This window comes from Cytobacillus sp. C11.1, assembly GCF_058145115.1.
On the sequence record NZ_CM176935.1, the window covers coordinates 3,049,324 to 3,280,009 of the forward strand.

The following is a 230,686-nucleotide window of genomic DNA, read 5'->3' on the forward strand; positions in this document are numbered from 1 at the left end:
GCTGCCGCTATTTCAGCTCTTCTCCATTTCTGATTTTTGAATGTTCCTCGTTTTAGGAAGATAACTAGCGCAGTAAATAGAAAGATAGCCAGTATGACAAAATGACTTTCAGAAAACATTTGAAAATCAAAAGACTTATTGCTTGGGCCAAACCAATCCATCATTTCCACCCCTCAGGATACCTTAAATGTACAACAATGAAAAAGATAACAAGGGACAATTTCACACCTGTTTATTGATACATTAGTGTATGTTCGAAAAAACAATTTGACCTTGTCACTTCATATTGAGCTAAAGGGACAGTTGAATAGGATTAAGTTTCCATATTTTTATGGTTCCATATGCGGATAAAATTTAAGAGAAGTGAAAGAAGAAACGGGTCTTGAAATTGCAGCTTCCAAGTGCCCTTCTATAACCTACCGGGGAAGTTTAGCAAAAGAGGAATAATTTATCCTTTATTGAATTGTTATTCAGCCCTTTACTAGATGAGATCAATCTAGTATTTTATCACGAGTGAACGGTCATTGGGCAAGCTACCTTTGTAAGTCATTCACTTCATAGGCGACGCGGATTCCAGATTCGATTGCTCCTTGAATCCAGCCATGGAGCCGGGATGTATGCTCACCGGCAAAATGCACTCTTCCTTCTGGTTTAACGATATCAGGGTACAATTCCGTTTCCTGTCCAGGTTCAAAAAATGTGAATCCGCCGCATGAATAAGGGTTCTGTCCCCAGCTGTAGGAGGTCCCCGTAACGTATTGTTCATACACTTGATTTCCGTATATTTCTGCCAAGTTTTTAAGCGCATAATATATGCGGTCTTCCTCACTCTGACTATCCCAGGTAAGTGCTTCATCCGCCCAGGTATAACTGGCTAATATAACCGCAGGGCCAGTTGTTCCAATGCCTTGGCTTGGAAGAAAGGTAAATCGAATCGGCAGGTCCGAAATGGTTTTCCCGCCAAGCTGGCCGTCTTTTTCCCAAAATCTACTCTTGAATTCAATGGCAATTTTGGTTGCGGCCATATAATTAAGCTCGCGAATGGCTCTTCGTTTCGAATAGGAGAAAGAATGGTATGGCTGGACATTCACAAATCGGAAAGCTGAAAAAGGGATTGTTACAATCGCCAGGTCACCTGTCACGCTGAAATGCTCCTCGGTTTGCTGATGAGAAGAGTGAAACGTAACGCCATTTGTGGCCTGAACGATGTCCATTATTTTTTGATGGAAAAGAATATGCTCTTTTAATTGGGGGAGAAATGCCTTTGGCAAACGATCCATCCCGCCTGTTATTTCATAGTAAGAACCAGGTGTGGTGAAAATGATTAATTCACGCAGCACTTCAATAAAGGACATTCCCATGAAGGCTTCCAAGTCGAGAAGCACACCGATCATGTCGATGGCACCATCTGAAAAATAAGAGGTTAATATATAACCAAACGAATATCTCTTATATTGTTCTTCCAGAATGGCCCAATTTCTCACCGGGTCCTGATTAATGAAGTCAATAAAAGGCTGTACGACTCTAAGGAGCAGCTCTTCTGCCGATTTACTTCTTTCATTTGGCTGAATGGGGAATTTTAAAATGCTTGGGTTACGTTCGAACATGTGAAGACGTGTTTTAATGCCATTTACGTAGAGAACATCCATTGGACTTCGGTTAATGAATTCATTTATGGGGAGTCTGAATTTTTTTATATACTCCAAAGTCAGTGTATGGGACTGGGGAATACGCATAGGTCCTGCGTTAAAGTATAAGCCATTGCTAAAAGGGGATCGGATCGTGTATACTCGGCCGCCAATTCGATCGTTCGCTTCAAGGATTGTGATTTTATGACCGGATTCCTTTAACAAAGAACCGGCCACCAGTCCAGCCATACCTGCACCAGCAATGATAATATGCTTCGGCGAATGTGACTTTTTAAGACCATATTTAATCACGTAGTGCATTTGCTCGGTCGTTAACTCAAGCTTCTTTTGCCAAGTCATCTCCTCGCCCCTCTGCAATAGGATTCATTGCAGTATATTCACACGAAGGATTCCCTATGTGCATTAGAGAGGCAAATATCACTTTTAAAGCCGCATTTCTGAAAGTTAAGCGAACTGGGATAAGCCAGTCCTCTTAAGAAATGATAAATCCACTTATAATAAATAAACCAGCCGCTATTACACCGCCAATGGCGGAAATCTTTAACTTATAGCGTGCATAGTCAACTAAATCCATATCTAAGATGGAGGCTGTCGTTATGGTCGTATCGCCAAGCGGGGAGGTTAAAGCCCCAAATGTACCACTCGCAAAAACTGCGCCAACAGTCAGCGGGATAGAGGCGCCGGTTGAGACGGCCAGAGTAATACCCAATGGCATGAACAGTCCCCACGTTCCCCATGAGCTGCCAATGAAATAACCAACAACAGATCCAAGTACAAAAATCGCCGCTGGAGTCAGAAATGCAGGCAGAAAGCTTCCAAGGGAGCTGCCGATAAATTCGGAAAAACCCAGATCTTCTGCTGCCAATGTTAATGTCCAGATCAAAATGAGGAGGCTGATGGCTTCCATCATCTGATTGCCGCCATCATAAAAATGGTAGAGAATTTCGTTCATTTTCTCTTTTCTCAAAACGTAGAAAACAAACGTTAATACCAATGTGATAAAAACGGCCAGAAGCATCACAAAGGTTGCATCGGCCATGGAGAAGGCTTCAAAGATCGTCTCCGCTCCCTGAGCCATGCCGTCTTTCCATAAAAGAAAAAGAGAAAAAGCAAGCAGCAAAAAGACAGGGACAATCAAATGCCAGGGCTGTGCTTTTACGAGGGATAATTCTCTTTTAATCCCCATGCGATGGAATTCATGCTCTTCTTCTTCCAAGTCCTTATGTAACTGTTTGTCTTGCTGCTTTGTTCTTTTAGGAGTCCAAAATGTCTGCACAATCCCTATGATCAGCATGATGATCGCATAAAAGTTAAATAAAATACTTAATAGAAAAACTTCATAAGGCGACATGTCCAGGTTCAGTCCGCCAATGCCGCCTTCCACCAGCGAAACCATGAAGCCGACAAAAGCTGTCGCAACCGGCAGCAGCACAATGACAGACTCTGTGGAGATATCCAGTGTCATGCCAACCTTTTGCTTAGACAGGTTCATCTTTTTTATAAGGGATTTAATAATGGGTCCAATCATCATGATCCTAAACATCGGCATCATGAAGGTAAAAGGGAGGGTAATCCAAATAAAGCCCAGCAGCCCCCGTTCCGTATGAATCCGGGTACCGGCCCATTCGGAAAAACCCTTAATGCCGCCAGCAATATTCATCATGCCGACAAGGCCGCCAAATAAATATAAAAACCCGATGATTTTGATGTTGGTTTCATCGGACAAGGTATTGACCATGTAAGTAACAGATTGCTCGGTTCCTGCCAGTAAATCTGCCGAAACGATAATGGAGCCAACTAAAATACCAACAACAAGTCCCGGCAGGATATTTTTAAGCCAGATAGACATTGCTATGACGATTACAAATGGTAAGAGAGAAAGCCATGTTTGATCCAAGATTCTGCCCTCCAATGAAAATGCTATTACTGAATTAGTATAGCCAAGGCAGGAAGGTCCATTCCTGGAAGCTGACCGCATAATTGAAACGTTAACGTATTGGGTGAAGCACCCGAAATTTTTGCTGGTGGGCAAATAGGAAAAATGATTCAATTTTTACCTATTTCCATGTTTGTCCATTACGATACTAATCGTTAGGACATACGCTGTATTAATTATTAATTAAGGCAGGTGATACATTATGTCAGATGGTAAACGTTCTAATTTTGCATTGATCGTAGTGCTTTTCGTTCTTTTAATTATTGTCGGTACATCCTTTGGGAAAGGGTACTATTAATAATTAAGAAAGTGCAAACAAATAAGTACACCTCCACAAATTCAAAGAAGCGTCCATCAAACGCTTCTTTTTCCTATTTAGATGCATTTTAAGCAATGGCTCGAGCTTGTTGAAATGTACTCTGCAGTACCTTTTATGAAAGGCACGGTTAATCAAAGCCCAATAAATATAGGTGTTTGATTCAGTAACAATACCCCAACCTAAAACATATTTTGATGAGGAGAGATTCAAAGTAATGATTAATTTAATTACTGTTGACTTCTTATGTTCTTGATTGTCCCCTTTCATGTTGCTGGCACATCTTATTAATAAATACGGAGGTATGAACATGAATGATTTTCAAAGAGAACTTCAAATGTTGAATGTTGGTGATTTCCATGCGAACGAAGCAGTTCCTTGGGATCAGAACCAGTACTATAGCGATCAGGCTCGGTTATGTGGTATAGGTTTTGGCTTTGGCTTTAGTTGCTTTTTCTTTAATTGCTTCAGTTGTTTTAACTGTTTTAATTGTTTTCGCTGCTCTAACTGTTTTCACGGGGGACGCTGTGGCGGACGTTGCGGGGGACGCTGCGGCGGACGTTGTGGCGGTCGCTAGCCTTAACAATACTGCCAGTTTAATAATAAAACTGGCTGGACAATCAAAAAAGGAGTCCCTGCAGCTGCATGCAGGGGCTTTTCTTCTAAAGGGCAGACATATGAGACAAATCTCGGTACATAAGATTATAGAGAAAGGTATGTTTCATAAATAGGAATAGTTTGGGTAAGGAGGAGCGAAATGAAAAATTTGACCCCTTCTATGCGGCTGAAGGTGAAAAGGGACACGTTTTTTCTCCCTGATCCAACCAAGGGTGTGTATTTTCGGAACAATTTAAGCTCCTTCCGCATGGAAGGCAATATGATCGATCAGTGGGTTCAAAAGCTGATACCAATGTTTAATGGTGAATTTTCATTGGGGGATTTGACAGCCGGTTTGCCGGGTCCACATAGGGATCGGGTGTTTGAAATTGCAGAAGTGCTTTATCGAAATGGCTTTGCTCGGGATGTAAGCCAAGACCACCCTCATGAATTACAAGATCGTGTTCTTGAAAATTTTGCTTCTCAAATTGAATTCCTGGAAAGTTTCGGGGATTCGGGTGCTTACCGGTTTCAGGCCTATCGTCGGGCAAAAGTGCTGGCAGCAGGATCAGGCCCTTTTTTTGTTTCCCTGGTTTCTTCGCTGATTGAGTCCGGATTACCTAAGGTCCATATGCTTATTACGGACCCGGAATCTACTAATAGACAGAGGCTGAAGGATATTATCGCACATGCCCGTCAAACAGACCCTGAGGTCTCAGTAGAGGAGGTAACACATCAGAATGAAGAAGATTATTCCTGGGAGGAACTGGTTCAGCCGTATGATTCCATTTTATATGTGTCGGATGCTGGCGATGTAGAGGAACTGCGGGTTATACATGCCGCATGCAGGGCAGAGAAGAAGTTGTTCCTTCCTGCTATATTCCACAAACAGGCTGGTCTGGCAGGTCCACTGGTTCATCCGGATTCAGAAGGGTGCTGGGAGTCTGCATGGCACCGCATACATCAATCTGCGTTTTGCGAAGACAAGCAATTGCACACCATCTCCTCCACAGCAGGAGCCATGCTGGCTAATTTAATCGTGTTTGAACTGTTTAAAGAGGTTACAGGATTGATCAATGCAGAACAGAGAAATCAGTTCTTCCTGCTTAATCTGGAGACGCTGGAAGGAAATTGGCATTCATTTCTGCCTCATCCGACATTGACCGGAAATACAGCTGTGGAATGGATCCAAGATATTGATAGGAGGATCGAACAGAGTTCGAGCAGAAGTGAGCCTAACAGCTTGTTTCTTTTCTTCAGCCAATTGACATCCAAAGAATCAGGGATTTTTCATAAATGGGAGGAGGGAGATTTAAAGCAGCTTCCATTAGCACAGTGCGAGGTTAAGGCAGTCGACCCGTTGTCCAAGGGTCCGGCTGAGCTGCTGCCAAACATTGTCTGTACAGATTTGAGTCATGAGGAGGCACGCCGGGAAGCAGGTCTGACCGGGATAGAAGCGTATGTGTCACGGATGGCTGGTCAGCTCGCTGCGGCTCTGCTTCCACATCGCGAAATAGATGGGGATATAGGAAATTCTCAGGACTTTGTTGGTGTGGGAGCAGGGGAAACATTTGCAGAGGGTGTTTTCCGCGGGCTGGATAAGTGTTTGGACGAGGAACTGGCTAAGCGTCAAGCGGATCAGAATGCTGCTGCTCCGCTGCATTTGAGTGCAGTAGACGATGAACGCTGCAGGTTTTATTTGGAGGCATTGACAACGATACAGGGAGCACCGACAATCTGCATGGGTGAGGAAGTGTGCGGTTTCCCTGTGATCTGGGTCGGCACGAAGGATCGCTGGTTTGGCAGTGCAGGCTTTAATAGAACAATAGCGCTCCGGAAAGCGTTACAATATGCCCTCATACAGGCGCAAAACCAAACGAGTAGACATAAGCCAACAGCCCTGGAGGCATCATCTGTGCTTCTCAAAGAAGAGGATCCGCTAAGCCTTGTCATTCCTTCTTGTGAAGAGAAGGCACAATCCCAGGTTTTGCTGTCTGCCAGACAGGTGCTGGAACGGAACAGCAAGCAGCTCCTTGTCTGTGAATTTTCGGTTGAACCCTTTTTGAAAGAGCATCTGGCAGGGGTGTTTGGGGTGCTGCTGCGAGAGGAGGAATCTCAGTGAGTGCTGTCGTAGTAGTTGTCGGAGAAGGACTGCTGGCGGACAGCGTATGCAAAGAACTGCCCGCCACATATAAGATAGTTCGTCATATAAACTTCGAGCCAGAACTGCCGGAAGGAACCGATTTGATTTTGGTGCTGAACGATGCCTGGATTCCTGCCATTCATAAAAAGGCTGAAGAGGTGTCACGGTCATCCGGTATTCCTTGGCTGCGGGGCTTTGTTTCATTTGGAGAGGGTGTGGTTGGTCCGCTGGTTCACCCGGGAACGCCGGGATGTTCTCAGTGTGCGGACACGCGAAAACTCTTTGCTGGGCGTGACCGCGAAGAGATGTGGGCACTGCATCAGGTGCTGGAAGGGAACAACGGATTAATGCGTGACGCATGGGCATCGCGAACAGGACTTTTACAAATGGCTTACCTGGTCGTGTCGGAGGTGCAAAGGGTGCTTGAGGGCAGCTTGGCCGACTTGGATGGCCACCTGTTTTTGATCAGCCTGAAAACACTTAAAACCTCTAGCCATTTCATATTACCAGATTCATTGTGTCTGGTCTGCAGTTCCTTGCCTGAAGACTCGCATGCAGCTGCCCGAATCTCCATGCAGCCAAGTCCAAAAATAAGCGCAGACAGTTACCGCTGCCGTTCATTGGATGATTTAAATAAAACGCTCGTCAAAAATTATCTGGATTCCAAGACTGGATTAATGAATGGTAAAATGTATGATTTCACACCTCCGTTTGCTGATGTAGTGGTAAACCTGCCGTTATTTTCAGGGGACGAAGGCGTAGCAGGCCGTACGCATTCATATAAAGTAAGCGAGCTGACTGCCATTTTGGAGGGGCTAGAGCGGTCCTGCGGTATGGCACCCCGTGGAAAACGGACAGTAATCTTTGACAGTTTCCGCAACCTGGAAGATCAGGCCCTTAATCCTGTTAAAGTAGGTGTGCATGCGGATGGACAGTATGCACGGCCAGATTTTCCATTTAAAAAGTTTGATCCTGATACTCCAATGAAGTGGGTGTGGGGCTATTCGTTTTTGCAGGAGCGTCCCATTCTGGTTCCTGAGCTGCTTGCTTATTACAGCTTGGGCTGCGGGCAGGGATTTGTCTATGAAACGTCCAACGGATGTGCACTTGGCGGGAGCCTGGAGGAGGCTATTTTCTACGGTATTTTAGAAGTGGTGGAGCGTGATTCGTTCCTGATGACTTGGTACGGCAAGCTAGCCCTTCCGCGTCTTGATCCGTATTCCTCAAATGATCAGGAATTGAAGTTAATGATTGATCGGGTGAGGACGGTAGCGGGATATGATCTGTATATCTATAACGCGACAATGGAGCACGGCATTCCAAGTATTTGGGCGATGGCGAAAAACAGGAAGCAAAAGGGATTAAATATCATTTGTGCGGCAGGAGCCCATCCCGACCCCGTACGGGCGGTAAAAAGCGCGGTTCACGAGTTAGCTGGGATGATGATGACACTTGACAATAAATTTGAAGAGAACCAGGAGGAATTTTTGCGAATGCTGCAAGATTCATCCCTCGTGGGGAAAATGGATGATCATGGGATGCTGTACGGTTTACCGCAAGCGGAAGAGCGCCTAAAGTTCCTGCTGGATGAAAACCGGCCGCTCCGTACGTTTTCCGAGGAATTCAAGTGGGAGGGGAGACATGCAGACCTGACGGATGACCTGCAGGACATTCTTCAAGTGTTACACGGAGTGAACCTTGATGTCATTGTGGTGGATCAGACCACACCGGAAGTTAAACGGAACGGATTACATTGTGTCAAAGTGCTGATCCCAGGGATGCTGCCTATGACATTCGGACATCACCTAACACGCGTTTCAGGGCTTAAGAGGGTGTTAAGGGTCCCGATGGAACTCGGGTATGCAAAAGAACCGCTTACATTTGAGCAGCTTAATCCACATCCGCACCCGTTTCCATAAGCGCTGACTGGGAGGTAAAAGGATGAATCTAGAGACATTCCTGCACAATTTGCATTTTGATATTGATCAGATAAGCCCAACAGATTGGGAAGTGGATTGGGAAGATGCACCGCTTGCCTATAAGGTATACCGCGGTTTGCCGGTTATTCCCCTTTCGCTGGAAGTTCCCCTTTCTCTTGAAGAATGGGAGGCACCGGCAAAGCCTGACCTACGGAGAATCGGTCATTTTCTCTGGTATGTATTCGGCCTTAATCAATTTTCCCAGTCTGTCACTCCATTTGGTTCCTATGAACAAGGGGATAATATTATGCAGTCGTTTCGGAGGTCTGTTCCTTCTGGCGGAGGTTTATACCCCAACGAATTATACATGTATCTGAAAATGGAGGATTTGCCTGAAGGGGTGTACCATTATGATGTGCTGCACCATCGCCTGGTCTTGCTGCGTGAAGGCAATTTTGATTCATATGTAGCCCGGGCACTTGGCAATCGCTGTGATGTGTCCTCTTGTTTTGGTACTGTGTTTTTGTCGACCATGTTTTGGAAAAATTTCTTCAAATACAATAACTTTGCTTACCGTCTGCAAGGCTTGGATGCAGGTGTGGTGATTGGACAATTGCTGGAGGTTTCGAAGAGGTTTGGTTTTGCAGCGGGGGTGAACTTCCAATTTCTTGATCGTGCCGTCAACCATCTCCTTGGACTGCCTGAACAGGAGGAGAGCGTATATGCTGTTATCCAGCTGTCCGTTGAACCGACCAGCTGGTTTACGAACAGAAGCAGCATAGACGGGATGGTCTCTGCCACCGATTTGTGCCAGGAAGTGACCTCGATTCAGAATCATTACTGCGTCAGGTCACATAGAGTGAAAGAATTTCCCTTGTTAACCAGCATAAACCAAGCATCCATGCTGGAATCAACTCAATCGTTTCACCAAATCACACCGGATGAGAGCCATTGTGAAGGTCGGGCGGTGGCTCTTCCTCATGTAAAAAGAATATCGTATGATCTGGCGTCAGTCTGCAGAAATCGGTATTCACCGGACATGGATTTCGTTTCAGGAAAAGTTAGCGGGCAGCAGCTGGCAGCACTGCTGCAGGAGGCAACTGCTTCGTGCTCGTACCGAAACGATTTAGATGGGGCATTTGATAAGCGCAAGTCACGTGTCGCGCTTTATGCCTGTTTGAATAATGTGGAAGGCATTCCGAATGGAGCTTATCATTATGACAGCGATACTCATTCGCTGCGGGAGCTAAATCCCGGAGATCATCGGCTTGTGCTGCAATCCGGAATGCCTGCAGGTAATGTGAATTTGTTCCAAGTCCCTCTCTGCTTTCATGTAGCAGGCGATAAAGATTTCTATAAAACGGCACTTGGCTATAGAGGCTATCGGATTCAGCAAATGGAAGCCGGCATGCTTGTGCAGCGACTGCTTTTAGCGGCGACAGCCCTCGGGATGGGCGGGCATCCACTTCTCGGATTTGATGCGAAAATGTGTGATGAAATTTACAGGATGGATTCACAGGGAAAAACAAGCCTAATCCAAATCCCGATTGGCTTCTACCGGGCCCGTCCATGGTTGAGGGGGAATTTAATTAGCTAGGCAAGACGAAGGTGCTGTTGGATGTGAATTTGAGATACCTCTATCAAATTACTAAACTGCCTTTCACAGGAAGGCGCCATCTGTATTGGCCACAGGCCATTAGGGAGGCGCCTTTTGTTATGCTTGGATACTTAAAATATGGATGGGCCAACTCACCCTCCGACGTGTATCATTACCCGAATTTTTGATGATAATGGGACAAAGCCATCAGGGGAAAGATGTACCGGTAGCTGTGATAATGGATGTAGAAGCTTCCTGCCATGGCTTGCCCTTTCGGGTAGGCAGTGGTCCAATCCTGTTTTTCGATTGAGTACAGAAGATAATTAATCCCTTTTTGGATTGAAGGTGACGGCCTATCTTCAGCAGCTATTAAGGCATTCACTGCCCATGATGTGTCTGTAATGGTGCTCGCATTCAAGGGTACGTAAGACTTTTGGCTGTCACTCAGACAGGATTCCCCCCAGCCGCCATCCTGGTTTTGAATGCTCTTTAGCCAGTCAGCTGACTTCTGGATGGAAGGGTGTTCTGCTGGCAGGCCAGAGGCAATAAGCCCAGTGACAGCTGCCCATGCGCCATATATATAGCAAACTCCCCATCTGCCATACCACGAACCATTGTGTTCCTGATTTTTCAAGAGCCAGTTAATCGCCTTCTTAAAAGCAGGATTATCCTTTGGAAGATCTGTATAGTTTCCCAAAAACTCTAATGTCCTTCCTGTTAAATCCGCGGAGGTCGGGTCACCAAAAATATATTCCCCCTTTTCAATCGGAAGAAAATCGAGCCATGGATTCTCGGTATTCCTTTCAAAAGAAGGCCAGCCGCCGTCGTCATTCTGCATCGACAAAAGCCAGCTTATGCCCCGGTCCCAAGCTTGCTGATAACTTGGACTGCCCTTAACGCTTCTGGCAATCGATCGCAGGGAAGCGGTCGTGTCATCCACATCAGGGTTGACTGTATTGACGTCAGAAAATCCCCATCCGCCCGGCAGGGTACCCGGATTATGAATGACCCAATCCCCAGCCTGATCATGCTGACGCTTCAGCAAATAGGTGTTTGCCTTTTGAACAACGGGGTCTTCAGGGGGGACACCGGCCATTTGGAGGGTGGAGTTAATAAGGGACGTGTTCCATAGACTGGCATCTGCATATTGCATATGCGGGAGGCCGCCTATATCTGTCTGAAGCGATTTCAGCCCTTTCACGGCATTTTTTATAATCGGGTCATTCTTTGAGTAACCAAGTGATAATAAAGCAAAAATCATTAAAAAGGTTGAACTGAAATAACTATAAAACGTTCCATCCGGTTCAATGCGCTCCAGCATATATTTTTTTGCCCGGTCCATCGCCATTGAGTGTAGCTGCTCGGGCAAGCCCAATAATTCTTCAATTCCTTCTTTGATAGAGGATAATAAAGACCGCCATTCTTCTTGAATTTCCCAATCTTGTTTTCCAGCTCTTGTTAATCTTAAATCGGAAAGGTCGGTGCTATTTTTCGTTATTAAACTAAATTTATTTTCTGCCAGAATCAGAATTGGCGCAAGATTCACTCGACCATACACAGAAAACTGGTAGAAGTTAAAGGGAAAAGAAAGAGGCAAAAGCATAACCTCGACAGGGATTGGAAAGGATGAGGGCCATTCGTATTGTCCGGTGGAAGAAAGCATGATTTTCGTAAAAAGATTCACATTTTCCATCCCGCCATTCTCCAGGATAAACCGCTTGGCAGCAATCATCCTCGGGTCTTCCTTCTGAACATAGCCGGAATATAAAAGCGCGTAATAAGCCTCCAGCGTGGCAGTGGCATTTCCATCCCTTTCATCGTAAAAAAGCTTCCAGGCGCCATTTAGATTCTGCTTGCTCAAAATTCGAGTAACCAGCCCCCTGATTAATTTTTCATCATGTATTTCCAATGTCCTTAATAAAATGATCATATAAGCATCTGTTGTAATGCCTGTTTCAAATGGATATTTCCATGATCCATTCTGGGACTGATCATTTTTTAGCTTATTGATTAACCAGTGTATGCCGTGAATGGTGTTGGTCATGATATGCACATTCCTCTCCCGCTAAATTCATCATACTGATACATATTCATATGGCCGGAGGAGAATTCATGGAGGAGGGGATCCCAATCTTTTTTCGAAAAAAACAAGAAATATCCCCGATGGAAGCAATAAAAGAAGAATTAAAGAAAAGGAAAAAAGTCCAGAAAGCTGTAAATCTATCAGAAGAAGAAAAGAAGATCCTGCAGCAAATTAAACTTGAAACCCAGGAATGGAATAAAAATAATGTGACCAGAACAAAAGCTTATCTAAATTTCTACCGGCAGTATCCGGAGGTTCACTGGGCGTTTCTCGGGCATATGGTTTCCCGGAATGGCGGCTGGAACATGACCGATCTTAAGGGTGAGCTGCTTTCCAGATTATTATCGGACAAAGAGAAGCAATCCTTTTTTTCGTTTTTGGAAAGAGGGAATTGGCTCATCTTTCAGGATGCCTATCCGCAATTTTTGATTTACCGTGAAAGCCTGAAAAGAAACAGACCGTTATTTTTCCTATTTCCTTTCTTAAATATCTCCGTCTTTATGGAAGCGAACTGGAATTGCTTCTGGAGAAACCCGCAGCCAACTTTTCTCACGATAGCCCTGATTATTAATGAACAAAGCTATCTGGAAAAAAGGGTGATTCAAAATCATAGTTATAAAGATGAGGTATTTCATAAGCTTGAATTTAAGCTTCAGGAATTGCTATCACTCAATCACATCCTTTTCCCATACAAAAAGAGCGGAGCGACTCATTTGAGGGGACAGACGTTATATCATTTTGAGTCTTTAAATGAACGAATTTTATTAGGGAAGAGGCTGTATGCTGTTCTTTTCATGAATAAGGATGTGCTGGCACACACGGAACAGTGGGCGAACCGCCACCCCCATACGGGCTCAAGGAAGGATTATTGGCCAAACATTTTTAATGCGATCCACGAAGGGCTTCCAGGTGAAAAATATCAATTTCAATTAAAATCGTGCAAACTGCGGCCAGGAGGGAGAAGAATCTATAGCCCAACCCTTGAAAACGCATGGGAAAATGTAAGACATGCAGAAGTGGAAAAAGGGGATTGGTTTGATCACGGCATTGTACTGGATTATTTTAATGAACTAGAAGATAACATTAATGGGGAGATTCAGGATGCATACTGCAAAACACTTGAAAGACTCGAGCTCGCAGCCCTTGCAAAAAAAGCCGTCACAAATTGGCATTAAAAGCTATATACCCGCCATGCTGCTGGCTTCCTTATTGGGGACTTATTTAGATCTCTATTATGTCGGAAAGGAGCTTTACAGCTTTCCGATTCGCCCCTGGCCATGGATTTTTACCATTAATATAGGATTCACACTTCTTGTCCTTCCCATCACCATGCTTGTTCTTTTGAAAATCATGCAAAGGTGTAGAAGCTGGTTAAGGGTTCTATTGGTATTGTTCATCAGTTTGGCGATGGCGGTTATGGAAAAGGCGGCAGAGGATCTGGGACTGTTCGTTCATGCGGATGACTGGAACCACTTGAATACGTTTGTGGGCTATTGCGTATTTATTGGACTGGTTTATGCATTTCATGGATGGATGAATAGGGAGAGAGAATAAGAGACTGGCATGGAAAGGATTATATAGTTTCCATGCCGCTCTTTTTTATTTGGATAAGAATAAACAATAGTTATTTATGTAATGTTTAACGTAGTTGAACATGGAAAAGTGCTGCATTAACCATAAAGGTTTCCATTTGAGGTGCATTTTTATAATTTAAAGCTAAATTGACACAAGAATTGACAATTAAAATGTCGCAAAAATAATACAAAAAAACTCGCCGAGATCCTAACGGGTTCTGTTTCCTGTTACAAAAATCCAAAATGTATATTAAAATGACCATCAATTTGTAAGTAAATTTGATGGTCATTTTTTATTGATATAACGCGAATAATTATAAAAATAGGAGTGAATTTGCAGTCCAATTTGTATATCAAAATGTAAGGTTACAGAGATTGCTGTTACCTCGCAAATTGGACTGCAAAATGCTGTGTTTTTTATTTACAATACCACGTTTTTCTTTGGCTTTGGCTCTGTTAATATTCATTGATGATTTTCGTATAGGTATGAGAATTAATAGGCGGAGAATTCCCGCTAATGTATATAGAGGAAGCTTAAGAAGCAGAGATAAGCGGAGGAATTCCGGTTAACTGCTCTAAATAAGCCAAACTTCAAAAATTTGGTTCATATAAGCGGAAAAACTCCGCTTATTCTTAAGGAAATATGGGTATTTCCCAATTTAAACGGAATTTTTCCTGTTATTTTTCAAACACAGTGAAATCGACATTCAGTTTTATAATGTACCTTGGCCATAAAATGCATTGTGCCCTTTGTAATATTCTTACATAACAAAAAGCCCTGCATTTTGCAGGACAAAGTGTATAACAAATATTAGGAGATTTATAAACGTATTTTTATAAAAAGTGACAGATATCTGAACACGTTACCGTGATCCGCGAGTTTTTAATGCAGCAGGAAATATTATAGTCTTTTTTAACAAAAGCATCTTATTGTTTAATCACGGCTGCTCTACATATTTTTGCTTTCCAGAAGAAGTTTGGATTCTCCTGTACGTTCCCATTCTTCTACTGTTTCATATGCTTTTTCAGGAGAATATCCCTTCCCTACAAGAACGCCCATTAGAATAAATTCTTGAAGAATGTGTGTCATATTAATTCCTCTTTTAACGTCCTCCAAGCCTTCTTTTACCAAAAACTCCGTATGTCTTACCCATTCATCTGGAGTCTTTCCGAAAGCTACTGTTTTCCCATTCCCATTAGCCAAACCTTCTTCCATTGCCATTGCATCTGCCTTTGTTTTATGAACGGTACCAAATGGATGGTTTGGCGGGGCATATATGGAGTATAGTTTTAACGGAACATTTCCTGTGTTTGTGACATTGTGCCACATTCCAGCCGGTATCATAATAGCAGAGTCATCAAAGATTCTCCATTGGAAACTTAAATTATCTTTACTTTTGCCCATTTGCACGATCCCCTGACCTTGTTCAATACGTAAGAATTGATCCACATCAGGGTGGATTTCCAATCCGATATCTTCACCAGCATTAAGACTCATTAAAGTGACCTGCAAATGATTTCCTGTCCATAGTGCAGTACGATACGTGCTGTTTTGTTTGGCTGCCTCATTGATATTTATAACAAATGGGTTTGATCCATAATCTTTTAATACGTTTCTGCTATCACCATAAAATGACCGGTAAGAACTGAATGCCAAATCATTATAATGAGCCCAATAACCAGTAGGATTTCCGTAAGTATGTGCTGGTGTATTTGCATAATAAGGATTTTGATACGTATAGGGCATATAGTACATTTTCCTCAATCCCTTCATATTATTTATTATCAATAAATTATCTTATGTACGTAGAAGAGGAATGTACTTTTTAATCTTAAATGACCTCTTTGAGTATCCAAGGTACATTTCAATTTCTTTTATATATTCTAATAAGAAGAATAACTTGGAATTAGGAGCACAATGAGCAACAACAACTGCTCAGCAGCAGGAAAATAATTTAAGAGGTGAAAATATAATCAATGTATGCGAAAAATTTTTACTCTCATAATCAACCCACTTATCATAATTTGCAACAATCATTAGAAAGACAAAATGCTAATGACTACGGAGCCAAAGGGGCTTTGAATGCCCCAACATTAACCTTACCTCAGATGCTGACTTATGCTTTACAAGACGAATTTCTTGCTCAGGCTAGGTATAATAATATTCTTTTAAACTTTGGTTATATACGTGCGTTTGCCCGAATCCAAGAAGCTGAATTAAGGCATATTAGTGCGTTACTTCCTCTTTTTGAACGATATCAAGTACCTGTTCCAGAAGATATTTCAAGGATGTTTGTTACTACCCCTGAAACTATAAAAAACGCTTTTGCTTTTGGAGTTCAAGGCGAGATAGAGAATATAAATATGTATAATAAATTTCTTTCTTTAAATCTTCCAACAGATGTCAGAACAGTATTTACACAGTTAAGAAATGCATCATTGAACCATTTGGATGCATTCGAAAGAGGCCTAGCTCGAAATGATGTTTGAAAAAATAGTTTTCTTTGTGAGCCTTAAGGGAATTTTCAAGTGAAATCCATATGAAGAGGATTACCTTCCTTTGAGGGTTATCCATAATTATTTAAATAAAATTTTGTGAATTTTTTGCTTGTTTAATTTCCTGGAATACACGCTCCTAAAACAGTAATGAGCATATGTTATTGTTAATTACTGTTTTAGGTTTTAGGAGTGAATTATATGTACTACCATAGTCAGTTTCCGTATATGAATCAGTATCCTAATTATTCTAACGATTGTACGAATTTTACTCATTTATCAAATAGAAATTTACTTAACAATAATCTAACTAGGATTACTGCTAATAATATTGCATCGAATCGTTTAAATAGGGACAGAACTAGCTTTTCAAGAGAGGAAGCAGCAGCAATAGCTTTACTTTTAGGTATTGACTTTACCAAAAGTAAGTTTGATTTAGATGAGTTTTGGATGGGGGTAAATACTGAGCTTGAACACGGGAAACAATCCAGCCAAACGAATGTTACTGGGGATGATCCCCTAATTACGGGGAAAATTGCATTGGCTCATCTTAGCGAGTTTCCTGATTATTATAAAAGATTAAAAGTTCTTGAGAAAGAAGCGAAAGCATATTGGAACAAATAATTTGTATTGTTTTGTATACCTAAATAAAAATTATTGTTTTGCATCATACATTTCATCCATTTAATGGTGTTAATTGTGATGAAACACACTTCAACGAGCAGGTGCTTAAACAAAAGAACGAATAAAAATAAAAGAGCCGAAAATATGCAAGTTTTTATTCACTGCTTGCATCTTTAGGCTTTTTTACATTCATAAAACATATTGCCATAAACAGCTTTTTTTAAATGCCAAATACATAAAGGGTGTGTGTTAAGTAATTGAAGTAGTTAGATAAATTAATATGTATTACATATCCCAATATGTTAGATATCATGCGATTTTACACATAATTCGCTTTTCCTGCTGAATAAAATGGCTGTAGACCTATTTTTATCAGTTTCTGGTCTTCAGCATTACAGAGGGGGAAAAGCATGCTAGATTACGTATTTCCTAGGTTATCCTCGGATCAAATGATTTCAATCATAAGAAATGGACTTGGAAAAACGAAAATACCCAAAAAGATTATCATTGTTGGTGCAGGTATGGCTGGACTGGTCTCAGCATCTTTGTTAAAGCAGGCTGGCCACCATGTTACGGTTCTAGAAGCAACAGATAGGGTGGGAGGACGGATTTATACATTAAGGGGAGATTTCAGGGATGAGCAATATCTTGAAGCTGGTGCGATGCGAATTCCACATACTCATTTGCTGACGATGGAATATATAAAGAAATTCCAGCTCCCAGTTAATGAATTTATCAATTCGACTCCTAATGATATGATCTATGTAAAAGGAATAAAAACTCGGTTATGGGCGTATGAACAGAATCCAGACATGCTGCGCTTTCCCGTTTACCCGCATGAAAAAGGCAAAACAGCAAGCGAGTTGCTTCAAGCAGCGATAAAACCGATAACCGATTTTATCGAACAAAACCCCAAAAGGAATTGGCTCTGGGCCATAAAGGAATTAGATAAATACTCGCTGGATACTTATTTGAGATACAATCCATACGGTGTGACATTATCCCCCGGTGCCATCGAAATGATAAAAGTAATGCTTACACTGGAAGGGCTTATGGAGCTTTCCTTTTTGGAACTGCTGCGTGAACTGTTAATCCTATTCACCCCTGATATCAAGTTTTATGAAATCAAGGGTGGCAACGACCAGCTTCCTAAAGCATTTACCAATCAATTGAAAGATAATATTCAATATGGACAATATGTTAAAAAAATTAAACAGCACGATAACCAAGTAACCATTTCTTCAGTCCATAAAATCTTAGAACCATTTCAAATTACTGGAGATCTTGCGATTGTTACGATTCCTTTTACTGTCCTGCAATTTGTAGAAATTGAGCCTCGCCATTCATTTTCTGAAAACAAATGGAAGGCCATTCGCGAGCTTAAATATGCAGGATCCACGAAGACAGGCATCCAGTTTAAAAACAGGTTTTGGGAAAGGCAAGGATTGTATGGCGGGCAAACCATTACAGACCTTCCTATTAAATATGTTCAGTACCCAAGTCATGGTCTCGGAACACAAGGATCGGGTATCATTTTGGGGAGTTACACATGGGAAGATGATGCGATACCGTGGGATAGTCTGGAAGAAGATAATCGCCTGGAATATGTATTAAAAAATTTAGCTGAGATCCACGGTAAACAGGTATTTAGTGAATTTCAAGGAGGAACGAGCCACAGCTGGATTCGATATCCTTATTCTGCTGGAGCTTTCACAATGTTTAAACCCGAACAGGTGAAAGAGCTGTCCCCCTATATATCCACACCCGAAGGCAGGGTTCATTTCGCAGGCGAACATGCGTCAACGAATCATGCCTGGATCCAGGGAGCCATCGAGTCTGGCATACGTGCTGCATATGAAGTCAATGACTTGCCAAAAACTTATTTTGAATCCAACTTTAAGCGATAAAAAACGGTTAATGATGAAATTTTTTAACCAGTCAGATGATGGAAACGATAAAAGCAGTGTGATTTCATTGGGAAATCCACTGCTTTTCTTATTTTTAGATATGCATTTCCTGTGCGGGTACTCCAAAAGGTGCTTTTTCACAATAACAGTAATTTTTATTCTCTCCCAGGTTCAATGGGTATCATTCACTTTGACATGTTCAATGTAATATGGCTTAAAAGAACGGCTTAGAATCTATTCATCCAGCCTTTTATCAGCCTATTACTTTAGTAGTCCGTAACAATGACGCCTCTGTCTAAAAATGCTTCGATTAATTCACTAATTTGAAAAGCGACTTGCGGCGAATCATAATTTTCAAATGCATGTTTGTAGTTCTTTTTATAGCCCATGGTTTCGTCGTAATGGGCCATGTGCCGTTTGATATCTTCTTCAGGATCCTGACGCTCTTTTTGACGCTCAATGACGGTATCACGATCCGCAAAAATGAAGAAGCTCATGACTCGCTCACCATAAATCGTTATTAACTTCTCTGCACCTTCAGGGTTCAAAGTCAAATAAATGAGGTTATGCTTTTGAAATGCCTTGACGATATCTTCTTCGCGAATTCCATAATAATACCCATCGATTTCAACACTCTCGAGAAATTCCTGCTGTTCTTGCATAAGTTTGAAGGTTTCTACAGTGACAAAATGATAGTCTTCACCATCTTTTTCATAATGCCGGGGGGAGCGGGTGGTGTAGGAAAGAACGGTTTGCATATCAAAGGCGGTAGCGACCATTTTAGCAATGGTTTTTCTCCCTGAACCATCAGGGCCAGTATAAATAAATATTTTTTCTTTTCCTTTAATCTGATACATACATAACCTCCAGTATTTAAATTTTTAAGAAAAGAAACATCTGCCCCTGGAAAGTTTAATCTGTGCTTGCTTTTGCAGCTGTTAAATCATGAGTAAGATGTCTCTTATATGATTGTACAATAAAATTCGTTTCCATTTGCATAAATTCGTTAATATTAACAGAAAATTCAAAAGTTAGTATTCTTAAGGCTCTGCTAAATTGACCTGATGATTTCCGCTGCAGGCACTCCCTTTCCGCGGGCGGTCCGGAAGCCTCCTCGTCGCTTTGCTCCTGCGGGGTCTTCCTTTGATCCGCACCCCCGCAGGACTTTGAATAAGCTTCCTTGATTAAGCACCGCACGAAGGAAATGCGAATGCATTTTCGCGGAGCTCGTGCCTTCCGCTCCAATCAACAGGGTGCTAAAAAACAACAATAAACTTTTACAGAGCTATTCTTAAAATAATTTTACAAAGGATTCTAGTATGTATTTTTGCAATTCATGGAAACTCAGGAGCAGCAAAATTTCTTCTATAAGACAAATATTAGTTTTTACAGCGATTTATTAAGGGGAGTTAACAGTCTATTTACAATTAGGTGTACTTCCGATGGTTCGACATATTTTTAAGAATGACTTGTTATAATGACATTGTTTTAGGAGGGAGAGGGGGGGAAATCACTAAAGACAAACCAGCAGCGGTCACTAATTGCCTTAGGGTTAATCAATTGGGAGCAGCAAGATTCATAACCAACTTGTGAGATAGCTATTTTGCATTGATTTAAAGTATTTATGTCAAAACGATACAAGGAGGAAACGTGGATGGAGCTTTTCCTTTATATTGGGACCTATCTATCCGTCTCAGTTGCTCTTGGCTGGCTGATTTCAATTGCTTTTAAACTGTTTCTAGAATAGGTTCAATTGTGGTTTGAAAAGGGCAAAGTTGTAGATTGAGAATTATTGCAGAAGGAGGTTCCCAGAAACAAAGAATCAAAAGAGAATTGATACATACAGCCAGATCATACATACAAACATCGAATCCATTTGAGTTTTGTTCGTTCAGAAAGATAGATGGGCTACTCTTACTATCCAGGGAGGGAATTGATGTGTGGATTTTAACCCTTTTTTTACAAGACAGCATTAAAATGTTTGAGTATGATAACAAGGATGAAGCGAGAGTAGAGTTTGAAAAGGCAGATGGATGTAAGATTCTCTCTGAGATCATCCATTATGTGGACTTTGAAAGAGAAGGAAAGGTTAAAACAGGAAAAGCCAGAACTCCCCCTTGGAAATTTTAAGAGAAGATTATGGGGGCCAGTCCCCCATTAGGTACTGAATTACTGAGGATATAATAAACCATCTATATACAAAAAATATAGATGGTTTATTTATTCATTGATTCAAATAAAGGTTTCTGATCCCGGCTGCTTAAGTTGGGCATTATTAAGTAATTGGTTAAGAGCAAAATCAATGTTGGAATGATTTTTTGGTTCCAGCCAATCTTCCTGAATGATTACGTAAGAGCAATTTTTGCTATTTAGGTAACTATAAATGATCTGCGCTTCATCGATTTCATGCCTGCCTACATCGATAGGTGTATGATCATGGTTTTTTAAATAGGCTAAGATATTTGTTTTTATGTTTTCACCCAGCTGTTCAAGATTGTTTTCTATAGAATACTTTTGGCTAAAAAGGACCTTTGTCCTTTTAATAAGGAAAAATTTAATGAAGCTATCATTTATTTTTTCGATGATGGCGATTTGATGGTTTTTTTCTGTGAACTCGATCATTTTTTCTTTTTTTAACAAGGCATTAACCGCCTGTATAGAATCCCTATATTTTGAGGCAGCTTCAAAATCACATTTCTCAGCAGCGGTAGTCATCATTTCTTCCATTTCCTCGACTAGCCTCATGTCTTGGCCATTAAGAAATGCAATTAACTTGTCCAGGACTTCATTGTACTGCTGGATCGCAGCACCTCCAATACATAGACCATTACACAATCCTAACGAGACATTTAAGCAAGCTGTGTTCGAATTGTTAGGGTTGCTGCAATTTAATTTATAGCAGTCCTTTATCCCTTGGATGGCTTTTGCCGCATTATTTTTGCTTGTAAAGGGTCCAAAATATAGTTTGCCGTCACTTGCAGCAGGGTTATAGGTTATTTCGATTTGGTGATAATCGGTGTTGACCGCAATTCCTATATAGACAAAGGACTGCGGGCTTTTCATCATCCGATTATACATCGGCTGCCATTCCTTAATGAATTGACATTCCAGCATGAATGCTTCAAATTCGGTATCTGTCAGGATATATTCAAAGTCCTTTAAATGACGGATGAGTTTTTTTACTTTAGGGGAATGATTACTTGAATGCCGGAAATAGGTTTGAACCCGATTCTTTAAGTTTTTCGCCTTGCCTACATAGATAATTTGGTCAAAGGAATCTTTCATAAGATAAACGCCCGGTGATAAGGGCAGCTTTTTTACTTTATCTGATAGATTTATTGTTATTCAGCCCTTTACTAGATTATATCTATCAAGTATTTTATCACGATTGAACGGGAAACTGGAAAATTATCGCTTTAAGTTATTCACTTCAGAGGCGGGACGAATTCCAGATTCGATTGCTCCTTGAAACCATCCATATATTATGGCAGGTGGGAACGAACCAAGTTAGGCGTACATAATATGAGCAAGGGAAAATAGATGCAAGTTGGAGGGAGCGGAATAACATGTATCGTAATGGAATGAATCAACAGGGTTCACCCAATGGACCGATGCAAGTTGTAGTCGTGGAGCCTTTTGTGTATGCAGCACTTCATAGCCTGATTGGAAAGAGAGTGGTTATTGATACATCACGCGGTCCAGTAAGCGGAACGATTGCTGATGCAAAACCCGACCATGTTGTGGTTCAGGAACATGATTCTACATTCTTTGTTCGTATAAGTGAGATCATTTGGATTATGCCAGAGTCTAAATAATTCACCCATGCTTATCTATATTTTTCACTTCTTTTTAACTTGATTGATACCTTAATTAACCATCCGAATACAAGAATAAAAGATCGAGCTGTCTGTTAGGCAGCTTTTTTTGTGTGCTCAAGGGCAATAGGGTGGCATTAGAGATATGCAAAATTGAGTAAAGCGCAGTGAGCAAAATATAGTTTGAATAAAAAGTTGCTTTCAGCTAGGAAAATGACTTATACAAAACATAGATATTTGCATTAAATAATAAGAAGAATAACAGAAAAAGAGATAACGATCATATCTGGAGTTGTGATTATAGGAGTCTCTCTTTAATAAGGACTTATTACTCCTCTGATCAATAAATGGACGAACATAAAGTAGCAGCACAAAATAAACAGCCAATAGTCTATTTAATCGCGACTGACCAATCAAAACAGAGAAGGTATCATCTTTTAAAAATAAATGGAAAGAAGGAATGTAAAATGCTTAGCTGCGAAAATCGGAAAGGACTTACTGTAAGTTCTGGTCCGATTCATATCCCTGCTTTAAATCAAGGGAACCTTGTGAATGACAGACTTGTTATTACTATTAAAAATCACTCCAATCAATCATTTCAAGCGAGCGTTATCGTCGAAGAGTGCAGACCTGATCTAACCACTACAATCATGCTTCCCTCTGCTAGTAATATTAACGAAAGAACGTTAACTTCTTTTCCTAAAGAGACAATTCCTGGTACCAAGTGCAGAGTATATAATGTAGCAATACCAGTTAATTCGTTTCCTTTTATTAAAGTGACTTCCAAGGGTGACTATGAAGCAATTGAAGGAAGACCAGCAGGTGGCAAACTGGAGATTAGCGTAGTAGCTGGCACCGGAAGAACACTTACAGATCTTCCTGCACATGGACTGCGAATTGCTGATGCAGCCACATTTGTCCCTTATGGAAGCTGGTTTATTGAATAACTTGATTCTAATTTCTCCCTATTAAGTTCTTGCAGAAATGTCCTGGTACAAAATAGATAGGGACAGGCCCTACACAGTTAATTACTATGTGAAAGGATAATAGAGAGACAAGTTTAATTCGAAGTTCCTCCCCAATGCTGGGTGATAAGAGAAAGAACTTAATTAGTGCTGCCAAGGTGCTAAACTTAAAACTCAAAATAATTAGCAGATAAGGAGAGTGCACACAAGCCAGAAGTTCTATCTCCTAGTTTAGCGGTTCACAATAGTTAGACATAAAGACAAAAAGCCTTCCATCAAGCGATGAAAGGCTTTTTGCATGTAATCACTCTTTCGTCAGAACAGCCAGAACTTCATCGGTGATTCTTTGCGCTTCCTGCTCTAATGCAGCGGAAAGGGCGGTAGCGATCGGGTGAAACACTTCCGTTTCCATTCAAGTTATGAGTATGCCTTGATTTGAGGCTAGAGTACAGGAAATTAAAAAGGTTTTTGAGTTATAAGGGAATAAGGCTTCAGCAAGTTTGATTAAAGTTTCTTTTACATATGTCATAGGAATTGAAGTGTGAATTGCACACGTTATTTTTGAATTTACCTGAGTCTTTATATGGGAAAATGAATTCAATTGTCCAATTTTGGAAACCTTAAACCATATTATATGAAACGTGGATACATAGCTCCTATCCTTAACCAATCCATGATCCTACGGAGGTGTGAAGTATTGGCAAATAAGATTGTAAATTTATGTATATATGTTACTCCCAGAGATGGGGTCGAAAGTATTGACATTGAAAATGATGTAAAAAGGGCATCGTTAATTTGGAATCAATGCGGAATCGAATTCAAGGTTAAGAAGAAGTTTACATCAATTGAATTGCCGGATTTGGCCAATTTTTCATTTGCTGATAAAGAAATAACCCATTGTGGGGACTTAACAAATGCTCCAAATACGGCAGTGAATATAAGGCTTGAAAAAATGTTCGCATTTCGTCCGGAATGTGATGAAACGGATGTGGCTGTCTATTATGTGAGCGGAAAAACGTTTTCAGATGGAACCACAACCTCCTGTTTCTACCCTCAACAAGTCGCTGGAAAAAAGCTGTTCTCTATTGTATTAACAACCGGTGCGATAAATACAGATTATCTTGCTCATGAGCTTGGACACGCATTATTTGTTCGTCCTAATGGCAACTATGATGATCCTGATCCGAAAATGGATCCTGCAGATAAAATTCACAATACTGATCAATGTTACTTGATGCACGTTCCGGTAGGCGGGATTAAAATCACTCAACCACAATGTGTACTTGCGAATAAAAGCACCCTATTAAAGGAACCGATGCCACCTGCTGACCTGTTTCGGCTAATTAAAATCGATGGTACTTTGTATATTAACGACTATGATTGGCCTGATGATGATGACTCTAAAACCTTTGTCTTACCCCATAAAGAGTTGAAGGTGAATCCCTTCAATATAGTGAATACTTGGGAGTTCTCACATGTTGTCGATGAAGTTCGGGTCAAGGTGATACTAGAGTTTTGCTGGAGTATGAATTCCTCCATCACTCTTAATTCTTTCTTATTCCTATATGAAGGGGTCAATGGCAAGACGACCGATGATCTTGATGGGCTTCAATTATCAACGGATATCATTCCTAAGGATGCTCAAAATTTTGCGGTTGAATCGAATGTTATTAATGTAGAAGAAGATGAAGTTGATGATATTGGGTATTTAAAGTTATTTATTTCTAACGATATAGACCCGAACCCATAAGGAGGTTAGAAAATTGAGTAACAAGTGTGTAAAACTTTGTATCTATATAACTCGCGGTGTTAACAAGAGTGATAACGACATTCTGGAAGACGTGCGTAAAGCTTCAGCCATTTGGACTCAATGCGGGGTGGAATACAGGATCAAAAACAGGTTTACACCTATACAGTTACCAGATCTGGACGTTTCTTTTCAAAACAACGAAATCACATTTTGCGGCACTCTATCGAATGCTCCGGATACGGCAGCAAATACTAAGCTTAAACAATTATTGGCTGTTCGGGAAGAATGCACGGAAGATGAAATTGCTGTCTATTATATCGGGGGAGATACTTTCGAAGATGGCGTATCAACCTCTTGTTTTTACTTCCAAGAAGTCGATAACCAAAAGCGATTCTCAGTATTATTAACAAAAGGCGCCACTTCCGATCATTTAGCTCATGAACTTGGACATGCTCTATTGGTTCGTGAAAATGGAAAGTATGATGATCCAATTAATCCGGATCCAGCTGATAAGATCCACAACACGGACCCATGTAATTTAATGAATAAAGCAATAAAAGGTATTAATATAAAGGAGAGACAATGTGTAATTGTGAATGACAGTCCGCTCTTAAAAGAGTGGTCGCCGCCTTCAGATATGTTCAGGAACATTCGTTTGCGGGGCAGTTTACTTATCAGGGACGATGATTCATCTATATTTGATCCTCATGCAGCTGATACAGAAACCCATATCATTAAGCCCTTTGTAGAAAAGCTTGGACCTTTGAAAACGCATGAAGCTTATGCTATTGGCATTTTTACGACGGATGAAGTCCAAATCTTTATTGATTACGACTGGACATGGAATTTTGATTCCTCTATAACACTCGAAATAGGCATGCGTTTATATGAAGATGACGATATAGCTGGCGGACTCATTTTCGATGACCTCGATGGCAAGAACTCAAAAATAGTGAAAATACCAAAAGATGCAGTTGATTTTGAAGTGAAATTAAATGTTTTGAACGAGGATGAAAATGAACCAACGTTTGGAAGCCTTAAGCTTTTTATTTCTAACGAGATAGGCTTTTCAGGAGACAATTAACTCATAGATTTTTATTATAAAAGAGAAGGCACAGTAGCTGGAAGTTACTGCGTTCTTGAGGTTCACGTAAGTTGGATATAAAGACAAAAAGCCTTCCATCAAGCGATGAAAGGTTTTTTGTATGTAATCAATATTTAGTCAGAACAGACAGAACTTCACCGGTGATTCTTTGCGCTTCCTGCTCTAATGCTGCGGGAAGGGCGGTAGCGATCGGGTGAAACACTTTAACGATATGGTAATCCTTGAATCCCTGTACCTGGGCGGCAGTTGTCCCCTGTACCATAAACTTATCAGTACAGATGGCTGCAGAAGGGATCCCGAGTTTTTCTAAATAGATTCCATCAAGCACACTGCTTGAGCTGCATGACCCTCAGTCGCCGACACCTGCTACAACGGCATGGCAGGACTTCAATTGATCGAGCATAGCGTCAGGAAACGGCAGGGAAGGGTTCTTTTTATCGAACCAGACGACTTCCGCATGATGATTTTCCCGAAACTCCTCAGCCAATGCTGATAAGAATACATCAGAATTTCTTTTTCCGTTGTTGATAAAGGCAACTCTTTTACCGCTTACATCGGATAGCCTGGGAGCCAAATGGTTTTCTGTTTCCACAGGACCTTCGGTTGGATCAAGTACAATAACCTTATCTGTCAGAATCAATTCTTTTCCTCCTTTCGCAGTTTTCTATCCGCTGCGAGTCAAACTGACCCGTTTTAGCAATCACTTCATGTAAAGCCTGACAGACGAACCTGCTTCGTCACCGCAATGGATTGACTGACACTTCCCCAGCCTGGGATGAAAGAAGAGAATCTTCCGGCAGGACCGCCTCCGGTTACCAGCAGGAGATCATCCGGTGAAGGGAAGGCAGTAACCCATTCGTCTTCTCCATTAGCCACTGGTTCCAGTCTCAAGCCAAACTGATAAAACTCCGATTTTTTTCTTCTGGCATGTCCGAAAAGAAAATCCTTTACTCTGGCTTTATCCCATCCATGCTCCAATAGAGTGGTCACATGTTCGGGGCAAAGCACAAGCGCACATTGCGTGCTTCTCTGCATATGGAAGGTTGCCACATTGGTTATCATGTCCGCAATAGACATCAGAATCCCTTCCGGCTTATGTGCGACATGGTTGTTAATCTGGTGAGGCCCTTCTGAAGCAAAAGCAGTCACTGTGCTATCACTTCGATTAAAGCCCCTCTCTAGATGAAGGGGATCCCATTCAGGAACATCCGCTTCCCCAATGCAAAAGCTGATTTTTCCCGGATGTCCGATTGTCGTTTGGTCGAATTGAGAGGAGCCGCCTGCATTCTTCATGATCAGGCCAATCGCCCGTCCAATGGTCGCATTCGCTCGATGGGCGCCTCCCATCAGGTTTTTCCCGGTATTGAGCCCGATTTGATGAATAATCGGACCGTTAACGATCAAAAGGATGGACGCGCCACCTGTACTTGCTGTAGGACCGTGAACGCCAAATTTCGGATCCAGCACAGCCTCCATAGCCGCCATGACGACCGGCATATAAGCAGGGATGCAGCCCGCCATTACGGCATTAATTGCCACTTTTTCAGCCGTAATGAACCGGTTTCTCTCTGGGATCGTTCCTACAATGTCAGACGGCTGTGCCTTTACATAATCAAGCATTGCCTGAACTCTCTCAGGGGTAGGGGGGATAATCGGTAGACCATCTGTCCAGCCCTTTTCGAAAAAGTGGTCTGCTGCTTCCTGAGCTAGGTTGAATTCTAGTGTCTTGGAAGAAAGTTGGGTCATTGTGTCACCTCCTATGTAAATACTTTTTCTGCCATTCTATTATATCGTATTTAAGTTAATTTATAAAAATATTTAGACTATTTAAACAACAAGTGTATTTGATTAAATAAGGTCAAAATCTTAAGTAGCCAGACAAGGAAAGAATTATCTTATTGCCGGCCTATCAGCAGAAGCTATACAGAATTGTCATAGGGCTATCGTTAGAGGAATGAGTTTTTAAATCTAATTCTTCCCCCGATTCATTGAACCTCAGACTTCCCACTGAATAATATATGGGCAGAGAGTGTGTACCTAATTAATACCTCAACTTTACTTGTGGGAATTTTTCTTTTGGGAAGTGAAGATCATGCAGACTTTTTATACAGTACGTTCAGGTGATACGCTGTATGGGATTTCCAGCAGGTGGGGAATTCCGGCTGATTCTCTTATTGCGGCAAATAATTTGAAGCCTCCTTACACGATTTATATAGGTCAACAGCTGTCCGTTCCACCTGGAGTTGACGTTGTGCGTGTTAGGCAAGGAGATTCAGTGTATAAGATATCACAATTATACAAAGTTCCGCCTTCATTGATCATAGAGGCGAATCAGCTTCAGCCACCCTATGTCATTCAGCCCGGTCAATTATTAAAGGTTCCGCCAGGTGTTCTTTATTACATCGTCCAGCCAGGAGATACATTGTATCAGCTAGCAGTACGATTTAATGTCATAACAAACGGGCAGCCAAATTATGAGCTTATTCGAACTGTTAACCAGCTTCCATCCTTCCAAATAGTTCCAGGAGTGAAGCTAAGGATTCCATTTGCCCCTCCTGGCGGCCAAGGCCTGATTGCCTATACTTCTGATCGGGGAGGGCAATATGATATTTGGTTATATAATCCCCGGACAGGGGAGAACGTGCAGCTCACCAGTGGATTGGGTGACTCCTTCTCAAGTCCAGAATGGTCACCGAATAGCAGGAGAATTGCGTTTGTCGGAAAGAACAGAATTGTAAATGTTATTGATGTTGCAGCAGCTACCATTGCTCAAATTGACCAGATGGATGCTGAGGCAGAATTCAAATTGGATTGGTCGCCTGACAGCAGCCAAATTACTTATACGAAGCAAGGCCACATTATCTTGTACAATGTTCTGTCTCATCAGGCACAATTCATTCAACTGCCTGATTCAACAGATGTTCAATGGTTTCCGAGCGGCAGGGAACTGCTTTTTCAGGCACCGGATGCATCAGGAATGAGTCAGCTTTTCCGAATTCAAACAGACGGATCCGGGAAACAGCAAATTACACGTAACACAGGAGGGCGGCTTAATAATGCTCAGCTATCGCCCGATGGAAGCTTTGTCCTTTACACAACACCAGGCGTCAGCATTTCCATCATTCACACCGTTGAGCTTTCAACAGGCAATGTGTTTGAAGTAAAAGGCGGGCCCCTTGCAAAAAATTATTATCCGACATGGTCTCCTGATTCTTCGAAAATTGCCTATAGCGCTACCGCCTATGAAGATAGAGGATATTTTTCACAAGTTCGAACGGTGGGGAGGCGAGGAGAAGAGGATCGAATTTGGGCTATATCCAATTGCTTCGCATCGCCTGTCACGTGGTCAGCAGACGGAACAAAAATAGCCTATCTTAGCGGGTGCAAGGAACAGGAATTTGCCAGCGAAATGTGGGCTATCGACCTCCGTCACCCCGTCCCGATTCGACTAATTGCTGGAATTAACATTCAGTCACTTCAATGGTCTCCGACTTCCATCATGGATGGTACCCTAAAGAACACATATACGAACACCGTCTATAAGGTTCAATTCCAATATCCGTCGAACTGGCAAAAAGTGAACGAAGAAAGATACGAAGGTGCTGACGGTTTTTTTCAAATTTCGGCCATTTCAGCTGGTGAAAACTTGGATGAGGTGTGCCGTGGGGAAGCTTTCCATCCATTAAGGCCCTATGGATCCATGCCAAGCATACTGAAGGCTCGAGTCCAAAGCCAGGAAGCCTGCTACATTTTCCCCTCTGCGGACCAGCCAGCAGAAATGTTGAATCAATCCGCTTTAATTGTAAGGTATCCAACTCCCGTTATAATCCAAGGAGAAACTTACAATTACTTTATCTTATGGGCAGACAAAATGCATTTGAAGGAAATTGCTTCGAGTTTAACTTTTTTATAGAACATGGGGGCTTGTCCCCCGGTTCGTTAAATTGTTACCGTACTTGGGGGACAGGCCCACACACTATTTAATCGATTCCTTCACTCATCAAAAAATAGGAAAACTGTATTTCATTGTACCAACTCTCCGTGAAATTATTCAAACCAAAAGTTTATACAATCCTTCCAAAACTTTTTGGGGGTGCTTTTCTTTTGGGATTTATGAAAATCCTATTTTTGAGAAAATTTAGAACTCTTTTTGTTCAGATAAACAAATCATTTATCCTATCTTTTAGTATTTACACAAATAGATTTCATCTTTAAATTGTTATACTTAAGAAAGAGACAATTCGAGGGGGGGAATCTAAATGAAAAAAATTCTAAAAAATGGAAGCGCTTTTATAGGTGTAATCGTGGGTGCTGGATTTGCTTCCGGGCAGGAAGTTCTTCAATATTTTACTAGTTTTGGTCTTATGGGTATTTTCGGCGCAATTATTGCAACCGCTTTATTTGCTTATGCCGGAATGACATTGGTATGGTTAGGCAGCAGCATGAAAACTGCATCACATAAACATGTGATCTATAAGATAAGCGGCCGGTATCTAGGGTTAGTTATTGATTATATTCTTATTTTTACATTGTTTGGTGTAGGCGTAGTAATGATAGCAGGTGCAGGGTCAAACTTAAATCAGCAATTTGGTGTGCCTGTCATAATAGGAACAAGCGTTATGACGATTCTTGTTCTTTTAACCGGGATGTTAAAGGTTGACCGTGTTGTTGCTATCATAGGCGGGATTACCCCATTCTTAATCTTCTTTGTGATTATCATTTCTATCTATAGTTTTATAAATGCCGACGGATCATTCCTCACTTTAGATCGTGTAGCCAAGGAGCATCCAACTACTCTTCCAAATTGGTTTATTTCTGGTATTAATTATGTGTCCTTTAATACGGCAGTAGGTGCATCTATGGCAATCGTTATGGGTGGAGCAGAAAACAATCGTAGAACTGCCGCATTAGGTGGATTAGTCGGAGGTATTGGGCTGGGTGTTCTCATTCTGCTGAGCCATCTAGCTATTTTTTCTAAGATTGAAAGTGTTGGCAGTATGGATATGCCAATGTTAGCTATTGTTAATAATATTTCTCCTGCTCTAGGTACCGTTATGTCGATCGTTCTCTTTGCAATGATTTTCAATACAGCGATCAGTATGTTTTTCTCATTTGTGGCTCGTTTTTCAAAGGTAGGTACACCAAATTTTAAAAGGTTTTTCGTCGTAACAATGATTGTAGCATTTGCTGCAAGTTTCGTAGGATTTACAGATCTTGTTAGCCACTTCTACCCACTAATTGGTTATCTTGGATTGATCCTAATTGCCGTTTTAATGATTGCACCAATTAGAATGAAGACGATTCAAAAAGGAAAATACCATGAAAGCGAAACGTATACAAAAAAAATAGTGAACAGCTAAATACTAAACCAATAATATTATAAAGAAGGAGAGCAGTGTATAAATACGTTGCTCTCCTTCAACTATAGTATCTTTTTTTCACTTTTACCTCTTTTTAACAATCCTAAAAGAACCTTATTTCAATTCCACTCTAAATTTGATATTGATAGGGGTGCGGTCTTGTCGCCACCAAATCAATGGGAATGTTATTACAATTATTTAAACATGGAGAAAGATGAATCATATATTGAAAGAGATTTAATGTATTTACCAAATTCAAATTTTCATTCGAAAATAGACACATAAAAAGCTCACTCTGAAGTGAGCTTTTTATGTTTAGAGAATGTATAAATCAGAACCTGTTTTTAATCTTCTTGTTGTTTTTGAATTGTTCTAGTAGGTAAACTCCAGGCGAATCGATGCGAAATTACTCGTAATATTAAAGTAATAGTAAAAAGAATATAGAATTGATAGGACTCTGATAACCACTCCATGCCTATAATAAACCCGGCAAAAATTGCCCATAAAAGATATACATCCTGACGTAAAACAATTGGCTTTTGTTGAGCTAAAACATCACGAATAATTCCTCCACCTGCACCGGTTATTGCGGCTGAAAACATAACAGCAAATAGAGGTAAGTTAATTGATTGTGCATACATAGCCCCCTGAACAGCAAATGCCGACAAGCCAATTGAGTCAAAAATACTCCATTTCGTTAGAAGTTTAACTGCGCTACTTGGCAATAAGATGACGATACTTATGGTGATAATAGCAACGATAAAAAGAGTGGTTTGCTGCCATAATTCTATGATAGGAATACCAGTAAAAAGGTTTCTAATAGCGCCGCCGCCAAATGCAGTAATTAATCCTAGAACATAGGCGCCAATAATATCGTATTTTACTTTCAACGCAATGACAGCCCCACTCATCGCAAAGGCAATGGTTCCGATCACGTTCAAAACATCCCAAACCATACAACCCCCCCTAATCATTGAGTAAGTATCTATGTCCTTGTACCTGTGAGTTTTACCTATGTTAGAAGGCCTACCCCGTGGGTGTGTGAAGCACTATCCAGAGAAGCGTTCTGCAGTGGTCTTTTTTACCTAAGAGATTCAACTTTTCTAAAGATTTTCCCTTTCGGTGACGTACCATACATTCTCTCCTACAGCAGTCTTTCGCAAGTTTTATTTTTATAATTATACAGTATAGAAGGCAGGCTTATTTAGTGTAAGTGAAGTAAAAAGAGAGTGGAAGGTAGAAAAAGGCCAGTGAGAAGTGGGAAAGGATTCATGTATAGGTAAGAGGGGCGAACTGATTTCATATAACCACTTGGCCCCCGAAGGTTTGCAAAACTTCAAATTGCCCGCTATAGATCATGAGGATTGGTTTTCGATCTTGGGTACGGTATATCGGTGACTCAAAAGATCGTTATATAACGACCTTTTGAGTCATCTTTTTTTAAAATGATCAATATAAAGTTGCAGCCTAAACCTCTGTTGCTTCCCGAATTTCACCTCGAAACTTCCTTTATTATTTCATGAAGTTTTTCAGGTTTTAAAAATGATGATATAGATTCTTCAGTTTGAAGGGTAAGAGCAGCACCTGCAAGTCCTAATTGGCAAGCACTAAATAATGATTCTTCGTTCATGATTCCATATATGGCACATGAAGCAAATGCGTCATCAGCCCCTGTGACATCCACAAAATTCGTTTTGAAAGGAGACAAATGCCCGGATTCCTCAGCAGAGAAATAAAAAACCCCTTGGTCACCAAGCGTGATGATAATTTTTTGGACGCCACGCTTTCTAATTTTTTCACAAGCAATTTGGCAGTCCTTGATTGAGTCAATTTTTATGTCAGCAAGGATTTCTGCTTCTTCTCGGTTAGGGAGTATTAGTTCTACTCCGTCAAGGCAAAAAGGAAGTTTTTGTGCTTTGGCTGAAGATACAGGGTCAATATACAAAGGAATGTTTACATCTCTGCAGCGTTTAATCATATAACTTATACATTTCTTGGGAATATTCGTATCCAGAAAAACGGCTTGTGAGGCAGCAATATGGGACCATTTTTCCTCGAACATGGAAGTTGTTATTCTTTCGTAAATAGTCATATCAGCCATGGAGACAATACTTTCACCATCAATATCTAACAAGGTCGTATAAGTCCCGGTCCGTTCTGTTGGCAGCACCCATACTTGACTAATATCAACTCCTACACTTTTCGTTTCCTTTAGTAACCAGTTTCCCTCTTTATCGTCTCCTACACAAGCAATAAGAGAAGTGTTAACACCGAGCCGACTTAAATTTTCGGCAAAATTTCGTGCTACACCGCCACAAGTCTCCGTAATTTTTACTGGATTTGATGAATAGAGACGCACCTTCTCATTTGTTCGCGCTTTCCGGTCTGTGTTTACTCCTCCAATACATACGATCGACGATTCGTCTCTCAGTATATAGCCACGGCCTTTGATTTCACCGCGTCTCGTCAGGTTAGCAATATAATTAGCAACTGCAGGTCTTGATAAACCGACTTTACTTGATAATTCTTGCTGTGAAATGAAAGGATTCATTCTTATGTGATGTAAAATTTGTTGCTCTTTATCCATGAAACAACCTCATTCTCCTTAAACGTTAGTTTAATTGATAAACAATTGTTTGTAAATGCTTTAATCTTAAACCCCATTTTAATAGATTATTTATCGGCTATCTTTATAACAAAATTGCCTTACCGGACAACATTTTTGCTACTGGCAAAAGATAAATAATACATGAGCTAAATGATCTGGACGGTTGATTTAGTCAATCCATTATAACTAAAAAATAGATTGCAAAAAAGTCTATCGGTAATTTATATTGGAGATTATGATTTTTTTTGAAATTTTTAAAATCATAATCAAATTCAATTCAATAAAAAATTGTACGAGGAGGAAGTAGAATGATGAGGATGTATCTTTATCCCCTGTTGGTAGTGATAGCAGCTAGTAGTTATGGTGTAGTTTCAACCATCATAAAACTAGCAATGCGCAGTGGTTTTTCGGTCTCAGAAGCAGTTACAAGTCAATTTTTTATCGGCTTTTGCATCGCTGTTGGTATTTTCCTGCTTACAAACAGAACAAAATTAAGCCTTAATGGAGTAAAAATTCTTATTTTTGCTGGCGTTTTAACAGGGTTAACAAATATTTTATATGGTCGTTCATTAAACTATTTGCCTGCTTCTTTGGCAGTTGTCCTGCTGTTTCAATTTACATGGATAGGCATGTTGATTTCTTGTATAACAAAACGCCAATTTCCAAGTCGAATTGAATTACTATCTTTAATCATATTGGTAGCAGGAACAATACCAGCAGCTGGTTTAATTGATGTTGGTTTATCTCAAATACCTTTTCAAGGGTGGTTATGGGGGTTAGCAGCAGCTCTTTGTTATTCCCTATTTTTATTTGTTAATGGAAGAGCAACTGCAAGTATGACTACTTCTAATCGGTTAGTATTGGTTTCTTTCTTTGCTTTTATGATGTCGGCAGTGTTTCAGTCGCCGGAAATTATTTGGAATGGGACTTTGTTTAACGAAGGACTATGGATTTATGGTTTGGCATTGGGGTTATTTGGCATGATCATACCGGTCTTCCTATTCAGCGATCGCAGTTCCTAAAGTTGGTTTAGGTATGTCATCGATATTGAGTGCGATTGAATTGCCAATCGCGGTAATGGTATCAGTCATCTTATTAAGTGAAACGGTTACTGCTCTTCAAATAGTTGGTATCGTAACCATTATTCTCGGAATGAGTTTACCAGCCATGCTAGATAGAAATAGATTGTTAAGAAAAAATAAAATTTCAAAACAAAATGCAAAAAATCAATCTAATATGCCAGGTGAATTTAAAAAACATATTAGTTGATGTTTGCATTTCACGTTCACTAGTTGCCCCTTTTCACAAAACAAAGCTTTGGTGATCTTCTTTTTTATTTAATTATTTTAAAAAAATAAAGAGAAAATAAAAGAAGAAATAGTTAATTTTTATTTAAAGCACTATTGACAATCCAAAATGAAACCGTATACTAAACATATGTTCAACCAATAAACATTTGTTTTGAAAGGGGGGTATAAAATGACTGATGAAATGAATGAAAATGAAAAATTAATATTAGATATGATTAGAGAAAATCCATTTATTTCGCAACAGGAATTATCTGAAATAGTAGGAGAATCAATGTCGTCCGTTGCGAATATTATTTCTGGATTAATCAAGAAAGAATATGTTTTAGGCAAGGCTTATGTTTTAAATGAAACAAATCCTATTATTTGCATTGGCGGAGCTAACGTCGATCGAAAATTCTATGCGAAATATGAAATTACTCATGAAACGTCTAATCCAGTCAAATCTTCTACATCGGTAGGAGGAGTAGCAAGAAATATTGCGGAAAACTTAGGAAGATTAGGTGAGGAAGTAATCTTATTATCAGCAAGAGGCAACGATTCAGAATGGGAAGAGATTTATGATTTATCATCCCCTTTTATGAATTTGGAGCATGTCGCTCAATTTGAAAATTCGTCAACAGGTTCCTATACAGCCGTTTTAGATAAAAATGGTGATTTATCAGTCGCATTAGCAGACATGGATGTTTATGAAAATATTACACCTGAGCTGTTGATCAAAAACAGCAATATTCTTAGAAGAGCTAAATGTATCGTAGCGGATTTGAATTGTCCAAGTGAAACGATTGATTTTCTCTGTTCTTTCACATCTAAACATCATATTCCATTAGTCATTATCCCTGTCTCGGCGCCGAAAATGAACAGGCTTCCAAAAACGCTGAATGCAGTGAGCTGGCTCATCGTAAATAAAGATGAAACAGAAACGTTTATGAACATGAAAATCAATGATAAGGAAGATTGGGAAGATTCAGTTAAGAAGTGGTTAGAGTTAGGTGTACAAAATGTGATTGTGACCAGTGGATCAAAAGGTGTGATGGCGGGAGTTGAAAATGGAGAGATTCATTATTTCCCAGCTATCGAAACACCAATGGTTGTGGATGTTACAGGTGCAGGAGATTCATTTTGTTCAGGAGTTATTTATTCCTGGCTGCAAAAGAAAGAAATGGACTACATTATCAAATCAGGGCTGGTCAATGCACACAAAACAATTATGTCAAAATATACAGTTAGACAAGAATTATCTCAAAAACAATTTATGTTAGATATGGAGGAAATTTAAATGAAACAATACATTGAATTATCTGCAGAGGTACAACAAGCAAAAACGGAAGGTAAAGCAATCGTAGCATTAGAATCAACTATTATTTCTCATGGTATGCCTTATCCTCAAAACGTAAAAATGGCTCGTGAAGTTGAACAAATTGTTCGTGATAACGGTGCTGTTCCAGCAACAATTGCGATCATTGATGGAAAAATTAAAATTGGTTTAACAGATGATGAATTAGAGTTATTTGGTAAAAGTTCCGATGTTGCTAAAGTATCAAGACGTGATTTAGCGCAAATTATTGCTACAAAACAACTAGGTGCAACGACTGTTGCAACAACAATGATTTGTGCTGATTTAGCAGATATCAAAATCTTTGTAACAGGTGGTATTGGCGGGGTTCATAAAGGGGCAGAGACTACTATGGATATCTCAGCTGACCTTGAAGAATTAGCTCAAACGGATGTAGCTGTCATTTGTGCAGGTGCTAAATCAATCCTGGATTGGCTCTTACACTAGAATACCTTGAAACAAAAGGGGTACCTGTAATTGGATATGAAACTGAGTACCTCCCAGCATTCTATACTAGAAATAGTGAACATAAATTAAACTTCTCTACTGATTCAATTGATGTTATTGCAGAGACATTAAAAACGAAATGGGAATTAACCCTTAAGGGTGGAGCAGTAATCGCCAACCCGATTCCTGAAGAACATGCGATGGATGAAGACTATATCAATGGAATTATCGATCAAGCAGTTAAAGAAGCAGAAGAAAAACAAATTATTGGTAAAGATAGCACACCATTTTTGCTGGGTAAAATTAAAGAATTAACGAACGGCAAAAGCCTTGATGCCAATATCGAATTAGTAAAACACAATGCTAAAGTAGGATCACAAATTGCCGTTAGCTTCAATAACAAAACGAAATAAATCTTAGTTCATAAACTAGGAATAAATTCAACTTCTATAAAGTGAAATATCTCATAATATTGGCTTCTGCAATATTTAATAGACCTAGACTTTATAGAAGTTGTTTTTTCATTCATTTTGAAAACGTTAACATTTAAAGGAAGAGGCTTTACTTGAATTTTATATTCATAATGACTGAAGTATTGTTTGTTTTTATTATTTAGTAATAATAGACAATAAATATATTTTAAGGGGGGATCATTTTGAACTTTCTATGGGGAGTTTTGGGTGTTCTTTTTATTTTAGGCATAGCTTTCCTATTTTCAAATAATAAAAAAGGGATTAACTACCGCACAATCATAGGCGGGCTCGCTATTCAAGTCTTCTTTGCTTTCATTGTTTTGAAGTGGGAACTTGGGCAATCCGCTCTTAAATGGTTGTCTTTGAAAATTCAAGCCATATTTGACTATTCCAATGAGGGGATTACGTTTTTATTTGGTGGTTTAATTGGGAATGAAAATATAGGATTTATATTCGCTTTTCAAGTGTTAACCGTTATCGTTTTCTTCTCATCACTTATTTCTGTCCTATATTACCTTGGAATTATGCAAATGATTATTAAAATAATTGGTGGCGGACTTTCAAAGCTATTAGGAACAAGTAAAGCAGAATCAATGTCTGCAGCTGCTAATATTTTTGTTGGACAAACAGAAGCACCTCTTGTCGTTCGACCATTTATTGCAAAAATGACCCAGTCAGAGCTTTTTGCTGTGATGACAGGTGGTTTGGCATCGGTTTCTGGATCTGTCTTACTTGGATATTCATTATTAGGCGTTCCTCTTGAGTATCTTTTAGCAGCTAGCTTTATGGCTGCACCGGCAGGGTTAATTATGGCTAAAATGATGGTTCCTGAAGATGAAACAGCTGCAGCAGTTGAAGCATTTGAAGGATCCGAAACACTTGAACCATCCCAGGAAGCGAAAATCGAAAAAGATGAAGGGCCGGTAAATGTGATTGATGCAGCAGCACGAGGAGCATCTGATGGTTTAGGACTTGCCCTTAACGTAGGTGCTATGCTACTTGCATTTATCGCTTTAATAGCATTAGTGAACGGATTATTAGGTGGGGTAGGGAATTGGTTTGGCTTTAAGATTTCCCTTGAAATGATTTTAGGCTGGTTATTTGCACCAATTGCTTTTATCGTTGGAGTACCATGGGCTGAAGCAATTCAGGCTGGCAGTTATATTGGCCAAAAAATTGTCTTAAATGAATTTGTCGCATACGCTGCGTTTGCACCAGAGATGGGAAGTTTAACTCCAAAAACAAATATTGTTGTTAGTTTTGCTTTATGTGGGTTTGCTAATCTTGGTTCCATTGCTATTCTCTTAGGCGGTTTAGGCAGCCTTGCTCCAAGCAGGCGATCAGACATTGCCAGGCTCGGTGTTCGTGCTGTTATAGCAGGTGCTTTCGCTTCACTTCTAAGTGGTGCGATTGCGGGAATGTTATTTTAAGTCTATCATTCTTAAAAACTAGAACTGATGCGGGAAATTAGAAATTTTTAGTAGAGGTGAAATAGGATGAGTAAAAGAAAAATCATTTTGGACTGTGATCCAGGACATGATGACGCAATAGCCATTATCTTAGCTGCTGTACAGCCAGAATTAGAGATTTTAGGCATTACCACCGTTTCGGGAAATGCAGAAATCGAAAAAACGACCAATAATGCGTTGAAAATTTGTGATTTAGTTTCATTAACAGATGTCGTTGTTTCAAAAGGGGCGAGTGAGCCATTGATTCGAGTAAGAGAAACAGCACCTGGTATTCACGGAGATTCAGGTTTGGATGGCCCTGAGCTGCCTGAACCATCACGCAGCTGGAGTAAAGAACATGGCTCTGATACCATTGTTAGATTAATAAAAGAGTCAAAAGAGCCTGTTACCATTCTTCCGACAGGACCATTAACAAATGTGGCATTAGCTTTATCAAAAGCACCAGAAATTAAGGACAATATTGAAGAGATTGTCCTGATGGGCGGGGGAACATTTGGCAACTGGACACCAACGGCTGAGTTTAATATTTGGGCTGATCCAGAAGCTGCAAAAAAAGTATTTGATAGTGGTATTCCAATAGTAGTTATGGGACTGGATATCACACATCAAGCCTTGGCAACAAAAGCAGTGATTGATCAAGTGAATAAAATCGACAACAAAGTTGCCAAAATAGTTGGAGAATTATTAGTGTTTTTTGCATCAACATATAAAGAAATGTTCGATTTCGATGGGGCACCAGTACACGATGTTTTAACTGTCGCTTATTGTGTTGCACCAGAATTGTTCAAGATGAAAGAAGTCAATATAACAGTGGAAACGAAAGGCGAATTTACAGCAGGAACCACGTTAATTGATCTGCATGGTGTAACGGGTAGAGAAATTAATGCTAGGTTTGGACTAGAACTTGATGTTAAAGGGTTTTGGAAACTAATGATTGATGCACTTAAAAAATACTAAAATCGAATATCGAAGGAAGCAAGTTAGATGAAAAATATTTTGCTAGAGAAACGTTAAATGGGAGGTGATAGTATGATTACCATAATTGGAAGTATAAATATGGATTTAGTTGTTGAAACAAATCACGTACCTCAAAACGGAGAAACGACGTTAGGAACCTCTTTTACAACATATTTTGGCGGAAAAGGAGCAAACCAAGCAGTTTCGATAGCGAGATTAGGGAAGGAAGTTCAAATGATTGGTGCTTGTGGTGCTGATGATTATGGCAAGATGGCGTTGACTTCATTGAAAGAAGAAAGCATAAAAACAGATCATGTGTTTATATTGCCTGATGAAACAACAGGTATTGCTACAATCATCGTATCTAATGCAGATAATAGAATTATTGTCGTTCCTGGGGCAAATAATCGATTGACTTCCAAAGAAATAGAACTTGTTAAAAATGAAATTATGAAAAGTGAAATGGTGGTCATGCAGTTGGAAATACCATTAAACACAGTTCATACCGCATTGAAAATATGTAAGGAACACAATATTCCTGTGGTATTGAATCCAGCACCGGTCAATCATTTTCAACATGAATTTATTGATTTGGCAACTTATATAACACCAAATGAATCTGAATGCAGGAGTATTTTTGGTGAAAATATTGAACAATCATTAGAAAGGTATCCTAATAAATTAATTGTCACTTTAGGTGAAAAAGGTGCCCGTTTTTATAATGGTAAAAAGCATATATTCATTAAAGGTTTTCATACGAATCCTGTTGATACAACAGGTGCTGGTGATACTTTTAATGGAAGCTTGGCTGTTGCATTAACAGAAGGAAAAAATATAGAAGAAGCAGTAAGATTTGCAAATGCAAGTGCTTCTATAGCCGTTGAGAAAAAAGGTGCTCAAAGTGGCATGCCTTCATTAGAAAGAGTTTTAAACAGGTTGAACTTAGAAATATGACATTTTTAAATATGATGAATCATAAAACTCCTCCCAGCCTAGTATGGGAGGATTCATTGGTAGAGGATTTGAGTTTGAACCTCCGCCTGTACATGACGTCTGTCGTACAGCGTATTGTACCAAACCTTCTGTTGTTAAGGAGGAAAAATTACGGGGTAATGTAGAGACATCCGAAAGATAATTTGAACGATTGATTGGAGTGAATAGATATGAAGCCGATTATATTAGATGTTGATACTGGGATTGATGATGCCTTAGCCATGTCTTATGCCTTAAACTCTCCAGAATTAGAACTCCTTGGTTTTACGACCTGCTTCGGTAACGTATCAGTAGCTGAAGCAACGCGTAATACACTTGCAGTTTTAGAAAAAGCAGGGAAGCGAATTCCTGTTTACGCAGGAGCCGATCAAACTTTCACTCGCAGGAAAAAAAAGGGGTGGGCAAAACATGTCCATGGAGAGGACGGTTTAGGCAATACCCTGAAGAACGATCCAATTGCACAAGCGGAAAGTCAATTTGCACCGGAGTTTATGATCGAACAGGTGAAAAATCGCCCACATGAAATAACGATCATCGCCGTTGGTCCACTGACAAACCTCGCTCTGGCAATAAAAAGAGCACCGGAAATCATCCCTCTCGTGAAAGAGGTTGTTATTATGGGAGGGGCTGTAAAAGTACCAGGGAACGTGAATGCCTATGCTGAAGCAAATATGATCGCTGATCCCGAAGCAGCCGAGTATGTTTTTTCTTCAGGATTAAAGGTCACCCTTGTGGGACTAGATGTAACAATGCAGACCTTATTGCCAAAAGCGAAGCTTAATGAATGGCGTGCTGCTGGAAAAGAAAATGCTCATTTTTTTGCAGACATGACTGAGTTTTACATCGAGTATTATGAATCTTTTTATCCTGGTATTGGCGGCTGTGCTCTTCATGACCCACTTGCAGTGGGGGTTGCGATCGATTCAAGTTTTGTGACGATGGAAATAATGAACGTGAAAGTTGTCACAGAAGGTGAAGAGGCAGGGAGAACAGTCGGTAACCAGGAAGGTGAGCCAAGGATTCGTGTCTGTACGGAAGTAGAAGCGGAGCGATTTTTAGACCATTTTCTTAGCAAAGTGGTATGATTTAATGAGTTAATGCAGAGGGCTGTTAGCAGCTCTCTTTTTTATTTAACAATCAGGCTTAATGGAGCAAGTGCTGTTTCTTATAAAGTATGATAATTTATATTAAAGTTCGATTAATGATTGATGATGTATAAAATAGTGATATTTAATTGCTAGTGAATGGTCTTTTTATTCCTATTTAACGGTTAAAGCGATTCATTTTTTTGATATTAGAAAGCGATTATATGAAAAAGTCATTGTGGCGAGGAGGCTTCAATGGCTTTTTTGCATTTTAGCGGAATAGTTTTTTCAATGGTTATTCCTGTTAAATTAAAAATTAACCTGCTTTTTTTGACGTTAATCAGATAGTGAAATATTTTACTTCTTACAAGAGAAATATGCGCAAATAATGACTCACTATTTTTAGATTGCTTTTTTATCATTAACTTGTAGAAAACAGTTAGATGGTCATATGCAGCTTCAGGGGGGAAGGAAAATGAAAAAGACGATATGGAAGTTTATCCAGCAATAGCAGTCAGTAAGATCCCCATCTCAAAGTTTCGCAAGTTAAACCCGGCAAATCTATCCTTTTTGTATTAGCGTAAATTATTTAACAATAAGAAGCCAAGAATATAAAAAATATTCCAATTGGTTTTATTGAATTATCAGGAGGTTTTAGTCATGGAAACAAGTTATAAAGGTACAGATAAAATGATTATAGGAATAGTGTTTGGGGTTATTACATTCTGGCTCTTTACACAAGCAATGGACAATGTGGTTCCTGCTGTTCAAGAAGATTTGGGCATTTCAATTGGTACGGTGAACATTGCCATTAGTTGGGTGAAGAGATTATGAGAAGTAAATTAATGCAAATGCTAGAATCCCGTAAAGATGAAATGATTGAAATTCGCAGGCATCTTCACGAAAATCCCGAGCTTTCTTTTAAAGAAGAAAAGACAGCTCAATATATTATTGATTTTTATAGAGGAAAGAACGTAGAAGTTCAATCGAATGTAGGTAATGGATACGGAATTATCGTGACCATTAAAGGTGGAAAGCCAGGAAAAAACATCGGTCTTCGGGCTGATTTTGATGCGCTGCCAATCGTTGAAGAAGTGGAAGTACCCTTTAAATCAAAAAATGAAGGCGTTATGCATGCGTGTGGTCATGATGGCCATACAGCCTACTTGTTAGTCTTAGTGGATTGCCTTATTCAATTAAAAGATGAAATTCCTGGTACAATCAAAATTATTCATCAGCATGCGGAAGAAGTTCCGCCAGGCGGGGCGAAAAGTATTGTCGATTCCGGCATACTTGACGATTTAGATAATATATTTGGCATCCACCTGCTGCCAATGGCCCCAGCAGGAGTTGTTGGATATCACGCTGGATTTTCTTTTAACGGCAGGGCTTATTTGAAATTAAAAATTCAAGGGAGAGGTGGTCATGGTTCCTCACCACATCTAGCGAATGATGCCATTGTGGCTGGTGCTCATTTCGTTACAGCCGTTCAAACGATTATTAGCCGCCGATTAAGTCCTTTTGATATTGGTGTGATTACGATTGGTTCTTTTGATGGAAAAGGAACATTCAATGTCATTAAAGACAGTGTAGAGCTTGAAGGTGATATCCGTTATATGACTGTTGAAACAAAAGCAACCATTGAAAAAGAAGTTAAACGTCTTGTAAAAGGGCTTGAAGAAGAATTTGGTGTAACATGTGATCTAACCTATACGAATGATTATCCACCTTTATATAATGATCCTGCAGTAACAGCAAAGGTTGCTGAGTTTCTCAAGAATGCTAATGATAAAGATATTAAGGAAGTAAAGGAATTTCCAGCAATGCCGCCATCTGAAGACTTTGCTTACTATGCTGAAAATTTCCCTTCCTGCTTCTTTTACATTGCGTGTACACCTAAAGGAGTAGAAAAACCTTATTTTAATCATAATCCTAAATTTGATATCGATGAAGATGCCCTTCTTGTGGCAGCAAAGGCAGTAGGATATGTTGTTTGCGGTTATTATGAGTTAGATTAGGAAAAAGAAAAGAATTGTTTGTAAGGTATCGTATAGATGACCACATGCTTGGGTGTATGACATTTGAGTTTTTGACTTATGACAATAAATGGGGCCATTGGGGAAGTGGCTGGTTTTTTTTGATGCTATTGGTTAGGCGCATTCGCCATTAAAGGTGCAAACTATGCGGTTTCGATTAAGGCACCATTTATTGCCGTAACCATAGCAGCTACCATTACAGGAGCAGATTTGTGATGATACGAGATGTATTTGCAGGTGTTTTTGTACTGGAAATTTTAATAGGAGGTTCTATAGTCATTTTAATTACGTATTTAATTGTTTTGAACATAATTCCAATACTGTTGTTAAATACTACACTTACCAAATGATTTCTTGGCAGGATTAGGTGAAGAAATGTTTAGAAAGAAGAGAGTACGACAACAACCCAAAAGAAAGTATGAAACTGTAGAAAAAACGATAAGTGAAGTATTTGAAAAGGCAAACAAGTCAAGCGATTTTTCAACCATCTCCCTATTTGAAAAAAAAAATTCATTATTAATAAGTTTTTACAAAACATTGATTGATTCAAACTTACTTCAAAAGTCGGTTTTGCCTTTTCTTAAGGAAAAGGCTTCTGCAATAAAAGAGCTTTCTGATTTAAGGAATATTGTACCAATAGAAGGTATTAAAATCATAAAAGATCCCATTGAGGTTGAAAAAGCCCTTCACGATGGATTCATTGTCATATATTTTAAAGACGAAAAGGAGGAATACGCACTCCTAAATATTAGTTATCCTCGGTTGGGTCAACGTGAAACAAATGATACACAAAATGAATTTAGTGTGATTGGGCCAAAAGTTGGTTTTATTGAGGACCTTTCCACTAATCTTCATTTAATAAGAGATCATCTGAATACTTCGGATCTGATTTTTGAAGAGATTATAGTTGGTTCAAGAGCAAGGACTAAGGTAGTACTCGCATACTTAGATGGGGTTACATATCCAGAATACGTAAATACTTTAAAACAGCGGCTTAAGGAACTTGATGTCGATGTCTCCCTTGACAATACTCAACTTGAACAATTAATTTCGGAACATAGCTCTACCCCTTTTCCTTTATATATAACAACAGAGCGGGTTGACAGGACAGTAGGATCACTTGTACAAGGCCAGGTTGTTCTAATTAGTGATAAATCATCCTATGCTGTCATTGGACCAGTAACATTAATGGAATTTTTCTCAAACCCGGAGGATTTTTACCTTCCAACAATCATTGCGTCGTTTTTTAAATTGATTCGGATATTTGGGATGTTGTTTTCCGTTTTTGCAACTGCCTTTTATGTCGCTATATTAACCTTTCATTTTGAAGTTGTACCGAAGGATTTATTAGGTCCTATTATTTTTTCACGGGCGAATGTTCCTTTTCCGCCTGTAGTAGAGGTCTTATTTTTAGAGATTACCATTGACCTATTGAGAGAAGCAGGGGCCAGGCTGCCAACAAAAATTGGACAAACCCTTGGGATTGTTGGGGGGATTGTTATTGGTCAGGCAACGGTTGAAGCGGCCCTTACGAGTAACATTTTGCTGATTTTTGTAGCACTTGCAGCGCTGTCTTCCTTTACTACACCCATTTATAAAATGTCTAATGCGGTCCGATTATTACGATATCCTTTTATCCTGCTCGCAGCTATATGGGGAGGCTTAGGTATTTATGTAGGATTAATCTTTTTAATCGCACATTTAGCTCGACTAAAATCATTGGGAGTCCCATTTCTACTCCCAATTTATCCTTACCGAAAAGGTGGAGTTGCTGTTTCCTTTGTAAGGCCCAATTATGTAAAAAACGATAAGCGTCCTTGGTATTTGAGACCATTAAGTATAAAGAGATATTCACCTGTTTCAGATAAAGACCCAGATGAAGGTCTTAATACTGAATAATTTTTTCCATAAAGGCTGGATAAAAAATGAAAAAATGGCGAAAGCATCACGTTTTATTCTTACTATTGGTTTGTATCGTTTTTCTTTTTGGCTGCTCAAGAACGAGAATCATCGACAAAATTAGTATTGTCCATGTATTTGGGTTCGATCAAGCCGATAATGGTGAATTAATAGGAACGGCGTTATTCCCTGAATATACCAAAAGTAAAGACAGTGATCAAATTCATTATTTAGAAGAACAAGCACCAACTGGTGATCTATTTGTACCAAAGATGGCGACACTTACCAGTGCACCAGTTGAACTGGCAAAAATTAGGGTTTTGTTATTTGGGAAAAGTTATGCTGAAGCAGGCATTCAAGATATGGTGGAACGATTTATTCTTAACCCTCAGCTCGGGACAAATATTCAAATTGCTGTTTCTACGCATTCTGCAAGGGAAACGCTAAACACATTTAAAAAGGAAAGATCACTTACCTTAGCTGAACGGATTCAACATAATATGCAGGGACAGGCTCTGCCTAACATGAACCTTCATGTTTTTTTAAATCACTTTTATGGAGAAGGAATGGATGCTTATGTTCCTATGTTAACCATGGACGAAAAAGATCGGGTAAAGATCGAAGGGATTGGCATATTTAAGGATGACAAATTAAAGCTCCATTTAAAACCGGAACAAACGATTTTATTTTCATTTATTGAAGATGATCGCACACAAGCAACCTATCAAATAGAGCTTGACGAGAATGATCGAAGAGAAAAGATAACTGTTCGGGCCTTCCAAAGTAAAAGTAATTGGGATTGGGATCAGAAGAAGGAACAATTATATCTTCGTTTACAATTAAAAATGATCCTAACTCAGTATCCAGATCGATTTAATGTTGAAAAAGAGGGAGATGTCATGGAGATGAAGAAATTAATTGTAGATAAGTTAGAAAAAGGGATGGGGGACTTATTGGCAACCCTTAAAGATAATGAAGTAGATCCCCTAGGGATTGGAAATATCGTGCGAACAAAGGATAGGACCTGGGCGGAAGAATCCTTTTATGAGCAATATCCTACCCTGCCAATCTATGTAAACGTGAATTTACAAATCTTACATTCTGGCCTTGAAGGCTAGCTTATTAGGATGGATTATTATGAACGCGATGGTGAAAGAAAATAAAATGGTATCGCCCTACTTTCTGTTCTTTCTGATGCATTCCACACAGACAGGGGTTGTTGTTTTATCATTTCAAGCAAATATCATTGGGGGAGCAGGCCATGATGCATGGATCCCTGTCTTAGCATTGGGTTTAATGATGCATGCTATCTTTTTGATGATGCTATATATCTTGAAGCATTCAAGTGCTGGAGATATCCTCTCCTTCCACAAGGAAATTTTCGGAAAGGTTTTTGGTGGTATGTTAAATATCATCCTAGCGAGCTATTTTTCGATGGTTAGTTTATTCACTTTACATACCTATATCGATATTCTCCAGATTTGGGTGTTTGATGGAATAGCTAGCTGGGAATTCTCATTGCTTTTTTCTGTTCTTATTTTTTATATTGTTGCGGGAGGGTTTAGGGTTGTAACGGCGGTGGCATTCTGGGGTGTAGTTATTCCTAGTCTCCTGCTGCTTTCACTATTATATTTACTTGATTTTGTTGAGGTTTCCTATCTCCTCCCTTTCTTTCAATTTGGAGCGAAGGACTTTTTCATCTCTGCGAAAGAAGCCTCACCGCTCTATCTAGGATTTGAGACTGTACTCGTTTTTTTCCCATTTATTAAAGATAGGGAAAAGTCTCCCAAATGGGGGCACTTAGCATTACTGTATTCAACTTTTATATATACGATGATCACGATCATTGCATTTATGTTTTTTACGCAAGGAAAGCTGGAACATTTAACATGGCCTACTTTGACCATGATTAAAATTATTCAGTTTCATTTTTTAGAGCGTTTTGAGTTTATTTTTATTTTTACATGGCTATTAGTGGTTATGCCTGTGATTTGTATTTATCTGTGGTCGGCTATTAGGTCTATTAAATTGACGATTCCTAATGTAAAAGCGACTTACGTATTAGTTGGATTACTTGCCGTTTTCCATTTTGTTAATAGCAAATTAATTGAAATACAATATTCCCATCTTATGGACCAAATCGTTGGTTATAGTGGACTCATCTTTCTCTTTTGCTACATTCCATTACTCTTTTTGATTTCTGTTGTTAGGAAAAAGCTCAAAAAGTAAGGTGTCTTCACCAAGGATTAAAGCTTTTAATCTGTGAAAATAAATATGGGATTTAAAAAACACCTCCAAAATCGTATAGGTATTAAATACGATTAAAAGGGTGTTTTTTCCTTGTCTCATTTTACTGGGTCACTCTATCAAGCGATAACCGGCTTTTTGTATGTAAACGTTATTTGGTCAGAACAGATAGAACTTCGTCGGTAATTCTTTGGGCTTCTTGCTTCAATGCTGCGGGAAGGGCCGAAGCGATTGGGTGAAACACTTCAACGATATGATAGTCCTTGAATCCCTGCACCTGTGCTGCGGACGTGCAGCTCACCAGTGGATTGGGTGACTCCTTTTCAAGTCCTGAATGGTCACCGAATAGCAGGAGAATTGCGTTTGTAGGAAAGAATAGAGTTATATATGTTATGGATGTTGCAGCAGGTTCCATCGCTCAAATTGACCAGATGGATGCTGAGGCTGAATTCAAATTGGATTGGTCGCCTGACAGTAGCCAACTTGCTTATACGAAGCAAGGCCACATTATCTTATTACAACGTCCTGTCCCATCAAGCGCAAAGCATCCAACAACCTGACTCAACAGTTGTTCAATGGTTTCCGAGTGGCAGGGAACTGCTTTTTCAGGCACCGGATGCATCAGGAATGAGTCAGCTTTTCCGAATTCAAACAGACGGATCCATTACACGTAACACAGGAGGGCGGCTTAATAATGCTCAGCTATCGCCCGATGGTAGCTTTGTCCTTTACACAACACCGGGTGTCAGTATCTCCATCATTCATACCGTTGAGCTTTCAACAGGCAATGTGTTTGAAGTAAAAGGCGGGCCCCTTGCAAAAAATTATTATCCGACATGGTCTCCTGATTCTTCGAAAATTGCCTATAGCGCTACCGCATTTGAAGACAGAGGGTATTTTTCACAGGTTCGAACGGTGGGGAGGCGGGGAGAAGAGGATCGAATTTGGGCTATATCCAATTGTTTTGCATCGCCTGTCACGTGGTCAACAGACGGAACAAAAATAGCCTATCTTAGCAGGTGTACGGAACAGGAATATGCCCGCGAATTGTGGGTTATCGACCTCCGTCATCCCGTACCCATTCGACTAATTCAAGGAGTTAACATTCAGTCACTTCAATGGTCACCGACTCCCATATTGGATGGTACCCAAAAGAACACATATACGAACACGAACTACAAGGTTCGTTTCCAATATCCGTCACACTGGCGAAAAGTGAACGAAGAAAGATACGGAGGTGCTGACGGCTTTTTTCAAATATCAGCCATTTCAGCTGGTGAAAATCTGGATGAGGTGTGCCAGGGGGAAGCTTTCCATCCATTAAGGCCCTATGGATCCATGCCTAGCATCTTGAAGACTCGAATTCAAAAACAGGAAGCCTGCTACATTTTTCCCTCTCCGGACCAGCCAGCAGAAATGATGAATCAAGCCGCTTTAATTGTAAGGTATCCAACCCCCATCACCATCCTAGGAGAAACTTACAATTACTTCATCTTATGGGCAGATCAACCGCATTTGAAGGAGATAGCTTCGAGTTTAATCTTTTTATAGAACATGGGGGCTTGTTGGTTCACAATAGTTGGATAAAAAGACAAAAAGCCTATTTATCAAACGATGAAAGGCTTTTTGTCTGTAATCATTCTTTCGTCAAAACAGAAAGAACTGCGCCGGTGATTCTATGCGCTTCCTCCTTCAATGCAGGGGGAAGGGCCGTAGCGATTGGGTGAAACACTTCAACGATACTGTAGTCCTTGAATCCCTGCACCTGGGCTGCTGTCGTCCCCTGTACGATAAACTTATCGGTACAGATCGCAGCAGAAGGGATTCCCTGTTTTTCTAAATAGATTCCATCAAATACACTGCTTGAGCTGCATGAGCCTCAGTCGCCGACACCTGCTACAACGGCATGGCAGGACTTCAATTGATCGAGCATTGCGTCCGGAAACGGCAGGGAAGGGTTCTTCTTATCGAACAAAGACGACTTCCGCATGATGGTTTTCCCGAAACTCCTCAGACAATGCTGATAGGAATACATAAATAAATTGAATGATAAAGATCTAAGTTTTTGTAAATCCTCAAGTCCTGCAAAAACGAGGCTTAGCTTATATGATGTTAAAGCTGAAGATACCATGTATCTTATTGTGGAAAAACGTGGAGTAAGTACAGTTTCATGCATACAAGTCTTCCACAGGTGAGGATACCTAACTTGCTACATTGGGCAACCTTGAATATACTCATACCTTTATAATGGATTGAATAGTATAAAAAGAGCTGCTCAAATATACGAGCAGCTTTTTGGCGTACTATTTTTCACTAAACGTACTGCTATTGCTCATTTTTTCTGGGTTTCTAGCGTACTCAATGCAGCATATGCCCAAATTAACCACTTAACGAGACTATTTACTTATTTTTGAATATGATGTGTTGGCTATGGAGGATTAAACCGTTAAGCTGGTCGAGCAAATTAATGAAGTCCTTATGAAAAAAGGATTACTCATTAAACTGCCGATTTCCTTTAGCCAAAATAAAAGATTCAGAAAGCGATACTTGGAAAAGGTATCGTTTTTTGTATTCTGATAGATAAAAGAGTTAAAAGACTGGCTGCAGCCTTAAGCGGCCTTTTTTTTAGATTGTTAAAGAAAAAAATAGAATATGTTTAATAGTCAGGCATATACATTTTAATGGATCAACTTGTAACAGTGTATACACATATTTTAATAGTTTATACGAACATATTAAGAGCATAGACAAAAGAATGGGGTGTTTTAAAAGGTGGAAAGAAAATTATAGATCCCATTTATTTGTACCGGCAAGCAGCTATCCATTATCAACTCTTGATTCTCCTACAGTCCGGAGGAAATTGAACTAGAAAAAAGATAGCTACGGAATACGAGAAGCGTTAGAGGAAGGGCACGGGGCGATCAAAAAAATGGGCAGATGGTGGATATCCCTGTCAATAAAAAGACGAAAGAGCTGATCCATAAAAATAGATGCTAGAAAGTTCCTCGTTAGAAAAGCAACACTTCTTGATAGACCTCTACTCTTTCAACTTGCCTCTATGACTAATTGAAAAAAATTATAAAAATAAAGATAAACTTGTCAATTTCGTCATAAAGTCATACTAAAGCACCGTTTTATGGCTTCTTTTTCCTTAAGGGGGGTGGTCGTGTCAGTTGGTTTGCCATCAAATGAAAATGCTTACAAATTAATTAGGGGGGATTAAAAATTGAGGTCAAAAAAATCCATAATTTTAATGTTTACGATGATGTTAGTTTTGTTATTAGCCGGCTGTTTAAATAATAGTACCCCAGAGTCTAAAGGCGATTCATCATCAAGTTCGAGCGGTGGAAGCAGCGGCGAAACGTTCAATTGGAGAATGGCCAGTGTTTGGGCAGAAGGAAGCTTGCAGTATGAACAAGATGAAAGATTTGTCAATCTTGTTAATCAATTAAGTAATGGAAGATTGAAAATTAAATTGCATAGTGTTGGTGAATTAGCACCAGCGAACCAGGTTTTAGACCTTGTAAGCGGCGGCACGGTGGAAATGGGAGGAGACTGGCCGAACTACTGGTCAGGCAAGAACACAGCTTTTGAATTATTAGGATCACAAGCAATGGGATTAACAAACTGGGACTATTTCTTGTGGATTAATCAAGGCGGCGGAATGGAAGCCTATAATGAAATTTATGGAAAATTTAATACGGTTTATTTCCCTCACTCGATCTCAGGAATGGAGTCCGGTATAAGATCAAATAAGCCAATTGAAAGCCTTGAAGATTTAAAAGGCATGAAAATCCGTATGGCTGGCTTAATTCAAAGTGAACTGATCCAGCAGTTAGGCGCAACTCCAGTAACATTAGCCACACAAGAAATTTATGAAGCATTGCAGCGCGGTGTTATTGATGCAGCAGAATATAGCTCTCCATACAGTGATGAAGTGACAAAAATGTATGAAGTGACAAAATATTGGTTAACTCCTGGTTTCCACCAAACAAGCTCAGTTTATGGAGCCATGATTAATAAAGATGCGTGGGCAAAATTGCCAGAAGATTTACAAGCACTGGTTGAAAAAGCCAGCAAAGCAGCTCAAACCGAAAATGCAAGCCAATACGCTTATAATGATGCGGAAGCAGCACAGAGAATGGTAAATGAATATGGAATTAAAACAACGGAGCTTTCTGACGAAGAAATGGCTAAACTTCACGATATGGTAAGTGCAATTGCAGAAAAGCTTGCCAGTGAAAACCCTGACTTTGAGAAAGTGTTAAATAGTCAATTAGAATACTTAGAAATGTACGCTCCTTATAGAAATCTTCAAGGAGATTGGAGCTTCGGAAACAATGCAAAAGTAGCAGAATAAGTTCAAGTAAATCTATCGAAAGCATCACAAATGAACGGTCAGTCAGTACCCCTCTTTTCTAGAATGGAAAGAGGGACAACTGCCCGGGCCAGGAATGAGAAGCTCATTTAAAAAAGGAGGGGAACAGGTGAATGCTCTCAAAAAGATTTCCAAGTTTTTAGATAATACGAATGATTGGGTGGGGAAAGTCTCCAGTTGGTCCGTTATTGTCATGATGCTGCTAGTTGTCTATGAGGTCGTCAGCAGAAGAATTTTTAACAGCCCAACTATTTGGACATTCGAGGTCACGACGATGGTGTTTGGCTTTCACTTTATGATGGTAGCTGCTTATGGTGTGCTTCATAAGGTCATGGTATCTGTTGATATGCTATACGAAAAATTTTCTGCGAAGAAACAAGCAATTCTGGATCTTATTACGTATACGATCTTCTTTATGCCTTTTGTAATAGGTGTTCTTTATGGAAGTTCAAAATTTGCCTGGATTTCTTGGCTGCAAAAGGAAGTGAGCTGGACAGCATTTGCTCCGCCAGTGTACCCTTTCAAAGCAATTATTCCCGTAGCATTCTTCTTCCTATTATTACAAGGGATTTCGGAAATGATCAAACGGATCGTTATTTTAGCTGAGGGGGAGAAGAGCCATGATTGAAGCCATTATCATTTTTAGTATGTTTATCGGTTTAATTATCGGTTTAGCGACTGGGCACCCTCTGGCATTTGTTCTTGGCGGACTGGGGGTCATCGCAGGTGTTTTTGGCTGGGGACCGCAAGTTTTCGATATCTTTTCAAATAGTATTTTTGGAACGATGTCCAATTATACACTCGTTGCGATTCCGCTCTTTACCTTAATGGCGAATTTTCTATCATCTTCACGGGTTGCTGATGGTTTGTTCGAATACATGAGATATCTATTAGGCCCTCTGCGCGGCGGAGTGGCTTTAACCGTTATTGTTGTTTCGACTATTTTTGCCGCTACAACTGGAATCGTCGGGGCTTCCATTGTTACGATGGGTGTTCTGGGAATGCCGGTTCTATTAAAGTATGGGTACGATAAACGATTAGCTTCAGGAGTTGTCGCTGCTGGGGGTACACTGGGAATCCTCATTCCTCCAAGTATCATGTTAATTGTTTTAGGTGCACAGGCTCAAGTATCAGTTGGAAAACTCTTTCTATCATCTATTGTTCCCGGCTTAATGCTCGCAGGTGCTTATTGTGTATATGTGCTGATTGCCTGCTGGAAGAACCCGGATTGGGGTCCGGCTGTTTCAAAAGAAGAAATGAAAGATATGCCAATGCGAAAGGTTATTATCGGGAGTCTTGTGAATCTAGTACCACCGATGATCTTAATTTTCGCCGTACTTGGGACAATCTTTACAGGTGTGGCGACGCCAACAGAATCAGCTGGAGTAGGAGCGTTTTTATCACTGATGATGGCGATTGCTTATAAAAGGTTTACCTGGAAGATGCTGGCTGATGCTGTTTACGATACAGCCAAAATAACCGCGATGGCTCTTGTTATTATCGTTGGTGCTACAGCCTTTACCTCTATCTTCCTGGCTCTGGATGGAGATACTCTCATTCAAAACTTTGTTCTGGATCTTGGCTTAAGCAAGTGGGGCGTATTCATTGCGATGATGCTGATTTCCTTTATTCTCGGAATGTTTATCGACTGGATTGGAATCGTTATGATCATTATGCCGATCTTCCTGCCGCTTCTTGAGCTTTATGGTTTTGATCTGATCTGGGTGGTAACCGTGTTTGCTGTATTACTGCAGACTTCATTCTTAACACCTCCGTTTGGGTTTGCCTTGTTCTACCTGAAGGGAATTGTGCCGCCGGAAGTCAAAATGACTGATATTTACAAGGGTATTGTTCCGTTTGTCATCATCATGCTGATTGTGACAACAGTAATTACAGTATTCCCAGACATCGTAATGTGGCTGCCGAATATGTCAAAGTTATAAATTAGGAAAATATCAAACTAACAAACTGATGGTTTTATATGATGGGACGCAGCACAGTTAATAGAGTTAGCTAATAGAATAAAAAACTATGCAAGAGGAGGTCCAAAGTATGGGCAGGATGGACGGAAAGGTCGTATTAGTGACAGGGGGTGCCCGCGGTTTAGGGGCCCATGACTGTTATGAGTTTGCCAAAGAAGGGGCAGACACGATTATTATTGCAGATATTAGAAAAGAGGAAATGGAGGAGACGGCGGCAGCACTGCGAACTGAGTTTGGCTGTAAGATCGTTTGCCGGGAGCTGGATGTGACGAACGAGGAGCAATGGGAATTACTTGTGTCTGAAATTGACGAAAGATTCGGCAAATTGGATGTGCTGGTAAATAACGCAGGAATTGTAAAAAGAGTGACATTATTAGAATGCACGCTCGAAGACTGGAAAAACGTGATAGAGGTCAATCAGACTGGTGTCTTTTTAGGGATGAAACACTGTGCCCCATTGATGAAAAAGTCCAGGAAGGCCTCCATCATTAACATTTCTTCCATCGCCGGGCTGACCGGGTACTTTGCCTGGCCTTATACGGCATCCAAATGGGCTGTCCGCGGAATGACACAAGCGGCTGCAATGGAACTAAGTGATTGGGGATCCGGGTCAATTCTATCCATCCTGGTTTTACATGGACTGATTTGACCTCCGATGTCAAAGACATGTTAGAAGGTTTCTCAAATGCTGTCGCCCTTGAAAGGTACGGCAAGCCGGAAGAAATAGCGAAAGCTGTACTATTCCTTGCATCAGATGAATCATCTTTTATCACCGGAACAGAACTTACAGTGGATGGAGGGCTTCAAGCTGGTGGAGGACTCCGTTATTTTACTAAACAAATGGGACTGTATCAGACTGATCATTAATAGCTTCATAGTGTCGATGGAAAGGGAGAGATTGTTTGGAACCGAAAAAGTTTTATAAAAAAACCATGCAGGAAAAGCACGATACCCTTCGTGCGCATGCTTCTTTGAATGAGGATGAACTACAGGGATACGTAAACTTTGGCCATTTAGGGGAAAGCCGAACCAGTTCCTTTATTGAAAACAGTATCGGCGTGATGGAGGTTCCTCTAGGTGTTGCTTTAAACTTTGTGGTCAATGGAAAGGAGACCATTGTACCCATGGCAGTTGAGGAGTCATCTGTGGTGGCTGCAGCAAGTCATGCGGCAAAGCTTGCAAAACCTTCGGGCGGCTTCTTTGCCTCGACAACAGGCTCCATTATGTTTTCACAGATTCAAATTGTCAATTGTGAGGATGTCTTTGGAGCGAAGCTGAAAATCTTGGAACAAAAAGAGGAGCTTCTTGAAACAGCCCGCAAAAAAGACCCTATTCTGAGCAGTTTAGGCGGGGGTCCAAAGGATTTAGAGGTCCGCGTTATTGATCATCAGGATGGACCGATGCTTGTTGTTCATTTGCTAGTAGATACGAAGGATGCGATGGGAGCGAATACGGTTAATACGATGGCTGAGAGTATCGCGCCAATGCTTGAACAAATCACAAGTGGAAAGGTTTATTTACGAATTATTTCTAATTTAGCAGACCGGCGCTTGGCAAGGTCTAGATGCAAAATTCGAAAAAGTGATATTGGACAAGCAGCCGTAGATGGAATTATCAATGCCTACCGTTTTGCAAAGGCGGATCCCTACCGAGCAGCCACTCATAATAAAGGGATTATGAATGGAATCAGCGCTGTCGTTTTAGCTACCGGGAACGATACAAGGGCGGTTGAAGCAGGTGCCCATGCCTATGCAGACATCTCTGGACATTATTCTCCTTTAACGACATGGGAGAAAGATCGAGAGGGAGATTTAATTGGCACCATTGAACTGCCGTTAGCGGTTGGGACAGTTGGCGGAACGATTTCTCTTCATCCGAAGGCGCAGACAAATCTAAAAATTATGAAGGTGAAAACATCAAAAGAACTGGCAGAAATTATGGCTTCTGTAGGATTGGCGCAAAATTTTGCAGCCTTAAGAGCACTTGCAACAGAGGGAATCCAGGCTGGCCACATGAAGCTTCACGCCCGCAATATCGCGATGATGGCCGGAGCCGACATCAGTCAAATTGATGAGGTAGTGAGCATTATGGTCAAGGAAGGAAATATACGGCTGGACAGAGCAAAGGAAATTCTGAATCAGCCAACTATATAAATTCATTACAATTCAGGAGGCGGTATTTATGTCATCTGCAGTAAATCCGATTGATGCAGCAGCGGTTGATCAAAATTCATTAAAAAAAATGCTGTATCAAATGATTCTTATCCGGCGTTTTGAAGAAGAAGTCGAAAGATTTTTTATGCAGGGAAAAATTCCAGGCACCATGCATTTATGCATAGGACAGGAACCGACAGCGGTGGGGGCATGTTCTGCTTTAGAAGAAAAAGACATGATTGCCACGAACCACCGGGGTCATGGACACTCCATCGCGAAAGGATCAGATGTCAAAAAAATGATGGCTGAACTGCTGGGAAAAGCGACTGGACACAGTAAAGGGAAAGGCGGATCCATGCATATCGCGGATCTGGATGTCGGGAATCTTGGAGCAACAGGAATTGTGGGCGGGGGTCTTCCTTTAGCCTGCGGTGCTGCCTTTACATCGAAGAAAAAAAATCTGGGCTATGTTGTTTTAGTCTTTTTTGGAGATGGTTCTACTAACGAGGGAAGCTTCCATGAATCTTTAAATCTTGCATCCATCTGGAACCTGCCGGTTATCTTTTTCTGTGAAAATAATCAGTATGGAATGTCAGGTTCAATCAAGGACATGGTTAATATCGAAAATATTGCAGAACGCTCAGCCTCATACGGGATTCCAGGGGAAGTGGTAGATGGAACAAACGTCCTCGATGTTCTGAATGTCACCAAAAAAGCAGTCGAGCGGGCCAGAAATGGTGAGGGACCTACGCTTATTGAAGCAAAAACCTACCGGTGGAAAGGCCATTCAAGAAGCGATGCCAGAAAATACCGCACCCGCGAGGAAGAACAGGATTGGATAAAGAACCGCGATGGCATTAAATTTTTCAAAAATCAGCTTTTAGAACAAGGCAGAATTACGGAAGAAGAGATTGCTGAAATAGAGAAGAATGTAGATGAAGAGATAAAGAGTGTCATTGAATTTGCTGAAAACAGCCCTGAACCATCACTCGATACATTAGAGGACGATGTCTATGCTTAAGGAGGAAGTAAAAATGAGAACAATCACATATTCTGAAGCGTTGAAAGAGTCTATGCTTCAAGGAATACAGGCAGATGAAAATGTATATCTCTTAGGTGAAGATGTTGGCATCTTTGGCGGTGCTTTCGGTGTGACAAATGGGCTTGTCGAACAGCTGGGACCGGAGCGGGTTGTTGATACACCGATCTCTGAAATTGCCATTACGGGGCTTGCAGTAGGTTCAGCCGTAACCGGCATGCGGCCGATTTTGGAAATTCAGTTTTCGGATTTCGTCACCTGTGCAGTTGACCAGATTGTCAATCAAGCTGCTAAATTACGATATATGTTTGGAGGTAAAGCAAAGGTACCGATGGTCATACGCCTTCCCGGCGGGTCCGGACTGGGATTTGCCGCGCAGCATTCACAGAGTTTAGAAGCATGGATGACCCATATTCCAGGGCTAAAAGTAGTGCAGCCTTCGACTCCTTATGATGCAAAAGGGTTATTTAAAGCAGCATTAGAGGACGATAACCCAGTGTTATTTTATGAACATAAATTATTGTACGGGACAAAAGGTGAGGTGCCTGAAGAGTCCTATACGATTCCACTTGGAAAGGCAGACATTAAGAGAGAAGGCAGTGATGTAACAGTAGTTGCAACCTCCTTGATGGTTCACCGGGCATTAGAGGCTGCAGAAAAATTGGAACAGGAAGGGATCAGTGTGGAAGTGATCGATCCAATGACTCTTGTTCCTCTTGATGTTGAAACGATTGTATCGTCCGTTAAAAAGACTGGCCGTGCATTAGTTGTCTATGAGGCTGTCCAAAGAGGCGGCTATGGTGCAGAAATTGCCAGTGTGATTAACGAAAGTGAAGCGTTTGATTATTTAGATGCCCCAGTCAAAAGACTTGGCGGGAAGGCTGTACCGATTCCATACAATCCGAAGCTGGAAAAGCAAGCAGTTCCTCAAGTTGACGATATTATCGAGTCAATCAAATCGTTGTTTTAGTCCTTATAGGAGGTGATTCGAAGATGGCTGAAGAAGTAATCATGCCCAAATTAGGGGCATCGATGGAAAAAGGAACCATTCTTAGCTGGTTCAAAAACGAAGGCGACCCGGTAGAAAAAGGCGAACCTTTACTGGAAATTATGACCGATAAAATAAATATGGAAGTGGAAGCGACTTCCTCCGGGATTCTTTTAAAAAGATGCTATGGAGCTGATACGGAGGTTGATGTGTTAAAGCCGATTGCTTACATAGGCAAAGCAGGGGCAAAGATTCCGGAAACGGCAAATGAAGGGCCGAAAAATGAAAGTAATGCTGAAATAACCACAAATTCAATGGATGAAATACAGGAAAAATCAGCAGAAACAGCGATTCGCCAAGTGATGGAACCACTTCTAAGCAGGCCTCGCCGAACCCCTGCAGCTCGAAAGCTAGCTGCTGTTAACGGCATTGATCTCCGGGAGGTCAAGGGTACTGGACCGAATCAAAGGATTCAGCTTAGAGATATTGAAGTAATCTTGAAAAATCGTAAAAAGGTAACTCCGCTAGCGAGGGAAATAGCAAAACAGCAGGAAAAAGACCTTACAACGATCACAGGTTCGGGACATAAAGGAAAAATCCAAAAACAGGACTTATTAGTTCATGAGCAAAGCCAGGAAAAACAATATATGAACTATGATGGCCTTAGGAAAATCATCGGCGATCGAATGACACACAGTGCCCAAAATGTTCCGCAGGTAACCTTGCACTGCGATATTGATATGACTGAGGTCGTTGCTCTCAGAAAAGACCTCCTTCCTAAAATTGAGAAAAGGACAGGCCTGCGAATTTCCTATACGGATATCTTCGTCAAATTTGCTGCTCATACATTAAAAAAGCATCCGATTCTAAACTCTTCCTACAGAGGCGGCAAGATTGAGCTTCATTCTGCTGTCAATATTGGAGTGGCTGTAGATGTACCAAATGGTTTAGTTGTACCTGTTGTAAAGGAGGCAGATAAAAAGACTTTGAGTGAACTGACATCTGAAACGAAGAGGCTGGCTCGTGCTGCCCAGGCAAACAAGCTTTCATTTGAGCAGATTTCAGGCGGCACGTTTTCCATTAGTAATTTAGGAATGTTTGCAGTTGATTCATTCAATCCGATTATCAATGAGCCGGAATCGGCTATTCTCGGAATTGGCAGGATCCGTGAGCATCTCGTTCAAAAAGAAGGATCGATTCAGACCATCAGCCAGGTGACCTTTAATCTTACCTTCGATCATCGTGTGATTGATGGGGCGGCAGCAGCAAGATATTTAACGGATTTAAAGAATGCCCTGGAAAACCCGTACGAATTATTCATATGAGGTGTCGTTCATGAAAAAGTATGATGTTGCAGTCATTGGCGGCGGTCCAGGCGGCTATATTGCCGCTGAGCACGCCGCCAAACACGGCGCCCGGGTGGCGCTGATTGAAAAAAAACATTTGGGAGGCACCTGCTTAAATAGCGGCTGTATCCCATCTAAAACGTTTCTGCGTTTTGCAGAGGTTCTGGAAGTGATTCAAAAAGCGAAAAAGTGGGGCATAGAGGCCGGCGATGTCAGCTTCTCCTATAAAAAGCTCAGAAAGCGTAAGGATACAGTGGTAAAAAGTTTGCAAAAAGGGGTTTCCTCTTTATTAAAAAATGCGCAGGTAGACTTTTATCAAGGGACAGGCATTCCCCAGCAAAATAATCAGGTCTCCATTATTTCTTCAGGAAAAGAAGAGCGGATTCATGCCGGGAAAATAATTTTAGCGACAGGATCGCGCCCGGCTATTCCTGCGATTGGGGGGCTGGATCAGGTCTCTTTTCATACAAGTGAAAACATCTTCGAGCTGGAAGAACTTCCGGCCTCCCTGGCCATTTTGGGGGGTGGCTACATCGGTGTGGAGTTTGCCTGTATTTTTTCCAGCCTGAATGTTGATGTACATCTGATTACTGAGGATGAATCCATACTGCCAAACGAGGATCCGCAGGTTGATGAGTTTCTCAGTAAAAAGCTCCGTTCACAAAAAGTGAAGGTCCATACTGCTTCTAAAGTCAAAAGAGTTATTAGTGAAAAGGGTAAAAAAGGATTGGAAGTGCAATCCGGCGACAGCGGGCTGATAAGGCTCGAGACAGCTGAAATTCTGATTGCGGCTGAATGTGTCCCGAACATTACTGAATTTACTCATCTTGATTTACAAATGAACGGTCCCTGGATTGCAGTTAACAGCCAAATGGAGACGAGTTATCCTAATATATACGCGATTGGCGACCTGCTTGGACGGTACCAGTTAGCTTATACTGCCAGTGCAGAGGGGATTACAGCAGCTTCCAACGCCATCAATCAATATAAGGAAATGGATTATAAGGTAATTCCCCGCTGTATTTATACGTATCCAGAGGTTGCCTGTGTCGGTTTATCGGTAAGAGAGGCACAGGAAAAGGGATTGCGGATTCGTACAGAGAGCTATCCATTAAGTGCAAATGGGAAAGCCTTTACGATGGATGAAAGAACCGGCTTTATTAAAATCATTGCTGATGAGGTTCATAAAGAAATTATCGGGGTTGTTATTGTGGGACCAAACGCCACAGAAATGATTTCGGAAGCAGCAGCCTTTATTTCTCTGGAAGGAACTGTAACGGAGCTGGCAAATCTTATTCACCCGCATCCAACCTTATCTGAAGGCATTTCGGAAGCAGCCAAAGCCTGGCTGGAAAAAACACAGCTGCAGCTAACCACATAGTGACAGTAAGTTTCCCTTTTTCCTGTCTAAAAGCAAATAAGTATTTTAGGAGTGAAAAGCTTGAAAGTATTTATGCATAAAGGGCCAAGCGGGTTAGCGGGAGCCTCCTATCGCGATTTTCCTGAAATCCCTCTCATGGAGAGGCAAGTTAGAGTACAGCTAAAATGCGCGGGATTAAACCATCGTGATCTATTTGTGATCAGCAGAAGAAACGAAGAAGAACCGCCGGTTATCCTCGGCTCGGATGGTGCAGGAGTGATCACCGAGATTGGAGAAGAGACAAACGGATTTACGATCGGTGATGAAGTAGTGATCACTCCTAGCCTGGGCTGGATGCAAAAGAGCCCTGCCCCGCCGACCGATTTCCGTATATTAGGGTTTCCTGACCATGGGACATTTGCCGAAAGCATCGTTGTTCCGATTGAAAATATCGAGTATAAACCAAAATATCTCTCCTGGGAAGAAGCGGGAGTATTGCCGCTTGCGGCATTGACTGCCTACCGGGCTTTATTTACAAGAGGACAAGCAGCGGAAGGAGATACCGTTTTTATCCCCGGGATCGGGAGCGGTGTGGCTATTTTTATCCTGCAATTTGCGAAGGCGATCGGCGCAAAGGTAATCGTGAGTTCTCGTTCCAAAGAAAAGAGAAACCAAGCGATCAAACTGGGGGCGGATGCTGCCATTGATACAAATGAAGATTGGGGAGTACAGCTTCAGCAAGAAAAGGCAGACTTAGTAATTGAAAGTATAGGAACAGCCACGTTTACCAGGTCTCTCGAAATGCTCAAGCCCGGCGGAACGATGGTAACGTTTGGTGCGACAACAGGAGATGAAATTGGGATAAATCTGCGCCAGTTTTTTTATGGCCAGTTTAATTTATTAGGCACAACAATGGGCAGTCATGATGAGTTTAGAGAAATGCTTGCTTTTATGACAAAGCACAGGATAAAGCCTGTTGTCGATCATGTTTTTCCGCTGTCGGAAACGCAGAAGGCTTTTGAAAGAATGGATGAAGGCAAACAATTTGGAAAAATAGCGATAAAGATTGCTGAATAAGGATATGCGTGGAAGGATGTGAGAAAATGCGAGCTGCGGTTATGAGTGCGCCATTTGGAATTGCGGTTCAAGAAGTGCCAAAACCTGAACCTGGACCAAACGATGTAAGGGTGCGTATCGTAAATGCGGGAATCTGCGGAAGTGATATTCATATTTATGACGGGACATATGCATATGCAAAGTACCCTCATGTCCATGGCCACGAACTAAGCGGAGTTGTGGAGACGGCTGGCAGTGAAGTCACCAAGCTAAAGACAGGCGATCGCGTCGTAATTGAACCCGCTATCGCCTGCGGAGAATGCTATGCGTGCCGAATCAATAAGCCGAATTGTTGTGTTAATCTTGAGCTGATCGGGATTATGCGTCCGGGCGGTTTTGCAGAGTATACGGTTGTGGATGAGAATCATGTACATGTAATTCCAGATAAAATGAGTTTTGAAGCTGGAGCTATTGTCGAGCCGTTTACCATTGGGACACAAATTGTCAGGCGCGCAGGCGTTAAGCCAGGAAATACTGTTACGATTTTAGGAGCAGGACCGATTGGCTTGACGGCGCTGATTTTACTTAAAGAACTTCACGAGGTAAAAGTTACTATCGTGGACGTCATTCCTGAGAGACTTGCACTTGCCGGTTTGTTTGGCGCCGATGTGACAATCAATGCCAATAACACAAATGTGAACCATACAATCAAGGAATTAACGAACAATGAAGGATCGAATATTGTGATCGAAACAGCTGGGTTAAGACAAACAATGGAGCAGACCATCGATTTAGTAAGTTCGGGAGGAAGAATTGTGATTGCCGGTTTAACAACAGACAAAGTCGGCATCCCCGGTTATTTATTCTCAAATAAAGAGGTTGAAATCTATGGAAGCCGAAATAGTGCAGGAAAATTCCCGGAGGTCATTGAATTTCTCACCCAGCATCATGAGATTGCCGATAAGTTTATAACCAACAAAATGCCGCTGGAACAAATAGATGAAGCGTTCCGCTTAGCCAAATTTGAGCCGCATCTGGTGAATAAAATTATTTTGCAAATCTGATTTCTATTTTTGCTGTCATTCAAAAAATTGAATCTGTTATGGAGGCTATAATTGATGAAAGCCTTAATGAAACAGCAATCCGGGGTAGGGAATGTAAGTTTAGCAGAAGTGCCTGAGCCATCATGTGATGAAACTAGTGTGAAAATAAAAGTAGCCTATACAGGAATTTGCGGGACAGATCTTCATATTTATCATGACACCTTAAGAGCAGCCCGCCTGTCATTATGGGACACGAGTTTTCCGGGGTGATCTCTGAGGTCGGAAAAAGCACAAATGGATTCAAGGCTGGAGATCGAGTGACCGTCCTGCCCTCTAGTGCCGGGGTCTGTCAAAAGTGTTCAAACTGTAAAAAGGGATACTATATGCTATGTGCCGACAGAAAAGGCATGGGCTTAAGAATGAATGGAAGTTTTACAAAATATGCAGTGGTACCGGATGAGGTGGTCTACAAGATTCCTGAGCATTTGTCTCTTGAGGAAGCGGCTTTGACAGAACCATTAGCAGTAGCCGTTCACTCGATTGAAGAACTGACCTCTATTAATCTGGGAGATACGGTGCTTGTGTCCGGTCCTGGCCCAATTGGATTAGTCTGTACAGCCGTTTTAGCTGCAAAAGGCTGCAAAGTCATTGTGGCCGGAACGACGATTGATCAAAAACGGCTGGAAATCGCCAAACAAGTCGGTGCCTATAGGGCGGTGGACGTTCTAAAGGAAGATCTTATAGGCCTAATTGCAGAAGAAACTGGCTCAAAAGGAGCCGATGCGGCGATAGAATGTGCAGGCTCTGCGCCTTCGGTAGCGAATTGTTTGAATTCACTAAAGAAGAAGGGGAAACTTATTCAGGCCGGGATTGTGGGAAAAGAGATCATGGTAGATTATGATTTGATTCACTATAAAGAAATTTCCGTTTACGGTTCTCTTGGCCATACTCTTGCGACCTGGGACCGGGTGATGGAAATATTAAGCAGCGGGAAAGTCAGCTTAAAGCCGATTATTACCCATAAATTCCCGCTCAGCAGCTGGGAAGAAGCTTTTGAACTTTGTGAGCAAAAGCAGGCAGGTAAGGTGCTGCTTTATCATGAGAATGATTGAGAAAATGCTGTTGATCACGAACCTTGCCTTTCTAGCAGCAAGAACAACTTACATATAGAGCTTACTAGAGTCGAAAAACGATCGGCTCTTTTTTTCTTTTTGGTTCTTTTCGTATAGATTGTTGTTTTTGGATTATAAAGCTTGCCGTTGATTTCCGCTCCAGTCACTTGCTTTCCGCGGGGAGGAACGGGAGCCTCCTCGGCGTTTCACGCCTGCGGGGTCTCCCGCTCCCTCTCCTCCCGCAGGACATTGAATAAGCTTCCTCGAAAAAGCATCGCACGAAGAAAATGCGAATGCATTTTCGAGGATCAAGTGCCTTCCACTCCAATCAACTCAGTAATTAAAACTAGTTTGTAAGCAACAAACTTTGCGTAAACAGCCTTCTTTTTAAAGAACCTAGTTAGAACCGTTTTGATCGAAAAATAGAGAGAGTATCCTTTCATATCTGACTGGAAAGAAGTGAAAGTTTGGTGAGCATTTTTAAAAGTTCGTTATTTTGGCGTGTGCCTAGCAATATATTAAAGTATCGGAATAATAAGAAGTGGTTTTTTGCTATTTTATTTCAATATGTAATAAGGAGGAATATCAATTGGATGTTGGTTATATCACAAGAAGAATGGCAAACGATGTAAATCCAAAAAGTGCTGCAAAAATAGCCATCCAGGAAGAGGCGGGTAAATCATGGACGTATAAGGAACTTCAACTCATTTCGAACTCCTATGCAAATAAGCTTCGTGATATGGGTGTGCAAAAAGGAGATAGCGTCGGAATCCTTCTATACAATTGCCTTGAGTATATTGGTCTATACTTTGCGATTGCCAAAATTGGGGCAATTGCAGTTAGACTTAATTTTAGGCTTTCAAGTGATGAATTTGAATACGCATTAACCGATTCAAAAACGAAAGTATTGTGCTTTCATTCAAATCTGGCACATCAGCTGGAGGAGATACGCAATCAAGTTCCAGTTGAACGATACATTTGCCTTCCTAATAAAGATGAAAAGATTCCCGGCTGGTCGGAGGGATGGGAGCTATTAGAAACCGGCTCTGCAGATGAGGTTGAGGGAATCAGCGTTAGTATGAAAGATCCCGTTATGCTGATGTATACATCCGGTACAACAGGAAGACCTAAAGGAGCGATTTGGACACATGAAACGACTTTCTGGTTTTCGTCCATGCAGGCGCTAAGATGGAAGTTTACTGGTGAAGAAGTGGGGATGACAACAGGGCCCCTCTATCATGTGGCAGCATTGGAAGATATCGCATTGCCGATCATGCTGATGGGCGGCACACTTTTAATCACCAAAAGCAAAGGATTTAAGATTGAGAGAATTCTATCTGTTATTGAGAGCGAAAAGGTCACCGATTGCTTCCTATTTCCATTTATGATCTATGAAATGCTGAATTCAACTGAAATCGATCAGTATAAGCTTGAAAACTTAAATGTTATCTATACGGGTGGAGACCCCATCATGCCTTGGGGACTCCAGCAGCTCAAAAAGAAATTTCCGCATGTGAGGCTTGTACAAGTATACGGCCTGACAGAAGGAACGCCGATCGCGGCTTCGCTTGACCACGAGGACGTTTTTGAAAAAAGCCATACAGTTGGTAAGCCATCACCGCTGACCGAAATTAAAATCATTGATGACTCCGGAAAGCCTCTCCCTGTAGGGACAGTGGGCGAGATCGCGATCAAAAGTCCAGCCGTATCCTCCGGTTACTGGGGAAAGCCAAGGGAAACAAAGGCAACATTTGTGGATGGCTGGTGCAAAACCGGTGATTTAGGGAAATTCGATGAGGAAGGATTTCTGACCATTGCGGGCCGAAAGAAAGATATGATCCGAAGCGGCGGTGAGAATATCTATGCTGCTGAAATTGAGGATGTACTTTTCCGGCATGAGGCAATAAAGGAAGTATCCATTATTGGCATTCCTGACCCCAAATTTATTGAAGCGGTATGCGCTGTTATTGTCAAAAAGGAGGGCAAGCAGCTTACGGAAGAGGAAGTAATTGAATACTGCAAAAAACATCTTGCAGGCTACAAAAAACCAAAGAAGGTTATTTTTGTGGACGAATTACCGCGGACTCCTTCCGGTAAAGTACAAAAATTCATTCTGCGAAACGAATATAAAGGTGTGAATAATGGATAGGGAGGAAATGATTTTGCGGACGGTACAAGCTGTTTCATGGTCAAATCAGGATGGCATTGCAACGCTTATCATTAATAATCCGCCTGTTAATGTCCTTAGTGAAGGTGTTGTTGAACAATTATCCATTGCTGCGGAAGAAATTAGAAAGGACCCTGAGGTTAAGGTTGTGATTCTTACGGGGGCAGGCGAAAAGGCCTTTATGGCTGGAGGGGATATTAAAAGCTTTCCTGATTGGATTGGAAAAGGGGCAGAGGAAGCCAAGCAAAAATCCCTTTGGCTTCAGGAGCCGCTTAATAAACTTGAGAGGCTCCCGCAGCCGACCATTGCTGCGATCAATGGTTTAGCTTTAGGGGGAGGGTGCGAACTGGCCTTAAGCTGTGACATTCGAATTGCTGAGGAACAGGTTAAAATCGGCCTTCCCGAAATAAAATTAGGATTGTTTCCAGGTGCGGGCGGAACACAGCGGCTTCCGCGGCTAGTGGGGAAAGCACGGGCAAAAGAAATTATCTTTACCGGTGAACCTCTGACGGCGGAGGAAGCCTGTCAAATTGGCCTTGTGAACCATATTGCTCCAAGAGGGAGGTCCTTGGAGAAAGCGATGGAGCTGGCGAAAAAGATTAACCAATTTTCATTGCCTGCGCTATCTTATGCGAAGCAAGCGATCGATGAAGGGTATGAGCAAGAGCTGGAAAAAGGTCTGGTAACAGAAGCCGAATATTTTGGCTATGTCTTTCAGACAAAGGATGTAAAAGAAGGGGTTGAAGCCTTTATCCAAAAGCGGCCGGCTAACTTTATGGATAAATAGCGGATAGAGAAGTTTGAAAATTAAAACATTTAGAGAGTTTAAAGAGGTATGGATAGTGCTTTACAAAGGTTATAGAACCTCCTTGATTCCCTCGTGCTTCGTATTTCGGGGTTATCTTTCGCGACCACCGTTTTTTTAAGTTCTGGGTCATCCTATTCGATGATTGATGCTCGTATGCGTACCGAACAATAGATTACTATTCTAGGAGTGAAGTTGTGAATCAAAGTCGTGCTATTGTAGAACAAACCGCTTTACCTGTCATTATTGCCCCGATGTTCTTAGTATCAAGTCCTAAAATGGTCGTTGAAGGCTGCAAAAATGGCGTCATTGGATCTTTTCCATTATTGAATGCACGAACTGCTGATATAGTAGAAAACTGGATGGCTGAGATTACAAACGAGCTTCAGCAGGCACAGGATGCTGAGCCGAGTAAAAAGATTGCTCCATGGGCCGTCAATTTTATCGCCCATCGTTCCAATAAAAGGTACGAAGCGGATCTGGAGTTAATTAAAAAATATCAACCACCAATTGTTATTACGTCATTAGGTGATCCAAGCCCTGTCGTCAAAATTGTACATGAATACAATGGGCTGGTATTTTCAGACGTTATTAATCTCTTTTATGCAAGAAAGGCAGCACAGAAAGGAGTCGATGGACTCATACTCGTCTGCAATGGTGCAGGAGGACATGCAGGAACGCTTAATCCGTTCGCCTTTTTAAGTGCCGTTAAAGAATTTTTTGATGGAATAACGATTCTAGCAGGAAGCATCTCCAATGGACATGATCTCCTTGCCGCAGAAGCTCTTGGTGCAGACTTTGTCTATATGGGGACAAGATTTATTGCGGCTGCTGAAAGTTTCGCTAATGAGCATTATCAGAAAATGCTGATTGATTCATCTATGGAAGACCTTATTTACACGGATGCTTTTAGCGGGATAAATGCAAATTATCTTATTCCGAGTATTCGAGCGGCCGGGTTGGATCCGAATCAGTTAACAAAGAAAGAAGAAGTTGACTTTTCCAAAATGAACGAAACAGAAGCTAGAGCCTGGAAGGATATTCTCTCAGCCGGACAAGGCGTTCATAGTGTCAAGAAGGTGCAGACAACGGCTGAAATCGTACAAGAGCTTCAGGAGTCTTATGAAAAAGCTGTCGCTAATATACTGAAGAAACGTTCAGGTAATAAGTAAAGAAAGGGCCTGACCCCGGTTACATTAATACGTTAATTAAAGAGGGGACAGGCCTCCCCTTCATATTCTTTCGTATTTTACAGTGGAATTAGTCGTTATGGTTTTCCCATTGCGCACGATTCTGGAGTTTCATTTGCTATTGAATAGTATGGTTGTACAGCGCAGCAACCCACTTCATATGTTTGTCATTACTTAATCCACTAATAACCACCCAACATTTATAACAGAGTTTTTAGTAGTATAAATAAGATATAAGAGTCTACTTTTTGGGCTGATCAAGTGCTTGGTAAGCTACCTGATACTTTCCTCCATCCGTAACTTCTGAATGGTACAAGGCCTTGAGGGCATTGTTTTTTTCAAGACCATGCTCAGCCTTCAGTTCTTTAAAGCGTGTATGCAGTTCTTTATTTTCCTTAATTAGTTGTTGCATTTGCGATTTTAAATACTTCAAAATATTTATCTCCTTTCTGAATCTCTGAGTTTAGCCTGATTTTTAATAGAAATAACCTTTCTAAAAAGATCCCTAAATTGCTCCCGGTCTTCTGCTGTAAAAGGCTTTGGTCCCTTTGTTCGCTGTCCGCTTTTTCTAGCCATTGCACTTAAATAACGTGTTTGTAATAATTGGTCAATATTTTCATTTGTATATCTAAATCCTTTATGGTGGAGTACGATAATTCCTTTTGCTAAACCTAGTGACGCAAGACCATAATCTTGCGTCACGATAATATCTCCTTTTTCCACTAACTTCACAATCCGATAATCTGCAGCTTCTGCTCCAGAATCAACATAAATGATTTTCACTCCGGATGGCTGTTTTGCATTAGAAAAATGAGAAAAGCTTGTAACAAGGATAACCGGAATTTCAAAATTCCTTGCTTCAGAAATAATAATATCTTTCACCGGACAAGCATCTGCATCCACATAAATTTTCATCTTTCCCCTCCTGTTAAGAAGTTCGACTTAATTTAACTTAACCTTTTCAAAGGGCCTGGTGACTTTTTTTAAAAATAATCAAGAGTTCTTCCTTTTGCTTTATTTTTCTTTCCTCATATTATACTTTATAGAATTGTGTTGGCAAATGGTGGTTCAATTGCCCACAAAATAGGTTGCTAAATCATCTGCTTTTATTAAATAAAACTCATCTGTGCCCTCAATATCCATAGTATACTGATTATTTTTAGCAAGGCAGAGGGTCCCGTCTCCGTCAATGTAGCCCATGATAAAATCTGTATAAAACTTTCTATCTAGATTTTCTGGAAATGTAATTTTATGAGTTTTCTTTGGAACAACTTCAAATCTCATTAAATCTTTTGCTAATTCTGAGTAGAAAGGGCCTGACCCCGGCTACGTTAATACGTTATTTAGTGAGGGGACAGGCCCCTTTTCCTTAGGCATTTTCTGCTGTCCTCCAATGAAGAAAATCCACCCACTAGAATGAAGATGAAAGACTTTTTTGGAAAAACCGGAACTGACGGAGAAATTAAGAAGAATACCTTCATTAAATCAATAGAACGTCTTAGAGCTCGTATGAAAACATTAAATATGCCAGACATTATCGATGTTAAACAATACAGGGGAGAAACAGCTTATTATTTCAACGAAACGGTTCAATATATTGTTCTGTTCAGAGTTGATGACGCTTTTGCGAATGACTATGTAAGCTGATGACAGGGCTGTCATCGCTTTTTTGTGATAATAAAGCTACATTCACGAAAGGGAGATGATGTTAAATGAAAAGCTGGAATACATTATTCATTCGTCAAGGATATGCTGTGAGGGAGTACTCGGAAAATGAGTTTGATCTCTTTCATGAAACCGAAGAAAATATAGAGGTTTTAATGGAGTGCCTTCAAAAAGCAGGTGCAAACTTCACACGTCAGCATTTTTTTCTTACTATTCACTCTGAGCCTGTTACTGAAAAGGAGTGGCTCGCAGCTGCTGATTTTCCTCACAGAGGGTATGGCGAAGGGCTTTGGTTCCATGCTGAAAAGGAAGAGCCGAAAATCAGGGAATTGGATCTATATATCAGCGGCTTGGTCCGTCAATTAAATCGTCTAGAATTATTTACTTTGGGATGCTGCGACGGCCATGGAAAAAAATATGCTTCCATCCAATTTCGCCCTGGTGTATCTATGGATAAAGCGGCAAAACTTTTCAGCATCATTTCTGATAAAAAAGTCAGAGTAAGAAACCAGCGTTTGACACTGCCACATTCCAGAGAGGAACTTTTAGAATTAGCTGAAAAAGCTTTGAAAATAGATGCAGACGCCCTGGAATTGGAAACGGAAAAAATCGAAAAGCAGCTGTTTTTTCACCAGCTGGAGGAACTCCTAAACATCAGCGGAGAAAGCGGAAACGAGGGCAAAATCCGCAAGCATGCAGAAAAGGTTCTTGCTCCTCTAGTAGATCATCTAACCTTTGACAGCAAAGGCAACATCCTGGCTCAAAAACGCTATCGAGGCGGCAATGGACCGACTATTCTATTAAATGCCCATTTAGATACTGTAGTGCCGATTGATCCAGGCAGAATCATATTAAAAGAAAAAAACATCTGGACCAGCAGCTCTTGCATTCTTGGTGCAGATGACCGTGCGGGTGTGGCTGTATTGCTGCAAATGGCTAAAAACTTGGAAAGTAGCAGATTCAGCGGTACTGTAAAATTTATCTTAACCGTTGAAGAAGAAATAGGACTAGTGGGAGCTCAGCATGTTGATGAATACTTCCTCTGGGACGTAGATGCTGCGGTTGTCCTTGATCGCCGCGGCACTGGTGATATCGTAGTCTCATGTGGTGGCTTCATTCCGTTCTGCGATGAAAAATATGGCCAGTTTATTGAGTCTACAGCAAAAGACGCAGGTTTGACAAAATGGAAATGCACGAATGGCGGAAGCAGTGACACCAGGATTTGGGCTTCACATGGGATTCAGAGTGTTAATTTATCTGTAGGGTATTTTAATGAGCATACTAGTGATGAGAAGCTGGATGTGGAGGCTTGTTATAACACGGTCAAGCTGGTGGAGGCGGTTTTTGAGAGGGCACGGGAGCTGAGGAGAGCTTTGACAGGAAGGGACAGAAAAAAATTGCATTTTGCTAACTAATTATTGATTTCTCTAAACTAGGAAATTAGAGGACGGTTCGTATGTTTATACTCTGAAAGAGAAACATGCGAACCGTCCCTGTGTTTCCTCAAGAAGAAAACCTTGGTTAAATCGATTGAAAGGCAGATTTGAATGTGAAATAGTGGTCTTATTATTAAATTATAAAAAATTGGTATTATATTCAATAAAAACAAGATTATGCTATAATGTTTTGGGTATAATATTTTTTTATTATTTTAAAAAAAGGGGAATTAAAATGGAAAGCAGCTTTGTAAATGCTAATCCAACTAAGAGCTTTTTTATCTCTATGCTTGTTAAAGATATTACTCTAATTGATGCAATAGCAGATTTAGTTGACAATAGCATTGACGGTGCAATTAAGGTTAAAGGAGACCAGAAAGATTACTCAGGTTTGTATGTGCATTTAACATTAAATAAAGATGGATTTTCAATAGTTGATAATTGTGGAGGATTTTCAGCTGAAGTTGCAGCAAATTATGCATTTAGATTTGGAAGGCCCGAAAAGGCAAAAAACGAAGTAAGCAAATCTATTGGTAGATTTGGGGTTGGAATGAAAAGAGCTCTATTTAAAATAGGTGAATTTATATCAGTTACTAGTATTTGTGAGGAATCTGAATTTACTATTGAAATTGATGTAAATGAATGGAAAAAAGATGTTGGAAATGATTGGCAATTTGCATTTAAAGAAATACTAGATGAACCTTCTAAAAGTGAATATGGTACTGCAATAAAAGTAACAAACATTCATAAGGATGTTTCGGAGCAATTTGATAACCCGGTCTTCATAGATATGTTAAAGAAAGAGTTAAAATCTTCTCATGAAAAGATGTTAGAAAGAGGTTTGAAAATTGTCATAAACGATGATGAATTGGAATTTGAGCCGTCTACATTCCTAATCTCTGAGTCAATAAAGCCAGCATATAAACATGTAGAACTTCCAAATGGTGTAAAAGTAGATATTTATGCTGGAATTAGTGAAAAGGGAAAACCTAAAAAGGCAGGCTGGTATATTTATTGTAACGATAGGCGAATTGTTGAAGCAAATAAAACAATGCTTACGGGATGGTCTGATGAGCTGCCCATGTTTCATAATAGGTTTGCAAGGTTTCGTGGGTATGTCTTTTTTAACTCGACTGATACAACCTTACTACCTTGGAACACAACTAAAAGTGGTATTGATCAGGATTCACTTATATTTAGGGGAATTAGATTAGAAATGATAAAGATGAGTAGTCCAGTAATAAGCTTCTTAAATGACTTAATAAAGGAAAATGTCGAAGACGATAATGAGGAAGACCTTACTGATGTTTCGTTAAATGATCAGGTAAATAATGCAGAAATAGAAAATATCTCAAATTTAAACATAGAAGGTTTAAATTCAAGGTTTCAAGGGCCAAGACTAAAACGAGTTAAGAAACCAACTGATAATCAAAAAATACAATATTCCAAACCTGTTTCTGAAATTGAGCAAGTTAAGGAATTATTGAAGGTTGATACTCTAAAGGAGGTTGGAGAAAAAACCTTTGAATATTTTTATAAGCTGGAGGTTGAAGATTAATTGAGTAAAAAAAAGAGTTACGAAAATATTAATTACAATCTAAGGCCTGCAAAGTCTATAGAAAGAAAAATGTTATGTGATGCATTTAGAAGGTTAAACGAATTCACTTTAACTGAAAAATACAAATATGTTGGTTTTGGATCAACATTTTTTAGCGATTTTGTATTATTACACAGGGCACTTGGAATAAGAAAAATGATTAGTGTTGAACATGATATTGATAATGAAGAAAGGTTTAGATTTAATGTACCTTTTAATTGTATTGAATGGATACCTGGTACATCAAATGAAGTTTTACCTGATTTAGATTGGGAAGAGGAATCCATTGTTTGGTTAGATTATGATGATAGTTTTAATAAAGACATGATACAAGATATAAAGACCTTGAGTGCAAATCTTATATCGGGTTCTATGTTAATTATTTCGTGTAATGTTCATTATAAACATGGCGAGCGTATTAATTCCATGAAAAGGAACCTAGAAGATAAAATGCCTGAACATTTAAGAGAAGAAGACTTAGATGGATGGAATGTAGCGAAGGAAACAAGAAATATAATTCTAGCTGAAATTAAGGACACTCTATTGGAGAGAAACGCTTTAAAAGAAGATCTGGAAAAAATAGAATTTAAACAGCTATTTAATTTTTGTTACAAAGATGGTGCAAAAATGCTAACGTTTGGGGGATTATTTTGTAAAAAGTCTGATCAAGACAAATTCGAAAAATGCGATTATGATAATCTTCAGTTTATAAAGAAATCTGAGGAGCATTTTTTAATTGATGTGCCCAGCCTTACTTATAAAGAAATAAGAGCGTTAGATACTCAGTTGCCATGTTCAGATACAACAACATTAAAATTACCTGGTGTAAAAGCAAAAGATATTGAAAAGTATGCCGGTTTTTATAGGTATTTTCCTAATTTTGCAGAAACAGAAATATAATACAGGAAGGGGGAGACCCTTCCTATAATTTTAAGAAAATCTCAAGTTCTTCTTTCTCAATAAAACTTGACATCGAAAACCTGATTGTTGACCTAACTTGGTCAATTGTTAACCCTATAGCAGCAAGAACATGGGATGGCTTACTAGAGCTGCATGCAGAACCAGTAGACGCAGCAATAATAGGAGCAAGGTTTTTTACTAATAGCTCATTATTAACACCTTTAAATTGAACACTAACGATGCCAGGAATCTTTGCTTTGTTGTCACTATTTATATGAATCTGGTTATTGAACTTTTCTTTTAATAACCCGATAAGATGACCCTCTAATTCTTCCAGATTATTTATGTTTTTAGCCAGATTTTTTTTTGCAATCTCCGAAGCTTTCCCCAAGCCAATTATATTATGAACAGCCAACGTCCCGCTTCTAATACCATTTTCTTGTCCACCGCCATGAAGAAGGGGAGTTATCTTGGTTGGAAGTTCATATTCATCATTTTTAATAAATGCAGCACCGATTCCTTTAGGACCATGAAACTTATGTGCTGAACATGATAAAAATGTAATACCTGGGTAATTGAACAAGTCCATTTCAATTTTACTCACAACTTGGGTAGCATCTGTGTGAAGGAAAACATTATTCTCAAGACAAATATTAGAAATTGCAGCCATATCATTCAATGAGCCTAACTCATTATTGCCCCAAATAACTGATACTAAAATGGTCTTTTCGGTTATTTGTTTCTGTAAGTCCGCAGGGTCAATTCTTCCAAATCGATCAACATCCAGGTAGGTAACATCATATCCTTTAGTTTCAAGATACTGGCATGTTTCTAATACAGATGGATGTTCAACCTTAGTTGTTATAATATGGTTTCCTTTTTCTGAATAATGGTCAGCGACACCTTTAATAATCATATTATTGCTTTCAGTAGATCCACTTGTGAATACAACTTCATTTTCCTTACATCCTAATAAGGAAGCAAGTGCATTTCTTGCTTCTTTAACTGCTCTTTTTGCATTTTCTGCAGGAGCATAATATTTACTGGATGGATTGCCATACTCCTCCATTAAGTAGGGGAGCATGGCATCTTTCACTTCAGGATGTAATTGTGTAGTTGCGCTATTGTCTAAATACAACATTTATATCACCTAATTTTCCATTTTCAAAAGGTTTAAGAGAAGTTTCTCATAGTTTCCTGCATGTTTGTACTCATTATTGAGTAGTTCAATTCCTCTTTCCAAATGGGCATTGAAAAGGTCAGGGAAAAATTCTTCGTCCGAAATATTTCGCTTAGCGTGTTGTCTAATTAATGCCTTATAAATATAATCATTTTCTCCGGTCATTGCATTTCGATGTATATCTACTCCTGATTTATTCTCAACAAGTTCAGGCATAGCAGGGATATTTAAGGATAATGAAACTGCAATACGAGATAAAATGTTCCAAGTTAGACCAGTAGCACCTTGAAGGGCCACTAACCGTTCACCAGTTTGTTTTGATGTCTTCAATCGGAAATTCATATGCTCAACTCCATTTGTTTAAAAGGAAAATACTGATTCAATATACGAGTTTCTTTCTTTTCAACATTAAAGTCCAGCATATATTCCTTAGCAATATGCTGCCTCAAAATATCATAATGTTCTTGATCAATTTCTGTGTCAGTTGAAAGAATAATAGCTTGTTTCCCACAATTTGGAATGAATTCTTTCAGAACGGCAGCTTTATGTGTTTTATCTAATCGACCAAGTAATGTATCAAAGATAAAAGGAACTTTTCGGCCAGAACATTTAAATATTGCCCATATGATTGATATAAGCAGAATTTCTTTTTCACCTGCTGATAAGGTGGTCTTCTCAATATAGTCCTTTTGTGAATCGACTAATTTAACATCATAGGTTTCAGAATCTATGATAATAGAAGAGACATAATTGTGCTTTCTAAATATTTTTTTTAGCATAACGGATGCTTCGATTTGAACTTGCTGCAATTTTTTCTTCAATTGAATCTCACGGAATCGACGGCTTAAAGCAATAATTTTCTGTGACTCAAGGAAAGAACTCTTTGTCTTATCATCATCACGCAATGTATTCTGGATTTTATCAATGCCTGAAAGGATTCCTTCCAGATCATTTTTCCAATCATAAATTTGAGCTTCGGTCTTTGATAATTCATCTTCTAAATTTAACAAGTTTTGTTGAGCTTTTTCCATTCTTTGGAGCATATCAGCAAACTCATTAGTATCATCATTTGTTCTTAACTTTTCCCTTAGCTCTTGTAATTCATATAGTTTCGTTTTATTTTCTTCAATAATCATAATACATTCTTTGTCTGCATCACTCATGATCTTTAAGTGTATATTTTCAATTAAACTGCTTTCTGAAAAAGATGCTCCATGAATAGTTGAGATGGACTTTTCAGGCTTCATTAAATCCAGTAATTGTTCTTTGACTTTCTTGCTCTCTGAACTATTTATAGATTTGCTGACGGAATGTAATATATTCTGGATTTTGTCATCTGTTAGCTTCTCACCTAGTTGCTTATAAAGTTGTAAAGCTTCCTCATTCTGAATTTGTTCTCTACTTTCATTTAGAAGTCCTTTGGTTAAATAGAAGGGGAGAAGGTTTGAGACAAAACCTCTTATAGATTCCAAATTCTGTTTACGTATTATGTCGATTTGGTTCATATCTTTTATGATCTTTTCTCGTTCACTTTTAACTAATCCGCCAAATTTTTCAAAATCATGTTTATCTCGGTTATATTCATCTAATAGTACTGATTTTTGTGATTTTAAGTCATCTAAATTAGTTAGGGAAGTAGCAATTTTCCCTCTAAGGTCTTTTTCACGACTATTTAACTCAAAAAGTTCCTGTTCCAATGATTCCATTTTTTTGCCGTCTAAAGATTGGTTAGAATAGTATTCAAGATCTTCCTCTAAGGTTTCAAATAAGTCAAGATTGAACACAACCCGCGAGAGGTTTTTTAGGTAGTCAGACAGGAGGTCTTCATTAACAATTCTTGCAATTTCTTCACCATCAAATAGACATAAATCCAATAACTGTGGTGGCATAATTTCTTTTAGTTTTGACTGGAAAAGTTCCTTTTCGTAATCTGTAAAATGTTTGCCATTAGCAACAAGTTCAAAAGTTTCTTTTAAACTTTTGTTTGTGAATTTCCAATAACGGTAAAGTACATAATTAACTTTTTCAAAATCATCAATAAGAGAAAAATCTAATTTAATTCTAAAGTTATTTTCTCCAATCTTTTTTGCATTATGATTTAAAATACTTTGAACTCTTTTATAATACTCTGCGCTTTCTGTTTTAAATCCATATCCATATGAACCGAATAAACCCAGTTTAATAGCGTTAAGCAAAGTAGTTTTACCAGCGCCATTTTCACCGCCAATGAGCACAACATTCTTTTCGTTTTCCGGACTGAAATCAAAGGAATTAGTTCCTCTATAAGCTCCAATATTGGTTAACTGAATCTGATTAATAATCATCTTAAAACCTCAATTTCATCTATAAGTGTAAATAATCTTGCTTAAGAGCCTTTCCGATTTCGTTTATAAGCCCTCTTCTCACTTTATATCCAGAGAATTCTTTTTCTATTGATATAAGTTTCTTGAGCACCTTAATATCTACTTTAAATTGATCAGCCAGTAGTTCAAGATCGGATATTTGTTCATTATCAAAGAGTGGACGGTCATCTATTTCCCAATCAATCGGTTGGTCCATAATTTCCTCATAAATTGTTGGGATTGGGTCTTCCCATTCACCATTTTTAAACCATATTTTTCTTATAGCTTTAAGTTCATCTATACTAATTAGTTCGTAATAAGGATCTTCTGGGTGCTTTAAGTCTTTTTGGACTTTAAGGAGTCTTACTAAAATTTCTTTTCGTGCTTCCATTGTATAAGGTCCTAAACCTAATTGAGCATATTTGAGTACTTTCTCTCCGTCTAGCATTTCTTCCTCATAGGTAACCAAAATCATTTGATCTTCTGGAGCGCTAAGATCAACATTATTAGATTCTATATAACTTTTAAGCTTTTCTTTTTCCATAACAGTGTATTGGTCTAATGGAATTTGCTGTTTAGGTCTTCCAGACTTTTTAGGTATCATGACATGAGGGACGCCATCAATATCTTCAATCCTAACTTCTTTATAATAGATTTGTCCGTTCATTCTATATTTCATTCTTTTTTCTCGATCATCTCTAATACTCGATAGCCAATTTCGAAAATCAAGTAAAGGTCTCATCCAATCATGTCCGCTTTGAATAAAGCCACTTAGAGCTTTATCTTCATTAACAACTGTACAAACCCAGCAGCCAAAACGGCTGTTCCCACACGAGCCAGCACTTTCTTTTACTGATTTATCAACTACAAGTGGACATTCTCCGCTATTCGAATCCTGGTAAAGTCGGTGTAACTCATGATTATCGTCTCCCCAAGGAGAAGGGTGGTTTAATAAGTAGTCCCAAACATCATCTAGCGTAAAACTTCTTATTGGAGCGTAAACATATGCATTTGAAAGAGTCGAGTGTCGCATAAATGTTTTACCTTCTACAGTATGAGATCGGATTACGTTTCCGCGAGTGGCACTTTCGTCTTCACGCACCCCTAATACCATAATAACTTCTCCAAAGGATGAGACTTTGTCCATTATGAACTGGTTAGCAGGATCAATCTTTAAACGATCTGTACACCATCTGAATTGCTGATTAGGAGATGGGTATCCTTTTCCGATAATATTAACCCAAAATGATTGCTTGATAACTGGCTTTACTTTATGAGTTTCAATTGGCAAATCTCTTGTAAGTGCCTCATCTTGAATTCTCCTTAGAGTTTGATTAATTGAATTAATAATTAATGGAGTTTCAACTAAGGTGTCTGATGAGATTACATAAACTTTTTTATGCAATTCTTCTTTGTCCATCTCTGACAGAGCCTCAAACACTAGTTGTACTACTACTGTTGAATCCTTTCCACCGCTATATCCAACTACCCAGGGACGGTTATCTTCTTTATATGCTTTTTTTATATGCTCTTTAGCTTCATCTACATAAGGCATATTTTTTGATAGTAAATTACTGATGATGCCGTTTGTCATATCAAACTACTCCTTGAAAGAATTTATCTTCTAATGTTTGTTCTGCCTCAGTTAATGGAAGGCCTATTAATTGTTTAATTTTATTTGAGGTTAATTGAATTGTATAATTTGTTTTCTGAATTCTGCCGTTTTGGTTATAAGCTCTACCTAACCATTCTGAAGTGTTGCTTCTATTCCAATCAACTTTCTTAAGTTTCTTTATATATTTTTTCCAGTCGTTTTCGTTGTATTTAATAAGATAATTGCCAACTAGTCCCATCGCTTCAATAAATACTCCATGTCCAACAATGTAATTAGCTCTTAGGTCTCTTGGTGTTAATTCCTTTTGAAAGACCAAGTTCCATTCTACAATAGAATCAGTTAAAACTGACCAAAATTGCTTAAGAAATTGTTCTTCTGTTTGGGTAATTTCATCACCCTTAGTTTTCCCTAGTAATTTTAAATTTGTATTAAAAATATGATTTAATGCCATGATTTTGGGAGAGTTTTTCGATAGTGAAACTCTCTCTTTATCTGTATATCTATTAAGTAAAGGGATCGTAGTAATCAAATCTTTGGTAATTAAGGCAAGACGATCACGATGGTCATATAGAATTCCAATTGAAGAGGTTGTATTCACTGCATGTCTATTAAGATCTGAAAAAATTTGCTGAGACTTCCGTAATCCTTCATCATGATAGAAAACGACTGAAATTGTTTCATTTCCTAACTCTGGAGAAATTTTTAAAGCTTCTTCAATTGCTGCTCTTCGATGCTGTCCATCATTTATTAGGAATCTGGCATCTAAGGAAATTCTTAATTGACCAAGATCATTTAAAGAAGAGTCGTTGTTAAAAGGAATAAATTTTATGTCACCATCAATTGAAGCAGTAATAGAAGAGAAAACATAATCCTTTTGGTTTTCAACTATGTAATTGGTCATTTCAGGAATACGTGCTTTATTTAAAATTCTTTGTGACCGATGTTCTGGTGGAATTTCTTCTTCGTCAAACAGAAATATTTTTGGAATAATTCTTAATGGGCACATAGCAACAAAATATTCTTTATCTGCCTGTATACCTCTAATAGCAGGGAAATTATAACTAAAAGTAGCATCCATTTTCATTCCTCCTCATTACGTACGTAATGTTATAAAAATATTATAAACTTAGTTATTTCTATTTACAATAAAAATGCGAACTTTTATTCGGCTTTTCTAATCTGTAAATTAATTGTAAGTAAGGTGGTTACCTTGCTTAAAAATTGGCAGGGGAGTGTGATATGATGAAGTTAGTAAAAGATTAAGCATTCGGAGATGATTTTAGAATGAATACCACAGAGATTTATTTCTTAAATTTCTTAGAAAATATAAATGCAGATGCAGCTTTTATTTCGAAGAAAATGGAAGAGCTGCTTTTTGAAGATCCAAGCAGTTCCATTGTTAAAGCTAGACTATTTGCAGAGGAAATTCTTAATGAAGTCTTTAAGCAAGAGGATATTGAAGCACCTTATTTGTCAACTTTACACGATAAAATTTCCTTTCTTTCCAGAGAAGGTTACATAAGAAAAGAAATTCAGCAATCATTTGATACCATCCGTTTATCAGGTAATAAAGCTGCACATGACGGAAAATTTAACGATATTACTGCTGCTTTCAAGTTGCATAAAGAGATGTACAAGATTGGTGTATGGTTTTATGAAGTTTATTCATCAGAACAAGTCAAGATCCCTTTTTATGAAGTTCCAAAACCAAGACCTAAAGAAAACATTGAAGATATAGTAAAAAAACAAATATTAGAACTCTTAGGAGCAGGTAAGTTTGAACCATCAAAAAAAGTAGCAGTTGAACCAAATACAAATGAAGACGTTAAAGAAGAAGAGTCCACCAAGGAAGAGAAATCTAATTCAATTGAAGAATCAAGACGTCCTTTATTGAAAACAGATTTAAATGAGGGTGAAAGTTATCTTCTAAGAGAGCTAACAAGGCTAAAGGATTCTTCTCAGGAAGCTATTGAAAATGCTAGTCAGTTTAGTTCATTTAAAGATTATATGCATGTTGATAGGAAAATTCAGTTAGACTTAGAGTCCATTTTAAGTTCCCGTAAAAAAGAAGTTAGAGGGAATTTAATTCTACTATGCGGAAGTGTCGGAGATGGAAAATCACATCTTTTAGCTTACTTAAAAGAAAAAAAAGCAGACTTAATAAATGAGTACACAATTTTTAATGATGCTACAGAAAGCTTCTCTCCAAATAAGAATGCAATGGAGACATTGGAAGAAGTACTCAAAGGATTCTCAGACCAATTAATAGAGCAAAATGACCAAAAAGTGATATTAGCTATTAATATGGGTGTTTTGCATAATTTTATTAACACAAAACATAAAGCATACACTTATGATGCCCTTAAAAAATTTGTTGGTCAAAGCGACTTGTTTTCCCAAAATATTACAACTTACTACAGTGATAATTGCTTTGATTTACTCAGCTTTGGTGATTATCATCCATACGAAATTTCGGAACATGGTGCAAAGTCTTCATTTTACACTGCACTATTTGAAAAAGTGTTCAAGAAAACTGATGACAATCCTTTTTATTTGGCATTGCAACAGGATGACAAGAATAATCTTCATACAATGGTTCACGAAAATTATAAGCTTATGCAAAATGAATTTGTTCGTGAGCAGGCAGTTCAACTCATTATAAAATCTATTGTAGTAAAAAAATTAGTTATCTCAGCAAGAGCTTTTCTTAACTTTATTGCAGATATTATTATTCCGGATGAAGTTAAGAGTATTAAGCTCCTTTCAGAATTTGATGTACTTGATAGTTCAATGCCTAACCTGCTATTTAATAGAAAAGACAGGTCTACAATATTAAATGCAGTGAGTCAGCTAGATCCAATTCATAGATATTCCAGTCAATTGATCAGGTTGTTGTTGAGTTAAATACACTAAATGATTGGGATTCTCTAATTAAAGAATATATAAAAGACGAAGCACCCATTAGCTGGTTATCTCCCTTTAAATCTAATGAAAACTTAACTGATTATTCTTTTAACATGTTTTTTGAATCATTTATTCGAATTACTTATCTTACGAATGAAAATTTTTCATCAAAAGTCTCTGATAAAAGTTACTTAGATTATTTAAAAAATCTTTATTATTTTAATACAGGCGATAAGAGAAAAATTAAAGGCTTTTATGATGAAATTAAATCAGCTCTTTTTAAATGGAAGGGCAGTCCAAAGAAAGATTATATATATCTGAATAAGCCTTCAGATAAATATCGCTTAGCACAAAAATTAAATTTAAAACCTACAATTGAACATCTAAAGACGAATCCAAAAGAAATTCTAGATTCCTTTAAGCCTTCCATTGTTCTTGCCTATCATGATGGAGATGCTGATAATAAAATTTTCCTTGATATTGACTATCCTTTATATTCTTTGCTAAGAAAGGTACAAGAAGGATACCGTCCAAATAAAAAAGATGAAGAGGACGCAATCAAGTTTGTTGAGTTTATTGAAAAAGTTATGGCTTTTGGAGAGAAGAAAAAAGAGTTGTTGGTATATTTTCCTAAAGATAAAAAGTTCTACACAATTAAAAAAGATGATTTTGGGGCGTTTATATTTGAAAGGGAGTAAAGTAAATGGTTGAAACAATAGATCGTGAATATTTAAAAGAGTATTTAACCGAAAAAAAGAAGCACGATACAGGTAAAGTTATAGATGTTTTACCTTTTTTAACAAAAAGGACAAAAGCCATAAGAGACTTTAATAAAGTTTTAGGTGAATACGTTCGAAAAGTATGCAATTTAAAATTAGATGAACAAGCACTAAAAAGTCGTGAATTTTACTTATCTGAGGAAGAAAATGAACTAAGTGAACTTATTGCTAGTAATGTTGAGTTCGATGAAGAAGATGACATGTATGATTTTGTTCGTTTCCTTGACCAATACTTATTTAAACAGGATGATATTAACCCTATACACCCCTTCTTATTTAATTATATAAAAGTTGATAAAGAAAATAAAAATGAGTTTAATAAATATGCTCAGTTTATGAGTGAAATTCTTGTCCAAAATAACTCGAAAGTACAATCAATTTTTAAAAATAAAAGTGCAGAAGATATTTTAACAGAACTCATCTTAAGTAAAATGGAAGCTTTAAAGGAGACGAGTAACGAAAAGGCAGACCGTGAATATCAGTTACTGCTTAATCCCCTTATCAAGCTATATCAAGAGGATTTAGTGTACTTAAGTAAATATAAGGATTATTTTTTATCTGCATTTCCGGTCCTAACTCATTATTATGTATTTATGTATGCATGCCAGCTTATTTTTAAATTTGAGCAATTTACTGAAGCTGATTTTGAAAAGATCCAGCCTCTTTACTTTGCTTTGGAATGGGAATCCGTCAGTAAGCGAAGAAAAGCAGTGGATGAACTAGAAGGATTTAAATATATCAAAGAAAATGCAAGTAACCTTTTTCCACATATTCATACCATATCGCATTTGAGTCATAGCTTTGTTAATAGCAATCAAGAAGGAAAATATTCTTTTATTCCTTATAGTATGCTATATAGCGAAATATCCAAACAAGGCAAAGAATTTGAAGATATCTTCCTTCAGGATTTAAAAGTGTGGATACGAGAGTATTCCGAATGGGCTAACGTTAATGTCGATGATCATTCTTCCAATATTCCTGACGCATTCAGAACTTTATTCAAGTGTTTAAGAGAGGGAATGAGCACAGGTGTATGCATTAAGTATGGTAAGAATATCGAAGACCTAGGGGCTAATCAATTTCTAAAAAGCAGAGGCAGCCTAGGGCAAACCTTTAATATAAAACATGATTTCCTGCTTCTCTTAACAGCAGTATCTGTTAAAGACAAGCGAATTCCGCTAAACGATTTATTCCGTGAATTTGAAAAAAGAGGTATTGCGTTTGATCGTTATTCCAAAAAGGAAATCATCAGTTTATTTGATAACTTAAATATTTTAGACAAAAAAAGTGATAGTGGTGATGCTCAGTATGTCAAACCAATTTTATAATTATATTTCTTCATTATTAGTTGAATATTTCTCAACTCGAGGAATAAATTCTGGTGACCGTTTTTATTTACAATTAGACAGTAAAGAAGACGTTTCATTATTTATTCAAGGGTTAAAAAATATTGAAGGAATTTCTGCCTTTAAATATAAACATGAACTCGGCGATCAATACGAAACGTTCTGTATCCCTTTTGATGGCACCAAGCTCGTAGTTGCTTATACATCAGAATTTGTAAAACCTGATTTTCTTGTAACGCTAAGAAACCTGGTTGGAGAACAAAAGGGAGCCTGGGGAAATACAGCATTACTTAGTATCGTTGCAGAACAGCTTGATTCCATCCAAGGGGGCAGCAGCGATCTACAAAAAGAAGGTATGCCTCTACATCCTTCTTCCCTTTTTAATAAACTAAAAAATGAAATTGAAAATAGTATCTTAGGAAAAGAAGAACAGATTATCCTTTTGGATAACCTTGAAAATTTAATAAATGAACAATCATTTCAACACATTACTTTTTTTGATTTTGAAGATATATTTGCAACTTTGCAAAAGGGCTCTATAGAGGATAAGGAGTACCATAAGTTTGGACTATTTAAAGATCCTGATCTGGCTAAGTTCAAAGGAAAAGAGCAAAGACAAAGACTAAAAGACAATAGAGATTTTTTTGAATTTGTTAGGAAAGTTCATGACTTTGGCCTTGAGCAAGGGGAATTAGAAAAAAGATTTACCCCTGAAGGAGCTAAAGAGCTAATGGGGGAAGAATGGAAAGAGTCGCTCTATACCCGAGTCCATAAATTACATGAGGATTATTTAGAGATAAATAAAAAAATGAAGGCTGAATTAAAAAATATTAATGTCCAAGATAAATTAATATTTTGGGATAAACCTCAAAAAGATACTTCAGCCGGCCAAAGAAGAAGATATATAATTGTTTTTAACCCTGATAACAAAGAGGAAGTGCAACTGGATGTCGCATTCAGCTTAGGCGGTAACTTAAAAAGCCTATCCTCTAATTTTCTAAAAGGACAAAAAAAATTTGAGGGAATTTTAGATTCAAAAGTTAAGGTAACTAATATTTCAGCAGTTATTAAAACGGAAAAAAATAAGCCTACGTTTGTTAAATTTGCCTATAAACATGATAATAAAGCAACTTTAGGAGCCGAATTCAATATTGCTGTTCTGCCTATTGAACCTCTTTACCTTGATCGATATAAGTCTACTTATTCAGTTGATCCTATAGGTGAAAGTATTGAGCTGCAATACGAAGAGGATGAATTATCTTTTGGAAATGGCATGGAAATTAAAAAAGAAGAAGTTTTGGAAGATAATTCAATCTATTCAATTACCGAAGATGAAAAATTGAATATAAGACCACTTCCTGAGGCATTTAATGACAATGATGAATTGAAAATCAAAATAAAATTTGATGAAACTATCGTTCCTTTACTTTTAAAGAATGAGCTGCCAGAATCAATGCCTATTAATGGCCAAAGAATATGGAAGTTAGTAAGGGAAACAGGCAAAAACATTCAGTGGATAAAAGAAAATAATCGTCTGGTTCTGGAAAACAGGGAGTTCTATTTTCATTCAGAATACCGAGAGTTTTTTGAGTGGGAAGATGATTGGATCGAAAACGGTTTAAAAAGTGCAAGACATGAATCAGACCATTTATTGCCTTTAGATCTCAATTTAAGTGATGAATTAAGAGAAGTATATAGCAGGTTTATTACTTATTTTAAAATCAGTAATACCATTCCTAGCTTGTCCTATGTATCCGAAGACTTTAAAAAGCGAGCTATCGAATATATTGAAGTTTATTATAACGAAATCAATAGTTTTAAAAATGGTGCGCCAGCAGGAAGAAAAGGAAGAGATTTATTTAAATTAGGAACGATCTTCTCTAATGAAATAGTCTATTTCACCCCGTTTCATCCTGTTATGGTTGCATTTAAGTTGAAAATTTATGATTTATTGAAGTCCGAAGAAGTTGATAATAGTATTCTAAATCGATTAAGTCCTGATGCACTAATCCCATTTATCTATGATGAAAATGAAATCTTATATAAGCCATATCATCAGCAAGCCGCTTTTGATTGGCTTACATTTAAACCTGTTAATAAGGTATCTGTTTCAGACGCAAATCAATATTTAGCAAAGGTAGTTACTGATAAAATTATTCAGTTTAAAGAACATTTTTCATATTTGTTTGTCCAAAAGTCAATGGCTCCATTTCAAATTAATATTATAAATATAGCTAATGATAAAGAAGTCATCAGAGGAATTTTCCAATGGATGTTAAAAGAAATTGATAAAGATGGTTTTCAAAATTTAAAACCTGTGGAAGTTACTCTTTATAAAGATGAAAGTGTTGAGAGCTATTTTGACTTATTCGCAAGAATAGAAACAGTTGTGGAATTTGAGAATCTATTTGATGTAAAACTCAAAACAAAAGAATTCGATGCTGAAGACCTTTTGAGAGTAATAAGAGAAAAACTTTACTTTTATAAGCAAGAGCCAAATGCTAAATTAAGGTATGCTCATATTTCATTCTATAAAATGCATGCTCAAGAGCATCATGCAGTACAGCCGATAGACGAAATGAATTCGGGAATTGCAATAGAGGGCATATATTCAAGTGTTCCTTCCATGAAAGATGAAGAGAACTATAAGAGTGGGTTTGGTACAAAGACTTATGGATTAAGTGATAAAAATTATTTAACTAACACTGCTTTCTATGTAAACGAACTTGCAGCTAACTTAAGAAACGGCGGTAATGATAGCTATAGAAAAGGCGAAGCAATTTTTTCAAGAACCACTACTGCTGATGAAGAAACTTTGGAGAAAATTTTCAATTCATCGTATTGGGTCACTTTTGTAGATCCTTCTGTAGACTTGGAGTTCTTTAATAAATATGATGGTAACTTAGTCGTTATACATTATAGTGACCAATACTCTTCGTCTAGCAGGTATGATGCTATAACAGTAACTGATAAATCTCAGCAATATTATGCAGTAATTAAAGAATTTTTATTTCAGAAGGAAGTAGAAGGAACAGAAGAAAATGTCTTAAACACCATAAAAGCTTTTAATACTTTTAATGGGGAATGGCTACTGCGAATAATAGGCAGTAAAGGTCACTATGATAAGGAGAAACTTAGTATCATTTCTGCTATTAAATATTCTGTTTCTTATTTTGACCACCCCAATATTTTATGGGTTCCTGTTTCTTTGGAAGAGATACTAAGAGTTGCTGGGGCTGTTAGCCTAAATAAATCGGATGGTATATTCACCGCGAAAAATTTAGGGGTAAAGGGAAGTCACAGTGATGACCTTCTTTTAATTGGATTAGAATCAATTGAAGATAAAATTTCACTTCATTTCTATCCTGTTGAAGTGAAAATTGGTCTAAATAAGGGTGAAGTACTTGAGAAAGCTCGGAAGCAAGTACATCAAACCAAGAAATTATTCTTGGAAGCTTTAACAGGCGAGATAGGCAGCACCTTTAAAGGAAGGTTCTATCGTAATTTTTTTGCACAATTGTTAATTTCAAATGCCAAGAAGCTCGCGCAAAGTGAGTTTTGGGAAGAGAAAAGTTATGTACTGTCAGACAAAATCATCGGAAAGCTATTAAAGGATGAGTATTCCGTTTCTGATCATTTAAAAAGTTATATAGGTGATGGAGCGATCCTCTCTTTTCAAAAGAGTGCCTATCATAGAAGTGCAAAATTAGAAGATAATGTCTTATTGCTAAATCTCACGGAAAAAGATGGATATGAAGGGCTGGTAACCCCAATAAAAGAAATGAGACATTGGATTCAAGAAGAGCCTAACGATTTCATCAAGGAAAAAATGCTTTCATCCTTATACAAAGCTGGAACAGATATGGCACAGGAAATTGATGAGGGTAGAGAACTCCTACTCCATACAGGTGTTGAAAAAGAAGAGTATAGAGTTAAAGAGAAGGAAAACTTCTCGGCAGGACAAGATGTAGTGGATCAGAGTGTTGATGAAAAAGAAAGTAAGGTATCTTTGGATATTGACACTAATCAAAGAGAAAAACCAGAGGATGTAGGATTAAATTCCTTAAGTGAGACAGAGATTGATACTGAACGAAGTGATAAAGGTGAGGAAGAAAAAATTACTGAAAAAGATACAGAGGAATTGGAAAGTCAATATAACTTGCCTGATGTAAGAATAAGAATTGGAAAAGCTGAAAATTCAAATCGTGATATATATTGGGAATACGGAAACAAAGGCCTAGCTAATAGGCATCTATTAATATCTGGTAAATCAGGACAGGGAAAAACATACTTCATGCAATGTTTATTGCTAGAAAAATCAAAAATGGGGATCCCGAGTATTGTAATTGATTATACGGAAGGTTTCTTACCTAACCAACTAGAGCCAGAATTTGTGAATTTCTTAGGAGATAAATTAAAGCAAAAAATTGTATATAGTGAACAGCTACCTATTAATCCTTTCCAAAAAAACATTCGAGATATTGGCGGAATACAGCTGCCAGAATCTAATACGGATGTTGCTGAAAGAATTAAAAGTGTGTTCGCAGCTGTTTACAAATCTTTAGGAATTCAACAGCAAAATGCAATATATGAAGCGGTATTAAATGGATTAGATTCATACGGTGATGAAATGAGCCTAGTAAAACTAAAAGTGCTGCTTGAAGAAGACGGCTCAAACTATGCTAAAACAGCATTATCACAAATAAGGCCTTTAATAGACCGCAATCCATTTAGCAATAAGAATACACTTAATTGGAAAGATATTGTTGAGAGTAATGGGGAAGTGAATATAATCCAGTTAACTGGATTCCCAAGGGATGTCCAACTAATGATTACTGAGTTTATTTTATGGGATTTATGGAATTACTCAGTAAGAAACGGGAATAAAAACAAGCCAATGCCTGTTATTATGGACGAAGCACAAAATCTCGATCATACTGAAAAATCTCCATCTGCTCGAATACTGACTGAGGGACGTAAATTTGGATGGTCCGCCTGGTATGCTACCCAGTTCTTAAAATCTCAATTAGATTCCGATGAATTAGCTAGGCTTCAAAATTCAACCCAAAAAGTATACTTTTCTCCTCCTGAACAAGAGCTCTCAAATATTGCTGCGAGCTTATCAAAAGATAATCAGGATAAGAAATATTGGGAAAACATACTTGCTAACCTCAAAAAAGGGCAATGTATAGTTCATGGTCCAATTTTAAAAGAAAATGGGGAACTGTCTAATCCTACTGTTACGGTTGTTGACATCGTTTCACTATCAGAAAGAATATAAAAAAAATCCCACCGCAGCAGCTATAAAGCGGTGGGATTTTTTTATAATAAGGTTAATCTTAAATCTTCCATTGAAGTTTTATTAATTATTACTTGATTGATTTCTCTCAAACCATTTTCAATAAAAGCAAGCATATGTTTGTGCAGTTCATCTTCATCTATTGAAGAATTGACTTCATTTATAATTAAATGTTTAAACAAAAGAAACTCTTTTTCTTTTATGATACCATCTGGAATAGTCCATTTGTTTTTACCACTCGTATATTTTTCTGTAACAGGTCCATTAGCAATAGAAATCCCCTTGGAAAGGGCTAACTTAACACCCATAGGCCGATCTATTTCCAAGACTTCAGTTAATGTATCGAGTATGGCTTTACCCTCCTCAGATAGTGACATTCTTTTGTTAGACATTTAATCACCCCTTTACAAATTTAAAATATCCATCTCTAATAATGGTGTATTTTTTCTCTTGATTATAATCAAGCATATATTGCTTGTAAGAGTTTTTCTCCATAAGTTTTACATATTCTTGAGTAATCTCTGTGTCAGTCGACAAGATAATGACCTGTTCACTTAGTTCTTTATAATAATGGTTCATTAAGTGGTTTCTATGATAGCTATCTAGTCGCCCAAGTGGAGTATCGATTACCATAGGGAGTGACAGATCTGAGGCTTTAGTAAGAGCCCATATCAATGCAGAAGATATCATCTGCATTTCACCTGCAGAACGATCTTGAATGCTTACTTCTTGCATTCGATCATTATATAGTCTGATAGTATAAGTATTAATATCAAACTCGATCTTTCCAAACTCATCTTGTTTTCTAAATAATTGGCCTAACATCTTTGCAAATTCTTCCTTAATATATGTGGCTTTTAAGGCTGTTACTTCAGTGACATATTGCTCCATTGCTTTAATAGTACGCAAAACTTGATTGTTTTGTTTTTTCAGGGAATCTAAATCTTCATCTTGTCCTGATAGCCTGCTCAGGTTATTTAGCAGCTTAGATTTTTCTTCGTTAGCAGCATTCAGTTTGCTAGATATTGACTTGAACCTTAAATTAATCTCGCCAAATTTTTTAGCCAATAAATCAATCTTATTGCTTTCTTCTTCTACATTAACTGCTTCCGGTGCATTTCGGATCTCAATTTCCAAATTGTCGAACTCTAGCTGAAGTTTTTCAATTTTATTAATCATTTCAGTAACTGGCATTTTATCTTTAATAGAAAGGTTCATTAAATATGAATAGTCACTATTAGAAATATCATGTATTTCTTGGAAGCCCTCAGGAACTAAATTTCTTAAATCATTTTCTTTAATCCAAATTTCCTCTCCAAGCTTTTCTATTTGTGTTAATTGTTCTTGGGTTAGGGCAGGAGTAATGCTCTTTTCTAATAATTGATTCATAAAGTTTCGGTAAGGTGTTAGTGAAGCATTTTGTAATATTCGCTTGTGATTTACCTCGTATTCTAGTTTTAGTTTCTTTTTCAAGTTGGCAATTTTGTTTCTTAACATAATATTAGTCATGTTTTGATGTAAAAACGAATTGAGTTCTTCTTTCGCTAGCTTTAATTCAGTTTCGATACGTGATTGTTTCTTTACGATCACTTCTCGGGATTTGGAGTTTTGTGCAATTTTATTATTTCTTTCTTGTTTAGCTGCATTAATAAGACCTTCATACTTCCTAATTTCTGATGAAAGTTTAACTTTTTTTGTTTCGAGGGTAGTAATCGTTCCTTTTATTTCTTCAAGCTCTGTATTAATGCTATTGAGTTTCACTTGGCTTACAGATTTTGCTAACTTATTTTCTATGGAAGCTTGAAGTGCTTTAAGGTCTGTTAATAAAAGTTTATATGCTTGCATACCTGTTATTTTGTGTATGGCTTCTTTCATTTCATTACTATTTTGCCTTAAAATAATATCTTTAATTTCTTCACCATCAAAGATAAAAAATGGAGCTGCATGATATGGAATAATTCGATCAATAAATTTATTAAATACTTCAATGTTATCGATTCTTGCATGCTTGGCAATCCTTGATCCAGGTTTCTTTACATCTAGATCTCTTTGTTCGTGAGTCATTCTCTTTAATTGATCGAAATACCATTTCACTTTAAGTGTCCATTCTTCACCTGAATCGGTTTCTAGAGAGAGCGATACTGAGCATTCTCTTCCGCCTTCATCAAAGAAGGTATTATTGATTACATTTGAAAACAACCTCTTATACTCGCTTTCGGACATTCCTCTTTTACCGAATAGAACGTATATGATTGCTTTTAAAATTGTCGTCTTTCCTGCACCATTTAATCCACCTAGAAGAATAATATTTTGTCCAGTTTCTTCCCTAACTTCTTTAGGAATATAAAGGTCAATTTCTTGATGTCCATAATAAGTTTTATAGTTATCAAAAATTAATTTCTTTAGTAACACTCTTATCACCTAACTATTATTTTTGGTATGGAAATAAAATAAGTCTTTAAACTCTTTAATTCTTGCACCTTGGGTCACATTTTCGTAGGATAATTTTTCAGCTGACTTAATAAGATCCTTTGCTAATTTAAGCGGGATATCATTCTGGTTACAAATTTTTGCGAGAAGCTCAAGTTCTCGTCTTTTTATTTCTTTCATTTCTATCACCTTCGTTTATTATGGTTAATAAAGGATATTTAATTAAATAACTACTAAAATCTTAACATATATGTAGTTAAATTTTACAATTATGTTACAGTGCAAATATTACCATAGAAGCCTTTCAAAAAAAAAGAAGGGTATGTACTTAAAATAAACCAAAGGAAGGATGGTTAATATGGGCTGGGACCTAAAAGTTGGGGAAATTAAATCTACCTATGTTACTGATGAAGATATATGGAAAGTAATCAATAACTTTTTCTCCCGATCCTATACAACTATGTCATATAAGTATGGTTTTTTTAAAACACTTATTGAAAATATTTATAATGTAAATCAAAATCTTGAACTTGATTATAATAAAATGTTTTATTCTTTTGCAAAAATATATTGGAACTTGGTTGTTCATCATAAATTATGGCAATCAAACAATAAAAATCAGGCTTCAAGTATTCAAAACTTACTTGAAGGCTACTGTGATAAATACTCAATTCCTCCAGAATGGACATTTGATAATCTTGATCACAAAATTCAGTTAGATATTATTACAGATATAAAAAAGGCAGGGAAAAGGTATGTAATTGGAGCGTTTTACGGTGATACGAAAGGGTTATTTTATGAATTTGATCGAAATAATGAGTATTTTAAATTTAATTTGCCGGTATATAAATTCCTGCAAAAACATCAAAAAATGATTACGTATTTGACGAATTATCATTTGGCATTATTTTTAGAAAAGCATAATTCTGTACCAAATATAAATTATCTATTAACCAAAATTGAAAATGTTTCAAAGCGCTCTTCTTTGAATCCGTTTTATCAAATCTTGTTAAAATACCAAGAGAATGTATGCTTTTATTGTGAAAAATCCCTAAATAGAAAAAGAAATACTTCCCATATTGATCATTTCATTCCATGGAGTTTTGTGCAAAATGATAATTTATGGAATCTTGTACTCTCATGCCCGACATGTAATCTTAAGAAGAATGACAAATTAGCAGAAAAAAGCTTTTTGTATGAATTAGTGGAAAGAAACGAAAGATTGATAAGTACGATTAATCAAGATGATATTGACTTTTTCAGCAATTATCAACCTGAAAAGCTAGTAAATCTTTATCAATATTCAAGTTTTAACGGCTATATAGATAGATGGAGACCTAACTAATTATAAAGAAAACCGCGTTGTGTATTTTTATTGGAAACTCACCAAAAAATGTTCATTTGTACATTAAGAAAAAATTCATCTATATTATTTAATGACTTGATAGATATGTTGGACTTCGCACTGTAAATCCTATTGTATAAATCAATAAAGTGAGGAATCTTTATGCCTATTTATAACAAACTAGTTCGTGATCGTATCCCTGAAATTATTGAAGGAACAGCCAAGAACTATTCAACTAGAGTTCTTGACCAGTCAGAATTTATTAAAGAACTAAAGAAAAAGAGTTTCGAAGAACTGGAAGAGTATATTAATGCGAATAATCATGAAGAGGCGCTTGAGGAGTTAGCCGATTTGCTTGAAGTTATTCGTGCACTGGCTGACTCTCATGGTGCATCGATTGAGAAGGTAGAAGAGGTACGTAAGGAAAAAGCTGAAAAACGCGGTGCCTTTAAGGAGAAGATCTTTTTAATCGAGTTGGAACAATGAGAAGGAAACAGTAGTCTAATGGAGCAGTTCTAAATGGTTGTTCACCGTTAGGATGGATTTAGAGTCCGCTGTTATAAAAGAAGATGCAGATTCCTTTTTAAGTGACCCAGGAAAATCGATGAATACCGGCTGTATTATCACTTTGAACGAAAGGGAGGAGAAGAAAGTGAAAAGAGGTTCTAGGGAAGAAATCAGACAGAACCCCGATAAGTTTGCTAATGAGCTGCTGAAGAGAATTAAAAATAGAGGGAAGCCGGAACTTAAGCTGATTATCGGTGGGAAGAAATAAGAAATTGTTATGGAGAATCCATTAACAGATAAACAGGTTATCAATATTAAATGACTAAAAGACACTTTTGAGGAGTGTCTTTTAATCATAATGTATGTATTCATATAGGTTAATTATGTTAACAAATGATAAAATATGCAGTTGTATTCCCTTGAAACAGAGGTATTCCATCAAATCCTCTTGGCTATGGATTCTATTAAACGCTGTTGTACAACATATATTTTTTAATATAAACACTTTACAGATAGTATTAACTATGTTAAATTCTATTTATCGAATGATTCTGAAATTTCAAAAAAGATGGTGTGAGTAAATGAGTTGGACTGCTGGCCCATTTAAACAGGAACTTATCAAAGATTATAATAATATCAACCTTCTTTTGTTTAACATTGGTGTCAAAAGTCAAAGAATCGACTTTTTGGGGGATAAGATATTAATTTTCGCCTATCATAAGAGAATTCCATCTCTTAAACATTTGGACGAGATTAATCGCTTTGTAACCCGAATGACTGACATTGCCATCATAGATAGTTATAAGGAACATTTAAGGAAAGTCCTTGAAGAAAAGTACGGGATGAAGGTACTTTCTATTTTGAAGGATTATGATCCCATTACTGAACTTTCTGGTACGATTATTACCTTGGATCAAGATACAAGTGCCTATATTTCCAGGGGATAAAACTAAATAAAGGTGACTGGTCCAATGAACTCTTTAGAGTGCATAAAAACCGTCAGTACAATCTTTCAGACTGCCGTCTGTTTGATTTGTGCTGACGGTTTTTTTTATAAAAAAATAGAGGAGGCAACAACATTATGAAAATAGTAGAAGATGTATTGAATGCGCTGGATGAGCTTACAGGAGGCAGAGTGATTAAATCTCTAAATGATATTACTAGAGGGGAGCATCCCTTTGTCATCATGAAGTCTTCCAACCTTCCCGGAAAAGAGATCATTGAAACGCCTGGTCTTGTCTATGGTGAAATGAAAAAAGAAGTAAAAAAAATAGCCGTTGCTATGACAATGACAGAGGGATGTATCGAACTTGCCGGCGCTACTGGTGTCGATGCGATTGTTGCTCATCATCCGATAGCTGAAGCGGCTAATTCAGGTGGTGTTATTTTGAAAAATTATCTGGATTTATATAATGTAGCTGCATTTGAATTGCATGAAGCTTTCCATGGGTTACATCCTGGTATCCCTTTTTTGCACGGCCATCAGGTATACAGGACAGAGGTCTCTTATGGAGGAGTACACGGAAATATATTATATGTGGGAAAAGTACTTCCAGAGGTAAACACACTAGGAGATATTTTAAACCGGTTGGACAACTTTATGGGTCTAGAGGACGAAGAGGCTTTATTACATACAGAAAAGGAAATACGCAATAGTTCATCTATGACTGAAACAAGTACAGTGACACGTGGGCGAATCGTTTGTGGAGAAGAAACCAGCCCTGTGAACAATATTGTGCACATTTTTCCGCATACAGGATTTTCCCCTGATCATTTACGTCAAGTCATCAAAGAACACCCGGAAGCTGATACTGTTCTCGCTTCGATTAGCCGGGTTTATGATGGACATCCTCTTATTGAAACGGCTAAGGAATTAGGACTTAATTTTATTATTGGAAACTGTCATGTGTTAGAAATACTTGAAAATGGTTTACCTTTAGCTTATGCCTTAGACAGATTGCTGCCTGGTGTTGAAGTGGTTGTTTTTCGAGAACGTGTGACAAGCATATCTCTAAATGAAATGGGGTCTCCTCAATTAAAGGAATATGCAGAAGAAATGGCAACTGGTTATCTTTTGAAAAAAACGGCTGTCAATCCACTATAAAAAAGGAGTGCAAGTAGATGAGTGAGGTTAAATCCTTAGTACAAAAAAATTTAGAAATAGAAGAGAATAGTGTCCCGATTCCTTTAACTAGAAAATGGACCCGAATCGAAGTAGTGGGTCTTGGGTTAGTCATAATCTCACTTTTAGTATTGTTGCTCACGCCAGGAACATTAGCTGGTTTATTTACTTCCATTGTCGATAACGTTTTCCCTATTATCGTAGAGGTATTCTTAACCGGCACTGTTGGAGTTTCAATTATGGTTAGTGTCATTATTGGCCGGGTACTGGAAAGGCTAGGGTTTACTGATGCTTTGATTCGGATCTTTATCCCTGTTACAAAGCTGATGAAAGTGAATTCGGCTGTTATTATTCCAAGTATATATAATATTCTTGGTGATATTAATGCTGCCGGAAAAATTGCCGGACCGATTTTGATCCGTTCGGGAGCAACAAAAGCAGAGCAAAAAATAGCGGTAGCAACCATGGTTCAATCGCAACAGTCCTTTGCTACATTTATGTTAGGTATGGTTGCTTTAACCGCTGTTGGGGCTAATGCCTTTGTCGTTGTTGTGTTAGCGGTTTTTATGCCTGTCATCATTGTCCCTTTTCTTCTATCTAAAACCCTTTATCTGGATACCAGGGCTGTTCAAATTGAGAAATTGCCTCAATTCACACCTAATACAGGATTTCTGCCTACATTGTTTAATGCAGCCCGGGAGGGAGCAGAGCTTTTATTCCTTCTTATTATTCCGGCTGCAGCTGTCGTTTTTGCTGGTATTGGTGTTTTGGACTATATAGGGATTTGGTCAAAATTTGAATCCGGCTTGTCGACAGTATTGTTAGCTTTAAATATTCATCCTGAAACCGGTATTCTTTCAATATTGGCTAGCCCGGCGCTGGCAATGGCCCAGTTATCAGAAGTTGCTGGAACTTTGGATCCGCGTTTGGTCATTGGATCATTCGTGTTAGCGTCATCCGGTTTACCATTGTCTACTATCTTTGGTCAAGTCCCGGTTATATGGGCAGCTAATTCTGAACTTAGTGAAAAAGAAGCAATGGGAGCAGCTGTATTAGGAATTGTCATGCGCATAATTACAGCCTTTTTAATTGTTTATTTCCTAACACCGATATTAGTTTAAGAGGATGAGATGTGAAGATCATATGCAAAGAATATAAATCTGGCTGTTTATAGGAAAAATGAGCTGGTGGAACCGCCGTTATAGCTGGAAATATATCATAGTTATTCAGCGGTATTATATGGTTTTTAAGGCGGCAGATTATTTGCCATTCTATAATTTGGTGATTATAAAGGAAAGATCCATATAAAATTGATTAGATGAGGTTCTTTTTATTGATTGGGGATCTAAATAGAGCACTGTTCTTTTTGTAAGATTGTTTTCCTTTTGCCATAAGTGTAGAACAGTTGTTCGTTCAATAGGCTCCATAATCCCTTTATCTGGCACTAAGAGTTCAATTTTAAGATCAGCCAGGGGGGATTCTGGACGGCTAATGAGCTTACAAGAGGCTGTTTGTAAAGGTTCAAAGCGGTTTATTGTATTTTCGGATAAATGGTGGATCCTCCCCGTAGCTGCAATTCTTTTCTCAGGGAGAATCATTCCGGATTCATGGTAGATGTCTCTCCCGATTGATGAAGGAATCTTTTTTTTGTTCCATAAAATGGACATTGAAAAAGTGTCGCCCGGTAAAACAGACCATGATCTTTTTGATATCAGTTCAAACCCAATAAAGGACAAGGCTCTCCCCTCTTTTCTATTTGCTCGATACTGATGTTTATGCTCTAGAAAGCCAATGATAACTGGTTGATAAATAAAATTATCGAGTAAAGGGTGTTTCCTGAATATTTACTAAAAAATTCTTAGATAGAAATTCTTTCTTTAGAGGTTTGATTATAGAAGTCAGTTTGAAGGTAATCTTTAAATATAGTTTATGAAAGATGGTTTTGGTTGAGGATGTCCATTCTAAAGAGACATCCTTTTTTTTGTTGCAGAAAAATAAGTGCCTGTCCCCAAGCCCTGTAAAGCTTTACCGTACTTGGGGACAGGCACTTTTTATCAAGTAATTAATCTTCTGCAAGAAATGACAAAGAAGAAGTAGCCAAGAAAGGAAAAGCTTCTTCAAGATTATCAGGAATTAAAACTCGAGCTAGGCAGAAGACCAACTTATTTGGAACTGCATCTAAAAGGTGCAACAGACTCTGTCCAATATAAGCAGGAATTCAAATCTTATCACGGTTTCCTGGCATGGGCAGACGAGTTAGATGAAAGTGAAAAAAGAGTGTACAGCCGATATAAGGACTGGTTGTTAGAGGTTGAAAGAACAGGAATGGCAAAAAGCTACAAAATGGTTGTACTGCTGGCAATGTTAGAAAGAGGGCCAGCTCACTGGTATGATCCTATTACTCCAGAAGAGGTAGCACCATTTTTCCATCACTATTTAATGGAGAAAGAACACCGGAAACGAATTGATTTCTCTGACAAAGCATCTAAGAGGTTATGGGATTATGATGAAGCAGGGGTTAGCAGTTTGATCAGCCGGATGCCTATGACCAAATGGAGTGGAAGTTCAAAAGGGCTAATTAGTTTTGAGGACGGTATTTTTAAGCTAAAGTTTAATGTAGATAGAGATGATGAAGAGATTTTATATGGATGGACAAAAGAGATCTGTGAGTACCGATTACATTGGCATTTTGAACGGAAGGGCAATTCCTCAATAAGTTAAGAATTCGTTAGTTATAAAAATGTGAAAGAACCGACCAATTTTATTCGGTTCTTTATACCTGATACCTAGTAAACCAAAGCAGGTATTACTTCTGCCGATTTACTGCCGTTATTCATTAAAGGTGTAAAGTGAGCTATTTAATCCTTATGTTTAGTCTTTTAAGGATACTACCACTGGTGTTCATTAATAATTTCGAATATCTTAGGGTGGATTTTGAGAACTATATAAGGTGAGAAAGTTCATGATGCAAACAACATGTTTGAACAAATATTCCATATGGACTGTATTAGTATAAGCCAGAAGTATTTCAAGATTTACTTTAATTATCCATAAAATAGTACTTCAAGTCGTTGGATTACTCCTATCACTTCCTCCATTAACTTGCTTTCATCCTTCTGATTAAGCTGCAGGAGTATATGATCTAAACTTTTTTCTACTTCTTCTTGAAGCAACTTTTTATCCATTAAGAGGTCTTGTGGCTTGAGCTGACTATACTTATTTTTTTGGTAGTTGGTTAAACATTTTTTAAATGCTTTTTTAATATCAGCTGTTTCAATAGCTCCATGACAAGAAGCACATAGAGTTACGAGGTTATCCTTGTGATGAATCCCGCCTTTATTCCTAGGAATTTTATGATGTACATGTAAGTCTGTTTCACCTTCGCAAATTACACATCTACATCCGTCTCTATCTTTAACCTCCTTTTTGAGTTGTTCAGTAAAAGGTTTATGCCAGAGATTGCTAAATGTAATATTGCCTCCTTTTTTTTGAATAATATCCATAACTTCTAAGTGTGGACCAATTATCATCTCTACCAAGCTCATGATGCTATCGGCTAAATTATCTTGTGAATCTATTTCTTCCTGTTCATAGTTCTCTTCGGTTGCTGCCTCATCAAATACTATTTGAGACAACTCCGCTACAAAAGGAACTATTGTTTTACGATCTATTTCAATTAAATCTCTAGCTTCACTATAAAAGGTTTTTAAGTCTATAGTTTTCCATTCCTTAATGTGGTGCTTTAAAACAGTTGGTATCATATTTCTCCATGAATTGTCGATTTTTGGAATATTTGAGTTTTCTATGGTTCTTGTGATGCCTTCCTTATATTTTGATAAAACTTCTAGTGGGTCGTAACTCTCTAGCTCATCTTCAAGTTGAAGATCCTCTAAAACACCTAAAAAATCTTCTAATTCATCTCGGCGGTTTAATTTGTTTGTAACACTTAATAAAACTTGCACTTCCTTTTCTATGGATTCTATGGTGAGTTTGTTCCAATTAAAAATTGACAATTTCACATAGATTGGTACTTCAGAATGCCATTTCTCTGTTAATGGAATGGAAATCTGCTTCCTTGTATTTTCTAAATGTTTCAAGAATACAGATAAATCTTGAGTTATTAAGTTATCCTCGTCCCTAAGGGATTCAATTTCAGAAAAGGGAATATGGGCCCAGTCCTCAAACAAATCTTTATAATTATACAATTCCATCTCATTCACTAAATCAATAATTTGCTCTATCAATTCATTTTTTTTGTATTTAATTGATGTATGATTTTCTTTTTGCATTAACTCTACTTTAGTTTTTTTAATTTTGGTCTCAAAAGGTGTATGCGGAATTACCGATTGATCACTCATACTTACTAGGAGATTTAACAGTACATTTAGTTCTTCTGTTGTCAGGTTTGGCATCTTTCTAAGAGTTTTTATTTTTAAAAAAGGTATATCTTCCCATCCCTCAATTTCCTTTACATTTAAAACATCAACAAGATTAATAATGTTATTAATTATTTGATCCCTTGTATACATTTGCTACACCTCTGGTTTTTAAAAAATTTCAAAATTTTATAGGGGAATTATGGTTTTTAATGACTTTTGTACCTAAGTTAATTATACAATGATTTGAACGATCCAGGGACTTTATAAAGGATACTCATAGGAAAAGGTGACAATTTAAGATTGGAGGTACTAACTAATAAAATGTGATCCTGGGTATTTTCTTTTTATATTCTAGTAGTTTAAAAAATGAGCGGATTTTACGGATATAAATGAACTTAATTAGAATTAGAGATTCATTGAACATAATTTAACAAGTGCCTCCCCTCGAATCAAAACATGAAAACACAAGACATGGAAAGCATTCTTGCAAATCTGCGCAAAATCTGTCTTGCACTTCCCGAAGCTGTTGAATACATCGACGAATTCGGTCACAATACTTTTAAGATCAATGGAAAATCAATCGTGATATCAGGTGAAAGTAACAAAGGGTTCAGCCTGTCGTTCAAGTCAGACCGGGAAACACAGGGTTTACTACTGCAGAAAGAGCATTTTTTCAAAACCCCATATATAGGACAACACGGCTGGGCATCGTCCTAAATCCAGATGGGGAAGACTGGGATGAATTAATCGATCTAATTCAAGAAGCCTATTTACGTGCGGCACCGAAGCGGTTGGTTAAGGATTGGATGGAGATGCATAATAAGTGAAGAAAGGCGGATGATCTGCCTTTCTTTTTTGCGTTCTCGGCTTACAGAATCTGCTCAACAAAAATGAAGAGGCATCTATAGATAAAATTTTCAAAATATTGTTTCAATTCACTCCCTTTTATGGTAATATCATAATTAGTTATGGGAATACTGTAATTATTTTTAATATACAGAAAGGATTTTACTTATGGAGGAAATTTATAAAAAGATAAAACAACTGCGATTTGAGAGTGGAATGACCCTGAAGGAACTAAGTGAAAAGACAGATTTATCTGTAAGCTTCTTATCTCAAATCGAAAGAGGGGCATCCACCCTAGCTATTACTTCATTAAAAAGAATTGCTGAAGCCTTTGGAGTGAAAATGATTCACTTTTTCGAAGAACCGGAAAATGTTAATTATGCAGTTCGGAAAGAGGACCAAAAACCTTTTAAGATCGAAACCTCTGAATCTACCTACGTAAGGCTGAGCAGCAATTTTACTGATAGAAAGATTGAGCCATTAATAATAACAATGATGCCGCAGCAAAAGGATAAAGAATTCGTTAGACACCCCGGAGAGGAATTTTACTTTGTTCTTAAAGGTGCAGTTCTTATACGTGTTGATCAAAACGATTACTATTTACGGGAAGGAGAAGCTATTCATTTTCCATCAACACAACTCCATATGTGGGAAAACCCTCTAGATCAAGAAACAGTTATATTATCTGTGGTAACTCCAGTTATTTTTTAAATAATGTTCCATTCATTTTCATTAAAACGATAAGTCCATTGAAAGGGGGAATGTTTCTAATCCCGATATCACTGTATCATTAGTTAATTATGTTTCGATGTCGCTGTCTTACAAAAAGTTCAGAATATGATAGAAAGGGAGGAAACATAAATGTCACGTTATCGGCTTGGTGTAGATATTGGAGGGACCTTTACTGACTTAGTTATTTTCGACCGAATGGAAAATGTTTATCATACTAAAAAAGCTCTTACCACTCCTCATAATTTAGCAGAAGGGGTTTTAGAGTGTATTGAACATTATGTTGATGATCTTAGTGAAATTGAATATTTTGTTCATGGAACAACATCTGGTTTAAATGCTTTCCTAGAAAGAAAGGGAGCAAATGTAGCTCTTATCGTAACAAAAGGTTTTAGAGATGTTTACGAGATAGGCAGAGCTAACCGCACGGAAATGTACAATATTCATTTCAATAAACCCGCAACTCTAGTTGAGCGAGAGCATATTTACGAAATAAACGAAAGAGTTACATTTGATGGTTCTGTAGTAAAGCCAATAGATGAGGAAAATCTCCTTCAAATAATTGAGGAATTAAAAGAGAAAGAATATGATGCTGTTGCGGTATGTTTAATGCATGCCTATCGAAACCCGGACCATGAGGGTCATATTCGCAGAGCCATCGAGAAGGAGTTGGATATTCCAGTCTCACTATCAAGTGATATAGCTAGAGAATGGCGTGAATATGAGCGAGTGAGTACAACAATTATTAATGCATACATCGCACCTATTGTGAAAAAGTATTTGAAAATTTTAGAGCAAGAAGTAGAAAAAAGAGGTTTTAAAAAGGATATCTATATCATGCAGTCTAATGGCGGTGTAATGACATCAAAAATTGCAAAAAAATTACCTCTGCAGACTCTTATGTCTGGCCCAGTTGGCGGTACCATTGGCGGTATGAATTTAACAAAGCTGACTGGTGATAAAAATTTAATTTGTGTAGACATGGGCGGAACAAGCTTCGATGTCAGTATGATCATCAATGGAGAGCCAGATGTAATTGCAGAGATAAACATGGAAGGTTTCCCTATTCTTTCACCAATGGTCAATATACATACAATTGGCGCTGGTGGAGGTTCAATTGCATGGATTGAAGCAGGCGGTTTAAGGGTAGGGCCGAAAAGTGCAGGTTCATCTCCTGGGCCAGCTTGTTACGGAAAAGGCGGTAAACAGCCCACGGTTACTGATGCAAATCTAGTTCTTGGACGAATTGATGAGAATAATTTCTTAGGTGGAGATATTAAGTTAGACAAACAGGCAGCTATTGAAGCGATTACAACGGTTGCAGACCAGATCGGTTTATCCGTTAAGGAGACTGCGGAAGGAATTTGTGATATTGCAAATGCAAAAATGGCTGATGCTATTCGTACATTGACAGTTAAGCGCGGTATTGATCCCCGAGAGTTTACTCTAGTGGCCTTTGGGGGAGCGGGGCCAATGCACGCCGTTTTAATTGCTGATTTACTTGATATGAAAAAGGTTTTTGTTCCAAGTGTTTCTGGCACCTTTTCTGCATGGGGGATGCTTCAGACAGACATCCGATTTGATACCGTTCGGAACTATGTGGCTACCAAAGGCCAGGTTGAAATGCCAGAAATAGAAACAAAATATGAAGAAATGAAACAGGAAAGTATTACAGTGTTAAATCAGCAGAATATTGAAACGGGTCAAATTCGTTTCCAAAATAGTATTGATGTTCGGTACACAGGGCAAGAGTACACAATTAACATATTAAATGACACCAATAATTTTGAGCAAATAGAACAGGATTTCCATAAAGCACACTTAGATATTTATGGCCACAATAATCCAAAAGGGCTAATAGAAATAGTAAACCTTAGAGTCACCGCCTTTGGAGATTTGGAGAAAATTGAGTATGTAAAATCTCAGGAGCAAACTGAACAGCAAGCCACACCTAAATCTACTAGAAATGTAGTATGGAATAACGTGGAAGCGGAAACAAAGGTTTATTCTACAGATTCACTTGTAAACGGAAACTATTTCAATGGACCTGCTATAGTCGAAGATAAAAATTCAACACTGGTTATTCCGCCAAAACACTACATTCACATTGATGAATATCAGAATATTGAAATTGTTAAAGAAACAGCCGAACAGGAGGTATTAGTATGACCATTCAGCAACAGGTTTATTTAGAGAATCCGGTTACTACAGAGATCGTAAGAAATGCACTTATTTCTGCAGCGGATGAAATGAATGCCAGTCTTGCAAGAAGCGCTTTTTCACCAATCATTTATGAAATGAAGGACTGCAGTGTTTGCATTTTTAACAGGGATGTCGAGCTGTTAGGACAATCTGCAGGGCTGCCAATCTTCCTCGGTAATATTGATGAATGTATCAAAGTTACAACGGAAATGATTGGAGGAATTGAATATTATAATGATGGTGATGTTTATATATTAAATGATTCATATATTGGCGGAACCCATCTAAATGATGTCACGGTCTTTTCACCTATTTTCTTTAAAGAAGAATTAGTAGGATTTACGGCCAATCGCGCACACTGGCTTGATATTGGATCAAAGGATCCGGGCTATCCAATGGATGCAACAAGCATTTATCAGGAAGGAATTCGTATTCTGCCTACAAAAATTTATGACAAAGGCAAGCCAATTGAAGATGTAATCAGGCTTATTGTTTCCAATAATCGTTTCCGCGAGGCAGCACTAGGAGATTTAAATGCTCAAATTGCAGCCTGCAGAACTGGAGAAAAAAGATTCAAAGAGTTAATCATTCGGTTTGGCATTGATCGGATCAATCGCTGTATTCATGATATTTTTAAACAATCAGAAGAAATGGACAGAAGCGTTATCCGCAGCATTCCAGATGGAGTTTATGAAGCGGAGGGATTCCTTGATAATGATGGTGTCAAGGATGAGCCTATTCTTGTAAAAGTACAGGTCAGAGTAGAAGAGGAAAACATTACAATTGATCTAACGGGTTCTAGTAAACAACGCTTTGGACAAACGAATTGCGGATATGCTCAGACCATCTCTGCATGTCGGGTTGCATTTAAAGATTTAATTAGTCCTTTTTCCCCGGTAACGGGAGGGAATTTTAGGACAATGAATGTTATTGCTCCGGAGGGAACGATCTTCCATGCAACGGAGCCTGCTCCATGTGGATGGTATTTCACGCCCCTAGGCATCCTAATTGATTTAATTATTAAAGCATTGTCTCCTGTTATGAAGGAAAAAGCGGCTGCCGCCCACTATGGAGATTCGATGGTCGTTACCTTTGCAGGCATGGATGAAAATACAAATGAATCATTTTTAAGTGTTGAAGCAACTGCCGGTGGATGGGGTGCTTTCCATTCAGGTGATGGACAATCAGCGTTGATTAACCATGTTAGCGGAGATTTTAAAAATCTTCCGATTGAGGTATTTGAGTCGAAATATCCAATTAGAATCAATCAGTATGCACTACGGGAAAATTCAGGCGGTGCGGGTAAGCATCGGGGAGGCCTTGGAGTCGTACGAGAATACGAGATTTTAAGTGATAATACATCTGTATCCCTATGGTTTGAAAGATCAAAAACTCCTGCATGGGGATTATTTGGAGGTCATTCAGGAGTAGAGCCTGATGTTGAAATTGTGTCAGAAGGTAAGCCAGAACATTTACTGAAGGTTAACGGAAAAAAGATTAAAAAGGGCGATATCCTTATCGCAAAAACAGGGGGAGGGGGAGGATTTGGGGATCCGGCTGAAAGATCTGCAATTGATATCGAAAGTGATTTAAGAAATGGTTATATTACAAAGCAGCGGGAAGTGCTTTAGGTAATATAAGTTGAAAAAGTAGCTAACGAGTTGGGAAGGAATCAACGGTTCTTTTTATTGTTTTCTTCCTCACTTTTCATCACAAAAAAACTGATAATTCAGAATTAATGGAACATTACTCTCTTAACGCAATGAGGATGTGCAATAGAATTGAAACGAATACTGCTTAAATTTGAAAACGGAGAAGAAATTACAGCTAGTATGCTTGAGGAGAAGGCTCCTTATACATGCGAAAAAATTTGGAATTCACTTCCTCTTGAAAGCGTTGTTACACAATCCAGATGGTCTGGCCGGGAGGTTAATTTTGCCTACACTGAAAAAGATATGCCGCCAAGGGAAAATCAAACCATATTTACAAGTGTAGGCGAAGTTTGCTACTGGAGAGATTGGAACTGGGAAGGGGAGGGGGACCATCCGCAGGCAATAGCAATCTACTATGGGGCTGAAATGGCAAGAAGCCACAGAGGCCATGAACCAGTAAATATATTTGCACAAGTAGATTATCATGAGCTTGAGCGACTGGTACAAATAGGAGAAAGAGTATGGCTTGAGGGAAAACAAAAAATTTTTATTGAAAGAATAGATGAATAGATTAATTACTTAAAAAGGGGGAAGATATATGGCATCTATGGATGATGATAAAGCGCTGGCGAAAGTTCCGGAATCAGAACGGCAACACTGGATTGTTCCTGCAACTATATTTGGTGGATTAGAATTTTCGGTTCCAGTTATTATGATTGGTGCTGCATTAGCGGGGAGCTTCGGGCTTTCAAAGATCCTGCTTATCCTATTAATAGCTCTTGTCATTATACAATGGATAGGAAATGCTCTTCAAGGATATCTTGGGGCAAAGACTGGGCTCCCTTCCGCAGTAATTGCTAGAACTAGTTTTGGTTCAATACAAGCAAGATTTATTGTCGGTTTGTCATTAGTTGTTATGAATGTAGGCTGGTTTGCTGTAAATACAGCTGTTGCAGGGAATGCTATTTCTGCTGTTTTTGGAATCGATTATACAGAGCAATGGGCTATTTGGGCTCTTTTAACATTAATAGCTGGTATACTTTTTTCTGTCCCGGCTATCATTGGGTATAATTCAATGAAGTGGACAGATTATTTAGCGGTTCCTGCTGGATTGCTTCTCATTTTTGCTGGTGTATTTTACTCCTTGAAAGGTGCTGGCTGGGAAAAGATTATGGATTGGAATCCAGAACCGTCTATGACCTTTTTAGGCGGGATTAGCCTAATCCTGGGCGCGAATGTGGCTCAATGGTTAATTGCATCAGACTATACGCGGTATTCAAAACCAACAGTTAAAGATCAGATGTTAATTCCCCTTGGTATTATTGTGATCGGATTTGTCTTTTTCATGACAGGGGCTGTTATGTCAGTTGGCGTAGGAAATGCAGATATTGTTGCTGTAATGCAGGATTTAGGTTTTCCGTTTTGGGGATTCTTAATCCTATGGTTAGCTTTATGGACGAGTCAATTAGTAGCATGCTACTCAACAGGGCTTGCTGCGGCAAATATGTTTAATATTGATTCTGGAAAAGGCCGAGCCTGGTTAACAATAGCTGGATCAATAGCTGGAATTATGTTAGCTGTTGCAGGCATATTAGCCTATTTTATGGACTTCCTCATCCTATTAAGCGTTATTTATCCAGCTATCGCTGCGGTTATGTTTACAGACTTTTTCTTTATACGAAATAAAGAGTGGGAAGATAAATCGGGGTGGAATTGGATTGCAACTCTTGCGTTAGCATTAGGTGCATTAGTTGGGTACCTAACACAATATGTATTTCCAATGGGAGTTCCTGCTGTTCAATCACTTTTAATTTCTGGAGCAGTTTACTTAGCAGGAATGAAAATTAAGGCAAAGGTTAAACCGGATCATTTTACAAATTCGGACATAAAAAATAATTCGCTAGGTAACGTGGTTAATAAATAAATAATAGAATTTACTTGTTAATTTCATTAAGGAGTGTACTTCCTGTGCAAGAACATCATAAAACTAGATTACATGCATTAACAAACTATTTAGAGACACTGGGGGCAGATTTAGGAATAATTAAAGATCCTAAAAACGTCTTCTATTATACCGGATTTAATTCTGATCCTCATGAGAGATTTATGGCTTTAGTGATTGATTTAAAAAAACAAAGACAATATTTGTTTGTTCCTGCCCTGGACCTGGAAATTGCAGAGGAACATTCCTGCGTAAGACAAATTGTACCAATCTCAGATGAGGAAAATCCATACAAAGTAGTGGCTGATACAATTGGAAATGAAGTGAAATTGATTGGATTAGAAACAAAAGTCATTTCCTTATTCCAGCAGGAACAGTTTAATTATTTCTTTGAAGGATTTAGCTATAAGAATATCGGCAGCTTTATTGCTGGCCAAAGAATGAAAAAGACCCAAGCGGAAATAAATAAAGTTCAGCATGCCATTCATGTGATTGAGAAGGTAATGGGTGAGGGAATAAAAAGGGTTAGAGAAGGAATGTCAGAGTCAGAGTTTACGGCAGAGCTTGAGTATTTGATGCGAAAATTTGGTGCAGATGGTCCCTCATTTTCAACGATTGTATTGTCAGGTGCAAAATCTGCCCTGCCGCATGGCCAGCCAGGCAATAAGACAATTAATAATGGTGAATTCCTATTAATTGACATGGGCGTCATCGTGGATGGTTATTGCTCTGACATTACACGCACATTTGTCATTGGTGAAGAAACTGCAAAGCAGCGAGAAATTTATGACATAGTTCGCAAGGCAACAGAAGCGGGTGTAAAGGCAGTTAAAGCAGGTATCCCTTTGGGGCAAATTGATATTGCCGCTCGAAGTGTCATAAAAGAGGCGGGCTACGGCCGGTATTTTAACAACCGTGTCGGACACGGATTGGGGATAGAAGTTCATGAAGAGCCTTCCGTTCATGAAAAAAATGAATCTATAGCAGAAAGCGGGTTATTATTTACAGTTGAACCTGGTATTTATATTCCAGGATATGGGGGAGTCCGAATAGAGCAAAATGTCTATATTGACGAGAATGGAAATGGAAAGATGCTTACATCATTTCCTACAGAATTAATTCGGATTCAATAAAAAAAATCAGCGGCACCTTTAGCCGCTGATTTTTATTATCCAATCTTCTTGAAAGCTTTATTTCCTCCGTATAGTTCTACCCACAGCTCGTTCATTTTTCTTCTGCCGCTTTCGATTTCTGGATTAAATTGAATTGCGGCTTTTTGACGGACGGTACGGATATTTTGCATAGCCTTTTCAAGGAGCTGATCCATTTCTGAACCGCCTTTTCCAGCGTGTTTGGCAATGGAAAGTCCAGCGGTTGTTCCTTGGGCCATGGCTATTTTTCCGCTTTCGATTCCTGTAATATTACCTGCTACAAATAATCCAGCAAGCGGCGTTTCCATTTTTTCAGAGTGATGTGGGACGTGGCCGCCCAGCTCAGGAATGTATTGGAATGGGCATCCGGCAACAGCTGCGAGCTCAGCCAGCGGATATAAACCGCCTGCAATACAGACAAAATCTGCTTTGTACATTTTTTCCGTTCCAAGAATTACATTTCCGTTCGAATCAATATCTGCTGTGAGGACTCCTTCCACTTGGTCCTTGCCTAGAATTTCAAGAGCAGTTTTTCTTAGCTGCAATGACGTACCATTGACTTTAACTCCGCTTTTAGGGAAAAATGTCATCCCCATTTTTCGGAACCAATCATTTTTCATGAAGCGGCTTCCAATACGCAGGAGAGGTGAAGGGGCAAGATGGGCTGCATTCAGAAGCGATTTCATTACCTCTTCAGGTTCTCCAGCCTTTTGGCTAAGCGGGTTTTTTTCAGGTAAGACGATTCGTTCGACATTAATTCCTGCTATTTGTAATTCGTTCAGGATGGCAAATGCTAAAATATTTGCACCGATGATGATTCCCTTTTTTCCAACCTTGACCCGGTGAACATTGGTCATAACCTGTGCGGCACCGATGGACATGACACCTGGAAGAGTCCACCCTGGAACAGGGATTGGAAACTCAGCTGCTCCTGTGGCTATCAGAACAAACGGTGCTGTCAATGTTCCAATATTGGTATGCACATTCCATAAACCGTCATCTTTATCTAGGGTGTATACAGAAACACCGCAACGGATATCCACTGATAGATTTTTAGCTTCATTGTGAAGACGCTCTGATTCTTTTATACCGTTCCACCATTCACCTGATGGTTCCTCGTGGAGCTGTCCGATTAATCTACCGCCTGGTTTTACAAATTCATCAATCACGGTTACCTTTAAGCCGTTTTCGGCACAGGAAATAGCACCTGCTAATCCTGCTGGTCCGGCTCCAATCACGATTACATCACACACTTTCCTCCACCATCCTTTTAACAATATTAGGATGCTGCTTCCCGCTTTCAACAGCCATCTTCTCCTTAACAAGTGTTAAGCAGGCTCTAACATTAGTCTGGTCATCTACTGTTACACGGCATTCCATACAATGGCCAATGTTGCAATAGAAGCCTCTTGGCGTTCCGCTTTCCTCATGAACACGAAGCCTTCTTACTCCGTTTGCTAAAAGTGCAGCTGCAATTGTTTCATTTTCATAGGCTTCATATTCTTTTCCGTCAAATGTAAAAGGGACCTTTTTTCTATCTTGTAATTTTCCTAAAATAGGATGGTCTATAATTCTAGTCATTATTTTCACCTACAGTTCCAAATGTTATTGGGCGGACTGGGGGTTGAATTTTTAATGGAATTTCGCCTTTTTCTGTATTAGGGATGACACTTTCAATAATTCGATCGACCATTACTCTGCAAGTACGGCCCCCGCAAAATCCCATTCCTGCCCTAGTTCTTAATTTTAATTCCCTTGCTGTGCATTGGTGCTCCTCTGCTGTTGTATAAAGCTGTCCATATGTAATCTCTTCACAACGGCAAATGACAAGTGTTTCGTTATTGCTCATTTGGAAATCCTCCTCTGCAATCTTATGTAAAAATACTATGCAAAAATCGTACCAACTTAGAGAAAGACCCTGCTTTAATTAGCTCAAACCTAATCGCTTTAATCGGTTATATAGGGTTGCTCGTGTAATTCCAAGCTTTTTTGCACATTCCAATTTATTTCTATTTGTTATTGCTAATGCTTTTTCAAGGATTTTTTTTTCATGCTGTTCCATTTCCTCCTGCAGCGGCAAAATGACAGAATCTATTTCTAAATAGGTTTCATGTAGTTTCCTATCATCTGTAGTCCCATCAGCAGAACTTGAATGGAATGGCAAATACTCCTTACGAATTACACCATCTGTCGCAAAGACAACAAGACGTTCAATGACATTGCGCAGCTCACGCACATTGCCCGGCCAATCATATTGGAGCATCTCCTGCATCACTTCCTGTGTAAATTGTTGGATCGGCCGCTGATAGCGTAAGGAGAAATCGTTTAAAAAATAATGAATTAACTCGATAATATCCTCTCGGCGCTCTTTTAAAGGAGGAATTTTCAAACTAACAACATTTAACCGGTAATATAAATCCTCTCGGAATTGACCTTCGTTCATTAAATTTTTTAAATCTCTATTCGTTGCGGCAATTACGCGAAAGTCTGCGTTAATTTCTTTTTCCCCGCCAACCCGGTAATACTTTCTTTCCTGAAGCACACGGAGCATTTTGACCTGCATTTCTAAAGGCATCTCACCTATTTCATCAAGAAAGAGGGTACCGCCCTTTGCCAACTCAATTTTCCCCTTTTTCCCTTTATGATCTGCACCGGAAAAGGCTCCACGTTCGTATCCAAATAATTCACTTTCAAATAATGACGCTGGAATTGCACCGCAGTTTATTGAAACAAATGGAGCGTCCGGACCCTCTGTTGCTTCATGAATAGCTTTGGCAAACACTTCTTTGCCGACCCCGCTTTCTCCTAAAATCAATACTGTTGACCTGACAGTGCATACCTTTTTCGCTAAGAGGATTGTTTTTTCAAGCACAGAACTTTTTCCTTTAATGCCATTAAATGGATCTGAAGGCCTGTATTTCGCCATTTCCTGTTCTAAGCGGTGAACTTCTGTTGACATATTAAATAACTTTTCATTTAGAACAACCTGGTTTGTTACATCGGTCTCCGAAACGACTGCACCAATAATTTCCTCATTATAATAAACAGGATTTGAATTTATGAGAACGGTTAGATCAGACCTTGCCTGATGATACTGTCCCCGAATTTTTTTTCCTTTATAGAGCGACTTCAAGATTTCCAGATCCTTATGTTCAAAGAAATCTGTTATTGGTTTGCCGATAATTTCATCTTTTTTGACAGAGAAGATATTCTCGGCTCCTCCTGTCCATGTGCGGACATGTTCACTGGCATCAATCACCGTTACTGAAGCATCCATCGTATGGATGACCGACTCATAGAAGGCCTTTAATTGATTATAGGAGTCATATAGAAAATCAATGATTTGTCCGGCAGTGATGCAGCCAATCGTATTGCCGCTTGCATCTATTACTGCAACGGTCGTGTGTTGCTTAAATGTTTGTACCAATGCAGAAAATGGATCATTTACATGAACTGTTGCAAGGGAATAATCAATTTCTTGTTTTGTCAAATGAACTAATTTATTTTCAATCATTTCTTTAATCGATGGTAAAGCAAACATTGACACCCTCCTGTGTGTAAAAAAATATTTACACTGTTTAATATTTTATACACTAGTTTATCAAATTTTTTTAAAATTAAAAGTTATCTAAAAAATAAAGCTGCAAAAAATTTGAAAACAAGGGGGATATGTCAATTTTTTGATGTTGGCACACTTTTTGCATAGTTAAAGTATGCAACAAGACGAAAGGAGATTGGTTTTGTGACACAGCATTGTGACGTTTTAGTCATAGGCGGAGGGATTATTGGCTGTTCAATCGCTTATTATACTTCTAAATCTGGGAGAGACGTAACGATTATTGAAAAAGGGGAATTTGTCAGTGGCACTTCATCAAGGTGTGATGGAAATATTCTGGCGATTGATAAAGATCCCGGCTTTGATAGTCAAATGTCATTAGTCAGTCAGAAATTAGTAGATGATTTAAGTAAAGAATTGGAGCACCCATTTGAGTATAGAGCTCCGGGAAGCATTTTAGTTTGTGAATCAGAGGAAGAAATGGAAGCCGCACAAAAGTGGGTAGAGCGCCAGAGGGAAGCGGGCTTGCCATTTAGAATGCTAGATCGCCAGGATATCCGCCAAGAGTCCAAATTTTTTGCCGATGATCTTTTAGGCGGCTTAGAATGTGCGACAGATTCTACAGTCAATCCATATCTTTTGGCATTTAATCTTTTAGAAGCCGCAAAAAAAATGGGAGCAAAAGCCAGTAAACAAACTGAAGTAAAAAGTATGAGAAAGGAGCCAAACGGCACATTTGCAGTTGAGACATCAAATGGAATTTTCATCGCAGATCATGTAGTAAACGCTGCGGGGGTATGGGCTCCCTACATAGGAGAAATGCTTGGCTTGTCCATTCCTATTAAACCAAGAAAAGGTCACATTATCGTCGCATCCCGGCAGCAGCATGTAGGATCGAGAAAGGTGATGGAGTTTGGTTATTTAATCTCCAAGTTTGGCGGGCAGCGCAAGGTTGATCAGCTGACTGAAAAATACGGAGTTGCACTAGTATTCGAACCAACAGAGAGCCAAAACTTCCTTATAGGAAGCAGCCGGGAATTTGTTGGATTTAATACAAAGGTTAACAATGAAATAATTAAATGCATTGCTAATCGAGCAATTAGGTTTTACCCGAAAATGGCTGATATGATGGTCATTCGCTCCTATGCAGGTTTACGCCCATGGACGGAGGATCATTTGCCGATCGTATCAAGAGTTAAGGGAATTCCTAACTATTATATTGCAGCAGGACATGAGGGAGACGGGATAAGCCTTGCCGCTGTTACGGGAAAAGTGATAGAGGAATTGCTTAATGATAAAGAAACGTGTATACCGATTGAACCCCTGAGTTTTAGTCGCTTTAAGGAAAGGGTGTTAAGCTGATGAAAGCAAATCGAGTTTTTACCACGATTGATACACACACGGGTGGTAACCCGACCCGGACATTAATTAGCGGACTCCCGGAGCTTAAGGGAGAAACGATGTCTGAAAAAATGCTCCATATGAATAGTGAGTATGACTGGATTCGAAAGCTGTTAATGAATGAACCAAGGGGACATGATGTTATGTCTGGTGCTTTATTGACAGATCCTTGCCATCCAGAAGCTGATATTGGTGTTATCTATATCGAAACTGGGGGATATTTGCCAATGTGCGGGCATGACACAATTGGAGTTTGTACTGCATTGGTTGAATCGGGTCTGATCCCAGTTCAGGAGCCGATTACTTCACTAAAATTAGACACACCAGCCGGCCTTGTAGAGGCAGATATAACTGTCGAAAACGGAAAAGCAAAAGAGGTTTCCTTCTGCAATGTCCCTGCCTTTCTATTAAAAAGTGTTTCAGTAGAAGTTGAGGGAATCGGCACCATTGATGCAGACATTGCCTATGGCGGTAATTTCTATGGAATTATCGATGCTAAATCTGTTGGATTAGAGTTAACACCAGAGAATGCATCAACAATTATCGACAAAGCCATCAAAATTAGAAATACAATTAATGAAAAAACGGATGTTGTCCACCCTCAATATCCATTCATTCGAGGACTGACTCACATTGAGTTTTTTACAGAGCCAATTCATGAAAAAGCAGATGTAAAAAATACGGTGGTTGTCCCTCCAGGAGGAATTGATCGTTCACCATGTGGAACGGGCACATCCGCAAAAATGGCCGTCCTCTATTCCAAGCAGGAAATCGGAATCAATGAGGAATTTGTTCATGAAAGTATTGTAGGATCCTTATTCCGGGGACGTGTGCTTGAAACAACGAATGTAGAGGGAGCAGAGGCAGTTATTACTAGAATTTCCGGTTCAGCATGGCTAATGGGAATGCACCGGTTCTTTTATAACGAGGAAGACCCGCTTATGGAAGGCTTTTTACTCATTCCCCCAATGGAACATGAAATGGAGGATGTGAAATGAAAATCCAAAAGGCTTATACAGCGACCGATGTCCACGTAGCAGGTGAGGCTTTTCGAATCATTAAGGATGCCCCATTTGTTCATTATCAGAGCTTGGAGGAGCTAAATGATCAATTTCCTCTTGCCAATGCGGAAGAAATCAAACTCCTGTTAAATGAGCCACGCGGTTTTGCTGGTTTAAATGGCTGTCTTGTAGTTCCTCCATTTAAGAGCGGGGCTGATGCAGCTGTGATATTTTTCAATCATGATAGAACTGTTCCAATGCAATACGGCGGTGTTACTGCGGTTATTACGGCATTACTGGAATGCGGACAATTAAAGGCAAAGCCATCAAATGAATATAAAATTGAAACTGTAAGCGGTGTCTTTACTGTTATTGCTGTTATGGATAACGATGAAGTGAAATCAGTTGAGTTTGCTGGCGAAGCATGTCAGGTTGTTCAATCAAACGTAGTTTTATCGAATCGTGATTTACAAACGGAAGCAACCCTTGTTCAAGCAGATCAATTATATGCAATTTTTGATAAAGCGGAGGTACCTTTTGAGATTGAAATAGAGGATCTTCCTGAGATTAATCAATGGGGGCAGAAGGCAGCAGCAGCTCTTGCCGACAGACATTTAGAAGCTCAGGCAATTCTCATTGATTGTTCAAAAAAAGATGAAGGAAAAATTAAAACAATTACCTTCCGGCCGGACAATTATATTGTTCGTTCCCCAGGCTTTGGCACAACGGCTGCCTGCACCGCCTATTTATTATCGAAAGGTGAATTACCAGCAGATGGACCAATTGAAAATAAAAGCATTTTTAATGGAAAGCTAAAAGCGGAACTGACAACAAAAACTGAAACCGGTTACAAGTTTTGTTTTAGATCCCGCGGATTCATTACAGGTATGCAGACATATGTATTAGATCCGACAGATCCATTTTCTGCAGGATTTTTATTGAAATAAATATTTTTAAATTTATAGGAGGAAAGAAAATGACAACAATTAGAGGAGCTTATCCAGTATTAATTACACCAATGACACAGGAACAGGAAATTGATTGGGGTGGAGTAAAGAATAATGTCAATTACTTCATGGACCAAGGTGTTGCAGGTATCGTTATCAACGGAAGTACTGGCGAATTTGTCAGTCTATCAAAAGAAGAAAAATTCCAAATGGTAGAAAATGTGATGAAGGAAGTAAACGGCCGTATTCCGGTAATTGTCGGAACGGCTGCAGAGACAACGAAGGAAGCTATTCAATATACAAAACAAGCCGAGGCAAATGGGGCTGACTGTGCATTAATAATTAATCCTTACTATATGAAGCCAAAGGAAAATGAAATCTATCACCATTTCAAGGAGGTTTCTGAAGCTGTCAATCTTCCAATAATGCTTTATAACAACCCATTTACCTCTGGTGTCAATATGAGCGCAGAATTAATGCTGCAAATTGGCAAGGATTGTGAGAATGTCACTCACATTAAAGAATCTAGCGGTGAAATTGGGAAGGCAAGGGATCTTGCCAGAAAAGGCAAGGGAGACTTTGAAGTTTTCTGCGGTGCTGAAGAGCTTGTGATGGAGTCCTATTTTGTTGGGGCAACTGGCTGGATCTCAGTTGCAGGTAACATTGTACCAAAGCTTGTTACAGATATGTATAATCATTTCCAAAATGGCGAGTTAGAGAGTGCATGGGCTATTAATGACCGTATATTACCGCTTTGCAGCTTCCTTGAGGGATCAGGAAAATACGTGCAAATTGTAAAAAGAGCCATGGAGCTTACTGGTCAGGCGGGAGGTCCTGCACGTCATCCACGCTTAGGCTTATCTCCTGAGGAAGATCAAAAGTTAAAGGAGATTTTAGCAAATCTATCAGTAGCACTTGTTTAAGATTCAGACATTAATAGAATAATTGAAGGGAGAAATTAGCTTGTTATCAACTCAAATTGAATTAAAACCAAAGGTTAAAGCTTTTCTTGAAGGGAATATAGAACTTTTTATCAACGGACAATTCGTGCCATCTATAAGCGCGAAAAAATTTGAGACAATTAATCCAGCAACAGAAGAGGTGCTTGCATTAGTCAGCGAGGCACAGGAAGAGGATGTGGATTCAGCGGTTAAGGCTGCGCGTCATGCCTTTGAAAGAGGAGCATGGCCGGATTTAAGCGCTGCGGAAAGAGCTCGTTTAATTTATAAGTTTGCTGATTTAATAGAAGAAAACCGTGAGGAATTAGCTCAATTAGAGGCGCTGGATAATGGTAAGCCGTATGATGTGGCACTAAATGATGATGTTCCAGCAACGGTTGAACATTATCGCTATTATGCGGGATGGGCAACAAAGATTCTAGGCCAGACATTTCCGATTTCAAAGGATTATTTGAACTATACTAGACATGAGCCAATTGGAGTTGTCGGACAGATTATACCTTGGAACTACCCGCTTGTTATGTCAGCATGGAAAATGGGGGCGGCACTTGCAACAGGATGTACAATTGTCCTTAAACCGGCAGAGCAAACACCGCTTTCCCTTATGTATACAGCACAATTAATCAAAGAGGCCGGATTCCCGGATGGGGTTATCAATTTTGTTCCAGGATTTGGCCAATCGGCGGGAGCTGCCATTGTTAACCATCCTGACGTTGACAAGGTTGCCTTTACCGGTTCTACGGCTACAGGTAAATACATCATGCGTCAGGCGGCTGAATCTGTTAAGCATGTGACATTAGAGCTTGGAGGAAAATCTCCAAATATCATTCTAGAGGATGCTGACCTTTCTGAGGCTATTCCCGGTGCTTTCAACGGAATTATGTACAACCATGGCCAAAACTGCAGTGCAGGGTCACGCGTTTTCGTACACAGAAACCACTACGATAAAGTAGTTGAAGAGCTTGCTAGAATGGCCAATGAAGTCAAACTTGGAGCGGGAATGGAAACTGGCACTGAGATGGGTCCTCTTGTATCAGAAAGACAATTTGAACGGGTACTTGGCTATATTGAAAAAGGTAAGGCTGAGGGAGCTCGAGTAGCAGCTGGCGGAGGTCGTGCTCTTGATAAAGGCTATTTCGTAAAACCAACGATTTTTGCTGATGTAACAGATGATATGACCATTGCAAAGGAAGAAATCTTTGGGCCAGTGGTCTGTGTCCTTCCGTTTGATACGGTTGATGAAGTCATCGAAAGAGCAAATAATACACCTTACGGACTTGCAGCTGGAGTTTGGACTGAAAATGTGAAAAAAGCCCATAATGTAGCAAACAAGTTAAAAGCAGGCACCGTTTGGATTAATGATTACAACCTTGAGGATGCGGCAGCTCCGTTCGGCGGATACAAGCAATCAGGAATCGGCCGCGAAATGGGATCCTATGCACTTGATAACTATACAGAAGTAAAGTGTGTCTGGGTAAAATTGAAGTAAATCTTCAGAAATAGAATAACAGAGAAGCAATGGGGGACGGATCTCTTGTCCTATAATGGAATAGGACAGCGGGTCTTCCCCTGTATCCTGTTTTTTGTCAGAAAATCATTATATAGAAGTGATATAAAAAGATAGAATTGTATACTCATGACATGTTTGAGGAGGTATAGGATGGAGGAATTTGTAAACTGGGCAGTGTCGCAGGTTTGGAGTCTTGGATTAGTTGTATTTGCACTTGGTGCTGGTTTGTTTTTCTCAATTGTGACACGCTTTGTGCAAATACGATATTTTAAGGAAATGATCAAGCTTCTTTTTGAAGGAAGGAGCCCTGAATCAGGAGTATCTTCTTTTCAAGCATTTTGTATGGCACTAGCAGGACGTGTCGGTATTGGAAATATAGCAGGTGTTGCCACAGCTATTGCGTTTGGAGGTCCGGGAGCTGTCTTTTGGATGTGGATCATGGCTTTTCTTGGGGGCGCAAGTGCGTTCATAGAGTCAACACTTGCCCAGGTCTATAAAGTCAAAGACGGAAATCAATACCGAGGCGGCACACCATATTTTATTGAAAAAGGGTTAAATCTCAAATGGTTTGCGGTTTTTGTGGCTATTGTTGTAAGCGTTTGCTACGGGATATTAGTTCCGGGTATACAGGCAAATACTATTGCTGTCGGATTTGAGAACACAATGGGCATTAATAGAAATATCACTGGTATTATTTTAGTAGCTTTACTCGGAATCATTATTTTTGGTGGGGTCAAGCGAATCGCGACTGTTGCAGAAAAAATTGTTCCATTTATGGCCTTAGGATATGTGATTGTTACCTTCTTTATTTTAATTGCAAATGCATCAGAAGTTCCAGCTATGTTCTCTCTTATAATAACAAGTGCCTTTGGTGCAAATGAAATGTTTGGCGGGATTATCGGCGCAGCCATTGCCTGGGGGGTTAAGAGAGCGGTATTCTCAAACGTTGCCGGTGTTGGTGAAGGAACATATAGTTCAGCTGCGGCAGAAGTTTCTCATCCAGCAAAACAAGGTCTTGTCCAAGGCTTTTCAGTCTATATCGATACGATCATTGTATGTACAGCTACTGCCCTAATGATACTAATAACGGGCATGTATAGTATTACTCCAGAAGGACAGGAGCCAATTGTAGATAAAATTCCAGGTGTAGAGGCAGGACCAATGTGGACACAGTCAGCAGTTGAAAGCGTTATGCCTGGATTTGGTTCTCTGTTCGTTGCTATAGCTGTATTCTTCTTTGCCTTTACAACCTTGATGGCCTATTACTATATTTCTGAAACCACCCTTGTCTTTCTTGATCGAAAACAAAATTTTAAATGGATAAAAAGTGTTTTAATGGTTATTTTCCTAGGAATGATTTACTTTGGAAGTGTTGAATCCGCTGCTCTCTTATGGGCACTTGGTGACTTAGGCTTCGGAAGCATGGCCTGGCTTAACTTAGTAGCAATTCTGCTGTTAACAAAACCAGCCTTAAAAGTATTTAAGGACTATGAAACCCAGAAAAAGGCAGGCTTAGATCCTGTTTTTGATCCTGTAAAAGTAGGAATCAAAGGTGCAGACTTCTGGGAGGAGAAATGTAAAGAAAGCAAATCCTCTAAGGATAAGAAAGTTGTAGGGTGAATTAAGTATTAATAGGGCATGTTTATAACTAAGATGACTATCTTAGCTTTTAAGTAAAGAGCATCAACCAGTTGCCAGTAGATAATTTGAAAATGGATGTCAGTTAACAAAAAAATAGCTTTTTATGTAGCGAACAGTGCCACGCACTGTTCGTTTTTGGCCTTTCGTTTTTTGCGTTATTTTATTGGCTTTATTGATGCTGCTCGACAAATATATGACCTCATATACAGACACATAATAATAAGAAAAACCGGTGCCTGTCCCCTAGTGTAAGTAAAAAGATGTATAAATGCTGTAATTTCCTAAATAGGTATTAAAAATAGCAAGAACATTCTTAGATAGAAACTCTTTCTTCTGAAATTTTGATTATAGAAGTCAGTTCCAAGATGATCTTATTATAAAATATAAAGTTTATGAAAGATTGATTTGTATAAATAGTTAAGAGTGTCTTTAGAGACATCCTCTTTTTCGTTGCTAAGACACCTCTTAAAAATATTTTAAAATAATATATTTGTTTTATCATATTTTTTGGAACTGGAAGATAAAGGTTAGAAACTAAAGTGAAAGCGTTTTCTTGAAAATTGTCAATAATTTAAATTGACTGAAAAGTATAATTATATTATTATTCTTATAACATATATTTTTAGTAACACCAATGAATATTTATTCATCTAAGAAGGGGATGGGGCAGTATGTCACAGATGTTAGCTTTAGTTATTCTTATGCTTATTCTATTTATAGGAGATTTCGTTGCCATTCGGACAAAGGCGTGGGTGCCGTCCATTTTCGTCTGTGCCGCTCTGTTCCTCGCAGGGTACTGGACATTCTTTCCAAAGGATATTGTGGCCGTAGCAGGGGTACCGCCAGTTGTGGCTGTGATGATGATGTACTTATTGGTTACCAATATGGGAACTTTGTTATCGATCCAGGAATTAAAAAACCAGTGGAAGACGATTGTCATTGCTTTATCAGGAATTTTAGGAATTATCGCTATTTTATTTGGAATCGGGTCATTCATTTTTGGTTTTGAGACTGTTGTCGTGGCGATTCCACCTTTGGTTGGCGGTGTTGTATCTGCCTTGATTATGTCTGAAGGAGCGAAAGAAGCTGGTCTTGCTTCTCTATCTGTCTTTGCGATCGTCATTTATGTTATGCAGGGGTTTGCGGGATATCCGTTAACATCGCTGGCTTTGAAAAAAGAAGGAAAGCGCCTGCTGCACCAATACCGAAGCGGCCATCTTGCTTTTGAAGCACAGGAAGAGGCAGCCGCAGAGGTAGCTGCTGGATCAGCAGAAGCAGCCAAGCCTGAGCTCAGGCTCTTTAAAAATATGCCAGAGAAATATAATACAGATTTCTTCAAATTTTTAAGGCTTTCCATTGTCGCGTACCTTGCCTACCTGACATCGACACTTTTAGCCCCAGTGGCCAACGTAAGTCCATTTGTTCTTTGCCTATTGTTCGGGGTTATTGCCACAAGTATCGGCTTTCTTGAAAAGCAAGTATTGCAAAAAGCAAATGGTTTCGGTTTTGCCATCATAGCGCTGATGCTCTTTATTTTTGACGGGTTAAAGCAGGCTACACCAGGTATGATGCTTGAAATTATTTATCCGCTTGCCGGTACAATAGTATTAGGGGTTATCGGTATGTACATCTTCTCATTTATCGCAGGTAAAATATTGAAAGTAAACAAAAATATGGCCTTCGCTGTTTCGTTAACGGCGTTATATGGATTCCCGGCTGATTACATTATTACAAATGAAGTCATTAAATCCTTAACAGAAGATGAAAAAGAACGAGAGATGCTGACGAGTCACATGCTGCCGCCTATGCTTGTCGGCGGATTCATCACCGTTACCATTGTATCGGTCGTATTGGCAGGGATTTTTGTAGGGCTCTTGTAGGAAAGGAATGGATAAAATGAGTGAAGCTCAAACAGCGAAAAGCGTGAATTTGGAAAAAGTACAAGCACGAATAGAAAGCCACATTGATACGATAGGCACCTATACGGCAACGCCAGGCAAAGGCACAACCCGGCTAACTTATAGCCAGGAGGATCTGCTTGCACGGCAGTATATTAAAGCCAAAATGACGGAAGTGGGCTTGACGGTTCGGGAGGATGGACTAGGCAATATTTTTGGAAGACTTGAAGGATCCCAAAAAGATGCTCCAAGCGTTCTCATTGGCTCTCACTTTGACTCTGTCCCAAATGGGGGATCCTATGATGGTCCTGCAGGAGTTGTAGCAGGCCTTGAAGTAGCTGCCCTATTTACAGAAAATGGGCTAACACCAAAATACCCTCTGGAGGTTATTGCTCTTATAGAAGAAGAAGGCTCCAGATTTGGCGGCGGTTTAATGGGATCACGCGGAATGGTCGGTTTGCTTGGTGAGGAAGATTTCAAAACATTAAAGGATAAAGATGGCATTACTACCGTGGAAGCCATGGAGAAAATTGGACTCGATCCATCTCTTCCGAAATTAAGAGACCCTAAGACACTAAAGGCGTACCTGGAATTGCACATTGAACAGGGACCAATTCTAGAAGAGAAAAATATTCCAATCGGGGTAGTCGAAGCGATTGTCGGATTAACGCAGTTAGATGTAACAGTAAAAGGACAGGCAGGCCACGCAGGAACCACTCCAATGGACAGGAGGGCGGATGCGCTGGTTGTGGCTGCCAAAATGATTGCCCAATTTCCGGAACTGGCTGCTGCCGAAGGGGACGGAACAGTTATCACAACCGGGCAGTTACAGGTACACCCAAATGGATCGAATGTAATTCCGGATCAAACGGTCTTTTCTGTAGACATTCGGTCAGGCAAGGAAGAACATGTCCAGAATGTGATTCAAAAAGTAAAAGAATTAGCAGATTCCTATCGTGAGAGTGGAATTGATATTATCGTTGAGCAGCCTTTATATGTTCAGCCGAAAGCGATGAATAAAGAGATTGTAAGACTATTAAAGGAGAAAAGCAGTGAACTGGGTTACCCTTCCTGTTCCATTAATAGCGGCGCAGGCCACGATGCAATGGTTTTTGCTGATTTCACAGATGTAGGGATGCTGTTTATTCCAAGTAAAAATGGATTGAGCCATTGTCCGGAAGAATGGTCTGATTCCAGGCATCTCGCCGAAGCTGTTCAGATCTTGTTTGAGGCAGCAATAGAGCTAACGGAGGCGGAATAAGTCATGATTCATAACCATTTGAAAGAAGCGATTCAGGCATACAGTGATGAACTGACTGAATTACGAAGAAAGTTCCATCGTGAACCAGAGGTATCGTGGGAGGAAGTTAAAACCACCCAATTTATTTGTGAGTATCTGGATGATTTGGGCATTCCTTATAAAAGAACAGAACCAACTGGTGTTATTGCTGAAATGGCAGGCGGGAAACCGGGGAAAACAGTTGCTTTAAGGGGAGACATGGATGCGCTGCAGGTCGAGGAATTAAATAAAGACCTGCCTTATGGATCCATGGAAAATGGGAAAATGCATGCATGTGGTCATGATGCTCATACCGCCATGCTCCTGATTGCCGCCAAAGCATTAAATGGAATTAAAGAAGAATTACCCGGGAACGTCCGCCTGCTGTTCCAGCCAGCCGAAGAGGTAGCGCAAGGGGCGAAGATGATGGTGGAGCAGCGAGCGATGGAAGGTGTTGACAATGTCTTTGGCATTCATATCTGGTCACAAATGCCGACACATAAAGTTTCCTGCACGCCAGGACCATCCTTTGCTTCGGCTGATCTTTTTAAGGTGGTGTTTAAAGGGAAAGGCGGTCACGGCGCCATGCCGCATGATTGTATTGATACGGCGATTGTCGCCTCTTCCTTTGTCATGAATGTCCAGAGTGTTGTATCTAGAACCATTGATGCTCAGTCTCCTGCTGTACTTACTGTTGGAAAAATGACGGTTGGCACTCGGTTTAACGTTATCGCCGAAAATGCTGTTATTGAGGGAACGGTTCGCTGTTTTCATCCTGAAACAAGGGATCATATCGAAAAACAGCTTCAGCATTATGCTGAACAAGTTGCTGCTCTTTACGGGGCAACAGTAAAGGTGGAATACACACGGGGAACACAAGCAGTGATCAACGACGAATACAGTGCAAAACTGGTTCAAGCAGTTGCTTTCAAAGCATTCGGAGAAGACGTCCTTTACCATGAAAAACCGACAATGGGCGGTGAAGATTTCAGCTTCTTTCTGGATAAAGCACCTGGCAGCTTTGCACTAGTGGGCAGCGGCAATCCACAGAAAGACACGGAATGGGCTCACCATCACGGCAAATTTAACATCGACGAAGACGCTCTTGCAACAGGAGCAGAACTTTATGCACAATATGCATGGGCATATTTGAACGAATAAGTGAGAGAGCTGCTGATCTGGAAAGGGTTGGCGGCTCTTTTTTTCTTGTATTCCACTAATGCAGCAGTACATGAATACAGGGTTGCGACTCGTTATAACACAGTGTTTGCTCATCCAACTTTTTTAGGTTTATGGTAAAATCCTCATTAAGCCTTTTTGCTTTTTTAACGCCTCTGCTGGTACAATCTAAGGGGTGCTGACTGTATAACAGAAGACTGACCCATCAGGGTTGTTATATATTGTTATTTTTTGAATTTTTGTAAAAAATAAAATAATATAAAAAACTATAGACATAGTGAAATTTATTTTATACAATAAAACTCAAGAAAAACGTTTAGCTAAACGTTTTTCTGAAACTTACATACTAAAATCAGTATTTTAAAGCATTATTTTAAATGTTATTTATTTTTTTTTTAAATATAGCTAAACGTTTCGCTGGGAAGGGATTAAATATGACAACCATAAAAGATGTCGCAAAACATGCAAATGTATCAATTGCAACAGTTTCAGCAGTTATCAATAAAACTAAGTTTGTAAGCGAGGAGTTAAAAGAAAGAGTTGAAACTGCTATAGAGGAGCTGAACTATAGGCCAAATAAAGTTGCGAGGAGCTTAAAGAGAAAAGAGTCTAAGCTTATTGGCGTGACAGTAACAGAGATTACAAATCCATTTTACCCATTGATGTTAAAAGGGGTAGATGATATAGCACTTGGCAGCGGCTATAATGTGATTTTATGTACTACTGGGGATGACCCGGAAAAAGAGCTTGAAATGCTCCAATCAATGGTTGACCAAGGAGTCGATGGGATTATTTTCGCAACAATAGACAATGAGGATTCTACAAGTGTTCAACTCTTGAAAAAAGAAGGTATCCCCCATGTCCTTATTAACCGTGCCCCTGCTGATTATGAAGGTAGTCAGGTTAGGATTGACAGCTATAAGGTTGGGAAGATGGCAACCAATTACTTAATTAATTTAGGCCATACTGATATTGCCTTTTTAGGGGGTGATCGTTTAAATAGTAAAGAGCGTGAAAGCGGGTATAAAGATGCCCTTCTGGAAAATGGACTATCATTAAATGAAAATCGAATAATCAAAAGTGATTATCAAATTGAAACCGCTTACCGTGATATGAATAGTTTAATTGCCACTGGAGATGTTCCAACTGCAATATTCACTGCTAGTGATATTATGGCATTTGGTGCTATCAAAGCATTGATCGATTCGGGGTTTAATGTTCCGAATGATGTATCTGTCATAGGGTCAGACAATATCTCATTTTCAGAAGATTTTAGAATTCCCTTAACAACTGTTGATGCACATACTTATGAAATTGGAAGAATGGGTTGTGAAATTTTATTACACATGCTTGCTAATAAGGAGCAACCAGAACATCGAAGACTTCTGCTCGAACCGAAGTTAGTAATAAGAGAAAGTACGTCAATAAAAAATAAAAGGATTGGTGAAGACAAATGAAAGAAGTTGTAATTGTAAGTTATGCAAGAACAGCAATAGGAACAATGGGAGGGGCAATCAAGGATGTACATGCGGCAGACTTGGGAGCAGATGCTATAAAGGAAGCAGTGGTTCGTGCTGGTATTAGCAATGAAGATGTTGAAGAAGTAGTAATGGGGTGTGTTGGTCAGGTCGCTGAAAATGCTTTTATTGCCAGAATGTGTGCTTTAAGAGCAGGGATCCCATCAAGCAGCACCGCCTACACTGTTAACCGTCTTTGCGGATCGGGTCTACAAGCTATTAATAACGCTGTACAGCAAATTCAATCAGGTAATGCAGAAATTGTTGTTGCGGGCGGTACAGAAAATATGGACCAACTGCCTTATTATGTTCGCAAAGGCAGATACGGGTATCGATTTGGACACTCCCAGCTTGAAGATGGTTTGTTGACAGCTCTAACAGATCCATTTGGCAACTATGCTATGGGTGTCACTGCCGAAAATGTGGCTGAACGATTTGGTATTTCCCGTGAGGAACAAGATGAATTTGCCTATGAAAGTCAGCTGAAAGCCATTGAAGCAATAGATAAAGGATATTTTAAGGAACAAATTGTACCAATTGAAGTAAAAGGAAGAAGAGGAGAAGTTTCTGTTTTTGATACAGATGAACATACTAGAAGAGGAACAACTATTGAGAAACTAGCAAAGCTAAAACCTGCTTTTAAAGATGGAGGATCAGTAACACCTGGGAACTCCTCGGGCATTAACAATGGGGCAGCAGCTCTAGTTTTAATGACAAGTGAAAAAGCGGAAGAGCTTGGTTTAACACCAATTGCTTATGTTAGGGAGCAAGCTGTAGCAGGAGTTGAGCCTGAGATTATGGGGTTTGCACCTGCTCCAGCTGTAAAAAAATTACTTAAAAAAGCCAACTTAACATTAAATGATATTGATTTAATGGAGCTTAACGAAGCATTTGCTGCTCAATCACTTGCAGTTATAAAGGATCTTGAGATTGAGAGGGAAAAAGTAAATGTTAATGGTGGAGCAATTGCCTTAGGTCATCCAATTGGTGCATCAGGTGGAATTATCACCGTAAAATTACTGGATGAATTAAAAAGGAGAGGTTTAAAACGTGGTATTTCTACTATGTGCATTGGCGGAGGCCAGGGAATTGCTACGATCTTTGAACTAGTATAGTCATAATGAAATAGATTAGGAGGATACACAGGATGATTAATTTAAATGGAAAAGTGGCCGTTGTAACTGGAGCAGCAAGAGGACTCGGTCAGGGAATTGCTATAAAGCTTGCCAGCTTAGGAGCACATGTAGTGGTAAGTGACATGAATCAAGAAGGAGCAGAAATGACTGTTTCTCAAATTTTAGAAGAGGGGGGCAGTGCAGAGATAAAAATTTGTAATGTAGCAGATAAAGAAGATGCAAGACTTCTAATAGAAGACACAGCTAAAAAGCACGGAAAGCTTGATATTCTTGTTAATAATGCAGGGATTAATCGAGACTCCATGCTTCACAAAATGAATCATGAACAATGGGATGCGGTTATTGGGGTTAACTTAACAGGTGTATTTAATACGATGCAGCCAGCTAGTGCCATTATGCGGGAGCAGGAAAATGGGCGAATCGTAAATATTTCATCTGCAAGTTGGCTTGGAAACGTTGGCCAAGCAAACTATGCCGCCGCTAAAGCTGGCGTTGTAGGGATAACAAAAACTGCTGCAAGAGAGCTAGGAAGAAAGAATGTTACTTGCAATGCTATTTGCCCCGGTTTTATAGATACTGATATGACGCGTGGGGTTCCTGACAAAGTATGGGACTTAATGATTTCTAAAATTCCAATGGGACGGGCTGGCAAGCCGGAAGATGTAGCAAACTGTATTGCTTTCCTTGTATCAGATCAGGCCTCTTATATTAACGGTGAAGTAATTAATGTCGGCGGCGGAATGGTTTTATAAAAAATGTTCAAATTGGAGGTATAAGAATTGTCAAGTTTTAAAAAAGTTTCAGTTATAGGCGGAGGCTTAATGGGTTCCGGGATAGCCCAAGTAATTGCAGAGTCTGGGAAAAATGTCATATTAGTTGAAGTAGATCAAAACCGTTTACAGCAATCTCTACAGATAATTACTAATAATCTTCACCGTAAAATGGAAAAAGGCAAATGCACAAATGAACATTTGGAGAAAACCTTAGAAAGAATTACAGCCACTGTAGATTTTAATGATATTTATGATGTTGATTTAGCTATTGAAGCTATACCCGAGAAGTTAGAAATAAAGAAAGAAATGTTTGCAAAATTAGATAGCGTTATTAATTCTGATGCTATTTTAGCCTCCAACACCTCAGGATTATCCATCGCAGCTATAGGCGCTTCTACTAAAAGACCAGAAAAGGTCATCGGGCTTCACTTCTTTTATCCAGCACCTATTATGAATCTTGTAGAAATCATTCCATCTATTATTACTTCATCAGAAACTTACAAGAGCGCTAAACATTTTGTACAGGATATTAATAAGAACGGTGTTACTTGTAATGATTACCCAGGTTTTTTGGTAAACAGGCTATTAATTCCCATGGTAAATGAAGCAATTTATTGTGTCATGGAAGGGGCGAAACCTGAGGATATCGATAATGCAATGAAGTTTGGCGCAAATCACAGAATGGGTCCTATCACCCTTGCTGACTTTGTTGGATTAGACGTTCTCTTGGCAACAATGGAGGGACTGTATGAAGGGTTCAGTGATTCTAAGTATAGACCTGCTCCACTTTTAAAAAAGTTGGTTGAATCTGGAAATCTAGGGAAAAAGACAGGTCAAGGTTTTTATGTTTATAACGAAAATGGAGAGAAAGTTCAAAAAAGTTTTCAAAGTGCGGTAATCTAGATCATACACAAAAGAGGGTTGGTAAATGGAAAAGAAAAAAACAAACGCTCAAGCAGTTGTATCTTCTATTAAAAATAAGAGTACTTTAGCTCTGTGTGGTTTCACCCTTATGGGAGCTTGTGAAACAATTTTAAAAGAGATAGAAGACAGTTTCTTAAAAAAGGGATATCCCAATCAATTAACTATACTCCATGCTGCAGGTCATAGTGATCGTATTAATGGAATAGAACATCTTGCTTATGAAGGCTTGGTTTCCAAAATTATTGGCTCACATTGGGGCCTCGCTCCAAAGTGGGGAGATTTGATTAACAATAATAAGGTAGAAGCTCATTGCCTGCCTCAAGGTCAATTGACACATTTATTCAGAGCTATGGCTGGAGGAAAGCCAGGAAATTTCTCAAAAGTTGGAATAGGAACATTTGTTGACCCAAGGAATGAGGGTGGCCGGATTAATGAGAGGGCACTACAAAATGAAAGCCTGGTTGATATCATCCATATCCAAGGAGAAGAACACCTTTTTTACAAACAAGTGCCAATTGATATATGTGTTATTCGCGGCTCGACAGCTGATGAATTTGGGAACATAACGATGGAAGATGAGGCACTAAAACTTGAAGCTATTTCAGTTGCTCAAGCTACAAAGAGATATGGCGGAAGAGTGGTTGTTCAAGTTAAGAACTATGTAAAGCGAGGGACGTTACCTCCAAGAAATGTTGTTATTCCCGGAATTTATGTGGATGACATTGTCATTGCGGAAGCCCCCATTCAAGAGCACCGCCAAACATCTTGCGCATTCTACAACCCGGTATTTAGCGGGTGGCTGAAGGAGCCTCTTGAAGAAAGTGAGCCATTGCCGTTAGATATCCGAAAAATCATAGGACGCCGAGGGGTTAAAGAATTATTTCCTGGTGCAATTGTAAATCTGGGAACAGGGATCCCAGGTGACACAGTTGGCCCGGTTTCAGAAGAAGAAGGAATTTTAAATGAGATTAATCTAACGGTTGAATCTGGTGTAATAGGCGGGCAGCCATTAGGTGGGACTGATTTTGGTATAGGGAGAAATGCTGAGGCGATTATTGAACATCCATACCAATTTGATTATTATACGGGCCGTGGTGTAGATATCACATTTATGGGTACTGCAGAAATTGATATTAATGGAAATGTTAATGTAAGTAAATTTGGGACGAAAACGGTAGGATGTGGAGGTTTTATTGATATTACTCAAAATGCAAGAAAAGTAATATTTTGTTCCACTTTTACAGCTGGCGGATGTGAAATAGAGGTAAAAAATAACCAGCTAAGGATCATTACGGAAGGTAAGTTCAGAAAATTCAAAAATCTAGTTAATCATATAACATTTAGCGGAGAATTCTCCAAAATTCAAAACCAGGAAGTCCTATATATAACTGAACGTGCTGTATTCCAATTAACACCAGATGGATTGATGTTAATAGAAAGAGCACCAGGGATAGATCTTGAACGTGATATTTTAGCAAATATGGATTTCAAACCTTTAATATCCAGCAACTTAAAGACAATGGACAAAGATATCTTTTCTGCCGATAGAATGGGATATGCTGAAAGCTTTTTTGAAAGCGGTTCAATCCATAAAAAAATTCTTGTATAACCAAAGTGAAAATGAGGGGGAATGAAGATGAATAAGATATGGGGATTGATGATAACTGTTGTAATCTCTATGGTGTTAATGGCAGGCTGCGGAGGTCAGGAATCAGGGGCTAATGCGGAAGACGGGGGCGAGCAAAGAGTTTTTGATGTCAGCCTTCCTTTAGGCGAAGGTTCACACCATGATGTCGGTATGAAAAAGTTTAAAGAGGAACTAGAACGATTAACAGATAGCCGCTTGTCTGTAAAACTTCATTATAACAATGAACTTGGTGGAGAACGTGAAGTGGTTGAGGGAATGGGAATTAATACGATCGATATGGGTGTTGCATCCACAGGTCCATTAGGAAGTTTTGTTAAGGATGTTTATATGTTTGATTTACCATACCTATTCAAGGATGTAGAACATGCATATGCAGTTTTAGATAGTGAAATTGGGGAGGATTTGGCTAAGAAAATTGAAGAGCAAGCAAATGTAAAAGTACTATCTTGGATGGAAAACGGTGTACGCCATGAGACAAATAATGTCCGTCCAATTAAAACACCAGAAGATTTAAAGGGGATTAAACATCGCACCCAAGAAAGTGAAGTCCAAGTTGATACATGGAGAGCATTAGGAACGGATGCTACACCAATGGCTTGGCCGGAAGTTTATACAGCTTTACAACAGGGTGTAATAGACAGCCAGGAGAATCCTATACCAACTATTCTAGATGTTCGTTTTCATGAAGTCCAAAAATATTTGAATCTGACTGGACACGTTTATTCTCCTCTACCATTTATGGTGAGTAAACAATTATTTGACTCACTTCCAAAAGAAGATCAGGAAGCAATTTTAAAAGCTGCAAAAGCAGCTACACCAGTCCAGCGTGAAGCAAGTCAAAAGCAGGAACAAGAAGCTTTAAAAGAACTAGAAGAAAAGGGTATGGAGATCACCAAACCTGAATTAGAGCCTTTCATCGAGAAGGTAGAGCCAGTTTATGAAAAGTGGGCGCCTAATATTAATGAAGAATTAATTAATAAAGTGCGTGATTTTAAATATTAAAAACAAGAGAGGGGGTACTTCCCCCTCTTGTTAATAAGGAGGATCATAGGATGGTAAATTCTCTTAGGAAGTACGTCCAGCTAACTGATTATATCAATAAAGTAGTTGGATGGTTGCTATTTGTAATGCTGGCAGCTATGAGTGTACTTATCTCTTGGCAAGTATTTGCTAGATTCGTTGTAGGTGAGTCATTAACTTTTTCAGAAGAAGCATCACGTTTTCTCATGATCTGGCTTACTCTTTTAGGTGCTGCATATGCGATAAAGGAAGGATCGCTTATTGCTATTGATCTTCTTCAAAGCAAATTAACTGGAGCAGCAGGAAGGAGTATAAGGACTCTGATGTCTGTTATCTCTTGTGTATTCTATATTATTCTAATTATTTATGGTTTCATGATGGCACAATCGATTTCATTTCAAACTGCACCGACTACAGGGCTTTCCATGTTTTGGCCTATGTTGGCTCTTCCTTCAGGTGGAGTTCTAATGCTTATTAATACAATTGCTGTCTTAATAGAAGATTATATTGGCAAGGAGGCATAGTAAATATGGTAGCCTTACTATTTATTTCGTTGGTATTTTTCTTTTTCATTGGTGTTCCAATTGCAATAGCTTTAGGTTTATCCTCTGCTTTAGTTGCAGGAATCGGGGGATTAGCTCCCTTGCAGCTTGTGCCCCAGCAAATGTTTAATGCTATTAACTCATTCCCATTAATGGCCATACCTTTCTTTATATTGGCAGGTTATTTAATGCAAACAGGTGGAATTTCCCAAAGGCTGGTCAATTTCGCAAGTAGTCTGGTAGGACATATAACAGGCGGGCTTGCAATGGTAGTTATTATAACGTCTATGTTTTTTGCGGCTATTTCCGGTTCTGGAGCAGCAACCACTGCAGCAATTGGTTCTATCTTGATTCCTGCGATGATCGCCAAAGGTTACCATGTGAATTTTGCTAGTGCCAACCAAGCAGTTTCAGGTGCACTTGGAGTAGTTATTCCTCCAAGTATACCGCTTATTTTATATGGTATTGCTGCTAAACAGTCGGTTGGGGATATGTTTATTGCTGGTATTATTCCTGGTATTGTTATTACTTGCTCGTTATTAATCTCTGCTTACTTCGTTTCAAAAAGAAAGGGGTATTTGGGTGTAGAAAAAGCATCTATAAAAGATACAGCTAAATCTTTCAACAGTGCGATATTATCGTTATTAATGCCTATTATTGTACTTGGCGGAATTTATGGTGGTATTTTTACTCCAACAGAAGCAGCGGTAGTAGCGGTTGTTTATTCATTTATTGTTGGAGTGTTTATTTATCGGGAAATTAAGTGGAAGGAGATTCCTAAAATATTTAAGGAATCTGCAGTTACAACTTCTATTGTTATGGTTATTATTTCAACGGCTGGATTATTAAGTTTCGTACTTAACCGATTAAGAATTCCATCACTTGTGTCTGAGGTATTCTTGGATTTCACCACAAATATTTATGTTTTCATTATAATTGTAAACGTTTTCTTATTAGTTGTAGGCATGTTCATGGAAGCAGCCGCAGCTATTTTAATCTTTGTTCCAATTTTACTCCCAATCGCTACTAGTTTAGGAATGGATCCCATTCACTTTGGAATCATTGTTGTTGTTAACTTGGCAATAGGGCTAATTACCCCTCCGGTTGGGATTAATTTATTTGTTGCCACACAAATATCCAAAATTAAGATTGAACAAATTACAAAGGCTATTATTCCTTTTGTAGCTATTTTGTTCGTAGATGTACTGATTATTAGCTTAATTCCATTTTTCTCAACGTGGCTCCCATCAATTATGTAGGCAATGACAAAATATCTTTGCTTCTGTCTTACCTGTTCAAAATTCACATTTCTAGAGTATTTAATCAGTTTTAAGCAAATGGGTAAGCGAGGATAAATTTACAGTTAATACGACTTTTACAGTCTAAAGGGGAGAGAAAAATGGTTAAAATGGTAAAAGCTTTTGATCTTGCCCAGGAAATTTCAAATGGCAGTACAATTGCTTTAGTTGGATTTGGTGGAATGGGTCAATGTGATAAAATCTTACGAGCAATAGGTGAAAATTTTAAAAGTACAGGGCAACCCAATAATCTTACGGTTTTTCACACAGCTGGTCAATCCGATAAGTCTAATGGGATAGAACATATTGCGGAAGAAGGGCTTATTTCCCGTGTGATTGGAGGACATTGGGGTCTTGCGCCAAAAATGCGGAAATTAATAGAGGGAAATAAAATTGAATGTTACTGCTGGCCACAAGGACAACTGACTCATCTATTGAGGGCCATGGCTAATAAAATGCCAGGACAAATTTCACCAGTTGGATTAGGTACTTTTGTTGATCCCCGAATAGAAGGGGGAAAATTTAATCAAAAAACTTATTCCCAAAAAGACATGGTTAAATTAATAAACATTAATGAAGAAGAATTTTTACTTTATCCATCTATCCCATTTGATTATGTCTTTATTCGCGGAACTAGCATCGATGAAAATGGAAATATAACAACTGAAGAGGAACCTTTAAAATTAGAGATTCTTTCTGCGGCTCAAGCTGCAAAAGCTTTTGGGGGAAAAGTGATTGCGCAAGTAAAATATTACACTAAGAAAGATACATTTCATCCAAAAGATGTAGTAGTGCCTGGTTATTTAGTAGATAACTATGTACTTGTTGAAGATCCTGAAACAGAACATAGACAAGTTCCTAGTACAGTTTACTCTCCGGTTTTTTCAGGAGATATCCGGACACCGGACAAAAGCCTAGCTCATATTCCTTTAGATATTAGAAAAGTGATAGGCAGAAGGGCTGTTCAGGAGTTAACTTCCTCAGCCGTGGTTAATCTAGGGATTGGTATACCAGGAGATGTAATTGGACCCATTACGAATGAGGAAGGATTAAACAGGGAATTAACGCTTACTCTTGAATCTGGTATTATTGGCGGTGTTCCTATTGGGGCCAATGAATTTGGAATAGCACGAAATGCAACTGCGATTTTGGAGCATGAATATCTATTTGACTATTATCATGGAGCAGGTATAGATATTACATTTATGGGGGCTGCCGAAGTTGATAAGAACGGAAATGTAAACGTATCAAAATTTGGTTCAAAAACAGTTGGATGTGGAGGTTTTATAGATATTACCCAATCTGCTAAGAAAGTTGTTTTTTGTACAACATTTACTGGCGGTGGCTTAAAGGTAGAGATAGAAAGCGGCAAGCTTTCAATAGTAGAAGAAGGAAAAATAAATAAGTTTACTGATAAAGTAAATCAAATTACTTACAGTGGTAGCTATGCAGCAGAAAATGCACAAGACGTAATGTATGTTACTGAGCGCGCTGTTTTTGTTTTAACAAAGGAAGGTCTGGTGTTAACCGAAATAGCTCCAGGAATTGACCTTGTAAAGGATGTTTTAGCACAAATGAGTTTTAAACCTATAATATCTCCAAAATTAAAAGAAATGGATAGTAGAATATTTAGGGATGAACCGATGTATGCAAACAAAAAATTAAGTCAGGAAGAAGTTTCTGATTCGTTAAAGAGACATTCTATGGATTCTTTAATTCAAAGAGCAAAATAATTTTAAAAGCACCCAGGTGGGTGCTTTTATTCTTTCTACATAGCCAGAGTCAAAGGCCAATAATAAAACACAAAGGTAAGGATAATAATAGCTATGCCGCTGCCTATTAAAATCGTAGGATACCTTTTCGTTATCCTCATCTCTTCTTTTTCATTATCTTCTAATGGACGAGTCAAAATGTTTTCCTGAAAGTTTCGTTCTTCTATGGATATATCCCCAAATTTAGATCCGAAATATAAAGCAAGTAAACTAAGAATCACACCAATAATAACAGGATTAAAATAGACTGGAAGAACCACTCCGAATTTTTTAAGCGTTTCTCCGAGTACAACACCTAAAAATCCGGCAATGATACTCCATAGAGCTCCTGTTTTGGTTACTTTTTTAGAGAAGACACTTGCAAATGCGACTGGTCCCCACGAGGCCGCAAATAGGGTCGCTGCAAAATAGCCAATCCACATGATGGACGGCGGCTGCCAAAGCCCGATGAGTAAGATGACAATACTGGTGATGATCATAGAAATCCGGCTTATGCGAAGCAGTTTTTGGTCTGAGTATTTTTTATTCCTGGATTGTTCCATTATATCTCTGGTAATGCTGCTGCCAATTAATTGAAGGAAGCTTGCACAGGATGATAAGGCTGCAGCCATAATACCACTCACGATGATAATCCCCAGCCATTTCGGCACCATATTCATGGCAGCCCAGATAAATACTTTTTCAGTCGGGTTAATATCCGCTTTAACTGTTGTGATGGTTGAAATACTGAGATGAAGGAAGAGGTAAATGGCTATAATTGAAACCGTTGCCAAAACACCGGATCGTATAGCTACATGTTCATTTTTAGCCATTAAGTAACGGCTGCTTTGCCAAGGGCTTATCGCAATGACAGCTGACCAGACTAACCCTAATATAATGGCCCAAATCAGTGCTTCCCATGGTTCACCCATATAAGCGTTTGGTCCTGTGATGCCATGCCAGCTTAATAAATCTGGCCGATCCGGATTGGTGGCCGCTTTTACAATCGCATCCGGAAAACCGCCCGCATTGTTAATGATAAAAGGGAAGGAAATATAAGTAGCTAATGAAAACAGGAAAAACATGATGGTGTCATTCACCATTACTCCTTTTGCTCCGGAAAGGATGGTGAAGGAAGCATATACGAGCCACATAATGAGTAAAGCGACGGTGTAGGAGACGCCTGAGATTTCAGATAGCAGCAAAGCGCCTCCCTGTGTAACAGCAACTAAATATGCCGTTATACCTAGGATCGTTGTAATCGCAGCAGCCATTCGCACTTTATTGGATTGAAAGCGGTTACCAAAATATTCAGGAACCGTTAAGGATTTGCTTCTCCGCAAGTATCGTCCAAAAAAGAAGACACCAATAACATAACCTGTCGCATTGAATATAACCAGGATCAGCAGAAGAATAGGGTATCCTTCATATGAAAATCCCGCTTCTCCCATGAAGGAAACAGTACTCAAAAACGAAGCAACGAGCATCCCAGTAACCATTAAGGTGGATCCCTGTCTGCCTGAAACATAATATTCCTCTGACGTTTTTACTTTCTTAGATAGGACAATCCCGATAAGGACATATAGAATAAATGAAACAATAATACCAATGGTAAAAATCAATTACATCCCCACCTTTTCTTCCTTTATTTCTGTCTGTTTGGAAACGATATCTGCTTCCATTTTTCGAACAAATACTTTTGTAATGAAACCTAGAACGATTAGTGACCCTCCATAGCCAAAAGAAAAAAGTAATTCACCCATTCATTTCACTCCCTTTCATCTAGTTAATTCAATCAAATACAATGCAATTTCCGTGCCAATTCTAAAAATTCTGTTAATTTATGATTCACTTGTTTTATTTTGAGTCAATTGGTATTTATGTAGCTTCCGCATGATGGTCGTTTGATTCACTCCAAGGGCTCTGGCTATTTTCCTTGTTGAGCTATACTTCGTTAGTGCATAGGAGAGAATTTGCTTTTCTGTTTCTTCAACTGCTTTCTTTAAAGGCATAAGGAGAGAAGGGGAGGGAATGTCATGGTGAATGTGCTGGTTCATGGCTAAAGGCAAATCTTCCATACATATCGTTGGTTTCTGAGCCGTAACAACCATTTGTTCCATAAAATTTTCTAATTCCCGTACATTTCCGCGCCATTCCTGCAGCTGAATAAATAGCTTTGCATTTATATCTAATTCGACCGATTGCGAATACTTTTGGTTAAAATGTTCAAGAAAATAATCCGTTAATAATAAGATATCTTCTTTGCGCTCCCGTAAAGGCGGAATGCGGAGAGGGACAACATGTAATCGATAATACAGATCCTGGCGAAAGGTTTTTTCTTCGATCATTTGCAGCAGATTTTTATTAGTCGCAGATATGATCCGGATATCAACTCTTTTTTCATCCGTACCGCCTACTTTTTTAAAGGTTTTATCCTGTACTAAATGTAAAATCTTGACCTGCAGTTCCAAAGGCATTTCTCCAATTTCATCTAAAAATAGGGTGCCGCCGTCAGCCATCTGAACCATACCAGCTTTTCCGCGCTTACTTGCCCCAGTAAAGGCTCCCGCTTCATAGCCAAACAATTCTGATTCTATTAAGCTTTCAGGAATCGCACCGCAGTTCACTTGTATAAATGGCTTTTCCTTTCTCGGGCTATACAAGTGAATGATTCTGGCTAAAACACCTTTCCCGACACCGGATTCACCATGAATAAAGACGGAGGAATCCAAAGGAGCTATTTTTTCCGCTAACTTCAATGCGGAAATCATATTTGCTGACTGCGTAATAAACCGTTTTTCGCCGATGGTATGCTGAATGACGGGTTGTGTTTCCTGCTGTATGGATTGGCTTTCTAATAATTTTCTTTTCATTTCTGCAAGCTCTGAAATGTCCCGCGAATTCGTCACAATTCGATATAACCTTCCTTCGTCATCGTATACAGGTTTAGCGGTTGCCAGAACAGTTTTTCCATTCGGGTATTTTTGCTCAGCTGTTTGGACTGTGAGTGTCTTCATGGTTTTCAATGTGACAGACTCATTAATAATGCCCTTATGTACCAGCTCCCTGATATTTTTATTCGTATAAGCTTCAGGAGGAAGCCCGGTAAAATGTTTGCAGGAATCACTGACAAATAAAACATTGCCCTCTGCATCTGTTACAAAAATTTCATCATAAGAAGAATTAAGGATTTGTTTCAGATCTCTATTTTTTCTGAGCGCTCGATCCAATTCCTCTTGCAGAGATTGATTGATATTCATCAGCCCATTTATTTTCTGCGAATAATGCCATGCCGATAGATCATTTGCGCTATAGCAGAAATAGTGATGGTCTTCTTCGACGATAAAGTAATCATATTTCTGGGGATCATCTTCCGCAGTGTCAGACAGTGATTGAATGCTTAGGAAGCGGAAGTTCGTGCATGTTTCGATTGCTTCATTTCCTCCTTCTGCTGCTTTTCTCCAAAAACGTTCTTTGTTCAACACACCCATTAATCTAAAATCCTTATCTACAATAACAATGGGATGCTTTTGAAAAGGGAGCCATTTTTCTAATTCTTTTATTTGGACATGATCTAAAACAGGCACAGCTTTATTTTTATGATCAATCATTTTTGCACTTCCTTTTAATAAAATTTTGAACACATTTTGCATCGGAAAGACTTATGTATATCTTGAATGATGGATTTAAACTTATATTCGGCTAGCGCTGAATGGATATGAACCTTTTTTGCAACAGTTGATGCAAAAAAGGTTCGATCTCTAGATTATTGTATAACATTATTTATGTGAAAATTAAGAATTTTATTTAAATGATGCATTTTTACCAATTTACCTGAAAGAAACAGGATTGGAAAATGTTTGGCATGATTTTTGCTTGTTATATAATTAAAAGCTTTCGAAGGAGTGTTAAATCATGTCACAATTTAAGCACTTATTTAGCCCGGTTTCGATTGGAAATACGGAATTAAACAATAGAATCTTAAGTACAGCCCATCAAACCAATCATGTAATCGACGGAATTCCAACCCCTGATATGACAGCCTACCATGTTGAAAGGGCAAAAGGCGGAGCTGGATTACTGATTCTCGAAGCTGCGGCAGTTCATCCATCGGGGATGCTGACAACGAATACGATAGCCGGATATGATGAGAAGGTCGTACCTGCTTATTTGGAATTGGCTAATGAAGTCCATTCATACGGAACAAAAGTGTTTCAGCAATTGTTTCATGGGGGAAGGGAAGTTGTCTCGAGTGAATATAAGGGGGCAGCCTGGGCTCCTTCTGCTATTCCAAGTCTGCGATTCGGCACCATGCCAAGACCTATGAGTGTGGAAGAAATTAAAGAAGTGATTGATGGCTTTGCGTTATCTGCCAAATTAGCAAAGGCCGGGGGACTGGATGGGGTAGAAATATGCTGTTCACACGGCTATCTCCCAGCACAGTTCTGGTCGGAGCATACCAATCTTCGCACGGATGAATACGGGGGAACCTTCCAAAATCGAATGAGATTTATTGTTGATATCATGGAACGAGTGTGGGAGGAGGTAGGTGAGGAATTCACGGTCGGTATTCGAATGAGTGCAGATGAAATGACGATGGATGGAACGGATGTAAAGGATGCCGTTAAAATTGTTGAATATTTGGTGGATCGTGTCCGGGTGGACTTTATAGATGTTACTGCCGGGGATTCCAGTACATATGCAGGTTCCACCCATATTGTGCCGCCATCACCCATTAAGCATGCTTACCTTACCCCACAAGCATTTAAAATTCGCATGGCGGGTGCCGTGCCGGTCTTTGTTGGCTCCAGAATTGTCGATCCTGTGGAAGCAGAGCAGATTATCGGAGGGGGAAAAGCGGATGTTGTGGGGATGACTCGTTCCTTAATCGTTGATCCGGAAATGCCTAATAAAGCGAAATCAGGAAACCATCAAAAAATTGATGCTTGTATCGGCTGTCTTCAAGCATGCATTGGCCATTATCATAAAGGATTGGTTATTGGCTGTGTCCAGAATCCATCAACAGGCAAAGAAAAGGAAGTTGAAGCTCTGAAGAAGGCTCCAAGAGAGAAAAAGAAAGTTCTCGTCATTGGTGCCGGTCCGGCGGGTTTAAAAGCGGCCATTACACTTGATGAATTAGGCCACGAGGTGCTATTAGCAGAGAAGGCTGATGAAATTGGAGGTTTATTGCGTACATTAAGACGTGCTCCGATGAGACATGAACTTGCTGAGAGCATGCTGGATAACTTCACCAGAAGCCTTGCCGGAAGTAATGTAAAAGTGAACCTTTGCAGCAGCATACAGCCTTCTGATATCATGAAGCTCGGCCCTGATATGATTATCAGTGCGGTTGGTTCAAGACCCTATATTCCGAACATCCCTGGAATTGATGATCCTAGAGTCATGACGGCAGATCAATTATTCAACGATAGAAGGAAAGAAATCGGAAAAAATGTATTAGTATTTGACTTTACAGGGGATTGGCCAGCAATTGAAGCAGCAATCGATTTAGCAGAAAAAGGCCATCAGGTAACGATGATTTCTTCGAAGCTTCACATTGGGGAGGAAGTCCATCAGTACTTGCGAAATGAGTACCTAAAGAAGCTGTATCAATTAAAGGTTAATATGATTCCGCACTATGATTTAGGCGAAATAAAGGATGACGAAGTGGTTATTCGTAACTTATTTTCCTATGAAAAAGAGAGTATGAAAAATTGGGACTCTATTGTCCTATCGCTAGGCCGCGTGCCAAATGTGGAGTTATATGAACAAATCAAGGGATTGGCTCCCGAAGTTTATCAAATTGGAGATTGTTTAGCACCTAGAACACTGGAAGAAGCCACATATGAAGGAATGATGATTTCATTAAAACTGGGCATTCAGAATAGCCAGCCGCAAAAGGATGAAAAACCATCGGTTGCGAAATAAAATGAAACCTTCATCACCGGGGGTGTTACTACCCTGTAATCTGCGATAAAAGGGACTGCCAAAGAGGTGTCAATCCTCGGTGTGTTTAAAAATTAACTCACCGTAGGAGGGCACCTTTATTATTTGCAGGATAGACACGATTCCTTTTCTGAAAGGTCGAATCCAATCATGAACCTATTTAACTTTATTCGCAAATTTTGTTGCTTTTTTTACAAAGAAAAATAAGGTTGGTTGATTGGAGCGTAAGGTGCGAGACTCCTGCGGGAGGAGTGGGACAGGTGAGACCCCACAGGCGCTGCGCGCCGAGGAGGCTCATCGCCCGCCCCGCGGAAAGCGAGCATCCTGGAGCGGAAATCAACCTCTCTACACTCTTTGTTTTTTAATCATAAAACCATAAAAAAACAACAATCTTTTAGAAAAGAGCCAAACTTTTAAAAAGAGCTGCCGTTTATGCGAGCAGCTTTTTCTAGTATACATTCCTATCAAGAAACGCCGCTTTGTCCATCCCATTGAAAGTGCTGGAACCAGGGTTTTAAGCTTTACTCTAAGCTTACTATCCCTTAAAACCAAATAAATTTATAAAAAAAATGCTTTCAAAACCATAACATTAAGTCTATTATAGATACTAAAATTAAAAAAGGAGATTCATATGAATTCAGCTATTCAAGATCAACTTCAAGCATTTAGAGAAAGTCAAAAAAACAGAGGGCGGCTGCTTATCAATTGTCCCGATCAGCCGGGAATTGTGGCTGCTGTATCCCAGTTTCTGTTCCAGCATAAGGCTAATATTATCGAGTCGAATCAATATTCGACAAATCCAGAGGGTGGCACCTTTTTTATCCGAATCGAATTTGAATGTCCTGGTTTACAGGCGAAGGAAGAAGAGATGAGAAGTCAATTTAAGGAAATCGCAGAAACCTTCTCAATGGAATGGAAACTGGCATTTGTGTATGAATTGAAGAAGACAGCTATTTTTGTATCAAAAGAACTTCATTGTTTACGTGAACTGTTATGGGAATGGCAAAGCGGTGATTTGCTTACCGACATCGCTCTTATTGTGAGCAATCACGAGGAATCAAGACAAATTGCAGAATCCATGCAAATTCCATTCTTTTACATACCTGCAAGCAAAGAAAATAGACAGGAAGTGGAAGAAAGACAGCTGCAGCTTTTAAAAGAATTTGATATTGATTTAATCATATTAGCAAGATATATGCAGATTTTGACGCCGGCTTTTGTAGAGGCTCATCCATTCAAGATCATTAATATTCATCACTCTTTCCTCCCCGCATTTGTTGGGGCGAGGCCATATGATCGAGCCTATCAGCGCGGAGTAAAGATAATTGGGGCAACGTCTCATTATGTTACAAACGATCTGGACGAAGGACCCATCATTGAACAGGATATCAAGCGTGTTGACCACCGGGATCAGATAGATGATCTAAAAAAGAGCGGACGTTCGATTGAACGGAGTGTTCTTGCCAGAGCGGTTAAATGGCATTTAGAAGACCGGATTATTGTTCATGAAAACAAAACAATTGTTTTTTAAGGAAAAGGAACAGATTGCGCCGCAAAAGGAAAGGCCGCTGACCTAAAAACGAGTGCCTGTCCCCAAGTTTTGTATAGCTTTACCGGACTAGGGGACAGGCACTTTTTACACAGACTAAAATACTTATATAAAGGCCTGGCTAAAGACTAATAAAAATTATCCCTGCAGCTTTACTGGGTCATATTACGAAAAATAAAAAGAAGACTTCCGAAGAAACGAAGCGTAGATTAAGTATAGAAGATTAAAGGAACTCAGTTCTTATTAATCCTATTGAAGTATAGTTCATGCTTTCCTACTTGTTTGGATAGGTATTCAATATCTCTATTCATATTCTTGGTGTTCATATCAATTCTCTTTAGGATGGAGACTGTATCATCGGTTGAGGTTTGTGCAATTGTATTCAAAGTTGTTTCTATGCGGTCAAGCTTCTGATCCATTTCTCCAAACCGTTTATCATTTTCTGCTAATTTCTGGTTAACTTCATCAAAACGCTGATCAACCTCAATGAACTTTTGATCGACTTTATCAAAGCGCTGGTCAACCTCAATGAACTTTTGATCGACTTTATCAAAGCGCTGATCAACCTCAGCGAACTTTTGATCGACTTTATCAAAGCGGTGATCAACCTCAATGTACCTTTGATCGACGTTATCGAAGCGGTTATTCATTTGTTTTTCAAGCTGCTGTATAGCTTTAAGTATTTGTTCCATTGTATTTCACCTCCTTTATTTTATTATACATAATTCCGGTAAAATCATCATTTTTAAAAAAAGGGTTAATGTTGAATTAGCCCTGGCAATCTTTTATAATTCATCGATCAAATAGCATCATTACCTTCCGGAACAACGAATTTCCTAAAAATCGTGCCTGTTCTTTCATTTGACTAAACCAGGGAGCAGGCACGATGCAAACTAATTATCTTGATGGATCCTGGCCTTCCGTATCCCATCAAAAATATTTATACCCGCAAAAATAATAAATGTGATAATAATACTGCCAATGAACCAGGTCTCAAATTTTGTGGCTGTTATGGAGGACAAATCAGCCATATAGTTGATAAATTCGGGCTGCATCAGACTTGGAGTTAAAAGGAGAACGATGAAAACCACGGTTGCCATCACTTCGAGAAATGTGTTGTAGATAGCTATTTTTCTGGTCCATTGACCCTGGAATAATTTGTAGAGGGCTAACCCGACTTCCAGTGCGATGATCAAGACAACAATTGGCCAAAATCCAAGTAAGACTTTTTGATTAAATGCTGCAATCACAAAATCTAATCCGTCTCCGCCACCTTCATAAATACCAATCAGGCGGTCGGCATAAAAATAGAAGGTTGCCCATATTGCTGTCCACATTAAACTTCCGAATACCTCAAATTTTGTAATGGCCTTTTTCTTAGGGATGTAGGGGATGTTTTTTAAGTCCTCAGGGGTCCAAGGTTTTAAACTTGCTGATAAGGGGTGCTGTTCTTTTTCTTTATCAACCCGTTCCATAATGGCGAAGACGACCGTTAGCCAGAAGAAGGTTTGAATTCCCACTTCGATGACTCTCCAAATTCCTTCACCCATAAAGTGGAGGATTAGGTTCATAACCGTTTCTTCTCCGCTAAAACCAATAATAAATTCAGCCGCAATGGAAATTAGTGCGATTGCCGCTGCAATGGGAAATATCATTTTCAATAAGGATACATATACATCAAAATAGCGCGGGCCGATCAGATGCATCGGCTGATCCCGATATCCGCTCGCTAATGCTGCAGGATTTCCCAATTTCTTTAGAACGTCTTTTATAACCTCATCATTGTGTTCATCCGGAAGCATATCCTCAATCGTTGAGCGCAGCTCGAGTGCGATATCCGCACGATTTTTCTCAGGCAGCCGGCGAGTCACTTCCTGTATATAAATCTCAATTAAATTCATCTTCCTCATCCCCTTTTAATAGACCAAAAAGTTGTTTTGAGTTATTTATCCATTCCTTTCTTAACTGCAAAAAGGTCTCTAATCCAAACTCACTTAACACATAATACTTACGCGGCCTGCTCTCCGATGTGTCCCAGCTGCTTGTCACTAATTCCTGTTTTTCTAAACGGCGAAGCAAGGGATACAGGGTGCTTTGATCAATATTTATTCCTGAGTCTTCCAGTAACTGAACAAGAGAATATCCATACTGTGGTGTCCGCAGCTGGCTCAATACAGCTAATGTCAGCGTACCTCTCCTTAGCTCTGTCGTTAACGAATTCAGTAAAGAACTCATTTATCCACCTCACTTTTAAATACTATATGTCATACACTATATGGTTTATACTATGTATCATACACTATTTGTGTGACGAAAATAATTTATGATTTAAAATCTAAAAATATGAAAAGATATTTTGAAAAATTGCGGTCGCTGGGAGCAGGTGAGCAGCAGCTGAAAACAGATTTTTGAATAAGGACAGTTGATAATGTCTCGCTTGGCAAATAGGAGATTGCTTTGCACCAAGAACGCTGGAAGAAGCCACATACGAGGATAAAAGTGCATCTGCTTTGAAATAAAAGGAAATTAGTAAGTAAACTTCAACTAAGGTTAATGAAGAATTTGTATTTAATGAGGTACAGCGGCAAAAATTTGAGGATTTTTTATCAATTAAGTTTTTTAAGCACAAGGCACGATATAACCTGTAATAGTTGCTGCAGGATAAACTCCTAATAATACCAATATCGCGCTTAATTCTGCTTTCTTCACTTCAAAAATTTTCCATGTATTTTAACAAAAGCTTGCATTAACATCAACTAAAGAACTCACAATTAAACCAAAGAACGCCAGTCATCTTATTCAACAATCGGGCAAGATTGTTGAATAAGATAAAATAATTACTGAAAATCATGATTTTCCTTTAACAATAAAGCCACGTCAAAATTTGTTCTTATTTTCTTCCGAAATTCAAAACCCTAATACAATGGACCATTGTGATAATTAATGAAAAATGACTCCTAATATAAAAATCCGATCCATAAATTTCAATCATTCCAAAAATCCAACATCCATTTTTTCAAATCTACAATCCGCATATGATCGATACTTTTATTGGTTCCTGTTACAATGATGGGGATTAGTGAATCCTCTTTATGCATTGAACCATGGGCACCACCACCGGAATGTTCAGGTGAACTTTCTCCAATGAATTCATACCCAGGTTTTGCGTCAACAATAAGAAATTCACCTTCCTGAGAATGCATAGCTCCATATAACCTTGCTAATCCATCAGGATAATCCCCATAATGAATATTCTTGTTCTTTAAGGTTAAATCGAGAATGGAGGTATTTCCTTTTATAGACCAGGCTTGATTATAAACATCCTTATAGGTTCCACCTGAATTAAATTTAAAGGATCCCCCATGATCTCCAGATATCACATGTATTATTTCTTTTTCCTTCCATGCAATCCAGGCAATCCGAGGATCAGTTTGCAATTTTCTGGCGATATTTTTTACAGAAACACTTTTGTTAATTTTATAGATATATGCCATCCGTTCATTAGCTGTAATAACAATTTCATCGTCTTTTGAAACAGGCTTACCGAGCTTTAAAATTCTGTATTTAGAAAGGATTTCTTTTAGATCTATTAAAGCTTCTTTTTTCCGTTCATTGACAGGTGACTGATTACTGTCTCCAATGATAACCCAGATATTATTATTAAGGGCATCTTCCCATTTTGGAAAAATATTCAAGACCTCTTGAAGATGCTTATCAAGTTTTTCAATTCCTTTTGTTGTGTTTGGACCTTTCCTATGTACAGTGAAGTCATTACCTGAAATGTACAGGATTGTAAATTCAGGAAGAATATTTTTTTCCAAAAGATATTTTAATTCTTGAACCGCGAAGGCATCATTAAGTCCTATACGATTGACAATGTGATTATTCTTAGGGTCCTGGCGTATAAATGCACCTAAAGACAGTATTTTTGGTCCAAGTGTTTCATATTCCTCAGGCAGATTGCTCACTTTTGTTATCAACTTTGGAACTTTAAGGGTATGATGATAATTTCCACGGTAAATAAATGCGTTAATGGATGCTGAATCTTTTTTAATATTGTTCAGATCTTCATGGATGGTTCTTACATTTGGACTGAGGTCAACATTATTATATTGATGCATGATATTTTCAGCAAATTGGGAAACTCCGAGTTTCATGATCTCAAAAAAACCATTTCCATAAGTGATAATTTGCTTCTTATCATTATCAAACCAAACGAGTCCAGGAATCTTACTCTTATCCGGGTAAGTACCAGTTATTAAAGAACTGTCGATTGTAACCGACATGGTTGGATAGGAACTTACTAAATTTTTACTATATTGTCCATGTTTTAAAAAGAAGGCCAGAGCAGGAGCTTTTTTCTCTTGGATAGCCTTTTTTAACGGCTCATCCATCATTGAATCGATAACAAGAAGAATAATTTTAGGTGAGGTCTGACTTTCTGTTTGAATAGGAGATATTTTCTTTCCCTGTTCATATGCTTTATTACCAATGTTAGTGCAACCTATTACAAGAATAGATATAACTATAATAAGAAGCAAACGAATCAACAAATTTCACCTACGCTTTGTTATAGTTTAATTATAACTTTATGCAAGCATAAACATCTGGCTGCAGCTTTCGATCATCAAACCAGCCATCGCAGCATTTTTCATTCCCATTAATTAATGAAGAGAGTAAAAGGTAATTAATGAAGAGAGTAAAAGGTGGTGCAATTAGAAAAGATAAAAAAATATAACTGGAAGCCAGGAAGAGTCACTGCTTTGCTTTTGCAGCCAATTTCATCGCAATGCAAGATTGAAGCTGAATCAAAAAAAACCGCCTTCAAAGCAGGTTTTGCTGTACTAGTGTGGGTTAAAGACTAATTTGTCTTTAACCCCTTTTATTTTTGAAGGTTTTAACTTAATGGTTGTTGAGGCCAGGAGGAACGTAAAATGGTGGGACTTTAATCCACCCACGCTTGCGCATTACCTGCTTTAATCTAGCAGCGAAGGCCAATTTTTCTGCTTGAAACTGAACAAACAATACACTAACATCTGTACGAACCGATTCAGAAGCAGCACCCGCCGCACGCATAATCAAACTAACTATTTTTAAAGATAATTCATTTGCAATGACGTCATCAGTTAATTTAACACCAAGAGGAATACTGTTAGGATCTGATATTGGCATATCTTCAGGGGCAGGAGGTAACGTGATTCCTTCCTTAATCATAAAATCATGGAGTCGTTTCCTTTGGCTGGTGCCGAGTTTCATATCTTCTTCCAGCAGTGTTCGTAGCTCTTCATCTGTCGTTGTATTTATAGCGGATTGAACAGATACTTTAGCTAATTCAAGTCCCGCTAAGTAAATCCAGCAAGCCATCACTTCTCCGACATGAAGAGGCTGGTCTTCGTCTTGAACAGTCAGTGATTTCATGGTGTCCACGAATGTTTCTAATATATTTACCACATTAACCACTCCTAATTTTAATAGTAATAAGCATAATGTTTGTAGCCTGAATTTTTTTATGCAAAAGGTTTACACTATATTAAAAAGAAAGTTGATCTGCGAACAACTGAGAAGTTTATTTTTTAAAACTAATTTCTATCCCTAAAAAATATTGTTAGCAGCTCTATGGAACAAGGAAAAGTTACTTTATTTAGGGTTATAAAATATGAGTGTAGGGTAAGGCACAACAGAGATATTTAAGGAAGATGTTTCTCCGAATGTATTTGTACCGGACGATGCTAGTGGACACCCGATTGCGTGTCCATTTTTTATTTTAAAATTTTCAGAATTATTTATTGTTTTAAAGTAAAAATTGTGTTAATTTTATAAAAATGAAGTCGGAACTTCAAAAAATATAAAAATACAGCATAAACTTCATTCTTGAAGGTGAAACTACATGATCTTAAAACAAACGATAGAAAAAGAGTTTAATAACCTCTCCAAAGGCCAGCAAAAGGCAGCAATGTATCTGCTGGATCATCCAAAGGATTTTGCCGTGAAGTCAGCAGGGGAGATTGGAAAGAGAATCGGTGTCAGTGAAACAACGGTGATTCGATTTTGTTACTCCATTCATCTTTCGGGGTATTCAGAGCTTCAGAAGATGGTTCGCGAGCAGCTGCTGCAAACCAATAGCACGCTTGGTCAGTATTTTACGAGTAAGGTGGAGCTGGCGGAGAAGCCTCAATTCTTTGCCAATGTAATGGAAAAGGATCTCCTGCATATTCGGGAAACCATACAAAAAATTTGTGAGGTAGATTTTGATCGGATGGTTAACCGTTTAATAGAGTCTGAGAAGGTCTATGTTACGGGTTTGCGGTCTTCCTTTTCAGCAGCAAGCTGGCTGGCCTTCACACTCGGAGTTGTTCGCGGCCATACAAAGCTGATTCGCCCGGATACGGATGATTTGCTGCTGACGATTAGCGATATGGATGAGAGATCGACATTTGTTGCGATCTCGTTTGACCGCTATATGAAGGATACGATCAAACTGGCGGAATTGGCTAAAAAGCAAGGCGCTTTTGTAATTGGAATAACGGATTCGAGTATTGCCCCGATTAAGGAGCATGCGGATTTGCTTTTTCATATTCATTCATCGGAAAAGTCGACGATTGATGCGGCACCAGCGCTATTTTCATTTTTAAATGCGGTGATTGCAGGTGTTTCCATTAAGGACAGGGAGCGATTTGCGAAGCGAAGAGAACAATATGAGAAATTGGATAGTAACCACTTTTTTATTCAGCCGGGAGGGAAGTTGGATTGAGAGAATATATAGAAGATATAAAACCGACGATTGATTGTGTGTTTAACCATTTGCATGAAAATCCGGAGATCGAGCTGGAAAGAGTACAAAACGACGGAGTATTTGAAGACCTTTCTGGAGTGCCGCGGATTTGATGTTCAGGTGTTTGGCGATTCAACCGGTCTAGTTGCTGAGGTCGGGGAAGGCAGCCCATGTGTGGCGCTGCGAGCGGATATGGATGCGCTATGGCAGGAGGTAGATGGCAAGTTTCAGGCCAATCATTCCTGCGGCCATGATGCCCATATGAGCATGGGGCTTGGAGCGATGCTGCTACTTCAAAAAGCAGGCTTTCCTTCAAAAGGGAAACTGAAATTTATTTTTCAGCCGGCTGAGGAAAAGGGAACAGGCGCTTTGAAGATGATTGAGCATGGTGTATTGGATGATGTGGATTACTTATACGGTGTTCACCTCCGGCCTATCCAGGAAATCAGGGATGGAGAGGCATCCGCAGCCATCTACCATGGTGCAGCCCGATTCCTGACTGGTGAAATTATCGGTGAGGATGCACACGGCGCACGCCCGCATTTAGGCCAGAATGCGATTGAAATTGGCGCATCTCTTGTAAATGAAATTAAAAGCATTCATTTGGATCCAATGGTTCCTTATACAGCAAAGATGACCAAGTTTCATGCAGGCAGTGATTCTGGCAACATCATTCCAGGGAAAGCTTCCTTCAGTCTGGACCTGCGGGCACAAACCAATGAGGTCATTGCTGCTCTATCTGAAAAGATTGAGACGATCACCGATTACCTATCCAAATTATATGGTGTGAAAATCACGTTAGAGACAAAAGCAGATGTGGCTGCAGCCGAGGTAGATGAAGAGGCGCAGCGTTTTATGGAGAAAGCCGTTGTGGATGTGCTTGGTGCGGATCAATTAAGGGAACCGATTGTCACTTCAGGGGGAGAGGATTTCCATTTTTATACCCTGAAGAAACCGAACATCAAGGCGACCATGCTCGGATTGGGCTGTGATTTGCAGCCGGGGCTTCATCATCCGAAGATGACGTTCAATCGGGATGCTATGTATTCAGGGATTGAAATTTTAGCCAGAACATTATTGCATACATTGGGGGGAGACAAAAATGGGAGTAACGGCAACTAAGAGTATTGAATTGCGAGTTCTTAATACAGCCTCCGATATGAATCTTGTTCAAAAGTTGGAGCATGACATCTGGAACATGGATCCGCTTCCTGTTCATCAAACCATCACAGCTGCCCAGAATGGAGGCCTGCTGCTTGGTGCCTTTTATCAAGATGAACTGATTGGTTTCAGTTATGGGTTTGCGGGCTTTAACAAGGGCAAAAGCTATCTTTGCTCCCACATGCTTGGCATTCATCCCGATCATCAGGATAAAGGGTTGGGCGCCCTTCTTAAACAGAAGCAGAAGGAGATAGCTTCCGAGATGGGGTACGACTTGATCACGTGGACATTCGATCCGCTTGAAAGCCGGAATGCCTATTTGAATCTTTCCAAGCTCCATGCAGTCTGCTCCACCTATGTAGAAAATTGCTATGGGGAAATGGATGACAGCTTGAATCATGGCCTTCCGACGGACCGTTTAAAGGTAGAATGGTGGATTAATAGTTCACATGTGGAGGAACCAATAAGGATTGATGCGGACTCTGCATGGGACCCGTTTGAATGGGGCGTGTCTGAGGACGACTTTCCGGTTCTATTAAATACAGAATGGGAAAAGACATGGGGACCAGTGCTCGTCCCGATTCCAACAAATTTCCAGGCAATTAAAACCCATAATTACGAACTGGCCATGGATTGGCGCTTTAAAACGAGAGAGATTTTGCAGCGTTTATTCGCTCAGGGATATGCGATGGCCAGTGTTATAAAAGGACAAGAAGGACTCGTGCATTACTATGTACTGGTTCAAAGAGACGAACTGCAGCTTAACTAACACGAAAAGGCGGGAAGAGAAATGAAAGTGACAGAAGTCGTTTTGCGTCATATGAAAATGAGAATGAAAACTCCATTTACAACAAGCTTCGGAACGTTTCAGGATAAAGAGTTTCTTCTGCTGGAAGCAAAGGATGAAAACGGCTTAAGCGGGTGGGGAGAATCCGTTGCTTTTCATTCTCCCTGGTACAATGAAGAAACGTTGAAAACGAATTGGCATATGCTAGAGGACTTTATTATTCCTGACCTATTAAATAAAGAGATCCGTCATCCTGATGAAGTTTCAGAAACACTATCTTACATACGCAAAAACAATATGGCGAAGTCAGCTTTCGAAGGCGCTGTTTGGGATTTATATGCCAAGCAGCAGGGGATTCCGCTGGCGAAAGCGATTGGCGGGACGGCCAATGAAATAGAAGTAGGAATCAGCATTGGTATTCAGGATACGGTTGATGATTTGCTGAAGCTGATTGAAGAGCATGTGAATGAAGGCTATAAGCGGATCAAAGTCAAAATCAAGCCCGGCTGGGATGTTGAGGTTATGAGGGAAGTCCGCAAGCATTTTCCGGATGTGCAGCTGATGGCTGATGCAAACTCTGCGTACAGGCTGGAGGATATTGAACTGTTAAAACAGCTGGATGAGTTCGATTTAATGATGATCGAACAGCCGCTGGCATCAGACGATATTATCGACCATGCTGCTTTGCAAAGTGAGCTTCAAACACCGGTATGCCTGGATGAGAGCATCCATTCCTATGAGGATGCCAGAAAAGCGATTGAGCTTGGAAGCTGCAGGATTATTAATATCAAAATTGGCCGGGTTGGCGGGTTAACAGAGTCCAAACGAATTCATGATCTATGCCAGGAGCGCGGCATTCCGGTATGGTGCGGAGGGATGCTTGAATCAGGAATCGGCCGTGCACACAACATCGCCCTCACGACTCTATCAAACTTTGTGATGCCAGGCGATACTGCAGCGTCTTCCCGCTACTGGGAAAAGGATCTGATTGAACCGGAAGTGACCGTTGACAATGGAATGATTCGAGTACCAGAACAAGCAGGTCTCGGCTACGAGCCTAACCTGGAAACAATCAGGCAGTTTACTGTTTCAGAAAAAAGCTTTTCTTAAAGAGGAGAGAGGATTCTCTCTTTCTCTTTTACTAATAATTGTCGCAAAATTCTAATAGTAAAAGGGGGAAAAATAATGAAAAAGAGTATTCAGATCGCCGGGGCATTTATTGGCGTCATCGTTGGCGCAGGATTTGCTTCCGGCCAAGAGATTTTGCAGTTCTTCACAAGCTTCGGGTGGATGGGGATCATAGGAGCCGTTGTGGCAACCTTCTTGTTTGCGTTCCTCGGTATGAACTTAACACAGCTTGGCAGCCGGCTGCAGACAGACTCCCATAAAGATGTGATCTACCATATTTGCGGCAAATACCTTGGAATGGCAGTTGATTTTATCATTACCTTCTTCCTTTTCGGAGTGGCCGTTGTCATGCTTGCAGGTTCCGGTTCCATTTTTGAAGAACAGTTCGGCATACCGAGTATGGCGGGGAATATCATTATGGCCGTGTTGGCGATCCTGACGGTTTGCCTGAATGTCCAGAAAGTAATATCGATTATCTCTCTTGTAACGCCATTCTTGCTCTTAATGGTCATCATTATCGGCGGCTATGCATTAAGTACAATGGGGATTGATTTCGCAGAAGTTCAGAAATTGGCGGAGAGTCAAACGCCAGCTGCTTCTAATTGGTTTATGGGTGCATTATTATATGTTTCTTACAATATAGCGGCAGGTGCTGCGATGCTGGCCGTTATGGGTGGCACAACGAAGGATGAGAAACAGGCTGGACTGGGAGGAATCCTTGGCGGTGTCGGACTGGGCGTTCTTATTTTAATCATCAATGTCGGCATGCTTGTTAAAATGGATGTCGTTGGCGGATCGGACATGCCGATTCTCGCGCTGGCAAATGAAATTTCACCGGCGTTTGGCTTATTAATGTTCGTCGTGCTGCTCGGCATGATTTATAACACAGCGGTTGGAATGCTTTATGCCTTCACGGCACGTGTGGTAAAAAGGGAGAATCCGAAGTTCAGCCTTTATGTTGTTTTATTTGGAGCAGCGGCATTTGGTGCAAGCTTTGTGGGCTTCATCACATTGGTCGGCACGGTTTATCCATTAATGGGATATCTTGGATTTACGCTGATTGCGGCGATTGTGTATGCGTGGTTTAGAGGGAAGAGGAAAGCTGCGGGCATTATTGATAGTGGGATTCGTGCAGAATCATAAGAAAAAAAGGGTCTGTTCCTGGCTTTTATCCAGAGGCAGACCTTTTTGTTTAGCCAGAAGCCTTATATCCCGCGTTATCTTTCTATTATCCATTACATCTTGTAACTTGCATTTTACGTCTTATATTATAGAGTTTATATAAAGATAGAAAGAAAGATTGGCTCATTATGATGAAAGCCCAGTTGAAGGGGATGAATGAAATGCTGAAGAAAGTCGCCACAAATATTGCCGCGTCAACGAGTGAAATAATCGGATATGACGTAATTATAACCGATGAAACCGGTACGATTATAGCTGCCAGCGATAAGGAAAGATTGGGGGTCCTTCATGAAGCTTCTATACCGGTTATTAAAAATAAAAGGCCGTTAACCATCAGGCCCGGCTATATCGATCATTTTGAAGGGACAAAACCTGGTTTCACTCTTCCGATCGAAATACATGGCAATATCATTGGAACGATTGCGATTACAGGAGAGAGAAATAAAGTGGAGAAGTACGGTCTCTTAGTCAAAAAGCATGCTGAAATTATGCTGAGGGAAGAAATCCTTGTGGAGTCCAGTCTAATTTCTCAGCAAGCCCATCAGCAATTTATAAAAGAAATCCTGGCATTTGAAGCAAATCAATCAAGTGAAAACCTGCTGAAAACCCGTAGTTTCGAACTCGGATATGAGCTCAAGGCGCCATTTATCTGTGTTGCTGTCGAAATACTGAATATGAAAGAGATAATCAGAGGATTTTCTGATTCCAATTATCATAACGAATCACTGGAAGTCAGTATTCAGCGCACTAAATTAATGATATTAAAAGAAATTCAATTTGTTTTTTCCCATAAAGACCTTTCCACTTACATTGGAGATGATAAGTTTATCATTTTGCATAAAGGAGGGTTCAGTGATCATTCCTCTACCGAGTTAGCTACAGCATGCAAGCAGCTGGTAAAGCGTTTGGATGCAAAAAGCATCAAAGGGGTCATTGGTATTGGGTCTGCTGCTGACAGTATTCCGGAAATCAAACGATCAAATCGTGAAGCCTGGAAAGTGATAGAGATTGGCAAAAAACAAAAAGGCAATGAAAGAGTTTTTTATGTCAATGATTATCAGCTGGAGACCTTGCTTCAGAGTATTGATCCAGATTCTATGGAGATGGTGAAAAGGGAAATGAAGACGCTGCTTGAAGCAGATGACTGGGAGGATATATCACAGACGATAAAGGCTTGGTGTGATTCAGGTTTCAGCAAAGTGGATACCGCCCATTCCCTTCATATCCATAGAAATACATTGCAAAATCGACTGGAAAAAATAGAAGAGATTACAGGCATTAATAAAAAAGATTTCCGTAAGATGCTATATTTGTATTTAGGTATTTCGTTAATTGAATGGGAGCTTATAGGAAAGTAACACAGAGCGAAATAGACAAATAGATGCTTGAGTTTCCAACATAGCAAACTTATATATGTGCAAAATGCACAATTTTACATATGTTTTATCCTAAACCATGTTCTCAAGTCACATTGTTCCAGTCACTAACCTCAACTATAATTATAATATTCAAAATATTTAGAGAGAGGGTTGGAGATGGACGCAGATGTTGGAATTATAGGCTTGGGAACCATGGGAAGCATGGCGATGTGGCAATTGGCTAAGTCAGGAGCTTCTGTCATCGGTTTTGAACAATTTGGCATCGGACATGACCGGTCCGCTGCAGGCGGTGAATCAAGAATTTTTCGGACAGCGTATAAAGAAGGGACAAATTATGTTCCATTGCTTAAGGATGCTTATAAGTTATGGCGGAATCTGGAAGAGGAGTCCGGCAATTCTTTATTAACCTTAACCAGCGGCTTAATCATTGGCCATCCAGAGACAGCTGATATGAAAAACGTTTATAAAAGTATACAAGAATATAAGTTGGATCATGAGGTACTGAATAGGGAAGAAGCCGGGAAAAGGTACCCGCAGCATCGTTTGGAGGCAGGTGAACAAATCATTATTGATAAACTGTCAGGCTATCTCCGCCCGCAGCTTTCCATTGTTTCTGCTGTTCAACGGGCCCGCGACCTGGGAGCGGAGATTCATAGCCACACGGCTGTAGATCATATTAAAAGTGAAAGAGATGGCGTGAGGATATTTGCTGGAGGCAAAACCTTTAAGGTTCGGAAAGTGCTTATCACAGCTGGTCCATGGGCAGTGAATTTCATGCAGGAGTTTGCTGATTTCATGGATGTCCGCCGGCTTGTAAATGCCTGGTTCCTTCCAAGAAAAGCCGATCATTTTTGCGAAAAGAATTTCCCTGTATTCACAAGGGAAAGGGAAGGCTTCTATTATTACGGTTTTCCTTCTGTTGACGGAAATATGGTGAAAATCGGCATGTTTACCACAGAAAAGAGCCGGATTTCCAGTCCTGATTCGCTTGATCGGGCGGTCGATCTAAAAGAGCTGGCTGCCTTTGCGGAGATCATTGAAAAAGATCTGCCAGGCTTGTATCCTGATCCCTCAAGAGTCAATTCATATATGGAGATTTATACAGCAGATCGGCATCCAGTGATTGGGACCAGTACTGGCCAGGACCGTATTATCTACTTAACCGGTTTCTCGGGGCATGGCTTTAAGCTTGCGCCTGTCATGGGCAAAATCGGCGCAGAGCTTGCGCTATATGGAAGAACGGATTATCAAATTGAACCGTTCTCACCAGCACGTTTTATTAGAGAAGGTTCTGTTTAATGTTATCGGACGAAAAATTTAGAGGAGGCTGTTTATGGAAAAAAGAAAAGCGACATATGGAGAATCGATATTAGCCCTATTATTTATGTTCGTATTCGTATTTGTTGGGTTTCTGGCGTTTGGTTTAAGAGTAGAATTGATGATGGTTGCAGCGGCAGGATGTGCTGGCATCCTGGCATGGAGGCTTGGCTATTCATGGAGCGAACAGGAAAAAGCCATCAGCAGCCGTATTGCAGGAGCGACACCTGCGATCCTGATCATCTGGGTAATCGGAATGGTCATTTCGACTTTCATCTTTAGCGGTTCCATTCCTATGCTGATTTTCTACGGAATTGATATCGTCACTCCCCAATATCTCCTAGTAACAACCTTTTTATTGTGTGTTGTTTTCTCAACCATTACGGGTACCTCTTGGGGCTCAGCAGGAACTGCCGGCCTGGCATGTATGAGCATAGCGGCCGGGTTCGGTGTGCCGCTTCATATTACAGCAGCAGCAGTTATTTGCGGCTCGATCTTTGGGGATAAAATGTCGCCGCTCTCTGAGACAACAAATCTGGCAGCCGCTACTACAGGTGTGGATCTATATGACCATATAAAATCGATGATGTGGACAACCATTCCTGCCGCTGTCATAACCCTTGTGTTTTTCTACATCGTTGGTCTCAATTTGGAGATTACCGGAGAAGGGGTGCCGGAAGAAGCGGTAGCAATGCAGGCGGGATTGGCTGAGATGTTTAATTGGAATCCGCTGCTGATTTTGCCATTTATTATTATTCTTGCAGGGGCCATTACGAAAAAGCCACCTGTGCCGACGATGCTCATTGCCTGTTTATCAGCTATTGCCATTGGGGTCCTGTATCAGGGGTTCACGCTGGAAGCTGGGATATTTGCTTCGTTAAGAGGGTTTAATGTCAGCATGGTTCCTGGAGTGGATCCAGCCAATTTGGCTGAAAGTGTCCTTACCCTGCTAAATCGTGGGGGAATAGTTTCTATGGTCGGTGTTGTCATCATCATTTATTGCGGATATGCCTATACTGCGATCATCAGCAAGGCAGGATTCCTGGAGGTGGCCATTGCTCCGCTTGCAAACAGAGTGAGGACGCGCGGCCCGCTGATGATCACTACTTTATTCACCGGATTGGTATTGCTGGTCTTTTCCGGTACTTCCTACACGGTGGCAATCATGCTCCCGGAAATGTTCAAAAAGCCATTCCTTAAAGCGGGGATGGCAGCCAGAACTCTATCAAGGAGCATAGAAGATGTAGGGACTATGGTAGCAGCCCTTGTCCCATGGGGAACATCCGGTGCATTTTATATCAGCACCTTAGGGGTGCCAATCTATGGAGCTGGCGGTTATGGAATATGGGCCGTTATGACTTATCTTACACCGATCATTGCCATCATATTAGCTTTCGCCGGGATAGGAGTCTATAAGCTTAGCAAAGAGGAAGCGGAAGAAGCAATTATTGCAGGTGATCAAAAAGCTATTTAGGAACTGGAAGTATATACATAAAATGGCCTCAGCGAATTGCTGAGGCTGTTTTATTGTATATACTTTCTTTTTAGCCAACATTATAAAAGTACGTCTCTGTTAAACTTGCCTGTTGATTTCCGCTCCAGGCACTCGCTTTCCGCGGGCGGTCCGAGAGCCTCCTCGGCGCATTCGCGCCTGCGGGGTCTCCCGTTGACACGCTTCTCCCGCAGGAGTCTCGTGCCTTCCGCTCCAATCAACAGGGTGCTAAAATCAATAATTGGCTTTAACACGCCCAAATACAAAGCTAGGTGCTATTTTATATGATTGCTACACAAATCCTTAATTCTCTGCATATCAACCATACACTTGTCCCTCTTCCTGAATAGCATATTATGAAGGGGGGTGATAAGGATATGTTGAATCATTCAAACGAAGATCAAACAAGCCGCTGCTCCCGCCGAACTGTTAAATCAATAGTACCGCTGATCGAAATAATACCCAGAAGTGAAATTGGAGAAACTCCAGACGAGAACTGCGAATATTATTGCATTGGTTTTGTTTGCGTTAAAGTTTGCTATGGCGAGTAGCTATACTCGTTCTTGGGCGTGTTGAACGCTCAAGCATACATAATGTTATTGGGATATATGAAGGATCTTATAGATGACTCCATTTCTTTCCTTTAAGATGTCTAAATCGGTTAAAAAGTAAAACGCATCATACTCCCATTTATCAGGATTGTATGTAACCAAATAATGGGGATACTCCAATTCTGAAAGCTCTTCTTTTATATTGGCTTTTAGGTTAAGAAGACTTTCCTGTGGCTGGATTCTTTCTGTGATGTGATACAGGTATTTGCTCTCCATGATAGTAGATGAAGTGGTGTCAATGAGCGGTATTCCCACCTTAACACTCTGCCAGCCAAATGAGTTTAAGATATTGTCGTAAAATCCATCAAATAAAAACTTGTTTAGGCCGCTGCTGTCTTTCCAAAGGTATAAGGGGCAATAGCTATTTTGTTTATTGTCGTTTATTCCTTTTTCTGTTATCAAATATAATTTGAATTTCAGATCCTGAAATCCGTCTGTTTTATGGCCATTCTTTTTTACCCTTGCTTTAATGATTTGCATATCATAATCACCTGGTAAAGTAATTTTATACTGAGTTGCGATCATTGCCTATTTCCTCCTTGGACAATATGGGAGCATAAGAGATGTGGCTTAGTTAAAATATGAAGCATTGATAGGTTTTATGTTAGAGTTGCCATTCATTTAGATGCCTTTTCAAGGTGAATTATATCCAGGGGTCCACTGATAATAAAAACGAGTGCAACGATTTGCACTCGATAGATTATAACTATATTTCCTGGAAAGCTCAGGTTGGGATATTTCTTCTTCATTTAAGCGTGTCATTATTTATACGCATCTTTTCAACGATGACTCCAAATCTGCTGGGATCATTTCTGTGTTTGTAACATTAAAAGCAGTCCAGCCCCTCAATAAAGATTGTATTCCCCATCCTGCTGTTCACTTCCTGCAGGAGGAAAGGCAACACCCATTGTCCGCAAAGAATCTTTTGCTTGTGCTAAATAATTTTCTGCCTGGTCCTGCCATTTAATTATCAAATTCATAAACGCTTTATATTCAGGCGGTGAATTTTCCTCCATCGTTATTAAACCTTCCCGTACTTTTCGATCTTGATTTTCGGCATTTATAATACAAGCAGCCATGGTGTCTATTATGGATTGACGCTGCTCGCCATTCACGAGTCTTTGGGCGCACCCTACGGCAGTAACGCGGTGATAGGAGGCTGGAACAAGATGATTATGCATCTCGACATTCCCTTTTAAATCTTTGGTTTCGGGTATATGGAAAAGTTCAGAACTCATCGAACACACCATTTCTTCAGCATATAAACTTTGCTGCAATAAATTCAAAATTTGTCCCCAGTTATTTACTCGATATGGATAATATGGATAGTAATAAGGATTCAAAAAAAACATCTCCTTTTAATATATAGTGGAAACCCCATCATATAGGTATGATTAAATACCGGGTGTAATGACTTTTTATTAGGCTGCTTTCAGCTTTGTTGCTTTTTAAATTGGAGTAGGGAGTGATTTTCGCTTCAGTAATATGAGTTTGGGAAAATATGACTAAATTAAAATAAAATTTATTCAGACTATTGTGTAAATTATGAATTTAATGTATAGTCTGTGATATATCAGATATCAATAGCATAAATACTATAAAGGGAGTTGATAGGAATTGTATAAAATACAAGTTGAAAATTTAAAATTGTATTGCAAAAGGATCTTAATTCAGGAAAGTTTGCCTGAGGAAGAGGCTGAGATCATCGCTGAGAGTCTGGTCGAGGCAAATGAGATCGGTGTCGACTCACATGGAGTTACGAGATTATCAGATTACATAACCCGGCTAAGAAAGGGCTTAATTGAAAATAAAACAAATTTAAGTTTGGTTCGGGACGCCCCATCTACGGCATTATACGATGCAAACAATGGGTGGGGGCAATACGCTGGAAAAGTAGCAATGGAAAAGGCGATTGAAAAAGCGAAAAAATTTGGATGTGCTGTAACAGCCGTTAGAAATTCGAATCACTTTGGCACTGCAGCTTACTTTGCAAAGATGGCGGCAGAAGAAGGGTGTTTAGGGCTTGTCACAACCAATGCCTCTCCTTTAATGGTAGCTTGGGGTTCAAAAAAACCAACATTGGGAACGAATCCTGTATGTATCGCCGTACCGACAAATCAGCATCCAGTTGTGCTTGATATGGCAACGAGCACCGTTGCCAGGGGCAAAATTACTTTAGCTGCTAAAAATAAACAAACGATTCCTCAAGGATGGGCGATTACTGAAGACGGAAATGAAACAACGAATGCGGAAGAGGCTCTTAAAGGATTTCTGCTTCCGTTTGGTGCAAAAGGTTCTGGACTTGGCATGATGGTTGATATTATGTCAGGGGTTATGACTGGTGCATTATTTGGTGAAGACATTCCTTTAATGTATGATGGGGATTCGCCTCAGCAGCTGGGACATTTATTTATCGTAATAAATATTAGTCATTTTATAGAATTGGAAACCTTTAAGGAAAGAATGGATGAAAGAATCAGACAGACAATTGAAAGTCCTCCTGCCCAAGGGTTTGATAGGGTTTTCATGCCGGGAGATATTGAACAATTAAAGAAAGAAGCTGCACAATCAGAAGGCTTAAACATTAGTGAGGCTGTTTATTCCGAGCTTAAAAAGTTAGGAGAGGATCACGGGCTTGCTATAGAAGAGTTTATGGCAGACAGCACAACTGTTTAAAGAGTATAAACTTATTGCTAGATTGGAAACAGGAAAGAAAGTTTTAAATTTTTTTTGGGGTTTTGTGATATATCAGATATCAGATAACTAACTCATCTAAATCCTTAGTAGGAAAGAGGCAAAAAATTATGGACATAAATGAAATTTTAACAGAAGCTACAACAAAAACAAAAAGTATTAAGTCTTTAAGGGATGTGGTTATAGAGTTTTTAAGAGAAGCTATTTTTATCGGCCACTACAAGCCAGGGGATCAATTAATTGAAAGAGAGCTATCTGATCTTTTGGAAATTAGCACTACACCGATCAAAGAAGCTTTAAGGGTTTTATCCCATGATGGTTTAGTCGAAACGATCCCGCGTAAAGGGACGTATGTTTCCCAGCTTGTTGATACCTCCATTGAAGAGTTTATGATGGTAAAAGCTGTGCTGGAAGGCCTTGCCGCTAAGCTGGCAGCTATTAAGATTTCAGCCAAGGAATTGGAATTACTGGAAAAACAGATTCTTATTATGAAAAACCTCTCGGAAGCAAAGGATTATGAAAAGCTAGTTGCTGCCAATTTAAAGTTCCATTTAATTATCAGGGAAGCAGCGAAGAATCCTATTATGTTTCAAACGCTGAATAATGTAATCGCTTTTGATAATGCGTTTAGGAAAAGAGCTTTGAAGCACAATATGGAAGTTATTGAGGGCTTTAATGAACATAATCAGATTTTTCAAGCAATAAAAAGCAGAAATCCTGACCTTTCTGAAAAATTGATGAAAGATCATATTATGAGAACTGCAGTAGATGTTCTTAATAAAGGCATTTCTTCTTCAGAAAATCTTATCCAAGGGGGCGGTTAATGAAAAAGATTTCTTGTATTTTTAAATGTCTTTCAAGAAAGCTAGCAATCTTTCTATCTCTCCAAAATATTAGGGATATGATTCTTTTAATAAAATAGCTTTGTTAAACTGGCCTGTTGATTTCCGCTCCGGGCACTCGCTTTCCGCGGGCGGTCCGGGAGCCTCCTCGGCGCTCTGCGCCTGTGGGGTCTCCCTTTGACTCGCTTCTCCCGCAGGAGTCTCGTGCCCTACGCTCCAATCAACAGGGTGCTAATATCAACATTGGGCATTAACAGAGCATAAAAAAGGATCAGCATAGTACTACTGTAAAGCAATATTCCGATGGCCGTCGCTTTTGCAAGGGAACAAAAACGCATTTCATTAGAGAATATATGATCAGTATTTAGGTGATTTATTAAGCAATCGTCTAACTAATTAATTGAGAGGGTGGAATTAATGAGGAAATATAAAGGCATTTTGATCAGTTTAGTTCTTGGGTTAGCTATGATTTTGTCTGCATGCGGTGCAGAAAGCACAAATGGCGAGGGTAAAAATGAAAGCGATTCCAAGTCAAAGGATTATCCTAAATTCTTAACAGTTGCAGGTGCAACTAGCGGAGGGACCTATTTCCTGATGGCAAATGCGATAGCGCAGCTCCTTGGGAATGAATTCCCTGAAATTGATACAAATGCCCAATCAACTCCAGGAAGCCCTGTCATTCTGGAAAACATTGATAAGGGAAAGGCAGAACTGGGGATTGCACAGGCTGGTGTAGCTCAGGAAGCATTTAATGGCACTGGACAATTTGAAGGAAAAAAATTGGAGAAAATCCGCCAGCTCACTTATTTTTATCCGAATGTTATGCAATTTGTAGTAAGAAAAGATGCAGGAATTGCTGAAATCAAAGATATTGAAGGGAAAAAAATAGCTGTGGGAGCTGCCGGCAGTGCGACAGAGCTTAACAGCCAGGATCTTGTAAAAGCAGCGGGGCTGAAGTACGACGATATTACTCCTGAATATGTCAGCGAAGCCCAAGCAGTAGAATTACTGAGAAATCGGCAGGCTGCCGGGGCAAATATGATTGCAGCACTAGGCAGTTCCAATATGCTTGACATTTTGAGCACAGGGGAATATGAAATTATTCCTATTAAAGAAGAAACGGTTAAAACACTTGCGGAAGAGGTCAACGCAGCGTATTATCCTTTCACCATTCCAGCAGATACTTATCCGAATCAGCCGGAGCCAATTGAAACTTTTGCAGTTGCCAACTGGCTGCATGGAAGTGCCGACCTTTCGGAAGACTTTGTTTATGAATTGCTGACAACGTTATACGATAACGTGGACTTTTTAATAGATACTCATAATGTAGCTGAAAATATTAAATTAGAAAATGCTGTGGACGGAAAAACCATCCCTCTCCATGATGGAGCTATTAAATTCTATAAGGAAAAAGGAATTGAAGTAGATTAATTGGCTGTAAGGTTATCGGCTGCTAAGCGGGGCAGAATATTTCTGCTCCGTAAAGATTTCATTGAAAGAGGTGATCCATATGAAAAAAGAGCCAAAGAATGAGCGGGAAAACGAGAATTCTGAAGATAAGGGTACTGATGTGAAAGAGGTCCCTACAGAATTGGATGAAAAAATAAATGCTGACGAAATAGCGAAAAAATACGATGTTGAAACAAGATACCGAAATATCAAGGGGAAAGCAGGGTTATTAGTTGCTTCCATTGCAGTAGCCATGTCAGCTTTTCATTTGTTTACGGCAGGCGTACCTATGGTTTCAACAAAACACCGAGCCCTTCATTTAGCTTTTGCCTTAGTCCTCATCTTTTTGCTGTATCCCGGTAGAAAGAAATCCAGCCAGGAAAAACCAACAATCTTTGACTATCTCTTTGCGATTATTGCAGCCATTTCAACAGGTTATTTAGTAGTCATGTTCGACACCATTGCTATAAGAGGCATGTCCACCACAACAATGGATTTAATTATGGGCTTTATTACCATGGTTGTTGTCTTGGAAGCTACCCGACGCTCTATCGGCATTGAATTGCCGATATTAGCATTGCTTTTCCTCGGTTATGCTTACCTTGGACCGTATTTGCCGGGGGATATGACACATCGCGGCTATGACCTAACTACCTTGATTGAGCATATGTACATAGGCAGTGAAGGGATATTTGGAATTGCACTCGGAACATCAGCGGCCTATATTTTCCTCTTTATTTTATTTGGAGCTTTTCTGAATGGGACTGGATTGTCAGGCTTTTTTACAAATGCTGCGATGGCTGGGGCAGGACATAAAGTAGGCGGTCCGGCAAAGGTTTCCATTATTACCAGCGGGGCATTAGGGATGATTAATGGAAGTGCAGTCGCAAATGTGGCATCAACAGGGGTATTCACGATTCCTTTAATGAGGAAGGTTGGGTATTCAAGACGGTTTGCTGGAGGCATTGAGGCAACAGCCTCAACAGGCGGACAGTTTACTCCGCCAATCATGGGTACTGCAGCTTTTATTATGGCTGAATTTTTAGGAGTTCCATACAAAGATATCATTATTGCTGCGATTATTCCGGCCATCCTTTATTATGTTTCTTTATGGGTGATGGTCCATTACGAAGCTTTGAAAACTGGATTATCCGGTATTCCAAAAGATCAGCTGCCTGACATAAAGAAGGTATTCTTAGAAAGAGCTCACTTGCTGCTGCCGATCGCCCTGCTTCTCTATATGTTATTGGCGGGTTATACGCCCATCTATTCAGCGTTCTTTTCTATCATAGCAACTTACGCAGTCAGCTTTTTGCGGAAATCAACACGAATGGATTTCAAAACATTACTGAGAACGCTGGAGCAGGGAGCAAAAGGAGCCATTACCGTTTCAATTGCGACTGCGGTTGTAGGTTTTATTATTGGTGTTGTTTCATTAACCGGTATTGGATTAAAACTGGCAAATCTCATTTTAGTCTTTTCAGGAGGCCAATTATTACTTACATTGCTCTTAACAATGATAACATGCATCATTTTGGGCATGGGCCTTCCTACTGCTGCCTGTTATATCGTAGGAGCCACTGTTGCAGCACCAGCCTTAACTCAACTGGGTGTTGAACCGATTGTTGCGCATTTCTTTGTTCTTTATTTTGCCTGTTTGTCTGCCATTACACCTCCTGTTGCATTAGCTTCATATGCCGCTGCAGGCCTTTCCGGAGAAAGTCCTTCAAAGGTGGGCTGGACTGGATTTAGATTGGGGATTACAGGATTTATCGTTCCGTTTATCTTTGTCTATTCTCCAGTATTGCTTTTGCAGACAAATGACTATTTAGCGGCGGGACTTGCATTTGCAACAGCACTTATAGGGGTGTTTGCTTTAGGAACAGCAGTGGTCGGTTATTTGCTGGATCGTACAAATGCCATCGAAAGACTCATGCTGCTTGCCAGTTCACTGACCCTCATTAAAGCCGGTCCAGTTACTGATGTTATTGGTATATCGCTTCTATTAATCGTTGTCTTTATGCAATGGAGAAGAACCAGGGTTCTAAAACCAGCCATTAAAGGAAAGAGGTTTAAAGATGAGGCCATTTAAAGTCTTAGTTGTTCAGAATATTCCGGAAATAGGATATAAAATGTTAAAGGAAGCCGGCTTTGAAGTTGTGATCCCGGAAAACCTGGAGGATGAAACACTGGAAGAATTAGCAGCTGATTGTGATGGAATGCTTGTTAGAACCAGAAATATTCCCCGGGGATTAATAGAGAAAGCAAAAAAGCTAAAAGTGATTGCCCGCTCAGGGGTGGGATACGATAATGTCGACATTCAAGCAGCCGCTAAAAGAGGGATATATGTTTGCAATGTTCCGCAGTCAAATTCAAACTCAGTAGCTGAACAAGTGGTTGGTATGATGATTTCTTTAGCTCATCGGATTCTGAAGGCTGACAAAGCATTAAGAATGAATCAATTTGGAGTTCGGGATTTGTACATTGGATCAGAGCTGAAAGGCAAGACATTGGGTTTAATCGGTTTTGGCAGTATCGGTCAATTAACAGCTAAAAAATGCGGATTAGGCTTGGATATGAACGTTATGGCTTACGATCCTTATTTTAAGAATGAAGAAGAGTTTGATTATGTGGAGTTTGTCAGCTCCCTTGATCTCCTATTAAGTAAATCAGATTTTGTTTCTTTGCATCTTCCCTACAGTTCAGATCTCCACCATTTTATCGGGGAAAAAGAGTTAAATAAAATGAAATCCAGTGCTTTTCTGATTAATTGTGCAAGAGGCGGGCTGGTAGACGAAAAAGCTCTGTATGATGCCATTAAAAATGAAAGAATTTCAGGAGCAGGCCTGGATGTGTTTGAAGAAGAGCCACCGCAAAAGGATCATTTTTTATGGGAGTTGGAAAATGTCATTGTGACACCGCATATGGCTGCACATACAAAAGATTCACTTGAGGCGATGGCATCCGGTGCAGCAAAGGAAATTATAAATGTTCTAAGTGAAGAACAACCGCGAAATTGTGTTAATAAACATCTGTTTACAAAAGAGATGAATTTATAGGCTCTGTTAATTTTGCCTGTTGATTTCCGCTGCAGGCACTCAGCGAACAGCGGGCGGTCCGGGAGCCTCCTCGGTGCATTCGCACCTGTGGGGTCTCCCGCTGACACGCTTCTCCCGCAGGAGTCTCGCACCTTCCGCTCCAATCAACAGGGTGCTAAAACAACAATTAGTTTTAAACAAAGCCTATTTATAAAGGCCAAAAGGGAGAGATGATTGAATGTTTAGGAATCAATTAAAAGCGAAGTTAAATGGGACTTCAAGCCCGGACACTGCATTTGGTGTATTTATTGGCATTCCTTCTACACAGCTGGTTGAAATCGCTGGATATAACGGCTTTGATGTAGTGGTTATTGATAACGAGCATGGAATGCTTTCTGCAGAAAATATTGAACATATGGTGATTGCTGCAGAGCTGGCAGGGGTTACTCCTATTGTCAGAGTTGTAAATAGCGACCCGGCTGAAATTCTAAAAGTAATGGACCGCGGTGCACATGGCGTTCATGTACCGCAAGTAAATTCAAAAGAAGAAGCGCAGCAGGTTGTGAATGCTGTAAAATATCCGCCGGCTGGCAAAAGAGGTGCGGCTTTTTCAATGAGAGCGGCACGGTATGGAACTGTACCGGTTGCTGATTATCTAAAACATGCAAACGAACAGTCACTCGTTTGTATTCATATTGAAAGCAAGGAAGCATTAAATAACTTAGATGAAATTTTAAGTGTTCCTGGAATTGATATGGTTTATATAGGCCCAACAGATTTATCTGTTTCTCTTGGCTATGAAGGAAGCATTGATCATCCGGAAGTGCTGAAGGCGATTGACTCCATACAGGTTACTGCACAAGATTACGGAGTAAAAGTAGGGATCCATACCAAGGACAGCAGAGGGGCAAGAAGCAGAAAGGAATGGGGAGCAGACTATGTTTGCCTAACTGTAACTTCTCTGCTTAATCAATCTTTTTCAGATTATATTAAAGGTGCTAAAGAAACTACTGTAAAAAACTAAAGGACAGGAGAGAAAAAATATGAATTTTAAAGAGTTAGCCAGAAAATTGGAAACCATTTGCGCCATTAATATTACCCCTTTTTATGAAGATACAAAGGACATTAACTGGGATGCATTAGAAGAAAATATTCAATTTCTATTGAAGAATGGAACGGAAGTAATCGTACCGAATGGAAATACTGGTGAATTCTACACGTTAACATTGGAAGAAGCAAAAAAAGAAACGAGAAGAGTAATAGAATTGGTTAATGGTAAGGCCACCGTCGTGGCAGGAGTCGGCTATTCAGCTGAAACAGCGATTGAATTGGGAAAAGATGCACAGGAAGCAGGTGCTGATTGTGTCATGATCCATCAGCCCATTCAGCCATATGTAACAACGAGAGGTGCAATTTCATATTTTAAGAGAATCATTGAGGCATTAGATATCCCCTCCATTATTTATTTTAAAGACCCTAACTTAAGTGATGATGTCATAAAGGAATTGGCTCCATTGGAAAAATTCATCGGAGTTAAATATGCGATTAATGATCTGCCCCGCTTTAGAAAGGTCGTTAGTGAGGTTCCGGATGAGCACAATTTAGCATGGATTTGCGGAACTGCAGAAAAATGGGCTCCATTTTTCTGGAATGCAGGTGCCCAAGGCTTTACATCCGGTATTGTGAATATCAATCCGGATTTATCTTTTGCCATGTTAAGGGGGCTTCGCGAAGGAGATGCAAAAACAGTTTGGAAAGCTTGGGAAGACTCTGTTGGTTTTGAAGATTTAAGAGCTAAATATAACAACGGGAATAACGTTGTCGTTATTAAAGAGGCAATGGAAATGATCGGGTTAAATGCCGGTGTAACAAGGGAGCCTGTCGATCCACTAAATGAAGGAGACAGAAAAGCAGTCTCAGAGATACTAAAAAGCTGGAGTCTTTTAAATGTGGGGCAAACATTATGATAGAAACGATGACAGCTGCTAAAGCCATTGTAGAGGTTATGTCCAGAGAAGGTGTCGAGAAAGCTTTCTGTGTCCCTGGGGAAAGTTATCTAAGTGTAATGGATGCGATGTATGATTATCCGGAAATCTCGCTCATAAGCGGCAGACAAGAGGGCGGCGTAGCATTCATGGCTGAAGGGTATGCAAAAGCAACTGGAAAAGTAGGGGTATGTCTGGCAACCCGTGGCCCAGGTGCGACAAATCTATCAATAGGGCTGCATACAGCTTATCAGGATTCGACTCCCCTTGTTGCATTTATTGGCCAAGTGGAAAGCAATTTTATAGGAAGAGAAGGATTTCAGGAAGTTAATTTGGCTGAGTACTTTAAACATATCGTGAAGTGGACAGCTGAATTAAGGGAACCATCAAGAGTGCCAGAGCTTGTTCATCGTGCCTTTCACATTGCAAGATCAGGCAGGCCGGGCCCAGTCGTAATTTCCCTTCCTGTTGATATATTGGATCAAACTGCAGATATGGTATTTAATTCATTCTCTGTTAAGACAAAACCACGTCCATCAGCCGAGGCTATTGAAGAGACAAAGGCATTGCTGGAAAAGGCAAAGCGGCCGGTGATTATCGCTGGAGGCGGAGTAACCCATACAAAATGCACTCCTGAGCTTATTGAGGTGGCGGAAACATTAAAGATTCCTGTGGTCACTGCGTTCCGGAGGTTTGATGCTTTTCCGAATAATCACTCTCTGTATGCCGGATCATTAGGCTTTGGCATTCCGAAATACTTAAAAGACTTAATCCAAAGTGCTGATGTTATTTTGGCATTAGGAACCCGTTTTTCCCAAGTGACAACGCAGGATTATACATTGATTAACCGTGATACAAAACTGATTCATGTTGATATTTCAGAAGGTGAGCTGAATAAAGTTTACCAGCCTGCTCTCGGAATTGTAAGTGATGTGAAGAACTTTTTGGACGATCTTTTAAGTGCCGTTAAGAATCATTTTGAAAGCGGCTTAATAGACCAAAACTATGCGGCAAATGCCAGGAGATGCTATGTTGATTTTTCAACCCCGAAGCCAATTAACAGAGAGGACTTTGTTGATTTAGAAGGCGTAATGAACGACTTAAGAAATGAACTTGCTGAGGATACCATTCTTACAAGTGATGCGGGCAATTTTTTTGGATGGGTATCCAGGTACTTCTCATTTAATAAAGAAGGAACCTATATAGGGCCAACATCTGGAGCTATGGGTTATGGCCTTCCTGCAGCTATAGGAGCTAAGCTTGCACATCCTGACCGGCCTGTTATTGCCATTTCTGGTGATGGCGGGACCATGATGACAGTACAAGAGCTGGAAACATGTGTGCAATATAATATTCCCGTGATTTTAATCGTGGTGAATAATAATATGTACGGTACAATCCGGATGCATCAGGAAGGAAGATATCCTAAAAGAGTTATAGGAACAGATTTAACAAATCCGGATTTTGCAGAATTAATGAGAGTGATGGGCGGGCAAGGTGTAACGGTTGAAAGGAATAAAGATTTTATCCCTGCTTTACACAGAGCTCTTTCTGCAAATAGTCCTTTTTTAATTGAGGTGTTAACGGACCCTCAGCAAATTTCGGTTACAAAGACGATTGAGGAGTTAAGGGGCCTGTCGGCTAATCCTTTGTAAAGCTCTTTCCGGCACAAATAACTCATATTTCGCATCCCTTAGGATGCTTTTTTTAAATCTTTGATAGCCGCCGATCAAAGGTATAACCGATTGATAAATAGAGAAACCGTTCAAAGTTTCAGGGGAATTTTTCCAGAATGGCAATTAGATTTAGTTATCTTTCAAAATCATTTAGGGCTTGTGTAAAAAACTAATACATGTGAGAGCGATTACCAAAAGAATAAAAATCAAATAGAAAGAAGGCTGTATTTATGTCAATTGTAAGAAAAGCGCCAACAGGCATTTTGGGATTTCCGACTGCTCCGTATAAAGAAGACGGTTCCTTGGATGTACCTGCACTAATAGCAAATATTCAATTTTTAGTTAAAGAAGGTTTGAGTTCTATTTTCATCGCTTGTGGATCCGGAGAGTTTCATGCCATTAGCAAAGGTGAGTACCAAGTTATGATTGAAACAGCTTTAAAAGTTGCTGACGGGAAGGTTCCGGTTTATTCGGGAGTAGGAGGGAATATTTCATCAGCTCTTGAATTAGTGCAGCTGTCAGAAGATCTGGGCGTGGAGGGGTATTTAATTCTTCCTCCCTATTTAATAACAGGGGAACAGGAGGGTCTTTATAACTATTATAAAACGATTTTGGAACACAGTGAATTGAATGCCATTCTATACCAGAGAGACAATGCGATTTTAAATTTACCAACATTACAGAGATTAGTAGATGAGTTCCCTCAAATAGTAGGGATAAAAGATGGACATGGAGATATGGAATTAAATCTGGAAATCACCCAAACTCTTGGAGATCGATTGGAATACTTAAATGGAATGCCATTTGCCGAAATTACGATGCCTGCGTATTTAAATATTGGCTTTAGAAGCTACTCCTCAGCCATGTCAAACTACATTCCCCATATTTCAAGGCTTTATTTCGATGCTTTAAAAAAAGGAAACCAGGAACTGGTTCGTGACATATATGTCAATGTTTTGCTTCCGTTAAACAAAATACGAAAATCCAAAAAGGGTTATGCGGTCTCCCTGATAAAAGCCGGTATGGAAATCATGGGATTAGGTGTTGCCAACACTGTACGGCCTCCTATTGTACCGCTTTCTGAGGATGATTACCGAGATCTGGAATCTGTTATTAAGGCTACATTGGAAAGATATCCATTTGAAAGCAAAGAGAGTATCCGATCGTAACCAGAGACTTCAGAATAGGAGGATATAAATTAAGTACAAAACTTAAATTGAAACGTTTAAAAGCATAAATGGCGAATGGGGTAAATTCAGAAACCTGAAAGGTAGCAGAAAGTGCCAATCCTGCTAACATGGCGAGAAACGGATAAGATCAGCTGGAAATGGGAGGGGGAAATCCTGTTATTGTGGCGTCTGACGCAGACTTGATTGAGAGAAGGAGTGTTTGTATGAGTGCAAAGGGTATCACTGAGCTGGGAGAATCTGAAGGCGTCAAAACCCATACACCTGTTATTAAAGAAATGACCGTTATTCCGGTTGCCGGACATGACAGTATGCTTTTAAATCTTAGTGGTGCACACGGCCCCTACTTTACCCGCAATATCGTCATCTTAAAAGACAATGCAGGAAATGAGGGAGTTGGGGAAGTGCCTGGCGGGGAAGCAATCCGGAAGACCCTGGAGGAAGCAAAGCCTCTTGTCCTTGGCCAGTCAATCGGAAGGTACAATAATCTATTAAATTCTGTCCGCAAACAATTCGCTGATCGAGATGCCAGGGGAAGGGGTCTCCAGACCTTTGATCTGCGGATAACGATACATGCCGTTACTGCACTTGAAGCGGCATTGCTCGATTTAGCAGGCAAATACCTGGATGTGCCAGCTGCTGCTTTATTGGGTGAAGGGCGGCAGCGCGATGAAGTAGAGATGCTGGGCTATCTTTTCTATATAGGGGATCGGAACAAAACGGATCTTCCTTACGTAAGCGGTGAAAATGTGGAGGATGACTGGTTTCGCCTGCGTCATGAAGAAGCGATGACACCTGAGGCCATTGTCCGGCTAGCGGAGGCAGCTCATAACCGCTATGGCTTTAATGATTTTAAATTAAAAGGCGGCGTACTGAGGGGAGAAGAGGAAATGGAAGCAGTGACGACTATTGCTGAAAGGTTTCCAAGCGCACGCGTCACCCTCGACCCAAATGGCGCGTGGCTATTGAAAGATGCGATCAGGCTGTGCAGGGACCAGCATCATGTATTGGCTTATGCCGAAGATCCATGCGGAGCGGAAGGCGGATACTCCGGAAGAGAAGTAATGGCAGAATTCAGGCGCGAGACGGGGCTTCCAACCGCAACGAACATGATCGCAACCGATTGGAGGCAATTGGGCCATGCCATCCAGCTTCAATCCGTCGATATTCCTTTGGCAGATCCGCATTTCTGGACAATGCAAGGATCCGTTCGTGTAGCCCAAATGTGCCATGAATGGGGACTCACATGGGGCTCGCATTCCAACAATCATTTTGATATTTCACTCGCCATGTTCACACATGTGGCAGCTGCTGCACCTGGGAATATTACTGCCATTGACACACATTGGATTTGGCAGGATGGACAAAGACTTACAAAGGATCCGTTAAAAATTGAAAACGGGAAGGTAAAAGTGCCTGATCAGCCGGGTTTGGGAATCGAGATTGATATGGATCAGATCGAAAAGGCACACCAGCTTTATTTATCCAAAGGACTTGGGGCGAGAGATGATTCAGCTGCGATGCAATTCCTCATTTCCGGCTGGAAGTTTGACCATAAAAAACCTTGCCTTGTTAGGTAGAAAAAGAATTTCCGGCTCTGTCTGTGATTCCAGTAAAAAGTGCTTATTCAGCGAGTTGGATGGATAAGCACTTTCTATTTTAAAGGCTGTGTTAAAGCTTAAAATTGATTTTTGGCACCCTGTTGATTGATGCGGAAATCAGCAGGCACATTTAACAAAGCCATTTTAAAAGAAAAGGAGCTTGTATATGGAGAAAATCGAAGATCTTTTAAGGGATATTCCGATTCCCAGAATGATAAAAGTCAGACAGAACTTCAAAGCGCCGGAAATCAAGGATACAGCCGAGGCTGTGAGACATGCCATTCTTCAAGCAGATGTTTTATCCAGGATAAAAGAAGGAGACCGGGTTGCCATCGCAGTTGGCAGCCGGGGAGTGGCGGATATCCCTATTATTGTTAGAGAAACAGTTAAAGCCGTAAAAGCAGTGTCTGCTTTTCCATTTATTGTTCCAGCCATGGGCAGCCATGGCGGAGCAACTGCGGAGGGGCAAATTCAGGTACTGAAGGACCTTGGTATTACAGAGGAATCCGTTCTGGCGCCGATCCATTCAAGCATGAGTGTTGAGGAAATAGGCAAATTGGACAATGGGCTTGGAGTTTTTGTTGACAGCCATGCTTTTCATGCAGATAAGATCATTGTCATTAACCGCATTAAACAGCATACCGCCTTTGATGGACCGGTTGAGAGCGGTTTGATGAAAATGATCACAATTGGACTGGGAAAGAGGAAGGGGGCAGATTCAGCCCATAAATATGGCTTTGGCCATATGGCTAAACATGTCCCGGAAATGGCAAGAATGATCCTTTCCCAAGCCCCGATCATATTTGGTTTGGCCACGATTGAAAATGCATATGACCGGCCGGCTAAGATTATAGCCATTCCTGCAGAAAAAATAGAAGAAACCGAACAGGAGCTGCTGCTCGAGGCAAAAGCCCTGATGCCCCGCCTTCTTATAAATAAAATGGATGTGCTGGTAGTGGACGAAGTGGGAAAAGACATATCAGGCAGCGGAATGGATCCCCAAATGACCGGCAGATATCCCACTCCGTTCAAAAAGAATACAACCGGAACTGAAGCTTGCCGGGTCGTTATCCTCGGATTGACAAATAAAACGCATGGCAATGCAAATGGAATAGGCTTTGCGGACATCATCACGAGAAAAGTCTTTGATGCGATTGAATGGGAAAAGGGGTATTTTAATGCGGTAACAAGTACAGTTGTAAATGCAGTAAAAGTACCAATGTTTCTGCCTAACGAAAAGCTGGCCGTTCAGGCATGTATCAAAACGTCAAATGTCGTAGACCTAAACCAGGTCCGAGTTGTGAGGATTAAAAATACGCTTGATGTGAAAGAAATTTGGATATCAGAGAGCTTACTGCCAGAAGCAATGGAAATAGAAGAAATAGATGTCCTGTCAAAACCGGCTGAAATGTTTTTTGCCGATGAATATGTAAATGAAATGGAGAGATAGCATGACTAAAGGGATAGCCATTGTGCCCCATTATATAAAAGTCCATCAAAATGATAATGTTGGCATTATTGTCAATCCAGGCGGTTTGAAAGCAGGCACCATTTTTCCATGCGGCCTGAAGCTGGTGGATTATGTTCCTCCAGGACATAAGGCAGCATTGACAAATATTGAACAAGATGAAGCCATTATCCGCTATGGAGAAATAATCGGATACGCCAAGAAAGCTCTTAAAAAGGGAAGTTGGGTAAATGAATCCTCCCTCACTCTGCCCCTGCCACCGCAGCTTGATAAATTGCCAATCGCTACGAAAGTTCCTGAACCTGCCCAGCCCCTGGAAGGATTTAAGTTTGAAGGTTATCGAAATAAAGACGGCAGTGCAGGCATCAAAAACATCCTTGGCATCACGACAAGTGTGCAATGTGTTGCAGGGGTGCTTGATTATGCTGTAAAAAGAGTGAAAGAGGAGCTGCTCCCAAAGTATCCGAATGTAGATGACGTGGTGGCATTAAACCATACGTATGGCTGTGGTGTTGCCATCCATGCACCGGAAGCTAAAGTTCCGATCCGGACCATTCAAAGCCTGTCTTCCCATCCGAATTTTGGCGGTGAGGTTATGGTCGTTGGATTGGGCTGTGAAAAGTTAGTGCCTGAAACCATATCAGCAAAGGCAAACAAAAAGGATATTGTCAGACTCCAGGATCAGAATGGATTCACGAACATGGTTGCTGAAATCATGGAGACGGCTGAGGAGAAACTTGAAAGACTAAACCGACGAAAAAGAGAAACCTGTCCTGTGTCTGATTTAGTGATTGGTTTACAGTGCGGAGGAAGCGACGCTTTTTCAGGAGTAACGGCTAATCCTGCTGTCGGGTTTGCAGCCGATTTGCTTGTGCGAGCGGGGGCAACCGTTTTATTTTCAGAAGTAACGGAAGTCCGTGATGCGATTCACCTTTTAACCCCAAGGGCAGTCAATGAGGAGGTAGGGCAAGCACTGATAAGAGAGATGAAATGGTACGATGAGTATCTGCAAAAAGGTGATGCAGACCGGAGTGCCAATCCATCACCCGGAAATAAAAAAGGCGGACTTTCCAACGTCGTGGAAAAGTCACTTGGATCGATCGCAAAATCGGGCACCAGCCCCATAGCTGGAGTGCTGGCTCCAGGGGAGAAAGCAGCAGAGAGAGGATTGATTTTTGCGGCAACTCCGGCAAGCGACTTTGTATGCGGGACATTGCAGCTGGCATCGGGTATTCATTTGCAGGTTTTTACGACTGGCCGTGGTACACCTTACGGATTAGCAATGGCACCAGTTATTAAAGTCTCAACCCAGAATTCATTGCAGGAAAATTGGAAGGACTTGATCGATATTAATGCAGGTACAATCGCAACAGGAGAAGAAACGATCGAAACCAAAGGCTGGGAGCTGTTTCATTTTATTCTTGACGTTGCAAGCGGGCGAAAAAAGACCTGGGCTGAACACTGGGGTATACAAAACTCTTTGAGCCTATTCAATCCGGCTCCCATCACATAATACAAGAGTAAAAAAGGAAACCAAGAGAAAAGGTTGAAGGCGTTTTTATCACCCTGAAGTAATCCCGAAAAGACTTGACGCGGCAGCAAAATATTACGGGGAACCATACTCGAAACAATAAACGCTATAACCTTCACAAAGTGGCTGTTCCAGAGAGCAGCCACTTTTCTACTAAATGGAGGAGAAATGAAAATGATTTTTCCCTATCCTAATGAAAGAGCTCTTTCCAAGTAAGTAATAGAGCGGATTGTTGAGCATTTAGTAGACGGAGAAAAAAAGAAAAATAGAGAGCCTCTTTAAAGGAAAAATAAACACCTGCGTGGAAGTTTAATAGGAAACCAAAACGGATGATTAGGAAGGAATATTGAAATGAGCAAAAAAATCACCTTAATTCATTCCAATAACCTGCCTTCAGTAGATTACGCTTACGCATCTCATGTACCTTCTGGCATGGACTTATACTTTATGGCAGGCGCTTGTCCGCTTGATGATGAAGGCAGAGTACCTGAAGCAAGCGGATACGAAGAACAGGCAAAGCTCTGTGTTGAAAATTTAAGAGCGGCGCTGAAGGAATGTGGTGCTGAACTAAGGGATGTAGCTTATACGAGAGTGCTTGTAGCATCCACCGAGCAGCCTGATTTAGTGACAGTGTGGAACACAGTTAGAGAAGCATTTGGTTCTCACGATGTGCCAAGTACTTTGTCGGGAGTCACCGTTTTGGGTTATGGGAATCAGTTAGTGGAGATCGAGGCAGTTGCTGCTTTATCGAAACAGGAAGTGCCAAAATAATATCATTAGGAAAAGGGGACACAGAGATATGCAATTTATTATCACAGCCTATGACGGGACCGATGAGAACGCTTTGGAAAGAAGATTAGCGGCAAGGGAAGAACATTTGCAAGGTTTGGAGAAAAGATTTGAAGAAGGCGAGCACCTGTATGGCGGAGCTATCCTTGATGATGAAGGAAAAATGATCGGTTCCATGATGGTGGTGGAGTACCCATCAAGAGAGGAATTGGATCAATGGCTCAAAGTGGAGCCTTATGTCACTGAAAACGTATGGCAGAAAATCGAAGTAAAGCCTTGCAGAATCGCACCCATCTTTATGGGGCTTTATGAAAAATAATGTTTGCTTTTTAAACAAGTAGTGAGGAGTGGTTGATTTCCGCTCCAGGATGCTCGCTTTCCGCGGGGCGGGCGGTGAGCCTCATCGGCGCGCAGCGCCTGTGGGGTCTCACCTGTCCCACTCCTCCCGCAGGAGTCTCGCACCTTACGCTCCAATCAACCAACCTTATTTAACAATGTTTTTATTCACTGATCTTATTCAATAACAACTATATTTTAGAAAACAGCCAAAATAAAAACAAAAGGAGCTCATCATTGAGTTCCTTTTTAAATTAGAATTTATTTATCTTTTATCTTCCCACCATCCAAAAGCCACCCTTCCTGATGTCGCGACTCTAGGTGATTCAGGGTTTGATAAGAATACAAGAAAGGAACCGCCAGGAGGGAAAATAAATTTTCCATTTTCTGTATCAACGAGTGTCATTTCAGGCTCTGCTCTGCGAACAAAGGCTTTTATTCCTCCGGTTGGCTCACCAGACACATTATTTGCATATTGCAGTTTTACCTTGGGTTTTGGCAGTGGAGTTATTGCGGTATTCGCAGGTGTTACTAACTCTGATTCAATTGGAGTCCCAGGCGGTTTTGTGTTAAACCAGAATTGGGCTCGGAAGGTTGAATTTGCTACATCCGTAACTGTCCACACATTGACATGCAAATTCACGCCAGAGTTAGGGGGATTATACAGCCTCGCCCATGCACTCATGCCTCTTCCAAAGCTTAATTCATCCGCATAACCGATAAAATACTTTCCTTTTAATGACTGATACAATTCTTGAGGAATGTCTACTGCCTGAATAAACCTATTTCCTTGTTTAGATTTCAAGATTACCCCTTCCTTCCAGTAGAATATGAAATTGAATAACCAAACTGTCTGAAAAATAAGCCAGGGATCTTATTATCATTTAACCAATAGATGAATGGATTAGAAATGTAGCCGGCCTTGTGTCCGTTATCAATCAGCCTATACCCCAAATGTTATGATGATCCCATGTATTTCATTCGTTTAAGCAGAAGCCATTGAATGAATTCAACAAAAAATTCTAATGAACTCTTTTTAAAACTGCTTGACGCCTCGAAATAATAGCAGTAAACAATGTGTCGATAATCACTTGAGGTAACAGTTTATCGACTTCTATTCAAAGGGTTTATCTTTACCCCCATAGGGAAAGATAGAAATAAATTAAGTTGTGAGGGATAATATGGAAACTGCTGTATTAGAGAAGGAAATTAATAGTTATATGGGCCGCCTGTTTCGGGAAAAGTTTGGGCGAGGTCCGGGCAATATCTTTTGTTCTGTATCAGACTCGTTAATCGCCATTTACATAACCGGGTTTCTGACAACCCTTGAGAAATCTTTAATGGAACATCAAAAGATTGACTATATCCAGCGGACCAGGGATCTTTTAATGGAAAATTTAAAGGGAGAAATTCAATCCCAGCTAGAAGCATATATAAACAAAGATGTGAAGGAAATTTATTATGACTGGAATCTGGAAGGCCAATCAGGAATGGTTCTGGCATTAATATCGGACCGTGACTCAAATGAAAATAACTATAAAGATAGCAAAAAGGTTAATGGCGTTATTGATGAGGTCAGTATAGAAGCTGAAAAATCACCGGATGTTATTTATTCATTCAAGATGGATGATCGGAAATTGATTGTTGTCAGAAAAGGGATCCTTGTCAGTATTGAAAAGGAATTAATCAAGCTGGGATACGAAGAGACACTCAGAATTGCCAAAAGAAATCAAGAGAAGAGACTAATTGGAGAACATATTACTGCATTAGAAAGTTACTTAAACACAGATGTTACAGATTATTTTATTGATTGGGATTTTGATGAGGACAAGAGCTATATATTATTTATCCTAAGGCCCAGCTAAAGCTTATTGTTGCTTTTTAGCACCCTGTGGCGGAGATCAACAGGTATTTAACAGAGCCTATCCTAAAATAACCTTGTTACATGCATTGGAAGGTGTTATTATATGGTAGGTAACTTTTCTGTTATTCGGATCAAAGTGAATGGGCATGGTACCGGACATACATCTGAAAAGACAGGATTTGAAATCAAAACACGCTTAAAAAAACATTAAAATAATTAATTGCTGATTAGATGGTTGGGCAAAGGACCAAACATAGGTCAGAAAAGGATTAAACCCTTTTCTGGCCTTTTTTATTTCCATATTTTAGGGTGAGGGTGTGTAAACCATAACTATAAACGAATTAATGTCTTGGGCAGATAACCTGGTAAAGTTGAAAAAAGAGTCTTTAGGTAAGAGCGGCTCGAAAATATTAAAAAGAAGAGAGCTAGAAGAATACCTCGAGAAAGAGGCAAAGAAAAAGAACATAGTCATTAAGAAAAATAACCATCCAACCAAAGCAAGCTATATACTTTGTGAACAAGAACAGGAAGTCATTTTGGAAGTGCTTTACAGATATAAAAGCTATTATACAAGGCATCGTGTGTATATTGAAAATGAGGAAGATTAAGGGGCGTTCTATTTAGACAGCCATTATTACTTTATAAAATTTTTAATTAAGGACCATTTCTCATAGATTGTTATTTTTGTTTATAAATTATGCCCGTTGATTTCCGCTGCGGACACTCAGCGAACCCGCGGGGAGGGTTGCGAGCCTCCTCGGCTCCGCCTGTGGGGTCTCGCACTTCCCTCTCTTCCCGCTGGAGTCAAGTGCCCTCCGCTACAATCAACTCAGTTGGTTAAAATACGTTCCCTTCAAAAAGCAACAAACTTTACGAAAACAGCCTAAATTAATGATGCATTTCATATGGGAATGCATCTTTTTTAATGTTCTCAGCGAAGTGTGATAGCGTAGTGTAAAAATCCTCTGCCAGTAGCTAATGGAACTCTAAATAACCAGCAGCGCTGTCCCAATGGTTATCAAAATAGCCCCCGCAATTGTATGCTTTGTTGGCTTCTCTTTTAAAATAATAAAGCTTAAAATCATGGTTAACACTACACTGAACTTGTCAATTGGATTGACAACACTAACCTTACCGAGTGCCAGCGCTCCAAAGTAACATAACCACGACAGGCCTGTTGCTGCGCCTGATAGTATGAGAAATACATAAGCCTTTTTGGAGATCTGTTTGAGTTCTTTAAAGGTTCCCTGAAAGAAAACGATGCCCCACGCAAATAGGATGATCACTACTGTTCGAATGAAGGTGGCCACATTGGAATCCACATCTTCAATCCCGATCTTGGCTAAAATATTGGTTGCCGCAGCAAAGACAGCGGAAAGGACTGCGAGAAAAATATAAGATTTTGTGTTGAAGACTTTCTTCTTCGTATCTTTTTTATTCTTATCTTTCTTTTTATCCTTTCCTATCAAAACAAAGGTTCCAATTGATATAACAATGCCCCCTGAAACGACTAAAGCCGTAGCCGGTTCCTTGAGAATAATGAAGGATAAGATGATGGTTAGAACGACACTCGCTTTATCAATCGGGACCACTTTGGAGACATCACCAATTTGGATCGCCTTAAAAAAGCAGATCCACGATAACCCAGTCGTCAAACCGGAAAGGATCAGAAAAATGTAAGAATTCATGGATACTGCCATGATGCTGTCTGTTTGCCCCGTTATAACCACCATCAGAAATGCCAATATAACAACGACTACTGTTCTGACTGCTGTCGCTAAATTAGAATCCACATTCTCGATTCCGATTTTCGCCAGTATGGCTGTAAATGAAGCAAATAATGCTGCCAGTAATGCTAAAATAATGCTCATATTTTGCTATCTCCATTTCCGCTTTGAACCTTATACATAATTTAGTTTGTTAAAGTGCAAGGAGATTATTCAATGACACAAATATTATAAGATTTTGATATTTGAATTAAGAAATCAGTTGACGCAAATATTATTTACTCTCTGTAACCTTTAGAGACCCAGCTGCTAATATTGGCAACTTTTTTTCCGTGATTACGGCCAAGGTTATATATTTTGAAGAAATGAATGGGTTAAAAGAGCAGGGCCGTGATAGATGCGATTTTTCACGGGCGGGGAAAGATAATCACACATTTTGCAGTCCTATCAGTATTGGCCGACACTAACTTGTTTTATTTTCATTTACTATAATAGAAGCAATCGCTTCTAAACTATCAAATTGATAAAAAGGAAGGTGAGTTTTATGAATGAAAAATTCGGGAGTTCTGAAACAAATAATTGTCCTGAGTATCAGCCGGGTGTAGCAGTGAAACCTCCAGGTACAATCGCAAAATTTGTTGATGAGCTTCCAATTCCAAACGTTTTAATCCCTAATTCTCAAGGAAATGATTGTGCCTATTATGAGGTTGAAATGAAATGCGGAAGCCATAAATTTCATCGGGACTTTAATGAAACCATTATCTATGGCTACAATGGCATGTATCCGGGACCTACGATTGAAACAATGAGAGGACAAGCAGTGAAGGTAAAATGGATCAATAATCTGCCATTAGACCACTTTTTGCCAGTAGATAAAACGATACACGGTGCTATGGGTAATCATGAGGTGCGTACGGTCGTGCATCTTCATGGCGCGAATGTAGCACCTGACAGCGATGGTCATCCTGAAGACTGGTATATACGGAACAACGCGAAAGTATTTGAATATCCAAATGATCAACAGGCAACAACCCTTTGGTATCATGACCATGCGGTGGGAGTTACGAGACTCAATCTTTACGCTGGTCTGGCAGGTTTCTACCTTATTCACGATGAACATGAGCAAAGCCTTGATCTTCCTAAAGGGAAATATGATATACCGCTGATGATCCAAGATAAAACATTTAGGGAAGATGGTTCTCTCTTTTACCCTGGACCTTCAATCGTTCGTGCCTTTATTGGGAATACCATGGTTGTCAATGGAAAGGTATGGCCTTATCTTAACGTTGAGCCAAGAAAATACCGCTTCAGAATCTTAAATGCTTCAAACACAAACGGTTATGATTTCATACTCCTAGACGAACACTCAAAACAACAGCCCTTCTGGCAGATAGGTACTGATGGCGGAATGATAGAAAAGTCTCAGCAAATTAAAAAATTTCCGCTGGATCCCGCTGAACGATTAGATGTTATCATCGATTTTTCGAAATTAGCAGGTCAGACTATTACTCTTCGAACAAAAGAATTGAATCTCCAAGGGGAAATAGAACCTTTTAAAAGAGATGTTATGCAGTTTAGAGTAGGGCTCGAATGTGAAGGTGAAGATGAAAGTGTAATACCAAAAAAACTTCGCGACTATGAACGATTAGACCCTAAAAAGATTTCTCCAAAACCAAAAACAAGAAGATTTGTTATGACTCAGGATGGGATCAAGTTAACGATAAATCACCTTGGGTTTAAAGATCCTGCTACAGAAACCCCTGAATTGGATAGTGTAGAAATTTGGGAACTTGCAAGCCATACTTTCGATCCTGATGAACCTCTTGGCATTCCGCCAAACATTACTCACCCCATTCATCTTCATCTTGTTCAATTTCAGATACTCGAACGCCAGGATTTTGATGTAAGTAATTTTAATGAGCACGAATGGATTAACAATGGCACAGGTATAAAACTTAAAGGAAAACACCAACCACATCCAAGTGAAATAGGCTGGAAAGATACTGTAAGAGTTGAACCTGGTAAAGTAACGAGAATCATCGTACACTTTAAAAATTACACAGGAGAATATGTATGGCACTGCCACATTCTTGAACACGAAGATAATGACATGATGAGACCATTGATCATTGTTGAAAGCGATTGTGAATAGGTAATTCCTTAAGTTATCTTTGTTAAATGCAATTACGGCTCTTTTCTAAAAGATTGATGTTTTTTAATAGGGTATAAGAGCTATATATGATTGGTTGAATGGAGCTTAATGTGCTACAAAGTTTGCAAAAAAATCCTAAAGTAAAAAGGCTTCCAGTTAATTGGCCGCCTTTTTTTTACTGTAATCGTTATTCAATTAATCTATATTAAAACTTTTTGTTAAGAACCATGGATGGAGAATGTTTTAAGAATTTCTAGGCTGTGTTAATCTCTGTGCTGATCTAACAGAATAGGGTTGCCGTCTGGGTCTTCAATTGTAAAACTGGCAGGCCCTTTGCTGGATTCATCTGCTTCAGTCAGTAATTTGATTCCTTTTGCCTTAAGCTGTTTTTGCAGATCGCGAATGTCCGTAAACGAATCGAGATTGTTTGCATTTTCATCCCAACCCGGATTGAAGGTCAGAATGTTCTTCTCAAACATCCCTTGGAATAAACCAATTATGCAGCTTTCATTCTTCATAATCAGCCAATTTTGCGTAATGTCTCCGCCTAAGGCTTGGAACCCAAGAGTTTCATAAAATTCTTTTGACTTCTGAATGTCTTTTACACTTAAACTTACAGAGAACGCACCTAGTTTCATATTTCCTCCTTGTTTCCTGATATAAGGTTTTTTATTTAAAAGAATACTCCACATAAGTTTAGTATAAATGAGCATCTTGGAATTAACAATATTCACCAAAAATAAGCGGGTGAGATGGAAGGGATTGGAGATGGAAAGATACTTTAAAAGCTGTTTGAGACGCGACAAAAAGAACCCTTTTATTCAAAAGTAGGTTTAGGGTGATTTTTATATAACAAGGGCCATTTCCCTAGATAAAAAGATGGGATTCATTGAAAAAGGTCGAAAAGAAAAGAATTCGAGGGTCAGGATTAGTTAAAAAGGACAATTCTAGTTACATAAAATAAAAGAGCACCCACAGGGATGCGAATTCGTTAGTGATTGTTATCAAGGAAAAAGAGTGCAAAAGATTGTTAATAGAACCAACCTTGTCAGCCTCTCAAGCATTCTTCCAACTCCTCTCTGTCCTATTTGTTACAATCTTATCATATCCATTTTTTGTTGAGCTAAGGTATCTTGGCTGTAAATTTAATGTTAATTATTTTTTGTGAGAAGTAGAAAATTTGCAAAGGCGGCAGAGGAATGACCGCCTTTTAACATGAAATAAAAAACCGTGCTACCATCTTTTATTTTTAGTGCAGCAAGTAAATCCGCTTTGGATTTTCATATAGATATAAATAATCGTTGCTACAGTGCCTTCTTTGTTCCGCATGTTCACCTTTGGACGGAGGCAATGAAGAAATTCCCTGTCACATCTGCACTGCGATTTGCCGCTATCTAAACACTGATCATGAGCTTTGCAGCAGGCATCTACTCCGTTAATGGGAGCCCCTGGTCCGCTGCAGCCTGGTCCACACCATCTGTAGCCTGGAAAAATACAACGTGACGATCGTTTTCTAGTCAAAATAAACCCCTCTTTTAATAGATTTTATATATACATATGGAAGAGCAGGTTTAGGGGTGTGTTTACATACCTAGCAGGAACTGCTATTAATTTGTTTTGATATAATTTAGGCAGAAGGGGGATTAGAGGAAATGGAACAGATTTATCTGGATTACAATGCAAGTACACCGGTGGCTGCTGAAGTTGTGGATGAAATGAAACCTTTTTTAAATGATTTCTATGGAAATCCTTCCGCCCTCCATTGGGCAGGCAGACCTGTAAAAGAGAAATTAATGAATGCAAGGAAACAAGTAGCCAATCTCCTGTCTTGTTCACCAGAGGAGATTATTTTTACAAGCGGCGGGAGTGAGGCTAATAATCTTGCATTAAAGGGATATTACTTTAAGCATCAAGGAAAAGGCGCTCATATTATTACTTCGAGGATTGAACATCCGGCTATTTTAAATCCATTGAGGTTTCTTGAACGTTTGGGAGCTGAAATCACAATGGTTGATGTAGACCAACATGGCATGGTTTCCCCTCAGGACATTGAAAATGCAATTAGAGAAGATACGATTCTCATTACCATTATGCATTCTAATAATGAAGTGGGGACTATACAGCCAATTGATGAAATTGGAGAAATCGCCAGAAAATACGATATTGCCTTTCATACAGACGCTTCCCAATCAGTGGGCAAAGTGCCATTAGATGTTGAGAAGATGAATGTGGATATGCTGACAATCGCTGGCCACAAGCTATATGCACCTAAAGGGATTGGTGCCTTATATCTTCGTAAAGGGATAGAAGTAGAGCCCCTTATCCATGGAGCTGGCCATGAATTTGGCTTGCGGGCCGGCACAGAAAATACTTTGCTGGCGGTTGGACTGGGGAAAGCATGTGAATTGGCACAGGAGTATGTATTTGACACAAAGCTTGAGGAGTTAACGAATTACTTTTGGCATCAACTGAGGGATGCTTTTGGAAACGAGGTCACCCTGAATGGCCATGAAGAAAGGCGATTGCCGAATACACTGAATGTCAGCTTTATCAATCGAGTGGGCCAGGACATTTTAGATGCAATCCCCTTGCTTGCAGCCTCTACAGGCTCGGCTTGCCATTCCGGCAAAATAGAATTATCTCCTGTTTTAAAAGAAATGGGTGTTCCTGAACACATTGGAATGGGAGCCATCAGATTTAGCCTTGGCAGATATACGACCAAGGAGGAAATTGATCAGGTGGTTATTTGGTTAAAAGATAAATTTTAAGGAAATGAGCAAGATTTTTTAACAAAATTTCTGAAACTCAAAACATGGATTTCTTTAAAAGGAAGGCTGCGTTAAAGCTTATTGTTAACCTCTTAAGCTAATTCCGTGTAAAAAACCACCTTAACCACTATACTATAGGAGAAATTATTGTAATGGAGGAATACAGTATGCATATTGAAATGTGGACTGACTTTGCTTGACCTTTTTGCTATATTGGCAAAAGGCATCTGGAGGATGCCATTAAACAGATTGATCATCCGATTGAGGTCACGTATCGAAGCTTCGAGCTGGACCCAACAGCCGAACGGGATATAAAAGATAATATGTATGAAAAGCTGTCCAAAAAATATGGAATGAGTATTGCACAGGCTAAAGCGAATACTCAAAACATGGTACAAATGGCTAAGAATGCAGGATTGGAATTTAACATTGATACAGTTGTTTTGACTAACACCTTCGACGCTCACCGTTTGACGATGTTTGCGAAAACGCAGGGGTTAATGAAAGAAATGACGGAACGGCTTTTAAAGGCTTATTTTACTGATTCCAAACATATTGGGGATCATGCTACATTAACAGAGCTGGCCGTAGAAGTAGGATTGAACCGAGATGCTGTAGAAAAAATGCTGGCTAGTGATGAGCTGGCCGACGCTGTTCGTGCTGATGAACAAACAGCACAGCAGTATCGGATCACAGGTGTACCATTCTTCCTTATTAATAAAAAGTACGCTCTTTCGGGAGCACAGCCAACTGAGGCTTTTGTGCAAGCCTTTGAAAAAGTCATTGCTGAAGATGAAATCACCATTCTAAACAGCGAAAACGGTGTGATCTGTGATGATGATGGATGTGAAATTCCTCAAAAGAAGAACGACTGATTGCTGAAAATAATATCATTAAGAACTAGTCTGCGTGTCCTTTTAAGGAAGTAAATCGGAGGCTAGTTTTTTTATTTAAGGGTTCAATTTTTAAGGTGAGTTAAACGGATGGGTTATTTAAATAATTAGCAGTCCTGCACCCAATTTAACACAAAGCGGTCAGCCCAATCATTTGGCATGAGAACGCTCCTCGTAGCTCTTTTCCATCTTTCGCAGTATTAGCCATACAATTAGGCTAATACCGATTAATACACCTTCCAAAGAAAAAATATACCAGGGATAGGGGCCCAGCACGTCAAATAAACTCGGACTTTTCGGCTTGTGGCGCAAAAACCAATAATTCCCGTCTGCCCGCCTATTAACCAACAAGACCAGAGGCAAAAGGAGATTAATAAAGATCATTAATTTTATGAAGGATCGGAATGTTGGATAGTAGCCTTTTGCCCACGTAAAATATAAGGTTACCCATACAACCATCAAATGCGCATAGAAAAAGTGAATAAATCGAAAGTGTGGAAAGCCGTATGTTAACGCAGGGGTCATGATTGCTTGTGTAGCACCTAATAGGGCAATAAAAAAGATCAATTCAAAGTATATTTTTTTTCTTGTTATTAGTAAAAAGATACATAATATAAGGGCGATATTGCACAGTTCCAAAGGCAAGGAACGGCCTGGTTTCCAGACTCCATTCGTGTACATCCAAGCATGATTCATGATCTCGATCACGATCAAAGAAAAGGCTGCTCCTATTTCAGTTCTTCTCCATTTGTCATCCTTTAATTTTGTTCGGTAAAGGAAAATAGCTGCTGTACCAATAATAAAGATGGCCAAGATAACAAAATGACTAACAGAAAAAAGATCAAAATTGAACGGCTTCTTGCTGAGGCCAAACCACTCCATTATATCCACCTCATGTTTGAATTTAGAGCAAACATAAGATGTGCTTTTAAGCCCACTTTTATACGGTTATTTTTCCTATTTCTCCGTTTGGGAAAATAGGGTGAGTAGGCTTCAAGCTATTATTCGTCTACAGGGATGATGTCAGCAATTTGGAAAGCATTGCCCGAAAAAATGCAGTATAAGTCTGTCACAGCACTATGCAGTTTGGTATTCGTTATCAAAAGACCATCATAGCCTTGGCTCATAAGATCATTTCTAAATGCTGCATTCGCTTCCTCTTTATTTAAAAGAATGGCCTTGTCTTTCCAGGTAAGGTTTCGTTTCTTTGTCCCTAAATAATCACAGTATTTATCCCGTTCATGCATAAACAAGTCATAAGATTCGAATTCCTTAAGAATCGGATCATCCATATATACTTTATAGATAAAGCCGCGGACGGGCCTGTCATATTGTACGACTTTAGGTTCACCATCTTCCCAAAACTCCGTTTCCGATTTTTCAATCACGGTCTCCGTTCCAATAGCAAAAGGTTTTGCTGCATTCACATCCGAAGTAAACCAAAATCCAATCGTGTCAATATCATTGCTTACATTTTGGACAACCGTTTCTTTAGTAAACTCTTCAAGTTTTCTTATAGATCCATGATAAAGAATCATATGCATGCCTCCCATTATTAGGTTAACCTGATATCCGGTATTCAATTACGAAAATGGACGGATTAACCCTTTCATTCATGCATTATTTGGCAGTTTGTTTTATTCATTTTATGAATTATTATTAACTGGAATTGAACGAAAGGAGCCAATTTTTATGGGGAACATCATTAGCCAATTAAGGACCAATGAGCGATTCTATACTTATACATTAGTGGGAACTGTCGTTGGCTTAATCCTTTCTGTCATCGTTATGGCTTTTTCAAGAATTTTAAGCATCTGGTTAGTTGGTTTTTTCTTTACTCTTGCGGTTTATCTTTATTATTTTCTGGGGGTAAACCCTTATTTTAAGGGAATGTTTTTTTCCATCTTACCTGTTTTGATATCTGTCGTTATTTTAGAATTTATCACCTACTTGCCTATCCCTGAAAAATGGGAATGGCTGCTTGAAGGCAATAGCAGAGGGCGTGGGGGTGCGACTGAAGCAGTCTTTGCTTTATTCCTATTTTTAGTTATTAAAATAACAGGTGTTAAGCCTTTTAAACATAGCATTGATGAGTATGTTCTTATTTTCTTTTTGCTATGTTAAAGCTCATTTTTGCACTCTGTTTATTGGAGAGGTTAACAAGGGGAAGTTTTATAGATTTTAAAAATATAAGGGATTTTGCGTTTGATTCGAATGTGACATGCGGTTATTTTCATACATTTTATTGAAGGAATTTGTTTTTTTAATTGGCTCTTTTCTAAAGGCTCTTTTCTCATAGATTGTTGTTTTTGTTAATGAATTCTGCCCGTTGATTTCCGCTGCGGGCACTTGCTTTCCGCGGGGAGGGTTGCGAGCCTCCTCGGCTTCGCCTGTGGGGTCTCGCACTTCCCTCTCTTCTTGCAGGAGTCAAGTGCCCTCCGCTACAATCAACTCAGTGGGTAAAATACGTTTGCCTTCAAAAAAGCAACAAAGTTTGCGAAAACAGCCTTTTAATTTGATGAAAAATACGGATGAAACTGTACAATGCACCTGCTGGGAACTCCAAGAAAATGAGAAGAGGACTGAAATCAAAGGAGGGGCTATGTATGAAATTTACCATCGAGTATATCCCTCTAAACAAAATCAAGCCGGATTTATCGCTGAAAATGACAGAGCGTCTTAAGAGACTCCAGAGATTAATGTGGGACTGTATGTTTGTTTTGGTGGTCAAAAAGAATCGGAAGGATAATACCTACATGATTGTTAGCGGGCAAGAACGATTGGAGTCCCTGAAGAAACACACTAAAAACATTTATGCACCATGCATCGTTGATAAAAGTGATTCTGCCGGAATCATATCGTGGTTTTATCGATTACGGAACAAACAGCCTCTGGATGACTTCCCCTTAATGCCTGCGAGCTGGTCAATCGCCCGAACCTTTTTGAAACAAGAGCATCGTTTTAAACACCTTTCCAGGTCTGAACAAATAAGAGTGCTGCGCATTGCTGCACGTTACAAAAAAACGGTGATTTTTGCGATGAGAAACACGGTGGATGAAATGCTAAGAGATCAGAAATAACTTTGCCCTCTTTAAAGATTGATATATAAAAGCTGGCTATTTGCAGTTTTTTTTCGGAGCTAAAAGCCCATCTTTAAATAGGCTATATTAACCAACGTACATTCTTAACACATAGGCATATGATGCTTTTAGAAACCTGTGAAAGGAATGACTAAAATGCATCATGATCCTAAATCGTATTCCTATCCATATTATCCCCAGGTGAACACACACATGTATTACACAAACTATATGCCAAGAAACCAACAAGAATATCAGCAAGTATGTGAAGCGATACTTGGAGCCATAAAAAGAGAAGCTTCAGCCATTGAGCTTTATCGTCAATTAGCAAATGACGCCCCAAACCAGCAGCACTTTAATGAAATTCACCAAGCATTAGAAGGTAAAAAAACACATTTGACACAATTTACGAATCTATTTATCAGCCTAACGGGAATTCAGCCAAGCTACCAAATCGATCAAGTTCCATTTCAAAACTATAGAGATGGCCTGCAAAAAGCTTATCAAACAGAAGTGGAAGGATATCAGGAATGTCATAAGAGCAGCTTACTTACAGAACACCCGCAAATCAGAAATGTATTTTTATGGGCTTTAAATGGTGAACAGGCGAATGCTGTCCGTTTTGGCTCTTTAAATGAGGAAATAGCAAAGAGACAAACAGACTTTGGACCAAAACCGTTTGTAGTGGATATCGAGGATGCGACTACAAAGAACAATAATTTCCGCACCGCCCTGTGGACGGGTGAACACTTACAGCTGACCTTGATGAGCATTGGTGTTGGAGAAGACATTGGTTTGGAAATTCATCCGGAACTGGATCAATTTTTGCGTGTTGAAGAAGGCCAAGGGATTATTCGAATGGGATATAGCAAGGATCAATTAGATTTTGAAGAAAAAGTTTCTGAAGACTTCGCCATCATCATCCCTGCAGGCAAATGGCACAATCTCATAAATTCGGGTTACCAGCCGCTTAAGCTCTACTCAATCTATGCACCGCCTCAGCATCCATTTGGGACCGTTCATAAAACGAAAGAGGAAGCAATGGCTGCGGAAGAAGAACACCATTCAAACTAAAATGGCAAAACCAAAAAGCCTCATGAGTCAAATTGAGGCTTTTTGATTTTAACTGGAACGTGTTTGAGTTAGTCAAACATCTCGATATATTCGTGCTTGAACACTATTGAATGAATGCAAATTTTCTTAAGGGGGCTGAAATATTATTGCCAATATAATAGTGCCATTTACCGTATTGGCTTTTGCTATTGGCTTTTTCTATTTAATGTTTATACTTTTTAGGAAGTGAAAGGAAGTCTGCAGTAATTTACTTGTATAAAAGATAGTTAAAACTGAACCAGTGCGAACATTTTCAATTGCGATTGGCAGCCATTTTTATAAATTAACCAGTCTGAAGGAGATTTTATTGCATTAGAGGCGAATGTTTGTTCTATAATAAAGATAAATCATATTTTCGAGGTGTGTCATGAAGGTAGTCATTGAAACAATTCTTAACATTGAAGGAAGCAGGGGGATGCGGCGAGGCGAATTTTACGTTCACGATCAAGATTTTAATGACCATGCAGATTTTTCTGTTAGTATCGTTGCTTATGAATGGATTCAGCAGCAGCGGAAGGAGACCGGCTTCAGAGAAACCATAATTGAAAAGGTTACCTGGAATAATCAGCATGATATTACGGAAGAGGTGAAAAAGATTCAGCCGGTTATAAAGGATGATTTGCCTTTTTAATTTTTTACATAATGTTGAAACTGTTATAACAAAAGCAACTGCCACTTAGAGCTCGATCGAATAAAAGGATAAATTCTGAATTACGTACAAAAATGGAATTCCTTTTTTGTTCTAAAACCAAACGATCTGAATGTATATTTTGCATTGTTCTTGGGCACTACTCGTAGTAAAATCAATTTTTCTGCAGAGGGTGCTATAGGTGAAAAAAGAAAACAAAAATTTATTTATTGCCGGTTTTATACTTGGTTTAGGATTATTGGGTGCGATAGATGGGATCCTATTTCATCAGCTGCTGCAATGGCATCATATGATCCTAAGTCCTAATATCCAGCTTGAGATTTTTACGGATGGGCTATTTACTGCGTTATTTTCAGCTAAGCTCATTTGGGGCGGGGTGAAAATTTTTCAAGATTCCCGGAAAAATGAGCTCGGAGATAGCTGGAAAATTTTCTTGGGCGGTATTTTTATCGGCGGCGGAACTTTCAATCTTGTAGAAGGAATTGTAGACCATCATATCCTGCAAGTCCACCGTGTTAAACCATTGGCTGAAAATCCTTTATTATATGATTTAGCCTTTTTAGCGATTGGCCTTTTGCTTGTTATCATTGGTTTCATAATCAAGCGCATGGAAAAAACAGCATAAGTAAATTTTATTAGTGAGGTTTAAAATGAAAAGATTAAGGAGTTTTTTATTATTCTTCGTACTCTTTATAGGATTTTTTTTCTATTATACAAGCCAGAATCCACACAACCATGCCGGTGCCAAGAATCATATGGACCATGGTTATCTAGAAATTCCACAAGGATATGAAGTTCCAGATGTGAACATCTCTGTGACGCAAGACCAATCAGGGACATGGCTGCTAAAGGTCAGCCCCAATCATTTTACATTTGCTCCTGAAATGGTGGGGCAAAAGGAACCAAGTTATAATGAAGGACATGCTCATTTATATGTAAATGGTGAAAAAATCAATCGTTTATATGGAGAATATTATAATTTAGGTTCACTAAAGGAAGGACCAAATGAAATAAAGGTCACCCTACATTCCAACAATCATGGGGCTTTAGCATATAAGGGTAAACCAATACAAAGCAGCACGGTCGTGGATGTAACCTCTTAAATAGAAATTTTATAAGGACTGCAATAGTCCTTTTTCTTTTGGGGAAACCTGGCACTATTTCTAACCTCTTCAAACTCCACACGGATTCCTCTTCGCCATTTTTCCTTTCAACGGAAAGTCCAAGCCAGTTAATGCTCGGACAGCATGCCGTACAGAAACACTTAGAGTTTCAACTCTGAGTGTTTTTTGCTTTTTATAGATTTCACCAAATCATTATTGGTCTCCTGCCTGCCAGCGGATTGGCAAACATAGCAGCGTAAAACCAGGAAATAGGCAAACTGTTCATTTTTATAAACAAATGTAATTATCCTGTCCAAATGAATATTCTGAAATATTATAGTAGTAAAGGGGGTGATTGTATGATGGGATCTAAAAGATTTGGTTGTAATGATGTGAGCCCTGATAGAGAAGGGAATTGCGAAGGCTGCGTGTGCAGTCTTTTAAGAAGAGCGAGCAGAGGTCAGAGATTTTTTATTTTGATGAAAGGAACTGGTGAATTCCTAGCGTTAGGGCCAGGCGAAAGTCCACAGGCTACCGAATTTTCATTTGTTAGATTCAACCGTAAAACTTGCTGTGCCACTTTTACTTTTATTGAACAGGGACCACCTGTTCCAGCTCCAGCAGCTGCTCCTGTGCCGGCGGGAACGCTTGAGTTTATCGTTGATTGCCGCTGCATCTGTGCTCTTACCCCGATTCCAGTTCAATAATTTTTGTCGGTTCAAAGGCCTTGTCATAAGGCCTTTCTTTATTCAACAATCATTCTTGCATAAAGGTGCATTTGCCTGACAGCTACATAAATTGTTGTTTTTTGTGCATTCATACAAAATCCAAGCAGTTGAAACTGTACGAAGTAACAGACCTAAATAGTATAGGTTTTCATTCGGTATGTTCGATGCTATAATTTTATTTTGAGTATCGAAAGGAATGTTATACGTGAAAAACGTTTTATTATTTTTATCTCAATTAGTTTTGCTTTGGGCTATTTATCAATTTTCTAGTTTAATAGTACGGATCCTTCATCTGCCTATACCGTCCAGTGTGCTGGGGATGCTCCTTTTATATCTCCTCTTAACAGGCGGAGTCATTCAGGTACGGTTCATTGAAAAGGGAGCAAACTTTTTAATCAAGCATCTTGCCTTATTTTTCGTACCATTTGCAGTAGGATTAATGAATTATGCAGGGCTTATCAAAACGAGCGGAATGCAGCTGATGCTAATGATTGCGGCAAGCACGATCATTGGATTGCTGATCACAGCCGGATTAACACAAACCTTATCAAAACGGGAAAAGGAACGAACACATCATGAACAGTCTCATTCTCACTCTCATTAGTATTACTCTTACAATCGCTGTGTATTTTGGCGCAACTGCTCTATCAAGACGTGTGATATCTCCATTCACAACACCAATATTGACCGCGACGATTGTTATGATTATCATACTTAGTTCATCGGATATCAGCTATGAGCAATATTCCCCTGCCAAAGAATGGATTACATCTTTATTGGGTCCAGCTACAGTTGCCCTGGCAGTACCTCTATATAAAAATAGAGAGATCATTATGGAAAAATTAATGCCTGCCACATTTGGGCTAGTCATTGGAACACTATCTACGATTCTTTCAGCTGTTTGGGTTTCAAAAGCATTAGGGCTGTCTGAGACGATCCAGGCGACATCTGCTGTTAAAGCAGTCACAACCCCTGTGGCCATTGAAGCGGTCGTCCTCATTGGCGGGGATCCAGCGCTAGCAGCAGCTTTTGTTATCACATCAGGCATATTTGGAGCTGTTTTTGCACCTGCTCTTTTATCTGTTGCGAACATTCATGATCCGTTTTCACGAGGACTTGGAATCGGAACCGTTTCACATGGGATTGGCACCAGCCAGGCAGTGGTGGAAGGACCAATTACAGGAGCCGTTTCAAGCGTTGCGATGGGAGCTTCGGCCATTATAACCTCCATAATCCTTCCTTGGGTTTTTCCGTTTATTCAATTATAAAGCAGCGTAATCCTTTCAGTGGGATTGCGTTTTTTTTAAGGGAAGCATCTTAAACAAGCAATTTTCTTACTAATTTTTGTGTAATATGCGATATAAGGTCATGCTTAAACGAATTTTTTTGCGAATAATGGTATGAATCGGGATATATCGGTCACTTTCACAAGTTTATCGGTCAGATTTACAATATATCCGTCAGATTTATATTTTATCGGTCACTTTCGGGATATATCGGTCACTTTTTCGATATATCGGTCAGTTCGCGCCATATCAACATTCCTGCAATTCTATAGTGATAATAGGGTGTATATCTTAAAAGGCAGCTTATCGACATAACTTTTAGTACCTATTAGTCAGAGAGATCTAGTATAATATTAAAAATTCATACTATTTTTTCCATATGAAAGAGGCCAGAGGTGACAAGGGATGCTGGAAATCTTTACTGTCCGTTTATTTAATCAGGAAAGGAAAATCCGAGTTTACTTACCAAACAACTATGTTGGAAGCACGGTAAATTACCCCGTTTTATATATGCATGACGGACAAAATGTTTTTGGACCGGAAGAGGCAATTGGCGGAGAATCGCTGGAGTTGCATGCATATCTTGAAAAAAATAACGTGGAATTAATTGTAGTTGCCATTGATCAAAATACGGAAGGGGATGAACGGATTAATGAGTATTGTCCTTGGAGGAATGGAGAATTTAGCGAAAGGCTGTTAGGTTTCAAAAGTGAATCAGGCGGGAAGGGAGCGAAATATGTAAATTTTATTGTAAATGATTTAAAGCCTTTCATAGACGGAAAGTACCGAACTTTAGAAGAAAAATCATTTATGGCAGGAATCTCATTGGGCGGTCTTATTTCTATCTATGCAGCTTCCTGTTACCCGCATATATTTAAAAGGGCAGCTGCCCTGTCTCCTGCATTTTACCGGAATCAAGAAAAGATAGAGGAAATGTTGAAAAGCACTTCACTCTCACAGATAGAGAAGTTGTACTTAGACTGTGGAACGGCAGAAGTGCGGGGAAATAACCAAATTAGTGAACTTTTTTTACTGTCTAATAAATCTGTTCATGAAATTTTAAAAAATAAAGGAATGAATGTAAACATTAATATAATTGATGGGGCGGAGCATAATTATTTAGCATTTAAAAAAAGAGTTCATTCATTAATTGAATTTTTTATTTCGGATAAGTAAAGAATCGGAAACCGATCGATAATATTAGTGGAAAAGTTTTTTAGATGAAGAGGTCAATGCTTGGGCACTTAATTTAAGGCCGTTGGGATCCTAAACTTTGCAATTAAGCGGGAGTCAACGCAGTTTCCTATACAAAGTTTTTTACGGAACAAAAAAAGGACTCTATAATAGAGTCCTCCGTCATTACGCTTTGTTAACGTTAGTAGCTTGAAGTCCACGTTGACCTTGCTCAGTGTCAAATGTAACTTTTTGGCCTTCGTCTAAAGATTTAAATCCTTCGCCTTGGATAGCTGAGAAATGTACGAATACGTCTTCTCCACCTTCAACCTCGATAAAACCAAAACCTTTTTCTGCGTTAAACCATTTTACTGTACCTGTTTGCATGTGTGTTTCCTCCTGCGTGGATCTATTCCACATTTTAATACTATTATTGCTCATTAGATATCAAAGGCGAAAAGTTTAAACACTTATTCTTTGACCGAACAAAAATAATTCTTCTTAAGAATAACAGCTAAAGTCTGGAAAAGCAAATAATTATTAGGAAAATTTTTTTTTGATGCTTTAAGGTAATTAAAAAGAAGAGAAGCTTTTGCAGGTAAATAATCAAATTTAGTCATCTTAAAAAATAAAACCCTCCAGATGAAATCTTCCATATCCCTTGGAGCGACAGTGCCTATAAATGAATTTCATTACACGCTTAAAGAAAAGTAAAAGCTCATTATCTTAGTATCAAACAAATTAAAATTTATTATTTTATTTAAGTTATTTGGGCTTACTTACCAGTTTTTTAAATCTGCTTAATCAATTTTTAACTATCACTTTTTGAGAATTCATTGTCTATATTTATCATTGCCGATCAAATAAAATCTTTACTGAATATTAAAGTTAATAAATTTTCAAAATATATTGACAATTTTTAATAAAGGAGATAAATTAAATAATTATAAAGTTATAACATTATATTTACTAGAGGGAGAATACTAAATGCAGTTAGATAAAAGTTTACATATACCTCTTTATAGACAAGTAGAAAAGATTTTAGAAGAGAAAATCATTTCGGGACAATGGGAAATTGGGAGCCAGCTTCCAACTGAACAAGAATTATCAGACCTTTTTGAGGTCAGCACCATTACCGTAAAAAGAGCGGTGATTGAGCTTGTGAACAAAGGGTACCTTTTTAGGCAAAGAGGCAAGGGAACTTTCGTTTCCGGAGAAGCAAAAGAACAAGATCTCATTTCCCTTATCTCACTTAGCACGAATTCAGACCAGGAACATCCACATGAATTAATCAGTTTCACTTATGAAGCAGCAGGAGAAGAGATTGGTGAGAAATTAAGACTGATCCAGAGGATGAAGTAATAAAGATTGAGAGGCTGAAAACCGAAAAGAATGACCCGATCGCACTTGAATATACCTATTTGCCGGCAGAAAAATGCCCAGGCCTTACATCTGACGATATTAATAATGAACTTATTTTTAACATACTAAAAAACAGATTTCACATTTCACTGGGAAGAGCTAAAGCATTTATTAGACCCTATATACTTCCTAAAAAACAATCCAAACTGCTCAAAGTTGAAACCGGTATCGCTGTGTTTGAATGGGAGCGGTTTACTTATACGAAGCAAGAGGAGATTATTGAATACTCCAAATTCTATATTCGCACAGATAAAGAGGTTTACTATACGGAAGTCCGATTATAAAAAAAATGATAGTCCAAGAATGGACAATCTTTTAGCATAAAAGATATAAAGTTATAATATTATATTTTTAAATTTAAAATACTGAATATTGGCAATAATAAATTAAATAGATTTATTTCATTTAATGAAAGGGGGAATCCATTAGATTGTTTATTCTTCATCTTAGATTCAGCTCCTTTTGTGCAGGTTTAAAAACACCAAAATTAACGAGGGGGAAATGAGAATGAAAAGAAAAGCATTTCTTGTACTTTTGCTTTGTTTATTACTTGTTACTGCGGCCGGATGCAGCGGCCAAACTGGAGGTTCTACTGATGAAGGATCAGGGAAAAGTCCTGAAAAAACCCTTGTTTTAGCAGCATATGGAGGAAGCTATGAGCAAAAGATGAAGGAGGTCCTGATACCAAAATTTGAAAAAGAACATGGTGTAAAGGTTAAGTACATTACGGGGAGCTCTGTTGATACTTTATCTAAGCTTCAAGCGCAAAAGGATAATCCGCAAATTGATGTTGCCTTTTTGGATGATGGTCCGCAGGCACAGGCAAAAGCTTTTGGATTGCTGGCACCATTAGATGAGAGTGTTGTTACAAATCTAGCGAATGTATATGATATCGCGAAGGATAAAGATAATGTGGGCGTAGGTTTTGGGATCATTTCAACCGGATTGGCTTATAACAAAGAAGTCTTTGAACAGAATGGCTGGGAGCCGCTGACATCGTGGAATGATCTGGCCGACCCGAAATTCAAAGGGAAGCTTGTACTGCCGTCCATCGCCAATACGTATGGTGTCCATTTCCTTCTCATGACTGCTATCGCGAACGGAGGCAGTGAAGAAAACATTGAACCAGGATTTGAAAAACTAAAAGAAATTGCCGAAAATGCTGTGACATTTGATAAAACAGCAGACGTTTCCAACTACTTCATGCAAGGCCAGACAGTAGCAAGTGCATGGGGAAGCAGCCGTGTTTTCACCCTTCAGGATACTGGATTCCCGATTGAGTATGTCATCCCTGAAGAAGGCGTTCCTGCTTTAATGCCAACAGTTAGTGTGGTAAAGGATGCACCAAATGCAGATCTTGCACAGGAATTTGTTAATTTTGTTCTGGATGAGGAAGCACAGCTTTTATTTGCAAACTCTCTTTTTGACGGCCCGGTTAATAAGAACGTGAAGCTTGAGGGAGATATTGTGGATAAGGTTGTTTATGGAGAAGACGAAATTGCGAAATTAATCAAAGTGAATTGGGAAGTAGTCAATGCAAAACGAGCTGAATGGACAGAGCGGGCTAATAAAGAAATAGAAGTAGCCCATTAAGAAAGAGGTGAAATGATGAGTTACTTAAGCCTTGAAAATGTGGTTAAGACATTTAATAAAACAGAAGTCGTTAAAAAGCTGAGCCTTGAGATCCAAAAAGGGGAGCTGGTCTCCTTTTTGGGGCCATCAGGCTGCGGCAAAACGACGACATTAAACATGATAGCCGGATTTCTGGAAGTGGATGGCGGGAAGATTGAGGTGGACGGCAAGCCTGTTCACCTGCTTCCTCCCAATAAAAGAGAAATGGGCATGGTGTTTCAGAACTACGCATTGTTTCCGCATATGACTGTTTTTGAAAATGTGGCCTACGGGCTGAAGCTTCGCAAGGTGCCGAAAAGTGAAATGAACACGCGGGTGCTTGAAGCCCTGGAAATGGTCCGATTGTCAGGGTATGAAAAACGCTATCCAAAGGAGCTATCCGGTGGACAGCAGCAGCGGGTCTCACTTGCAAGGGCACTGGTCATTAAGCCGAAAGTGCTTCTCCTTGATGAACCACTGAGCAATCTTGACGCAAAGCTGCGCCAGGAAATGCGCGAGGAAATTGTAGATATACAAAAGCAAGTCGGCATTACGACGATTTTTGTGACGCATGATCAGGAGGAAGCACTGGCGATATCAGACCGGATCGCCGTTATGTATGAGGGAAGGATTGAACAGGTGGATGATCCTGCTTCCATCTATAATCATCCGAAGACAGACTTTGTGTCCCAGTTTATTGGGGAAGTGAATCACATTCAGGGAAAAGTGCTGGAAACATATGATAATAAAAAATGTAAAATGCACTTCTTTGGGAATGAACAGATTGTTTCCGTACCATCAGAAAAGAATTCAGAAGTTCACTTTTTCATCAGGCCTGAAAAAATTCAAATCTCGTTAGCCGAGTCAAATGAAAGAAATGAGGCCTTCCAAACGAAAGTCGAAAGGAAAATGTTTCTGGGTGCCAAGACTCGGTATATTTTGAGCGTACAGGATAAGCATCTTGTTGCTGATATATCCAATACCGTCTTGAATCCAACCCAGGTAAGAGAAGGAAACAGCGTCTATACGTATTGGAATCCGGAGGATCTGCTGCCTTCAAGAATGGTGAGGTGAGAATAAATGCAAGCCGGAATCGGAACGGAACATGATTTATTGCTTCAGCAGAAGAAAAAGAATTTAAATAGGAAACGGTTTGATACTTGGCTGCTGCTGCTTCCAACTCTCGCCATTTTTATCTTTTTCTTCTTGCTTCCTTTGTTTTTCCTGTTTATCACAAGCTTTAAAACCTTTGATGCCAGCACTGGGATAGGGAATGAGTGGACCCTTCAGAATTACATAAAGTTCATGTCAGATCCTTTTTATCTGGGAGTTGTCTGGCGAACTGTTAAAATCGCTCTTTTAACCACATTGATTACCATCATTATTTCCTATCCGGTAGCTTTTCAGATTTCAAGGTCAAAGGGGAGAGCAAGGAATTACTTAACCTTGCTTGTGCTGTCGCCTCTCTTGATCAGCATGGTTATCCGCTGCTATGGATGGGTCATTCTGCTTAACAATAATGGGGTGGTCAATAATACTCTCTTAAAGCTAGGCTGGATTGATCAGCCGTTAACCCTCTTGTACACCGAATTAAGTGTCGTTATTGGCATGGTGCATGTTCTTTTTCCATACATGGTGCTAAGCATCATGGGGTCGCTTGAAAAAATTGATCCTTCCGTCATCAGAGCCTCGCAAAATCTCGGGGCCAGCTCCTTCAGAACCTTCTTTTCGATCCTGCTGCCGCTAACCTTGCCAGGCGTTTTTGCCGGATCTGTTATGGTATTCAGTTTAAGCGTCAGCTCGTTTGTGACACCGGCCATTTTAGGAGGCCCACAGGTAAAGGTGATGTCCTACTTAACTTATGAACAAGTAGCTGTCATGCTGAACTGGCCGTATGGAGGCGCCATCGGGTTCCTATTAATCCTGATTGCGACGATTACGATTATCGCCTACAGCAAAATACTTGCCAGGTCGGAAAAAGGAGTAGCGATACAATGAAAAAGAACTTGCCGAAATTCTTCTTTAACTTTGTTTGCTTTTTAGTGTATGTCTTCTTGCTGGCACCAATCGTAGTTGTATTGCTTTCTTCTTTAACAACAACAGAATATATTGTTTTCCCGCCAAAGGGAATAACCCTCAGATGGTATACAGAACTAATCGACCATCCAGAATTCATGCAGTCTTTTACGCTAAGTATAATTGTGGCATTCGGAACAGCGGCCATCTCCACAGCTATCGGCACGCTCGCATCGATTGCGGTTGTCCGTCGCCAGTTTAAAGGGAAAACAGCGATCGTTCAATTAGTGGGATCACCGCTATTGATACCATCAGTTGTGTTTGGGATTGCCCTTTTGCAGTTTTACTCGTGGATTGGGTTGGCTGCGAGCCCGCTGGCGCTAATCCTGGGGCATATCATTTTAACCGTTCCTTTTGTGATGCGTCTCGTTGTTGCTAGTTTAGTAGGGTTTGACCGTTCGATTGAACAGGCTGCCTTGAACCTTGGAGCAGGACCAATAAAGGTTTTCTTTCAAATTACCCTGCCGATCATTAAATCAGGTGTGATAGCGGGTGCCATCTTTGCTTTTATTACCTCCTTCGATGATTTAACAGTCGCTTTATTTATTGTCAGCACCGACGTTGTCACCCTGCCGGTGCGCATCTATACTTACATGCAATATCAGTATGATCCGATCATTACTTCTGTATCGAGTATTATGATTCTTTTTACAGTAGTGCTAATGCTTGTAATTGAAAGAATACTTGGGGTAGGAAAAGTGTTTTCCTCCAAAAATTAACTAAGAGGTGGCTTTTATGCATATAGAGACTCATCCCATCCTCGGCAAGCAGCTTCAAGAGCCTGTAACCTTTTACTTCAAAGGCCAGCCGTATAAAGCCTATAAGCAGCAGACGGTTGCAGCGGCTTTAATGGCCAATGGAGTAAAGAAATTTGGATTAAGTCGAAAGCTGGTCCAATCAAGAGGCCTTTTTTGCTCGCGCGGGCGATGCTGCAGCTGCTATATGACTGTTAACGGTGAAGATCATGTACGCACTTGCATGACAAAGGTTGAAGAAGGAATGACCGTATATCCAAATCTGGAAGACCCCGAGGTAAGGAGGGAACAGTATGGAGACTGACGTTCTCATCATAGGCGGCGGACCGGCAGGCCTTGCTGCTGCAATTGAAACAGCATCAAGAGGATTGGATGTTACGGTTGTCGATGAATCCTCCTCTCTTGGCGGCCAGCTAAGCCAGCAAACGCAGCTGATCCGGCAGCTGCCTTCCCTCTATCAGCCAATGCGGGGGTTTGAATTGGCTAAGATCTTAACAGAACAAATTCATGATTTTAGAGCAGGTACACTTTTAAATCATCGCGTTATCGGGCTGTATGCTGATGGAAGTGTGGGTCTTTCTGATGAAGAAAAGGTGTTTCCTGTTAAAGCGAAAAAGATCCTCGTGGCCACTGGTGCTGCTGAAAAGGCAGTGGCTTTTCCAAAATGGACGCTTCCGGGCATTATAACGATCGGTGCCGCCCAGACACTGGTTAACCGGGATTTTGTGATGCCAGGAAAGGAAGCAGTGATTGTGGGTTCAAGCGATTTTGCCTTGGATGTTGCAAGCCAGCTTTTGGAGGTTGGCGTGGAGGTTAAAGGAATTGTTGAGAAAAACCCTTCGGCGGCTGCAAGAGAGAAGGAAAAAATAGATGCGTTAACGGGAAGAGGTATTCCTTTTTATTTTAATAGCTTAATAAAAGAGGCGAGAGGAAATGGACAGGTGGAGGAAATCGATATTGAAGTGACCGGAGATATCTTAACGGTAACTGCGGATGTTGTATGCATCGATGGTGGAAGATCGCCGATACTTGATTCGTTTTACCAGCTGGGCTGTTCGTTTGGCTACCAGGAAGAGTTGGGCGGATGGGTCCCGCAATATAATCGTCAGTTTAAAACGGACAAAGAAAATATATTTTTAGCCGGAAATGCGGCGGGAATCAGCGAACAGGGTGCATTACTTCTCACAGGCATGATTGCCGGAATCAGTGTATGTGAAGAACTGCAGGCACTCAGAAGTGGAGAGGCAGAGGAAATCCGAGATGCACTGTGGAAAGAGCTCCAGCTTTTTGAGTATAAAGATGTGTGGGAAGGAAGAACGAAACACATTAGAAACTTTGCAGCTCCGGTGCTGAAGGATCAGTTTATCTCTTAGTTTAATAGAAAAAGAGACTAGAAGGTGAATAAGTTGGATAAAACAACAATCATATGTCGATGTGAAGAAATCAGCTATGAAGAGGTGGAAGAAGTCATTGGACATGGAGGCAGAACCTTTGATGACGTTAAAAGGCTGACTCGATGCGGGATGGGCCCCTGCCAGGCAAAGATCTGTACGGGACTTGTAGCAAACATCATTCATGAACAAACAGCCTTGCCCTTTTCAGAGATTCCTTTGCCAAGGATGCGGATGCCGCTATCGCCGATTAAGCTTGAAACACTGGCAACAAACAGCACAGCCTTTTCCGCCGTCAAATCGGTGTTGGATGAGGTGGAAATAGAGGACGGGAAGGTGAGATAAGTGGAAACAAGCTATGAAACGATTGTGATTGGAGGAGGCGTAGTAGGCAACGGGATTGCCTTTCATCTTTCCGAACGATACAGAGAGGGCGTGCTTGTGCTCGATAAAAAATACCCCATGTCAGGCACCTCCGGATCGACCCAGGCCTGGGTGTGGGTTCATAATAAAACTCCATCCTGGTATGCGGAATTCAATATGTACAGCGCTGAACTTTATCCTTATTTGTCTAAAAAAATAGGTGATGTTGAATACAAGCGCACTGGAGGACTTTCGCCATTTTTCAATGAAAGCGACCGGGAAAAAGCAAAGCAGCTTGCTGAATCCTACCGTAAAATCGGCATAAAAATTAAAGTGCTATCAAGGGAAGAAGTTCTAGAAAAAGAACCCTTCATGAACCCTGAAGTTGCTGGAGCCACATACAGCTCCATTGATGGGAATGTAAATCCCTTCCGTCTGATTGATATGTATATGAGGGCTGCAAAAAAAAATGGAGTGCATTATTCAACATACAATAAAGTAACTGAGATTCAGAAGCAGGATGGAAAATATATGGTTGTTTCTGATAAAGAAACATATGTTTGCAAAAACCTCATCCTGGCTGGCGGAACTTGGTCACGGGAATTAGGGGGAATGCTTGGGATTAAGATTCCGGTCAACCAATTAAGAGGGCAGATTCTTGTATCCGAACCATTGAAGCCATTTTTGAATTTTACAATCAGCGGGCTAAGGCAGGCAAACAATGGTGAGGTGCTAATGGGCTACTCCATGGAGCAGGCAGGGTTTAACCGAGCGACAACGCTTGATGTTATCCAGGAAACTGCCAATATGGCCGTTCGCTATGTTCCTGCATTAGGAAAGGCCAAAATTGTTCGTGCCTTCTCCGGCATTCGCGCCATGCCTGAAGACGGCTTTCCGATCCTCGGGAAAGTGCCCGGTTTTGAAAACCTTTATGTGGCAGCCACCCATAGCGGTGTGACACTATCCCCTTTAATAGGGACACTTATAACTGAATTGATCATGGATGGGGAAACATCTATTCCAATAGACAGGTATTCGCTGAGCAGGTTTGGTTAGGATGGAAGATATTATTAAGTTATAATATTATAACTTTAGATTATAAGTTAGGGGAATGCAACTCGCTGAAAGCAGGAAGAATTGATATAAAAGCTTTCGTTTAACAAAGCTAAATTGTCACAACATGGAGGAAATAAAATGCCACATTTATTCATAAGGGGAATTTCAGTAGATCAGACAAAAGAAATAAGTATCCCTCTAGTAAAAGAGTTAGCAGAATTATGTGACTGCGGAGAAGAAAACTTTACTTTGGAAGTAGTACAATCAACTTTCGTGTTTAACCAAAATGAAGTGCCAGCTTATCCATTTATAGAAGTAAAGTGGTTCGATAGAGGTAAAGAGGTGCAAAACCAATTTGCGAAGATTGTGACGAACCATGTCCAGTCACTTGGTGTTCCAGAAGTAGAAGTAGCATTTACTGCATTTTTGGAGGTTGACTATTATTTAAATGGGAAGAGCTTTGCGGAAGAATAAAGACCAATGGACAGAGCCATTTACAGAAGGTATTCACTTGGAATGAAAAAGCATCTTTTTGATGGGGAGTATAGTTAAAAATTAACATTTGGGTTAATTAAAAGAAATTAATGATTACATAAGAGACCTTGTTATTCTGACTGAAGAATTAAACAAGGTCTCTTTTTTATAATTATAAAAGGCTTTGTTAAAGCTTATTGTTGTTTTTAGCACCCTGTTGATTGGAGCGGAAGGCACGAGATCCTCGAAAATGCATTCGCATTTCCTTCGTGCGGTGTAAATTCGAGGAAGCTTATTCAATGTCCTGCGGGAGTGCGGATCAAAGGGAGACCCCGCAGGAGCAAAGCGACGAGGAGGCTCCCGGACCGCCCGCGGAAAGGGAGTGCCTGCAGCGGAAATCAACAGGCTAATTTAACAGAGATAGAACATTCGCTTTGGCTCTGATTAAAAATAGTACCTTTATTAAGAGTTTATAATTTTATAAAAATTCTGTTAATTGTATTGATTTTTTTAAAATTTGCCATTATGCTTACTAAAAGAATATAAAGTAAAATGTCATTTCAATATGCGAAACGCAAAGGTGTTACCTTATTACCGTCTGAATGAAAGAAGGATGAATGACGTGAATCAGAGTGTTACGAAAGCATTAAAATTACTATCTCTTTTTTCTGAGAATAGGCGAGAGATATCTCTTCAAGAAATTTATGAAATGACTGGAATGCCAAAGGCTACTGCTTTTCGTCTGCTTGCTTCTCTTGAAGAGGGGGGATTTATCCGCAAAATAAAGTACTCAGAACATGATATACGCTACCGTCTGGGCCTCAAGCTTCTCGAACTGGGGAATCTTGTTAGTGAGGACTTAGAACTTCGTCAGGCTGCTTATGAGCATATGAAAGCTTTGAGCAAAGAAATCAATGAAGTCGTCCACCTTTCAGTATGCGAGGGAGAAGAGGCAATTTACATTGAAAAGGTAGAAAGCAGCCAGGCAATAAGACTTTATACTAGAGTTGGCAAAAGATTTCCTTTATTCGTTGGTTCAGGACCAAAGCTCTTACTGGCTTACCTCCCAAAAACGAGGCAACAAGAAATTATCAGCCGGATGAAGTTTGAAGAATTCACACCTCATACGATCACCAATGAAAAGAAGCTATACCAGGAACTTGACACGATAAGACGGCAAGGATATGCAGTCAGTTTAGGTGAGCAGGATCCTGATACAGTGGGCTTTTCCTTTCCTATTCGTGATTTCTCCGGAGAGGTAGTCGGAGCTCTTGGCGTAACGGGTCCAAGCATGAGGTTCTCAGATGGAAGAAGAGGTGAAATTCTTGGAAAAACACAAGAAGCAGCTCAGGCTATTTCAAAAGACTTAGGCTTTAGAGGGTAATCTTCAATAAGAAGTCAATAACTAAATATCTTTACATAGTGAAATGATATTTCAATATGTGAAAAGATAATTAAATTTCTGATTCAATCATTGACATAAAATAGATCATCAATCTGATATCTTAATAGGTTACCAATTGAAAGGTGGAGTTATTAATGGTGAAAATGACAAGTGCCCAGGCTATTGTAGAATGTATGAAGCGAGAAAATGTCAAGCATGTTTTTTGTGTACCCGGGGAAAGCTACCTGCCATTAATGGATGCAATCTATGAAGAAAAGGATATTGAGTTAATCTCAAATCGCCATGAAGGTGGAGCATCGTTCATGGCTGAGGGTTATGGAAAAACTTCGAATAAGCCTGCAGTTGTGATGGCCACCCGCGGAGTTGGAGCAGCCAACCTTTCTATCGGAATTCATACAGCCTTTCAGGATTCTACTCCCATGGTGGTTTTTCTTGGGCAGGTTCATACAAAATTTCGAGGGCGTGAAGGGTTTCAGGAAATGGAGCTTGATCGTTTTCTCGAACAGGTAACCAAATGGGGAGTTGAAATTCGAGATCCGGAACGGACACCTGAGCTTGTTCAGAGGGCATTTCGGATAGCACAGACAGGACGTCCCGGACCTGTAGTTGTTTCATTGCCAGAGGACGTTTTGCCTAAGGTGGCTGACATGAATTTCGCTGCTGGCACTCTGATTCCAAAGCCGGCTCTTTCAAAAGAGCAAACCCTCGAGATTTTATCTTATTTAAAAAAGGCAGAACGTCCGGTCATCATTGCAGGAGGAGGGGTAAAGTTATCTGACGGTGAAGAAGCATTGCAGTCTTTTAGTGAAAAAACAAACATTCCGGTTGTCGCTTCATTCAGGAGACATGACGTACTGTCCAATGATCATCCAATGTATTGTGGCCAATTAGGCTTAGGTACACCACTGTCCCAGATTGATACAGTTCGCGAAGCTGATGTGATTCTGGCTGTCGGAACCAGGCTTTCTGAAGTAACCACACAGGATTATTCCTTAATAAAACCTGAACAAACATTAGTTCACATTGATATTGAAGCAAATGTCCTAGGTAAAGTTTACCCTCCAACACTTGGGCTCGTTGCTGATGCTAAAACAGCTTTGGACTCTCTGAATAAGGAAGTGGAGAAGTGGGACTCTTCCTGCTGGTCGGCATGGAGCAAAGATCGGAGAGAGGTATTTATTCAATCATCGCGAATGGATGAGATTGAGGAAGCGCCTTGGTCAATCGGTTATAAAGAGGTCATCCAGGTGTTTAATGAACTTTGTCCAAAAGAAGCGATTATCACGAATGATGCAGGAAACTTTGCCACATGGCTGCAAAATTTTCATACCTTTATTGGTGAAAAATCTTACGCTGCTCCTACATCAGGTGCAATGGGATACGGTCTTCCTGCAGGGATTGGAGCAAAGATTGCAGATCCTGAGCGGCCGGTGGTTGTTTTTGCGGGAGATGGAGGGTTTATGATGACCATGCAGGAGATCGAAACGGCAGTGCGAAATAAAATACCTGTCATTGTCCTTTTATTTAATAACTCTTCTTATGGAACCATTCGGATGCATCAGGAAAGAGTCTATCCTGATCGTGTGATCGGAACCGAACTTTCCCATGTTAACTATTCAATGATAGCAGAAGCCATGGGAGCAATTGGCGTTACTGCAGATTCTGCTTCGAGCTTCCGTTCTGTTTTCAAGGAAGCTCTTAAAGAAAATGAACGTCCAACCATAATTGAACTGAAAATGAATCCGAACCAAGTTTCCATTGGTATGAAATTGTAGCGCTTTTTCGTTTGTCCCATCTTTCTGGAGGAACAGTAACTTTTAATCCCCCATCTGATATGGGTATTTTTGTTCAATAGCCTAAATTAGCAGTGAGCTAAAAAATGCAAGTTTATTTTTATAACTTGCATTTTTTTTCCGTCTGTAAATTGGGTCTGCTGATTTCCGTTCCAGGTGCTTCGCTTTCCGCGGGCGGCCCGGGGAGCCTCCTCGTCACTCCACTCCTGTGGGGTCTCCCCTGACCCTTGCTCCCGCAGGAGTCTTCGCACCTTCCACTCCAATCAACAGGATTTTAAAATTGTATGTGGCAGTAGAATCAAGCCTATTTCATTCTGCCGTAACTAGCATTATTTAATTGCCAAATACATATAGCAAATATAAATAACCCCAATTTGTAAAAATCATACGGAATGTATTAGAAAAAGCGATTTATTTTTGTTCAAATCAACCATAGTGATTCACCTTCAAAACCAGTAAATTATAAATATGGAATTATAGTTTTCAGAATATATAAAAATTAATAAGGTTAGGCGGTGACTTCGTGAATTTTCAATCGGATAGAATTAGTCAAATCCCTCCCTATTTATTCGCAGAGATTAATAAAAAAAAGGAAAAACTTAAGAAAGCAGGAGTAGATATTATTGATTTGGGGATTGGTGATCCTGATTTGCCCACTCCCGGTCATATTGTTGAAAAGTTTGTTGAAGAAACGCAAAACCCCGGAAATTTAAAGTATCCCAGTTTTGTTGGCTGTATGGAATTTAGACAGGCTGTAGCAGATTTTTACTGGCGTCAGTATCAAGTCGAGCTCGATCCTGAAACGGAAGTGCTGGCCTTAATTGGTTCTAAAGAGGGGATTGCTCATATCGTGCCGACCCTCATTGATCCAGGTGAATATGTGCTTGTTCCGGATCCCAGCTATCCGGTTTACCGAATGGCAGCACTTTTGGCGAATGGGCGCTATTATAATATGCCAATGACAAAGGAAAATGATTTTAAGCCTGATTTACATGCCATTCCTGGTGAAATTCTGAGGAAGTCAAAGCTTATGTTTTTGAATTACCCAGGAAACCCTACTTCAGCTACAGTTGGTATTGAATTTTTCCAAGAAGCTGTAGCATTTGCCCAACAGCACCAAATTCCGATTGCCCATGACTCAGCCTATAATATGGTTACCTTTGATTCCTACAAGGCCCCCAGCATCCTGGAAGTGGACGGGGCGAAGGAGATAGCTGTAGAGTTCGGCTCTCTTTCTAAAACCTATAACATGACAGGTTTCAGAATTGGATATGTGGTTGGAAACAAGAGTATTATTAAAGCGCTTTCTGTTTATAAAAGCAATACTGACACGGGTCAATTTACTCCCACCCAGAAAGCTGCAGCGTTTGCCTTAAACAGTGACCAAAGCTGCATTGCCAGACACAACGAAATCTATAAGCAGCGCATGGCTGCGATGCTGGAAGGCCTTAGAAAAATTGGGGTTGAAGTCGAGCCGCCCAAAGGGAGCTTTTTCATATGGGCACCTGTACCAAGCGGATACACTTCCACAGCATTTGTAACAAGTGTCATGGAGCAGACTGGTGTGATTCTTACTCCCGGAAATGCTTTCGGGCCATCGGGAGAAGGATATTTCCGTGTGTCTCTCTCAGTTCCTAATGAGAGATTATATGAAGCTGTAAATAGAATAAAAGAAAAACTAAAAATAGTTATAGGTTAAATAAACTTGTAATGGAGGGCTATTAAATGAAAAAAGTTTTAAATTTTATTAACGGTGAATGGTGCGAATCCTCAACTGGAAAATATGTTTCTGTTCTAAATCCAGCAACTGGCGAAGTCCTAGCTGAAGTAACCCAATCCTCTAAAGAGGAGGTTGACAGAGCAGTTGAAGCAGCAAAAGCTGCGCAGAAGTCCTGGCGGTTAGTGCCTGCGCCGGAACGGGCCGAAATCCTCTATGAGGTTGCTTTTCTATTAAAGCAAAGAAAAGAAGAACTGGCACAGATCCTAACAAGTGAAATGGGAAAAGTCATTGACGAAGGCCGGGGAGAAGTGCAGGAAGCCATCGATATGGCCTATTACATGGCAGGGGAAGGACGCAGAATGTTTGGTGATACTGTCCCGTCTGAGCTCCGCAATAAATTTGCCATGAGCGTCCGGGTTCCGATTGGGGTTGCAGGATTGATCACCCCTTGGAACTTTCCGATTGCCATTGCATCATGGAAGTCGCTTCCTGCTCTGGTAACCGGGAATGCGATCGTGTGGAAGCCTTCAACAGAAACGCCAATCCTTGCTGCTGAGTTTGTAAAGATTTATGAAGAGGCTGGGCTTCCTAAAGGACTTATTAATCTTGTCCACGGTTCGGGAAGCGTTGTCGGAAATGCGATGGTCGAGCATCCGGGCATCGATATAATCTCATTTACAGGTTCCAATGAAGTAGGGAAAGATATCAATGGGAAAGCAGGTGCTCTTCTAAAGAGAACCTCACTTGAAATGGGCGGTAAAAATGCCATCACCGTATTGGAGGATGCGGATGTTGATCTTGCAGTAGAAGGGATTCTTTGGGGGGCTTTTGGAACGAGCGGGCAAAGATGTACGGCAACAAGCCGTGTCCTTGTCCATGTGGATGTAAAGGAAGAATTGGAAGGAAAGCTTCTAGACCGGATAGGAGAATTAAAGCTCGGCAATGGTTTGGATGAAACGGTAAAAGTAGGGCCAGTCATCAACCGTTCCTCCCTTGAGAGAATTGATGAGTATGTGAAAATTGGCCAGGAAGAAGGAGCAAAACTGCTTGCAGGCGGTAAAATCGCTGCTGGAGAAGGATTAGAGAACGGGAATTTCTACTGGCCTACCATTTTTACAGACGTAAAACCTGATATGAGAATTGCGATGGAAGAAATCTTTGGGCCAGTTGTTTCGATCATTCCCATTCAAAGTATGGAAGAAGCCGTTCAAATTAATAACAAAGTAGAATTTGGGCTTTCCAGTGCCATCTATACAAAAGATGTCAATCAGGCCTTCGAAGCCATGAGGGATCTGGATACTGGAATTGTCTATGTGAATGCAGGAACAACTGGCGCAGAAATCCATTTGCCATTTGGGGGAACAAAAGGAACCGGCAATGGCCATCGAGATTCTGGAGTAGCGTCATTGGATGTATATACAGAATGGAAATCCATTTATGTGGATTACAGCGGAAAATTGCAGAGAGCGCAAATTGATAATTATTAATAAAGTTTACATGCAGATTGCCATGAAAGAGGCGTGTTGCTGACTTTGCCGGCAATGCTATCTAACCGTTAGTGATAGAAGCTTCGTGTTTAGGTTTAGTTAGCACAAATTTTTATCCAGGAGGGTTAAATAGCAGCAGGGATTTTTAAAAGGGTTTGGTTTTAATTTTCTAAGTTATAAACCAGGATGAAAACTTAGTAGCTTGAATCATCCTCTATAAAAATATGCAAAACTCGTTTTAAGAATGATATGCTCCCCTTTATGCAGACAGATTTAAAACAAAAATCTGCCTGCTTGGAGGGGAGTTTCTTTATGCTTGGCAAAGATACACTGAAAAAATACAGATTTGTATTGGTATATAAAGTAAATAAACTTTCTGTAAGTGCAATTGTTTCATAACAAATTATCTGAATGGATAGGTAAATATGTACGGTTTGGTCTCAATGGCTTGAAGAAGCTTCATGGGTGGAAGGCATATATAAAAAGCTGGCCTTATGCTGATAGGTTTAAGCACAACATGTGCACTTTTCATAAAATTTTATCATCTCTAGGTCAATTGCCAAGTCAAATCTTGTCCCAATAAATAAATTATATTAGGTAGGGAAAGGAGGATGAAAGCATATGTTGAGTAATTTTTACGGCAGTGATACTAATATTAACCAACTCGTTAGAAAAGAAGTTGAAGAAGCACTTAAAGGCTTAGTAATAAATATTGATTTTAAACCACAAATAAATGTAATTAATGACACACAACGTGAAGTGGCTATTGGGGAACAAGGAGTTGGTGCTGGTGAAAATACCAATATTGGCATCGTAGGTGCAAATGGCTCATCTGCAGCTGGTGAAAATCCAGAAGCAGCAAGTGTTGGGGATGACGGAACAGCTCAAACCACTTGACTACTGTCAGGTACTTTAGGATTTAACCAAAATGTTTTTCAATAATATAAAAGAAAGGGATGGGTATTTTATGTGTAATGAGAAAAAGAATACATGCGGCTGTGTCAATATCGTAAACGACACAACACGTGAGGTGGCAATTGGAAAGTGCGGGGTGGCAGCAGGCGAATTTGCAAATGTCGCAATAGTTGGCAAGAATGGCGCAGCAGCAGCCGGAGAAAATCCAAATGCAGCAAATGTAGGAGAAGATGGAACCGCTAAAACTGATGGTGCCCTATGTGCGCAGTCAACTTCAAGAGGGAATAAAGCTTCTCAGTCAAATGATTAATATTTATTCAAAGTTTAAAACAGGACAAATGATTTTAGCAGAATGCCTAATCCATTGAGACAATCGCATCTTTAGCAATTTGAAAAGGACGACCCTCTCTAATTCACCCAGATAACATGAACTCAACCATTATGCCTCGTAAAGGCAGCCGCCCCTCACAATAACAGGGGAGGCTCCATACCACCTTTTGAAATTTGTCCTCTTCATTAGCTAAAGAAATCAATCATATGCTCATGGATTTAGCACATATTCTCATACCGTTTTCCTTATGAAGGTAAATAGCTGTGTCAAATCTTGTCCGAATTAATAGTTATTAGGAAGGATGGTGAAGGTAAATGCTTAGTAATTTTTACGGCACCAATCATAATAAAGATTGGAATGCGTCGATTATTTGTGAGGAGAAGGAAAAGAAAAAGTTAAAAGATGCAGCTTGCAGCTGTAATAATATCGTAAATGACACAGCACGCGAGGTAGCAATTGGAAAGTGCGGAGTGGCAGCAGGGGAATTTGCAAGTGTGGCTATAGTTGGTAAAGATGGCGCTGCAGCGGCTGGAGAAAATCCAAACGCAGCAAATGTAGGAGAAGATGGAACCGCTAAAACTGACGGTGTTCTAGGTAATCAATCATCTTAGAGTGAATAAAGCCACCAGACATATCTATCAATAAGTTTAAACAGGACAAGGGATTAGCAGAATGCATCTTCTATTGTGATTACATCTTTACAATTTGAAAGGGAGGGGCTTAGCCTCCCCTTTTTATCTTTTATGGCAATTATCGTTTTTTAAAACGCTACTGAACTATTATGGCAAGAAGCTTTCCTCCGTTTTGTCCATTTTCAAAGACTCCTGAGTTTCGCTATTCCCTGAACTTTTTATGGCAAAGTATAAAAGCATGCAGTGGTCAAATCGTGAAATATCCAATTTCGTGAGTTCATTGATTTTTTCCATACGGTATACCAGGGAGTTTCGGTGAAGAAACAAGATCCGTGCCGTTTCACTCATGTTCATGTTGCAGCTGCAATAAGCCATAAAAGTTTGCGCCAGTGTCGGATAATTCACATGATTGATAAAATCATGCAATTTTTCCTTTAGCGTGTCTTTTACATACTGATTTAATCCATTCCCTGCAAGCTCAAAAATGATATTCCAATCATTATAATGGAATATCCTTGGTGATTTGCTGATTTTTTTCCCAGCTGTTAATGCTTTTAAGGCTGCTTGATAGGAATCCTTTATTCCGTGTATTCCATTATTGGCACTTCCAATCGAAATACTTGCGGAGCAGCTATTTTCTGTCTTTAAATATTGGAACAGCCTATGAATCTTGTGGTCCATCCTTTTCATAAAGAGCTCATAGGGTTCTTCCTTATCGATTGCTTTAATTAAGATAAATTGATCTAGTGTTAAGGGGGATAGGATATCTTCCGGATTATCAATTAAATAGTATTGCAGTATTTCGGAAATGTTATTTTGCAGGAAGTGCCATGAATATTTATCCGGTATTTGGACCTCCATTTCCAGTGAATGACTGGATTCTATTCCAAGGTCGATTTCTATTAAAAAGCAGATCCTGCTATGAGGAGAATCAAGATGGTATCCGAGCATTTTTGCATATCTTACACAGTATTCCAAATCCTCGGGTTTCTTGGAGTTTAGGAGGTAACGAAACAAGTTGTCAAGCGTTTTTGATTCAAGGGCACTCATTTCTTTCTTCAGGTATTCGTGGCACATTAATTCTACATGGCTTTTAACGAGCTGCGCATACTTCCGAACTTCCGCAGGCTCCCCGACAATCCCCAGTACTCCAATCGGTTGGTGGTTAATAATGATAGGAGAAGCAACTCCAGGCAAAACATTATGTAGACTTTTTACCTCTTCTAACTCATAGGAAATGGTTTTCTTCCGTTTTACTACTTCGAGGGAGGCCGGATGAAAACTCCCTAATCGGCTGATATCACTTGAACCAATAATAAAGCCTTTATTGTCACTAATACTGATTGGGTATTCGATAATTTTTGAGGTATTCTCAACGATTAATTGAGAAATATCTTTTAAAAAGCCCAAAATGATAACCCCTTTACCCGATATTTTTTGATTACTAATAGATTCTCCTTGAAGTGTTAAATCCCTTGTTAAAATAAACAATTAAAAATTTTCAAAATATTCTTTTTCCGTGTAAAATGCACATAGCATCCCAGTCTTCAAATGAGTAACATTATGAATATAGAAACGAACATAGGAAGGCAGGGAAGCGAATGTCAATCCAGGCAGATATTATCATTATTGGCGGCGGAGTCATTGGTTCGAGTATTGCTTATAACTTATTAAACGATGGGTTTACAGGCAAGATTATTGTTTTTGAAAAAGACGGGCTGTACGAATTTGCTTCTACACCAAGAAGTGCAGGGGGATTCAGGCAGCTATATACAACCGTTGTCAATATGCAGCTAAGTAAATACAGCCTGCAAATATATAAAAATTTCTCCCGGGATATGGCAATCGATGGTGAAGCCGTAGAGATAGACTTTAAGCAAAGAGGGTACCTGTTTTTAGCTACTGAAGAAATGATGCCCCGTTTTGAAAAACATTTAATGCTTCAGAATGAAAACGGGATTAATTCTCAGCTTTTAGAAGGCGAGAAACTGTTAAGGATCATACCCGAGTTGAATATTGGAGATATTGCCGGAGGGTTATTCTGCAGTGAAAGCGGATACTTAGATCCTTACTCTGTTATGCTGGGGTATGTGAAGAATGCCAAAAAACTTGGAGCGGAGTATATATATGATGAAGTGGACAGCCTTATTACAGAGCAGGATCAAGTAAAGGGAATCAGGCTTGTTAATGGAAGGGAATATCATGCTCCTGTTGTTGTGAATTGTGCCGGAGCCTGGGCATCAATATTGGGGGAAAAAGCAGGTTTGCCGCTTCCTGTTGTACCACTCCCAAGACAAATCTTTCAATTTGATATAAAGGAACCTTTAGAAAATTATCTTCCATTAACAATGGATCCGACAGGGGTCTATTTCCGCCATGAAGGTGAAAAATTCATATCAGGATATGCAGAAGAAATTGAGCCTGGAATTAATTTTAAATGGCGAAGATCAGCTTTTGAAGAACATATTTGGCCAGTGCTTGCCAATCGGATTAAAAACTTCGAACATGCGAAAATCGAAAGAGGCTGGTCAGGTTTGTATGATTTTAACACAAAAGATCATAATGCTATCCTGGGTGAATATCCAACAATGAAAGGCTATTATGTAGCTTTTGGATTCAGCGGCCATGGAATGCAGCAAGCCCCCGCTGTCGGCAAATGTCTATCTGAACTGATTCGGACAGGCAAATACGAAACGCTGGACTTAAGTCCATTAAGAGTGGAGCGTTTTGCTGAGAGTGACCTTATTATTGAAGATGCTATTTACTGAAAAAAACACCTTCGTAAGGGGAGGGGCTCTAAACGAAGGTGTCTCTTGAAGAAACAGAGGGTTTACCCTTTATGATCTCATTTCCTCATAGCATTGGATGGCTGTATACAGGAGCATGCAATGTTCGAAACTGCTTGTGTTCAAGGAAGTAATTTCACTTATTTTTTCAAGTCTGTAAATGATCGTATTTCGGTGGATAAACATATTCCTTGATGCTTCACTTAAATTCATATTGTACCTGCAAAAGCCGAGAAAGGTAGAAGCTAAAACTTCATAATTGTCCAGCTCTATTAAGGGCGATACCATTTTTAATAGTTTCTTCTTATAGTCTTGAGCAAGTTCCCTCGGCAAAAGACTTAACATCGCTTCCCGCTCATTATATAAATGGATATTGGATTGGTCCTGAAATCCCAGCCCTATGCTCATGGCTTTAATGGCGTTTTGGTAGGAATCAGAATATCCGCTTGGGCAGTTTTGCACATCTCCCACACCCATTTTTGCCGAAACACTGTATTTGGCCTCCAGGAATGAATTAATTTTTGACAGTTTCTCATCCAATTTTTCCAGTAAAGCAGGGAAAGACTGAGGAAAGGGCATGGATTTAAAAATAATGAACCGTTTAAAGTCAATAAAAGACACGATATCATTATCGTTTTCTTTGAAAATTAATTTTAAGAAACTTAAAACCTCCTTCTGGAAGTATTGAAAAGAAAGATCTCCAAACAGGTTCCGATCACTTGAAGAGGGGTTCGAGATATCAATAATTATACATACACCATCCGTATTCAAATCGAACTCAAGCAGCTTCGCATACTGGTAAATATGCTCTTTTTCTTCTTGTTCAGACTCTTTATAGTGGATAAGCTGATAAACCAGCATTTCAGCCATTTTCTCTTTCAGTTCGACCATTTCTTTTCGAAAGGCATCCTGGCACATCATCTCGACCTGATTCTTGACAAGCTGAACGTATTTTTCTACCTCTGTGGGATTTCCGACGATTCCCAGAACACCAATGACTTTGTTATTAAACTTTAAGGGAGCGGACACTCCAGGGAGGACTTTTTTATCGATTTCCTTTTTGCAATAGACCGTCGAGTTCTTTTGAATAACCTCAAGGGAAGGCCGATGGAAAATACCGATTCTGCTTTGATCGGTAGAGCCGATGATATACCCTTCATTATCCGTAATGCTAATCGGGTATTGTAAAATCTCACTGGTTTTTTCAACAATGTCTTGGGCGATATTTTCAAGGATTTTCATATTCGATTTTCCTTTCTTCGTATGTACAAGACCTTTTTAAGGATATGTTTAATTATTTTTAGGAGATCAGACATCAATAATATTTTTAAAATTCAAAAAAAGATAATATGTAATCATAAGTTTACACCTTTTGTTTTGATTGTCTACTACATTTGCACAACATCATGATGATGTAATTCCCAATGTGGAGAGGAAGATGGTTTTCTACAAATCTTTATTATCCCAAAGTGGAAATGAGAAAAATTTCCTTTTAGCAAGTAAATGATCAACCAATCTATCATAAGAATTTTGAGTAAAAAGAACTGCAGGCTTTTTAAAACCTGCAGTTCTTTTTAGATAAAAAAACTAAAAATTAATTTTATTAAATAAATGTTTTTGTTTAATTTAAACATATAATTCAGAATATTTTTAATTTAAAATTACCTTATCAACACTCATTATAGTGTTTAGGTATATGTATTTTTAAAAAAGGAGGGAATGTCTTTGAAGGAAGTGCGAGTCAGCAATACGTTAAGTGAAGCACATACATTGCCAGCATGGCTTTATACAGATCCAAAGGTTCTTGAAGCGGAGAAAAGAGAGATTTTTTGCAAGACATGGCAATATGTCGGGCACTTGAGCCAGATTAGCAATCCAGGCGACTATTTTACAACAGAAGTGGCTGACCGTCCAATCATCATCAGCCGCGGTCAGGACGGAGATATTCGGGCGTTTTATAATGTTTGTTCTCATCGGGCATCAAAGCTTGCAGAGGGAAAGGGCAATAAATCAGTTTTTACATGTCCTTATCATGCATGGACCTACCGGACAGATGGCTCTTTGCTTAGAGCGCCGAATATGAAAGGCTGCGATCATTTTGACTATCAGGATTTTTGCTTAAAAACAATTAAACTTGAAATTATTCATTCTTTCATTTTTGTGAACCTGAATCCTGATGCGGCTTGGATGAAGGTGCAGTATCCTGATCTTTTCCAGCATGTTGCAAAATATGACTTAGGAAGCCTAAAAAGGGTACGCGTAAAAGAAACCATTTGCAAATCAAATTGGAAGATAGGGATCGATAATTATCTTGAGTGTGACCATTGTTCAATTGTACATAAAACACTTGTTTCCAAGCTTGACATGAAACAATATGAGATGTCCATGTACGATTATTACTCCTATCAAGGAACACCATTGAAGGGAAAAAAGCTGGACTTCATGCTGGGACAAGGCGGAAGGTATTATTGGCTTTATCCAAATACATGGTTTTCATTCGATCCAGGGCCAGCCAATCTTTCTATTCACCAATCAATACCCATTGACCATAAGACCACAAAGTATATCTATACCACGTTTTTCTTGACCGATGAGATTACGGAAGAAGAACAAGAGCTTATGGCAATGGATGAGCTTGTTAGAAAAGAAGATCTCGATATTTGTGAAATGGTTCAAAAGGGTATTGAGACTGGCGCTTATTCACAGGGAAGATTTTCACTGACAGAAAATCTCGTTCATCATTTCCATTTACTTATTCAAAGGGACCTCGAAAAGGTAATACCGTTACCTCAGGACACAGTCACAGCCATTGACTAAGGCAGTTTTCGTAAAGTTTGTTGCTTTTTGAAGGCAAACGTATTTTAACCAACTGAGTTGATTGTAGCGGAGGGCACTTGACTCCTCGAAAATGCATCCGCATTTTCTTCGTGCGGTGTTAATCCAGGGATGTTTATTCAGTGTCCAGCGGGAAGAGAGGGAAGTGCGAGACCCCACAGGCGAAGCCGAGGAGACTCGCAACCCTCCCCGCGGGTTCGCTGAGTCCCCCGCAGCGGAAATCAAAGGGCAGAATTACAAAAACAACAATCTATGAGAAAAGAGCCTTCACTAAAAATTTTTCACACTAAATTGTAAGCGCTTACGTATTGTGTTCAATTTTAAATGGAAGGCAGGGTGAAAATGAATGGGTCAAACAAAATTAAAAAGGCAAATGAAAAGCCGCCATCTATTTATGATGTCCTTAGGCGGAATTATTGGCACAGGATTATTTCTTGGTTCGGGATATGCAATCGGTGAAGCTGGTCCCGCAGGTGCCATTCTAGCTTATCTTGTTGGCGGCTTGCTTATGTATTTAGCAATGGTCTGTTTAGGAGAATTATCCGTTGTGATGCCTGTTTCTGGTTCCTTTCAGGCGCATGCAACCAAGTTCATTGGTCCCGCAACAGGCTTTGTCATCGGCTGGGTTTATTGGTTAAGCTGGGCTATGTATGTCGGTCTTGAGTTTGTTGCTGCAGGATTACTAATGAAGAGGTGGTTTCCGGATGTTCAAACTTGGATTTGGTGTGCAATCTTTATAGCCCTTCTGTTTTCAATTAATTCCCTTACAACAAAAGCCTTTGCTGAAACGGAGTATTGGTTTGCAGGAATTAAGGTTCTCACTGTTATCCTTTTCATCATTATCGGGTTAGGAGCTATTTTTGGAGGTATATCCATGGAAAGCACACCTGCTCCTTATGTATCCAATTTCTTCGGTGATGGACTATTTCCTGCAGGGATTGTTGGTGTTTTCATTTCGATGATGTCCGTAATCTATGCATTTCAAGGATCCGAAATTATGGGTGTGGCCGCTGGAGAAACGGAAGAACCGGAAAAGAATATCCCAAAAGCGATTCGCACCATCGTTTTCCGAATCCTGTTATTTTATGTTTTAGCCATCTTTGTTTTATCAGCAATTGTTCCTTGGCAGGAAGCGGGGGTTCTGGAGAGTCCGTTTGTAACTGTTTTTGATATGGTAGGTATCCCATATGCAGCCGATATTATGAACTTTGTCATTTTGACAGCGATTCTCTCTGTCGGCAACACTGGGCTTTATGCCTGTACGAGAATCATGTACTCTCTGGCTGAAACCGGAATGGCACCAAAAGTCTTTGGAAAGCTGAATAAACGCGGTGTTCCTTCATATGCCCTTTTAGTGACACTTGGCTTTGCTTTATTATCTCTTCTAACTAGTTATGTAGCAGCAGATACATTATTTGTAGTCCTGCTCGCAGTCAGCGGTATTGGCGGAACACTTACATGGTTAGCAATCGCCGCTGCACAAATCGGATTCCGCAGACAATATACCAAAAATGGCGGGAAAGTGGAGGATTTAAAATATAGAGTTCCGTTATATCCTTTTGTTCCGATTTTATGTATTGCCATGTGCGTGCTTATATTCGCAGTTATGGCTTTTGATCCGACGCAGAGATCATCGCTATATTGGGGCTTTGGCTTCATTGGCCTATGCTATGTGTATTATTACTTCATGTATACACGCAAGAACATCACCTTGCCTATTAATACTGAGAGTGCAGCAAACCCTGCTGTGGGTGATGAAATCTAACGGAAAGCGAGTGCCAGGAGCGGAAACCGCGGAAACCACCAGGCAAATTTAAAAGGACAAAAAAACTGCAGTACACTTTACGGGTGCTGCAGTTTCTTTAATGAAACAGAAGGGGGACTTACAATGGAGAATAAGCAAAATTATGATGTCATAATTGTGGGAGCCGGGTTTTCTGGATTGACAGCTGCGAGGGAATTAAGGCTGTTAGGCAATAAAGTATTAGTATTGGAGGCTCGTGACAGGATTGGAGGCCGGACATGGGTGGATCGTCGTTTAGGAACAGAGCTCGAAATGGGAGGAACGTATGTACATTGGCATCAGCCGCATGTTTGGGCGGAAATTACCAGATACGGCCTTGAGCTTGCCTCCGGACCAAAAACCGAAAAAGTATATTGGATTGCTGATGGGAAAACTTATTCATCACCAGCAGCAGAGTTTAAAGATAGGCTAAGAAGTACGGTTGAAAAACTAATGAGAGAAAGCAATAAACATATGCCAATGCCATTTGAACCTCTGAAAACTCAAAGCTTTAGAGATTTGGACAACGTTTCTGCAGAACAATTTTTGCGCGATTTTGGTTTAACAAAAGAGGAATACGACGTTTTACATGGCTGGATTGCATCGGATTTTTGCGGTGATCCAGCTGAAGGGGCCATAACGCAAATCTTTCGCTGGTGGACGTTCTCACAAGGAAATTGGGATACCCATAGTGCAATGGTTTCGAGTTACCGTTTAAAAGAGGGGACCCGGAAATTAATAGAAGCAATTGCTGAAGATAGCGCCGCAGATATAAAGTTATCGACCATTGTTGGACGGATTGAGCATGAAGAAGGGGCTGCAAAAGTTTTTACTGCAGAAGGGGAATGTTTTACTGCAAAGGCGGTAATGGTAACCGTACCATTGACAACTCTTAATCATATTCATTTCGAGCCTCCGCTTTCTGCAGCCAAGCAGGAATCTTCTAAGCTGGGACAAACATCAAAAGGTGTTAAAGTTTGGGCTAAAGTAAAAGGGGAATTAGAACCGTTCGATGCATTAGCACCTGGCAGCTACCCCTTAAATTCAGTGCATTTAGATCGATATGTTGATGGCGAAAGCATCCTGGTTGGTTTTGGGCCAAGTGCGGAAAGACTGGATCCTAATGACAGGGCAGCCGTAGAAGCCGCTTTGAAATGCTGGATTCCTGACATACAAGTCATTGAAAGCACAGGGCATGATTGGGTGAATGACGAGTTTTCAAAGGAAACGTGGCCTATGCTGAAACCTCAGCAGTTAACCACCTATCAGAATGAGTGGAACACCCCTGAAGATTCGGTGTTTTTAGCAGGAACTACTTATGCAAATGGCTGGGCTGGCTTTATTGACGGCGCGATTGAAAACGGAATAATCGTAAGCAGGAAAGTTTATAATTATTTATTGAAACATGATTATGTAAAGGCAGAATAACTAAAAGAAGGTGCCAGGTGAACCATCAAAAGCTTGATGGAACCTGGCACCTTTTTTGTTTGCATTTTACTTATCGTCGTAGTCTGTCGTTAAGGTTCTATACACCATATAGGAGAAGCCTCCCCAGAATAAACCCAGCATAATGATCATCATGATTATGGCGGAAGCCGACATTATAATTCCTCCTTGATGTCTGTATTCGAAGGCAATGTGGACCCTTGATCATTGAGACCTTCTTCCTTCACAGAGCTTCGTAATTTGTTATTAAATCGTAGGAGCAAAAAGGCAAGCAGGAAAGCAATTCCGAGCTGAAGTACAATTGTTCCGACATTGAATTCTTCGAACGGCTTCCACCAAGTGTCCGGATACCATGTCACACCTTGGTATAGCCACCATCCAGTCACTATTACAAATAAAGCCGGGATAAAATATTTAATAGAATAAACCCACCACTTGTTCACTTTAATGAAGCTGACTTCATTTATTTCATCTCGCATTTTTTCTACACCGTACTTAATCGCAGCGTATGCATATAAGAAACAAGAAAGCAGCAGACCTACTCCCCAAACCCAGTCCTGATTATTGAATACCTTCATATTTATAGCTGAAGGGATACCGCCAATAAATATTAAAGCAACAGTGAGCACGATTGCTTTATTTCTGCGAATTCCATAATCTGATAGGTTTCTAGTAATTAGTTCTACCATTGCCACTAATGAAGTAAAGGCAGCAAAAGCCAAGGCTCCAAAAAAGGCAATTCCAAAAATGTAAGTCTGCGGCATGACGTTTAGCAGTTCTACCATATAAATAAAGGTTAAACCCGTATTCCCTGAACTTGTTGCTTGAGTAATATATTCTTGTGAAGGTGCCAGAGCAAAGATAGCTGGTATGATCGTTAAACCTGCAAGCAATTCGACAGAGTTGTTTCCGAGTCCAGCAGTTAATGAATTTTGAGCAATATCATCACGTTTCTTTGTGTAAATGGCATAGGTTGCATACAAACCCCAACCGGCGCCAACGGACCAGGCAGACTGCGATAATGCCTGAAGCCAAGTTGAGGCTTTTCCTAAATATTCCCACTGTGGTGTAAACATATAAGAAAGTCCTTCCATTGCGCCAGGCAGGGTAACGGAACGGATAGCTGTAAAGATAAGCAAGAGGAATAAAAGCGGAAGGAAAAGTTTTGACATTCTTTCAATACCCTTTGTAACCCCGATAAATACAACAACACCACAAAGTGCGGCGGCAATAAAATGATAAATAACAGGTTCCGCTGAATGGCCAACAAAATTCTCCCACTGAGCAGCAGAATCAATTTTTTCTGTGAAAGTTCCTTGTAAAGCTAAGATGAAATATTTAAAAGTCCAGCCTACAACAACAGAATAGTAAAAAGTAATTCCTGCTAAAACGATGGTGATAATTGGACCGAACCAGGCAAATTTTTTGCCGATAAACTCTCCGAAGGATCCCATTGTTCCCATCCTGGTTTTTCTTCCAATAAACACTTCAACCATTATGAGCGGCAATGACCATAGGAACAAAAATACTGCCCAGCCAATTAAAAAAGAACCGCCGCCATGCTCAGCAACCATCCGCGGGAACCGCCAAATATTGCCTGTACCAACAGCCATCCCCATTGCTGCTAAAATAAATCCAATTCTTGATCCCCAAACTACTTGGTTATCCTTCAAATAAACCAACCCCTTTGTTATCAAGCCTTTTTAATCATAGGAAATATTCCGGATAGGGCACATGTTAGAATATATCGAACACGAACAGAAAGTATTTTTCAGATATTCCTCCTTATCTCAAAGATTATTCGATATATTTTTAAAATTCTGTATTTTAAATATATTCTTTTTGGAATCCTTTATCTATGTGCATTTTTCACAAAAAATACAGATAAACGCTAAGACTATTAGAGTATTTTTACCATATTGAGGAGTAGGGTTATTTTTATCTTTGTCATTTTAATTGTAGGCTCTGTTAAATTTGCCTGTTGATTTCCGCTGCAGGCACTCCCTTTCCGCGGGCGGTCCGGGAGCCTCCTCGTCGCTTTGCTCCTGTGGGGTCTCCCTTGATCCGCACTCCCGCAGGAGTCTCGTGCCTTCCGCTCCAATCAACAGGGTGCTAAAAAACAACAATAAGCTATAACAGAGCCTAATGGTAAAAAGACACAAAAATTTTTTTCTAAATGAATTTATTATCATATATTTTATACATTTAATTCAGAAAATTTTTACTATATACTTAGTCTCAATATCCTTTGATTACTTATTTATCGGGATGAGTTCTTGCTACTCGGCTATTAGATAATATCTATTTAAATCTACAATAAGGCGGGGAATGAAATGACGAAAGCGATAGTGGTTGGCGGTGGAATCATTGGCCTGGCAAGCGCTTTTTATCTTAGAAAGAAGGGCATGGACGTTGTATTAATTGACAAAGGAGAGCCTGGTGCCGAATGTTCCAGCGGAAATATGGGATGGGTTTGCCCCAGTTTATCGGACCCGGTTCCTGCTCCTGGTTTGGTGAAGACAAGTCTTAAGTGGATGTTAAAGCGCGATAGCCCTCTCTATATTAAACCCTCAATCGTACCGTCCTTGTCCCCTTGGCTTTTGCAATTCTGGAAGTATTGCAGTGAGGATGCCTACCAAAAAGGGTATAAGGCCGGTTTGGAATTGAGCAGGAATACCTTAAGATTGTTCGATGAGTTAGAGCGGGAAAACGGGCTTGAGTTTGAAAGTCATCGGAAAGGCTTGCTTTTTGTATTTTTAAAAGAAAGCTATATAGAAGAAAAGCTAAATAGCTACCGGATTGTTGAAGAGTTTGGGCTGCCGGCACCATCTGCAAAATCGAAAAATGAAGTTTTAAAAATGGAACCTGCACTTTCTGATGCTGTGGCAGGAGGAATTTATCTCCCTGCTGAACGTCATGTTCGCCCCGAATCGCTAACTAGCGCACTAAAAGACTGGCTTGTTGGGAATGGGACTGAAATCTTGTCACGAACAGAAGTTAAGGGCTTTATTCGGGAAGGGGATAAGGTAGTTGGTGCCAACATCGGAGAGAAAACAATTGAAGGGGATCATTTTCTTGTCACTGCGGGTGCTTGGGCGGGTCAGATTTTGAACCAAGCAGGAATACAAATCCCCATGACTGCAGGAAAAGGGTACAGCCTGACGATATCTTCTCCATCCATTCAGTTTCAGCAGCCTCTATACCTTGGAGATTCAAGGGTGACGATCAGTCCGTTTGATCATTCTGTAAGAATTGGAGGAACAATGGAATTGTCGGGGTTAAATTCCGACCTTGACCAGAGAAGAATCGATAGTTTGAGAAGCTCTGCTGCCCAGTATTTACGGTCTCCGATTCATGGAAAAGAGAAGGCTTGGTGCGGTATGAGACCTATGACACCGGATGGCTTGCCAGTTCTGGGGGCCGTTCCTTCATTTACGAATTTATTCATTGCATCCGGCCATGCTATGAGCGGAATTTCAATGGCCCTTTCAACAGGCAGTGCAATGTCTGATTTAATAGCAAGCGGTAAATCTGATATCGACTTATCTCCTTTTGCACCAGACCGATTTAAAACACAACTTTCAAGTGATAGGGTGAGTAAAGTTACAGTATAGCAGGGGAATATTTATAAAAGATGAGATTAATATGAAATGCCGCCAATCGGACGATTCCTATAGAGTCCTCATCTAAATAACCAGATTGCATGTATTGAAGTTCACTAAGCGTGTATGGGAGTGGGATCATTGTTGATGTTAAATGAGGAAATGATTAAAGAGCTATATTCAATGAAAGATTGTATAGAAGACGTTGAGAAAGCGTTTGGATATAGTTATGGCAATAAAACGCAGACACCGATAAGAATGTCTGTTCCACACGAAAAATTTAAAGCGGAAACGTTATATATGCCATCCTATATTGAGCCGGAAAATTATACAGCTATTAAAGTTGTAAGCATTTTTCCGCACAATGCAAAAGAAGGCAGACCAGTTCTCCAAGGTGTGATTTTACTGACAGATGCGAACACTGGTGAACACGTTGCTGTCATGAATGCCAGTTGCTTAACGGTATTAAGAACAGGTGCGTCCAGCGGTGTAGCCACTAAATGTTTAGCTCGAAAAGATTCCAAAACCTGTACACTTTTAGGGTGCGGTGCCCAAGCCATCGGGCAAATACAAGCAGTAATGGCTGTTGTGGATTTGGAACATATCATTTTATTTAATCGGACAGTAGAGAAGGCTCATGCATTCAAAAATAAGCTCCGTTCTTTATATCCTGAATGGAGAGGAACCATTTCTATACAAGCAGACCCTAATATCGCAGTTAGCAAAGCAGACATTGTGATTTGCAGTACTAAGAGTTCAACTCCACTATTTGATGGTTCTTTCCTAAAAGAAGGGACACATATAAATGCAATTGGCTCCTATCAGCCTCATATGCAGGAGGTTGACGTTCAAACACTTATACGGAGCAATAAAATAGTGGTCGATACGATGGAAGGGGCTCTTCAAGAAGCGGGCGATCTCCTTGTTCCACATAATGAAGGGTTATGGAGTACCGATTCCATTTACGGTGAAATCGGTGAAATTATTTGTGGAGAGAAAGCCGGGCGGGGTGAACCAGGCGAAATCACCTTATACAAGTCGGTTGGCATCGGCTATCTCGATACCATGGTTGCTTCGGCAGTTTATAAAAAAGCAATTAGTGAGGGCAGAGGAGAGAATTTTACGCTTTGAAATCGGATTTCTTTCCGAAAGAACATCCCCTGAACATAAGTTAAATCAGGGAAGTCCCTTCCGTAGGCATAAACTGGCTTTATTCCCGCAGCCGATCCGGCAATCCCTGGATCGATGACACCACAACATCCAGTTTGGCTTCGATTCTGTTCAGCAGAAAAAGCGTGACAACGATCGGGAAGCCAAGTTCGCTGATCAATGTGACCATCTGTTCCATGATATTTGCTCCTTTCTGGGTGTCAGGCCACTTGCATAGGGCCTGGCACCCTAAAATACGTTTATAAAAAAGGCCGGTTCAGAAAGAAACCGGCCTCTTCGGATTATACTAATTCATATTCGGTTACATTGCGCTCAAGCAATCTAGCTCCTTGTGCCTGAACAAAGTCACCGCCATTTCCATCAAAGGCATTTGCTGCAATGATTTGGTCCATAGCTGCCTTGACAGCAATCGGATCAATTGGCTCCTTTGGGTTATCAATCGTTAATTTGGACGGCTTTCCCATATCGGAAAGGAAAGTCAATTCTAACGTTTTCGCCATTCTATTTCACCTCCCTGCAAGTTTAAGTTAGTAATAGAAAAGATTAGCCTACGATATCGAAGCTGTCATTTCTATTAATTGCTGCCAACGGGTAGTTGGATAGTGAAGCAACAGCTTGTCCAACCGCAAATAGCTGGTCAGGTGTAGCTGATTGCTTCAGGCTGCTGTAGGTTTTTGACTTATGAATAGGCTTCCCTATTTCATCCAGTCCCGTTTCAAAAACCAGGCGAAGCTTTGTATCGATGATATTTGCTAGTGCCATGCTGATCACCTCCTTTCACTTTCTATATACGTTTTGGCGGGCAATATGGACAGGGTGATTTTAAAAGATTTAAGAAATGCATGTTATAACAGTAAGTCTTCCAATCTTCCACCTTTAAAATTGAACACTTTTAATTTATCCCGGGCTCCCTGTCGCCAGGCTTTGACAGCAGAAAGGGAGACGTGTTCTTGATCGGCAATTTCCTGTACAGTCAGGTGATCTTCGAGTGTATAAATCAACCATTTTTTCTGGTTCGTCGTCAAGGTACCGCAGATTGATAGAAGATCATGGAGCAATGTGGAAGGGCTGCCGTGCAGATAATCCTCTATGACTTCCCAGAATTCTTCATCGGGATATACAAATCGTTCTATATATGTTGTTTGTCTCGTTAATTCGTTTTGCATTTTCCCTTTCACATAACCGAAAGCATAGGAAATAAAATTACCTTTTTCTGAATTATAATTCTCCCATCCCTGCCAAAGGCTAATTAACCCCAGCTGGTAGAATTCATCTCTGTTTTTATAAATGCTAAGGTCATTCATAATTCTATGAATCATCGGTTCATATTGTGCTGCCACTTGCTCAAAGCTCTCCACGTTATTATCCCTTCAGGAAAGCGCGCTCTCAAAGTATTCCCGGGTAGCTTTAACATAGCGGGATTAAGATTTTTTTGCTAATCAAGAAAAAGTCGAGTTTTGGAGAGTTTACCCCCTAAACTCCTGAGTTTAGGTACCAAACTCCCCGAAAGAAGGGTCTAACTCGCCGATTTTCGGGAAAAATTCACTTTTTTTATTTTTTGTAAAAAAAGGTTAGGGAGAAGTCGTCTTGATTCCCCGCAAAGCCCATTTCGAACAGGTCTTCAAAGTAAAGTTCCTCCAGTTTTCTGTTCAAAATGCCGTAGAAGTATGCAATCGGTTTTGCAACCTTGCTGGTTTTCATTTTGCGGATCAGTTGTTTGAAAGAATGAATGGCCGTGTTAAGCACCCCGGTGCTATCTTGCTCGCGGTCGTTTCTATAAGCTGCAATTGCGGTCATTCTCCAAAATTCTTCGATTTGTTTTGCTTCTGGGAAAAAGTACTTCACAGCATCAACGAAAGCCTTTGGAACTCGATCACTTGTAAAGGTGTAATCGAGCTCGGTTTTGCTACGTTTATTATTCTTTTGATTTTTATTAGTTTTAGAAAGATTAATAGTTTTATTATGGTGGTTCATTTTTTTCTCCTCTGGTGGTTCACTCTTGGGAAAGCGATTGAAAATATATAAGTTGCTGGACTGGGAACCATTCTTTCTTTCTGTTTCACGGACTGTAAAGATACCTAACTCTGTTGCTTTTACAATCATCCTCTTAAAAGTAGAACGGGAAATTCCATTGTCGTTGTATTCCTCGTGGATTGCTTTAAGAACGGTACCGATCTTTGCATTGGACACGCCGGGAACCTTGGCTGCAAAACGAGCCAGCCTTTTTAATCCTACAAGCTCCCCCTTCGAAAACTTGTCCTTATTCACCGCAAGCCACATCTCTAAATGACTATTAAACTCCTGAAGGTTCTTAAACTGGGAAAACTGTTCAAACTGATCAACATTGCCTGATTTTAAATTCATATAAATGCACCACCCTTTCACCTTCTATATACAGTTGAGGGAAGGGAAAGGTCAGGGTGATTTTTAGGGAAATGTGTCGAAATGGTGAACCAGTGGGATTTTCGCGATTCTGTTAAAGAGAAGCAGACCAAAGTGAAAGGAAGCTCAAAGCAACGACAATGGGGAGACAGAGGAAAAAAGATCGTCATAAAGTTCATGGCGACGTTGATGGGAAGATAGAGAAGAAAAAGTCTTCAAATAGGTTCAAGGCGACGATTACTGGGTGGGCAAGTGAAAAAAAACCGTCTATGTTGACGATTTATAGAGCAACAGTTTTCTTCTCAATCTCCCCTTGACATTGATAATCATTTTCAATTAAACTGTTTTTAAGATTGATAATCATTATCATATATAAAAGTCTAAATATTAAACAATTTTAAAGGGATACCTAGAACAATTGAATCAGGGAGGGGTATATGAAGAGCATAATCTATATTTGTGAATGGTGTGGTTTTATTGAAGAGGCTGAGCATGAAAGTTACCACGGTCACTGCCCTTGTTGCGGATTAGAAGATATCGAAGCAGTTGAAAGTTAATAGTCATTTAGATCAAATACTTCAGATACATGATTATATTAAGCTTTCTAAAAGGAGAGAAGAAAATGAATGAACATTACATAGCTTTAGACACATTTCAACATGATATTGATTGCTTTTGTCCGGATGCTTATCATGCGTTCTCAATCACGATCCAAAAAGGAGATCTAATCGAAGTCACTCCTGAACGTAAATTTACGATGGCAAAAGGGTGGTATGTTTTCGTAGTGATAAATGAACAACATGCCTCCTATATGGCCATTGAAGTTTTGGAGCAGTATATAAAGAACGAAAACATCTTATCTTTAATGGATCTAGACCTTAAAATAAACTTTCTGCAATTTAAGATTGATCAGGACCTTAAAAGAGGTGATGAATCATCTTTTGCAATCCACACTAACTTGTTAAATGAATTACGCAAGCTTAAACTGGAACTGGAAAATCATTTAAGTGATATTACTGTGGGCTAATTGTTTAACTATTAATTGTATTTGGGGTTTTACAGAGAAGTTTGGGACGGCACTGCCTATTCTGTTAATAAAAAATGTTTCCCATATAGGGAAGGTCGTTGCATTCCT

Annotated in this window: 195 protein-coding genes, 12 pseudogenes and 1 riboswitch (1 of these 208 cut by a window edge); of the genes and pseudogenes, 150 read left to right on the forward strand and 57 right to left on the reverse strand. The window is 39.6% G+C overall.

The window, feature by feature from the left end:
- From AC3ZVC_RS15225 to AC3ZVC_RS15235, 3 genes are all read right to left on the reverse strand, one after another.
- Window positions 1-164, reverse strand: partial view of a YwaF family protein gene (locus AC3ZVC_RS15225; protein ID WP_490064066.1) — the 5' portion only. Its footprint begins 580 nt before the window's first position; only the first 164 of its 744 coding nucleotides appear in the window; it begins with the start codon at window positions 162-164; the stop codon falls past the left edge of the window.
- A 369-nt stretch (window positions 165-533) separates the two neighbouring features.
- Entirely contained in the window at window positions 534-1,988 is a 1,455-nt protein-coding gene (locus tag AC3ZVC_RS15230; RefSeq protein WP_490064067.1) for a flavin monoamine oxidase family protein, read from the reverse strand.
- A 133-nt stretch (window positions 1,989-2,121) separates the two neighbouring features.
- Window positions 2,122-3,546 (reverse strand): Na+/H+ antiporter NhaC family protein, encoded by a 1,425-nt coding sequence (locus AC3ZVC_RS15235; RefSeq protein WP_490064068.1) that lies wholly within the window; start codon window positions 3,544-3,546, stop codon window positions 2,122-2,124.
- A gap of 241 nt (window positions 3,547-3,787) precedes the next feature.
- On the opposite strand from AC3ZVC_RS15235, the gene AC3ZVC_RS15240 reads away from it, so the two are divergent.
- The 5 genes from AC3ZVC_RS15240 to AC3ZVC_RS15260 all read left to right on the forward strand — a co-directional run bounded on the left by AC3ZVC_RS15240 (window position 3,788) and on the right by AC3ZVC_RS15260 (window position 10,157).
- Complete coding sequence (locus tag AC3ZVC_RS15240; RefSeq protein ID WP_214722638.1) at window positions 3,788-3,883, forward strand: YjcZ family sporulation protein; 96 nt, start codon at window positions 3,788-3,790, stop codon at window positions 3,881-3,883.
- Window positions 3,884-4,238: 355 nt separating this feature from the next.
- Complete coding sequence (locus tag AC3ZVC_RS15245; RefSeq protein ID WP_490068938.1) at window positions 4,239-4,478, forward strand: heterocycloanthracin/sonorensin family bacteriocin; 240 nt, start codon at window positions 4,239-4,241, stop codon at window positions 4,476-4,478.
- 180 nt (window positions 4,479-4,658) lie between these two features.
- Entirely contained in the window at window positions 4,659-6,620 is a 1,962-nt protein-coding gene (locus tag AC3ZVC_RS15250) for a putative thiazole-containing bacteriocin maturation protein (protein WP_490064069.1), read from the forward strand.
- Complete coding sequence (locus tag AC3ZVC_RS15255) at window positions 6,617-8,560, forward strand: TOMM precursor leader peptide-binding protein (protein WP_490064070.1); 1,944 nt, start codon at window positions 6,617-6,619, stop codon at window positions 8,558-8,560. The genes AC3ZVC_RS15250 and AC3ZVC_RS15255 overlap by 4 nt, the downstream gene beginning before the upstream one ends.
- Window positions 8,561-8,582: 22 nt before the next feature.
- Window positions 8,583-10,157, forward strand: coding sequence for a SagB/ThcOx family dehydrogenase (locus AC3ZVC_RS15260; protein ID WP_490064071.1), 1,575 nt, complete (start codon window positions 8,583-8,585; stop codon window positions 10,155-10,157).
- Between the two features lie 172 nt (window positions 10,158-10,329).
- Here the strand turns inward: AC3ZVC_RS15260 and AC3ZVC_RS15265 are convergent, their stop codons facing one another.
- Complete coding sequence (locus AC3ZVC_RS15265; protein WP_490064072.1) at window positions 10,330-12,201, reverse strand: terpene cyclase/mutase family protein; 1,872 nt, start codon at window positions 12,199-12,201, stop codon at window positions 10,330-10,332.
- A 68-nt stretch (window positions 12,202-12,269) separates the two neighbouring features.
- Here AC3ZVC_RS15265 and AC3ZVC_RS15270 point away from each other — a divergent pair, with 68 nt between their 5' ends.
- Window positions 12,270-13,415, forward strand: coding sequence for a DUF2515 family protein (locus AC3ZVC_RS15270; RefSeq protein WP_490064073.1), 1,146 nt, complete (start codon window positions 12,270-12,272; stop codon window positions 13,413-13,415).
- Between the two features lie 34 nt (window positions 13,416-13,449).
- Window positions 13,450-13,794, forward strand: coding sequence for a CBO0543 family protein (locus AC3ZVC_RS15275; RefSeq protein WP_490064074.1), 345 nt, complete (start codon window positions 13,450-13,452; stop codon window positions 13,792-13,794).
- Window positions 13,795-14,763: 969 nt separating this feature from the next.
- Here the strand turns inward: AC3ZVC_RS15275 and AC3ZVC_RS15280 are convergent.
- The gene (locus AC3ZVC_RS15280; RefSeq protein ID WP_490064075.1) at window positions 14,764-15,570 is read right to left on the reverse strand and encodes a cupin domain-containing protein; all 807 of its coding nucleotides are present in this window, start codon (window positions 15,568-15,570) and stop codon (window positions 14,764-14,766) included.
- A gap of 302 nt (window positions 15,571-15,872) precedes the next feature.
- Here AC3ZVC_RS15280 and AC3ZVC_RS15285 point away from each other — a divergent pair.
- The 3 genes and pseudogenes from AC3ZVC_RS15285 to AC3ZVC_RS15295 form a co-directional block, all read left to right on the forward strand.
- Window positions 15,873-16,304: pseudogene (locus tag AC3ZVC_RS15285) on the forward strand (hypothetical protein); the annotation flags it as partial.
- Window positions 16,305-16,511: 207 nt separating this feature from the next.
- Entirely contained in the window at window positions 16,512-16,934 is a 423-nt protein-coding gene (locus AC3ZVC_RS15290; RefSeq protein ID WP_490064076.1) for a DUF5661 family protein, read from the forward strand.
- A gap of 410 nt (window positions 16,935-17,344) precedes the next feature.
- Window positions 17,345-18,841, forward strand: a complete 1,497-nt coding sequence (locus AC3ZVC_RS15295) for a flavin monoamine oxidase family protein (RefSeq protein ID WP_490064077.1) — start codon at window positions 17,345-17,347, stop codon at window positions 18,839-18,841.
- Between the two features lie 266 nt (window positions 18,842-19,107).
- Here AC3ZVC_RS15295 and AC3ZVC_RS15300 read toward each other — a convergent pair whose 3' ends face one another.
- Window positions 19,108-19,698 (reverse strand): guanylate kinase, encoded by a 591-nt coding sequence (locus tag AC3ZVC_RS15300; protein ID WP_490064078.1) that lies wholly within the window; start codon window positions 19,696-19,698, stop codon window positions 19,108-19,110.
- Between the two features lie 925 nt (window positions 19,699-20,623).
- Between AC3ZVC_RS15300 and AC3ZVC_RS15305 the strand changes: the two genes are divergently transcribed.
- Window positions 20,624-20,971, forward strand: coding sequence for a hypothetical protein (locus tag AC3ZVC_RS15305; RefSeq protein WP_490064079.1), 348 nt, complete (start codon window positions 20,624-20,626; stop codon window positions 20,969-20,971).
- A gap of 102 nt (window positions 20,972-21,073) precedes the next feature.
- On the opposite strand, the gene AC3ZVC_RS15310 is transcribed toward AC3ZVC_RS15305, so the two are convergent.
- The gene (locus tag AC3ZVC_RS15310; protein WP_490068939.1) at window positions 21,074-22,186 is read right to left on the reverse strand and encodes a GIY-YIG nuclease family protein; all 1,113 of its coding nucleotides are present in this window, start codon (window positions 22,184-22,186) and stop codon (window positions 21,074-21,076) included.
- A 221-nt stretch (window positions 22,187-22,407) separates the two neighbouring features.
- Here AC3ZVC_RS15310 and AC3ZVC_RS15315 point away from each other — a divergent pair, with 221 nt between their 5' ends.
- Together AC3ZVC_RS15315 and AC3ZVC_RS15320 are read left to right on the forward strand one after the other, a co-directional pair.
- Window positions 22,408-22,656: a YuzF family protein gene (locus tag AC3ZVC_RS15315; protein ID WP_490064080.1), complete on the forward strand. Its 249-nt coding sequence runs from the start codon at window positions 22,408-22,410 to the stop codon at window positions 22,654-22,656.
- A 467-nt stretch (window positions 22,657-23,123) separates the two neighbouring features.
- Window positions 23,124-23,603: a hypothetical protein gene (locus AC3ZVC_RS15320; RefSeq protein WP_490064081.1), complete on the forward strand. Its 480-nt coding sequence runs from the start codon at window positions 23,124-23,126 to the stop codon at window positions 23,601-23,603.
- A 322-nt stretch (window positions 23,604-23,925) separates the two neighbouring features.
- Here the strand turns inward: AC3ZVC_RS15320 and AC3ZVC_RS15325 are convergent.
- Window positions 23,926-24,024: pseudogene (locus AC3ZVC_RS15325) on the reverse strand (UGSC family (seleno)protein); the annotation flags it as partial.
- Between the two features lie 294 nt (window positions 24,025-24,318).
- On the opposite strand from AC3ZVC_RS15325, the gene AC3ZVC_RS15330 reads away from it, so the two are divergent.
- Together AC3ZVC_RS15330 and AC3ZVC_RS15335 are read left to right on the forward strand one after the other, a co-directional pair.
- Window positions 24,319-25,371: a hypothetical protein gene (locus tag AC3ZVC_RS15330; protein ID WP_490064082.1), complete on the forward strand. Its 1,053-nt coding sequence runs from the start codon at window positions 24,319-24,321 to the stop codon at window positions 25,369-25,371.
- 13 nt (window positions 25,372-25,384) lie between these two features.
- Window positions 25,385-26,455: a hypothetical protein gene (locus tag AC3ZVC_RS15335; RefSeq protein WP_490064083.1), complete on the forward strand. Its 1,071-nt coding sequence runs from the start codon at window positions 25,385-25,387 to the stop codon at window positions 26,453-26,455.
- A gap of 127 nt (window positions 26,456-26,582) precedes the next feature.
- Here AC3ZVC_RS15335 and AC3ZVC_RS15340 read toward each other — a convergent pair whose 3' ends face one another.
- The gene (locus tag AC3ZVC_RS15340; RefSeq protein WP_490064085.1) at window positions 26,583-27,116 is read right to left on the reverse strand and encodes a UGSC family (seleno)protein; all 534 of its coding nucleotides are present in this window, start codon (window positions 27,114-27,116) and stop codon (window positions 26,583-26,585) included.
- Between the two features lie 65 nt (window positions 27,117-27,181).
- Window positions 27,182-28,222 carry a hypothetical protein gene (locus AC3ZVC_RS15345; RefSeq protein WP_490064086.1) on the reverse strand — a complete coding sequence of 347 codons (1,041 nt, stop codon included), beginning with the start codon at window positions 28,220-28,222 and terminating at the stop codon, window positions 27,182-27,184.
- A gap of 346 nt (window positions 28,223-28,568) precedes the next feature.
- Between AC3ZVC_RS15345 and AC3ZVC_RS15350 the strand changes: the two genes are divergently transcribed.
- Both AC3ZVC_RS15350 and AC3ZVC_RS15355 read left to right on the forward strand, forming a co-directional pair.
- Window positions 28,569-30,389 (forward strand): LysM peptidoglycan-binding domain-containing protein, encoded by a 1,821-nt coding sequence (locus tag AC3ZVC_RS15350; protein ID WP_490064087.1) that lies wholly within the window; start codon window positions 28,569-28,571, stop codon window positions 30,387-30,389.
- A 346-nt stretch (window positions 30,390-30,735) separates the two neighbouring features.
- Window positions 30,736-31,836 carry a YkvI family membrane protein gene (locus tag AC3ZVC_RS15355; RefSeq protein ID WP_490064088.1) on the forward strand — a complete coding sequence of 367 codons (1,101 nt, stop codon included), beginning with the start codon at window positions 30,736-30,738 and terminating at the stop codon, window positions 31,834-31,836.
- A 344-nt stretch (window positions 31,837-32,180) separates the two neighbouring features.
- Here the strand turns inward: AC3ZVC_RS15355 and AC3ZVC_RS15360 are convergent, their stop codons facing one another.
- Both AC3ZVC_RS15360 and AC3ZVC_RS15365 read right to left on the reverse strand, forming a co-directional pair.
- Window positions 32,181-32,792, reverse strand: a complete 612-nt coding sequence (locus AC3ZVC_RS15360) for a trimeric intracellular cation channel family protein (protein WP_490064089.1) — start codon at window positions 32,790-32,792, stop codon at window positions 32,181-32,183.
- A 106-nt stretch (window positions 32,793-32,898) separates the two neighbouring features.
- A riboswitch (glycine riboswitch) is annotated at window positions 32,899-32,993 on the reverse strand.
- Window positions 32,994-33,328: 335 nt separating this feature from the next.
- Window positions 33,329-34,423: a carbohydrate kinase family protein gene (locus tag AC3ZVC_RS15365; protein WP_490064090.1), complete on the reverse strand. Its 1,095-nt coding sequence runs from the start codon at window positions 34,421-34,423 to the stop codon at window positions 33,329-33,331.
- 338 nt (window positions 34,424-34,761) lie between these two features.
- On the opposite strand from AC3ZVC_RS15365, the pseudogene AC3ZVC_RS15370 reads away from it, so the two are divergent.
- The 12 genes and pseudogenes from AC3ZVC_RS15370 to AC3ZVC_RS15425 all read left to right on the forward strand — a co-directional run bounded on the left by AC3ZVC_RS15370 (window position 34,762) and on the right by AC3ZVC_RS15425 (window position 48,675).
- Window positions 34,762-35,713 (forward strand): annotated as a pseudogene (locus AC3ZVC_RS15370) (EamA family transporter).
- Window positions 35,714-35,935: 222 nt separating this feature from the next.
- Entirely contained in the window at window positions 35,936-37,030 is a 1,095-nt protein-coding gene (locus AC3ZVC_RS15375; protein WP_490068940.1) for a carbohydrate kinase, read from the forward strand.
- A pseudogene (locus tag AC3ZVC_RS15380) lies at window positions 37,031-37,947 on the forward strand (pseudouridine-5'-phosphate glycosidase).
- A 242-nt stretch (window positions 37,948-38,189) separates the two neighbouring features.
- Window positions 38,190-39,437 (forward strand): NupC/NupG family nucleoside CNT transporter, encoded by a 1,248-nt coding sequence (locus tag AC3ZVC_RS15385; protein WP_490064091.1) that lies wholly within the window; start codon window positions 38,190-38,192, stop codon window positions 39,435-39,437.
- A 66-nt stretch (window positions 39,438-39,503) separates the two neighbouring features.
- The gene (locus AC3ZVC_RS15390) at window positions 39,504-40,433 is read left to right on the forward strand and encodes a nucleoside hydrolase (protein WP_490064092.1); all 930 of its coding nucleotides are present in this window, start codon (window positions 39,504-39,506) and stop codon (window positions 40,431-40,433) included.
- 72 nt (window positions 40,434-40,505) lie between these two features.
- Complete coding sequence (rbsK, locus tag AC3ZVC_RS15395; protein ID WP_490064093.1) at window positions 40,506-41,387, forward strand: ribokinase; 882 nt, start codon at window positions 40,506-40,508, stop codon at window positions 41,385-41,387.
- A 209-nt stretch (window positions 41,388-41,596) separates the two neighbouring features.
- Window positions 41,597-42,511: a nucleoside hydrolase gene (locus tag AC3ZVC_RS15400; RefSeq protein ID WP_490064094.1), complete on the forward strand. Its 915-nt coding sequence runs from the start codon at window positions 41,597-41,599 to the stop codon at window positions 42,509-42,511.
- 660 nt (window positions 42,512-43,171) lie between these two features.
- A pseudogene (locus tag AC3ZVC_RS15405) lies at window positions 43,172-43,327 on the forward strand (MFS transporter); the annotation flags it as partial.
- Window positions 43,328-43,341: 14 nt separating this feature from the next.
- A complete protein-coding gene (locus AC3ZVC_RS15410; RefSeq protein WP_490064095.1) occupies window positions 43,342-44,529 on the forward strand; it encodes an amidohydrolase in 1,188 nt (395 codons plus the stop codon).
- A gap of 393 nt (window positions 44,530-44,922) precedes the next feature.
- Window positions 44,923-46,446, forward strand: coding sequence for a spore germination protein (locus AC3ZVC_RS15415; protein ID WP_490064096.1), 1,524 nt, complete (start codon window positions 44,923-44,925; stop codon window positions 46,444-46,446).
- Between the two features lie 26 nt (window positions 46,447-46,472).
- A complete protein-coding gene (locus AC3ZVC_RS15420) occupies window positions 46,473-47,564 on the forward strand; it encodes a Ger(x)C family spore germination protein (RefSeq protein ID WP_490064097.1) in 1,092 nt (363 codons plus the stop codon).
- Window positions 47,565-47,592: 28 nt separating this feature from the next.
- Entirely contained in the window at window positions 47,593-48,675 is a 1,083-nt protein-coding gene (locus AC3ZVC_RS15425; RefSeq protein ID WP_490064098.1) for a GerAB/ArcD/ProY family transporter, read from the forward strand.
- A 169-nt stretch (window positions 48,676-48,844) separates the two neighbouring features.
- Here AC3ZVC_RS15425 and AC3ZVC_RS15430 read toward each other — a convergent pair.
- Window positions 48,845-48,997 (reverse strand): annotated as a pseudogene (locus tag AC3ZVC_RS15430) (UGSC family (seleno)protein); the annotation flags it as partial.
- An 83-nt stretch (window positions 48,998-49,080) separates the two neighbouring features.
- On the opposite strand from AC3ZVC_RS15430, the gene AC3ZVC_RS15435 reads away from it, so the two are divergent.
- Window positions 49,081-50,244: a TolB family protein gene (locus AC3ZVC_RS15435; RefSeq protein WP_490069008.1), complete on the forward strand. Its 1,164-nt coding sequence runs from the start codon at window positions 49,081-49,083 to the stop codon at window positions 50,242-50,244.
- 85 nt (window positions 50,245-50,329) lie between these two features.
- On the opposite strand, the pseudogene AC3ZVC_RS15440 reads toward AC3ZVC_RS15435, so the two are convergent.
- A pseudogene (locus tag AC3ZVC_RS15440) lies at window positions 50,330-50,726 on the reverse strand (UGSC family (seleno)protein); the annotation flags it as partial.
- 1,193 nt (window positions 50,727-51,919) lie between these two features.
- Between AC3ZVC_RS15440 and AC3ZVC_RS15445 the strand changes: the two are divergent.
- The 17 genes from AC3ZVC_RS15445 (at window position 51,920) to AC3ZVC_RS15525 (ending at window position 69,294) form a co-directional block, all read left to right on the forward strand.
- Window positions 51,920-53,053, forward strand: a complete 1,134-nt coding sequence (locus AC3ZVC_RS15445) for a TRAP transporter substrate-binding protein (RefSeq protein ID WP_490064099.1) — start codon at window positions 51,920-51,922, stop codon at window positions 53,051-53,053.
- Between the two features lie 127 nt (window positions 53,054-53,180).
- Entirely contained in the window at window positions 53,181-53,699 is a 519-nt protein-coding gene (locus tag AC3ZVC_RS15450) for a TRAP transporter small permease subunit (protein WP_490064100.1), read from the forward strand.
- The gene (locus AC3ZVC_RS15455; protein ID WP_490064101.1) at window positions 53,692-55,014 is read left to right on the forward strand and encodes a TRAP transporter large permease; all 1,323 of its coding nucleotides are present in this window, start codon (window positions 53,692-53,694) and stop codon (window positions 55,012-55,014) included. Before AC3ZVC_RS15450 ends, AC3ZVC_RS15455 begins: the two co-directional genes overlap by 8 nt.
- Before the next feature lie 109 nt (window positions 55,015-55,123).
- Entirely contained in the window at window positions 55,124-55,702 is a 579-nt protein-coding gene (locus AC3ZVC_RS15460) for an SDR family NAD(P)-dependent oxidoreductase (RefSeq protein WP_490064102.1), read from the forward strand.
- Entirely contained in the window at window positions 55,699-55,920 is a 222-nt protein-coding gene (locus AC3ZVC_RS15465) for an SDR family oxidoreductase (RefSeq protein ID WP_490064103.1), read from the forward strand. Before AC3ZVC_RS15460 ends, AC3ZVC_RS15465 begins: the two co-directional genes overlap by 4 nt.
- A 35-nt stretch (window positions 55,921-55,955) precedes the next feature.
- A complete protein-coding gene (locus AC3ZVC_RS15470; RefSeq protein WP_490064104.1) occupies window positions 55,956-57,206 on the forward strand; it encodes a hydroxymethylglutaryl-CoA reductase, degradative in 1,251 nt (416 codons plus the stop codon).
- Between the two features lie 28 nt (window positions 57,207-57,234).
- A complete protein-coding gene (locus AC3ZVC_RS15475; RefSeq protein ID WP_490064105.1) occupies window positions 57,235-58,227 on the forward strand; it encodes a thiamine pyrophosphate-dependent dehydrogenase E1 component subunit alpha in 993 nt (330 codons plus the stop codon).
- A 13-nt stretch (window positions 58,228-58,240) separates the two neighbouring features.
- Complete coding sequence (locus AC3ZVC_RS15480; RefSeq protein WP_490064106.1) at window positions 58,241-59,215, forward strand: alpha-ketoacid dehydrogenase subunit beta; 975 nt, start codon at window positions 58,241-58,243, stop codon at window positions 59,213-59,215.
- Window positions 59,216-59,238: 23 nt separating this feature from the next.
- On the forward strand, window positions 59,239-60,558 hold the full coding sequence (locus AC3ZVC_RS15485) for a dihydrolipoamide acetyltransferase family protein (RefSeq protein WP_490064107.1): 1,320 nt from the start codon (window positions 59,239-59,241) through the stop codon (window positions 60,556-60,558).
- A gap of 10 nt (window positions 60,559-60,568) precedes the next feature.
- Window positions 60,569-61,960, forward strand: coding sequence for a dihydrolipoyl dehydrogenase (gene lpdA, locus AC3ZVC_RS15490; protein WP_490064108.1), 1,392 nt, complete (start codon window positions 60,569-60,571; stop codon window positions 61,958-61,960).
- A 51-nt stretch (window positions 61,961-62,011) separates the two neighbouring features.
- On the forward strand, window positions 62,012-63,016 hold the full coding sequence (locus AC3ZVC_RS15495; RefSeq protein ID WP_490064109.1) for a zinc-binding dehydrogenase: 1,005 nt from the start codon (window positions 62,012-62,014) through the stop codon (window positions 63,014-63,016).
- 26 nt (window positions 63,017-63,042) lie between these two features.
- Window positions 63,043-64,059: a zinc-binding alcohol dehydrogenase family protein gene (locus AC3ZVC_RS15500; protein WP_490064110.1), complete on the forward strand. Its 1,017-nt coding sequence runs from the start codon at window positions 63,043-63,045 to the stop codon at window positions 64,057-64,059.
- Window positions 64,060-64,110: 51 nt separating this feature from the next.
- Window positions 64,111-64,308: a hypothetical protein gene (locus AC3ZVC_RS15505; protein ID WP_490064111.1), complete on the forward strand. Its 198-nt coding sequence runs from the start codon at window positions 64,111-64,113 to the stop codon at window positions 64,306-64,308.
- The gene (locus AC3ZVC_RS15510) at window positions 64,284-65,150 is read left to right on the forward strand and encodes a zinc-dependent alcohol dehydrogenase (RefSeq protein WP_490064112.1); all 867 of its coding nucleotides are present in this window, start codon (window positions 64,284-64,286) and stop codon (window positions 65,148-65,150) included. The genes AC3ZVC_RS15505 and AC3ZVC_RS15510 overlap by 25 nt, the downstream gene beginning before the upstream one ends.
- 589 nt (window positions 65,151-65,739) lie before the next feature.
- The gene (locus AC3ZVC_RS15515) at window positions 65,740-67,299 is read left to right on the forward strand and encodes an AMP-binding protein (protein ID WP_490064113.1); all 1,560 of its coding nucleotides are present in this window, start codon (window positions 65,740-65,742) and stop codon (window positions 67,297-67,299) included.
- Window positions 67,300-67,306: 7 nt separating this feature from the next.
- Window positions 67,307-68,104 carry an enoyl-CoA hydratase gene (locus tag AC3ZVC_RS15520; RefSeq protein ID WP_490064114.1) on the forward strand — a complete coding sequence of 266 codons (798 nt, stop codon included), beginning with the start codon at window positions 67,307-67,309 and terminating at the stop codon, window positions 68,102-68,104.
- Between the two features lie 272 nt (window positions 68,105-68,376).
- Window positions 68,377-69,294, forward strand: coding sequence for an NAD(P)H-dependent flavin oxidoreductase (locus tag AC3ZVC_RS15525; protein ID WP_490068941.1), 918 nt, complete (start codon window positions 68,377-68,379; stop codon window positions 69,292-69,294).
- 259 nt (window positions 69,295-69,553) lie between these two features.
- Here the strand turns inward: AC3ZVC_RS15525 and AC3ZVC_RS15530 are convergent, their stop codons facing one another.
- The 3 genes from AC3ZVC_RS15530 to AC3ZVC_RS15540 form a co-directional block, all read right to left on the reverse strand.
- Complete coding sequence (locus tag AC3ZVC_RS15530; protein WP_009333869.1) at window positions 69,554-69,745, reverse strand: hypothetical protein; 192 nt, start codon at window positions 69,743-69,745, stop codon at window positions 69,554-69,556.
- Between the two features lie 5 nt (window positions 69,746-69,750).
- Window positions 69,751-70,227, reverse strand: a complete 477-nt coding sequence (locus AC3ZVC_RS15535) for a YaiI/YqxD family protein (RefSeq protein WP_490064115.1) — start codon at window positions 70,225-70,227, stop codon at window positions 69,751-69,753.
- 153 nt (window positions 70,228-70,380) lie between these two features.
- Window positions 70,381-70,596 carry a hypothetical protein gene (locus AC3ZVC_RS15540; RefSeq protein ID WP_490064116.1) on the reverse strand — a complete coding sequence of 72 codons (216 nt, stop codon included), beginning with the start codon at window positions 70,594-70,596 and terminating at the stop codon, window positions 70,381-70,383.
- Between the two features lie 138 nt (window positions 70,597-70,734).
- On the opposite strand from AC3ZVC_RS15540, the gene AC3ZVC_RS15545 reads away from it, so the two are divergent.
- The 4 genes from AC3ZVC_RS15545 to AC3ZVC_RS15560 all read left to right on the forward strand — a co-directional run bounded on the left by AC3ZVC_RS15545 (window position 70,735) and on the right by AC3ZVC_RS15560 (window position 74,910).
- Window positions 70,735-70,959: a hypothetical protein gene (locus AC3ZVC_RS15545; RefSeq protein ID WP_490064117.1), complete on the forward strand. Its 225-nt coding sequence runs from the start codon at window positions 70,735-70,737 to the stop codon at window positions 70,957-70,959.
- Between the two features lie 65 nt (window positions 70,960-71,024).
- On the forward strand, window positions 71,025-72,392 hold the full coding sequence (locus tag AC3ZVC_RS15550; protein WP_490064118.1) for a M20/M25/M40 family metallo-hydrolase: 1,368 nt from the start codon (window positions 71,025-71,027) through the stop codon (window positions 72,390-72,392).
- Window positions 72,393-72,507: 115 nt separating this feature from the next.
- The gene (locus AC3ZVC_RS15555; RefSeq protein WP_490064119.1) at window positions 72,508-73,971 is read left to right on the forward strand and encodes an ATP-binding protein; all 1,464 of its coding nucleotides are present in this window, start codon (window positions 72,508-72,510) and stop codon (window positions 73,969-73,971) included.
- Window positions 73,972-74,910: an O-methyltransferase gene (locus AC3ZVC_RS15560; RefSeq protein WP_490064120.1), complete on the forward strand. Its 939-nt coding sequence runs from the start codon at window positions 73,972-73,974 to the stop codon at window positions 74,908-74,910.
- A 22-nt stretch (window positions 74,911-74,932) separates the two neighbouring features.
- On the opposite strand, the gene AC3ZVC_RS15565 is transcribed toward AC3ZVC_RS15560, so the two are convergent.
- The 5 genes from AC3ZVC_RS15565 to dndB are packed head-to-tail and all read right to left on the reverse strand — an operon-like array spanning window position 74,933 to window position 81,125.
- Window positions 74,933-76,051: a cysteine desulfurase family protein gene (locus AC3ZVC_RS15565; protein ID WP_490064121.1), complete on the reverse strand. Its 1,119-nt coding sequence runs from the start codon at window positions 76,049-76,051 to the stop codon at window positions 74,933-74,935.
- Between the two features lie 9 nt (window positions 76,052-76,060).
- Window positions 76,061-76,432, reverse strand: a complete 372-nt coding sequence (locus AC3ZVC_RS15570) for a DndE family protein (RefSeq protein WP_490064122.1) — start codon at window positions 76,430-76,432, stop codon at window positions 76,061-76,063.
- Entirely contained in the window at window positions 76,429-78,414 is a 1,986-nt protein-coding gene (gene dndD, locus AC3ZVC_RS15575) for a DNA sulfur modification protein DndD (RefSeq protein WP_490064123.1), read from the reverse strand. Before dndD (AC3ZVC_RS15575) ends, AC3ZVC_RS15570 begins: the two co-directional genes overlap by 4 nt.
- Window positions 78,415-78,433: 19 nt before the next feature.
- Entirely contained in the window at window positions 78,434-80,026 is a 1,593-nt protein-coding gene (gene dndC, locus AC3ZVC_RS15580) for a DNA phosphorothioation system sulfurtransferase DndC (protein ID WP_490064124.1), read from the reverse strand.
- 1 nt (window position 80,027) lies between these two features.
- Window positions 80,028-81,125 carry a DNA sulfur modification protein DndB gene (gene dndB, locus AC3ZVC_RS15585; protein ID WP_490064125.1) on the reverse strand — a complete coding sequence of 366 codons (1,098 nt, stop codon included), beginning with the start codon at window positions 81,123-81,125 and terminating at the stop codon, window positions 80,028-80,030.
- A gap of 281 nt (window positions 81,126-81,406) precedes the next feature.
- Between dndB and dptF the strand changes: the two are divergent.
- The 3 genes and pseudogenes from dptF to dptH all read left to right on the forward strand — a co-directional run bounded on the left by dptF (window position 81,407) and on the right by dptH (window position 90,357).
- A pseudogene (gene dptF, locus AC3ZVC_RS15590) lies at window positions 81,407-83,649 on the forward strand (DNA phosphorothioation-dependent restriction protein DptF).
- Between the two features lie 5 nt (window positions 83,650-83,654).
- Window positions 83,655-85,058: a DNA phosphorothioation-dependent restriction protein DptG gene (dptG, locus tag AC3ZVC_RS15595; protein WP_490064126.1), complete on the forward strand. Its 1,404-nt coding sequence runs from the start codon at window positions 83,655-83,657 to the stop codon at window positions 85,056-85,058.
- Window positions 85,039-90,357 (forward strand): DNA phosphorothioation-dependent restriction protein DptH, encoded by a 5,319-nt coding sequence (gene dptH, locus AC3ZVC_RS15600; RefSeq protein WP_490064127.1) that lies wholly within the window; start codon window positions 85,039-85,041, stop codon window positions 90,355-90,357. Before dptG ends, dptH begins: the two co-directional genes overlap by 20 nt.
- 41 nt (window positions 90,358-90,398) lie before the next feature.
- On the opposite strand, the gene AC3ZVC_RS15605 is transcribed toward dptH, so the two are convergent.
- The 3 genes from AC3ZVC_RS15605 to AC3ZVC_RS15615 are packed head-to-tail and all read right to left on the reverse strand — an operon-like array spanning window position 90,399 to window position 92,985.
- The gene (locus AC3ZVC_RS15605) at window positions 90,399-90,767 is read right to left on the reverse strand and encodes a hypothetical protein (RefSeq protein WP_490064128.1); all 369 of its coding nucleotides are present in this window, start codon (window positions 90,765-90,767) and stop codon (window positions 90,399-90,401) included.
- Window positions 90,768-90,771: 4 nt separating this feature from the next.
- The gene (dndD, locus tag AC3ZVC_RS15610; protein WP_490064129.1) at window positions 90,772-92,787 is read right to left on the reverse strand and encodes a DNA sulfur modification protein DndD; all 2,016 of its coding nucleotides are present in this window, start codon (window positions 92,785-92,787) and stop codon (window positions 90,772-90,774) included.
- 9 nt (window positions 92,788-92,796) lie between these two features.
- Window positions 92,797-92,985 carry a DNA modification system-associated small protein gene (locus AC3ZVC_RS15615; RefSeq protein ID WP_490064130.1) on the reverse strand — a complete coding sequence of 63 codons (189 nt, stop codon included), beginning with the start codon at window positions 92,983-92,985 and terminating at the stop codon, window positions 92,797-92,799.
- Window positions 92,986-93,163: 178 nt separating this feature from the next.
- Here AC3ZVC_RS15615 and AC3ZVC_RS15620 point away from each other — a divergent pair, with 178 nt between their 5' ends.
- The 7 genes and pseudogenes from AC3ZVC_RS15620 to AC3ZVC_RS15650 all read left to right on the forward strand — a co-directional run.
- Window positions 93,164-94,150, forward strand: coding sequence for an HNH endonuclease (locus AC3ZVC_RS15620; RefSeq protein WP_490064131.1), 987 nt, complete (start codon window positions 93,164-93,166; stop codon window positions 94,148-94,150).
- Between the two features lie 162 nt (window positions 94,151-94,312).
- On the forward strand, window positions 94,313-94,636 hold the full coding sequence (locus AC3ZVC_RS15625) for a pyrophosphohydrolase domain-containing protein (RefSeq protein WP_490064132.1): 324 nt from the start codon (window positions 94,313-94,315) through the stop codon (window positions 94,634-94,636).
- Between the two features lie 52 nt (window positions 94,637-94,688).
- Complete coding sequence (locus AC3ZVC_RS15630; protein ID WP_490064133.1) at window positions 94,689-94,925, forward strand: hypothetical protein; 237 nt, start codon at window positions 94,689-94,691, stop codon at window positions 94,923-94,925.
- Window positions 94,926-95,238: 313 nt separating this feature from the next.
- Window positions 95,239-95,604, forward strand: coding sequence for a Na-translocating system protein MpsC family protein (locus AC3ZVC_RS15635; protein ID WP_490064134.1), 366 nt, complete (start codon window positions 95,239-95,241; stop codon window positions 95,602-95,604).
- A gap of 134 nt (window positions 95,605-95,738) precedes the next feature.
- Window positions 95,739-96,761, forward strand: coding sequence for a Nif3-like dinuclear metal center hexameric protein (locus tag AC3ZVC_RS15640; protein ID WP_490064135.1), 1,023 nt, complete (start codon window positions 95,739-95,741; stop codon window positions 96,759-96,761).
- Between the two features lie 17 nt (window positions 96,762-96,778).
- The gene (locus tag AC3ZVC_RS15645) at window positions 96,779-97,900 is read left to right on the forward strand and encodes a hypothetical protein (protein WP_490064136.1); all 1,122 of its coding nucleotides are present in this window, start codon (window positions 96,779-96,781) and stop codon (window positions 97,898-97,900) included.
- Window positions 97,901-98,834: 934 nt separating this feature from the next.
- Window positions 98,835-99,500 (forward strand): annotated as a pseudogene (locus tag AC3ZVC_RS15650) (homing endonuclease associated repeat-containing protein); the annotation flags it as partial.
- 323 nt (window positions 99,501-99,823) lie between these two features.
- Here AC3ZVC_RS15650 and AC3ZVC_RS15655 read toward each other — a convergent pair.
- Window positions 99,824-101,308 (reverse strand): HNH endonuclease, encoded by a 1,485-nt coding sequence (locus AC3ZVC_RS15655; RefSeq protein WP_490064137.1) that lies wholly within the window; start codon window positions 101,306-101,308, stop codon window positions 99,824-99,826.
- A gap of 864 nt (window positions 101,309-102,172) precedes the next feature.
- On the opposite strand from AC3ZVC_RS15655, the gene AC3ZVC_RS15660 reads away from it, so the two are divergent.
- The 6 genes from AC3ZVC_RS15660 (at window position 102,173) to AC3ZVC_RS15685 (ending at window position 109,662) form a co-directional block, all read left to right on the forward strand.
- Window positions 102,173-102,715 carry a helix-turn-helix domain-containing protein gene (locus tag AC3ZVC_RS15660; RefSeq protein WP_110063209.1) on the forward strand — a complete coding sequence of 181 codons (543 nt, stop codon included), beginning with the start codon at window positions 102,173-102,175 and terminating at the stop codon, window positions 102,713-102,715.
- Between the two features lie 150 nt (window positions 102,716-102,865).
- Complete coding sequence (locus tag AC3ZVC_RS15665) at window positions 102,866-104,902, forward strand: hydantoinase/oxoprolinase family protein (RefSeq protein WP_490064138.1); 2,037 nt, start codon at window positions 102,866-102,868, stop codon at window positions 104,900-104,902.
- Window positions 104,899-106,566: a hydantoinase B/oxoprolinase family protein gene (locus AC3ZVC_RS15670; RefSeq protein ID WP_490064139.1), complete on the forward strand. Its 1,668-nt coding sequence runs from the start codon at window positions 104,899-104,901 to the stop codon at window positions 106,564-106,566. Before AC3ZVC_RS15665 ends, AC3ZVC_RS15670 begins: the two co-directional genes overlap by 4 nt.
- A gap of 150 nt (window positions 106,567-106,716) precedes the next feature.
- Window positions 106,717-107,157, forward strand: coding sequence for a DUF3830 family protein (locus tag AC3ZVC_RS15675; protein WP_490064140.1), 441 nt, complete (start codon window positions 106,717-106,719; stop codon window positions 107,155-107,157).
- Window positions 107,158-107,185: 28 nt separating this feature from the next.
- Window positions 107,186-108,511 carry a purine-cytosine permease family protein gene (locus AC3ZVC_RS15680; RefSeq protein WP_490064141.1) on the forward strand — a complete coding sequence of 442 codons (1,326 nt, stop codon included), beginning with the start codon at window positions 107,186-107,188 and terminating at the stop codon, window positions 108,509-108,511.
- Window positions 108,512-108,555: 44 nt separating this feature from the next.
- Complete coding sequence (locus tag AC3ZVC_RS15685; RefSeq protein ID WP_490064142.1) at window positions 108,556-109,662, forward strand: M24 family metallopeptidase; 1,107 nt, start codon at window positions 108,556-108,558, stop codon at window positions 109,660-109,662.
- A gap of 35 nt (window positions 109,663-109,697) precedes the next feature.
- Here AC3ZVC_RS15685 and AC3ZVC_RS15690 read toward each other — a convergent pair whose 3' ends face one another.
- The 5 genes and pseudogenes from AC3ZVC_RS15690 to AC3ZVC_RS15710 form a co-directional block, all read right to left on the reverse strand.
- Window positions 109,698-110,933 (reverse strand): NAD(P)/FAD-dependent oxidoreductase, encoded by a 1,236-nt coding sequence (locus AC3ZVC_RS15690; RefSeq protein ID WP_490064143.1) that lies wholly within the window; start codon window positions 110,931-110,933, stop codon window positions 109,698-109,700.
- The gene (locus AC3ZVC_RS15695; RefSeq protein WP_490064144.1) at window positions 110,926-111,261 is read right to left on the reverse strand and encodes a (2Fe-2S)-binding protein; all 336 of its coding nucleotides are present in this window, start codon (window positions 111,259-111,261) and stop codon (window positions 110,926-110,928) included. Before AC3ZVC_RS15695 ends, AC3ZVC_RS15690 begins: the two co-directional genes overlap by 8 nt.
- Window positions 111,254-111,529 carry a (2Fe-2S)-binding protein gene (locus AC3ZVC_RS15700; protein ID WP_490064145.1) on the reverse strand — a complete coding sequence of 92 codons (276 nt, stop codon included), beginning with the start codon at window positions 111,527-111,529 and terminating at the stop codon, window positions 111,254-111,256. The genes AC3ZVC_RS15695 and AC3ZVC_RS15700 overlap by 8 nt, the downstream gene beginning before the upstream one ends.
- 78 nt (window positions 111,530-111,607) lie before the next feature.
- Window positions 111,608-111,763 (reverse strand): annotated as a pseudogene (locus AC3ZVC_RS15705) (helix-turn-helix domain-containing protein); the annotation flags it as partial.
- A gap of 65 nt (window positions 111,764-111,828) precedes the next feature.
- A pseudogene (locus tag AC3ZVC_RS15710) lies at window positions 111,829-113,041 on the reverse strand (sigma-54 interaction domain-containing protein); the annotation flags it as partial.
- A gap of 381 nt (window positions 113,042-113,422) precedes the next feature.
- Between AC3ZVC_RS15710 and AC3ZVC_RS15715 the strand changes: the two are divergent.
- From AC3ZVC_RS15715 to AC3ZVC_RS15800, 18 genes are all read left to right on the forward strand, one after another.
- The gene (locus AC3ZVC_RS15715; RefSeq protein WP_490064146.1) at window positions 113,423-114,598 is read left to right on the forward strand and encodes an NAD(P)/FAD-dependent oxidoreductase; all 1,176 of its coding nucleotides are present in this window, start codon (window positions 113,423-113,425) and stop codon (window positions 114,596-114,598) included.
- On the forward strand, window positions 114,598-115,635 hold the full coding sequence (locus tag AC3ZVC_RS15720) for a proline racemase family protein (protein WP_490064147.1): 1,038 nt from the start codon (window positions 114,598-114,600) through the stop codon (window positions 115,633-115,635). Before AC3ZVC_RS15715 ends, AC3ZVC_RS15720 begins: the two co-directional genes overlap by 1 nt.
- A complete protein-coding gene (locus AC3ZVC_RS15725; protein WP_490064148.1) occupies window positions 115,632-116,585 on the forward strand; it encodes a proline racemase family protein in 954 nt (317 codons plus the stop codon). The genes AC3ZVC_RS15720 and AC3ZVC_RS15725 overlap by 4 nt, the downstream gene beginning before the upstream one ends.
- Before the next feature lie 29 nt (window positions 116,586-116,614).
- Window positions 116,615-117,508, forward strand: a complete 894-nt coding sequence (dapA, locus tag AC3ZVC_RS15730) for a 4-hydroxy-tetrahydrodipicolinate synthase (RefSeq protein ID WP_490064149.1) — start codon at window positions 116,615-116,617, stop codon at window positions 117,506-117,508.
- A gap of 40 nt (window positions 117,509-117,548) precedes the next feature.
- Window positions 117,549-119,033 carry an aldehyde dehydrogenase family protein gene (locus tag AC3ZVC_RS15735; RefSeq protein ID WP_490064150.1) on the forward strand — a complete coding sequence of 495 codons (1,485 nt, stop codon included), beginning with the start codon at window positions 117,549-117,551 and terminating at the stop codon, window positions 119,031-119,033.
- Window positions 119,034-119,204: 171 nt separating this feature from the next.
- Window positions 119,205-120,674 carry an alanine/glycine:cation symporter family protein gene (locus AC3ZVC_RS15740; RefSeq protein WP_490064151.1) on the forward strand — a complete coding sequence of 490 codons (1,470 nt, stop codon included), beginning with the start codon at window positions 119,205-119,207 and terminating at the stop codon, window positions 120,672-120,674.
- Between the two features lie 692 nt (window positions 120,675-121,366).
- Window positions 121,367-122,575, forward strand: a complete 1,209-nt coding sequence (locus tag AC3ZVC_RS15745) for a hypothetical protein (protein ID WP_490064152.1) — start codon at window positions 121,367-121,369, stop codon at window positions 122,573-122,575.
- A 16-nt stretch (window positions 122,576-122,591) separates the two neighbouring features.
- Window positions 122,592-123,854 carry a Zn-dependent hydrolase gene (locus AC3ZVC_RS15750; protein ID WP_490064153.1) on the forward strand — a complete coding sequence of 421 codons (1,263 nt, stop codon included), beginning with the start codon at window positions 122,592-122,594 and terminating at the stop codon, window positions 123,852-123,854.
- A 3-nt stretch (window positions 123,855-123,857) separates the two neighbouring features.
- A complete protein-coding gene (locus AC3ZVC_RS15755; protein WP_490064154.1) occupies window positions 123,858-125,033 on the forward strand; it encodes an amidohydrolase in 1,176 nt (391 codons plus the stop codon).
- A 452-nt stretch (window positions 125,034-125,485) separates the two neighbouring features.
- Window positions 125,486-126,508, forward strand: coding sequence for a LacI family DNA-binding transcriptional regulator (locus tag AC3ZVC_RS15760; RefSeq protein ID WP_490064156.1), 1,023 nt, complete (start codon window positions 125,486-125,488; stop codon window positions 126,506-126,508).
- A complete protein-coding gene (locus AC3ZVC_RS15765; RefSeq protein WP_490064157.1) occupies window positions 126,505-127,683 on the forward strand; it encodes a thiolase family protein in 1,179 nt (392 codons plus the stop codon). Before AC3ZVC_RS15760 ends, AC3ZVC_RS15765 begins: the two co-directional genes overlap by 4 nt.
- A 32-nt stretch (window positions 127,684-127,715) precedes the next feature.
- Complete coding sequence (gene fabG / locus AC3ZVC_RS15770) at window positions 127,716-128,456, forward strand: 3-oxoacyl-ACP reductase FabG (RefSeq protein WP_490064158.1); 741 nt, start codon at window positions 127,716-127,718, stop codon at window positions 128,454-128,456.
- Window positions 128,457-128,483: 27 nt separating this feature from the next.
- Complete coding sequence (locus AC3ZVC_RS15775; RefSeq protein WP_490064159.1) at window positions 128,484-129,380, forward strand: 3-hydroxyacyl-CoA dehydrogenase family protein; 897 nt, start codon at window positions 128,484-128,486, stop codon at window positions 129,378-129,380.
- Window positions 129,381-129,405: 25 nt separating this feature from the next.
- Window positions 129,406-131,010, forward strand: coding sequence for an acyl CoA:acetate/3-ketoacid CoA transferase (locus tag AC3ZVC_RS15780; protein WP_490064160.1), 1,605 nt, complete (start codon window positions 129,406-129,408; stop codon window positions 131,008-131,010).
- 27 nt (window positions 131,011-131,037) lie between these two features.
- Window positions 131,038-132,051, forward strand: a complete 1,014-nt coding sequence (locus tag AC3ZVC_RS15785) for a TRAP transporter substrate-binding protein (RefSeq protein WP_490064161.1) — start codon at window positions 131,038-131,040, stop codon at window positions 132,049-132,051.
- Window positions 132,052-132,101: 50 nt separating this feature from the next.
- A complete protein-coding gene (locus AC3ZVC_RS15790; protein ID WP_490064162.1) occupies window positions 132,102-132,593 on the forward strand; it encodes a TRAP transporter small permease in 492 nt (163 codons plus the stop codon).
- A 5-nt stretch (window positions 132,594-132,598) separates the two neighbouring features.
- Window positions 132,599-133,870 (forward strand): TRAP transporter large permease, encoded by a 1,272-nt coding sequence (locus tag AC3ZVC_RS15795; RefSeq protein WP_490064163.1) that lies wholly within the window; start codon window positions 132,599-132,601, stop codon window positions 133,868-133,870.
- Window positions 133,871-134,010: 140 nt separating this feature from the next.
- Complete coding sequence (locus AC3ZVC_RS15800; protein ID WP_490064164.1) at window positions 134,011-135,642, forward strand: acyl CoA:acetate/3-ketoacid CoA transferase; 1,632 nt, start codon at window positions 134,011-134,013, stop codon at window positions 135,640-135,642.
- A gap of 35 nt (window positions 135,643-135,677) precedes the next feature.
- Here the strand turns inward: AC3ZVC_RS15800 and AC3ZVC_RS15805 are convergent, their stop codons facing one another.
- From AC3ZVC_RS15805 to AC3ZVC_RS15815, 3 genes are all read right to left on the reverse strand, one after another.
- A complete protein-coding gene (locus AC3ZVC_RS15805) occupies window positions 135,678-137,282 on the reverse strand; it encodes a sodium:solute symporter family protein (RefSeq protein ID WP_490064165.1) in 1,605 nt (534 codons plus the stop codon).
- The gene (locus AC3ZVC_RS15810; protein ID WP_490064166.1) at window positions 137,283-137,423 is read right to left on the reverse strand and encodes a hypothetical protein; all 141 of its coding nucleotides are present in this window, start codon (window positions 137,421-137,423) and stop codon (window positions 137,283-137,285) included.
- A gap of 78 nt (window positions 137,424-137,501) precedes the next feature.
- Window positions 137,502-139,271 (reverse strand): sigma-54 interaction domain-containing protein, encoded by a 1,770-nt coding sequence (locus tag AC3ZVC_RS15815; protein WP_490064167.1) that lies wholly within the window; start codon window positions 139,269-139,271, stop codon window positions 137,502-137,504.
- Window positions 139,272-139,575: 304 nt separating this feature from the next.
- Between AC3ZVC_RS15815 and AC3ZVC_RS15820 the strand changes: the two genes are divergently transcribed.
- The gene (locus AC3ZVC_RS15820; protein WP_490064168.1) at window positions 139,576-141,588 is read left to right on the forward strand and encodes an oxidoreductase; all 2,013 of its coding nucleotides are present in this window, start codon (window positions 139,576-139,578) and stop codon (window positions 141,586-141,588) included.
- A gap of 649 nt (window positions 141,589-142,237) precedes the next feature.
- Window positions 142,238-143,137, forward strand: a complete 900-nt coding sequence (gene purU / locus AC3ZVC_RS15825) for a formyltetrahydrofolate deformylase (RefSeq protein WP_490064169.1) — start codon at window positions 142,238-142,240, stop codon at window positions 143,135-143,137.
- 251 nt (window positions 143,138-143,388) lie between these two features.
- Here purU and AC3ZVC_RS15830 read toward each other — a convergent pair whose 3' ends face one another.
- The 4 genes from AC3ZVC_RS15830 to AC3ZVC_RS15845 all read right to left on the reverse strand — a co-directional run bounded on the left by AC3ZVC_RS15830 (window position 143,389) and on the right by AC3ZVC_RS15845 (window position 147,705).
- Complete coding sequence (locus AC3ZVC_RS15830; RefSeq protein ID WP_490064170.1) at window positions 143,389-143,847, reverse strand: hypothetical protein; 459 nt, start codon at window positions 143,845-143,847, stop codon at window positions 143,389-143,391.
- 201 nt (window positions 143,848-144,048) lie between these two features.
- Window positions 144,049-145,056 carry an HAAS signaling domain-containing protein gene (locus AC3ZVC_RS15835; RefSeq protein ID WP_490064171.1) on the reverse strand — a complete coding sequence of 336 codons (1,008 nt, stop codon included), beginning with the start codon at window positions 145,054-145,056 and terminating at the stop codon, window positions 144,049-144,051.
- Entirely contained in the window at window positions 145,043-145,390 is a 348-nt protein-coding gene (locus tag AC3ZVC_RS15840; protein ID WP_490064172.1) for a PadR family transcriptional regulator, read from the reverse strand. The genes AC3ZVC_RS15835 and AC3ZVC_RS15840 overlap by 14 nt, the downstream gene beginning before the upstream one ends.
- A 749-nt stretch (window positions 145,391-146,139) precedes the next feature.
- Window positions 146,140-147,705: an alkaline phosphatase family protein gene (locus tag AC3ZVC_RS15845; RefSeq protein ID WP_490064173.1), complete on the reverse strand. Its 1,566-nt coding sequence runs from the start codon at window positions 147,703-147,705 to the stop codon at window positions 146,140-146,142.
- Between the two features lie 156 nt (window positions 147,706-147,861).
- Here AC3ZVC_RS15845 and AC3ZVC_RS15850 point away from each other — a divergent pair, with 156 nt between their 5' ends.
- Window positions 147,862-148,020, forward strand: a complete 159-nt coding sequence (locus AC3ZVC_RS15850) for a hypothetical protein (RefSeq protein ID WP_490064174.1) — start codon at window positions 147,862-147,864, stop codon at window positions 148,018-148,020.
- A 37-nt stretch (window positions 148,021-148,057) separates the two neighbouring features.
- On the opposite strand, the gene AC3ZVC_RS15855 is transcribed toward AC3ZVC_RS15850, so the two are convergent.
- The gene (locus AC3ZVC_RS15855; protein ID WP_490064175.1) at window positions 148,058-148,606 is read right to left on the reverse strand and encodes a DUF3231 family protein; all 549 of its coding nucleotides are present in this window, start codon (window positions 148,604-148,606) and stop codon (window positions 148,058-148,060) included.
- A 436-nt stretch (window positions 148,607-149,042) separates the two neighbouring features.
- On the opposite strand from AC3ZVC_RS15855, the gene AC3ZVC_RS15860 reads away from it, so the two are divergent.
- The 8 genes and pseudogenes from AC3ZVC_RS15860 to nhaC all read left to right on the forward strand — a co-directional run bounded on the left by AC3ZVC_RS15860 (window position 149,043) and on the right by nhaC (window position 158,355).
- On the forward strand, window positions 149,043-149,906 hold the full coding sequence (locus AC3ZVC_RS15860) for a MurR/RpiR family transcriptional regulator (protein ID WP_490064176.1): 864 nt from the start codon (window positions 149,043-149,045) through the stop codon (window positions 149,904-149,906).
- A pseudogene (locus AC3ZVC_RS15865) lies at window positions 149,903-151,049 on the forward strand (M20 peptidase aminoacylase family protein). The gene AC3ZVC_RS15860 and the pseudogene AC3ZVC_RS15865 overlap by 4 nt, the downstream one beginning before the upstream one ends.
- A complete protein-coding gene (locus tag AC3ZVC_RS15870) occupies window positions 151,030-151,857 on the forward strand; it encodes a GNAT family N-acetyltransferase (RefSeq protein WP_490064177.1) in 828 nt (275 codons plus the stop codon). The pseudogene AC3ZVC_RS15865 and the gene AC3ZVC_RS15870 overlap by 20 nt, the downstream one beginning before the upstream one ends.
- Window positions 151,858-151,878: 21 nt before the next feature.
- Window positions 151,879-152,985 carry an o-succinylbenzoate synthase gene (gene menC / locus AC3ZVC_RS15875; protein ID WP_490064178.1) on the forward strand — a complete coding sequence of 369 codons (1,107 nt, stop codon included), beginning with the start codon at window positions 151,879-151,881 and terminating at the stop codon, window positions 152,983-152,985.
- 75 nt (window positions 152,986-153,060) lie between these two features.
- Complete coding sequence (locus AC3ZVC_RS15880) at window positions 153,061-154,146, forward strand: YkvI family membrane protein (protein WP_490064179.1); 1,086 nt, start codon at window positions 153,061-153,063, stop codon at window positions 154,144-154,146.
- Window positions 154,147-154,346: 200 nt separating this feature from the next.
- On the forward strand, window positions 154,347-155,543 hold the full coding sequence (locus AC3ZVC_RS15885) for a CdaR family transcriptional regulator (RefSeq protein ID WP_490064180.1): 1,197 nt from the start codon (window positions 154,347-154,349) through the stop codon (window positions 155,541-155,543).
- Window positions 155,544-155,720: 177 nt separating this feature from the next.
- Window positions 155,721-156,863: an N-methyl-L-tryptophan oxidase gene (gene solA / locus AC3ZVC_RS15890; protein ID WP_490064181.1), complete on the forward strand. Its 1,143-nt coding sequence runs from the start codon at window positions 155,721-155,723 to the stop codon at window positions 156,861-156,863.
- A 34-nt stretch (window positions 156,864-156,897) separates the two neighbouring features.
- Complete coding sequence (nhaC, locus tag AC3ZVC_RS15895) at window positions 156,898-158,355, forward strand: Na+/H+ antiporter NhaC (RefSeq protein ID WP_490064182.1); 1,458 nt, start codon at window positions 156,898-156,900, stop codon at window positions 158,353-158,355.
- Between the two features lie 614 nt (window positions 158,356-158,969).
- Here nhaC and AC3ZVC_RS15900 read toward each other — a convergent pair.
- Window positions 158,970-159,509 (reverse strand): DUF4865 family protein, encoded by a 540-nt coding sequence (locus tag AC3ZVC_RS15900; protein WP_490064183.1) that lies wholly within the window; start codon window positions 159,507-159,509, stop codon window positions 158,970-158,972.
- A gap of 320 nt (window positions 159,510-159,829) precedes the next feature.
- Window positions 159,830-160,327, reverse strand: coding sequence for a hypothetical protein (locus AC3ZVC_RS15905; RefSeq protein ID WP_490064184.1), 498 nt, complete (start codon window positions 160,325-160,327; stop codon window positions 159,830-159,832).
- 274 nt (window positions 160,328-160,601) lie between these two features.
- Between AC3ZVC_RS15905 and AC3ZVC_RS15910 the strand changes: the two genes are divergently transcribed.
- From AC3ZVC_RS15910 to AC3ZVC_RS15975, 14 genes are all read left to right on the forward strand, one after another.
- Entirely contained in the window at window positions 160,602-161,660 is a 1,059-nt protein-coding gene (locus AC3ZVC_RS15910) for an Ldh family oxidoreductase (RefSeq protein WP_490064185.1), read from the forward strand.
- 128 nt (window positions 161,661-161,788) lie between these two features.
- A complete protein-coding gene (locus tag AC3ZVC_RS15915; protein WP_490064186.1) occupies window positions 161,789-162,502 on the forward strand; it encodes a GntR family transcriptional regulator in 714 nt (237 codons plus the stop codon).
- Window positions 162,503-162,937: 435 nt separating this feature from the next.
- Entirely contained in the window at window positions 162,938-163,951 is a 1,014-nt protein-coding gene (locus AC3ZVC_RS15920; protein ID WP_490064187.1) for a TAXI family TRAP transporter solute-binding subunit, read from the forward strand.
- Between the two features lie 79 nt (window positions 163,952-164,030).
- The gene (locus tag AC3ZVC_RS15925; protein ID WP_490064189.1) at window positions 164,031-166,061 is read left to right on the forward strand and encodes a TRAP transporter permease; all 2,031 of its coding nucleotides are present in this window, start codon (window positions 164,031-164,033) and stop codon (window positions 166,059-166,061) included.
- Window positions 166,048-167,028: a hydroxyacid dehydrogenase gene (locus AC3ZVC_RS15930; RefSeq protein ID WP_490064190.1), complete on the forward strand. Its 981-nt coding sequence runs from the start codon at window positions 166,048-166,050 to the stop codon at window positions 167,026-167,028. Before AC3ZVC_RS15925 ends, AC3ZVC_RS15930 begins: the two co-directional genes overlap by 14 nt.
- 217 nt (window positions 167,029-167,245) lie before the next feature.
- Window positions 167,246-168,031, forward strand: coding sequence for an HpcH/HpaI aldolase family protein (locus tag AC3ZVC_RS15935; protein WP_490064191.1), 786 nt, complete (start codon window positions 167,246-167,248; stop codon window positions 168,029-168,031).
- 19 nt (window positions 168,032-168,050) lie between these two features.
- The gene (locus AC3ZVC_RS15940; protein WP_490064192.1) at window positions 168,051-168,974 is read left to right on the forward strand and encodes a dihydrodipicolinate synthase family protein; all 924 of its coding nucleotides are present in this window, start codon (window positions 168,051-168,053) and stop codon (window positions 168,972-168,974) included.
- Entirely contained in the window at window positions 168,971-170,647 is a 1,677-nt protein-coding gene (locus AC3ZVC_RS15945) for a thiamine pyrophosphate-dependent enzyme (protein WP_490064193.1), read from the forward strand. Before AC3ZVC_RS15940 ends, AC3ZVC_RS15945 begins: the two co-directional genes overlap by 4 nt.
- Before the next feature lie 251 nt (window positions 170,648-170,898).
- On the forward strand, window positions 170,899-171,837 hold the full coding sequence (kdgD, locus tag AC3ZVC_RS15950) for a 5-dehydro-4-deoxyglucarate dehydratase (RefSeq protein WP_490064194.1): 939 nt from the start codon (window positions 170,899-170,901) through the stop codon (window positions 171,835-171,837).
- A 224-nt stretch (window positions 171,838-172,061) separates the two neighbouring features.
- The gene (gene gudD / locus AC3ZVC_RS15955) at window positions 172,062-173,435 is read left to right on the forward strand and encodes a glucarate dehydratase (protein ID WP_490064195.1); all 1,374 of its coding nucleotides are present in this window, start codon (window positions 172,062-172,064) and stop codon (window positions 173,433-173,435) included.
- A 187-nt stretch (window positions 173,436-173,622) separates the two neighbouring features.
- Window positions 173,623-174,906: a nickel pincer cofactor-dependent isomerase, group 22 gene (locus AC3ZVC_RS15960; RefSeq protein WP_490064196.1), complete on the forward strand. Its 1,284-nt coding sequence runs from the start codon at window positions 173,623-173,625 to the stop codon at window positions 174,904-174,906.
- A gap of 1 nt (window position 174,907) precedes the next feature.
- Window positions 174,908-176,437 (forward strand): galactarate dehydratase, encoded by a 1,530-nt coding sequence (gene garD / locus AC3ZVC_RS15965; protein ID WP_490064197.1) that lies wholly within the window; start codon window positions 174,908-174,910, stop codon window positions 176,435-176,437.
- 369 nt (window positions 176,438-176,806) lie between these two features.
- Window positions 176,807-177,226, forward strand: a complete 420-nt coding sequence (locus AC3ZVC_RS15970; RefSeq protein ID WP_490064198.1) for a RidA family protein — start codon at window positions 176,807-176,809, stop codon at window positions 177,224-177,226.
- 28 nt (window positions 177,227-177,254) lie between these two features.
- Window positions 177,255-177,563, forward strand: coding sequence for a YciI family protein (locus tag AC3ZVC_RS15975; protein WP_490064200.1), 309 nt, complete (start codon window positions 177,255-177,257; stop codon window positions 177,561-177,563).
- Between the two features lie 282 nt (window positions 177,564-177,845).
- On the opposite strand, the gene AC3ZVC_RS15980 is transcribed toward AC3ZVC_RS15975, so the two are convergent.
- On the reverse strand, window positions 177,846-178,385 hold the full coding sequence (locus tag AC3ZVC_RS15980) for a DUF6143 family protein (protein ID WP_490064201.1): 540 nt from the start codon (window positions 178,383-178,385) through the stop codon (window positions 177,846-177,848).
- Window positions 178,386-178,761: 376 nt separating this feature from the next.
- On the opposite strand from AC3ZVC_RS15980, the gene AC3ZVC_RS15985 reads away from it, so the two are divergent.
- Window positions 178,762-179,445, forward strand: coding sequence for a Na-translocating system protein MpsC family protein (locus tag AC3ZVC_RS15985; protein ID WP_490064203.1), 684 nt, complete (start codon window positions 178,762-178,764; stop codon window positions 179,443-179,445).
- Between the two features lie 370 nt (window positions 179,446-179,815).
- A complete protein-coding gene (locus AC3ZVC_RS15990; protein WP_490064204.1) occupies window positions 179,816-180,052 on the forward strand; it encodes a hypothetical protein in 237 nt (78 codons plus the stop codon).
- Window positions 180,053-180,430: 378 nt separating this feature from the next.
- Here the strand turns inward: AC3ZVC_RS15990 and AC3ZVC_RS15995 are convergent, their stop codons facing one another.
- Window positions 180,431-181,315, reverse strand: a complete 885-nt coding sequence (locus AC3ZVC_RS15995; protein ID WP_490064205.1) for an EamA family transporter — start codon at window positions 181,313-181,315, stop codon at window positions 180,431-180,433.
- A gap of 400 nt (window positions 181,316-181,715) precedes the next feature.
- Between AC3ZVC_RS15995 and AC3ZVC_RS16000 the strand changes: the two genes are divergently transcribed.
- Complete coding sequence (locus AC3ZVC_RS16000) at window positions 181,716-183,323, forward strand: multicopper oxidase family protein (RefSeq protein WP_490064206.1); 1,608 nt, start codon at window positions 181,716-181,718, stop codon at window positions 183,321-183,323.
- A gap of 263 nt (window positions 183,324-183,586) precedes the next feature.
- On the opposite strand, the gene AC3ZVC_RS16005 is transcribed toward AC3ZVC_RS16000, so the two are convergent.
- The gene (locus AC3ZVC_RS16005) at window positions 183,587-183,961 is read right to left on the reverse strand and encodes a VOC family protein (protein ID WP_490064207.1); all 375 of its coding nucleotides are present in this window, start codon (window positions 183,959-183,961) and stop codon (window positions 183,587-183,589) included.
- Between the two features lie 595 nt (window positions 183,962-184,556).
- A complete protein-coding gene (locus AC3ZVC_RS16010; RefSeq protein WP_490064208.1) occupies window positions 184,557-184,844 on the reverse strand; it encodes a phospholipase in 288 nt (95 codons plus the stop codon).
- Between the two features lie 131 nt (window positions 184,845-184,975).
- On the opposite strand from AC3ZVC_RS16010, the gene AC3ZVC_RS16015 reads away from it, so the two are divergent.
- Together AC3ZVC_RS16015 and AC3ZVC_RS16020 are read left to right on the forward strand one after the other, a co-directional pair.
- On the forward strand, window positions 184,976-186,091 hold the full coding sequence (locus tag AC3ZVC_RS16015; protein WP_490064209.1) for a cysteine desulfurase family protein: 1,116 nt from the start codon (window positions 184,976-184,978) through the stop codon (window positions 186,089-186,091).
- A 212-nt stretch (window positions 186,092-186,303) separates the two neighbouring features.
- On the forward strand, window positions 186,304-186,966 hold the full coding sequence (locus tag AC3ZVC_RS16020; RefSeq protein ID WP_490068942.1) for a DsbA family oxidoreductase: 663 nt from the start codon (window positions 186,304-186,306) through the stop codon (window positions 186,964-186,966).
- Window positions 186,967-187,134: 168 nt separating this feature from the next.
- Here AC3ZVC_RS16020 and AC3ZVC_RS16025 read toward each other — a convergent pair whose 3' ends face one another.
- Both AC3ZVC_RS16025 and AC3ZVC_RS16030 read right to left on the reverse strand, forming a co-directional pair.
- Window positions 187,135-187,866, reverse strand: coding sequence for a YwaF family protein (locus AC3ZVC_RS16025; protein WP_490064210.1), 732 nt, complete (start codon window positions 187,864-187,866; stop codon window positions 187,135-187,137).
- Window positions 187,867-187,985: 119 nt separating this feature from the next.
- On the reverse strand, window positions 187,986-188,522 hold the full coding sequence (locus tag AC3ZVC_RS16030; protein WP_490064211.1) for a hypothetical protein: 537 nt from the start codon (window positions 188,520-188,522) through the stop codon (window positions 187,986-187,988).
- A gap of 154 nt (window positions 188,523-188,676) precedes the next feature.
- Between AC3ZVC_RS16030 and AC3ZVC_RS16035 the strand changes: the two genes are divergently transcribed.
- The 10 genes from AC3ZVC_RS16035 to AC3ZVC_RS16080 all read left to right on the forward strand — a co-directional run bounded on the left by AC3ZVC_RS16035 (window position 188,677) and on the right by AC3ZVC_RS16080 (window position 196,119).
- Complete coding sequence (locus tag AC3ZVC_RS16035; RefSeq protein ID WP_490064212.1) at window positions 188,677-189,108, forward strand: hypothetical protein; 432 nt, start codon at window positions 188,677-188,679, stop codon at window positions 189,106-189,108.
- Between the two features lie 482 nt (window positions 189,109-189,590).
- Window positions 189,591-190,064 carry a hypothetical protein gene (locus tag AC3ZVC_RS16040; RefSeq protein ID WP_490064213.1) on the forward strand — a complete coding sequence of 158 codons (474 nt, stop codon included), beginning with the start codon at window positions 189,591-189,593 and terminating at the stop codon, window positions 190,062-190,064.
- A gap of 213 nt (window positions 190,065-190,277) precedes the next feature.
- Window positions 190,278-191,138, forward strand: a complete 861-nt coding sequence (locus AC3ZVC_RS16045; RefSeq protein WP_490064214.1) for a cupin domain-containing protein — start codon at window positions 190,278-190,280, stop codon at window positions 191,136-191,138.
- Between the two features lie 406 nt (window positions 191,139-191,544).
- Window positions 191,545-191,808, forward strand: a complete 264-nt coding sequence (locus AC3ZVC_RS16050; RefSeq protein ID WP_490064215.1) for a hypothetical protein — start codon at window positions 191,545-191,547, stop codon at window positions 191,806-191,808.
- Window positions 191,809-192,007: 199 nt separating this feature from the next.
- Window positions 192,008-192,451: a DUF2243 domain-containing protein gene (locus tag AC3ZVC_RS16055; protein WP_490064216.1), complete on the forward strand. Its 444-nt coding sequence runs from the start codon at window positions 192,008-192,010 to the stop codon at window positions 192,449-192,451.
- Window positions 192,452-192,476: 25 nt separating this feature from the next.
- Complete coding sequence (locus AC3ZVC_RS16060; protein ID WP_490064217.1) at window positions 192,477-192,929, forward strand: hypothetical protein; 453 nt, start codon at window positions 192,477-192,479, stop codon at window positions 192,927-192,929.
- Window positions 192,930-193,288: 359 nt separating this feature from the next.
- Complete coding sequence (locus tag AC3ZVC_RS16065; protein WP_490064218.1) at window positions 193,289-193,636, forward strand: hypothetical protein; 348 nt, start codon at window positions 193,289-193,291, stop codon at window positions 193,634-193,636.
- Window positions 193,637-193,862: 226 nt separating this feature from the next.
- The gene (locus AC3ZVC_RS16070) at window positions 193,863-194,261 is read left to right on the forward strand and encodes a CidA/LrgA family protein (RefSeq protein ID WP_490064219.1); all 399 of its coding nucleotides are present in this window, start codon (window positions 193,863-193,865) and stop codon (window positions 194,259-194,261) included.
- The gene (locus AC3ZVC_RS16075) at window positions 194,233-194,925 is read left to right on the forward strand and encodes an LrgB family protein (protein WP_490064220.1); all 693 of its coding nucleotides are present in this window, start codon (window positions 194,233-194,235) and stop codon (window positions 194,923-194,925) included. The genes AC3ZVC_RS16070 and AC3ZVC_RS16075 overlap by 29 nt, the downstream gene beginning before the upstream one ends.
- Window positions 194,926-195,348: 423 nt before the next feature.
- Window positions 195,349-196,119, forward strand: a complete 771-nt coding sequence (locus AC3ZVC_RS16080; RefSeq protein ID WP_490064221.1) for an alpha/beta hydrolase — start codon at window positions 195,349-195,351, stop codon at window positions 196,117-196,119.
- Window positions 196,120-196,302: 183 nt separating this feature from the next.
- On the opposite strand, the gene AC3ZVC_RS16085 is transcribed toward AC3ZVC_RS16080, so the two are convergent.
- Complete coding sequence (locus AC3ZVC_RS16085; protein ID WP_110063125.1) at window positions 196,303-196,503, reverse strand: cold-shock protein; 201 nt, start codon at window positions 196,501-196,503, stop codon at window positions 196,303-196,305.
- A gap of 600 nt (window positions 196,504-197,103) precedes the next feature.
- On the opposite strand from AC3ZVC_RS16085, the gene AC3ZVC_RS16090 reads away from it, so the two are divergent.
- The 18 genes from AC3ZVC_RS16090 (at window position 197,104) to AC3ZVC_RS16175 (ending at window position 213,526) form a co-directional block, all read left to right on the forward strand.
- Window positions 197,104-197,478, forward strand: coding sequence for a GntR family transcriptional regulator (locus AC3ZVC_RS16090; protein WP_490064222.1), 375 nt, complete (start codon window positions 197,104-197,106; stop codon window positions 197,476-197,478).
- 38 nt (window positions 197,479-197,516) lie between these two features.
- Window positions 197,517-197,822 carry a UTRA domain-containing protein gene (locus AC3ZVC_RS16095; protein ID WP_490068943.1) on the forward strand — a complete coding sequence of 102 codons (306 nt, stop codon included), beginning with the start codon at window positions 197,517-197,519 and terminating at the stop codon, window positions 197,820-197,822.
- Between the two features lie 223 nt (window positions 197,823-198,045).
- Complete coding sequence (locus tag AC3ZVC_RS16100) at window positions 198,046-199,131, forward strand: ABC transporter substrate-binding protein (RefSeq protein ID WP_490064224.1); 1,086 nt, start codon at window positions 198,046-198,048, stop codon at window positions 199,129-199,131.
- A gap of 15 nt (window positions 199,132-199,146) precedes the next feature.
- Entirely contained in the window at window positions 199,147-200,223 is a 1,077-nt protein-coding gene (locus AC3ZVC_RS16105) for an ABC transporter ATP-binding protein (protein ID WP_490068944.1), read from the forward strand.
- 6 nt (window positions 200,224-200,229) lie between these two features.
- Complete coding sequence (locus tag AC3ZVC_RS16110; RefSeq protein WP_490064225.1) at window positions 200,230-201,147, forward strand: ABC transporter permease; 918 nt, start codon at window positions 200,230-200,232, stop codon at window positions 201,145-201,147.
- Window positions 201,144-201,944, forward strand: coding sequence for an ABC transporter permease (locus AC3ZVC_RS16115; protein WP_490064226.1), 801 nt, complete (start codon window positions 201,144-201,146; stop codon window positions 201,942-201,944). Before AC3ZVC_RS16110 ends, AC3ZVC_RS16115 begins: the two co-directional genes overlap by 4 nt.
- A gap of 16 nt (window positions 201,945-201,960) precedes the next feature.
- Window positions 201,961-202,284, forward strand: a complete 324-nt coding sequence (locus tag AC3ZVC_RS16120) for a (2Fe-2S)-binding protein (RefSeq protein WP_490064227.1) — start codon at window positions 201,961-201,963, stop codon at window positions 202,282-202,284.
- Window positions 202,274-203,353 carry an NAD(P)/FAD-dependent oxidoreductase gene (locus tag AC3ZVC_RS16125; RefSeq protein WP_490064228.1) on the forward strand — a complete coding sequence of 360 codons (1,080 nt, stop codon included), beginning with the start codon at window positions 202,274-202,276 and terminating at the stop codon, window positions 203,351-203,353. Before AC3ZVC_RS16120 ends, AC3ZVC_RS16125 begins: the two co-directional genes overlap by 11 nt.
- A gap of 24 nt (window positions 203,354-203,377) precedes the next feature.
- Window positions 203,378-203,716, forward strand: a complete 339-nt coding sequence (locus AC3ZVC_RS16130) for a (2Fe-2S)-binding protein (RefSeq protein WP_490064229.1) — start codon at window positions 203,378-203,380, stop codon at window positions 203,714-203,716.
- Window positions 203,717-204,790 carry an NAD(P)/FAD-dependent oxidoreductase gene (locus AC3ZVC_RS16135; RefSeq protein ID WP_490064230.1) on the forward strand — a complete coding sequence of 358 codons (1,074 nt, stop codon included), beginning with the start codon at window positions 203,717-203,719 and terminating at the stop codon, window positions 204,788-204,790.
- Window positions 204,791-204,928: 138 nt separating this feature from the next.
- Entirely contained in the window at window positions 204,929-205,264 is a 336-nt protein-coding gene (locus AC3ZVC_RS16140; protein WP_490064231.1) for a DUF1904 family protein, read from the forward strand.
- A gap of 622 nt (window positions 205,265-205,886) precedes the next feature.
- Window positions 205,887-206,648 (forward strand): IclR family transcriptional regulator, encoded by a 762-nt coding sequence (locus tag AC3ZVC_RS16145; RefSeq protein WP_490064232.1) that lies wholly within the window; start codon window positions 205,887-205,889, stop codon window positions 206,646-206,648.
- A gap of 155 nt (window positions 206,649-206,803) precedes the next feature.
- Window positions 206,804-208,444, forward strand: a complete 1,641-nt coding sequence (locus tag AC3ZVC_RS16150) for a thiamine pyrophosphate-dependent enzyme (RefSeq protein ID WP_490064233.1) — start codon at window positions 206,804-206,806, stop codon at window positions 208,442-208,444.
- A gap of 541 nt (window positions 208,445-208,985) precedes the next feature.
- Window positions 208,986-210,161, forward strand: a complete 1,176-nt coding sequence (locus tag AC3ZVC_RS16155; RefSeq protein WP_490064234.1) for an LL-diaminopimelate aminotransferase — start codon at window positions 208,986-208,988, stop codon at window positions 210,159-210,161.
- Between the two features lie 26 nt (window positions 210,162-210,187).
- Window positions 210,188-211,669, forward strand: coding sequence for an aldehyde dehydrogenase family protein (locus AC3ZVC_RS16160; protein ID WP_490064235.1), 1,482 nt, complete (start codon window positions 210,188-210,190; stop codon window positions 211,667-211,669).
- Window positions 211,670-212,290: 621 nt separating this feature from the next.
- On the forward strand, window positions 212,291-212,566 hold the full coding sequence (locus tag AC3ZVC_RS16165; protein ID WP_214722419.1) for a hypothetical protein: 276 nt from the start codon (window positions 212,291-212,293) through the stop codon (window positions 212,564-212,566).
- Window positions 212,567-212,636: 70 nt separating this feature from the next.
- Complete coding sequence (locus AC3ZVC_RS16170) at window positions 212,637-212,894, forward strand: hypothetical protein (RefSeq protein WP_490064236.1); 258 nt, start codon at window positions 212,637-212,639, stop codon at window positions 212,892-212,894.
- 335 nt (window positions 212,895-213,229) lie between these two features.
- Complete coding sequence (locus tag AC3ZVC_RS16175) at window positions 213,230-213,526, forward strand: hypothetical protein (protein WP_490064237.1); 297 nt, start codon at window positions 213,230-213,232, stop codon at window positions 213,524-213,526.
- Between the two features lie 168 nt (window positions 213,527-213,694).
- Here the strand turns inward: AC3ZVC_RS16175 and AC3ZVC_RS16180 are convergent, their stop codons facing one another.
- The gene (locus AC3ZVC_RS16180; protein WP_490064238.1) at window positions 213,695-214,957 is read right to left on the reverse strand and encodes a CdaR family transcriptional regulator; all 1,263 of its coding nucleotides are present in this window, start codon (window positions 214,955-214,957) and stop codon (window positions 213,695-213,697) included.
- 191 nt (window positions 214,958-215,148) lie between these two features.
- Between AC3ZVC_RS16180 and AC3ZVC_RS16185 the strand changes: the two genes are divergently transcribed.
- Entirely contained in the window at window positions 215,149-216,315 is a 1,167-nt protein-coding gene (locus AC3ZVC_RS16185; RefSeq protein WP_490064239.1) for an NAD(P)/FAD-dependent oxidoreductase, read from the forward strand.
- Window positions 216,316-216,384: 69 nt separating this feature from the next.
- Here the strand turns inward: AC3ZVC_RS16185 and AC3ZVC_RS16190 are convergent, their stop codons facing one another.
- Window positions 216,385-217,575, reverse strand: a complete 1,191-nt coding sequence (locus tag AC3ZVC_RS16190; protein ID WP_490064240.1) for a CdaR family transcriptional regulator — start codon at window positions 217,573-217,575, stop codon at window positions 216,385-216,387.
- 477 nt (window positions 217,576-218,052) lie between these two features.
- Between AC3ZVC_RS16190 and AC3ZVC_RS16195 the strand changes: the two genes are divergently transcribed.
- From AC3ZVC_RS16195 to AC3ZVC_RS16205, 3 genes are all read left to right on the forward strand, one after another.
- The gene (locus tag AC3ZVC_RS16195; protein ID WP_490064241.1) at window positions 218,053-219,150 is read left to right on the forward strand and encodes an aromatic ring-hydroxylating oxygenase subunit alpha; all 1,098 of its coding nucleotides are present in this window, start codon (window positions 218,053-218,055) and stop codon (window positions 219,148-219,150) included.
- Window positions 219,151-219,514: 364 nt separating this feature from the next.
- Window positions 219,515-220,933 carry an amino acid permease gene (locus tag AC3ZVC_RS16200; protein ID WP_490064242.1) on the forward strand — a complete coding sequence of 473 codons (1,419 nt, stop codon included), beginning with the start codon at window positions 219,515-219,517 and terminating at the stop codon, window positions 220,931-220,933.
- Between the two features lie 123 nt (window positions 220,934-221,056).
- The gene (locus AC3ZVC_RS16205) at window positions 221,057-222,379 is read left to right on the forward strand and encodes a flavin monoamine oxidase family protein (protein ID WP_490064243.1); all 1,323 of its coding nucleotides are present in this window, start codon (window positions 221,057-221,059) and stop codon (window positions 222,377-222,379) included.
- A 66-nt stretch (window positions 222,380-222,445) separates the two neighbouring features.
- On the opposite strand, the gene AC3ZVC_RS16210 is transcribed toward AC3ZVC_RS16205, so the two are convergent.
- Window positions 222,446-222,553 carry a MetS family NSS transporter small subunit gene (locus tag AC3ZVC_RS16210; RefSeq protein WP_490064244.1) on the reverse strand — a complete coding sequence of 36 codons (108 nt, stop codon included), beginning with the start codon at window positions 222,551-222,553 and terminating at the stop codon, window positions 222,446-222,448.
- On the reverse strand, window positions 222,553-224,070 hold the full coding sequence (locus tag AC3ZVC_RS16215; RefSeq protein ID WP_490064245.1) for a sodium-dependent transporter: 1,518 nt from the start codon (window positions 224,068-224,070) through the stop codon (window positions 222,553-222,555). The genes AC3ZVC_RS16210 and AC3ZVC_RS16215 overlap by 1 nt, the downstream gene beginning before the upstream one ends.
- Window positions 224,071-224,730: 660 nt before the next feature.
- On the opposite strand from AC3ZVC_RS16215, the gene AC3ZVC_RS16220 reads away from it, so the two are divergent.
- Together AC3ZVC_RS16220 and AC3ZVC_RS16225 are read left to right on the forward strand one after the other, a co-directional pair.
- Window positions 224,731-226,011 carry an NAD(P)/FAD-dependent oxidoreductase gene (locus AC3ZVC_RS16220; RefSeq protein ID WP_490064246.1) on the forward strand — a complete coding sequence of 427 codons (1,281 nt, stop codon included), beginning with the start codon at window positions 224,731-224,733 and terminating at the stop codon, window positions 226,009-226,011.
- Between the two features lie 129 nt (window positions 226,012-226,140).
- Window positions 226,141-227,130 (forward strand): ornithine cyclodeaminase family protein, encoded by a 990-nt coding sequence (locus tag AC3ZVC_RS16225; protein WP_490064247.1) that lies wholly within the window; start codon window positions 226,141-226,143, stop codon window positions 227,128-227,130.
- A 79-nt stretch (window positions 227,131-227,209) separates the two neighbouring features.
- Here the strand turns inward: AC3ZVC_RS16225 and AC3ZVC_RS16230 are convergent, their stop codons facing one another.
- The 5 genes from AC3ZVC_RS16230 to AC3ZVC_RS16250 form a co-directional block, all read right to left on the reverse strand.
- Window positions 227,210-227,347: a YvrJ family protein gene (locus tag AC3ZVC_RS16230; RefSeq protein ID WP_048010265.1), complete on the reverse strand. Its 138-nt coding sequence runs from the start codon at window positions 227,345-227,347 to the stop codon at window positions 227,210-227,212.
- Between the two features lie 103 nt (window positions 227,348-227,450).
- A complete protein-coding gene (locus AC3ZVC_RS16235; RefSeq protein WP_214722432.1) occupies window positions 227,451-227,669 on the reverse strand; it encodes a DUF2922 domain-containing protein in 219 nt (72 codons plus the stop codon).
- A 43-nt stretch (window positions 227,670-227,712) separates the two neighbouring features.
- Window positions 227,713-227,931, reverse strand: coding sequence for a DUF1659 domain-containing protein (locus AC3ZVC_RS16240; RefSeq protein ID WP_490064249.1), 219 nt, complete (start codon window positions 227,929-227,931; stop codon window positions 227,713-227,715).
- Between the two features lie 83 nt (window positions 227,932-228,014).
- Entirely contained in the window at window positions 228,015-228,527 is a 513-nt protein-coding gene (locus AC3ZVC_RS16245; RefSeq protein WP_490064250.1) for a sigma-70 family RNA polymerase sigma factor, read from the reverse strand.
- Window positions 228,528-228,720: 193 nt separating this feature from the next.
- The gene (locus tag AC3ZVC_RS16250; RefSeq protein ID WP_490064251.1) at window positions 228,721-229,533 is read right to left on the reverse strand and encodes a hypothetical protein; all 813 of its coding nucleotides are present in this window, start codon (window positions 229,531-229,533) and stop codon (window positions 228,721-228,723) included.
- 640 nt (window positions 229,534-230,173) lie between these two features.
- On the opposite strand from AC3ZVC_RS16250, the gene AC3ZVC_RS16255 reads away from it, so the two are divergent.
- Window positions 230,174-230,578, forward strand: a complete 405-nt coding sequence (locus AC3ZVC_RS16255) for a hypothetical protein (RefSeq protein WP_490064252.1) — start codon at window positions 230,174-230,176, stop codon at window positions 230,576-230,578.
- Window positions 230,579-230,686: the final 108 nt, after the last annotated feature.

Bases quoted from the DNA above. Each gene is read 5' to 3' on its own strand.
- AC3ZVC_RS15635 (WP_490064134.1), top strand. From the start codon at position 95,239: ATGAGTTGGACTGCTGGCCCATTTAAACAGGAACTTATCAAAGATTAT.
- AC3ZVC_RS15240 (WP_214722638.1), top strand. From the start codon at position 3,788: ATGTCAGATGGTAAACGTTCTAATTTTGCATTGATCGTAGTGCTTTTC.
- AC3ZVC_RS15375 (WP_490068940.1), top strand. From the start codon at position 35,936: ATGAATGAAAATGAAAAATTAATATTAGATATGATTAGAGAAAATCCA.
- AC3ZVC_RS15410 (WP_490064095.1), top strand. From the start codon at position 43,342: ATGAGAAGTAAATTAATGCAAATGCTAGAATCCCGTAAAGATGAAATG.
- AC3ZVC_RS15250 (WP_490064069.1), top strand. From the start codon at position 4,659: ATGAAAAATTTGACCCCTTCTATGCGGCTGAAGGTGAAAAGGGACACG.
- AC3ZVC_RS16140 (WP_490064231.1), top strand. From the start codon at position 204,929: ATGCCACATTTATTCATAAGGGGAATTTCAGTAGATCAGACAAAAGAA.
- AC3ZVC_RS15760 (WP_490064156.1), top strand. From the start codon at position 125,486: ATGACAACCATAAAAGATGTCGCAAAACATGCAAATGTATCAATTGCA.
- dndD (WP_490064123.1), bottom strand. From the start codon at position 78,414: ATGATTATTAATCAGATTCAGTTAACCAATATTGGAGCTTATAGAGGA.
- AC3ZVC_RS15500 (WP_490064110.1), top strand. From the start codon at position 63,043: ATGCGAGCTGCGGTTATGAGTGCGCCATTTGGAATTGCGGTTCAAGAA.
- AC3ZVC_RS16050 (WP_490064215.1), top strand. From the start codon at position 191,545: ATGAAGGTAGTCATTGAAACAATTCTTAACATTGAAGGAAGCAGGGGG.
- AC3ZVC_RS15860 (WP_490064176.1), top strand. From the start codon at position 149,043: ATGATCTTAAAACAAACGATAGAAAAAGAGTTTAATAACCTCTCCAAA.
- AC3ZVC_RS15885 (WP_490064180.1), top strand. From the start codon at position 154,347: ATGCTGAAGAAAGTCGCCACAAATATTGCCGCGTCAACGAGTGAAATA.
- AC3ZVC_RS15985 (WP_490064203.1), top strand. From the start codon at position 178,762: ATGGAAACTGCTGTATTAGAGAAGGAAATTAATAGTTATATGGGCCGC.
- AC3ZVC_RS15280 (WP_490064075.1), bottom strand. From the start codon at position 15,570: ATGTACTATATGCCCTATACGTATCAAAATCCTTATTATGCAAATACA.
- AC3ZVC_RS15520 (WP_490064114.1), top strand. From the start codon at position 67,307: ATGATTTTGCGGACGGTACAAGCTGTTTCATGGTCAAATCAGGATGGC.
- AC3ZVC_RS15695 (WP_490064144.1), bottom strand. From the start codon at position 111,261: ATGACTAGAATTATAGACCATCCTATTTTAGGAAAATTACAAGATAGA.
- AC3ZVC_RS15460 (WP_490064102.1), top strand. From the start codon at position 55,124: ATGGGCAGGATGGACGGAAAGGTCGTATTAGTGACAGGGGGTGCCCGC.
- AC3ZVC_RS15755 (WP_490064154.1), top strand. From the start codon at position 123,858: ATGATTCATAACCATTTGAAAGAAGCGATTCAGGCATACAGTGATGAA.
- AC3ZVC_RS16160 (WP_490064235.1), top strand. From the start codon at position 210,188: ATGAAAAAAGTTTTAAATTTTATTAACGGTGAATGGTGCGAATCCTCA.
- AC3ZVC_RS15350 (WP_490064087.1), top strand. From the start codon at position 28,569: ATGCAGACTTTTTATACAGTACGTTCAGGTGATACGCTGTATGGGATT.
- AC3ZVC_RS16085 (WP_110063125.1), bottom strand. From the start codon at position 196,503: ATGCAAACAGGTACAGTAAAATGGTTTAACGCAGAAAAAGGTTTTGGT.
- AC3ZVC_RS16190 (WP_490064240.1), bottom strand. From the start codon at position 217,575: ATGAAAATCCTTGAAAATATCGCCCAAGACATTGTTGAAAAAACCAGT.
- AC3ZVC_RS15550 (WP_490064118.1), top strand. From the start codon at position 71,025: ATGAAAAGCTGGAATACATTATTCATTCGTCAAGGATATGCTGTGAGG.
- AC3ZVC_RS15425 (WP_490064098.1), top strand. From the start codon at position 47,593: ATGGTGAAAGAAAATAAAATGGTATCGCCCTACTTTCTGTTCTTTCTG.
- AC3ZVC_RS15975 (WP_490064200.1), top strand. From the start codon at position 177,255: ATGCAATTTATTATCACAGCCTATGACGGGACCGATGAGAACGCTTTG.
- AC3ZVC_RS15815 (WP_490064167.1), bottom strand. From the start codon at position 139,271: ATGATTGATCATAAAAATAAAGCTGTGCCTGTTTTAGATCATGTCCAA.
- AC3ZVC_RS15790 (WP_490064162.1), top strand. From the start codon at position 132,102: ATGGTAAATTCTCTTAGGAAGTACGTCCAGCTAACTGATTATATCAAT.
- AC3ZVC_RS16000 (WP_490064206.1), top strand. From the start codon at position 181,716: ATGAATGAAAAATTCGGGAGTTCTGAAACAAATAATTGTCCTGAGTAT.
- AC3ZVC_RS15945 (WP_490064193.1), top strand. From the start codon at position 168,971: ATGATAGAAACGATGACAGCTGCTAAAGCCATTGTAGAGGTTATGTCC.
- AC3ZVC_RS15750 (WP_490064153.1), top strand. From the start codon at position 122,592: ATGAGTGAAGCTCAAACAGCGAAAAGCGTGAATTTGGAAAAAGTACAA.
- AC3ZVC_RS15795 (WP_490064163.1), top strand. From the start codon at position 132,599: ATGGTAGCCTTACTATTTATTTCGTTGGTATTTTTCTTTTTCATTGGT.
- fabG (WP_490064158.1), top strand. From the start codon at position 127,716: ATGATTAATTTAAATGGAAAAGTGGCCGTTGTAACTGGAGCAGCAAGA.
- AC3ZVC_RS16125 (WP_490064228.1), top strand. From the start codon at position 202,274: ATGGAGACTGACGTTCTCATCATAGGCGGCGGACCGGCAGGCCTTGCT.
- AC3ZVC_RS15725 (WP_490064148.1), top strand. From the start codon at position 115,632: ATGAAAATCCAAAAGGCTTATACAGCGACCGATGTCCACGTAGCAGGT.
- AC3ZVC_RS15290 (WP_490064076.1), top strand. From the start codon at position 16,512: ATGTACTACCATAGTCAGTTTCCGTATATGAATCAGTATCCTAATTAT.
- rbsK (WP_490064093.1), top strand. From the start codon at position 40,506: ATGATTACCATAATTGGAAGTATAAATATGGATTTAGTTGTTGAAACA.
- kdgD (WP_490064194.1), top strand. From the start codon at position 170,899: ATGTCAATTGTAAGAAAAGCGCCAACAGGCATTTTGGGATTTCCGACT.
- solA (WP_490064181.1), top strand. From the start codon at position 155,721: ATGGACGCAGATGTTGGAATTATAGGCTTGGGAACCATGGGAAGCATG.
- dptH (WP_490064127.1), top strand. From the start codon at position 85,039: ATGTCAAACCAATTTTATAATTATATTTCTTCATTATTAGTTGAATAT.
- AC3ZVC_RS16220 (WP_490064246.1), top strand. From the start codon at position 224,731: ATGACGAAAGCGATAGTGGTTGGCGGTGGAATCATTGGCCTGGCAAGC.
- AC3ZVC_RS16255 (WP_490064252.1), top strand. From the start codon at position 230,174: ATGAATGAACATTACATAGCTTTAGACACATTTCAACATGATATTGAT.
- AC3ZVC_RS16205 (WP_490064243.1), top strand. From the start codon at position 221,057: ATGGAGAATAAGCAAAATTATGATGTCATAATTGTGGGAGCCGGGTTT.
- AC3ZVC_RS15525 (WP_490068941.1), top strand. From the start codon at position 68,377: ATGTTCTTAGTATCAAGTCCTAAAATGGTCGTTGAAGGCTGCAAAAAT.
- AC3ZVC_RS15780 (WP_490064160.1), top strand. From the start codon at position 129,406: ATGGAAAAGAAAAAAACAAACGCTCAAGCAGTTGTATCTTCTATTAAA.
- AC3ZVC_RS15970 (WP_490064198.1), top strand. From the start codon at position 176,807: ATGAGCAAAAAAATCACCTTAATTCATTCCAATAACCTGCCTTCAGTA.
- AC3ZVC_RS16035 (WP_490064212.1), top strand. From the start codon at position 188,677: ATGGGGAACATCATTAGCCAATTAAGGACCAATGAGCGATTCTATACT.
- AC3ZVC_RS16080 (WP_490064221.1), top strand. From the start codon at position 195,349: ATGCTGGAAATCTTTACTGTCCGTTTATTTAATCAGGAAAGGAAAATC.
- AC3ZVC_RS15995 (WP_490064205.1), bottom strand. From the start codon at position 181,315: ATGAGCATTATTTTAGCATTACTGGCAGCATTATTTGCTTCATTTACA.
- AC3ZVC_RS15345 (WP_490064086.1), bottom strand. From the start codon at position 28,222: ATGACCCAACTTTCTTCCAAGACACTAGAATTCAACCTAGCTCAGGAA.
- lpdA (WP_490064108.1), top strand. From the start codon at position 60,569: ATGAAAAAGTATGATGTTGCAGTCATTGGCGGCGGTCCAGGCGGCTAT.
- nhaC (WP_490064182.1), top strand. From the start codon at position 156,898: ATGGAAAAAAGAAAAGCGACATATGGAGAATCGATATTAGCCCTATTA.
- AC3ZVC_RS15360 (WP_490064089.1), bottom strand. From the start codon at position 32,792: ATGGTTTGGGATGTTTTGAACGTGATCGGAACCATTGCCTTTGCGATG.
- AC3ZVC_RS15365 (WP_490064090.1), bottom strand. From the start codon at position 34,423: ATGGATAAAGAGCAACAAATTTTACATCACATAAGAATGAATCCTTTC.
- AC3ZVC_RS15660 (WP_110063209.1), top strand. From the start codon at position 102,173: ATGGAGGAAATTTATAAAAAGATAAAACAACTGCGATTTGAGAGTGGA.
- AC3ZVC_RS16005 (WP_490064207.1), bottom strand. From the start codon at position 183,961: ATGAAACTAGGTGCGTTCTCTGTAAGTTTAAGTGTAAAAGACATTCAG.
- AC3ZVC_RS15880 (WP_490064179.1), top strand. From the start codon at position 153,061: ATGAAAAAGAGTATTCAGATCGCCGGGGCATTTATTGGCGTCATCGTT.
- AC3ZVC_RS15935 (WP_490064191.1), top strand. From the start codon at position 167,246: ATGTTTAGGAATCAATTAAAAGCGAAGTTAAATGGGACTTCAAGCCCG.
- AC3ZVC_RS15475 (WP_490064105.1), top strand. From the start codon at position 57,235: ATGTCATCTGCAGTAAATCCGATTGATGCAGCAGCGGTTGATCAAAAT.
- AC3ZVC_RS15420 (WP_490064097.1), top strand. From the start codon at position 46,473: ATGAAAAAATGGCGAAAGCATCACGTTTTATTCTTACTATTGGTTTGT.
- AC3ZVC_RS15260 (WP_490064071.1), top strand. From the start codon at position 8,583: ATGAATCTAGAGACATTCCTGCACAATTTGCATTTTGATATTGATCAG.
- AC3ZVC_RS15565 (WP_490064121.1), bottom strand. From the start codon at position 76,051: ATGTTGTATTTAGACAATAGCGCAACTACACAATTACATCCTGAAGTG.
- AC3ZVC_RS16030 (WP_490064211.1), bottom strand. From the start codon at position 188,522: ATGATTCTTTATCATGGATCTATAAGAAAACTTGAAGAGTTTACTAAA.
- AC3ZVC_RS15570 (WP_490064122.1), bottom strand. From the start codon at position 76,432: ATGAATTTCCGATTGAAGACATCAAAACAAACTGGTGAACGGTTAGTG.
- AC3ZVC_RS15300 (WP_490064078.1), bottom strand. From the start codon at position 19,698: ATGTATCAGATTAAAGGAAAAGAAAAAATATTTATTTATACTGGCCCT.
- AC3ZVC_RS15800 (WP_490064164.1), top strand. From the start codon at position 134,011: ATGGTTAAAATGGTAAAAGCTTTTGATCTTGCCCAGGAAATTTCAAAT.
- AC3ZVC_RS16210 (WP_490064244.1), bottom strand. From the start codon at position 222,553: ATGTCGGCTTCCGCCATAATCATGATGATCATTATGCTGGGTTTATTC.
- AC3ZVC_RS16120 (WP_490064227.1), top strand. From the start codon at position 201,961: ATGCATATAGAGACTCATCCCATCCTCGGCAAGCAGCTTCAAGAGCCT.
- AC3ZVC_RS16045 (WP_490064214.1), top strand. From the start codon at position 190,278: ATGTATTACACAAACTATATGCCAAGAAACCAACAAGAATATCAGCAA.
- garD (WP_490064197.1), top strand. From the start codon at position 174,908: ATGACTAAAGGGATAGCCATTGTGCCCCATTATATAAAAGTCCATCAA.
- AC3ZVC_RS15765 (WP_490064157.1), top strand. From the start codon at position 126,505: ATGAAAGAAGTTGTAATTGTAAGTTATGCAAGAACAGCAATAGGAACA.
- AC3ZVC_RS16075 (WP_490064220.1), top strand. From the start codon at position 194,233: ATGAACAGTCTCATTCTCACTCTCATTAGTATTACTCTTACAATCGCT.
- AC3ZVC_RS15485 (WP_490064107.1), top strand. From the start codon at position 59,239: ATGGCTGAAGAAGTAATCATGCCCAAATTAGGGGCATCGATGGAAAAA.
- AC3ZVC_RS15625 (WP_490064132.1), top strand. From the start codon at position 94,313: ATGCCTATTTATAACAAACTAGTTCGTGATCGTATCCCTGAAATTATT.
- AC3ZVC_RS15620 (WP_490064131.1), top strand. From the start codon at position 93,164: ATGGGCTGGGACCTAAAAGTTGGGGAAATTAAATCTACCTATGTTACT.
- AC3ZVC_RS16240 (WP_490064249.1), bottom strand. From the start codon at position 227,931: ATGGCACTAGCAAATATCATCGATACAAAGCTTCGCCTGGTTTTTGAA.
- AC3ZVC_RS16235 (WP_214722432.1), bottom strand. From the start codon at position 227,669: ATGGCGAAAACGTTAGAATTGACTTTCCTTTCCGATATGGGAAAGCCG.
- AC3ZVC_RS15960 (WP_490064196.1), top strand. From the start codon at position 173,623: ATGGAGAAAATCGAAGATCTTTTAAGGGATATTCCGATTCCCAGAATG.
- AC3ZVC_RS15700 (WP_490064145.1), bottom strand. From the start codon at position 111,529: ATGAGCAATAACGAAACACTTGTCATTTGCCGTTGTGAAGAGATTACA.
- AC3ZVC_RS15535 (WP_490064115.1), bottom strand. From the start codon at position 70,227: ATGAAAATTTATGTGGATGCAGATGCTTGTCCGGTGAAAGATATTATT.
- AC3ZVC_RS16230 (WP_048010265.1), bottom strand. From the start codon at position 227,347: ATGGAACAGATGGTCACATTGATCAGCGAACTTGGCTTCCCGATCGTT.
- AC3ZVC_RS16105 (WP_490068944.1), top strand. From the start codon at position 199,147: ATGAGTTACTTAAGCCTTGAAAATGTGGTTAAGACATTTAATAAAACA.
- AC3ZVC_RS15840 (WP_490064172.1), bottom strand. From the start codon at position 145,390: ATGAGTTCTTTACTGAATTCGTTAACGACAGAGCTAAGGAGAGGTACG.
- AC3ZVC_RS15720 (WP_490064147.1), top strand. From the start codon at position 114,598: ATGAAAGCAAATCGAGTTTTTACCACGATTGATACACACACGGGTGGT.
- dndC (WP_490064124.1), bottom strand. From the start codon at position 80,026: ATGACAAACGGCATCATCAGTAATTTACTATCAAAAAATATGCCTTAT.
- AC3ZVC_RS15740 (WP_490064151.1), top strand. From the start codon at position 119,205: ATGGAGGAATTTGTAAACTGGGCAGTGTCGCAGGTTTGGAGTCTTGGA.
- AC3ZVC_RS15435 (WP_490069008.1), top strand. From the start codon at position 49,081: ATGTTATGGATGTTGCAGCAGGTTCCATCGCTCAAATTGACCAGATGG.
- AC3ZVC_RS16165 (WP_214722419.1), top strand. From the start codon at position 212,291: ATGTTGAGTAATTTTTACGGCAGTGATACTAATATTAACCAACTCGTT.
- AC3ZVC_RS15355 (WP_490064088.1), top strand. From the start codon at position 30,736: ATGAAAAAAATTCTAAAAAATGGAAGCGCTTTTATAGGTGTAATCGTG.
- AC3ZVC_RS16250 (WP_490064251.1), bottom strand. From the start codon at position 229,533: ATGAATTTAAAATCAGGCAATGTTGATCAGTTTGAACAGTTTTCCCAG.
- AC3ZVC_RS15920 (WP_490064187.1), top strand. From the start codon at position 162,938: ATGAGGAAATATAAAGGCATTTTGATCAGTTTAGTTCTTGGGTTAGCT.
- AC3ZVC_RS15940 (WP_490064192.1), top strand. From the start codon at position 168,051: ATGAATTTTAAAGAGTTAGCCAGAAAATTGGAAACCATTTGCGCCATT.
- AC3ZVC_RS15320 (WP_490064081.1), top strand. From the start codon at position 23,124: ATGCTTAGCTGCGAAAATCGGAAAGGACTTACTGTAAGTTCTGGTCCG.
- AC3ZVC_RS16060 (WP_490064217.1), top strand. From the start codon at position 192,477: ATGAAAAGATTAAGGAGTTTTTTATTATTCTTCGTACTCTTTATAGGA.
- AC3ZVC_RS15390 (WP_490064092.1), top strand. From the start codon at position 39,504: ATGAGTAAAAGAAAAATCATTTTGGACTGTGATCCAGGACATGATGAC.
- AC3ZVC_RS15605 (WP_490064128.1), bottom strand. From the start codon at position 90,767: ATGTCTAACAAAAGAATGTCACTATCTGAGGAGGGTAAAGCCATACTC.
- AC3ZVC_RS16185 (WP_490064239.1), top strand. From the start codon at position 215,149: ATGTCAATCCAGGCAGATATTATCATTATTGGCGGCGGAGTCATTGGT.
- AC3ZVC_RS15665 (WP_490064138.1), top strand. From the start codon at position 102,866: ATGTCACGTTATCGGCTTGGTGTAGATATTGGAGGGACCTTTACTGAC.
- AC3ZVC_RS16170 (WP_490064236.1), top strand. From the start codon at position 212,637: ATGTGTAATGAGAAAAAGAATACATGCGGCTGTGTCAATATCGTAAAC.
- AC3ZVC_RS16200 (WP_490064242.1), top strand. From the start codon at position 219,515: ATGGGTCAAACAAAATTAAAAAGGCAAATGAAAAGCCGCCATCTATTT.
- gudD (WP_490064195.1), top strand. From the start codon at position 172,062: ATGAGTGCAAAGGGTATCACTGAGCTGGGAGAATCTGAAGGCGTCAAA.
- dapA (WP_490064149.1), top strand. From the start codon at position 116,615: ATGACAACAATTAGAGGAGCTTATCCAGTATTAATTACACCAATGACA.
- AC3ZVC_RS15810 (WP_490064166.1), bottom strand. From the start codon at position 137,423: ATGGGTGAATTACTTTTTTCTTTTGGCTATGGAGGGTCACTAATCGTT.
- AC3ZVC_RS15785 (WP_490064161.1), top strand. From the start codon at position 131,038: ATGAATAAGATATGGGGATTGATGATAACTGTTGTAATCTCTATGGTG.
- AC3ZVC_RS16150 (WP_490064233.1), top strand. From the start codon at position 206,804: ATGGTGAAAATGACAAGTGCCCAGGCTATTGTAGAATGTATGAAGCGA.
- menC (WP_490064178.1), top strand. From the start codon at position 151,879: ATGAAAGTGACAGAAGTCGTTTTGCGTCATATGAAAATGAGAATGAAA.
- AC3ZVC_RS15655 (WP_490064137.1), bottom strand. From the start codon at position 101,308: ATGTATACAAGGGATCAAATAATTAATAACATTATTAATCTTGTTGAT.
- AC3ZVC_RS15645 (WP_490064136.1), top strand. From the start codon at position 96,779: ATGAGTGAGGTTAAATCCTTAGTACAAAAAAATTTAGAAATAGAAGAG.
- AC3ZVC_RS15540 (WP_490064116.1), bottom strand. From the start codon at position 70,596: ATGAGATTTGAAGTTGTTCCAAAGAAAACTCATAAAATTACATTTCCA.
- AC3ZVC_RS15400 (WP_490064094.1), top strand. From the start codon at position 41,597: ATGAAGCCGATTATATTAGATGTTGATACTGGGATTGATGATGCCTTA.
- purU (WP_490064169.1), top strand. From the start codon at position 142,238: ATGAATTCAGCTATTCAAGATCAACTTCAAGCATTTAGAGAAAGTCAA.
- AC3ZVC_RS15230 (WP_490064067.1), bottom strand. From the start codon at position 1,988: ATGACTTGGCAAAAGAAGCTTGAGTTAACGACCGAGCAAATGCACTAC.
- AC3ZVC_RS15870 (WP_490064177.1), top strand. From the start codon at position 151,030: ATGGGAGTAACGGCAACTAAGAGTATTGAATTGCGAGTTCTTAATACA.
- AC3ZVC_RS16110 (WP_490064225.1), top strand. From the start codon at position 200,230: ATGCAAGCCGGAATCGGAACGGAACATGATTTATTGCTTCAGCAGAAG.
- AC3ZVC_RS15640 (WP_490064135.1), top strand. From the start codon at position 95,739: ATGAAAATAGTAGAAGATGTATTGAATGCGCTGGATGAGCTTACAGGA.
- AC3ZVC_RS15925 (WP_490064189.1), top strand. From the start codon at position 164,031: ATGAAAAAAGAGCCAAAGAATGAGCGGGAAAACGAGAATTCTGAAGAT.
- AC3ZVC_RS16175 (WP_490064237.1), top strand. From the start codon at position 213,230: ATGCTTAGTAATTTTTACGGCACCAATCATAATAAAGATTGGAATGCG.
- AC3ZVC_RS15835 (WP_490064171.1), bottom strand. From the start codon at position 145,056: ATGAATTTAATTGAGATTTATATACAGGAAGTGACTCGCCGGCTGCCT.
- AC3ZVC_RS16015 (WP_490064209.1), top strand. From the start codon at position 184,976: ATGGAACAGATTTATCTGGATTACAATGCAAGTACACCGGTGGCTGCT.
- AC3ZVC_RS16115 (WP_490064226.1), top strand. From the start codon at position 201,144: ATGAAAAAGAACTTGCCGAAATTCTTCTTTAACTTTGTTTGCTTTTTA.
- AC3ZVC_RS15820 (WP_490064168.1), top strand. From the start codon at position 139,576: ATGTCACAATTTAAGCACTTATTTAGCCCGGTTTCGATTGGAAATACG.
- AC3ZVC_RS15915 (WP_490064186.1), top strand. From the start codon at position 161,789: ATGGACATAAATGAAATTTTAACAGAAGCTACAACAAAAACAAAAAGT.
- AC3ZVC_RS15455 (WP_490064101.1), top strand. From the start codon at position 53,692: ATGATTGAAGCCATTATCATTTTTAGTATGTTTATCGGTTTAATTATC.
- AC3ZVC_RS15900 (WP_490064183.1), bottom strand. From the start codon at position 159,509: ATGATCGCAACTCAGTATAAAATTACTTTACCAGGTGATTATGATATG.
- AC3ZVC_RS16040 (WP_490064213.1), top strand. From the start codon at position 189,591: ATGAAATTTACCATCGAGTATATCCCTCTAAACAAAATCAAGCCGGAT.
- dptG (WP_490064126.1), top strand. From the start codon at position 83,655: ATGGTTGAAACAATAGATCGTGAATATTTAAAAGAGTATTTAACCGAA.
- AC3ZVC_RS16090 (WP_490064222.1), top strand. From the start codon at position 197,104: ATGCAGTTAGATAAAAGTTTACATATACCTCTTTATAGACAAGTAGAA.
- AC3ZVC_RS15415 (WP_490064096.1), top strand. From the start codon at position 44,923: ATGTTTAGAAAGAAGAGAGTACGACAACAACCCAAAAGAAAGTATGAA.
- AC3ZVC_RS15680 (WP_490064141.1), top strand. From the start codon at position 107,186: ATGGCATCTATGGATGATGATAAAGCGCTGGCGAAAGTTCCGGAATCA.
- AC3ZVC_RS16025 (WP_490064210.1), bottom strand. From the start codon at position 187,866: ATGGAGTGGTTTGGCCTCAGCAAGAAGCCGTTCAATTTTGATCTTTTT.
- AC3ZVC_RS15670 (WP_490064139.1), top strand. From the start codon at position 104,899: ATGACCATTCAGCAACAGGTTTATTTAGAGAATCCGGTTACTACAGAG.
- AC3ZVC_RS15630 (WP_490064133.1), top strand. From the start codon at position 94,689: ATGGATTTAGAGTCCGCTGTTATAAAAGAAGATGCAGATTCCTTTTTA.
- AC3ZVC_RS15930 (WP_490064190.1), top strand. From the start codon at position 166,048: ATGAGGCCATTTAAAGTCTTAGTTGTTCAGAATATTCCGGAAATAGGA.
- AC3ZVC_RS15510 (WP_490064112.1), top strand. From the start codon at position 64,284: ATGGGACACGAGTTTTCCGGGGTGATCTCTGAGGTCGGAAAAAGCACA.
- AC3ZVC_RS15745 (WP_490064152.1), top strand. From the start codon at position 121,367: ATGTCACAGATGTTAGCTTTAGTTATTCTTATGCTTATTCTATTTATA.
- AC3ZVC_RS16100 (WP_490064224.1), top strand. From the start codon at position 198,046: ATGAAAAGAAAAGCATTTCTTGTACTTTTGCTTTGTTTATTACTTGTT.
- AC3ZVC_RS15315 (WP_490064080.1), top strand. From the start codon at position 22,408: ATGTATCGTAATGGAATGAATCAACAGGGTTCACCCAATGGACCGATG.
- AC3ZVC_RS15480 (WP_490064106.1), top strand. From the start codon at position 58,241: ATGAGAACAATCACATATTCTGAAGCGTTGAAAGAGTCTATGCTTCAA.
- AC3ZVC_RS15830 (WP_490064170.1), bottom strand. From the start codon at position 143,847: ATGGAACAAATACTTAAAGCTATACAGCAGCTTGAAAAACAAATGAAT.
- AC3ZVC_RS15270 (WP_490064073.1), top strand. From the start codon at position 12,270: ATGGAGGAGGGGATCCCAATCTTTTTTCGAAAAAAACAAGAAATATCC.
- AC3ZVC_RS16065 (WP_490064218.1), top strand. From the start codon at position 193,289: ATGATGGGATCTAAAAGATTTGGTTGTAATGATGTGAGCCCTGATAGA.
- AC3ZVC_RS16195 (WP_490064241.1), top strand. From the start codon at position 218,053: ATGTCTTTGAAGGAAGTGCGAGTCAGCAATACGTTAAGTGAAGCACAT.
- AC3ZVC_RS15615 (WP_490064130.1), bottom strand. From the start codon at position 92,985: ATGAAAGAAATAAAAAGACGAGAACTTGAGCTTCTCGCAAAAATTTGT.
- AC3ZVC_RS15245 (WP_490068938.1), top strand. From the start codon at position 4,239: ATGTTGAATGTTGGTGATTTCCATGCGAACGAAGCAGTTCCTTGGGAT.
- AC3ZVC_RS15265 (WP_490064072.1), bottom strand. From the start codon at position 12,201: ATGACCAACACCATTCACGGCATACACTGGTTAATCAATAAGCTAAAA.
- AC3ZVC_RS15545 (WP_490064117.1), top strand. From the start codon at position 70,735: ATGAAAGACTTTTTTGGAAAAACCGGAACTGACGGAGAAATTAAGAAG.
- AC3ZVC_RS15295 (WP_490064077.1), top strand. From the start codon at position 17,345: ATGCTAGATTACGTATTTCCTAGGTTATCCTCGGATCAAATGATTTCA.
- dndB (WP_490064125.1), bottom strand. From the start codon at position 81,125: ATGGATGCTACTTTTAGTTATAATTTCCCTGCTATTAGAGGTATACAG.